Raw genomic sequence first — 230,686 nt, 5'->3', positions numbered from 1 at the left:
GAGCTGATATCGACGGTAAAGCCACCTTTGACCTTGCCGTTGATGATACCTTTGACTACTTCTTCCGCTTCGTAAGCTTTTTCCAGCTCAGACCAGGCTTCTGAACGCTTGGCTTTCTCACGCGACAGGCGCGTGTCACCAAAACCGTCTTCTACCGCTTCCAGGGCCACTTTAACTTCGTCGCCCACGGCCACTTCCAGTTCACCTTCTTCGCTCAGGAACTGAGAGCGAGGGATAACACCTTCAGATTTCAGGCCAGCATGTACAGTTACCCAGTCAGAGTCGATGGCGACAACGACACCGGTAACAATGGAGCCTGGCTCCATTTCAATGGTCTTTAAGCTTTCTTCAAAAAGTTCGGCGAAAGATTCAGTCATTCGATTAAATGTCCCAATGATTAACGGCCTGTGGTGTGAGGAGTGCGACTCTCTCGTAAATACAGACCTTTCCGCACGCCAGCCCGCACGGGTCAACCCAACATATCCTGGAGCCGCTTTGCTGGAACTGCGGTCTGCCAGGGTCTTTGCTACGTCCAAATCCGGTCCGAAAACCGAATCGAAAATAGCGGAAATCAGGAGCGCGTATTATACGGATTAAGCGCCCGGAACCAAGGGGTACAACCCTTTTTTTGGCCAGATCCGGGTTAAATCCGGCCTAATCCCTGTAAATTCTCGTTGATAAGCCGATTCAGCGGGCTCAACGACTCACCAGACCGCGGTCTGCTGCTTGCTGCAGAACGCGTTCGAGAACCGCCTCGATGCTCAGTTCTGTCGTGTCGATAACCAGCGCGCCTTCAGCTGGCTTCAGTGGGGCGACTGTGCGATTGCGATCGCGTTCGTCCCGCTCGTTAATGTCTTGCAGCACCTGATCGTACTCAACAACGTTTCCGCCCTGCTCCAATTGCAGCACCCGGCGACGGGCCCGTTCGTCGCTGGTGGCAGTGAGGAATATCTTGAGCGGTGCATCGGTAAAGACTACCGTGCCCATATCTCGACCATCGGCGATCAGCCCAGGTTCGATCCGAAAGGCGCGCTGGCGGCGCAGTAGCGCGTCTCTGACCCGGGAGAAGGCGGCCACACGTGAAGCGTTCGAGCCGACTTCTTCAGTCCGAATTTGCCGGGTAACATCGTCACCTTCCAATAAAATTGTGACGGCGGCACCGTCTTCCTGCTGAAAACGAATGTCCAGGTGTTCGGCAATCACGGCCAGGGCGGATTCATTATCAAAATCAACGCCATGATTCATTGCCGCCAGGGCGGCCAGACGATACAGGGCACCGGAGTCGAGGTAGTGCCAGCCGAGGTGTTTGGCCAGCAGACCGCTGACGGTGCCCTTTCCAACGCCACCAGGCCCATCCAGGGTGATAACGGGAGCTTTGGATAACATAATCAATCCTCTACGGTCACCGAATAGCCAAGTGCCAGTGCATGCTCGGCAAAATCCGGATAGGCGCCTAATACGCGCCCTGAATTTCGAATAATGACGGGTCGCAACGCCGTCTGCGCAGCGACCACGTAGGCAAGTGCCACTCTGTGGTCACCGCCGCAATCAACAATACCGCCGTCCAGAGGTCGATCGTTCCGACCCCGGATTATGACGGCATCTCCTTTCAATTCTATGTCGGCGCCCAGAGTGGTCAGTCCTTCCACCATGGTTTTCAGCCGGTCAGTCTCTTTGTATCGCAATTCACGAACGCCGCTGAACCGGGAGACCCCCTCTGCCTGAGTCGCCAGAACGAAGAGCAGCGGGTACTCATCGATCAATAGCCCGGAGACGTCTGCCGCCCCTTCAGTCGCGACGAGCGGCGCGTAGTTTACCTGAAGATCCGCCACAGGCTCACCCCCAAGGTCACGATTGTTGGTCAATTCAATGCGGGCGCCCATACGCCCCATCACGTTAAGCAGCCCGACACGACTCGGGTTGACACCAACCCCGGACAAGGTGACCTCGGAACCGGGAACCAGGCTGGCCGCCGCCAGATGCACGGCGGCAAGGGAAAAATCACCGGGTACGTCGCACTGGAAGCCAGCCCACTGGGGGGTAGATGCCAGTTCAATGACCCCCGCCTCAGCGTGAACCGGACACCCCAGTCGGGCCAATAACACTTCGGTATGGTTCCGGCTGGGGCCTGCTTCCTGTAAACGCATCGAAACACCGGAACACAGCCCGGCAAACAGCAACGCCGTTTTTACCTGAGCACTGGCCATCGGCAGTTTATAGTCGAGCGGTTTCAGGGCTTCGGCAGGATGAATAACGATGGGCGCTGTCTTTCGTGGCGACAGGTCGATGCGAGCGCCCATCGACTGCAAAGGCTGTTGAATTCGATCCATCGGCCGCTGGCTCAGCGAGGCGTCACCAATCAGCTCGCTGCTAAACGACTGGGCACTGAGCACACCCGCCATCAGTCGCATCGAGGTGGCAGAATTCCCCATATACAAAGGGCTGTCCGCTGCCTTTAGCCCCCGGCGACCCACACCGGTCACCTGCACACAACCGGCATCGTCTGCCTCGATGCAAACGCCCAGCTTACGCAGGGCTTCCAGCGTGGTGCGGTTATCGTGGCCGTTGCCAAAGCCCCGGAGCTCACTCTGGCCTTCAGCCAGGGCAGCCAGAATAACAGCACGATGGGAAATGGAGCGATCACCGGGCACGGCCACCGCTCCGGCCAGGCCCGCGCGAACCGGCGCCGCGATCAGATTCTTGCGAATGTCGTCGGTATGACGCTGACGGCTGCTGAGAATTTCAGTGAAATAGTCCCGGGCAGACTTGGCACGACCGAACACGGACTTGAGCGTTGCGCCCTCCCGGTGCTCGATGGCGTCAGCCAGGACGTTCAGATCGGATTGGAATCGACGCAGGATGTTGAGCGTCGCCTCGCGGTTTGACAGGAACACGTCGTGCCACATAGTGGGATCCGAAGCGGCAATGCGGGTGAAGTCCCTAAAGCCACCGGCGGCATACCGGAATATCTCCCGGTTTTCGGATTCCCGGGCCAGCGTATCGACCAGCGAAAAGGCGAGCAGATGCGGCAGGTGACTGGTAGCGGCCAGCACTTCATCGTGACGCGACACCGACATGGTCACCACATCCGCACCCACAGACTGCCAGAGACGGGTCAGTAACTGGACCGCCTCTGCGGACGAGGTTGGCAGGGGTGTCAGTATCAGCAGGTGATGGTCAAACAGATCGGATTTGGCAGCGGCCAGACCTGAACGTTCAGCCCCGGCAATGGGGTGGCCCGGCACGAAGCCTGCAGGCAGCACTCCCAGCGCGTCGCGGGCGGCATCTACCACAGCCCCCTTTACGCTACCCACATCAGAAATGACGGTATCGGCACTGAGCCAGGGTTTCAGTTGGGTCAGCACAGGCCCCATGGCCAGCACCGGCACGGCGAGAATCACGGCATCAAAGGTGGTATTCAAATCGGGAAAGGAGACGGCCTCATCCACAATGCCCATGGCCCTGGCTTTGTCGGCGACGCCCGGCTGGGCATCCAGCCCAATCACCGTCGCCGCTTGCGACAGACAGAGGGCTTTGGCAAAGGATGCGCCAATCATCCCCAGGCCAACAATCAGTACCCGGGGCTTCGCTGCAGGCGTCGTCATGGCGCCACCCTCAGCCACAGACCACCTGTACAGCTCATAGTGTCTCCTCTATTTCCCTGCAGAGCGACCAACACGCGAACCCCAGCCCGACGTTCAAACACTGCCAGTGAATTATAAAACCGCCTTGGGGTATGACCCGAGCACCTTGACTTCAACCGCCTTTTCACGAATCTCAGCCAGCGCCCGCTTAACGTTCTCGCTGCCAAGGTGGCCGGAAAAATCGATAAAGAACACGTAGGTCCAATTGCCCGAGGGCGATGGCCGGGTTTCCAGCCGGGTCATATCTACGTTGTGGTCATTGAAGGGCCGCAGCAAATGGTAGAGTGCACCCGGCTCATTACGCATCGAGACTACGATGGACGTTTTATCTTCACCGGAGGTGCCCACCTCTTCGGTGCCAATAATCAGGAACCGGGTCGAGTTGTCGGGCGAGTCTTCAATCTTTTGCTCAATGATGTCCAGGTCGTAAAGACTGGCCGCCATTTCACCGGCAATGGCCGCTGAGTTCCACTCGCCATGAACCCGACGCGCTGCCTCAGCATTGCTATTAACGGCGATGCGCTCGGCCATCGGCATGTGGGCATCGAGCCACTTGCGGCACTGCGCAAGTGATTGCTGATGGCTGTAAATGCGTGAAATTTTACCGCGCTGGGTATTGGGCCCAACCATCAGATGATGATGAATGCGCAGCTCGACTTCACCGCAGATTTTCAGATTTGAGTTGATGAACGTATCCAGGGTGTGGTTCACCACACCTTCCGTCGAGTTTTCGACCGGTACCACGCCATACTTGCAGGCGCCGGCTTCAACTTCACGGAAAACCTCATCGATGGCGGGCATGGGTTTGGATTGCACCCACTGGCCAAAGTGCTTCAGCGTTGCTTGCTGGGTGAAGGTGCCTTCCGGTCCGAGGTAGGCCACTTCAAGCGGCTTCTCAAGCGCCAGGCACGCCGACATAATTTCGCGAAACAAGCGCGCCATGTCTTCATTACCCAGCGGGCCCTGGTTGCGTTCCATCACCCGGGTCAGCACCTGGGCTTCACGCTCGGGGCGATAAAAAACGGCATTGTCCGGATCGGCCTTGAGTTTCACATCGGCAACTTTTAAAGCGCAATGCGCCCGGGCAGAAATCCGCTCCAGAATTTCCAGATCGAGACGGTCAATGACCTCGCGCAACTGCGCCAGATCGAGCGAATCGATTTCATCAGCTTTGGGGGGACGTTGCTCAGCCATGACGTTGCTCGAACTCCTTCATGTAAGAGACCAGCGCTTCAACGCCCGCCAGCGGCATAGCGTTGTAGATGCTGGCGCGCATGCCACCCACACTGCGGTGGCCTTGCAAATTGTAAAGCCCAGCTTCCTGAGCGCCAGCCAGGAAGGTATCGTTCAATCGCTCATCCGACAGTATAAAGGGCACATTCATGCGCGAACGGTGCGGGGTCGAAATCGGATTGGAATAGAAACCGCTGTCATCAATGACCCGATACAGCAAACCGGATTTTTCGGCATTCAATCGCTCAAATGCCTCGACTCCGCCCTGACTCTCGAGCCATTCGAACACCAGATTCGACAGATAGATGGCAAAGGTCGGCGGTGTATTAACCATCGACCCGTTCTCGGCCTGAGCCTGATAGTCGAGCAATGAGGGGGTACCCGGCAACGCCTTGCCCAATAGAGAACGGCGCACTATCACCAGTGTCAGACCGGCCGGGCCAATGTTCTTCTGGGCGCCAGCGTAAATCAGATCGAAGTCGTTAACATCGATGGTTTTCGACAAAATGCAGGACGACATGTCCGCGACCAGCGGCACAGAACCCGAGTCCGGAACGTAATCGAACTCGACACCGCCAATGGTCTCATTGGGGGTGTAATGCAAATAGGCAGCATCGCGGCTTGCAGTGAATTCATCGGCGCGCACGGCCCGAAGATAGTTTTCGGTTTTTGTCGATGCCAGCACCCGGGCGTCACCGTAACGGGCGGCTTCTTTGATGGCCTTGACCGACCAGGTCCCGGTATCAAGAAACTCGGCTGCGCCACCACGCCCCATCAGGTTCATGGGCACACAGGAAAATTGCAAGGTGGCACCGCCCTGCACAAAGAGCACGGCAAAGTCGTCGGAAACGCCCAGCAAGCGCCGCAACCGGGATTCAGCCGAAGTCAGTACACCGACAAACTCGTCAGACCGGTGCGACAACTCCATCACCGACATGCCGGTGCCCTGCCACTCCATCAATTCCTGTTGCGCCCGCTGCATCACGGCATCGGGCAACATCGCAGGCCCAGAACAAAAATTGTATCCCCGGGTCATCGCTCGCGTTCCTGGTCTGATTAATCATGCCGTCTAACCGACGGCGTTACTCACTATTATTGCGGATCTTCGGTATCCGTATCGTCCGCAACGTCACCTGCATCGTCCGGGTCATTGCCATCCGGCTCGCCCGGTGAGGCGGCAACGATCTCTGAATCCGGCGTCTCGGCGACGTCGAGAACCGACTCGTCTTCAGCAGGCTCTTCAATGCGTTCGATACTGACCAGGTGCTCGTCATCGGCCAGGCGAATCAGAGTAACACCCTGGGTGTTACGGCTGAGTACGGAAATGCCCTCAACTGAGGTGCGCACCAGCGTGCCCTGGTCGCTGATCAACATGACTTCATCGCCATCAAAGACCTGCTTAGCGCCCACCAGCGCCCCATTGCGCTCGCTGGTAACCATGGCTATCACACCCTGGGTACCGCGGCCCTTGGTCGGGAATTCGCTGATGTCTGTGCGCTTGCCATAACCACGCTCAGAAGCCGTGATGATGGTGCCACCTGCTTGTGGAATGATGAGTGAAATAACAGACTGGCCAGCACCCAAACGAATGCCGCGTACGCCGCGCGCGGTGCGGCCCATCGCACGAACATGATCTTCACTGAAACGGACCACCTTGCCCGCGTCGGACAACAGCATCACTTCTTTCTTGCCATCGGTCAGTGCGACTCCGACCAGGCGGTCACCCTCGTCCAGAGACAAAGCGATCAAACCGGCTGAGCGCGGCCGCGAGAACGCATCCAGTGTCGTCTTTTTAACGGTACCACTGGCAGTGGCCATAAAGATGAAGTGATCGGCATCGTAATTACGAATAGGCAGAATAGCCGTCACTCGCTCATCAGGCTCCAGCGGCAATAAATTCACCATCGGTCGACCGCGAGCGTTTCGACTGGCTTGCGGAATCTCAAAGACACGCAGCCAATACACCTTACCTCGGTTGCTGAAACACAACACGGTGTCGTGGGTGTTGGCGACCAGCAAGTGCTCAATAAAGTCGTCGTCTTTCAGGGCAGACGCCGAACGGCCCTTACCGCCACGACGCTGTGCTTCGTAGTCAGTCAACGGCTGCGTCTTGGCGTAACCGCCGTGGGAAATGGTAACCACCATGTCTTCTTCTGTGATCAGATCTTCCATCGACAGGTCGAGACGGCTGGCGATGATTTCGGATTTCCGCTCGTCACCGTACTGGGCTTTCACTTCCAGCAATTCTTCGTGTATGACTTCCATCAGGCGCTCATAGCTGTCGAGAATGCGCAGCAGTTCGCCAATGGTGTCGATAATCTGCTTGTACTCGCCAATCAGCTTCTCGTGTTCCAGACCGGTCAGCTTCTGCAGACGCATGTCGAGAATTTGCTGAGCCTGTTCGGGCGACAAATGGTAGCGGTTATCGTGCACACCGAATTGCTCGTCAAGGTCCTCAGGGCGGGAAATATCGGAGCCGGCACGCTCCAGCATGGCCGAAACTTCACCCAGCTCCCAGCTTTGCGAGAGCATCCGTTCTTTGGCTTCCGCACCGGTGGCAGAACCGCGAATCAACTCGATCATCCGGTCAATGTTGGCCAGCGCAATCGCCAGACCTTCCAGAATATGGCCGCGTTGCCGGGCTTTTCGCAGTTCGAAAATGGTCCGGCGCGTCACCACTTCACGGCGGTGACGGATAAAGGCTTCCAGCAGCTCTTTCAGGTTCAGAATGCGCGGCTGGCCATCGACCAGCGCCACGGTATTGATGCCGAATACGGTTTCCAGCTGGGTCTGGGCGTAAAGGTTGTTCAGAACCACATCGCCGGACTCGCCGCGCTTCAGATCGATGGCGATGCGCAAGCCGTCTTTATCGGACTCGTCACGCAGTTCAGAAATGCCTTCAATCTTCTTCTCTTTTACCAGGTCGGCAATCTTCTCGATCAGCCGGGCCTTGTTCACCTGATAGGGAATTTCATGAACGATGATGCTTTCGCGGCTGGTTTTCGGGTCAACAACGACTTCAGCGCGAGCCCGAATATAAATGCGCCCTCGACCGGTGCGGTAGGCTTCAACGATGCCCTTGCGACCGTTAATGATGGCGCCGGTCGGGAAATCTGGCCCGGTGATGTGCTCCATCAGGTCATCGACCGTCAGATCCGGGTTTTCCATCAGTGCCAGGCAACCAGCGATGACTTCACTGATGTTGTGGGGCGGGATGTTCGTCGCCATACCCACCGCAATGCCCGATGAGCCGTTGATCAGCAGGTTCGGCACGCGGGTCGGCAGGACTTCAGGGATCAGCTCGGTGCCGTCGTAGTTTTCGACGAAGTCGACGGTTTCTTTTTCCAGGTCGGCCAGCAAATCATGCGCCAGCCGCTCCATACGGATTTCTGTGTAACGCATGGCGGCGGCCGAGTCACCGTCGACCGAGCCAAAGTTACCCTGGCCATCGACCAGGGTATAGCGCATGGCAAAGTCCTGCGCCATCCGCACGATGGTGTCGTAGACAGCAGAGTCACCGTGGGGGTGATACTTACCAATAACGTCACCGACCACACGGGCGGATTTTTTGTAGGGTTTGTTCCAGTCATTACCCAACACGCTCATGGCAAAGAGCACGCGGCGGTGCACTGGTTTCAGGCCATCGCGTACATCGGGCAATGCCCGCCCGACAATCACGCTCATCGCGTAGTCGAGGTAAGACTGTTTCAGTTCCTCTTCGATATTAACGTTGAGGATTTCTTTGGCTAGCTCACCCATGCGGTACCGTATCCTTTATGTTCAGTCAGTCGCTCTGCTGCGGCCTGAAGCCGGTGCCTGAGCGGCGTAAAACAGGGCGAAATCATACCACAAATCAATGAGATAGATAGCCATCCGCCGGGCAGAGAGACTGGTTGCCAGCCGCTGTGCAGGCTCGAATTCTGACCACCTTCCAGCAGCCCACTGGTGATCGAACGCCCAAGCCACTAGAATGCCGCATTAATCTGACTCATCAGACAGGTCCCGGTCGGTACCAGTAGCTCGCAACGACACAGGCCACCGGATCACCCGAGTCGAAAACACATCGAACTTCGCTAAACAGGCAGACCTTCATGCAAACAGTCGACACTCTTATCCACGCCCGCTGGATCATTCCCGTCAACCCGGCCCGCGACGTTCTGGTCGATCACAGCCTGGCGGTCAAAGACGGCAAGATCGCTGCCATACTCCCCACTGCAGACGCCAACGCCCAATACCAGGCCGCCGACACGCTGGACCTGGGTGAACAGGCGCTGATACCCGGCTTTATCAATGCCCATGGCCACGCCGCTATGTCGCTGTTTCGCGGCCTGGGCGACGACCTGGAGCTGATGACCTGGCTCAACGATCACATCTGGCCAGCCGAAGGGGCCTGGGTGGGTGAAGATTTCGTGGGTGACGGCACCGAACTGGCCATCGCCGAGATGATTCGCTCCGGCACCACCACCTTTGCCGACAACTACTTCTTTCCGGATTCAGCCGCCCAGCGCGTCGAAAAGGCTGGCGTACGAGCCCAGTTCTCGTTTTCGGTCATCGACTTCCCGACCAACTGGGCCAAAACTCCCGATGAACACATTGATCTGGGCATGGAGCTGGTTGCCAAATACAAAGACAGCAAACTGGTCAAAATGATGTTCGGCCCGCATGCACCCTACACCTGCTCGGATGAACCTCTGACCCGCATTCGTGATCTGGCCAAAGAACACCAGCTGATGATCCAGATGCACGTGCACGAGACCCAGACCGAAGTCGACGGTGAAATCGAAAAACGCGGCAACCGCCCGGTACGTCGGCTGCGCGAGCTCGGCCTGCTGACCGACCAGTTCCAGGCCGTTCACATGACCGCCCTGAATGAAGACGACATTAACGACATCGCTGAGACCGGCGCGCACATCATTCACTGCCCCGAATCCAACCTGAAGCTCGCCAGCGGTTTCTGCCCGGTCGATGCGTTGCAGAAACGCGGCGTGAACGTAGCGCTGGGCACCGACGGCGCGGCCAGTAACAACGACCTCGACATGATGAGCGAAATGCGCACTGCCGCCATTCTGGCCAAGGCCGTCAGCCAGAGCGCCACCGCCCTGCCCGCCTATGAAGCGCTGGCCATGGCCACCCTGAACGGCGCCAAAGCCATGGGCTGGGATCAGGACATCGGCAGCCTGGAAGTTGGCAAAGAAGCTGACATCACTGCCATTCGTCTCGATGATCTGGAAAGCCAGCCCATTTACGACCCGGTGTCACACATTGTGTATGCCTCCAGTCGCGACCAGGTCACCAACGTATGGGTGAGTGGCAAGCGCCTGCTGAACGATCGTGAGCTGACGACGCTCGACAAGGACGCTATCATGGCCAACGCTCGTCAGTGGCGTGACCGCATCGCTGCCGGCAAATAAACTAGCCAGCGGCTTCGCCCCGTGCTGCACTCCTCCGGGTACAGCGGCACGGACGCGACACTCGTGATCATCCCGCCGGATGGCTCCAGAAACCTGATGCAGGAAACACCGTGACGCACAACGTTGACCCGTCTGAAATCGCCAAATTCGAAGCCCTGGCCAGTCGCTGGTGGGATCCGGACTCCGAATTCAAGCCACTGCACGCCATGAACCCGGTACGCGCCGGCTACATCGATGAACACCTGAACATCGCCGGCAAAAACGTACTCGACATCGGCTGCGGTGGTGGCATTTTGACTGAAGCGCTGGCTCACCGAGGCGCCCGGGTTACCGGCATCGACATGACCGATGCACCCTTAAAAGTCGCGCGCTTGCACGCACTCGACAGCGGACTCGAAGGCATAGACTACCGGCAAATGACCGCCGAAGCCCTGGCCGAGGAAGCTCCGGGTCAGTTCGACGCCATCACCTGCATGGAAATGCTGGAACACGTGCCCGACCCGACCTCGATCATGGCGGCCATTCAACGCCTACTCAAGCCGGGTGGTTATGCATTTTTCTCGACCATCAACCGCAACCCCAAAGCCTGGTTGATGGCGATAGTCGGTGCCGAATACGTGCTGCGGCTGCTGCCCAAGGGCACCCACGACTACAAGAAACTGATTCGCCCCTCGGAATTGAAGCGCTGGGCTGAACAGCACGAATTGAAGGCGCTCGATCTGCGCGGCATTCATTACAACCCGCTCAGCAACCGCTTCAGCCTGAACACCGATGTGTCCGTCAATTACCTGATGGCCTGCCGTAAAGCGGAAGCCTCATGACGGCACGCAAAGGCCTGCTGTTTGATCTCGACGGCACCCTGCTCGATTCCGCACCGGCCTTCATGGCCGCCATGGATGCCTATGCGGATCAGGTCGGGTTACCACGGCTGACCGAACACCGCGAGCACTTCGCTTCCGCCGGTGCCCGGGCCGCGATCCGTGAGATTCATCAGATGACCCCCGAGCACCCCCGGTTTCACCAGCGGCGGGCCGACTTCCTGGCCCTGTTTCTGGACACACCGGTTACCCTGAACAGCTGGTACCCGGGCATCCGCGACTGGCTGCTGGAGCTCAACCGCGACGGCATTCCCTGGGGCATCGTGACCAATAAACCGAGACCCCATACCGAGAAAGTGCTGACGGAGCTGCTCGAACTGGAACCACCGGCCCTGGTGTGCCAGGGCGACCTGCCCACCATCAAGCCCGACCCGGCCATGCTCTGGGCCGCTAGCGACCAGCTCGGACTGGCACCGGAGCACTGCCTTTACGCCGGTGATCACGAGCGCGATGTTCAGGCTGGTCAGGCGGCCCGAATGCACACCCTGGCCTGCACCTTTGGCTATCTGCATGAAGAAGATCAACCCGATCGCTGGGGTGCTCACGGTTTGGTACACACCCCGCTTGAACTGAAACACACAGCAACCCAATGGCTGACACAGACATGACACAACCGGAACCCGGCACACAGCTTTCCCGCACCGACCTCACTTTGGACCTCCTGCACCAGGCCCAAAACAGCGATGCCCTGGCCGGCCAGGTGATTGTTGTCACCGGGGCCGGTGACGGCATTGGCAAGGCCGCCGCCCTGGATTTTGCCAGCGCCGGTGCCCAGGTGGTGCTGATTGGCCGCACCCAGGAAAAACTCGAAGCGGTGTACGATCAGATTGAAGCCACGACCCAGACCGAACCGATCATCCTGCCGCTCGACCTGAATGAACTGACCACCGAGTCGGCTCAGGAACTGGCCCACGGCATCGAGCAAACCTACGGCCGGCTCGATGGCCTGGTACTCAACGCCTCGTTGCTCGGCGATAAAATGTCCATCGCTCAGTACCCGCCAAAGGTCTGGAGCTCGGTGATGAACGTTAATCTCAACAGTGCCTTCCATATGACGCAGGCACTGCTGCCACTGCTCGAAGCAGGCCCGAATGGCCGCATTATCTTCACCACCTCGAGTGTGGGTCGTGAAGGCCGGGCCTATTGGGGTGCCTACGCCGTCTCCAAATTTGCTACCGAAGGGCTGATGCAAACCCTGGCGGATGAACTGCAGAACACCTCCCGCGTTCGAGTGCACTGCATCAACCCCGGCGGTACTCGCACCGGCATGCGTGCCAAGGCTTACCCCGGCGAAGACCCCCAAACCGTGCCATCACCCGAGGTGCACATGCCGCTGTACCGCTACTTGCTCAGCCCGAACAGCCAACCCTTCAACGGAATATCATGGGACGCCAGGGATTTTCTGACCCAATAGCTAAGACTACGCGTCTGCCATGGCGGGGCATGACGGACGCGACAAAATCCCGCCACTGCCGCTAATCCAAATAGCGGCAACTCTTGTCCGATCCGCCAACGCACTGACGCCACTCGCCGCAAGCCCTTGTTTTATAATGACTTTTAAACTTGGCACACTAATCGCTTAGCAAGCGTTAACTCCTGTAATCGGCAACGACATCATGCCCAGCAGCTTCAGCCAAACGCCAACCTGGCAAGAACGCAAGACCGTGAAATCGACAAAAGCCGGTTTATCAGCGGTCGATACGCCAACCGCGGACCAACTCAAGGATTTCCGGCTGCATTTAATGATGCACCTGCAAACCTCACTGGATACCGAGCAGTTGCTGCGTACCTTCTTCACCGAAGTTCAGCACCTGATTCCGCTGACCGGTTGCGACTACCTCAATGGCGATGCCGGTCTGTCCCTGCATATGGGCACACCGGGTCGACACCGCTGCAACTATCAGCTCAGCCTGAATGACGAGCAGTATGGCGAGATAACCTTTACGCACCGGCTGCGCCTGGCCGAACAGGACCTGACCTTGCTTGAATCGATCATGGACACCCTGATCTACCCATTGCGCAACAGCCTCACGCACCGCAAGGCCATAGCCACCGCCATGATCGACCCGCTGACCGGGCTCAGCAATCGCGGCGCCATGGCCATCACCCTGAACCGGGAGATCGACCGCAGCCGCCGCCTGCAGCAAGACATGAGCGTGCTGATGATCGACATTGACCACTTCAAACAGCTGAACGACCGCTATGGTCACCTGGCCGGCGATGACGTGCTGCGCAACGTCGCCCGGGCACTGGAAGACTGCGTTCGCGCCTGCGATGCCTGTTTTCGGTTTGGGGGAGAAGAGTTTCTGGTGCTGCTGTCGAATTCCAACCTGCCGCTGGCACGTCAGGTCGCTGAACGCATCCGGCAAACGATTCAGACCGTGTGCCGCTCGCCAGATCCGAAAAAGCCCATCACGGTCAGTGTTGGCCTGGCCCATTATGAGAACGAGAACGACTGGCCCGAGCTGGTCACCCGGGCCGACAAGGCTCTGTATCAGGCCAAGGCTGCCGGCCGTAACCGGGTAGTCGCCAGCCACGTCCGTAACCATGAGGGAGAGTGGGTCTAAGCTGGCCTTTAAGCCGCTTTATTTACGGCGAATTGCCCCACTCTTGCGCCGCGGCGCAGTGACTGAACGGCGCGTCCGCTGATTGGCGACCTTGCGTCGATTAGGATCGTTCTTGCCCTGTACAATCGACTTCCAGGGGGCTGGCTCCAGCTCGACCAGCCTGGCCAACTTGTCGATCTCGCTTTTTGGCAACTCTTTCCAGGTACCGGCCCGTACGTCGGAATCCAGAAACACCGAGCCGTAACGAACTCGCTTCAAACGCGACACTTTCAAGTCCTGACTTTCCCAGAGCCGGCGTACTTCACGATTGCGGCCTTCCATGATCACCACATGAAACCAGGTGTTTGCGCCACTGCCCCCAAATTCCTGAATATCGGTAAAGCGCGCCGGGCCATCTTCCAGCTCAACGCCTTCGTGCATGCGCTGCACGTGCTCGGGTTTTACCTCACCCAGCACCCGCACCGCGTATTCACGGTCGATCTGGCTGGAGGGATGCATCAGGCGGTTAGCCAGTTCACCGTCGTTGGTGAACAGCAACAGGCCGGAGGTGTTCAAATCGAGACGTCCGACCACGATCCAGCGTTCACCGGGCAGCTCCGGCAGACGGTCGAACACCGTGGGGCGTCCGTCCGGGTCACGGCGGGTACAGACCTCGCCTTCGGGTTTGTTATAGACCAGTACTCGCCGGGCCCGCAGGTCTTCGACCTTAACCGGCCGACCGTCCAGTTCCAGGGTGTCGTTCAGCCCTACCCGGTCGCCCAGGGATACCGCTTCACCATTCACCTTCACCCGACCTTCTTCTATGGCTTTTTCCATATCGCGGCGAGATCCCTTGCCCGCCTTGGCCAGTACTTTCTGAATGCGTTCAGTGCTCATTATCATCGTCTCCGCCCGGCTGGTCGCCCTCACGACCGTCCAGCAAGGCTTGTTGTTGTGTCAGTTTTTCCTGAATGATGCGCCATTGCTCTGCTTCGCTCAGCGCCTCTTCTTCCTGTCGTGCCTGTTCCTGTGGTGCCTGCTCCTGTTCCGATTGACCGGAGCCTGGCTCATCGGACTCAGATCTGCCGCTTGCCTGATCGTCAGCTACGGCGTCACCGGCTGCCTCCGATTGACCCTCTGGCGACGCCTCGTCGGCATCGCTCAGATCCAGATCCGGGTGATCGTGCCCAGCCCGCTGGGCTTCAAACGCCTGCTCTATGGCATCGTTAACGGCATCCATTTCCGACAACTCATCGTCGAGCTGCTCGTCAATGAAGGTATTACCGGTCTTGCCGCTGCGCTCGCCTTCACGCAACTTGTCGACCATGGTACTGAAACTGATTTCTGCCTGGTCGTCCACGGCGCCAACCGAACGGTCGTCATCCCCTTCAAGACCCAGTTGCGGGTTGATATCATCGAGATCCCGAATCTCACCCAGGCTGGGCAGCTGATCCAGACTGGTCAGTCCGAAATGGTCAAGGAACTGACGGGTGGTGGCGTACATGGCAGGCCGTCCGGGCACGTCACGATGCCCGACCACGCGCACCCACTCACGCTCCAGCAGGGTCCGTACAATCTGAGTGCTGACCGACACGCCGCGCACGTCTTCGATCTCGCTGCGAGTAATCGGCTGGCGATAAGCGATCAGCGCAATCGTTTCCAGCAAAGCCCGAGAATACCGTTGCGGCCGTTCTTCCCACAAGCGGCTGACCCAGGCCCCGATCGAATGGCGCGTCTGAAACCGGTAGCCGCTGGCGACTTCTACCAGCTCAACACCACCGCCCTGATAATCTGCCATCAATTCCGCCATCAGGGCGCGCAGACTGCTGCGATGCGGCCGTTCATAGGGTTCGAACAGGGCGGCAATCTGCGCAATGGACAACGCCGTGCCAGCGGCAAACAAGGCCCCTTCGATGATCTGTTTGACTTCTTCGGGCGCATGACCGCCATAGGGGTCACCCGATTCCAGCTCCGGGTCGGTATCATCGTCTTCGTCGACGAGTTCCGCCTCGGGTGGCACCGGGTCGTCCAGTTGCTGGTCATCATGCGCCGCGGGGTCTGAATCCGGCTGACTGGTTGTTTCATCAGACGCCGCTGCGGGTTCTGCACCCTGTTCTTCCGACGCCGGCAGCGGGTTGGCAGAATCGTCGGCCCCATCGGAATGGGCCCCGGTGGGCACCTCGGGTCCGGTTTTTTCGTTATGTTCGTCCGTCATTCACTGCGAGCCTTGATGTGGATAGGCGCAAAGGCCTCGTTCTGAACCAGGTCGATCAGGGATTCCTTGGTCAGCTCCATAATCGCCAGAAACGTCACCACCACGCCCAAGCGCCCTTCGGCGGCGTCAAACAGGGTGATGAAAGGTACGAAGGCGGTGCCGTTCAGTTTTTCCAGCACATCCGCCATGCGTTGCCGGGTCGACAACGTTTCACGCTGAATCTCATGCTCCTCGAACATGTCAGCCCGCGCCAGTACGTCCTTAAGCGCCAGCAAAATCTCACGCATATCGACATCCGGATGAATACGCGGTCGCTGGTAATCGGGCTGGTGTTCGTCGGTCGTGTAAATATCGCGCCCGACCCGGGGCAGTTCGTCGAGGTTTTCCGCCGCTGTCTTGAACTGTTCGTATTCCTGCAAGCGGCGAATCAGCTCCGCCCGGGGGTCCTCTTCTTCCTCGTCTTCGGCATCGCTGGAGCGCGGCAGCAGCATGCGACTTTTGATTTCAGCCAGCATGGCAGCCATCACCAGGTACTCGGCGGCCAGTTCAAGCTGCATGCTGTGCATCAGCTCAACGTATTGCATGTACTGCTCGGTGATCTGGAAGACGTTGATGTTGAGGATATCGAGGTTTTGCTTTTTGATCAGGTACAGCAACAGATCCAGCGGGCCTTCGAAGGCATCCAGAAAGACCTCCAGCGCATCGGGCGGGATGTACAAATCCATGGGGATTTGCGTCATCGCCTCACCATCGATAATGGCAAACGGCATTTCCGACTGTTCTGACTGGGCGCGCTCGCGCAGGCGCTGCAATGCCCGTTCTTTGGGTGTTGCGCCAACCTCCACCACTGGGGCTTCCGACGGCGTAAACAGTGCGCCAGGCGCAATCGGCCCTGCTACGCCGCTGTCTTTCCCAGCGTTGTCCAGTTCAGAGTTGTCGTTCGGATCAGCCATTGCGCCTTGCCATCCTGAGTCGGAGGTTACCCGGTCTGGTCATGGTCAGACCCGGAAAGGTTCCACATCGCCCGCCCCTTCGCGCACGATGGTAATGGTATCTTCCAGAAAGCTGATGATGCTGGATTCCTCAAAACCGCAAAACCCGCCATCAATCACCAGCGCCAGCTCGTGCTGCAGAATATCGCGAATCTCATAAGGGTCGCTCTGGGGTTCATCTTCGCCGGGCAGAATCAGAGTCGTACTCATCATCGGCTCACCGAGCTCTTCCAGCAGCGCAGCAGCAATACGGTTTCCCAGCACCCGCAGGCCAATGGTACGACGCTTGGGGTGCATCATTCTGCGCGGAACTTCACGGGTCGCGTCGAGCAAGAAGGTGATCGGACCTGGTGTGTTGTTCTTGATCAGCCGAAAGGCGACGTTGTCGACCTTGGCAAAGGTGGAGAGTTCGGACAGATCGCGACACACCAGCGTCATGGGGTGAGAGTCATCAATACGGCGTATCCGGCGGATGGTATCCAGCGCCTTTTTATCTTCCATATGGCAGCCAAGTGCATAGGCACTGTCGGTCGGGTAGGCAATCACCCCGCCCTCACGAACAATGGCGGCCGCCTGTTTGATCAGCCGTGGCTGGGGGTTTTCCGGATGTATTGCAAAAAACTGGCTCATATTGGCTCCCGCCAAGAGGGATTGTCAGAAGTTCGTACAACACGCGCACTTTAGCACTAATGCAGGCCGATGCGGAACCGTTTGCATGGGCGCATGGAGGAACTCACCGTCATTTAGCTGTTTAATAAGCTATCTACCAATTTTGGCCCCAAAGAAGGCCATTGCGGGTAGAAACCCAGTCTTGCCCAGGGCACCTCGGGCTGATGAAAATCGCTGCCACCACCGATCAGGATATCGCGTTCACAGCAATGGTCGACCAGTCGTTGGCGCATCGCCGGTGGCATCGCCGGGCAGCTAACTTCCACAGCCTGGCCGCCGACGGCGGTAAAATCATCCAGCAGCTGCTCCAGCTTGCGCCAGGTCAGCTTGTACCGATGAGGGTGAGCCAGCACCGCCCAACCACCGTTAGCAACGATATCTGCCACGGCCTGCTCCAGCTCCGGCCAGGACTGTTTTACATCGCCCACTTTGCCATTCCCCAGCCAGCGTTTGAAGGCCTGAGCACTGTCTTTTGCCTGGCCGGTATCGACCAGGTAACGCGCTATGTGCGGACGGCCCAGTGTGGCGCCGTCGGCCTGGACGCGAATGGCAGATTCATCGAGCGTCAGTCCTTCACGCCGCAACACAAACAGCAGCCGCTCAAAGCGGGATTCGCGGGCCTGGTCATAGCGGGCCTCAACGGCTTGCCAGGCAGGGGACATTACATCCATACCAATGCCAACGATATGCACAGAACGCTTCATCCAGACGGTCGACAATTCAGCCCCGGGCCAGAGTCGTAGCGATTCAGACAAGGTACCGTGCTCGCGCAGCCAGCGGTAGCCTGCGGCTGTGTCGTGGTCGGTTAACACCAGGTGTTCCAGCTGACGCTCCAGCGCCAGGTCATAGACGCCCTGAGCCGACAGGGTTCCATCCGAAAAGGTGCTGTGGCAGTGCATTTCCCAGGTGTGGGCAATGTTGGTCATAGGATCCTTAATTGTCAGGATTCAAGCAGGTGCCGTATGATGCCTGATTTATGGACGTTTGTCGGCCATCCCACTGTCTGAGGAGAAAGAACCATGTGGTTTTCCATCGTCTGTGAAGACGTTCCCGATAGCCTGTCGCGCCGCCAGAGCGTGCGTGCTGACCACCTCAAGCGGCTCGAGACGCTGAAAGACGAGGGGCGGTTGCTGATTGCCGGCCCCAATCCTGCCGTTGAGGCGAACGATCCGGGTGAAGCTGGCTTCACAGGCTCGCTGATTATTGCCGAATTTGAGTCGCTGGCCGACGCCCGTGCCTGGGCCGAGGCCGACCCTTACATCGACGCCGGTGTTTATGCCGAAGTCAGCATCAAACCGTTTAAAAAAGTATTACCTTAACGCAACGTTAGGGGCCTGTTTTGTAACGGCCTACCGGGTGTAAACTGTTTCGACAGTATATGCATCTGTTAATAAACCATTTTTGTTAACCAACTTCGATATCATGGGAACTGAATTAATGACTGTGCTCTCCAAAACCCGCCTGATCCTCGGTCTGACTCTGGTGCTGATGTTCAGTGGTACGGCCAGCAGTGCCACCTTGTGGCTAATTGATGAGCTTTGGGTCAATGTTCGAACGGGAGCGGGTGATCAGTTCCGAATCTTGAAGACCATTCCATCGGGCACCCGCATGGAAACTCTTCAGGACGAGCCGGAAAATGGCTATTACAACGTTCGCACCGAAGAAGGCATTGAAGGCTGGATCCCTGAGCGTTTTGTACAGGAAGAGCCCACCGCTGAGCTTCAGCTGGAAGCCCTGGTGGCAGAGCGCGACCGTTTGCAGGAACAGGTCACCGAACTCGACGAGCGCTACACCAGTTTGCTGGCCGACCGGGGTGATGTCACCGGTGAGCTGGACACGCTGCGCTCGGAAAACCAGCGACTGACGACCGAACTGCGCGAGATTACCCAGATCAGCGAAGATGCCATCAACCTCGACCAGCGCAACCAGCAGCTTTCCGAAGAAAACGCCAGTCTGCGCAATGAGCTCGACGTTGCCCGGCAAAACCTCTCCAACACTCGGGAAACCCGCGAAAGCCGCATGTTAATCGCGGGGGGCAGTCTTATCGTGCTGGGCCTGATCATGGGCGTATTACTCCCCAAGGTTCGCAGCAAGCGCCGCGATAGCTGGGCGTAACCTTTCGAGTCCAGGGCCACATGAACTGTGTGTGCCCTGACGATGAAATGATACACTGCAACAAATTCGAATGAGTGGTCCCATGGCCTGGTCCAGCACGCCTATAACCAAACCCCATACCCTCTCCAACCTGGCCGATTTGCTCAGTCAGGGCTTGCTCGGGTCTATGTCCCGCTTCAGCCATTTCCAGATTGTTGAGTGGTGCGCGCGCTTTGGTGACGATTTCGATCAACAGCCTGATGATCAGATTCCAGCCAAACCAGAGCTTGCGCTGGATATCGCCGACGATGTTGTGGTTCAGTGGGAGCTGCATCTGGCCACCCAATACACCCTTGAAGACCTTCAGCGGTTCTCGATGGATGATGTAGTTTTGCCCAAGCAGCACTTTGAGCACTGGCTGAACCAACTGCTGGATTTGCCAGTGTCGCACTGACGCCAGGAACCATCGATATGACTAGCTTCAGCGCTGACCCGGACGCTGGATCAGACGACGCACAGCAGCCATCCATGGAGCGCCCCGACCTGGTGTTTACTGATGCCGGGTCACCACGCTCGGCTTCTTTCGACGACGTCTATTTCTCAACCGACAACGGTTACGCCGAGACTGACTACGTGTTTCTGCAAGGCAATGGGCTGGCCCAGCGGTTCGCCCAGATGGCAGACCACCGTCATTTTACCGTGGCTGAAACGGGCTTCGGCACCGGACTGAGCGCCCTGGCTACCTGGGACCTGTTTGAACAAACGGCGCCTGCCAGTGCCCGCTTGACCTTTATCAGCTCCGAACGTTACCCCTTGTCGAAACACCAGATTCAGCAGGCATTGCAGGCCTGGCCCACCTTGTCGGGTCGGGTTGAACGGCTGGTTGCAGAGTACCCGCCCCGCTTGCCGGGCTTTCATCTTGTAGAGTTGAGCGACCGGGTCGATTTGTTGCTGTTATTTGGCGACGTCCAGGACACCCTGAGCGATCTGAATGCCCGGGTAGACGCCTGGTTTCTCGATGGCTTCACACCCAGCCGCAACCCGGACATGTGGCAACCCCCCCTCTTTCAATCGATGGCCCGGTTAAGCCATGCAGACACAACCTTCGCGACCTTTACGTCGGCGAGCCCGGTTCGCGCTGGTCTGCAAGGCGCTGGTTTCACGGTTGCCCGGCGGCCCGGGTTTGGCAAGAAACGCGAAATGCTGCACGGGCACTTTGCCGGCATGGAAGGGCCGCCCCGGCCGGGCTTATGGCCGCAAAACGAATGGCACTGGCCCGCATCCAGGATAACCCCCAGTAACAGCACAGCCATCGTGGTTGGCGCCGGGCTGGCCGGTGCCCATACTGCCCGGGAACTGGCGAAGCGCGGCTTTCAGGTGACTGTACTGGAACAGGCGGATGAGGTGGCGGCAGGTGCCTCCGGCAACCTGCAGGGCGCCATTTATGCCCGGCTGTCTCACGATGACACGCCGGTGAACCGCTTTTACACGGAGGCTCTGCACCTGTCACAACGACGCCTGGCCTTCCTGCCTGAAAGCGTTCCGCACCAACAATGTGGCTTATTGCAATTGAACCAGGGCAACAAGGAAGCCCGGCGCTTCAATCACTTGCACCAGCGAAACCCCTTTGCCGGGGAGCTGGCTGACTGTATAAGCCCGTCGCTGGCCAGCGAGCAAGCGGGTGTGGTTTTACCCAGCGAGGCGCTGTTTTTTCCGGATGGAGGCTGGGTTCAGCCACCGGCGCTGGTGCAGCACCAGTTGTCTCACCCGCATATTCAGGTGCGCACCCAACACCGTGTTACCGCGTTATTCCAGCGTGATGACGGGCACTGGGAGGTAAGGTGCGACACCAAGGGTGGCCAGCAAACGCTGACGGCCTCACAGGTCATTTTGTGCAATGCCTGGAACGCCCATGTACTGGAACAGAGCCAGTATTTGCCGCTGAAACCCATCGGTGGCCAGGTCACTCGCATAGAATCGACTCCGGCCCTCTCTGACCTGAAAGCGGTGATCTGCTCAGACCGCTACCTGGTGCCAGCCTATGACGGAGCACTCAGTCTTGGTGCCAGCTTTCACGTTGGTCAAACCGAGCCTGCCCTGCATGAACAGGACGATATCGACAATCTGAACAACGCCCATCAGCGTTTGCCCGAGCTTATCAGCGGCGGCGAGTCAGTTCGCGATGCACGCGCAGGCCAGCGCTGTGCCTCACCCGATTATTTCCCGCAAGTGGGCCCGCTGGCCAATGCCGAAGGCTTTGCCAGTATCTATCAAACCGGCCTGACCAAACGGCTGACCCACCGTTTGCCAGAGCCGCCATACTACCAGGGCTTGTGGGCCAACCTGGCCCATGGCTCAAAAGGCCTTTGCTCGATACCGCTGGCGTCGCGCGCTCTGGCTGCCTGGATCAACGGCGAGCCACTGCCTGTCGCCCAGAGCGTGGCCAATCACCTAAACCCGAACCGCTTTATCATTCGCCAACTGATACGAGGACAACGATGAGCCGCTACCGACCGCCGCGTCCGCGCAGCAGCCCCTACATCACGCCGGAAGGCGAAGCCAGAATGCGCGCCGAGCTGCATGAACTGTGGCATGTGGAGCGCCCGCAGGTGACGCAGGAGGTGTCAGACGCGGCCAAACAAGGAGATCGATCTGAGAACGCCGAATACATTTACGGCAAAAAGCGATTGCGACAAATCGACAGCCGGGTGCGCTTTTTAACCAAACGGCTGGAATCGCTGCAGGTGGTGGCCACGCTGCCCGATGATCAGAGCCGCATCTTCTTCGGTGCCTGGGTACGAGTTGTCGATGAAGAAGAGACCCCCCGGGTAATGCGCCTGGTTGGCCCGGATGAGTTCGATCTGGACCCGCGCTACATCAGCATCGATTCACCGATGGCACGGGCTCTACTGAAAAAGACCATCGACGATGAAGTCCGGGTGCAAACGCCAGCCGGTGAGAACGAGTACTGGGTGACGCACGTCAGCTATCAGACTCCTCCTCAAGGGGAGGCTTAGGCAGTGCCTTGCTGCTGTCGGGCAGTGGCAGGGCTTCGCGCAAGGCGCGCATGCTGCGGATAATCTCATCGGCGGCCAGGTAGGAATAACCCAGGCTTTTGCGCATTTCCCGCGCTTTCAGCCCGGCTTCAAGCCAGGGGTCGACTTTTTTCACGGCAGGTATCCCGGAAGGTTTGCAGAAAGTTTAGCCAACAACAGTCACGGTTGCGAGATTTTACAGATACCGTCTTCCACCCCGGGGCGCTATAAATGCAGACCGCCCTCCCCTCAGGCCTGGCAAGCTGCTAAAATACGCGACCCTTTTCGCAACCGGATCCATAATGAGCCGCCTTTTCGTAGACAACCTGACCGTACTCGACTTCAGCTACTTTCACCCAACCCGGGGTGTGGTGGGCGAAAGCTGGATTGTTGACGTCGAGCTGGTGGGCGATCTCAACGATGAAGGCATGGTGTTCGATTTTGGCCACGTCAAAAAGCTGCTCAAAGCCGCGCTTGATTCAGGCATGGACCACACCCTGGTGCTGCCGGCAAAACTGCCCGGCTTGACGCTGCAGGAAACCGACAACGGCGAACGCATTCAAGCGGAATTCCGTAATTCCCGGGACGCATGCCGGTTTCACTATGAATCGCCGCGTGAAGCGGTTTATCTGGTGGAAACCGACGACATCAGCATCGACTCCGTGCGCCCAACACTGGAAGCGCACCTCAATACCCTGGTACCCGATAATGTCTCCCAAGTCGTGTTGCGCCTGCGCAGCGAAATGATCGACGGCCCCTTCTATCACTATTCGCACGGCCTGAAAAAACACCAGGGCGACTGTCAGCGCATCTGCCACGGGCACCGGTCGCGCATTGAAATATTCCGCAATGGCGAGCGTGATACTGAGGTCGAGCGAGACTGGGCAGAACGCTTTCAGGACATTTATCTGATCACCGAAGAGGATATAGTGCCCAACCAATCCGCTGAGTCAGACCTGGTCCATATCGGTTACGACGCCGAGCAGGGCCGGTTTGATGTCTGGTTACCTAAAGTGAGCACCGAAATCCTCAAAACCGACACCACCGTTGAGCTGATCGCCGCGCATCTGGCTAACAGCCTGGCGGAGGAATACCCGCGCGACCGGTGGCGTGTGCGCGCCTTTGAAGGCGTGATGAAGGGCGCCATCGCCGAATCCGGTTCATGACCCCATGACGCGGCGGTGTTACACTGACGCCACGGCTATCCATTCAATGATTCACTCAAGAGAGCTTCGGAACCGCAGATGACGCTGACTGTTTACAACACCCTGTCCGGCAAAAAAGAACCCTTTGTACCGCTCGACCCGAACAGAGTGACGTTTTACGCCTGCGGCCCTACCGTCTACAACTACATTCACGTCGGCAATGGCCGTTCGGCCGTGGTGTTCGACTTGCTGTACCGGGTGTTGAAAACCCAGTTTTCGAACGTCATTTTTGCCCGTAACCTGACGGACATTGACGACAAGATCAACGCCAGCGCCAAAGCCGAAGGCATCGATATAAAAGCCTTTGCCGACACTTACGCCACGGCCTATCAGGAAGACATGGCCGCCCTGGGCAATCTCGAACCCACGCTGCAACCCCGCGCGACTGAACACATCCCGCAGATCATCGACATTATTGAGCGGCTGATCGACCGCGGCCATGCCTACGCCGCTGAAGGCCATGTTCTGTTTGCCGTCGACTCAATGAAAGACTACGGCCAACTGTCGCGTCGCAACATTGACGATATGCTGGCAGGCGCCCGGGTCGACGTCGCCACTTACAAGCGCCACCCGATGGACTTCGTGCTGTGGAAGCCTTCCAGTGACGACCTGCCCGGCTGGAACAGCCCCTGGGGTCGTGGTCGACCTGGCTGGCATATTGAATGCACCGCCATGATCATGGCGCATCTCGGCGATACCATCGATATTCACGGTGGCGGCAGCGATCTGATTTTCCCGCACCACGAGAACGAAATGGCTCAGGGCCTGTGCTGTGTGCCGGACAGCCAGGGCTATGCCCGTTATTGGGTGCACAATGCGATGCTCGATGTCGAAGGCGAGAAAATGTCCAAGTCGCTGGGCAATTTCACGGTACTGCGGGACGTACTGAACGAGCATCCCGGTGAAGTGGTTCGGCTGACGCTGTTGTCGGCGCATTATCGTTCGAACCTGAACTGGTCGGAGCAATTGCTGAGCCAGAGCCGTCAGACACTGGACCGGCTCTATACGGTGTTGCGTGACAGTCAGGATATCGAAACTGTTGAGCCTGACGACCTGTCGTCACTGGAAGCGGTTCAGGCGCTGCTGGACGACCTGAACACGCCCAAGGCCATTGCCGCGCTTTATGAATTGACCGGTCAGTTCTTCAAGACGACGGATACCACCGAACGGGCCAGACTAAAAGGCGAGCTAATCGCCATTACCGGCATTCTGGGCATTGCCCAACAAGACCCCATGACCTGGTTTCATGGCGAGCAACTAGACGGCTTGCAACCCGAGGCCATTGAAGATCTGATTCAGCAACGGCAGGACGCCAAAAAAGCCAAAGACTTCGCCCGGGCCGATGCCATCAGAGATGAACTGAAGCAGGCGGGCATTCTCATTCAGGACACCCGCGAAGGCACACAATGGTCTCGCGAGGCCTGAACCCGGCGGGGTCTGCACGGTGCTGAAATGGCCGCTGATTGCCCTGGTGAAGTTCTACCGGCTGGCCATCAGCCCCCTGCTCGGGCCGCGTTGCCGATATTACCCGACCTGCTCCGAATATGCCCTGATCGCTTTGCAACACCATGGGGCGTTCGAAGGGAGTTGGCTGGCCATAAAACGCATTGCCCGTTGCCACCCGGGGTGCGAAGGCGGCATCGACCCGGTACCGGGCGTACCACTACCAGACTATGATGAGCCGCCAGCGGATGATACCCGTCCGCAAGACGCCAAACAGAAAACGGACTGCCGCCACGAGGGCCACCGCAATGATGATCGATAAACAAATGCTGAACATTCTGGTCTGCCCGGTCACCAAGGCGCCGCTGCAAATAGACCGGGAAAAGGAAGAACTGATTTCAACCGCCGCCAAACTTGCCTACCCCATTCGCGACGGCATTCCCGTCATGCTGGAAGACGAAGCCCGGGCGTTGAATCAGGAAGAATATGAACATTGGTTGTCAAAGAAAAGTTCTTTGGCCTGATAGATTCCAGTAACACAAGTTTCGGAGTTTGGTTCATTTCCCAGGCAATGGCTCGCACAGGATACCGGGTATGCCTCTGTGGGGTCGGCGTAGATCCGTCCATGGCGCCTAGGCCGCAGCATCCCTGCTGCGGACTTCCCCACATAGGCATACCCGGCACCCAGTGCTAATTGGTAGAGCAAACTCCGAATTTAAGTAATTAAACTATCGAATGCCGGCAATAGCCCCATCCACATCCATGCCAATCTCCCGCATTCTGGCCAGTTTGTATCGCAAGGTCCTGGCTGAAATACCCAACTTGTCCGCCGCCCGGTTTTTACGACCCTGAGTGACCCGCAACGCGTCCAGAATAATCTCGAACTCACGATGCTTCAGGTCAACCTGCATGGATTCATGCGCGGCCGCTTCCGGTTCATCAGACTCACTGGCGTGTTCGTCGATGCCATTCGACATTGTCTCTGACTGATGTGCCATGGCCTGCTGCCGGGCTGGTTCAAAATCGATCAGGTGCTCGCCTTCCAATCCGAGATCCTGAGCAGTCACCCATTGACCGGACTGTAAAATCAGCGCTCGCTGCAGGGCGTTGTCGAGCTCACGAATATTGCCGGGCCAGTCATAAGTCAGTATGCGAGCGCGAGCAGAATCGTCGAGCATGACTCGTGGTTTATGCATTTTCCTGGAATGCTTGGCGAGCAAGTGGTTGGCCAGCGGTATCAGGTCGCCCCGGCGGGCGCGCAATGGCTGCCATTGCAACGGGAAGACGTTTAACCGGTAGTAGAGATCTTCGCGGAATTGACCGGCCTGCACTTCGCGCATCAGATCGCGGTTGGTGGTCGCCAGTACACGAACATCGAGTTCAACCACTTTACGACCACCGATGCGCTCCACTTCGCGCTCCTGCAACACGCGCAACAGCTTCGCCTGCAAACCCATGTCCATTTCGGAAATTTCATCCAGCAACAGCGTGCCACCGTTAGCCTGCTCAAACTTTCCGGGCTGGCTGGCAATAGCACCAGTAAAGGCGCCTTTTTCATGACCAAACAGTGTCGCTTCCAGCATGTTTTCAGGTATGGCAGCACAGTTGATGGCAACAAAAGGTTGCTGCGCCCGGGGCGAATGCTGGTGAATGTACCTTGCCAGCACCTCCTTGCCCGTCCCGCTCTCACCGCTGATCAGGGTGGTGCTGTCCGTTACCGCCACTTTTCGGGCCAGCATCAACACCTGCTGGCTTGAGGTTTCATTGGCAATGGGCTCGTCTATGGCGGTATTGGGCTGGCTACCATGGCGCTCCAGCAGTTCGATCAGTTGCTCGGGCTGAAAAGGTTTGACCAGGTAATCAACAGCACCCGCATGCAAGGCAGACACCGCTTTTTCGACCGTGGCGTAGGCGGTCACCAGCAGAAACGGAATCTGGGGTTGATGTTGGCGTACGTAGGCCAGTAACTCATGACCATCCATGCCCGGCATGTTCACATCGCTCACGATGAAGTCGACCTGGTTTTCGTTCAGCCTTACGATGGCCGCTTCACCACAGTCGGCCTCAATGACCTCGTAGTCAGACAACTTCAGCGTATCGCTGACCGCCTCTCTCAGGCTGGCATCGTCTTCAACAATGAGTACTCGCATGCATTTCTCCTCATATCTGACGGCGATTTGCCGCTCGCCAGGTCACGCTGGCGATTAGCCTTTAACCGGAAAAGACAGGGCAACCTGAGTGCCCTCTCCCGGCCGACTGTTAATATGAAACTCACCCTGGTGTGCGCGGGTGACGGCCATGACCACCGGCAAACCCAGCCCAGTACCATGGCTTTTCGTCGTGAAAAACGGTTCGGTGACCTGATTAAGGGTCGCCTCGTCCATGCCCGGTCCGTTATCAGAAATGGTCAGCAACAGCCGGCCAGCTTCTTCGCGGGCAATGATGGAAATATTGGGGTTGGACCGTATCGCTTCGAATGCGTTGGTGACCAGGTTACTCAAAGCACTGACCAGCGCATCTTTCTGGCACTGCAGTTCGGCACCGTGGCTCAGGTCTCGCCACTCCAGAGCGTCCGGGTGCTGCTGAATCAGTACCGAAAGGTTGTCCTGCATGGCCGAATACAGGTCTGCCACGGTGACTTTGTGAATCAGTTTGCACTCACCCTTCACGAACACCAGCATGTCCTGCACCTGCTGTTCAAGATGGTGTAACCGCCCCAGCAATTTATCGACAAACTGCTCTCGTACCGGCTGACTGACCCGGGGGTTCTTCAGGTTGGAGGCATACAACATGGCGGCTGACAGCGGTGTGCGGATCTGATGCGCGAGCGAAGCGACCATGCGCCCCATGGCCGAGAGCCGTTCATGACGTGACAGCTGCGCCTGCAGCGCTCGGGTTTCAGTCTGGTCGGTGAGCAGTATCAGTTGACCCGCGTTATCGAGCGCGCAGGTTTCAATGCTGACCAAGCGGCCGTCGACCAGTGAAATCTCATGGCCATCGTCCTGGCGGGGTTTAAAGGCGTTACGGATGATGCGAACCCAGGGCTCGCCGATCAATCGGGGGTTGGCTTCGTTGCGCAACAACGCCTCGGCGGCCGGGTTAATCCGGCCAATGCGACCGGTATTGTCGATAACAATGACCCCGGCCGGCAGCAGGTTAAGCAAGCTTTCCAGCTGATCGGCCAAGCGTTCTTTTTCCGACAACTCCTGCATGCGTTGTTCACTGACGGTCGCCAGTTCACCACTGAGCTCGACAACACGGCTTTCCAGCATCTGGTAGCTTTCGGTCAGTTGCTCGGAAACCTGGTTGAAGGTCGCAAACGCCTGCTTCAGATCAGCAAGCGATTGCTCGGACATTTCGGCCGAGCCTTGCTGCTGATTCAGGTTGTCAAATTGTGGCACACCCATGCCGTCTCCCAGTGACCATTTATTGGCGCTTTACAAGAGTTTAGCAAAAGGGGTGCCAGGTTTTCTTTTGAGCTGTGAGCTGGTAGTTATGAGCTGCGAGCTTCGAGCCGCGAGTTATGAGCTCTAAACTCGCAGCTCGCAGCTCTAAACTGCTTCGCGCTTGTTGATTTTGTATTTGCGCATCTTTTCAACCAGTGTGGTACGGCGAATGTGGAGCTTTTCAGCCGCGCGCGCCACCACGCCCTGAGCATCGTCGAGCGCCTGCTGAATCAGGTTGCGCTCAAGCTCGGTCAGGTACTCCTTCAGATCCAGTCCATTTACCGGCAGTAACGCCGCCTGCTCTGAATGGGTCATGCTGAACGATTCAGACTCTGGTAAGGCAGGCAATGGCAGAACCGATTCATCATCATCGTCAACATGCCGATATTTCAGAGGGAGTTCCTGAACCCCCACCACACCGTAAGGATGCATAATCGCGAGCCGCTCAACCAGGTTCGCCATCTCCCGAACGTTACCAGGCCAGTCATGTCTTACCAGCGACATCACCGCTGCCGAGTTAAAGCGAATAGACCCTCGCTTCTCATTTTCCAGACGGGCGATCAGCTCGTTGAGCAATACAGGGACATCTTCGGAACGTTCGCGCAGAGGCGGCATTTCGATCGGGAAAACGTTCAGCCGGTAATAGAGATCTTCCCGGAAGGTGTTCTCCTCAATCATCTGCTCAAGGTTCCGGTGCGTCGCCGCAATAACCCGAATATCGCAGTTGAACGTCTTGTTGCCACCAACTCGTTCAAAGGTTCGCTCCTGCAACACTCGCAGCAGCTTCACTTGCATGTTCAGCGGCAAGTCCCCAATTTCATCGAGAAACAGGGTGCCGCCCTCGGCCATTTCAAAGCGGCCGGCCCGGGAGGTAATAGCCCCGGTAAAAGCGCCCTTTTCGTGGCCAAACAGTTCGCTTTCAATCAACTCGGCCGGAATGGCCCCGCAGTTGACCGGTACGAACGGCTTGTGACGACGGTGGGAGTTGTAATGCAGGTTACGCGCTACCACTTCTTTACCCGTGCCACTTTCGCCCTGAATCATGACAGTGACTTCTTTGTCAGCTACCTGAGTCATCATTTCACGAACCTGCTGCACGCCTCGGCTGGTGCCTACCAGCGAGCGGAACAAGTTCACTTCCCGACGCTGGCCACGACCACGCGTCAGATCAAACTGTTCGCGGTACATCTGGGCGCGGTGCAGGGTATCGAGCAATTTGTTGTAAGTCGGAGGCATCGACAGCCGGGCAATAACCCGGTGGCGCAGACTGTCGTCGAGCAATTCATACTCCGGATGTTCGGACATCAGAATGACGGGCAAGCCTTCATCCCAATCTGCAACGGCCTGAACCATACGAGCCAGCGACAGTTGGGTTGAACCCACCACTACAGCCACCAGCTCATCGGTTCCACCCAGTTCAGCGACAGCCTGCTCCTGCCAGTTGTCGCTACTCAGGGTAACGTTAACTTCACCCAAAAAATCCAGAATAACCTTAATGTCCCGACGACGTTGATCATCATCGTCTACTACCAGGAGCTTAATTTCACGCCACATTGGGAACATTTCCTCACATCAAAACAGCTGAGATGGCACCAAGCCCGACATTCCACGTCAGGAATTTGACTGTATCGAAACAGTAAAGACCGAGACTCGTGCCCTGTCAAACTCACGGCGGTTCCGGAGAAAACGCGCCAAAAACCCGATAATGCCTTTATTTTCAGTGGCTTACCATAGAAAAACGCTAAGTTCCATGCAGCAGAACACAGAATGTAACAGGGGATTAACGAATTCAGGATGGAAATCGACAGGAACACGCTTCTATAAGCGCTCAAGAGTGGCCAAAGTCCCGCTGCCGGGACTGATGACCCTTGGAATTTTCAGTATTGATCCGATCAAGCCATGGCAGCCCTAACCAGTAACAGGCCCGGAGATCACCCGGCGTTGTTGACGCAACTCTGTCGCCTGAACGGTACGGCTTTGCTGAAGCTCAGACAGGCTGGCCAGCACGGACACATAAAGTTCGAGCAGACATTCGATTCGCCGCTTCAGAGCAAGACTTGCCAGGCCAGAGTTCAGCACCTGATCATTAATGAGTTCCAGGATATCGTTGACGGCATCGTCCCAACGCTCCAGATCATCCAACGATCGCATGTCCTGCAGCTCAAAGCCCTGAACAATCAGATCGTTCGTCTGGGCCAGCAGTGTCTCTTCGGATACCCTGTAAGGGCCTTTGGCCGTGGTTTGCAACATCGCCATGTTATTCACCTGGCCGGTTCTGAGCCAGGGTTTCATCGCGTATGGCATCCCAAGACGATTTGATCTGCGACAGCAATCCGGCGACTTCGTCCAGAATCGCCTCATCATTGCGCGCATTGGCTTCAAACAGGCGACGCAGCATGTAGTCGTACAACCGCTCAAGGTTTAACGCCAACTCGCCGGTATCGGTGTTCAGGCTGTCCTGCAAACCACCGACAATGTCGATTGCCGAGTTGATCATTCTGGACTTCTTGTCGTATTCCTTGCGAGCCATATGCCCCTTGGCGGTGGATATCCGGGCAAGTGCACCTTCGAAAAGCAGTTGAATCAGCTTATGGGGGTCGGCGTCCATAATGGAGGTTTCAGTACTGACCGACTGGTACTGCTTAATCCCCTGTGCGTACATAGTGTTTCCTCTCAGACCACTGGATGTTTTTTTCACCACAGCCTCCCCGGTAAACATTGATCTGCCTTGCCCCGAGAGAGTATCTGGACATTCCCCTCGTGGCTCCGCGCGCATCACTGATCGCCGAACAAGCTTAATCCATGTAGCGGCACTGTGCTGGAATTGTTGAGTGTTTTTTTGAGATGCGACATCGGCTATCAAGCAACGCCGGTAACGACCGGTGCAAAACTGGCACATCCTTGGCAATACCTTCGTCAATGAACGAAAAAACGGCCAGTCTCGCGCCAAACCGGAGACTCATTGCCGCTTTTTCACGACCGGCGGCTACATTTTGACCGCCAGACACTGGCAGCGGCCTGGCCGCTCACCCATTAAAGGTGCGTTATGAGACACTCATCGCAGGCGCTGGCGACACCGGGGCAGACATCGGCTCTGTCGACGGCGACACCAACCGACACCCTGGCTGAACTGGATCAACAGGCGCGGCACTATTACGAACTGAGCCTGAGCGACCGGGTGAGCAATGAGCACACGGCCCAGTACCGGGGTCAGGCTCGGGCGATCGCCCAGCAATTGCTCAACCTTCAGCACAATTATTCGCCAGCGCTCAATCTACTGGGACGTATTGCCCTGGACGAGGGCTTTTACGAGCGGGCCGAGCACTACCTGCAATTTGCGTTGAACCAGACGCCGGACGATGCCGGTTGTTGGTATTCTCTGGGCCATGTAAAGCTGGCTACGGGGCACTACGACGACGCGCTCGCCCACTTCAGCCGCAGCCTGGAGCTGGCTCCCGAGGAAACCCGGGCCGCCACCTCTCTGGTATACACCTTTGCACGCCAGGGCAATGTGGTGCAGGCGTTCAACGGTTATCGCCAACTGTTTCAACTGCACCCCAACGACGCGCACATCCGCGCCAAGCTGTTCGAGGTGTCCCGTCATATTCAGGCCGACAGCTACCAGCCTGCCCTGGCAGAGGACGTCGTTCGCTGGCTGAAACTCGACAAAGTCGATCACGATGGCTTGGCACCGTTAACCGCCTCGCTGCTACGACACAAATATCAGCTCGACGACCCCAATGCCGTTGTGGACCTGCAGGATCTTGCCCGGGACGATATGCTTGGTCTCGCACTGAATACACTGTATTTCAGCCAGGCGGAGCTGGAGGACTTTCTGATTCAGGTGCGCAAGCAGGTATTGCTCAATTGCCTTGCCCAGCAGTTCTCCGACCCGGCGTTGTTGCGACTGGCAGCGGCGTTTGTGGTTCAGGGCATTCACAATGAGCACGTCTGGGCGCAGGATGACGAAGAGCAATCTCTGCTTAACGCCCTGGGGGAGTTGCTGGACACCGCCCTGTCTACCCCCGAGCCGCAACCAGCCGATCTGACCAGCGCATTACTGATGTATGGCATGTATGAACCACTGCACCAGCTAGCACACAGTGAGCAGCTCGCTCGCATTGCCTTGAACCGGTGGCCAAGCTATGTCCGGCCGATCATTCGTCGCTGCGTAATAGAACTGCAGGAAGAACTGACTCTGGCCATGGACATTGAACAGCTGACGCCGATCCGCGATGGCATTTCCCAGGAAGTGCGTCAGCAATATGAAGAAAACCCCTACCCGCGCTGGCTGCACTTGGGTTACAACACCCCAACCAACTACGGCCGGGCACTTGAAGCAGAACTGGAAGGCTTCAGAGCACCGCAGTTCTTCAATATGGGGACGATAAAGATTCTGGTGGCTGGGTCAGGCACGGGCCGGCACGCCCTGCATGTAGCCCGCTATTTCCGCAACGTTGAAGTGACCGCCGTTGACCTGAGTGCGCGCAGCCTGGCCTATTCAAAGCGCATGGCCGAACGCCATGGCATCCACAATGTTCGCTTTCTGCAAGCCGACATTCTTGAACTGGATCGGCTCGACGAACGTTTTCATGTGATTGAATGCTCAGGTGTACTGCATCACATGAGCGACCCGGAGCAAGGGCTAAAAGCGCTGCAACGCCGGCTGGAAGCCAATGGCCTGTTGAAGATCGGACTCTACAGTGAACGCGCCCGCAGAATCGTCAGCCAGGCTCAGGAGCAGATAGCGCGACTGGGCTATACCGCCCGTCAGGCAGACATCCGTCGCTTTCGCGAGCACCTGCTGCAAAAACGGCTGGAAGGAGACTACAGCGCCTTGCTAAAAAGCCGGGATTTTTACTCCACCAGCGGCTGCCGGGATCTGCTGTTTCACGTTCAAGAGCATTGCTACTCGCCCGCCAGCATCAAAACCCTGCTCGATCAGAATGCGCTCAAATTTTTGGGGTTTGTGCTCTCACCCGACGCCCGACGGATGTTTTTGGCCAGCGTGAACAACCAGCGCCCTGCCCTGACCAATCTGAACGACTGGGAGGCGTTTGAGAAAACCCATCCGGACACCTTCGCCGGTATGTTGCAATTTTACGTGCAGGCTCAGGACTGAATATCCGCAGCCCGCCCGGAAGCGGGCTAGAAGAACCTAGCATCAGTTACTTTGCTGAGGTTCCGGGCTGGCTTCAGACTCGGCTTCGGCCATATGAATGGTGTGTGTCGGGAAAGCAAACTCGGCCCCATGACCTTCAACGATATCGATGATTTTCAGCATTATGTCCTGCTTAATCTCATGAAATTCTTTCCACACCACCGTTTTGGTAAAGGTATAGATGAAGAACTCAATCGATGAAGCGGCAAACTTGTTCAGGTGCACCATAAGCAACTGGTCCTGATCAATCGCTTCGTGTTCTTTCAACATGGCTTCTACATCGGCAACAATAGCGGCCACTTTTCCGGCATCGCAATAACGTACCCCAATGTTCTCATTGATACGGCGGTTGAACATCCGCGAAGGGTTTTCAACCGTGATGTTGGCAAAGGTGGCATTGGGCACATAGATCGGACGCTTATCGAAGGTTCTGATGCGAGTCAGGCGCCAGCCGATGTTCTCGACGGTTCCCTCGATGTCCTGGTCTGGCGACCGGACCCAGTCCCCTACTCGAAAGGGCTGATCCAGATAAATCATCAGCCCGCCAAAGAAATTGGCCAGCAAATCCTTGGCGGCAAAACCCACGGCAATACCGCCAATACCACCAAACGCCAGCACACCGGATACACTGAACCCCAGGCTCTGCAAGACGACGAGTGCGGAGGTAATGAGCACGGAAAGCCGCATCAGCTTGCCAAGCGCGGAGGCCGTCGTGGCATCCATGGGCTTTGAAGCATGGTTCGGATCCTGAACCATTTCTTCGCCCTTGCGGATGAAACTGACCATAAACCAGGCAAACACCAGCACAAAGGTCACCGACCGCACCGGTTCGACAAAATCGAAAATGGGCTCGTTCGACACTCGACGAACCACATCCGTCGCCAGTAACAAGCCGTTCAACCAGATGAAAAGCCTGACCGGCTTGCGCGCCGCACCAATCAGCAGATCGTCCCAGAAGGTGTTCGTCCTCTTTGACGATTTTTCCAGCTTGTCGAACACCTTTTTGCTCGCATAACTGACCAGTGTGGTCAGCAACACAATCACAAACACCTGGATGATCCAGGTATGCTCCTTACCGATATTCAACGCGCTGGTCACCCAACTGACCAGAGTTTCCATGTCCATCTGACGTCAGACCTCTAAACCGAATATTGACTAAAACCGACCCGCCAAGGCGAGCCCGCCACAGGCATCGCAATGTACCGGGTAAACGAATAAATGTGTAGGTTGGAATTGAACAGGAAGTAATAGAAGTTCGACAGGCTCTTAGGCCGCGGCTTTGCGAACCGTTGGCAGCCAGCCTGTCATCAGCTTGATCCAGGCATAGGCTGAAATTGAGCCGAACAAAATGACAGTGGACATCTCGAAACCGGAATCAACCAGCAGAACAATCAGCCCCAACTGAACAGCGTACCCGCTGAGCAGTGCGCACCAGCGGCAAAATATGGAGGAACGCGACCATTCGTACCAGCAAACCAGAGGCACAAACAGAAAGGCGACGCCCCATTGGCAAGCCTGAAAGAAAGAGACTAGTGAGAAAGATTCAATCATGCAGATATTCTAACGCCTTTAGGCCCGCCATTACAGGCCCGCAGCCAATCTTTAACGTTAACTGACGCACAGTTCAGCCATTAACAGGCACTATTGACTCATTGGCATTTCCAAATTGTGACGGACATCACCGTTAGTACCCCTCTGCTCAGCAGTCGGATGGGCATCGATTAAAGACAGGGCATGTGCAGGCTCACCAGAAACGCCGGGGCATGATAATATTAATGGGGAAATACATGATCGCTGCAAAGCGGATTCAACCGGAAAACACGTGAACCTCTGATGAAATGGCATTTTGGACACAAGCTCGCCCTGATCATGACCATGCTGGTCTTGCTGGCTTCGTGCATTCTTGGCTATACACTGGTGTACCGGCAGTTTTCAATGATGCAGACACAGTTTGTAGACACCGGGAACAGCCTGTCATCACAGCTGGCCGCCGCCTCGGTTGAGCTTGTATTCACCGAAGACCAGCTCAGCCTCGCCAGCCTGGTATTTTCACTCAGCGACCAACCCTCTGTCGTCGCCGCTAGCGTGGTAAACCGGGATGGCGACGTGCTGGCAGAAGCAGGGTCTTCGCTGCCTGCCGTGAACGCAGACCAGGCTTACCGTAGCCAGGGCCAGGTAGAAACCAACGAAGAAACGGTGTGGTTCTATTCTCCTGTCGTGTTCCGGGGTGTCAGCGGTGGGGCCGCCTGGGTAGGTCTCGACCGGTCCGAAATGATTGCCGGTCAGCGTTCAATTATTCGCTCCGGCGTCGTCGTCGTCCTTCTTCTGGTGTTATCCATTACGCTTATGGCGATTCGACTGGGCCAATCGCTGGCCAAGCCGGTACGCGATCTGATTGAGGGTACCCGCGCTATCGAGTCTGGCCATTATGGCTTTCGAATACGTGGTCAGCACCAGGGTGAATTCAGCGACCTAACTCAGTCGTTTAACCACATGTCAGCCGAACTGGAACAAAAACAACGCGTTGAACAGCTGTTTTCCCGCTTTGTCAGCGATCCGGTCGCCGCCCGCTACATGGCTCAGGACAATGTTGAACTGGCCCGGGAAGGCAAGCGCGTCGACGCCAGCATTCTCTTTGTCGACCTGGTGGGATATACCGCGTTCAGCGAGGGGCGCCACCCGGAGGAAACCGCCGAGGTACTCAATCTCTACTTCACCGAGTTCGCCAACACCTGCCACGAATTCCATGGCAACGTCGATAAATACATCGGCGATTGCGCAATGCTCGTATTCGGCTGCCCGCAATCGGACCCCGAACATCGCTTCCACGCCATGGAGTGCGCCCTGCAAATACGCGATCGAATCACGGCCATGAACCGGGAGCGCGCCAGGGCCAATCAACCCTGCCTTACGATTCGCATCGGTGTGAGCGGCGGCACGGTACTGGCGGGTTTGCTCGGGTCTCATGAACGAATGCAATATACGGTCATTGGTGAGCCCGCGAACCTGGCCTCCCGCCTCTGCGACCTGGCAGACTCAGGCCAGGTGGTTACCGACGGAAATTTCTATTCAATGCTCAATCAGCGGCACCCCTTGCTCACCCATGCCAGTGAATCGCATCAGATCAAGGGCCTGCAAAGCAATGTGGACGTATTAACCGTCAATGCCTGGGCCGACGCGCCAGCCAAAGAGGCCCGCGATGAAGCCAGCGCGGATTCGATTCCCGAGCCCAGCGCCAGGGAGTCACAGTCATGATCCGCCTGTTTCTGATGTTGAGCCTCGCCCTTCTGCTGGCTGGCTGCGCCCAGTTTTACGCACAACAAAGCAATGTGAACGAACAAGTCGATACCTGGGTTGAAGACCACCAGTACGATAAAGCCCTGGCGACCATTAATGCCATGGACCCCGATCATGAGGCCTACCCGGAGCTACGTCAGCGTTCAAGCGTTATTGAACAAAGACGATCCGACTACATCGACGAACAGCTCGACAGAGCCAGCCGCCACGAAGCCAATAACGACTGGGCAGGCGCCATTTCAGTACTGGACGAGGCCCTGGCCAATCTGCCCGAAGCGCCGGAATTGCTGTCACAGCGCCGCGAATATGATCAACGCCGCCTGAATAGTATTAACCGTAGTGAAAATGCCATTCTGCTGGCTCGCGCCCGCTACTTGCTGGCCATTCGCAACAGTGAAGAGAACCTGCTGAAAGCAACGCCCAATAACTTTTTTACCCAGCAACGCTACCGAACCTTTCAACAAGAGCTGAAAACCATCTCACGGCGACTTTACGCCTCCGGCCGGCAAGCACTGTATGAAAACGACTCTTTCCGTGCTGTGCAGGCATTAACCCTGTCGAACCGGCTGTCACCCAACGAGTTGAGTCAGGAATTGCTGAATAGCATTCAGCAAGCCCAGCAAACGGAACGTCAGGAAGCCAGAACCCAGGAGGCTGCTGTCGCCGAACAACAGTGGCCGCAACTGGAAGAAGCCTTTGCATTGAGCATGTCCCTGAACGATCTGACGGGTGCAAAACGCCTGCTCGATGAAATGATGGAACTCGACCCCGAAAAAGCGGAGCCGATGCGTGAAGAGCTCGATATCCGCCTGGCCAGCGAATCCGCCCTACTCAAGGAACGGGGCGAATTACTCTACAGCCAGGGTTTTCTGGGCGAGGCGCTGGATGTGTGGGAAGAAGCCCTGACCCTGACGCCCAACGACACCGAGCTGCAAGCCAATGCCGAGCGGGCCAGAACCTTCCTGACGAATTTGGATCGCTGGTCGAACTAGTGGTCCATGCGGAAAACTCTGTCACTGCTCACTTTGCCAGCAAACACATAGCTTCGTTTTCAAACCTTGAAATAGCGGTGCTATTCCGGCGGCTTCCCGCCTTGCTCTGAACTTGCTGGCATCGTTCCTTAGTGACAGAACTTCACACATGGACCACTAGTGGCTCAACGGGCTTTAACCTGAACCTTCCCACAACGACTGCACCGATACCGGGTGACCAGTTTTCCAGCTTTCACATCGAACTGAGGCTGGTTATCGACCTCCCAGCGGTGATGGCCATGCTTGCACAGGGTAGTTGCTTTGGCTTTGTTCTTTCGCGCTTGCTTGCGAGCAGCGTCCAGCGAGCGAATATCGGCCATGACCGGCTCCTCGAATTTTACCGGCATAGCTTATCAAAAAGCTGGCTGTTTCCGGTATACTGCGCGCCCACAACGAAATGCGAACCCGATTCAGGTCCTCTATGCTCGATGCCAAAGCCCTCGCCCAGCTTCAATCTTTGAAAAGTGACATCAAGTCCACCACGCCCGAACCCCTGGTCATGCGCGGCACCATTAAGGGTACCGGTCGCAGTTTCGGCTTCGTGATCGCTGCCGACGCCACCGAGTATTTTCTGCCACCCGATGCCATGTCCAAAGTGTTCCCGGGCGATGAAGTCGAGTTCACTATTGAGGAAACTGCTGAAGGCAAGGTCAATGCCGATCTGGTCAACCTGGTGTCGTCGTCACTGACCGAGTTTATGGGCCGCTATGTCGTGCGCGGCAAAGCCCAGGGTGTTGAACCCGAAGTCATCGGGCATGCTAAATGGCTGTTCGTACCGCCTAAAAAGACCGCTGACGCCGCCAATGGCCAATGGGTTAAAGCCAAGGTAACCCGCCATCCGTGGGAAACTGGCAAAGCCCAGGCCGAAGTTGTCAATGTAATCGGCAGCGAAGAAGAGCCCGGCACCTGGCACGCCATTGCCATTGAAAAGCACCAGTTACACGGCGACTTCTCCGCCGAAGCCCTGGCTGCTGCAGACGCGCTCGATGAAAGCCTGATCGAAGCAGCCAGCGAAGGCCGAACCGACTTGCGCGACATTCCCTTTGTCACCATCGACAATGCCTCCACCAAAGACATGGACGATGCCCTCTATGCCGAGGAAACCGACGATGGCTGGCTATTGCGCGTCGCCATTGCCGATCCGGCAGCCTGGTTTACAACCGACTCACCGCTTGAATCCGAAGCCCGGCAACGCCTGACCACCACCTACCTGCCCGGCCGCCCGATCAGCATGCTGCCCGAACGCCTGGCCAACGAACTGTGTTCACTGACCCCCAATGCAGACCGTTTGGCACTGGTGTTTCACATCCACGTCGCCACTGACGGCAGCCTCAGCAAACTGGCCATCACCCCATCGGTGATACGCAGCAGTGCCAAGTTGAGCTATCAGGAAGTAAGCGAATGGCTCGATGGTGCTGCCCCAATACCAGCCGCCCACTGGCACCTGGAAACGCTCAGGCAATGCTGCACAGCCCTGTTTGACTGGCGCAAGAGCAACGCCCTGATCATGCAGGAACGACCCGACTACCGGGTGAAAGTCGATGAGCAATTGAATGTTACCGGCGTGGTGAAAGAAGAACGCAACACCGCTAACGGCCTCGTCGAAGAAAGCATGCTGGCGGTCAATCGCATTGCCGCAGCCTGGCTGGCCGAAGACAGCGCCCTGTTCATGACCCACGCCGGCTTTCGACCCGACCGCGAGGAAGAACTCAAGGGCTTGCTGCGCGAATTCGCCAAAGACGTCGCCGATACCGATGGCCATGACCCGGAAGGTTTCAAGTCTATTTTGCGCGCTGCACGCACGGTCGAAGACTTCCCATTGCTCAGCGTACTGCTAAAGCGGCTGGAGCGCGGAGCCTGGTCCAACACCACAGCGCCCCACTTTGGACTCGGTTTCGACCACTACACCACCGTGACCAGCCCGATCCGCAAATACACGGATCTCGCTCTGCACCGGCTGATCCACGCTAAACTGGCAGGCAAGCCTTTCGCTCTGCCCGCCGGGCTAACCGACGACCTCAACGAGCGTCTCGGCAACAGCCGCAAAGCCGCCAACGAAGTGGAAAACCGCCTGCGTCTGGACTGGCTGAGCCAGCAACCTGAACAGACCTGGCAGGCCACCGTTGTCCACATCAACTCGGGCGGCATCATCGCCCAACTTGACGACAACGGTGCTGCCGGCTTCATCGACCTGCGCGGCCAGAAGAAAAAACTGAGCTATGACCCGTTGCGCATGATGATGAAGGGTGAAAACAAGAGCTTTATGCTGAACCAGCCGCTGGCAGTGACCATCGCCAAAATAGAGGGTGATAAGCTGGAATTGAGTTTGGTGGAAGAAAGCCAGCTAGATCCAGGCCTCTCGAATTAACACCATTCGACCATTGCCGTCAGAAATTCATGGTTTTCGACCGCTGAGATATCCAAAGGAGTGCCAGGTGCGCCTGGCAACGGGGTAGTGACGACCACCGCGCCAGATTACACATTGGATTTCGGACTCAGACCAGCCACACTACTATTCACCTCATGAATACAGGGTATAAGGTACCATTACTTAACTTTTGCGGCGTTTTTCACTAAACTGCGCCTCGCTTATGCTCAGCCAGTCCCGGTTGCTGACGCGAGCGTCCGGTGTTTCAGGCAACCCGTTGCCCTGCCGGCTCAGCCGTGCCGCAACCCCTTCACTGTTGGAGAATTAACCGTGCTAGAAGCCTATCGTAAACATGTCGAAGAGCGCGCCGCTCTTGGCATTCCCGCCAAGCCGCTGACTGCCGACCAGGTAACCGCGCTGGTGGAGCTGCTGAAAAACCCGCCTGCAGGCGAAGAAGCCTTCATTAAAGATTTGATCGTCAACCGGGTACCGCCCGGCGTGGACGAAGCGGCCTATGTAAAAGCCGCCTTCCTGTCTGCTGTCGCCAAAGGCGAAGCCGAGTGCCCGCTGATTGACGCCGCAGAAGCCGTACAACTGCTCGGCACCATGCAGGGTGGCTACAACATCGAAACCCTGGTTGGCCTGCTGACCGACGACAAACTGGCTGAAGCCGCCGCCGAAGAGCTGAAACACACACTACTGGTGTTCGATGCCTTCCACGATGTCGACGAGCTGGCCAAAGCCGGTAACGCCGCTGCCAAGAGCGTCATGCAATCCTGGGCCGACGCCGAGTGGTTCCTGAATAAGCCCGACGTCCCTGAAAAACTGACCCTGACCGTGTTCAAAGTCACCGGTGAAACCAACACCGATGACCTGTCACCGGCCCAGGACGCCTGGTCGCGCCCGGATATCCCGCTGCACGCCCTGGCCATGTACAAAATGAGCCGCGATGGCCTGACACCCGACAAAGAAGGCGAGATTGGCCCAATTCAGCAAATTGAAAAGCTGAAAGAAAAAGGCCACTCCATTGCCCTGGTTGGCGATGTGGTAGGTACCGGCTCTTCACGTAAGTCGGCCACCAACTCCGTGCTGTGGCACACCGGTGAAGACATGCCGTTCGTGCCGAACAAGCGCACCGGTGGCTTCGTGCTCGGCAACAAGATCGCCCCCATCTTCTTCAACACCATGGAAGACTCCGGCGCTCTGCCAATTGAAGTTGACGTCAACGAACTGAACATGGGTGACGTTATCGACGTCTACCCTTTCGCTGGCAAAGTCGAGCGAGATGGCAACGTAATCGCCGAATTCGAACTGAACACCCAGGTGCTGCTCGATGAAGTACGCGCCGGTGGCCGTATTCCGTTGATCATCGGCCGTGGCCTGACCGACCGTGCCCGCGAAGCCCTGGGCCTGGAGCCCAGCACCGTCTTCCGTCGCCCTGGCGCCGTAGCCGACAGCAAAGCCGGTTACACCTTGGCCCAGAAGATGGTCGGCAAGGCCTGTGGTTTGGAAGGCGTTCGCCCGAACCAGTATTGCGAACCGAAAATGACCACCGTTGGCTCACAGGACACCACCGGTCCGATGACCCGTGACGAACTGAAAGACCTGGCTTGCCTGGGCTTTTCAACCGACCTGGTGATGCAATCTTTCTGCCACACTGCCGCTTACCCCAAGCCGGTAGACATCGAAACCCAACACAGCCTGCCCGACTTCATCAAGAACCGGGGCGGTGTGTCTCTGCGCCCGGGCGATGGCATCATCCACTCTTGGCTGAACCGCATGCTGCTGCCCGATACCGTGGGTACCGGTGGCGACTCCCACACCCGCTTCCCGATGGGCATCTCCTTCCCGGCCGGTTCCGGCCTGGTGGCCTTTGCCGCAGCCACTGGCGTTATGCCGCTGGACATGCCTGAATCGGTTCTGGTTCGCTTCAAAGGCAAGCGTCAGCCTGGCATCACCCTGCGTGACCTGGTTCATGCGATTCCTTACGCAGCCATCAAGGAAGGCCACCTGACCGTTGAGAAGAAAGGCAAGAAGAACGTCTTCTCCGGCCGGATTCTGGAAATTGAAGGCCTGGAAGAGCTGACCGTTGAGCAAGCATTTGAGCTTTCAGACGCCTCTGCAGAACGCTCTGCCGCCGGTTGCACCATTACTCTGGGTGAAGACTCGGTCGCCGAATACCTGCGCTCGAACGTCGTCATGCTACGCTGGATGATCTCCAACGGTTACGGCGATGCCCGTACCCTGGAGCGCCGCGCCAAGGCCATGGAAGAGTGGCTGGCCAGCCCGAACCTGATGCGTGCCGACAAAGATGCCGAGTACCACACCGTCATCGAAATCGACATGGATGAGATCAAAGAGCCGATCCTGTGTGCCCCGAACGATCCGGACGATGCTCGCACGCTGTCTGACGTGGCAGGCGAAAAGATCGACGAAGTGTTTATCGGTTCGTGCATGACCAACATTGGTCACTTCCGCGCCGCCGGCAAGCTGCTCGACGCCCATAACGCCCCGATTGCCACTCGTCTGTGGGTCTCCCCGCCGACGAAGATGGACCAGGCGCAGTTGATGGAAGAAGGCTACTACAACATCTTCGGCCGTGCCGGTGCCCGCACCGAAATGCCGGGTTGTTCACTGTGCATGGGTAACCAGGCACGGGTAGCGGCCAAGTCGACCGTAGTATCCACCTCAACGCGGAACTTCCCGAACCGCCTGGGCGACGGTGCCAATGTGTACCTGGCCTCTGCCGAACTGGCCGCCATTGCCGCCCTGAACGGCAAGCTGCCAACACCGGCCGAGTACCTGGAAATCGCCAACAAGATCGACAGCATGTCAGCGGATATCTACCGCTACCTGAACTTCGACAAGATGGAAGATTTCATCAAGGCTGCCGATTCGGTGATTGCTACTTCAGCGGCTTAATTGGCCGACTGAAACGAAAAAACCCGCCTAGGCGGGTTTTTTTATGGGTAAGACTCAGAGAGCTAATTCTGGCACTGGCCATACAGTCCTCTCACCCGCACCGGGGGAGAGAGCTAGAGAGAGGGGGGACGGCAAAGCCGTCTCATTACTGCTTACCAGTAATCCCCGCAGCCAAAATCTCAAACTGTTGACTCAAAAAATCCTCAGTCGTTTTTAACTGCGCCACGATCTGGTCATTAAACAAGAACTTCGCTTTCAGGCGTTGCTCCTGTGCTTCCAAACGGGCATCCAGCCGATCACGGTCTTCCTGAATTCCTTCCATATCCCGCTCCAGGGCTTTCTCGCGACCGGTAATCAAGCCACTGCTATCCAGGAAGCTTTTCATGGTTTTCTCTAACCGGGCAAAAATACCTTCGATCAGCGACACACTGCCACGTTCTCCGGTGCCAGAGCCTTCAACTCGCAGTACGAGGCCAGCGGCCGGGTCTTTGTTGCCCACAGCGTCTTTACCCTGAACAGCCTGAGTTGAAGTGGTAAACCCAAACACATCAATCGCACCCGCATCAATTTCAGACACACGAACAGTCGATTCAGCGCCCTTGCTGACTGAGAAAATACCAAAAGTAGCGGTATCCGGATCATACTGAACATCAACGGCTTTGTTGTTCCCGGCCAGAGTCGCATCCGCGTTGATGGCCCGCTTCAATTCCGCGGCCAGAGCATTACCGGTGGTATAAACACCGTTGTTTAAGGTAATCGCGCCCGATTCCCGACCATCGATAACCACCTTAAGTGAGTCATTGCTGCCATCGATAGTCACCGGGCTGGTGAAATCTGCACCGGTACCACCCAGCAGATAACCATTGGTAGCGCCTTCATTGCCTTCGCGGGCTGTCAGTAACTGGCCCCGCCCGGTTGCTTCAACGCCATTAATCGTACCTTTAACATCCTGACCCCGGGCTGGTTCTGACTCACTACCATCGTTCAATGAAAAGCCCAGTTGTGCCGCTGCAGTCAAATTCACAGCATCGAACTGGACCTGGGTATCATTGCCAAAGCTGACTACAAAACGACCATTACCGTCCTCGTTTTGTTCGTAGCTCACGGCCGCCTGGCTATCAAACCCCTGGTAATTACCCAGAGCCAAACCGAAGCTATCGGCGCCATTGATCAGCGGGCCCTGATCGGCCAGCCCCAGTGAGGTCGCGCCAGCCGTTTGAGAAAGCTCGACCATGGCACTGGCGCCATAGGTGGCCAGTGTCGGTTCACCATTTTTAGACAGGGTTTCAAAGTAAAGCTGGCCGCTGTCGTCAAGCCGGGCTTTAACATCGCCGGCCTGAAACTCACCGCCACCGCCTGCCTGCGATAAACCGGTATCAAGCGCCTGCTGAATCACGGCCAGGTTCGAGGCACCGTCGTTTGTGCCTGTGGTGCCATCACCATCGACAGTCACGTCGATATCGACGCCATCAACCGTGAGTCGGAAACTGGCCGGGGCAGCACTGAAGTCAACACCTGTCGACAGATCCACACTGCCTGCGGCCGTTGTCGCACCCATGCCGTCTTTGGTGATGGCCAGGTTTTGAGCCGAACCTGTCGCATTCGTGGTCAGCACCAGGCCATTGCTATCCAATGACGCCGTGATGACGCCCGCACCCAGGGTATCGTCAATGGCTTTCTGGATATTACCGAGCGTACTGCCTTCTGTTTCCGCATTCACGTCAACGGTATAGTCCGTACCATTCAGGTTGAACTGAAACTGCGAAGGGTCACTGGCAAAATCTACATTGGAACCGAGAACTCGGCTGCCCTTGGTCGTCTCGGCACCGGCAGCACCCGCCGACACATTGCCATCAGCATTTAATTGGTCCTGAATCGCTTGTGCCAGCGCTTCGCCCGTTTCATAAGTACCCGCCGGTACCGCGATTACCCCGCTAGTGACTGACGACTGCCGATTGCTGTAACTGATCGAAAACTCAGCGTCGCTCGCCAGGGTCATACCGCTGCTGCTCACCCCAGCCTGCAAGCCAAGCGGGTCGGTACCCGAGGCGGTAATGTTACTGACACCAATGGTCTGCGCGCCAGTATCCGGTTCGGTACGAAACACCAACCGGTCGGCACTGTTAAATTCGGCGCGCACATAGCCGGTGAAACCCGCGTTGTTCAGTTCAGACTGTACATAAGCCAGCACATCATCCCGGTCGCGTTCAGTCGTGACTTCACCACTGGTGTTAAGCACATCGCCCCAGTCTTCATCGAGCGTAATGGTGGCCGACGCGGGGCCGACCGTGCCGGTAACCGCAAGGTCAAAACTGACCGTGTTAGCACTGAAATCAATACCCTGGTCGGCCGATATGGCCTGGGTACCCGGTAATGTAGCCGCCGCGAAACTGGCGTCATTCAAACCACTGAAATTCTGACCGGCAACCTGGCCGGTACCTGCAGGTGCCAGGCCCAGGGTGCTCGCCAGCGTTGGGTCTACCGAAGAAATATTAACGGTTGAGGCCGATCCAAAGCGGGATGAGGTAATCGCCAGGCTTTGATTGGCGGCATCGAAATTGACGGTGGCCGACTGGCCCGAGTCAACAAAGGCGGTGTTGATCGCCGACTGCAACATCAGCGAGAGCTCGTCACCGTTGCTGTAACTGCCCTGCTCCAGTGTTACCGTACGCTGCGTACCGTTCAGCTGCAGGTTGAATTCGTCGTTACTGCCCCCGATGACCACATCGCTGCCAAAACCCAGCGCGTCAGAGCTGAGCCCTTGCCATTTGGCCTGAGTAGCGGCTTTTTCGATGAACACATCGTATTGCCCTGGCTTGGTATCACCGCTTTGAGTGACATACCGTATCTGGCTGTCAGAGACCTCTTGCTGACGGGCCAGCAGCCCCGCCATAGCATCGGCATTGGCATTTAGCGCGGTTTCAAACTTGCTACGGTTGAACTGGAACTGAAAGTTCTGTGTTTGGTCGGTTTCGAGCCCCACATCCGCCAGGCTGCGGAAATTGGCACCAGTCAGGTTTTCAACAATAGAGTTCAATCCGTTACGCAACTGGCTATAGGTACTGCGCAACGTGGAGTCACCCAGCAACAGCCCCCCCTGATTGGTATCGGGGTCGAATTTATTGACTTCATCGTAAACGAACTTGAATTCGTTAAAGGCCTCGACGAAGGCCTCCATCTTATCCGCCACCTCACCGGTGTTACGGTTTACGTTGAGGTTGATGCTGCCCGTGGTTTCCTGGTTCACATTAATCGTCACACCGCGAATCACTTCACTGACCTGATTGCTGGCTGAGGTGATTTCCAGGCCATTAACCCGCAACAACGCATCTTCACCGCGCTGGGTTTCTCGCAGATTGCTGTCGGGGTCGTTCTGGGCGGCATTGTAAGCCAGTGACTGAATACCCGCATCGCCCGTGGCGACAATCTCCATGCTCGATTTCTCGCCGGTTTTATCACTCGACATCAGCAAGCGGTAACCCGAACCATCAAACACCAGGCTCGCCGTCACACCTTCAACGTTCTTGTTGATGGTATCGCGCAAGCCAGAGAGGGTGTTGTTTTCAGAGGTAATATCGATGCTGAACGAGGCCAGATCGGCGTTTTTATCGAATCCGGCATAGTCACCGGTGACATCGTCGTATGAAGTAGTACCGAAATTGAACGTCAACGTGCCGGTACCAACCGTGTCACTCACAGAAGTGTAGGCTTTACTGGCCAAGGTATGGGCACTGGCGACCTGATCAACCGCTACGCGGTAGTTGCCAGGTTCAGCGGTAGAATTAGTGGTGGCGGTGAGGGCAGATTCATCACTGCTGGTAGCCGTGGTGCCCCGAATGAGGTTATTGCTGGCAAGTGAGGTAGCCGCACTCTGCACCTTATCGAGCGCACTGCGAACTTCGCCATAGGCGGTGATTTTGGCTTCGACTTCGGCTTCTTTGCGATCGAGACGCAGTTCAGTCGGTGCGCGTTCAGCCTCAATGATGCTCTCGACCAGCTCACTGGTCAGCAAGCCCGATCCGATACCAAGAGACTCAATACTCGCCATGATTCACCCACTCGTTCAAATGTTCAGAACCTGTAAACAGAAAAACAGGATACTCAAGGTATCGGCCAAAATCGCCAACCCTTGATACCCTGTTTGTAAATTACTGTTATTGACAGCCGTGAGTTAGGAGCGGCGAGCTGAGAGTTTGGAGCTATGAGTCAACGTTGTTAACTCAAAATTAATAGCTCGCAGCTAACCGCTTTCCCTTCAAACCTGCGCCGAAAACAACAATAACGGCTCTTCTTCATTCAATTTCTGGGCCAACGATACGGCTTCTTCATTGGGGATTTGCCGAATCAACTCATCAGTCTGCTTGTCGTACACCCGAATGATGGTTAACCCTGCGTCTTCGTCCAACTGGAAGTTCAGCTTTCGCTCCGTGTTTTGAACATAATCGTTCAGCGTTGCCACGGCCTGCTCTAACTCCTCAGCGCCTGAAGCTCTGGCCGGTCTTTGCCCTGCCATATCTTCCTGTGCTTTGGTGTAGAGGCCGACAGACGACAAAGCGTTATTGCCCCCTGCCTGTTTCACAACCTCTGCCGGTAACCTGTTGCCGCCTTCCTGCTGCGGCTTTGCCGTTACCGAACGGCTTTCAGGTGTGGAAGGCCGAGCATTCAGTGCCGCGTTATAGCCACTAAAATCACTCATCTTTAAACCTCCGGTCACACTCAGTTAATCAGAGTGGGCCGACTCCCTTCTGGTGCCTTACTCCGGTTAGGAGGGGAACCAGGGTCGGAAGCCGACCCGGCTACCGGATTAACCCAGCAGTGACAACACCTGCTGCGGCCGCTGGTTGGCCTGGGCCAGAATCGAAATACCAGCCTGCTGCAGTACCTGAGTCCGAGACAGTTCGGCAGTTTCTGCCGCGAAGTCTGCATCCCGGATCCGGGAGTTTGCTGCTGTCAGGTTTTCAGCCGTGATGGCCAAGTTGCTGACGGTTGACTCGAAGCGGTTCTGCAGGGCACCAAGCTCGGCACGCTGGCTAGCTACGGTTTCCAGCGCGTTGTCGATTGCGGTGATTGCAGCCTGGGCACCTTCGAAGGTCGAAATGTCGACATCTTTCAGGAACTGGCCGTCTTCACCTCCGCCGTATGAGCCGGTGCGGAAACCGAGCGCCTCAACTTCGTCAGAGCCTTTTGAACCGACACCGATATTTATTTCTGTAGCTGATTCCAGTTTAACTGTACCGTAAGTGGTTTCGTAGGTTTGCGCTTCAATACCTGATATATCCGCCAAGCCGGTCGCTACTGTACCACTAGCAGCCGCCAAACCAGTTCCAGCGGTCCCACCACCATCAATATCATCAGTAATAGCCGAAATCGTTAACTGACTACCCTCGGCTGTGGAGGTGCTAGTGATATCAATTGCATTTGTGTCTGCATTCCAAACAGCAGTAAACCCAACATTTGAAGAAGCACCTTGAATTGCTGCGGCTAAAGCATCAGCATCAGCATAGTTACCAGTCAATGCGATTACATCGTTAGCACCAGTATCATCAGTAATAGTCAGGCTGAACGTTTCCGTACCACCTCCACTATAGTCATAAGCTCCAGCGTTTACACCTGAGATAGAAACCACTGAACCAACTGGCCCCGCGCCCTGAGACGTAGCCACTTCACCAAACTTAGCTTCACCTATCCCATCAACAGATGCATCCAGACCAAACAAGGCACCTATACTACTACCGCCAGCACCAGTGTTTGTTTCAGAGTTATTGTTAATGGCAACCGACACGTTCCGACCATCTGCACCTGTCAGTGTGAGAGAAACACCATTGTCAACGGCAGTCACACCAGTCTGGTCTGCTTTTGCATTGATCAAACTTAGAGCGTCGGCTTTAGCTTTGTCGGTGTCTATTTCTCCACTACCATCATTCTGAAGCGTTACAGTGCCCAAATTAACACCGTTAATGAACAGATCGGCACTGTCACCGATTGCATACTGGCTAACGTCCAAATTAGAACCATCACCACCTACAACCTCAGTAGCGTTGATAGCCGCCGTCACCCCGGTTTCGTCTGAAACATCATTAATAGAAGCAGCGATTGCGATGGCTGATAGTTCCTTGGAAGAGGACAAAATAGTTGAACCATCAGAGGCCACTGTTGCAGAGGCTCTATCGGCTGTTGTTTGAGCCGCGCCTATTGTTACGCCGTTTAAAGTAACATCACCATCATCCAAACCGTTGACGCCACTATAATCTGCTGAGATCGCAGTATTACCAGTGGAAAGAACCTCTTGGGCTTCACCGGCAGTAGGAGCTGTTCCAGCACCATCGCCAATATTCGCTAGGGTAACAGCTAGGTCTTTTCCATCTAGCGTTCTAAACTCGACATCACCAGCTACAAATACACCGTCGGCGTCACTACCCACAACATCAACATCAGCGGAGTTGCCGTCAACATCGACTGAAAAAGTTGAAGCGGTACCACCAACGAAGGCTACTTGAGCACCAGAGTAGTTTTTCATCGACAAGTCGACTTCGCCATCCGCATTTAAGCTGGCGGAAACGCTTAACCCACCGGCAGAGAAGTCTGTCGAGTTAATATCGTCAACAAAACTTGCAGCAGTTGTGCCTGTCAAAACAACATCGACCCCACCTATGGACAACGCAGCTGCATCGGTGTCATCCAAGCTAAGGTTAGACAGGGTTGCGTCGATCTGCTCCCAGGCCTGAACATTTCCGGAGCCATCTATATCATTCAACCCCGCCGCCAGTTCGGCGACTGAACCTGTGCCACCGGAACCGGTTCCAGTAACGGTTGTAGAATACTGGTCAGTACCAATTGACGCCTGAATAGCCAGATTATTAGTGAATTGAATCGCAGTCCCATCAGTAGCGTCAACTGTTTGCGTAAACGTACCATCCAGTGCAAGCGACTGAGAGGGAGACACAAGAGACTGTGTTTCACCAACACTTGTCGCAACAGCTCGAGAGTAGTTACCTTTCACAAGGCCAGCGTTAGCAAGATCACCAATACCGGTACCATTACCACCAGAAATCTCTATTTCACGGGTGTCTCCTGTCGCTACGAGAGTGTAACCACCTTCATAGGTATCAGTTGCGGCAAGACCTGTCTGCGCGGAAGTCAAACTCCCCAAATCAATTTGTACGTTACGCCCGTCAGCAGCAACGAGTGTTACGCCTTCGGAATCTGAATCACCTGCAATGGCTGTCACACCTGTCTGTTCAGATACTGCGTTAATAGCTTGTGCGACACCCGCTCTAGTTTGAGCGGTGTCCGTCGAAACACTCAAATCGATAGCAACGCCATTAATGGTAATTTCACCGCTGGTGCTTGCAGCTGGAGCTGTCATTTCTGCGCCAGCAACTTCGTTCTCATTCACGAATGCCTTGACGCCAGTTTCTTCTGTGTAGCGATTGATCGTTTCTACTTTGGCAATTGCGGAGGCAGAAGCGTTTGAAGTTGAAGCCGTGTCATCACCTGCCTGCGAAGCACCGATGCTTACGCCATTGATGACCAAATCGCCATTACCAATAGCAGAGTCGGTACCGATAGCGCTCACACCTACTTGGTCTGAAGCACCGAGACGGCCAGCAGTCAGCTCACCAATCTGAACATCAACAGTCTGACCAGCATTAGCACCAATCTGGAAGGTACCGTTAAAGTTACCATCGAACAGGTTACGGCCGTTAAAGTTAGTCTCATCCGCTGTACGGGTAATCTCGGCAACCAGTGCACTGACTTCCTGCTGAAGGGCCACACGGTCTTCATCAGAGTTGGTGGCGTTAGCTGACTGAACCGCCAGTTCACGAACCCGCTGCAGGTTATCGGTCATTGAACCCAGAGCACCTTCTGCGGTTTGGGCCAGGGAGATACCGTCGCCTGCGTTCCGGATCGCCTGGTTCAGACCACGGGTCTGGGATTCGAATTTGGTGGAAATCGCGAGGCCGGCCGCATCGTCTTTGGCGCTGTTGATCCGCAGACCGGAAGACAAACGCTCAAGGGCGGTGCTGTTGGCACTCTGGGAGGTGTTCAAGTTGCGTTGGGCATTCAGCGACGCAATGTTGGTGTTAATAATCTGAGCCATGATCTCATCTCCTGCGTTGTTCCGGTCGCCGTATGGCGCAACCCGTCAACGATGTTCGTTGGTTTACAATGGAGTTAACGGCGGGAGAGGAGAAAGCTTTTATAGTATTTTGGAATAACAAGTACAGTTTTTAGTATTTAACCGCGAGCTGCGAGCGAAAGAAGATGATGCTGCGGCTATCCAGCAACGTTAGAGTTTTCCGACGTCTTTATATCGGCCTGCTTTGGCTCTGCTTCGGGCGGCATTGGGCTGTTGCACGAGGGTGTCGAGAATGGAGAGGCTTTCATTTTCGAACAGAGCACGATTTTCACGGATGACGGCTTGAACTTCGTTTAGCAGGGCTTCGGCGCGGGCTTTTGATAGGGTTTTCAGGGCTTCGACCAGCGCATCCTGCCAGGCCGGGAGTGTGACGGCTAGGCGGTCGGGCTGTTCAAGTATCGCCTGAAGCCGTGTCACCAGGATGTGTTGTGCCACCGATACCTCCGGGTTTTGAAGCCACAAGGGCCTGAGTTCGCCCCCGCATCAGAACTGAGCAAGGCTGGGAGTCACTGACAGAAGAGCATAACGGAACGACAAGACTCTATGCTAGCAGCTTGTGGATTTCGGCTTAGATAAAGTCGAACAGACTGAGCCGACTCGTCTGAGCAAAGCTCTGCTGCGCTGCCTGCAGAATGAAGCTCTCCATCTGTAACCGGCTGACAGCTTCGGCGAAGTCGAGATCTTCGATGCCGGATTTGATGTCTTTGGCCGCCAGTTTATTGTCGGCGTGCTGGTTCATCACGCTTTCGGAGGTGTTCATGCGGGCGCCGATTCGGGCACGCACCTGGGAGACGTTCTCGATGGTTTTGTCGAGGTTGTTCAGCGTTTGGCTGATGTTCTGGTCGTATACTTCGTCGAAACCGGTGCCCGGGGGGTAGTTCTCGAGCGTGAACAGGAACTTCTCAAACGTGGTAAGCACTCCCTGCTTGTTGCTGGATTCAATGATGAACTGATCGCCCGGGTTGGGGTTACCGGTGATGTTGACCGAGACGCCGCCCACCTGAATGGGCGAGCCAGGATTATAGGTCACGTTTTGCAACCCTTCGAGCACCCGGCCGTCGGATTTACGGCGTACCGTGAAGTTCTGCTCCGGTGGGTCAACGTCCAGGGGGTTTTCGAAGCTGATGACCGCATCTTCGGGGTAGAAGGCATCTAGCGCTTCCTGGTCAAGCGTTACACCCGCCGAGACAATACCGGGCGGGTTGCCGGTGTTTTGCGGGTTGGCGTAGCTGGTGAAACTGGTTTTGTCGGAAGGAATGTCCATAAAGACGTCTTTGCCCGAGTCACTGGAGGCCAGGGTAATGGTCTGGCTGACCTGAAGGAAGCGCACGCCTTCGTCGCCTTCGTATCCATAGCCGCCACCGGGGTTTTCAACAAAAGGCTGAGTGTTGCCTGAAAAGCCGGCGAACAGGTATTCGCCGCTGCCGTCCTTGCTGTTCATCAGGTCGTACATTTCCTCGACGCGCTCGCGGATCTCGGCGGCGATGGCTTGCCGGTCCGAACCGGTGAGTACGCCGGCGTTACCGGCTTTAACGGCCAGCTCGCGGATGCGGGCGACGCTGTCTTCCACAGCCCCCAAAACGCCCTCTTCCTGTTCAAGGCGGGCATCGAGTAGAGTGATGTTGCGCTCGTACTGGTCCATAAGCGCGATTTCCTGGTTCAGCTGCAATACGCGGGATGCGCCCACCGGGTCGTCGGCCGGGGTTAATATGCGTTTGCCGGTGCTGATCTGCTCCTGGGTTTTGTTCAGGTTCGACTGCAACTGCAACATGTCGTTGACCGGCCGCTGATATATCCAGTAAGTAGACAGTCGATCACTCATGATTCAAACCTCGTGTTCATCGGAAAGCCCCCAACAAGGCGTCAAAGGTTTCCTGGGCGATACTGATGACCCGGGCATTGGCGTTGTAGGCGAGCTGAAATTCGATCAGGCGGGCGGCTTCTTCATCGAGATTAACGCCTCGTACAGAGTTCAGCGCTTCTTCAGTGGACGCCAGTACGCCCTCAGCGGCGTCGGTTTGAATCTGAGCCTGGCGGGTTTTGGTACCCACCTGCTCCACCGCCTGGCTGTAGGCTTCGGTAAAGGTCATGCCACCATCGCGGTTGTTGACGGTGTCGGTGGTTTCCAAGCCGACAAGATCGAGTACATTGCGGTTATCGCTGACACCGCCTTCGTTCCAGCCGATGGTGAACTCGTCACCCGTTTCCGGCCGACCCCCAATCTCAAACTGAAAGCCCTGATACGTTGACTTGGCTTCCGGGGTGCCAGTAAAGATGGCGCCCGCTTCTGGACGGGTTTGCATTGAAATGCCGTCCGCCATGGTGACATCGACCTGGCCACCCACGTTAACGCCCACCGTATCGTCATTACCGGTGCCTTCCACCTTCATGAAGATTTGGTATTCGAGCTCACCCCTGGCTGTAATTCGAGCCTGAACCCGGCCCGGGCTGTCGAGCAGTGCTCCGATTTTGGCTTCTACCTCGGCTTTTACGTCTTCAGCGGTGGCGTGGTTGCCTTCCAGCGTGATGCGGCCGGTGCGGCCGTCTGGCAAATACATCTCATATGTATACGGGCCGCCTTCGCTGAAATCGAATCCGGTCAGGTTATTGAGTTGGCCGCGGGTGTTGCCGGCAACGGGCTCTATGGGCCAGCGTTCACCGGAACTGATTTCGAAGGTGTCGCCGGGATCGATGGCGCCGTTGGTTGGCCCCGGGCCAACCGGTGGCGTGCCGACGATCACATCCTGTGGTTTGTCGCCGCGCATTTCGATGAAAATGTCTTCGCCGTTCTCCTGGGTGATCGTCAGCGTCTCGCCATCGCTCTTGGCGCGAATGCCGGCTTGTTGCAGGTCGTAATGCGCATTGATGCGGTCGGCCAGGAAATTCGGATTCATTTCTTCCGGCAACTCTTCCGGGTACCCGTCCATATAGATGTTCTGGTTGGGCCCCAGGTCATTCTCGGTCAGATTGAACCCGTTTACCCAGACCTCAAATGGATTGTCAGGGTCATAGGGGGTCCCAGAGTTGGTAAAATTGGCTATTTGCACCTCGCTAAAAGCGCGCGCGGTGACGCCGTCGACCCGGTTCAGTTCATCGGCAATCTCGGCTGCGCTGGCGCCACGCGGGGTAATCAGCGTCTCGTCTTGCGTCACTTCACCAGTATTCGGGTCGGTTCTGGAGAACACAAAGCGTTCGGAATTGATGCCGTTGTAGGGCGCTACCGTTGCAGGGCCATCAAGCGCCAATGCCGGGTTTTCCGGCAAGCGCGGCCGCCAGCTACTGACGATGGTTTCACCCGGGTCATCCGTAAACAGCGTATTCGTAACGCCCGGTACGTATTCGATGTTTTCAAGCGGCGGGTCGAGCGAGACCGGATTACCGGGGTCACTGTTGTCGTACACGGAATATCGGGTCGGGCTTTCAAACACGATCACCAACGGCGGTGACAACTGCCCGTCTACCGAAAATATCTCGCTATCGCGACTGAGCATTGTGCCCTGGTTGATCTCACCGGTACCCTGATTGCCGACGCCGGTACCCGCTCGCATGGGGTAGGAGAAGGCCAGCTCGGCGGGTTCATCAATCAGCCAGTCGAGTTGGGCTGGCGCGCCGCGCAGCGGATTGATGGTGAACTCGTCCCCTTCTTTGAAATTACCGCCTTCCAGTTGAACGCGCAGGCCATCGAATTCAATCGAGTCCGGGAAGTCGCCGGTCAGAGAGCCACTGGCCACTTCAGCCCCATCGCTTTTACGAATGACTTCATAGCGCGAATTGCCGGGGCCGGTCAGGCTCAGTGTGTAATCACTGGTGGTCAGTTCCCGGGTGTCTTCAAAGAAAACGCTGAGCACCTGGTTGCGTGGCAGCGCGTTGTCGCTACTGCCCTGGGCCCGGCCGATGGAAGCCAGCTCCGGATCATTCATGTCCTGAAACGCGTTCTGACCAAAGTTGCCGTTCAGGTCGATGCCCAGCTTGTGCTGATTATTGAATTCCTGCGCGAAACCAACGGCAATGCGGCCCAAATTGTTAAGGGCAGGGTCGAGCGCGTCTGAGCGGAAGTTCAACAGGCCGGCAAGCTGGCCCCCGGAGATATCGGCGGTAATGTCATTACGCTCAATTGGGCTAACAAATCGAATGCCAAAACGCTGAGGGTCTTCGGTACCCGGTACGGCTTCAATTCGGTTGGCCTGGTTAGCCAGCACCAGTGCCTGACCACTGCCAATGGAAATATTGAACTGGTCGTTATCGACGGTCACGTCAATGTCCATATATTCAGACAACTGTCGAACCATTTCGTCTCGCTTGTCGATCAGATCGTTAGGCGGCTGGGCGCTGGCGCTGCCGCGTGCACTGACGATCTCGTTGTTCAACGTGGCAATGCCAGCCGCGAGCGAATTCACCTGCCCGGCCATGGCCTGCATCTGGCTGTTCAGGGTTTCGTTCTGGTCGGTCAGGTATTTGTGAATGGTCTGGAACCGGTCGACCAGCCCCTGGGATTCACCCAGAACCACATCCCGCGCCGGCACATAGGCTGGGTTATCCGCCCCGCCCTGCAAGCTGGCGAAAAAGCGGTCCAGTTGAGGCTGCAGGCCGGTGCGTTCATCGGCCAGAATGCGATCAACTTGCTCAATGTTGACCTTATAGGCGTTCAGCTGCTGAAATTCACTGGTGTCAGTGCGTTGCTGGGCAATCATGAACTGATCGGTAATTCGCCGTACCGACTGAATATCGACACCCTGACCAACAAAACCAAAACCTCGAAACAGGGGGTTGTTGGTATCGAGCACCACTTCCTGGCGCGAATAACCCGGCGTGCTGGCATTGGAAATGTTATGGCCGGTTACCCGCAGGGCTTCCTGTTGCGCTTTAAGACCGGTAATTGCCGTGTTGAGCAGACTCATTCTGTGGCCTCCGGCTTATGCCTGACCCAAGCTGAATTCAGCATCGGTAGTGGGCAGGCTGTTGGCGATGCGCAGGATTTTGTCGGCATAGTCCGGATCGGTGGCGTAGCCAGCAGACTGTAACGAGCGAACGAACTGTTCAGAATCAGATACCTGATCCAGTGCAGCCTGATAACGCGGGTTGCTGCTCAAAAAGTCGACGTAGTCGTTGAACGACTGGGCCGGGTCGTCATAGGCACGAAACGCATCGCGAATTGAAATCCGATTGCCTTCAACATATTCATGCGTCTGCGTATCGGCCACCGCACCTTGCCAGCGCTGATCGGCTTTAATGCCGAAGAAATTGAAGCTGTTAGCACCCTGGTCGTCCTTAATCATCGCCCTGCCCCAGCCTGTTTCCAGCGCTGCCTGGGCCACCAGTATGCGCGGCTCCACACCCAATCGCTGTGCGGCTTGCTCGGCATGGGGTAACAGGGACTCAATAAAAGCTTGTGGGGACTCAAATGCCGACAATTTATCCAGTTCAGGACTGGACAGATTGAAACTGGATGTCGGCTCTACTTCACCCATTCCCGCCGGGTCACGGAGTGCGGGTGCAACCGGCAACTCAGGACGTGTGCTGTCGTTCAATGATTTGACATCAATGTTATGAAAGTCAGCCGGACGTTGGGGCAAATTGGCCGACATCTGCTCAAACATCACTTCCGCCAGCCCATAGCCGCCAGTTTCTGCCAAGTGCAGACTGAGTTGCTGGTCGTGCATGTCGCGGTAGAATTTGGTTTCGTTACTGCTCAACAGGTCAGAGGCCATAACATCGGTGGCATCACGCATGCTTTTCAGCATCATGTTGATAAACATGGATTCAAATTGCTGGGCAACACCTTTCAGAGCGGCCGCATCGTCTTTACGGGCAAGCGATTTCAGACTGTTTAGGCCATTGAGATCGTTGTAGTTAAAGGCTGCGTCGATTTGTGAAGCCATGATTTGCCGCTCTATGGGTTAAACGTTGCCGGTTCACCGAGGCGAACCGTTACTCTCAGTTGTGCACTCAAGATATGTGCCAGAGTCAGATAACAATCAATTCAGCCTTCAAAGCCCCGGCCGATTTTAATGCCTCCAGAATCGCCATCAGATCACCTGGCGCAGCGCCTACCTGATTAACCGCATTCACAATGTCATTCAGGGTGACAGTACCGCCGAACAGGAACATCCGGTTATCACCTTCGTCGATATTGATATCGGTGTCGGGCACGACGACGGTTTCGCCATCGGTGAATCCTTCCGGCTGGCTGACTTGCAAGGCGTTGTCGATGGTAACGGTCAGGTTGCCATGGGTAATGGCAACCGGGTCAATACGGACATGCTGGCCCACAACGATAGTACCGGTGCGGCTGTTGATAATGACCTTGGCCGACTCTTCCCCGGGAGTGACCTCCAGGTTTTCCAATACACTGATGAAACTGACGCGTTGGTTGGGGTCACGCGGTGCGGTTACCCGAACTGAGGCGGCATCCACCGCAGACGCAGCACCCGGGCCGAGCAGGTCATTGATGGTTTCGGACATGCGGCGGGCCGTGGTGAAATCGGGCCGGTGCAGGTTGAACGTCAAATAATCGCCTTGCGAGAAGGTGCTGTTCACACCGCGTTCAACGATGGCGCCATTGGGGATGCGCCCGGCACTGGTAACGTTGACCTGAATGGAGGAGCCATCCAACCCTTCGGCGCCAAAACCGCTGACGACGAGGTTACCCTGAGCGACGGCGTAGGTCTGGCCGTCCGGACCGCGCAGCGGTGTCAGCAGCAGACTGCCGCCACGCAGGCTGTCGGCGTTGCCAATACTGGAGACGGTGATGTCAATTTCCTGACCGGGCTTGGAGAACGGCGGCAAGGTGGCATGCACACTGACGGCAGCGACGTTCCGCAGCCGCGGGTCTTCCCCTTCGGGTATGGTGATGCCGAACTGTTCCATCATGTTGCGGAAGGTCTGATTGGTGAAGGGGGCTCTGTCGCCCGTACCTCCCAGGCCAACGACTAGGCCGTAGCCCACCAGTTGGTTGTTACGCACACCCTGCACCCCAGCCAGATCTTTAATCCGGTCGGCATACGCCAGGCTGCCCAGCAGCAGTAGAACCAGTGTGATCGTGAAGCGTTTCATGGTGTCACCTTGTTGGCGGTTTGGGCATGCATTGAGGGATTAGCAAGTTGTGGGCCATTGCCCTCCCCCTCTCTCTAACTCTCTCCCCCAAGGGGGAGAGAGGACTTTGGAAACTCCCTCTCCCGCCTGCGGGAGAGGGCTGGGGAGAGGGTTCAACTCTGTTTTTTAAAACGGAAACAAGGGCGAGTTAAAGAACCGGGTTAGCCAACCAGGCTGACTCGCACTGGCCAGACCTCCGGCACCGCTGTATGAAATACGGGCATCGGCCAGCTTCTGGCTGGAGACGGTGTTGTCCAGGTTAATGTCCTCCGGGCGCAGCATGCCCTGAATGCGAATGAACTCAGCTCCGGTATTGAGGGTGATCCATTTCTCGCCGCGAACGCGCAGTACACCGTTTGGCAGTACTTCCGATACAGTCACCGAGATGTTGCCGCTCAGACTGTTGCTCTGGTCCGCATCGCCCCGGCCCGAGAAGTTGCGCTCTCCCTGGATGGTGGCGCTCAGCGCTTCAATCGGCGCTCCTCCGGCGATAACGGGTGCGTTCAGACCTGCTTCGCTGGATTTGGACGACGAGCTCTGGGAAGACTTGCTGCCCTGAGTTTCTTCATCCAATACAACGGTGATGATATCGCCTGTGCGCATGGCTTTCTTATCGCCATAGAGCGACATGCCATAAGCATCGTTGAACAGAGACCCATCGTTACTCGGCGGTGGCTCCAATGAATCTGATGGTACCGGCGCGAAATCCGGATCCCCTGGTTTGGGCGAGTCGCTGAGGGCAGTGACTTGCATACTGCCGCACCCCGTAAGCACGAGCGCGGCGAGTACGGTCAGAATTCCGGGTACGCTGTGAATTTTCATACTGTGCCCCTTACTGTTTACGAGCGATGTCACTTAAACCAATTAGAGATTCTGGTTAATGAAGCCCAGCATCTGATCGGCTGTGCTGACCACTTTGGAGTTCATTTCGTAGGCGCGCTGGGTTGAAATCATATCGACCATTTCTTCAACAATGGTGACGTTAGAAGTTTCCAGCGCCCCCTGAATGATGGCACCAAAGCCGTCCAGGCTGGGTACACCCACCTGTGGCTGACCACTGGCGGCCGTTTCCAGGTAAAGGTTGTTGCCGATGGCTTGCAAACCCGCCGGGTTAACAAAGTCGACCACGTCGATCTGACCGATCTCGAACGGAATGTTGTCATTCTCCGAAACGGCAGTAACGATGCCGTCGTTACCCACGGTGATGGTTTTAGTTTGCTCGGGCACCTGAATGTTGGGTTCCAGCAAGTAGCCGTTCGCCGTTACGATGTCGCCATCGGCATTCAGGTGGAAGGTGCCATCCCGGGTGTAAGAAATGTTGCCATCCGGCATCAGCACCTGGAAAAAGCCGCGACCGTTAATCGCCATATCCAGCGGTTGTTCGGTCATGTTCAGATCGCCCTGGGTAAACATCTTTTGCGTGCCAACGGTGCGCACACCGGTACCCAGCTGCAGCCCCGAGGGCAACTGTGTGTTTTGCGCACTCTGCCCGCCCGGCTGCCGCTGTACCTGATAGATCAGGTCTTCAAACACCGCCCGTTCCTTTTTGAACCCGGTGGTGCTGGCGTTGGCCATGTTGTTAGAGATGGTGGCCAGGGCGATGTCCTGTGCCTCCAGACCGGTTTTACCTACCCATAATGCCTTGTGCATGACTTACTCTCCTGCCGGGCCCGATCAGTTCAGGCGCAACAATTGTTCGGCGGCCTGGGACACATCGTCCGATGCCTTCATCATTTTGATCTGCATTTCATATTGGCGGTTAATGGCCAGTATGTTGGTCAGTTCAGCGACGGCGTTTACGTTGCTGCCTTCCACAAACCCGGAGACTATTCGTAACGCCGGGTCACCGGCCAATACCGCTTCACCCTCTCTAGGGCGAAACAGACCGTCTGTGCCTTTTTCAAAATTTTGCAGATCGGGATTGACCACTTTTAAAGCGTCAATCACCAGCATTTCGTTAGGGCCGCCACCCGCGGGGCGAATGGAGATTGTGCCGTCGCCGGCGATCTCCAGCTTTTCATAAGGCGGTAAAACAATTGGGCCACCGTTACCCAGTACCGGCTGACCCACACCGTTGATCAGCTCACCCAAGGGGGTAACTGCCAGGTCGCCGCGCCGCGTATAGGCCTCGTTGCCTTCGGCATCGAGCACGGATAAAAAACCATCACCGCCCACGGCAACATCAAGTTCGTTGCCGGTCTCAATCAGTGGACCGTCGTTGAAATCGGTTGCTGGTCGCTCGGTCATCGAATAGGCGCGAGTCGGGAAATGCTCACCGTAAACCGGCATTGCCCGGGCCTGCGCCCAGTCGGCCCGAAAGCCTGTGGTTGAGGCGTTGGCCAGGTTATTTGAGTGTGACGTTTGCGCCATCATATTGTTCTTGGCGCCGGTCATTGCAATGTAGAGGGCACGATCCATACCGGACTCCTGCTGCCGCTTTCTAAGACTGTACAGGTGGTATAGCGAAAGGTGTGCCAGGTTTGTTTATTGAGACGCAGGCCAGTAAAGACGCGGGACACGGCAGACGCAGAACGGGAAAGACGTGAAACAGGAAAGGACGGAATACAAGAAAGGAAGGCCAAACGGCAAGCTTTGGCCTGGATTGCCGGTCTGCGGAAGAGGCACTGAGCAATGCTCAGCGCTACTTCCGTTTAAAGCTACGACCCGTTTATCGTAGATTGATGATCGTCTGAGTCACGGCGTTGGCCGTCTCAATCGTCTTCGCACTGGCCTGATAATTCCGCTGCGCAATGATCAGATGCACCAGTTGCTCGGAAAGATCCACGGTTGAATCTTCCAGGGCCGCTGATTGCAAATTACCCAGCAAGCCGGTTCCCGGCTCACCAATGGTCGCATCACCGGAGGCGAAACTTTCTTTCCATTCGGTGTTGCCAACCGGGTCGAGCCCTTCATTGTTGGCAAAACTGGCCAATGCTACCTGCCCGAGCACCTGCGCTTCCCCATTGGTGTAGCGGGCGAAAATGATGCCATCGTCACCCACTTCAAGATCCTGCAAACGGCCACTGGCGTAGCCATCCTGCTGGAAATCATAGCGAGCAAACGGACCGCCGTACTGGGTCGTGCCATCGAACGAAATCGCGAAGTTCGAGTTGACGTTCGGGTCTGGGATCGGCAGGCGACCACCCTGTGCCTCAGGCAAGCCAACATAGGCACCGGTCGGTTCTCCGGTTTCCGGGTCGATCGGGCTCCAGTTGGAAATCAGAAACTCGCCGGTATTTTCTTCATCAATAGTGCCATCCGGATTAAAAAACAGTTGGAAAGACGCCATGCTCGGCTCGGTATTTTCCGGGAACGGCAGGCTGGTGTCCGGGTCGCCAATGTTTTCGCCATCAACCTGGGCATAAACTGTCCAGGAGTTCAGGGCATTGGGCCGGTTTTCATCGCCCGGGTTCTTGACGTAGAACAACTGAAGCTGGTGCTGATTGCCGATGGAATCGTAAATCGGCAGAGACGCTACTTCGTTGTAGGTTGAGGTATCATCCGGGTTGAAAGCGTTAATGGTGTAGTCTTCAAAGCTGCTGGCCGTCAAGCCGTTAAACAGACCCGTAACTCGTGGGTCTGGCTCGATCATGGTGTAGCCTTCGTTCAGAATGATGTCGACGAACCCACCAATCCTGGCATTTACCTCCGCGTCCGCCTGCCCACCAAGTACGACCGGCGCAGTCCCCTGAAAGCCCTGAACCGTCAACGTATCGTTATCATTGGGCGAATCGATGGATACCGATACATCAATACCGGTAGATGACGTAATAACAATGTCACCCGTATCGTCATCAAGCGCAGCGGTGATACTGTTCAGCGACGATTGCTGATACTGGTTTATCTCATCAACCATGTCCTGATAGGAGTTAGCAGTTATCCGCTGACCATTGATGATGATGTCCATGTCACCGGAATTGCCATAGTTTTCAGCCAGCAGGCGAACCTGGGTTTCAGCTTCTGCATCCACGCCAGCTTCTTCACTGAGTAAAGCGGCAATTTCAGCAGCCGTGGCCCCTTCCGGAATGGTAATGGGCGTCCGCTCATCGGCCTCTTCATTGAACAGAACCAGTGATTGTTCCGGGTAGCCATTGGTGATCGCGGCTTCACCCACTTCCAGGTAATTGGCATCGAAGGAATCAACCTGCAACAGGGCGTAGAGTTGCTCAACATCCAGATCATCGCCCGGTGCAAGGATGTTGGTGATTGAGACGATGGCCGCCTCACCTTCCTGGGTGGCTACAAATTGTAGCTTTTTATTATCGTTCTCATCGCGCACGACTTCAGCCTGAACGCCAATATAGTCTTCTTCAGGAACGGCGGCCAACTCACGATTAATGGCTGCCGCGAGTTGATCGACGGACAGAATGGTTTCATTCAGGCTTATCACGACGGAGCCGGACCGGTTTTCTTCATCCGGCGCCGGTACGGTCAGGTTTACCCGAAAGCTGTGGCTACGGTCTACCGGTTCAGTACCAACCGTTTTGGTACTGCTGGTCAGGCCAAGCGCATCAATCGATTCACCGGTCGCCGGGTCGGCGACATCAATGTCTATCGGAAATTCACCAATATCGGTGCGCTCAAGCACGAGGCGACCGTTCACATGGGAGGCACTCACTTCACCCGCCAGTCCCGGTGTGGTCTGAATCTGGGTGTTAATCTGATCAATCAGTTCGTTGTAGCTGGCATAGCTGCCCGGCGGAATGGTAATGGTCAGCGGAGCGCCACCATCCACAATAACATCGAGCTGGTTGTTGAAAGGTGTGTCCGGCTCACCCAGTACGCGGGTTGGCGCAGGCGAGGAAGACACCGCCATGCCCACAGTATTCATGTTGATGGACGAAGTTGTAGCACCCGCATTGTGAATAATGCTGATGTCTTCCGGCCCAATACCTACCGCCGTGTCTGTGCTTAATACCAGCCTGTTGGTAGCACCGTCCACGTTGGCATTGATGGTGTTGGCACCCAGAGCACCGTTAACTGCAGTTTCTATCGCAGTCGCAAAGGCTGCCTGGTTGGCATACCCACCAGCGGGAACCGTCATGGTAATGGCACTGCTCAGAGAGCCCACGTTAATATTAAAGACAATATCGTTACCCGCATCGGCGTTGGCAAACGGATCGGTATTGTCGAGCGTATTCAGGGTTGTACCACTGGTCAGGGTGGTATTTGTGCCAGGAATGAAGTTATTGTACTCAAGCTCCATCTGGTCATTGCCCTGAATATTGGCGGCCTGACCGGGGTCGGAGGTCAGGTCAATAAAGCCACCCGCGGTGAAGAGTTCGGTACCAGCGACCGGTGAAGTAACGGTCGGGGTCGCAAAGTTCATCCAGCCTGCGTCCAGCAAGGTGCCGGTTGAGTTAACCAGGCCAACAAAGGAGGTACCATCGGTCGCATAGGGTCCATTGGTTTCAAACGTAATGGTGCCCGCTGGGTTTTCGACCGCACGGATCTTGCCCGCCAGATCGGAATCCGATTGAATGCTGCCATTAATGGCCGACACCATATCGGCCACGCTGTTGTATGTGGCCGTGTCTCTGAACGGTTGCAGGTTCGCAGTAAGGGGAGCTGTGCCACCATTGATGTTGGGGCCCTGAATAGTGACGTCGAATGTCCAGGAGGCTTCAACGGCACTGGGCGTCCAGGGCAAACCCACGCCAACCGGATCACCCTGGTACGTGGCCGCGCTGCCTGCCGTCGTCGGAAAGCCAACGGTAGACAGGGTTGAATTGGTATCGACCAGTGAGCCCGTCTGCGCCGCGCCAATGGCCAGCCCGTTGGTACGGGTAATGGTCCCATCCTGTTGCAGTACCTGCGCACCGGCTGGCACGTTCACACGCGAATCCACATCGTGAGTGCCTCGCGGTGGCTGGTTACCGGTATCGACTTCAAGGTCGGTCAGTACCCCATTCACGATGCCGTTTTCATCAACACCAAACCCTTGCAACTTGGCACCGGTGTTACCAGTAATAAACCCTTGTTTGTCGACACCAAAAATACCGGAACGGGTATAGGTGACGGAGCCGTTCGGGTACTCCATCACGAAGAACCCGTTGCCATCCACGGCCAGATCCAGCGCCGAGTTGGTTTGACTGATATTGCCCTGGTCAAACTTCTGCCCGATGTTGCTGACGCGCACACCGGCACCGGCTTTATCCTGACCGTAGCCGAGAAAAGAGTTGGTGTAGGCATCACCAAATTCGGTACGACTGCTTTTGAAGCCCGTCGTACTGGCGTTGGCAATGTTGTTGCCAGTGACTTGAAGGTCTTTGTTTGCGGCGGCGATGCCGCTCAGGCCAGTACCAAAACTCATGGGTTGCTCCTCGCACTGCGCTGTTCAAATCCGGGATGATGCCATCACCGGTAACGGTTCCTGATGTCTTCCTCGGTCGCTCTGCTTACCAGCGCCGGTCAATACACCTGATTTATCTGTTTCACATCAGCCATGGTGATGTTGCCGCCACCGGCCAGGTTCAACTGCAGGTCACTGTCCTGCCCCAGGGTGACCGAGTCGACCCGAGCGCTGGTATGTGTACCCAGAGCCTGCTGTTCGCCGGCCACATTGCCGACCACACTGAACCGGTAAACACCGGCATCATGCGGAATGATGTTGCCGTCTTCATCGGTTGGGAATTTGTCGTAGTCAATATCGGCCATTTCACCGTTGACCTCGAGGTTGGCCCCATCCCATTTGAAACTCAGATCGCCCGCTGGCTGGTTACCCAGCGGAACCGACTCAATCATCTCGCCTTCACTGTTTGTGATTTGCAGCATCATTCCGCTGGCACCGGAAGGCACATCGGCCATGCCAAACACCAGTTCACCATGGCGCAACAAACTCTCCTGGTTGCCCTCAATGGTGACGGCACCACCGACCAGAGAACTGGCCTGCAACGCCTGAGAAGATTTGTAGGAGTTCGACAACGACTCGAACCCCTTGCTCATGTTCTGAATACCTTCGACCTGGGAGAACTGGGCCAACTGAGCCACAAACTCCGCATTGGCCTGAGGTTCAAGCGGGTTCTGGTTATTTAGCTGAGCAATCATCAGCTTCAGAAAATCATCTTTTCCCAGCTCGTTGGACGTATTTTCCTTGGGCTTTTTCTGAGCAATGTCGTATTGGCTCAGTGCCCCGGCACCGGTTACGTCGTTAATGTCAGCCATGATGATTCCTCTCGTGAGCGTTCTGGCCGCAGCTATGGTTTATCGGGTTCATGTTGCCTACTGCCCCATCGTCAGCGTTTTCTGCAGCATAGTTTTTGCCGTGTTGAACACTTCAACGTTGACGGTAAAGCTGCGTTGGGCGGAAATCATGTCGGCCATTTCCTCTACCACGTTGACGTTCGGGTAGTAGACATACCCCTGTTCATCAGCGAACGGATGGGTGGGGTCGTAACGGATGTCGAGCGGATCCTGTTTTTCGACAATGGCGCGAACGTTAACGCCCTGCCCCACATCGTGATCCAGGTCCACATTAGACCAGTCGCGGTCGATACCGGCCTGTTGCAGCACCTGAAAAATCGGTTTGCGCGCCCGGTAGGTGTCTTCCTCACTGGAACTGACACTCTGGGCGTTGGCCAGGTTACTGGCGGTGGTATTCAGCCGGATCGACTGGGCATTCATGCCGGTGCCGGCAATATTAATAATGTTCGACAGTGACATGGTTATTGCCCCTTGATCGCGTTGGTCAGGCCTTTGAATTTACGATTCAGAAAATCAAAACTGGCGTTGTACGACATGGCGTTCTTGGTGAACTCTGCGTTTTCAACGTTTGAATCCACAGTATTGCCGTCGATTGAGGGTTGATAAGGGTTGCGGTAGAACAACTCGGCATCACCACCCGACTTTCCGGGGATATGGTTTGCCTGGGTCCGGTTAACTTCAAGGTTTTGGGTGCGCTGAACTTCGCCGCTCAAGATGGCCTTGAAATCTACGTCACGAGCCTTGAATCCCGGGGTATCCGCATTGGCCAGGTTGTTGGCCAGCACTTCGGAACGCTGGGCACGCACCAGCAAGGCGTTGTCATGTATACCCAGTGAATTGTTAAAGCCCAGTGCCGCCATGATGGAACCTCATTGCCGTTTTTCTGAATTCACAGAAGGTATTGCAATGAGAGTGCCAAGTTATTTAAGCCTTAAAAATCAATAAGTTACTAGAAGAGAAAGGGGGTTCATCGGCAAAGCGGCAAGGCTTAACCGATGAGGAGGGCTTACCGCTTGCGATAAATGATGCCAGGGCGGCAATGAACCATCTCATAGAGATCGTTCAGGCCATTTACGGCCTCCGAGGCCCCGACCAGGAGATACCCGCCCGGGTTTAAGGTGGCGTGGATGCGGGTGAGAATGTCGCGTTTGAGGTCGGCGGTGAAGTAAATCAGCACATTTCGACAGAACACGATGTCAAATTTGCCGAGTAAGGCGTAGCTGTCCTGCAGGTTCAGGGAGCGGTATTCGACTCGCTGAGCAATGCCTGGCTTGACCTTCCAGCGCCCATTGGGAGCCTCGATAAAGTGTTTTTTCAGTCGTTCCGGATCAAGGCCACGGCCGATAGCCAGCATGGCGTATTCGGCCGACTTGGCGGCATCCAGCACCGAGGCGGAAATGTCGGTCGCGACGATTTTCTCGCCACCGCTGACCAGCCGGTTACGGGCCTTGTATTCTTCGATCATCATGGAGATTGAATAAGGTTCCTGCCCGGTTGAGCAAGCGGCCGACCAGATTCGCAACGGGCGGGCGCCGCGTTGCTGGTAGAACTCAGGCAACAGCTTTTCCTCCAGAATCCGGAACGGATGGATATCCCGAAACCAGAGGGTTTCGTTGGTGGTCATGGCGTCAATGACCTCAGCGCGCAACTTTTGGCCACCGGGTCGCTGAATCGCTGTCACCAGATCCTGTAGATTGGTGATGTCGGCTTGCTGCAGTATTTTCCGCAACCGGCTCGATACCAGATATTGCTTGCTGGCGCCCAGACATATCCCACTGTGTTTTTCCAGGTAGTCACAAAATGCCTGGTACCCTTTTTCAACGTCGACCATTAATCCCTGCACTCCTGGCCCTTGGGCACTGGGTTTGCTGACCTGTCAGCCTCATATTGTCCATACTCCTCCCTCGGGTCGGGAAGAACCTGCCTGCCGATCGTCTCATGCCTCTCCTTCGATCGCTGGCAAATTACCGCCCAGGTTGGTGATCCGCTCAATCACCAGTTGGGCCAGCATATCAGGCTGGAACTTGGCCAGAAAATCGTTGGCACCCACTTTTTGCACCATCGCCTTGTTAAAGACGCCACTCAACGAGGTGTGCAACACGATGTAAGCCTCTTTGAGCTGGGGGTGGTTACGGATTTCATGGGTTAGGGTATAGCCATCCATTTCCGGCATTTCAATATCAGAGATAATAATTGGGTAGCGCTCAGTCGGTTGCACGCCTTCGTCAATCAGAGCCAGTAAGTGGTTCAACGCTTCACGCCCGTCGTTGAGTGCAACGACCGTCAACCCGATTTTCTCCAGCGTGCGCTGAATCTGCTTGCGTGCAATCTTGGAGTCATCAACGATCAGCACTTGTCTCGACACCGCACTGGCGGCGACTTCGGGTGTCAGCAAGTCTTCGTTGAAGTCTTCCTGCATGGGCGTGACATCCGCCAGAATTTTCTCGACATCGATGATTTCAACCAGCTTGTTATCGTATTTGGTCACCGCAGTCAGAAAATGATCGTGGCCAGTGCCTTTGGGTGGTGGCTGCACATCTTCCCAGTTGATGTTGATGATGCGCTCCACCCCCTGAACCAGAAAGCCCTGACTCTTCATATTGTATTCAGTGATGATGGTGAACTTGTCTTCAATATGTTCTATCGGCGCATTACCCGTGGCCACGCTCAGGTCGAGAATGGGTATGGTGCCGCCGCGAATATGGGCAACGCCTTTCACAACCTTGCTGGAGTGCGGCATCTGAGTCAGCTTGGGGCACTGAAGCACTTCTTTAACCTTAAACACATTAATGCCGTAAATTTGATCGCCATTGAGGCGGAACAGCAGCAGTTCCAGGCGGTTTTGCCCGACCAACTGCGTACGCTGGTTCACACTGTCCAGAACACCGGCCATAGGATTCTCCACTGATAATACTGTTAACTGCCGGACACCGAATCCGACTCTCGCCGCGAATCCACGACAGTCGGTACAGCTTTTGTAGAAAGGTCGGCATAGCCCTTGCAAATGGACTGTAACACAGGCGCTGCCCGAACCGTTTCGTCAATTTACTGGCGAATGCACCAGCGGCATTTTCAGCCCACTGGCAACGAATTGCCAGAAAGCGCTCTTTTTACGGTGACTTTTCACCAAGCATAGTCGGCAATCGTCCAAGGACAACTGCATGATCAGACATTTGTACCTATCGGCGGATGTTTCAGAAGGTTTAACCCGGCGAGACCGGTCAGAGCCCGCAACGCGGACTTTAGGTAAACCGGGCATCACAATCGCCGGGGTGATCCTGACCATAGCCAGCCTGGCATTTACGGCCAGTGCGACTGAAACGGTCAGCCAAACAGCAGGCCAGCAAATTGCCCAGGCTGTGGAACAATCGCTCCTAAAGCGCGTCAGGGACGATCACCCGAACGTTCCTGATGGACAGGTATCCACCACCATTACCGTCAATGATGCCACGGCCAACCTGGCGCCCTGCCCGGCTCCTTTGCTGGTTGATTGGCGTGGCAATTCATTATCCAACCGGCTGACACCCCGGGTTGCCTGCGAGAATCTGGGCTGGCAGGTCTATATCCCGGTTGGGTTGACGGTGAATGTTCCCGTTGTCGTGACCGCACGCAGCCTGTCGCGCGGTCAGCGACTGTCGCCGGCTGATTTGAGCCTGGCGATGACAGATGTCTCCACACTCCGCCATGGTCACTATAGCGACACGGCCGAACTGAGCGGGTACGAAGTGGCCCGGAACCTGACGCAGGGCTCGGTGATCACGCCCTATGTGGCCAAACCGCCGGTGATGATCGAGCGGGGCGACCGCGTTATCATATTCGCTACCGGCGCCGGTCTGTCGGTACAGACGGAAGGTGAAGCACTTAGGGAGGGCTCCGAGGGGCAACAGATACCCGTCAGAAACCTGTCATCGCGGCAAACAATACACGCCTACGTAAAATCGAAAGGCGTGGTTGAGATCCATACACAGTGAGGATAAACCCACCCATCTGGCTGGTTTTTAAACAGTTTGATACGGTGATTGAAGAAAAAATCTGACTTTTTTCACAAAATTCGCTCAAGTTCCTGAAGCCAGGGCCGCTACCCCCTTCAGGAAAAACCAACTTCACATGAGGTGAACACAATGGCCATTAATCTGAACGGCCTGTCATCGGGACAACCAGGGTCTGCCAAGAGCCGCGAAAGCGACAATGCTGCGTCGACCAAAAAAGCTGGCACAGAAAGTGCTGGAGCTGTAAACAAGAGTGATAGCGGCAAGAACACAGACGATGTGGTCAAGCTGTCGGATCGTGCTGAAGTATTGCGTACCGTCAACAGTAAGGTGCAGCAATTGCCAGACATCGACCAGGAAAAGGTCGACCGTATTCGAACCGCCATTCAAAACGGCGATTACTCTATCGACTATAATAAGCTGGCGGCCGCCTTTCGACGCTTCGAGTCGGGCCTTTGATCGTTTAAGGGTTCAGGCAGTCGCCGGGTAAACCGCGGGGACAAGACCATGAATACCGAAACGCTCAATGCCCTGCAGGCGGCGCTCGCCAGGGCGCTCGATGCCAGCCATGCATTCGAACCACTGCTTGCCGATGAACACCGGGCTCTGAAAACCGGTGATCTGACGTTGCTGTCCGCTGTTCTCGATCGAAAATCCTCCCTGACTGAAACACTGCTCACCGCCTCGGAAGCCCTGCTCACCTGGTGTTCCGACCAGGGTATCGAGCCCGACTATCCGGCGTTTCGCGCCTGGTGCGAACAACAGCTGGACACAGCACAACAAGCCCCCCTGCTGACCCAATGGCAAAAACTGAAAGTGAGTCTGGACGAAAATAGCCGCTCTACCGCGGTGAACCGGCAAATGCTGTCCTCCCTGTCGGCGCGGAATCAGGCGCGCCTGACTCTATTGAAAAACCTGGTCGGTGCCACCGACACCTATTCCGCTTCCGGTACCCAATCGCTCAATGATGGCCAGCGTCGCTGGGTCGATCAGGTCTAGGGCAGCGCCGTCTATGTTTATTGATCAAATGACCCTGTTCATCGTCGCGGAAATTGCCGTGGTGTATGTGGTCATTACGATCTTCCTGTTCTACCGGCAACGGCTTTACCATGTGCTGGTCGCCATACTCAAAGAGATGCGTTGGGAGAAATTGCGCCGGCAGCAGGAGAAACAACAGGAAATCGCAGCCCTGCGGGCTCAGAACCGCAAACTAACGCAGGATTTCAAATCGGTGCAGGCGGCAGCCGACACGGCCGGTAAAACCATCCCGGAGCAACTCAAACACCACTTGAACGCCCTGGAAGCCGAACTGACGGAAGCCGGGAACGACCTGCATCGCACCCCCGAACCGGATGAACCGGCTCATATTCACTGGCTTCGCCGCCGTATTCTGGACCTTGAACAAAAGCTGCTGGCTGGCGAAATCGACGATGAGGAATGGGCTCACCAGGCGCACCAGGTATTGAAAGACAGCGGCCTTGAACCCGCACGCGAGGCACGTCAGGAAGGTGCCGATTCGGAACTGGGCAAAGACCAGCTTACCCGCGACCTGAAACAGTACGAAGCCCAGTATGCCGCCGCTCGCGACCGGATCCGGTTGCTCGAACAGGAAATGAACACCCTCAAATCCATCAACACAGCCAGCGCAAGTACACTTGAACGTCCGCAAAAAGGCACGTATGCCGATGAGATCTACAAGCTCAAGTGCGACAAGTACGACATGCAGGAGACGATTAACCAGCTGTCGCTGAAATTGCAGCAAATCGACCCGGATGGCGACGAGTACGCCAACCAGCAGGCTGAGTTGATTCAGGCGCTGAATCGCTACGTCAAAGAAGCCGATGTCAGCGTCAACCTGATGGAGAAAGAACTGGAAGCCGCCAACCACGAGAACGAGGAACTCGAAACCGAGGTTCATGGCCTTAAGAATCGCCTGAAAGACCTGCAAGTACGAGGCCCCACCGCCGTGAATCCAGACCATGTTAAGAAACTGACGTCCAACTCTTCCAGCCAGGCGGAGTCAGTCGCCAGCCTGCGCGATGCGCTGGAGCAACTGCGCTCAGGCAGCGATCCGGAGCGCGCCATGCAGGTTCAGGACGATGAGATCAGCCGGCTGGAGTTGCTGGTGCGGGATTCAGAATCGTGCGTCGCCATGCTAGAAATGGAGCTGCAGCAAGCCCAACAGGCGCTGGAAGAGCTCAATGCGCAGCCAGTCGATACCGGAGCACCCGAACCCGAGAATCCCCAGACCGCCACCTCAGAGGAATTCGAGACGCTCAGCGCCCAGATTCAACTCAGCCTGGATACCCTGCGCAACCTTGTCGACGACCTGCGTGAAGGGGCCGACACCAACGACGTACTGCCGGCTCAGGAAAAGGAAATCGATCAACTGCAAGCCCTGCTTCGCTCTACGGAGACTCTGGTTGCCGAGCTCAGCGCCCGCACCGAACAAATGAATGCCCAGGATACCCGGGCAGAAAGCAACGAAGACATTGAAGAAATGGAAACCCTGGTCAAACAGTTCATGTCAGACTCGCAAACCATGCTGCAACGCATCAAAGAACTGGAGCAAAACCAACGCGACGAAGACCCGGCTGCCATTAAGGCAAGTTAGATGCTTGCTGAAATACCACCCAGGGCTCTCCTCCTACCTTAGGAGGAGAGCCACCGCTCCAGCGCTAAACTCCCGTCTGAAAGTGTTACACTGCCGGTCAATAAAAACGACAACATCGACGCTGTGAATGCCATGACGGATACCCTTCAAGTCCTGATCGCCGACGACCATCCACTGTTCCGCAATGCGCTGTCTGAAGCCCTGTCGAACACCGGCACTCCGATCACGATTGAGCAGACCGACACCCTGGAATCGACACTGTTCCACCTCGAAAATAACGCCACCGACCTGTTGTTGCTCGACTTGAAAATGCCCGGTAGCGAAGGCTTGCTAGGCCTGATTCAGATACGAACCCGTTTTCCGGAAGTTGCCTTGGCGGTCATCACCGCCAATGAGGCCAGCAGAACCGTGGCCCACGTAAAAGCCGCCGGCGCTCTTGGGTATCTACCCAAATCGCTGTCTCTGGAACAACTGGTAGATGCATTGCGAGCGCTGATCAGCGGAAAGGGGTATTTCCCCGCCAACCACCAGGCCGACAGTCACAACATTGATGAAGACATTGACGCCATTACCAAACTCGCCAGCCTGACCCCCAAACAGCAACACGTGCTGGCGCTGATTGCCCGTGGATACCTGAACAAACAGATTGCCTACGAGCTGAGCGTCAAGGAAACCACGATCAAAACGCACGTTTCCGAAATATTCCGCAAGCTCAATCTGTATAACCGCACCCAGGCTGCCATGTATAACCAGTATTTGGAAGTGCCTGAGTAACACCCAACTGCCTCTGACTCCTTTCGCGGCGGCTAAGTGTCAGCCCAGATGCTGCTGCGAGTGCTCATAGAAGGCCGTTAGACCGCATGGACTAAAACGCCGGGAGCGTTTTAGCATGAGCGCAGCGAGCCCGAGGGGTGAATACCATGTATGGGATTCATATCCGGTCTCCGAGCCCCCAGGGAGGGCTTCACGGCGTGGTTTCTATGAGCACACCCGGTGGCATCTGACCAACTGGGTAGAATAGGCATCGGGCTTTGCTGTTGGAGGGATAACGTTTCCCGTGTTAGCGCAACAAAGACGCCAGCAAAGCCCGCAATTGCAGTGGCCGCACTGGTTTTTTCAGTAATCGATAGCCCCGCTTCTCGATCGCCTGGCGCACCTCTTCCGTGTAATCCGCGGTAATCATGATCACCGGCACGTCGGCCAGACCCTTATTGTGCCAGGCTTCCAGCACGCTTAACCCGGTTAGGGTCTGGTCCAGATGGTAATCCATCACGATCAGGTCCGGTTTCTGTTCGCGGGCCATGTCCCAGGCCTGTTCCGGCTGGCTGGCCACCGAAACACTGAACCCCCACTCGGCCAGCAGACTGTTCATGCCTTCTACAATCTGCACTTCATTATCGACACAGAGAATGTGATACCCCTGGTGGGAACCAGCCGCCGGCACCGCTAATTTACCCGTCGCTATGCCGGCAGAAGCCAGCGGCAATTCAATGCCGAACATACTGCCCCGCCCCAGCTTACTGCGCACCATGACCGGGTGTTCGAGTAGCACCGACAAACGCCGAACGATGGCCAGGCCCAACCCCAAACCGCGTTCTTCACTCTGTGTATCTGGCAGGCGATGAAACTCCTCGAACACCTCCGATTGTTGCTTCTTTGTCAGGCCCGGCCCGGTATCCCACACCTCAATGCGACACTGGACTCCGTACCGCCGAACTCCCAACGTTACGCGGCCACGCCGGCTATAGCGCAAGGCGTTGCTGAGCAGATTTTGCAGCATGCGCCGCAACAGCCGGGCGTCGCTGTGTACCCAAAGCGAGGTTCTGACAAAGGTCAGGTGAATGCCCCGGTCTCGCGCCAGCACGTCAAACTCCTCGTGAAGCGAGGCCAGCACGCTGGCCAGCGAAATGGTTTCCGGGTTCGGATGAATAATGTGCGAATCCAGCTTGGAAATTTCCAGCAATTCGCCCAGCAAGTTGTCGGCCGAGTGCAGGGAACGCTCAATCTGCTCGGCCAGGCCGAGCAGTTCCGGCGTCTGATCCAGACGTCGCAGCTTGGCTTGCAGGCTCGCAGCAAACAAGGCTGCTGAATTCAGCGGCTGTACCAAATCGTGCCCGGCGGCGGCCAGGAACCGGGTTTTATTGGTGTTGGCTTTTTCCAGTTCGGTGTTGGTCAGCTGCAGTGCCTCGGTACGTTCTGAGACCTTTTCTTCCAGCATATCGTTGCTGCGGCGCAGTTGATCTTCAATACGGCGGCGGTCGGTAATATCCGAATACACCGTGATGTAACCCCCGTCTGGCATCGGGTTTCCCTGAATTTCCAGGTAACTTCCATCTGGCCGCTTGCGCTCAATCCGATAGGACGATCCTGCCTTGAGGTGGCCCAGACGGCGCTCAACCAAACCACCAGGGTCCCCGTCGCCCAGTTCGCCTTTCATAGCGTTGTGCCGAAGCAGCGCCTCTACTGGTTGCCCTGCCTGCAGCATGCCCTCTGGGTAGCGAAACATACGCTGATACTCCTGATTCCAGGCAACGATGTTCAAATCACGATCGACAATGCTGATGCCCTGGCTGATCGACTGCAACGCCGAATTGAGCAAGTCACGGTTGAACTTAAGCACCTGGGAGGCTTCATCCACCATGGTCGACAAATGCCGCCACTGCCCTGTCATGGGTTGGTCGAAGCGTTCAAACAACAACCGGGTAGCGGGTGCACCCAATACCGATGACAGCGAACGCTCGGCCTGGTACAACAAATCGTCATCGGCGGTATGATCGGTCAGTAAACGGCCATTGAGCGGGTTGGTGTAGCGCGAGAACAACCGGTTCAGTTTATCGGCGCCAATAAAGCGCCCCAGCAACAGATGCAGATCACCAATCGACACTGTTCGACTGGCGTTTTGCAGCAAGCCCGAATCGGACCGGTTGGCGTGTACGAACAGCGAAGCCTGCATCCGGTCTTTCAGGGTTTCCCGGCCAAAGGCAGAGCCAAGCAGCAACCCAAGAACGTTCAACGCCAGGCTCCAGGCGGTGCCGTGCACGATGGGGTCGAGCCCCTCAACACCCATCAACGCCTGAGGCCGCAGAAAGCTCAGGCCAAAAAGGCCGTTCATCAGGGTATCGGGCATCAAACCAGCGCGAATCAGCAACGGAATCAGCAAGGTATAGAACCAAACCGCCGACCCAAGCCCCAGCCCCCAGAGCACGCCCTTTCGGTTCATCGCTGTCCAGTACAGGCCCAGAAATAGGGCCGGAGCAAACTGGGCCACCGCAACAAAGGAGACCAGACCAATCGCCACCAACCCTTCAAAGGCGACGATCAGCCGGTAATAGAAAAAGGCGGCCAGCACGATGAGCATGATGCCCAAACGACGCAACCAGACGACCCGGCGGCCAAGATTGGGCGCATCGGCAGACCACCAGCCAAGTCGAATCAACCCGGGCAGGAGAATTTCATTCGAGAGCATGGTACTGAGCGCAATGTTGGCCACAATCACCATCGACGTCGCTGCTGACAAACCGCCGATAAAGGCCAGCACCACCAGATCATCCCGCCCCATCATCATTGGCAGAATCAGCGTCATGTATTCCAGTTGCTCGGGGTTGGTCGAAAAGTACTCATACCCAACCAGCACCATGGGCAACACAAAAAGGTTAATCAGCACCAGGTAGAGCGGGAAAATCCAGCGCGCCATGCGCAGGTCGCGCTGATCGCGGTATTCCACAACCGCCACATGAAATTGCCGTGGCAGAGCAATGATGGCGACAACGCCCAGCATTACCTGGGTTGTGTAAATATAAGGACTGCTGAAATCGGTCATGATCGACCAGATCTCCGGTGTATTCACCGCCGTTTTAACCACCTCGGCAAAGCCACCACCAACGGCATAGACCGCCCAGTACCCCAGCACCAGAAAGGCAAAGAGTTTGACCACCGATTCAAACGCAATCGCCAGCATCATGCCGGGGTGGTGTTCAGAGGTATCCAGGTGACGGGTGCCGAACAGAAGCGTAAACAGACCAAGAATTAGCGAGACATAAAGTGCCGAGTCGTTGTACCAAAACTCGCCAGCCGTGATGGTCGGCGCGACCACATTGAAACTTACCGAAATGGCTTTCAACTGCAGCGCCACGTAGGGCACGATCCCGACCAGGGAGATCAACGCCACAAAGACCGCAACGGCTCTGCTATGCCCGAACCGACTGGCAATAAAGTCGGCAATGGTGGTCACATTCTCGCGCTTGGCGACCTGCACCACTTTTAGCAGGAAAGCATAACCCACCAGAAACAACAGAATGGCGCCGACATGCGACGGCGCAAAGGCCCAGCCATATTCAGCAAACTGACGTGTAGCCCCGTAGAACGTCCAACTGGTGCAGTAAACAGCCAGCGACAAGCTGTACACCCAGGGCTGCCAGCGACGGGCGACCGGATGCCGGTCACCATAGAGCGCGATGACGAACAACAGGATGACGTAGAGCAACGAAATGAGGATGAAAAACGTCGGTGACATCCGGGAGTGGGTCCTTTGTTCGGGAGTCAGACAGCGACTTCGTCACTGGTTACATTTGGATTACATTGCTCTTTGCATTCAGTGTCGAGCTACCGGGTAGGCCTGTCCGGGGCCGGGCGGGATGCCGCCCACTCAACCCATCCATGGGGCCTGGACCGCAGCATCCCTGCTGCGGACCTCCCCGGACAGGCCTACCCGGCAACTCGACACGGCCAAATATCCATCTGCGCTGTGAGCACGCCTTAATACTCAGGCTTTATATCGTTCCACCAGATAATCCCGGTAGTCGTCACGAATGTCCACCTTGCGCAGCTTTCCAGTGCCGGTATGCGGCAAGCTGTCGACCTGAATGATGGCATCTGGCAGCCACCACTTGGCGACGCGTTCTGCCAGTATCTTGCGCAAACGAGTCTCGTCGAGTGTTTTGCCGGCGCGTATGGTCACCAGCATTAGCGGTCGTTCATCCCATTTTGGGTGGGTGGCGCCAATCACGCAGGCTTCGTTGATAGCGTCGTCGTGCAGGGCAGCGTTTTCGAGTTCCACCGAGCTGATCCACTCGCCGCCGGATTTGATCACATCTTTACTGCGATCTACCACGCGCAGATACCCCTGAGGGTTAATAACGGCTACGTCACCGGTATCGAACCAGCCGTCAATAAACTTGTCTTTGCCTTCACCCTTGAAATACTGGGCCAGCACCCAGGGGCCGCGGCAGCGCAGATTGCCACGGGTGCGTCCGTCATGCGGCAACGGGCGGCCTGCTTCATCGAAGATATCAATTTCCACGCCCAGCATCGGGCGCCCGGCCGAGCTTTGCAGTTCGTAGCGCTGTTCATCGGGCAAGGCGTCCATCTGCGGAGTCCGGTTGGCGGCAGTGGCCAGCGGGCTGGTCTCGGTCATGCCCCAAATGCCCATCCAATAGACGTTGTAGAGCTTGTCGTAAATCTCAACCAGACTCAATGGCGAGGCCGCTCCGCCGACGCCGATCACCTTTAGTGGATCGATCGTCTTGCCGCTCTGTTGCAAATAATTATGCAGATTCAGCCAAACGGTCGGCACCGCAAAGGCCTGATTGACCGACTCCTCCTCAATCAGCGCCTGCAAACTCTCACCATCGAGGTTGCCGCCCGGCAACACCAGCTTGGCACCATAGAGTGGCGCTGAAAACGGCACGCCCCAGGCACAGACGTGGTACATGGGTACGACCGGCATAGCGACCGACCGCTCCGAGAAATCGAGATACTGGCTGGAGCCACTCATCATCGCATGCAAGACCGTTGAGCCCTGCTCGTACATCACCCCTTTGGGGTTGCCGGTCGTGCCGCTGGTGTAGCAGAGGCCACAGGGGGCATCGGACGGCAGACGGGGCCAGTGGAATTCCGTCGGCATCTGGGCCAGCAAGTGCTCATAATTATCAAGGGTCAGTATGCCGGATTCAGGCATTGTGTCTTCGTCACACAGCACAACAAACCGCTCAACGCCGCGAATCTGGTCGGCAACGTCTTCCAGCAGGGGCAGAAACTCCGGATCAAAAAAGACCCAGCGATCTTCGGCGTGATTGATGATGTACTGCAACTGCTCACTGAACAGCCGCGCATTGAGGGTGTGCACAACCGCCCCCATGCCGGAAATACCAAAATACAGCTCCAGGTGGCGATAGTGGTTAACTGCCAAAGTGGCTACCCGTTCACCACTTTGAATACCGGACCGCGCCAGCAGGTGGGCAACCTGGGCTGAACGTTTAAGCGCATCAAGGTACCGGTAACGGTGCCGGCTCCCGTCCGACATCGCTGACACAATGCTTTGCTCGGGGTAGCGTTGTGCTGCGTTGCGTAAAATATCGCTGGTGTTCAGCGGGTGAATCATCATGTTGCCAGCCATCCCAGGTCTCCTGTTGACAGCATTGTCCGGTGTCTGGCCCGCCCCAAAAAGAGCAGACCGTTAACGATTAGGGTAGATGCTGCCAGTGTAGAGACCGGGCCCGGTTAGACCCATCGGCGAATAGTAGGAGGCGCCCTCACCCAGGGTGAGGGCCTGCCTGGGAACAGTGGCGGAAGATGAGTTTCTCAGTGCCGCCCAGAGATTAACAAGGCGCCAGCAGACAGGCGTTCAGCGTCCGAGCGGTACGTCGATTTCATCCAGGGTGAGCTCGCGCACATGCTCTGGAATAGCCCATTCAACATCCTCATCAACACTGAGCCGGAAGTGATACATCGATTGCAAAGCCTGGTGATCTTCTGCACGAAACATCATTTCACCCTTGGGCGTATTGAAGTGCATGCCTTCCAGGGTGCTGATCAGTTCTTCAGTGTCAGTTGAGCCGGCACGGCGAATCGCTTCCACGGCGGCGATACCCGCTGCCATACCACCGGCGGCAAAAAAATCCGGTGGTGTGCCAAACCGCTCCAGGTGGTGCTCGACCAGCCATTGGTTGATGTCGTTGTCCGCGGTCTCGTAGTAGTAGTAGGTAGCCCCTTCCAGACCGACAAAAGGTTTGTAGCGAACCAGGCCCGACAAAGTAGTTCCACTGGCCGCAAACCGAATGTCGTGACGTCCCGGGTTCATCGCCTGTAATTCATTCATGGGATTGCCACCACCGGCCCAATAGAAAAACACAACCCGGTCGCCCTGCGCATCTTGCAGCTCGTCAAAAATGCGCTGACCCACTGCGGTGAAATCGGTGGTATCGGTCGGCACGTACTCTTCGTGCACTACTTCGGCACCGGTACCTGCCAGTGCATCGCGAAAGGCAGCGATGCCATCACGGCCATAGGGAACGTCTTGTGCCAGTGTCGCAATCTTCACACCCGGGCGGCCAATGGCGACCGCGTTGGCGACGGCATCCTGTATCGCATTACGACCCGTTCTGAAAACGTAGCGGTTGCCGTTTTCTCCGGTTACTGCGTCGGCCATGGCCGGCTCAACAATCAATATTTTCTCAAATGCTTCGGCCACCGGCAGCATGGCCAGTGCTACGCTGGAAGACATCGGCCCAATCGCCAGGTCTGCATCGTCGTCAGCGTAGGCTTCTTCGAGCAGGGTACGGCCTTTGGCAGGGTCCAGCCCGGTGTCTTTCTCGATGACCTCTATGGCTCGGCCATCGACTTCAAAGGTACCGTTTGTGGCGTATTCGAGCCCCAGCATGAGGCCATTGTGGCTCTGCCTGGCATAGGCTTCGAAGGCCCCGGATTTGGCGTAAACATGGGCAATTTTAATCGGTTCTGCCTGTACCGTAGCACTGAGCAACAGAGGTAAGGCGATCATAGCCCAGTGGGCTATGCGAAGGGGCTGCATGAATCTCTCCTGTTTCTTTGCTTCAAGAATCTACTAAACTGCCGATATAGACAGACGTCTGCAATGACTGAATAGCCGGTAGACCCGAACAACAACGACAATAGCTGGCTAACGGGATGCCGCAGTAAAGGTTAGGCGTTAACTTGCCAGGGGATCGTCTGCCATGAACACGCTGGTGGCAGCATCATTTACTGAATACCACTGGTGAGCCCTAATGGCCTGACCAGTGACTTCCCTGGTACCAGTTCAGCATCATTGTTTTGACCACAATACTATCTCGCCGGTGGAGCTTGATCTATGAAAATCACGGTTGTCATGAAAACAGCCCTGGGCTTTGGCCTGATGCTCTTGCTCATCATTGGCATATCCCTAACTGCACTGACCAACCAGGCGTCTATCGCCAGTCTTTTTCGCATCACTACCGATGAGGTGGTTCCTCAGGTTGAAAACGCCTTTGAGCTGGTCATTAGCATCCAGAATGCCAACAAGGCGGTTTCGCAGCATGCGGCGGTTGAATCAGAAGACGCTCTGGCGCGCTATGAAACAGATTTTGAAGCGGCACTGGTAGAAGTAGATCGACTGAATCAGCAACTGAGCAATCGGTTACGCAATACACCCGAGCTGCAGGAACAACTGTCAGCGGCCTACATCAATGTCGACGAAGCCATGACCCTGGCGGCAGAGCACCTGAGCACCCGGCGCACCGTTCTCGATAGCCGGGCTTCCTTTCTTTCGGAGTTTCAGACGCAAAATTCACGCTGGCTGACCTTCACCAATGATATGAAGATTGTTGACCGGGTGCTGGAAAACCTGGCCATGGAGACTGACTCGGTCTCACGCCAGGTTGGCGCCGATGCGACCTATGTTCTGGATAGAATTGCGCTTATCCGCTCGGGTGTCGGCGGTATTACCGGGCTTTCCAGCGCCGAGCAGGTCGATAATGTTCAAGCCAGTCTGCAACGCGAAATCGAACGCGCCGACACCCGCATGGAACGACTGGAAAGCAATAACGAGATTCTGTTTCGGTACCTGTCGACTTATATGGATCTGCTCAGAACCGCGGTAACCGGAGAAACCGGCACCCTGCCCCGGTATCGTGCCTCCCTGGCGGCCAGTGAACTCAGTACCATGCAATTGGGTCAACTGGCCGACAGCATCAACCGCAGTGTTGATGCATTAAGCGAGCTGTCGGTCGACTTGTCCAACCGGCGTGTGGCGCTGGCCAGTGAAGTAGCCTCTGCCAAACAGCAAGCGGCATTGACAGTATGGGGTGTACTGGCCGCTTCAATTCTGGTGGCCTTGCTGGTAATGGCGTCGCTGATTCGCAGTATTCGGACGCCGCTTAAGCGCATTACTGAAGCGCTGCACGCGGTCGCCACCGGTGATCTGACTCAGAAGCTGAAGATCACCTCTCAGGATGAATTCGGGCAAATTTCTGCTGGTATTAACGAGTTGGTAGAGCAAACACAGTCTGTTATTCGTGACATTACCAGGGCCTCTGGCGAGGTTGACTCTGTTACACAACAGGTGACGGAAACCACGCGCTCCAGCTCGACCAAGTTGCTGCGTCAGAAAGATCAGTCGGCTTCCATCGCTACCGCCGTTACGGAAATGACCGCAGCAGCCAGCCATATTTCCGACAATGCCAATGACACTCTGGTGCAAGTGGAGGCAGTGAATGAATCGGCATCGGAAGGTCAGACAAACATGACTGCCAGCCGCGAGGTGATCAGCAGTTTGCTGGAGGAAATACATTCAACCAGCGACGTTGTATCTGAACTGCAGCAGGAGTCGAGCAACATTGGCAAGATTCTGGAGGTCATTCAGAACATTGCAGAGCAAACCAATCTGCTGGCGTTGAACGCAGCGATCGAGGCGGCCCGGGCAGGTGAACAAGGTCGGGGTTTTGCCGTTGTGGCCGATGAAGTGCGCAGCCTGGCCAGCAAGACCCAGCAGTCTACGGAAGAAATCTATCAGATGATCGACCGGCTACAACAACGCGCCAATCAGGCGGTAGACCGCATGGGCACCAATCGCGACAAGGCAGAATCGCTGGTTACCCAGGCCGACAACACCGACAAGTCCATTCAAACTATTTTGGACAGTTTGGGCAGCATCACCAACATGAGCCGGATGATCGCGGAAGGCACATCCGAGCAACAAAAGGCGGCAGAGTCCGTTTCGGAAACCATTCAGGAAATTGCGGAATTATCCGACGCGATCTATTCCAACGCACGCCGCAATGTATCCAACTTCGAGCAACTGAACACGTTAGTCCAGCAACAGAAAACATCAGTAAGCCGCTTCAAATACGACTGAGGTGAGGTACAGGCCAGTGGCGTGTATCCATGTCGACTACCGGGTATTCCCGGCAGCCAACACTCGCTATGGAGTCAATCTTTTTGATCCATTTCAAAAGCTAATTGAATACTACTTCTCTACAAAAGCCCGCTCAATAACATACTCGCCAATGTGTCCGGCACGGGTCTCACAGAAGCCCATCTCGTCCAGAATGGCGGTGGTGTCTTTCAGCATGGCCGGGCTGCCGCAGAGCATGAAGCGATCGTCTTCCTTGTTCGGCGCTGGCAGGCCCAGGTCTGAAAACAACTTGCCGCTTTTCATCAGGTCGGTAAGACGACCCTGGTTGCGGAAGGGTTCGCGGGTGACCGTTGGGTAATAGAGCAGCTTTTCCTGAATGACTTCACCGAAGTATTCGTGCTCGTGCAGCTCCTGCTCGATCATGTCGCGATAGGCCAGCTCTGACACGTGGCGCACACCATGGGTCAGAATGACCCGGTCGAACTGCTCATAGATTTCCGGGTCTTTGATGATGCTTAAGAACGGCGCCAGGCCGGTCCCGGTCGACAGCAACCAGAGGTTTTTCCCGGGCAGCAGGTGATCGGTTACCAGGGTACCGGTCGGTTTGCGGCCTACGTAGATCTGGTCGCCGGGTTTAATGTTTTGCAACTGTGAAGTCAGCGGGCCGTCGGGTACCTTGATGCTGAAAAACTCGAGTTCTTCTTCATAGTTGGCGCTGGCAATGGAATAGGCACGCAGCAGCGGACGGCCGGTGTCCTGTTCCAGGCCGATCATGGTGAAGTAACCGTTCTTGAAGCGAAAACCCGGATCACGGCTGGTCTTGAAGCTGAACAAGGTGTCGTTCCAGTGCTGAACGCTGGTGACCGTCTCTATATTCAAATTAGACATATAAACCTCTAAGAAAAGAATAATAAGTTATATAACACTACTATACCGAGACCAGGCTTATCGGCAAAATGCCTATTACCAATAAGCGTTATCGGTTTTTTCACTATGAAATTTACGTTGCGTCAATTACAGGTCTTTCTGGCTACGGCCCATTACGAAAATATCAGCCGCGCGGCCACCAGTTTGAACATGTCACAATCGGCGGCCTCGGGTTCTCTCAAAGAACTGGAGTCACTGTACTCAGTCCGGCTGTTTGAACGTGCGGGTAAACGCCTGAAGCTGAATGAGCTCGGCAGACAGCTCTGGCCAAGAGCGGAAGCCTTGCTTGCCCAGGCGCTGGAGATGGACCAGGCGCTGGCCCATCATCAGGATCTGGGCTTGCTCAAAGTCGGGGCGACGCTGACCATCGGCAACTACCTCGCCGTTGGGTTGATGGCTCAGTTCAAGGCTCGCCAGTCCTCGGCGCGGGTGCAGCTCAAGGTTGCCAATACCCAGACCATTGTCGACCAGGTGCTTAACTTTGAACTTGATCTGGGCATGATCGAGGGCGAAATCAACCACCCCGATCTGGATATCCAGCGCTGGCGCAGCGATACATTGATCGCGTTTTGCGCGCCGGGTCATCCTCTCGCCAGCGTTCAGACCCTGAACGACCAGCACCTGCTGGAGGCAAACTGGATTGTTCGCGAATCCGGTTCAGGTACCCGACAAACGTTTGAGCGTGGCATGCACGGCATTTGGTCTGATCTGACCATAGAGCTGGAGCTGGAACACACTGAGGCGATAAAACGCGCTGTTGAAGCCAGGCTGGGTATAAGTTGCCTGTCACACGTCTCGCTAAAAGAGGCGTTCAGGCGCGGCACCCTTGTACCGCTCGGGATTCCACACCGGGATTTCAGCCGGGACTTTTATCTGGTGCTGCATCGCCAGAAATACCGCAGCCCCGGTATTCAGGCCTGGCTTGAGTTGTGCCAGGCCGGTATTGACCAGATTTAACGTTTACTCAATCTGGAATACGGGGTCATAAACGTTCCAGACACATGGCTGTGCCTTCACCACCACCAATGCACAAAGCAGCCATGCCCTTCTTCCGATCCAGCCGGATCATGTTGTGCAGTAAGGTCACCAGTATGCGAGCGCCAGAGCAACCCAGTGGATGACCCAGCGCACAGGCACCACCGGTGACGTTGGTGATCTCAGGGCTTAAACCGACTTCCTGCATGCCCAGCATGGTAACCATGGCGAAGGCTTCGTTGATTTCGGCCACTTCGATGTCTTCTGCTTTCCAGCCAGCCTGTTCCAATGCCTTGTTCATTGCACCGATGGGCGCGCAGGTAAAGGTGCTGGGCGCCTGGGCATGGCTGGCGTAGCTGCGAATGACAGCCAGTGGCTTAAGGCCCAGTTCTTCGGCCTTGTTGCGGCTCATCAGTGTCAGCGCCGCGGCGCCATCGCTGATCGAGCTTGAGTTGGCCGCGGTTATGGTGCCATCTTTGGCAAAGGCAGGGCGCAGCTGCGGGATTTTATCGGGGCGGGCCTGGCCGGGTTGTTCATCATGTTCTACCAGGGTGTCGCCCTTACGCGAGCTGACCGTTACCGGAACGATTTCGGCGGTAAAGTAGCCCTGTTCAATCGCGGTCTGGGCGCGGCTTAAGCTGCGCAGCGCAAACTCATCCATGGCTTCACGGCTGATCTTGAATTCGTTGGCCGTTGTCTGGGCGTGCACGCCCATGGCGCTGCCGTCGTAGGCGTCTTCCAGGCCATCGAGAAACATATGGTCATAGACCTTCTGGTGGCCCATGCGGTAGCCGGAGCGTGCCTTGTCCATTAAATAGGGCGCATTGGTCATTGATTCCATGCCGCCGGCAATGGCGATGTCGATCTGGCCGGTGCGAATCTGGTCGGCGACCAACATCACGGTTTTCATACCGGAGCCACAGACCTTGTTGACCGTGGTTGCCGGTACTGATTCCGGCAAACCGCCGCCAAGTGCGGCCTGGCGCGCTGGTGCCTGGCCGAGGCCAGCGGGCAGCACGCAGCCCATAAGCAATTCCTGCACCTGATCCGGCGTTACACCGCTGTCGCTCAGGTTGGCTGCAATCACGGCTGCGCCTAACTCGGTGGCCGAGAGGCCACTCAGTGCGCCCTGGAAGCCGCCCATAGGGGTGCGTTTGGCAGCGACAATTACGATCTCTGTGGTCATTACTGGAATCCTCTTGTGACGCACTATTCATTACTGGGCAAAGACAGTGGATGCGTTAAATGCGCAACCCGCCGTCCACTTCCAGAATTCGTCCCGAATAGTAATCGTTCGTCAGAATAAATGTGACTGCCCGGGCGATATTGTCCGGCTGCCCTACCCGGTTCAGGGGTACAGACTGCTTGACACGCTCCAGGGCCTCCGGCTTCATGCTGCCGGTCATTTCGGTTTCAATAAAGCCTGGGGCGATGCCAGCCACGCGAATGCCATAACGGGCCAATTCTTGCGCCCAGGTGACGGTCATAGCGGACACGCCCGCCTTGGCCGCACTGTAATTGGTTTGCCCTCTATTCCCAGCCTGTGAAATAGAACTGATATTGATAATAACCCCCGGCGTCTCGTCTGCCACCATCCAGGCGGCGGCCTCGCGTCCACACAAAAAGACACCGGTCAGGTTAACGTCGATCACCGCCTGCCACTGAGCCAGGGTCATGGTCTGCACTTCACCGTCTTTCACCTTAACCAGCAAGCCATCGCGCAGGATACCGGCGTTGTTGACCAGCCCGTCAAGCTCGGGCTCGTCTTGTTTGAGTTGCGCAAACAGCGCCTGCACCGAGGCTTCATCGGCGACATTACAGGTATAGCCCCGGGCGGCATGACCCTGGTCCCTCAACTGCGCCGCAGCCTGCTCAACCAGTGCCGGGTCGATGTCGATCAGTGCCACCCGGGCACCCTCCTCAACCAGTGATTTAGCCATTTGCAATCCAAGGCCGCGCCCGCCGCCCGTTATGGCAATGTGTTTACCGGCCAGAGTTTGAGGTGTCGTCATCGTTTGGTCCTGTGCTTGGTTACTGGAAAAGGGTTATTGTTTTCTATCCGTTGTCCGGATCGGATCGGCTGAAATCACCGGCGCACCTGAAATTGGCCGGTAAAACCGGTCGATCAGGTTGATGGGCACAGAAATCACACTGGGGTATAGCCAGGCCGGTGATTTGTCTTTGTCGACTAACAAGGCGCGCACCCCTTCAAGAAATTCTCGCTCTGCCACTGCATGGGCACCCACCATCAAATCCTGATTCAGCACCTCAACCCGGCTGGCACCCCGTAAACGCCGAAAATGATGCCAGGTCAGTGCCACACTCAGCGCCGAGCCGCTCTGCCATTGTCGTGCAGCCTGCTTAAAGGGTTCAAACTCTGAGCGTGATACCTGCGCCATCCAGTCACTGAGGCTGGGCTCGGGCAAGGTATCCAGCGCGGCCTGCCAGTCCTCCCGGCTTTGGCGAACTGTTTCGTCTTCTGCGTCATCGGTTGGCAGGTCGGCTAGCGTGCTGCCGCTGGCCAGCTGGTGCTTCAGGTCCGCTGCCGCCGACTCATCGACACAGCGGTCGGCATAACCGAGCGCAACCACGTCGATCGCCGCCAGGTGAATTCCCGAGCAGCCAATCAGCGTACCCACACGCCAGTCGGGCTTTTGCAGAAAGTGAGCCGCACCAACATCGGGAAACAGGCCAATTTGCAATTCCGGCATGGCAAAGCGAGCTTCGGCATCCACCAGTTTCAAATCGCCTCCGGCAAACAGGCCCCAGCCACCGCCCATCACCAGGCCGCGCCCCCAGATCACTATGGGTTTGGGGCTGTGTTCAATTTTCGCGTCCAGGTGATACTCCGCCGCAAAATAGCGGAGGGCTTCAGCCCGCTGAACGTCGGCGGGTTGATTGACTGACGCCTGATACAGGGCTTTCACATCGCCGCCGGCACAAAATGCCCGGGCCTGAGAGCTCTGCAACCAAATACTGTTGACGGTTTCGTCGGCAAAGGCATCGGTCAGAGCTGCATCCAGTGCCTCAATCAAGCTCAGATCCAGGGCATTCAGGGCTTGGGGACGGTGCAGGCTGATCACTCGCAATGCACCTGTCTGTTCGGTCTGCAACGGTGAAACGGGGGTATCAGTCATGGGGCTACCTTAGCAATGCGGGCACTGGAGGTGCCATCCTGCATTGGTACGACGCGCTTCTCAAGCATCAAACCGGACTCTGCAATTCAAGGGCGTCCAAACCCCGCGATTGCGCGTAATTTATTATCAGCGGTCACTGATCGCCGTCCTCCGGGTTGGAAAAACAGATTTGACTGGTCAATACTGTGTGCAGATTACGTCACTGTGGCCTGCCTACTGGCAACACAGCGTTCACCCAATAACACTGAAAAAGGAATCACCCATGAAATACCTCACCTGGTTGGGGCTTGCGATCGTAAGCCTGATTGGAACGGCTCAGGCCTGTGAACTGGACCGGAATGTGCGTCTGGCGGGCATGAGCTGGATGTCGAACCTGATGATGGTCGAAATCGAAAAAGCCATACTTGAAGACGGTTACGGGTGCGACGTTGTAGTTGAATCCGGCGACACAGTGCCGATGATCGCCGCTGTTGTGCGTGGCGATGTCGATCTGTACAACGAATTATGGATCGATTCCGCGCCTGAAAACTGGGTCAGCGCCAACGAAGCTGGCGATGTCATCTCTCTGGGTGATGTGTATTCTGGCGGCGTCGAAAGCTGGTGGATTCCCCGTTATGTCGCTGACCAAAACCCGGGCCTCACATCGGTTTATGATCTGCCTGACTACAAAGAACTGTTCGAAGACCGCGAAGAACCGGGCATGGGCCGAATCTACAACTGCCCAGAAGGCTGGGTCTGCGGTGCCATCAATAATAACCTGCTGCAAGCCTTTGGCCTTGAAGACGACTACATCATGTTTTCGCCGGGCAGTGGCGCTGCGCTGGACGCTGCCATCGCCTCGTCCTACGCTCGCCAGCGGCCGTTTGTCACCTACTACTGGTCACCAACGGCAGTGCTGGGCAAGTACGACATGGTCGAACTCGAGATGCCCGCCTACGATCCTGAAGGTCACCGTTGCAACATGGACCCTGAATGCCTGTCACCGGTAGCGAGTGCGTTTCCAAAGGCCAGCATTCAGAAAACCATTCCAACCGCCCTGCAGGAAGACGCCCCTGAAATAGCCGCCTTTTTTGCTGAAATCAACATCCCGACCAATGAGGTGAACAGCCTGCTAGCCTGGGCCGATGAACAGGGTGCCGAGCCCGACCAGGTTGCCGAGCACTTCCTGGCCAACTACGAATCACTCTGGACACAATGGGTACCGGCCGACGTGGCTGAAAAAGTAAAAGCGGCCCGCTAATCGCCTACCACCGGGCGGCTGTGTACAACAGCCGCTCACTTCCCTGCCCGCCGTAACCAAAGGACGCATGAGTGGCCTTCCCCGAGATTCTTGATGCACGTTCCCTGCGCCAGGGTATCGATGGTTTTGTTAATCAGTTGGTGATTGACTATGCCGATTCACTGGAACGACTGAGTCAGCCGTTGCTGACGTTTCTGGTATCTGTCGAACAACTGTTGCGCAATTCACCCTGGTATCTGGTCATTGCCGTCCTGGCGGTCATCGCCTGGTTTGGCAGTCGTCGCTGGACTCTGGTGGTCGGCGTGACACTGCTGATGCTGTTTATTGGCGTCATCGGGCAATGGGACCGAGGCATGCAAACGCTGGCGCTGATGATCGTTGCCCTAATTATGTGTCTGATTGTCGGCATACCGGTCGGTGTGCTGATGTCGTTGTCGGAACGGTTTCGCAAAGTAGCGCTGCCCATTCTCGATGTCATGCAGACCATGCCCAGTTTTGTCTACCTGATTCCGGTGGTCATGCTGTTTGGCCTGGGCAAGGTACCCGCTCTGATCGCCACCATTGTCTACGCCGTTCCACCGCTGATTCGCCTCACCGATCTTGGCATTCGCCTGGTGGATCATTCGGTCATGGAAGCGGCAACGGCGTTTGGTGCAACCCGGCGCCAGAAGCTGCTCGGCGTACAATTGCCGCTGGCCTTGCCCAACATCATGGCGGGTATTAACCAGACGACGATGATGGCTTTGTCGATGGTGGTCGTTGCCTCAATGATCGGTGCACGCGGACTCGGGCAGGAAGTGCTGGCCGGCATAAACCGGCTTGAGGTCGGTCGTGGCTTACTGGCGGGGCTGGCCATTGTAGCACTGGCCATTCTGTTCGACCGGGTCACCCAGGCTTATGGCAAACGCTTGCAATACCCGAAGCAGGGAGACAAATAATGGCCAAGATCGACATATCGGGGATCTACAAAATATTCGGCCCGAACCCAAAACGTCATCTTCAGGCGGTGAAAAAAGGGCTGTCGAAAGACGATCTGTTGGCCGACTCCGGTCACACCCTGGGCTTGCAGGATGTCAATCTGTCTATCGAAGAAGGTGAACTCTTTGTCATCATGGGCTTGTCCGGTTCCGGCAAGTCGACTCTGATCCGCCACATCAACCGGTTGATAGACCCAACCTCAGGCAGCATTCGCATCGACGGTGAGAACGTGCTGAATCTGCGCCAGGATGAACTCATTCAACTGCGCCGGCACAAGATGTCGATGGTGTTTCAGCGCTTTGCCCTCTTCCCACACAAAACGGTGCTCGACAACGTTGCCTATGGCTTGACGGTACAGGGCATCGATAAAAAAAATGCACGCGTCATCGCGACAGACTGGCTCGAGCAAGTGGGTTTACAGGGCTTTGGTGATCAGCACCCTCATGAGCTGTCGGGCGGCATGCAACAACGTGTCGGCCTGGCCCGGGCATTGGCCACCAACCCGGATATACTGCTGATGGACGAAGCTTTTTCAGCCCTCGACCCGCTGATCCGAAAAGAAATGCAGGACCTGCTGATGAAACTTCAGCAACAGCTGCATAAAACCATCGTCTTTATCACTCACGATCTCGACGAAGCCCTGCGTCTGGGCAACCGAATTGCCATCCTCAAGGACGGCGCCCTGGTACAACAAGGTGACCCTCAGGACATTCTGCTGTCTCCGCAAACTGACTATGTCGCCGACTTTGTCAAAGACGTGAATCGGGGCAAGGTACTGAAAGCGCATCACGTACTGGCCAAACCGGTGTCTACGCTGAGCACCAGTACAACCGTCGCCAAAGCCAGAGACTGGATGATGCGCCACGGATTCGACTACGCCACCGTATTGGAGGGCAACTACCTGAAAGGCATCGTCACGCTGAGCAATTTGCAAGCGGCAACGCAGGAAACCCTGAGGGAAAGCGTGTCACCGGTATCCAGCGTTCTCGAATCGGCCGATCTTGAAAGTTTGATGCCCCGGATGATTCGCGACACCGCGCCCATTGCAGTGACCACAGACACCGGCGAGTTCGTTGGCTGGGTGTCTCGCAGCAAGGTGATCCGACTGATTAGCCCGGCGCAAGCGGTCGACCGTGAAGCATCGCTGACTGAACCGGTTGAGTAAGCTGAATCACTCTTCCAGCCATTTGTACATGACGAACGAATCGATGTAGCCATGCTCCGGGTGCTTGAAGGCCCGGGGCAGAATACCCACTTTGCGAAAACCCAGTTTTTCCCAAAGGGTGACCGCCACCCGGTTTGTGGACACCACTGAATTGAATTGCATCGCCTTGTACCCAAGCTCACGCGCCCGTTGCTGCGAATGCTCGCACATCATTCGGGCCAGGCCCTGGCCGCGCGCCGTCAGACTGACCATATAGCCACAGTTGCAGACATGAGCACCTGGCCCGGTGGCGTTGGCTTTCAGGTAGTAAATCGCCTTGATCTTGCCTTCCTGTTCAACCACCCAGGATTCATCGGGATACTCGAGCCAGTCACGCAGGCCTTGCTCCAGCGGCAGACCAGGGTCCAGTGAATAGGTTTCACGGCGTTGCAGTATCTTGGTAAACACTGGCCAGAACGCTTTGAAATCCGCTTCCTGCATGGGTCTGATTACACTCACGGCCAGGCCTCCAAGTTAACTGCTTTGTGAATCGAGCTGGGTGCGCCATAGGCTCGCATAAACGCCGTCGGCCGCCAAGAGTTTCGCATGGGTACCGCTTTCAACCACCTGGCCACCCTGCATCACCACGATGACATCGGCGTCGATGACCGTCGACAGACGGTGTGCAATAACGATGCTGGTGCGATTGCGGGATACCTCATTCATGGCCGTCAGAATCGCCTGTTCGGCGTGTGAATCAAGCGCTGACGTGGCTTCATCGAACACCAGAATGGGCGGGTCTTTCAGCAGCACCCGGGCAATGGCAATTCGCTGCTTCTCGCCGCCGGATACTTTCAGCCCACGCTCACCGACCTGTGTATGCTCCCGCTCTGGCAGACTGCTGATGAAATTTTCCAGGTGCGCCATGCGAATGGCTCGCCAAACGGCGTCGTCCGGCGCATCGGGGTTGCCATAGCGTACGTTGTTAAACAGGGAGTCGTTGAACAGCACCGTATCTTGTGGAACCACGCCTATGGCCTGGCGCAAACTGAGTTGCGTGACCGAGCGAATCGACTGACCATCGATGCGGATATCACCGGCCAGCGGATCGTAGAAACGAAACAGCAGTCGACCGACGGTGGATTTACCGGCGCCGCTATTGCCCACCAGGGCTACTTTCTGTCCGGCTTCAATGGTCAGACTGAAGTGATGCAAAATAGTGCGATCGGTATGGTAGCCGAAGTCGACCCGGTCAAACTCAATACGGCCTTCGGGCACGGCAAGTTCGGCAGCACCTTCGGGGTCGGTAATGGCCGCCGGTCGTCTGAGCAAACCAAAGAGCTTTTCAATATCGGTCAGAGCCCGTCGAATTTCCCGGTATACGAAGCCCAGAAAGTTCAGGGGGATAAACAGCTGAATCACATAGGCGTTCACCATCACCAGGTCGCCGAGGGTGATCGCACCGCTGACGACATCCCGGGCGGCCAGCCACATCATCAGCGTTAATGAGGCCGAAACGATCAGTGCCTGGCCAGTGTTGAGCATCAGCAGGGACATCCGGTTTTTCAGCCGGGCGCCTTCCCATTGCTCGAGGTTTCGGTCGTAGTGTTTTGCTTCCCAGGCTTCATTGCCAAAGTATTTAACCGTTTCGTAGTTCAACAACGAATCGATGGCGCGGGTGTTGGTCTGGCTGTCGAGCGTATTTGCCTCGCGCACGAAGCGGTTGCGCCACTCGGTTATAACCACGGTGAACAGCACAAAAACCACCACGGCAAACAGCGTAATCAGCGCAAACCAGACATTGAAGTTGATGATCAGAATGGCCGCGACCATCGACAGTTCCAGAACCGTCGGCACAATATTGAATACCAGAAACCGCAACAAAAAATGAATACTGCTGGTACCGCGTTCAATGTCGCGACTCAGCCCGCCGGTCTGGCGGCTCAGATGGTAATCGAGTTCCAGTTGATGCAAATGTTCAAACACTTCCAGCGATGCCAGCCGCATGGCGCGCTCGGTCACGCGCGAAAAAATAGCATCGCGCAGCTCGCCAAACGCCACCGAAGTGAAGCGGAAAAAACCATAGGCGAACAAAAACGCCAGCGGCACGGCAACCACCTGGGCTTGTTGCGAATCGAGCCCGTCAACGATGTGCTTCAGTGCCCAGGGCATGGCGACTGCCACCCCTTTGGCGGCTACCAGAAACAGCAGAGCGATGGCAACACGCCCGCGGTAGGCCCATAAATAAGGCCATAGTGATCGGGAGATGAACCCGAGATCGAGATCGGAAACCGTCTTGGCCGCTGATTCCGACGATCGATTTTGTGCGTTACCGGGCCCCATTTAATCGGTTTCCTGTCCTGTCGATACGTTGGATTGCAGGCTATACCAGCCAAGCTGGCGAAGCAGATCAGTCCAATCGCTATTCAGTCCGGCCCGAAGGCACAGGCGCTCGCCCGTTTCCGGGTGCGACAGACTCAATTCCATGGCACGCAGAGCCAGTGTACTGAACACCAGATGCTGCGCCGCCCAGTGATTGTGATGCCGGTCGCCATAGCGTGTATCGCCCAGAATCGGGTGGCGCAACGTTTTGAGATGCCGGCGTATCTGGTGCTTGCGCCCGGTTTGCGGGCGACACTCGAGCAGGCTGAGCCGAGCCTTGGGGTAACGGCTGACGGCCAGGCCGACTTCGGCAATGGCCAGGCGGCGAAATCGCGTCTCTGCTGGCTGAGCGGCCTTGTTTTGCTGTGCTTTGCGGTCCGAAACGGCATCGGGTTCTTCCACCAACGCCCGGTCACACCCAAAGGCTTCGGCGGTGAAACCACGGGCCAGTGCCCAGTAGGTTTTGGTAACCGTGCGGCTGGCAAATTGGTCCGCCAGGTGGCGCGCCACGCCAGCGGTTTTGCCTACCAGTACGATGCCAGAGGTGGGCCGGTCGAGCCGGTGCACGGTATGAACCGGCGCCCCTTGCAGGTAGTGTTTTACCCGGCCTGCCAGCGTGTCGGTGGCGGAACGGTCAATCCAGCTGGGGTGCATCAGCAAGCCCGCGGGTTTGTCGACGGCCAGCAACCAGTTATCTTCATAGAGAATACGCAGTGGCTCAGCCATCTACGTCATCGTCGTCTTCAACCAGTTCGGTGGTAACCGTCTCGCCACACACCCGGCACTGCCCCTCAATGAACAACCGCCCTTTCAGCGTATATTCAACCGGATCCGACATGCCCAAATCCACTTGCTGGCAGTGGTTACACCAGGTGTTTTCCAGAAAAGCACTTTGTTCTTCAGCATCCCGTTCGTAAAAATCGCGGAGCTGGCGTTCATCACTCATCGATCCGACACCCTTTGTTCAGTACAAAGCCGCCAGTATAGGGGATGCCTTGTCCGGTGTCCTGTGCCTCGGGCCTTGTGACCGTTATACTGCGCGCCTTTACTGATGACGGAAACGAACCCGATGCAAATACCGGTTTTTATCGCCTTTGAAGTGACGGATGAAGATCAGGGGTACCCCTATTCGGTTGCCTGGAGCCTGAAAAACGGCCAGTACAAAAGTGTTCTGCTCAAGCCGGAAGACGCCTGGCTCATCGACTGGGACAGCGGGCAGAATGCCGCTGGCGCCCCGCCCCTGCAAGACTTGCTGGATCGCGGCGAAACCGTGCTGGATGTGCTGAAGGAATGGGCGGAAGACCTGAATGACGGCGAGGTCTACTGCGAAGACCCGGCCCTGGTGGAATACTGTCTCGACATGATGTACGACGCCTACGACAAAGAGGTCGCCGCTGAGGTAGTCCCGGTTAGCGAGCTGTTTACCGACATCGACCCTCTGGATCTGGATGATCAGCGCCGCTGGATCATGGATACCGAAGGCCTAATGGCGGTTCAGGCGGAAGACTCGGTACGCACATTCATCCACCTCTATGCACAGGTACATGGCCTCGAACCTGAACCGGCAGACGACGAGTCAGACCATGAAGACGAAGCCCCGCGGGATTCGGAAGAGGACGACGTGCTCTAGGGGGCATCTGAACACCGCCCCGGATTCAGAGCCCGAGCTCGGACTTCACGAAGGGAATGGTTAGCCGGCGCTGCTGGGCCAGCGAACCATGATCCAGCCGTTCGAAGGCATCCACCAGTGCTGTCATCGAGCGCGCCGCACGGTTAATCAGAAAGGCCGCCACATCCGGCTCCATGGTGAGCCCCCGACGCCGCGCCTTCCAGATCAGCCAGTCGGTTTTCTGTTCATCGGTCAGCGGCTGAATGTGAAAGGTTAAACCCCAACTCAGACGCGAGGCCAGATCGGGCAAGGCGACGGTGGGGTTTAGCGGGCTGGTGTGGCTGGTGACCAGCAGTACGCGGCCACTGTCTCGCATCCGGTTGAACAAATGAAACAGCGCCTCTTCCCAGTCGGGCAGACCCGCAATGCTGTCGATGTCATCGAGTGCCAGCACCGCCATTTCATCCAGCCCTTCCAGGGCGTCCGGGCCGTATTGCACACAATCGGCCAACGGCAGATAAAGACTCTCCAACCCCTGCGATTGCAGGTCGTGAACACAGGCCTGCAGCAGGTGGGTGAGGCCGGAGCCGCTCGCACCCCAGAGATAGATCAGGGTTTCATCCAGACGCGCAAGAGCGTGGCGCAAAGCGCCCAGCGTTTGGGCGTTGTCACCGGGCAGATAGTCCTCAAAAACGGCATCTTCCCGAAAGGTGACGCCAAGCGGGAGTTGTTGAATCGCCACTCAGAATCTCCTGGCGGCCGGCAGATTGTTTAGCCCTGCCGGGTCGTTGAAATCAGTCAGCATCACCCCGGGGAAAAGACAAGTCCCGGGAAAAAGACGGGTAATCATTGCCAGCGATACACCAGTTCGCTATCGAGCTGGGCTTCCAGGGTGAGCTCCTCCACCGGCAGAATCCGGCGGTCCAGCGCCAACACGTCGCGTAGCTGGTTGCGGTCACCACTGATCTCAAGATCAAATTGCACCGAGTCAGCCTCAACCTGGCGCAAGGTGATCTGGGAGACCACATTCAAGGATTCGAGATAGCGTTCCACGGCGGCCAGTGTCGACAGTTCACTGACGTTATTCACCCGCAAGGCCAACTGCCCGGCCATTGCCGGATCCCGTAATACAGCGTATTGATCGGCAATTCGGTTCGACAGTTCATCGGCCAGTGTTTGCATCAGTTCCGCTTCAGACTCTCCGGTGACTTGCAAGCGCTCACGGTTGTCGCGCACCAGAAACACCAGGTCGGCCTGAAAGCCGCCACTTTGTCGCGCCACCCGGCCAACCGCAATGGCATCGCTCGGGTATCGCTCCGATGCAGCTTCAATATCGCCCGTAAACAGACCATAGATGTCGGTAAAAGAGACATTAAGGGTATCGGTCAGATCCATGATCGGCAGCAAGACCGGCAGGCCGCGCTCATCGAGCCGGTTGCCCAGCGCCACCGCTAGATCATGGTTGTCACCATCGGTCAAAATACGGTCTCGCCCTTGCAGCCGGTCGCCCAGCCACAATAGCACTTCCGGGCGGCGCGTTCCCCAGACCGGTAACCGCTGGTTCACCAGCCATTGTTCAATGGCCTGCTGGTCAAACTGCATGACCATGCGCTTGGTCGCTACGGATTCACCGAGCACATTAGTCAGCAGGGTATCGCTTGCCTGAAAGCGGAAGGTCGACAGGTAATCGGTTGCGTTGCGCAGCAAAGGCTCTGTACGCCCCTGGCTGGCAATTTCGGCATCACCGGTCGCCCGAATCAATACCCTGCCCAGTGCTTCCCGTACTGCCTGATTCTGATCCCGGTCGGAGGCATTCTGAGCAAGAATGGCTGAATCGGAATAGACATCCACCGTCCGGGCCGCCCAGACAGGCAGTGCCAGCAACAGCAAACAGGCAAGGGAGACAGTTCGAAAAAGCATAAGTCCGGCTTCTATTAGGTGATGATCGACTATTGTGACAGAGCGCGCTGTGAAAATCAGGTCGTGTCGTCGATATTATTGTGCAAAGCGATCGTTATTTCCTGACCGAACAGACAAGCTGATTCCAGGCACAGGGCCTGCTACAATCCGCGCGCCCAAGAGGGCTGTGGCCAGGATCGTCACCCGCTGACGCAACGGTACTGACCAGACCCTTCTTTTATCCGAATTGCCGCAATGGAGCCAGTGATGTCAGACGCGCCCAAACCCCTGAGTTACAAAGACGCCGGTGTTGATATCAACGCTGGCAATGAATTGGTGGAACGCATCAAAGACACCGTTAAACGTACCCGACGCCCCGAAGTCATGGGTGGCCTGGGTGGTTTTGGCGCGCTCTGTCGTATTCCCAGCCACTACAAGAAGCCGGTGCTTGTCTCTGGTACTGACGGGGTTGGCACCAAATTGAAACTGGCCATGGAACTGGGACGTCACGACACCATTGGCATCGATCTGGTCGCCATGTGCGTGAACGACCTGATCGTCTGCGGCGCCGAGCCACTGTTCTTTCTCGATTACTACGCCACCGGCAAACTGTCGGTCGATATCGCCTCTCGGGTGGTGCAAGGCATTGGTGAAGGCTGCCAGCAGGCGAACTGCTCGCTGGTCGGCGGCGAGACCGCAGAAATGCCCGGCATGTACCAGGGTGATGACTATGACCTGGCCGGTTTTTGCACCGGCGTGGTCGAAGAAGACAACATTATTGACGGCACCCGGGTGCGCGTTGGCGACAGCGTGATCGGCCTGCCATCCTCTGGCCCCCATTCCAATGGCTATTCACTGATTCGCAAGGTCATCGAGGTCTCCGGCGCTGACCTGCAACAGCCTATGGGCGAGACCACCCTGGCTGATGCGCTGATGGCCCCCACTCGCATTTACGTAAAATCGGTGTTGCGTCTGCTGGCCAACCAGTCCGTTCATGCTATCTCCCACATCACCGGCGGCGGTTTCTATGAAAACTTGCCTAGAGTGGTTCCCGAGTCACTGGCGATCCGCCTGAATGCCCACAGCTGGACTCAGCCACCGGTTTTCGACTGGCTGAAGCATGCAGGCAATATTGATGCCCACGAAATGTACCGCACCTTCAACTGCGGCATTGGCCTGGTGCTGGTTGTGCCCGCCAGTGAACAGGAAGACATTCTCAGCCAGCTCAAAGCCAGTGGCGAAAGCCCGGTGGTGATGGGTCAGGTTGAGCAACGCACGGGCGACGCTGTCATCATCGACGGGGTTTAACCGTGACTCGCATCGTTGTGCTGATCAGTGGCGGGGGCTCCAATCTGCAATCACTGCTCGATCAGTGCCAGACTGATTCATTGGATGCCGACATCGTCGCGGTGATTTCAAATCGTCCTGACGCCTTTGGTCTGTCAAGGGCACGTCAGGCGGGCGTAAAGGCACTCACGCTCGACCACACCGGCTATGCCGACCGGGCAGCCTTTGACGCTGCCCTGGCTGAGCTGATCGAAGCCCAGCAACCCGACCTGATTGTTCTGGCGGGTTTTATGCGCATACTCACCGACGATTTCGTCAGACGATTTCCAGGGAAGATGATCAACATCCACCCTTCCCTGCTGCCCCGGTACCCTGGCCTGAATACCCACCAGCGTGCGCTCGACGCCGGCGATTCGAAAGCTGGCGCTACCGTGCATTTTGTAACCGCCGAACTCGATGGAGGCCCGCCGATAGCCCAGATTGAAGTGCCTATATCGGACCAGGACGATGCCGACTCGCTGGCCCGAAAAGTACTGGTGCAGGAACACAGACTCTACCCGACGGTCGTTGACTGGTTTGTAAAGGGGCGGCTGCGTCTCGACGCAAACCAGGTGCTACTGGACGACCAACCCCTTTCCAAAAGCGGGCGTCTGCTGGATACTGCGTCGCTATGAAACGATTGCTCATTAGCTCACTCATCTATGCTCTGTCCCTGACGGCCCTGGCCGAGGGTATGCAACCGTTCACGGCCGAAATGGAAGCCATACGGCATGGCGCCATCGACATTAAAGCCCGCGGCACTCTGCAATTGCGAGAAACCGCACCCGATGAATGGCACTACCGCCTGAGTACCGATGGCCGCACCCTGTCACTTCGCGAAGAGAGCTGGCTGACGGTTGTAGACGACCAAATTCGGCCGACGCGCTATGAATTCGAAAGCAAGGTGTTCTGGGTCAAAACCACAAAGTCATTGCGTTTTGATCATGAACGTCAGCGCGTCACCGGCCGTGTGGAAAAGGACCGTATCGACGAACGTTTCGCAGCCCCGATTTATGATGCCATCGGCTACCAGCTGGCGTTGCAACAGGCACTGGCACGCGGTGAAGAATCCATCACGCTGAATGTGCTTCGCCATAAACGACCTGACGACATGTCGTTTCGGGTTATCGGTGAAGAGATGCTGCAACTGCCACAAGGCGAAATTTACACCTGGATCGTTGAACAGACCGAGCCGGTCAGCCGCGATGAACGCAAGCTGATCTGGATCGCGCCTGGGCTGGGCTATACCCCAATGCGCTTTGGGCGCTATGAGGATGGTGACTTGAAAGAGGAAATTCGCGTTCTGTCACTGCAGCTCGATGGCCAGCGGGTTGATTTCAGCCAGCAATAAGGCAATGCTGGCAGCAGACGGTCCAATCGCCCTAAACAGACCGGCACTAACACACCCATAGAACGGCACAGGGAGCTCGCTAACCATGAAAGTCGCCGTATTTAGCAGTAAACCTTACGACATTCGATTCTTCACCCAGGCCACGCAGTCACAGCACCAGTTCACCTTTCTCGAACCCCACCTGAATGCCCAGACGGCAGCGCTCAGCCAGGGGCACGATGCGGTCTGCTGTTTCGTCAACGACAGTGTCGACCGACCAACGCTGGAACACCTGCACAAGCAGGGCATTTCACTGGTGGCGCTGCGATGCGCGGGGTTCAACAATGTGGATTTGCCAGCCGCCGTTGAGCTGGGCATTACCGTTGCCCGGGTGCCCGAATACTCGCCCTTTGCTGTGGCCGAACATGCCGTCGCGCTGATTCTGGGGCTCAACCGGAACTCGCACCGCGCCTACAACCGGGTTCGCGAGAACGACTACAGCCTCCACGGCCTGCTTGGTTTTGATGTGCATGGAAAAACCGTCGGTGTGATCGGTACCGGTAAAATCGGCCAGGCATTTATTCGCATCATGCATGGCTTCGGGTGCCGGGTAATCTGCTACGACCCCTACCCCAGTGAAGCGGCTGTTACCGCCGGTGCCGAATACGTTGAACTGGATGAGCTGTGGGCCCACAGCGACATTATTTCCCTGCACTGTCCGCTGGTTGCCTCCACCCGGCACATCATCAACAAAGACACCCTGGCAAAAATGAAGCATGGCGTCATGGTGATCAACACCAGCCGCGGTGCGCTGATCAACACCAGCGATGTCATCACCTCACTGAAAACCGGTGCTGTAGGTTATCTGGGGCTCGATGTCTACGAAGAAGAAGCAGACCTGTTCTTTGAAGACAATTCAGACGACATTTTGCGGGACGATGTGTTTGCCCGCCTGCTGACCTTTCGCAATGTGCTGATTACCGGCCACCAGGCGTTCTTTACCAAAGAGGCGCTGCAAGCCATCACCGCAGTCACGTTGGCCAACCTGGATGCCTTTGAGCGTTCTGACCTGACCGCACTTCACCAGGTATTGCCGCCAGCCTGAACCCCGGCAAACCTTGAACGGTTATAGAATTCAGAGCCATAAAAAAACCCGCCAATCGGCGGGTTTCTTTTCTAACCAGTCAGTCTCAAGCCAGTTTGGCTTTTGCCTGCTCGGTCAGTGCAGCAAAGGCAACCTTGTCGTGCACCGCCAGATCCGCCAGGATCTTACGGTCGATTTCGATCGCTGCTTTCTTCAAGCCATTGATGAACTTGCTGTAAGACAGACCATTCACCCGGGCTTCGGCATTGATACGGGCAATCCACAGGGCGCGGAACTGACGCTTACGCTGACGACGGTCGCGATACGCATACTGTCCTGCCTTGATGACCGCTTGCTTGGCCACACGGAATACTCGTGAACGAGCACCGTAATAGCCTTTAGCCTGGTCCAGTACCTTCTTGTGGCGACGACGAGCCACTACACCACGTTTTACACGTGCCATATTTCTTTCCTCCTAATCCTGTTTTTCAGCCTGCTGCTTTTCAACAGCAAGGCCAGACCTTAAACGTAGGGCAGCATGCGCTTGATCAGCGCTACATCGGACTCAGCAATAAGCTGGGTACCGCGCAGATGACGCTTACGCTTGGTGCTCTTCTTGGTCAGGATGTGGCTGCGGAAAGACTGCTTGTGCTTAAAGCCGTTGGCCGTCTTCTTAAAGCGCTTTGCAGCGCCAGAGTTGCTCTTGATCTTAGGCATTTTCAATCTCCCGATCTACTTCCAATAACCGTGTCGCATCCCCGGTGATGTCTGGTAAACCCGACATCGGGAGCTAACGGTTGCCATGTCGTTCAGTGATACCGAGGCATCCTGAACCCCTTTAACAATGCTCTAACCAGCTAAAAGCCAGGTAGACCACCATAAAAAACGACGGCTCTAAGCCGTCGCCGCGCGCAGGATACCAGACCCTGCTGGAATAACCAGTCATGCAACCGATTATTCCTGTAAACGCCTTATTTCTTCTTGATCGGCGCCATCACCATGGTCAGCTGACGGCCTTCCATCTTGGGTCGCTGCTCAACCGTCGCCAGATGCTCAAGATCTGTCGCAACGCGAGCCAGCAATTCCATACCCAGTTCCTGGTGAGCCATTTCCCGGCCCCGGAACCGCAGGGTTACCTTGGTTTTGTCGCCATGCTCAAGAAAACGAGTCAGATTACGCAGCTTGACGTTGTAGTCACCAATATCGGTGTTCGGCCGGAATTTGACTTCCTTGACTTGCACCTGAACCTGGTTTTTCTTGGCCACTGCCTTGGCTTTCTTCTCTTCGTAGAGTTTTTTGCCGAGGTCCATGATCTTACAGACCACTGGATCGCCGTTCGAAATTTGCACCAGTTCCAGACCTTCCTGCTCAGCTTTCTGCAGGGCCTCTTGCAAGGGAACCACTCCGATTTGCTCACCGCCGGAACCGATCAGACGAACTTCGTCCGCCTTGATCTGATCATTTACGACATGACGGTTAGCCGCCGCTTTTGCACCTTTCGCGTTGCGTTTTATAACTCACTCTCCATTTCTACCAGACGGCCTTTTCGGGCGTTATCCGCGCTGAGTATCTCGATGAACGCGTCAATGGACATGACACCAAGATCTTTGCCCTCTCGGGTGCGGACCGCTACGGCCTCGTTTTCGACTTCCTTATCACCAATAACCAGTAAATAAGGAACTCGCTGAATTGTATGCTCGCGGATTTTAAAGCCGATCTTCTCATTTCTCAAGTCGGCTTTGGCCCTAAACCCTTCAGAAATCAAGCGATTTTGCACTTTTTGTACGAAATCGGCCTGCGCATCGGTGATGTTGCACACCATGGCCTGAACCGGTGCCAGCCAGGGTGGCATCGCCCCGGCGTGCTGCTCGATCAGGATGCCAATGAAGCGCTCAAAGCTACCCAGTGTCGCCCGGTGCAGCATAACCGGTGTCTGCCGGTCGCCATGTTCATCCACATATTGGGCGTCCAGACGACCCGGCATCGAGAAGTCGACCTGAATGGTACCACACTGCCACATCCGACCGAGACTGTCTTTCAGGGTGAACTCGACTTTCGGGCCATAAAAAGCCCCTTCGCCCGGCAACAGCGACCAGGGTTTGCCATAAGCATCCAGCGCCGAGGCCAGTGCCTGCTCGGCACGATCCCAGTCTTCATCGTTACCAACGCGTTTTTCAGGGCGAGTCGACAGCTTCAGAATGACTTCATCGAACCCGAAGTCGTAATAGACCTCGTTCAGCATCTCGATGAACTGAGCCACCTCTGACTGAATCTGGGATTCTGCGCAAAAAATGTGGCCATCGTCCTGGGTAAAGCCGCGCACCCGCATAATGCCATGCAAGGCACCGGAGGCTTCGTTACGGTGGCAGCTGCCGAACTCAGCCAGTCGCAACGGCAGGTCGCGGTAGCTTTTCAGGCCCTGATTGAACACCTGAATGTGGCAGGGGCAGTTCATCGGCTTGACGGCGTTATCCCGGGATTCACTGTGGGTGGTGAACATGTCGTCACCGAATTTGTCCCAGTGGCCCGACTTCTCCCACAACGACCGGTCAACGATCTGTGGCGTGCGAATTTCCTGGTAGCCATGCTCGCGCTGTTTCTGGCGCATGTACTGCTCGATCACCTGATACAGGGTCCAGCCGTTGGCGTGCCAGAACACCATGCCTGGCGCTTCTTCCTGCAAGTGAAACAGGTCGAGCTTTTTGCCGATCTTGCGATGGTCGCGTTTGGCTGCCTCTTCCAGAAAATGCAGATGCGCTTTCAGTTGCTTCTTGTCGGCCCAGGCCGTGCCGTAGATCCGCTGCAACTGGGCATTGTTGCTGTCGCCGCGCCAGTAGGCACCGGATACCCGCATCAGTTTGAAATGGTGACAGAACTTCATGTTCGGCACGTGCGGACCGCGGCACATGTCGACGTATTCTTCGTGGTGGTACAAGCCTGGCCGGTCATCCCGGGCGACGTTTTGCTCCAGAATCTCCAGCTTGTAGGGCTCATTGCGTGCCTTGAAAGCGTCTACCGCTTCCTGCCAGCTGACCTTGTGACGCACCACAGGGTAATTGGTCTTGGCCAATTCCAGCATGCGTTTTTCCAGCGCGACCAGATCGTCTTCGGTCAGCCGGTGCTCCATATCGATGTCGTAATAGAAGCCGTTTTCAATGGTCGGGCCGATCGCCATGCGCGCATCCGGCCACAGCTGCTTGACGGCATGGCCAAGCAAGTGAGCACAGGAGTGCCGGATAATTTCCAGACCGTCGTCGTCTTTTGGCGTAATAATCTCTACCGCAGCGTCGTTACTGACCACATCGACCAGATCAACACGGGCGCCATCAATACGGCCGGCTACGGCGTTTTTGGCAAGGCCAGGGCCGATGTCTTCGGCAATTTGCAGGATGCTGACGGGTTGTTCGAACGAGCGCTGGGAACCGTCTGGAAGGGTAATTACAGGCATTGTGGTGCTCCTTCAGTGGTGACCCCTACCATGGGCCACGTGTTGGATGTCAAAATCACCGATGGGTGAACAGGACACATACATTGAGTCAGACTGCTTGCCAGCATCACACCCGAACCTACCCCTACCAAGGGACCGTATTCGAGCGGGCGGCACGCGCCGCCAGCCAACCAACAGAGCATCGCAGTCTACCGGAAAGCGAACGCCGGTCATACCACTGACCCAACTGAAAATAAGGGGTTTGAGTAACATTCACCGGGTGCTTTTACCGAACATTGACCGGCCAGTGCACATTTACTTCACGATTGATGCGTAAAATCCGAGTCAATTACACAGCAGGAACTGTCAGAATGTGGAAGAAAGGCGTGGTCGTTGTGGCCCTGTTAGCGATTGGTTTTGCCGGCTATCGCTGGATGAATGCACCGGAAGAATCAACGGCCAGCGAGCAACGCCGGGGCAATGCTGCCATGTCAATGCGTGCTGGCATTACCGGGTCGCGCTGGGGACGCGACGGCGTGGACAGCTCGGCCATTCAGGTGGAAGCTCTGGCAGTATCCAGATCCACCCATGCGCCACAGATCCCCTTGCTGGGAACCGTTCAGGCAAAACGCCAGGAAACCATCACCGCCTCCCAGGAGGGCCGGGTCACTGACATTCTGGTCCGGTCCGGTGAGTCGGTCGCCGCCGGCCAGCCCCTGGTGCGGATGGAAGCCCGGGCCTTGGACTGGGCGCTGCGCCAGCAACAAGCCAACATCGACCAGCAACAAGCGGGCATTCGCATCGCCGAGCGTCAACATGAACGCAACCTCGAAGCACTGGCCATCGCCGAACGGGACCTTGCGCGCGAGCAAAACCTGCTGGAACAGGGTTTCTCCAACGAAACCAATGTCGCCGCTGCCCGGCAAACCTGGCGCAGCGCTGAACTGACCGTGGCCAACTACGACGATGAAGCCGCCCAGCGTCAATCGCAACTGGAACAGGCGCTGATAGCACTTGAACAGGTGCAAGACCAGCAGCAAGACCTTACCCCCACAGCGCCGTTCAGCGCCGATGTAGTGTCCATCGATACTGCGGTTCAGGTTCAGGTCGATGCCGGAGAAACCCTGCTCAGCCTGGTCGACCGGTCTTCGCTGTTTGTGCGCACCCAGGTCCCACTGCGGATTTATAGAAGCATCACCGGGACCGACATCGAGGCAACAGCCTGGTTGAACAATTCGCCCTACCCACTGACCCTCGATAACCTGGCCGCGACGTCCAACACCGGATCGGTGGACCTGACTCTGAACCTGCCAGAAAACATACCGGTGCTGATCAACGAAACACTGGAAATCAGTCTGACGTTGCCCGCTGTAGAGAGTTTTGCCATTCCTCAGGATGCCGTTTACTACGGCGACCAGATTTACCAGATTATCGATGGCGTGTTGCACGCCCTGCCCATCCGCATACTTGGTTACCAGCAACGCGATGGCGAGCAATGGGCTCTGATTGACAGTGAAACGCTGGATACCGAAGCCGCCATTCTGACTACCCGGCTGTCACAGCCGACCAACGGCACTCCGGTAACCGTTATCGAACCAGGCAACACAGCCGCCATCAGCAGCGGAGATAGCAACTGATGAACGGTTTCTACGCCAAACTGCTCGATCATCGCCTTGCAGCCAACCTGTTAATGATGGTCGTGATCGGTGCCGGTATCTGGGGGTTACAACAGGTCCGTTCGCAGCTGTTTCCCGATACCGAACTGCCCATCGTACGCGCCAGTATCGACTGGCCGAACGCCGACGCCGAGGCGGTACGCACCGGCATCGCCGAACCGCTGGATCGCGCCATACAGGATTCCCAACGGTTCGATTTTGTGCGCTCAACGGCGCGCGAGGGTGGCGTCAGCCTGTTCGCCCGAGTATCCGACAACTACACCGCCGCTGAAGGCCTGACCGCCCTGGAAGAAGCCATCGATGGGCTGAATTTGCCCGACGGGGCCGAGGTAGATGACGTTGAAGCCATCGAGATTACCGAACCCGTCGCCAGTGTACTGATTTACGGCGACGTGCAGCGCAGTGAGCTCACGGCACTCGGCTATGAAGCCCGGCAATCGTTACTGAACCGGGGCATGGCGACGGTTGAACTGGATGGTGTGCCCGGCCGTGAACGGCTGATCACCATTGACCTTGCCGCCCTGAACTCGCTCGGCATAACACTGGACACCCTGGCCAGCCGCCTAAGCACCCAATTTGCTGTCTCCACCGCTGGCTCAGTCACGGTCGGCCAAAACACCACAGCGCTGGTCACCGACGCCCACGACTGGACCGTCTCTGATTTGCAAGATGCCATTGTTTCCCGGAATGCGGACGGTGGTGTGGTGCGTCTATCACAAGTGGCCAGCGTGGAAGAGCGGTTCGACACCGCCGACATTCTACGTTACCAGGGCATGCCTGCGATTAAGCTCGAGATCGAACGCGTCGCCGGCGAAGATACCCTGGAAAACGCGGAGCTGCTTGAGCAGTGGATGGACGACTTCGCACTGGAGCTGCCCTATGGCGTTGGTTTTCACGCCTACAACGAGGTCTGGCGCGTAGTGGAAGCTCAGTTGAACCTGGTGCTGACCAACGGCATCGGCGGCATGATTCTGGTCATACTGGTGTTGTTTGTTTTCCTGCGCACCCGCCTGGCCGTCTGGGTCGCGGCGGGTATTCCCATTTCGTTCATGGGTACTCTGGCGTTTATGGGGTATACCGACACCACCATTAACACCATCAGCCTGTTCGGGTTCATCATCGCCATTGGCATTATCGTCGACGATGCCATTGTGGTGGCCGAAGACACGGCAGCACTCGAATCCGAAGGGCTGGCCCCCAGGGAAGCCGCCAAAACTGCAGCCCTGCGTATGATGCCCGCCGTGGTGGCGTCGAGCCTGACGACCATTGCCGCTTTTTTACCGCTGATGCTGATCGGCGGCAGCTTTGGCAACTTTCTGATCGACATTCCCATCGTCGTCACCGCCGCCATTGTCGCCTCGCTGATCGAGTGTTTCATCATTTTGCCCGGCCACCTGGGCCACCACAAACGCATGCGTGAACCCAGTGCCTGGCGGGCGGGGTTTGACACAGCCTTCGGAAAATTCCGCGACGGCCCCTTTCGCACCCTGGTAGCCTTGTCGATCCGCAATGGCGCCGTCTTTATCGCGGCGCTGGCAATGATCAGCCTGATCGCACTGGGGGCAGTCACCAGCGGCAAAATTGCGTTCGAGGCATCGCCGTCCCTGGACCAACCGACCATGAGCATCTCGCTCGACCTGCTCGATGGCACCAGCCTCGCAGAGGCAGAACAGGCACTGGATGAACTTGAAGCCGTGGTTCAGTCCATCAACTCAGACGTCGGTGGCGGCCTGATCGATACCCTGGTGCATGAATACAACCAGCTCGATGAACCCAGTCGCGCCGAATTGAACATTTCGCTGACCAGTGACACCGACCGGCCACTAACCAACGCTCAGATCCTGCAACGTGTTCAGCAGAACTATGAACTGCCCGCCGTAGTACGCAGCTTTTCCACAGGTAGGTCGTTTCGGGGCCCGGGCGGTGGCGGTGACCTGTCGATTCGGCTGGAAGGCAACGACATAGACGAGTTAAAAGAAGCGTCCCTGTTGCTGCAGGCACAACTGCAAACGCTGTCGGATCTCAGCGACGTAACCGATGACCTGCCCTTCGACGCCCAGCAATACCAGCTGACGCGAACCCGCGCCGCCGAAGCCGCGGCCATTGAAATCAGCGATGTGGCGCGCCAGGTCTCGTCACAACTGTCCGGCCTCAACCTGTACACAGTAGAAACCGGTTTCGAACAAATTCCAGTTCGGCTGCAACTGGAAGACCGGCAACGCGAAAGCGAAAGCTGGTTGCAATCGTTGCCGATTCAGGTGAGCGACGGCAGTACTCTGCCACTGGGCAGCCTGGTTGATTTTTCCTATCAAAAGGGGCTCGACCGCATCAGTGCCCGCAACGGTGTCCTGTCGGTTACTGTCTCCGGCAGTTATAGCGGCGATCAGTTATCGGATCTGTATGGCGTGCTGGAGGCTGACATCATGCCGATGGTCACTTCGCAGTTCCCGGTTGATTACGCCATCGAAGGCCAGGCAGAAGAACTGGATGCGTTTTTTAGCGACACTCTGATCTCTGTGTTGATATCCATCATTCTCATCTACTTTATTCTGGCCTGGGTGTTCGAATCCTGGCTCTGGCCTTTTGCGGTGCTGATCACTGTGCCCTTCGGGTTGATTGGTGCGGTTGCCGGCCACTGGATCATGGACATGCCGCTGTCGACCATTTCCATATTCGGACTGATCGGCCTCTCCGGCATTGTCATTAACGATTCGATTATTCTGGTGGCCGTATTCCGGCGACTGCACGCCCAGGGGCAGTCGTTATATGAGGCCACCGTGGCCGCGGCAACATCGCGCCTGCGTCCGGTGATCCTAACGTCCATCACCACCATGGCTGGCCTGTCACCGCTGCTGTTTGAAACCAGCATCGATGCCGCATTGCTCAAACCCATCGCTGTCGGTCTGGTGTTTGGTCTGGGCTTTGGCACCCTGCTGATATTGCTGATGGTGCCGGTACTGCTTTACAAGATCGGGCAGCTCACCGACTGGGCCGGCCGCCGCAACGACGATCCGCCCTCAACCCGGGCAGTCAATGTCTGACACGGTGCTTACCGATCCAGCTCCGCCTGAGCCAACTGCCCGGTTTGCACTTGCCACTGGGACCAGTAAGCGCCCTCGCCCGTCAGCAAACTGGCGTGGGTGCCCTGCTCCACAATGCGGCCGTGTTCGAGCACCACGATCTGGTCGGCATGCACAATGGTCGACAGGCGGTGCGCGATCATAATAACGGTACGGTCTTCCGCGATGTGGGCGAGTGACCGTTGTATCGCGGCTTCGGTTTCATTGTCGACCGCGCTGGTCGCTTCATCCAGCACCAGCACCGCCGGGTCTTTTAACAGAGCCCGCGCCAGCGATAAACGCTGACGCTGACCGCCCGAGAGTTTGACGCCCCGTTCACCCACCTGGGTATTGAACCGGTCGGGCAGTCGCTCAATGAATTCCAGCGCTTCCGCTGTTTTGGCAGCGGCCTGAATGTCTTCGAGGCTGGCATCGGGGCGGCCATAGGCAATGTTGTCGGCGATTGTGCCATCGAACAGGAACACATCCTGACTGACCAGGCCAATGTGGGTGCGCAGGTCGCGCAGTGACAGTTGTTGAATGGGAATGCCGTCGAGTTCGATCTGCCCTTCGCGCGGTTCGTAAAAGCGCAGCAGCAATTTCATCAGCGTCGATTTACCCGACCCGGTTGCCCCAACCAGCGCCAGGGTTTTACCCGCTGGCACCTCAATGCTGACGTCATGTACGCCGGCGCCACTCTGACCGTACTCGAAGGACACCTGCTTGAACTGAACCCGGCCCACCACCGGGCTTTTAAACACCTGATCGCCATCATCCGGCACCGTTACTTCGGTGTGAATCAGCACCAGAATACGCCGGGTGCTGGCCATGGCGCGCTCGAACAAATCAATGGTTTGGGCCAGTTCAGTCAGGGGCCACAACAGACGCTGGGTCAGAAACACCAGTACGCCGTAGGCACCCACACCGAGCACACCGTTCAACACCTGAAAGCCACCGACGACAAAGGTAAACAGAAACCCGGTTAAAATGGCCATGCGGATAATTGGAATAAACGCTGAACTGATGGCAATGGCACGACGGTTTGCTTCGGCATAGGCATCGCTGTCGGCACGAATCTGCTTGGCTTCCCGCTCTTCGGCAGTAAAGGATTTGATGGTCGCCATGCCGCCAATATTGTTGCTCAGGCGGGTCGCCAGCACACCGACCCGTTCACGCACATCCGCATACAGGGGCATGGCCCTTTTCTGGAAGTAGAACGCCCCCCAGATGATCAGTGGAATCGGTGTGAACGCCAGAAACGCAATGAGCGGCGACAGCACGAAAAAAACCGCACCGACAGCGACAACGGTTACCAACACCTGAATAATATCGTTAGCGCCGCCGTCGAGAAACCGTTCCAGCTGGTTGACGTCGTCGTTCAAAACCGAAATCAATTGCCCACTGCTGCGCGATTCAAAGAAACTCATGTCCTGTCTTTGAATGTGTTCATAGGCATCCTGGCGAATGTCAGCTTGAAGGTGCTGCGCGAGATTGCGCCACAGAATCATGTACAGATACTCGAACAGGGATTCCCCGGCCCAGATCACGAACGTCAGCACCGCCAGCGCAATAATCTGCGACTGGGGTGTGACCAGGCCAAGCTGGGCGACAAAACTGGCTTCCTGATTCACCACCACATCAATGGCGATACCGATCAGAATTTCCGGTGCAATATCAAACAGTTTGTTCAGCGCTGAACATACCGTAGCGGCAATGATGCGACGCCGGTAACCGCGCGCGTATTTCAACAGCCGTATCAGAGATTGAAAACTGGTTGCCGGTGCAGTAAACGTCATGTGCTTCCTTAACAATTAAGTCGATGCCTGCTGAATGCGAGCGATGGAATCTTTCTCTTCAATCGGCCAGTGTAACCAGGCGGCTATAAGACCGAGTACGATACCGGCAATCCAGATGCCGTCGTAACTCTGATAATTTTTATACAGCCAACCGCCCAACCAAACACCGCTGAAACTACCAACCTGATGGCTGAAAAACACGACACCGTACAAAAAGGTCATGTAGCGCGTACCGAACAGGACAGCGACCAGGCCCGACGTCGGCGGTACCGTCGCCAACCACAGGAAGCCCATGGTGGCACTGAACACCAGTATGGTCACCAGCGACACCGGAATCAGCAGAAAAGCGGTAATGGCCACTACACGCCCCAGATAAATAAACGCCAGAATGGTTCGTTTGGGGCGCAGGCTGCTTTGTACACCAGCGACGTAGGCACCCACCACATTGCACAGTCCAATCAGACTGATACTCCAGGCGCCGACCTTGGCATCAAAGCCAAGGTCAACCACATAGCCCGGCATGTGTACGGTAATAAAGGCAACGTGAAAACCACAAACGAAAAAGCCCAGCACCAGCAAGGTATAGGAACGCACCTTCAAAGCCCGCTTGAGAATGGTCCAGAGCGAGGCGTCGATCTTGGGGCTAGAGTTGTCGTTGGCACCCCCGTAGGGAGCCAGCGGCAACGCCAGTACAGCCATGATGAACGCAGAGGCGCTCAGCCATTGCAAGGCACGGAACCAGCCAGCCAGATCAACCAGTTCCTGCATCAGCGGCACCACCAGAAACTGACCAAAACTGCCGGCTGCGGTACCAACCCCCAGCGCCCAGCCCCGACGGTCTTCCGGAACGGCGCGCGCCAGCGCTGGCAGCACAATGCCAAAGGCTGTACCCGCCACACCGGCCCCCACCAATAGCCCGGCGGTGGAGATCATGGCCAGTTCAGTGGTCGAGTACGACATGCCCCACATGCCCGCGGCGTAACACACTACGCCGGCCAGCAGCACCTTAAGATTGCCAAACCGGTCGGCCAGGCCGCCGGCAAAAATGGCTATCACACCCCAGGCGAGATTCTGCACCGCCAGCGCCAGTGACAACACATCACGGCCCCAGCCCCGTGCCTCCGAAATGGGCTGCATAAAGAGCCCAAACCCGGCCCGATACCCGAACGACAACATCAACAGCAAACACGCACTGATCAGTACCGGCAACACCGGCATCAAACGACCTTTCATGACACGTCTCCGACAGGCACCAGACTGGCAGATGGAAAGAAAACAGGCCCGGAACAATACTCCGACCCGGGAAGGAGAACAACGTTCAGAACGCTTCATCCCAGTGCGAATAGCGTCGTGAAAAAGCCGCCTCAGGCCTTCAAGCCCCGATGATGGCAAGAAGAAAGACCGCGCTCCAGTGGATTGCTGGAGCGCTACTTAATCGATATAGTCACCTGCCCGTCAGCGTATTTCCGGAGTAAACGACCTGACCCGGTGTCTCCCCTGTTATTGGAGTGAAGCATGACCGACCGCCGCCGCTTGATTCTTATCTGTCTGTGCTTCATTGCCTTCATTTCACTGGGCTTGCCCGATGGCTTGCTGGGCGTTGCCTGGCCCGGTATCCGGGCTGATTTCGAGCAGCCTCTGGATGCCCTGGGCTGGCTACTGGTGGCGACCACCGCCGGCTATATGATCAGCAGCTTTTTCAGTGGAGCGGTCAGTCGCTTTTTCGGCATTGGTCGACTGCTGGCCATCAGTTGCACCCTCACAGGCGCTGCCTTGCTGGCGTTTACGCTGGTTCCATTCTGGGCCGCTTTCGTGATTCTAGGCACTTTGGTAGGCGTGGGCGCCGGGGCTATCGATGCCGGCCTGAATACCTACGTTGCCGAGCATTACAGCGAGCGGCTGATGCAGTGGTTGCACGCCAGTTTTGGGGTCGGCATCACGCTGGGTCCGCTGATCATGACCGTCATGCTGAACCTCACCGGGCAGTGGTCGCCCGGCTATTGGCTGGTCGGCAGTGCCCAGATATTTCTGGGAATCTGTTTCTTCGTCTCTGCCAGGCTGTGGGAAACACCAGCACCTATCAAAGCTGAGCCCAGCCTGACCGAAGATGCCGGTAAAGTCGCCCTGACACACCCGGCAACAGACGCTGAACCTGCTCCGATGAAAGCGCCCGCCAGTTTTGCCTCCTCACTGGCAACACCAGCGGTCTGGCTGAGCATGGGGCTGTTTTTCGCCTATACCGGGCTGGAGCTGACGCTGGGGCTGTGGGGGTATTCACTGTTGACCGAATCACGCGGGGTAGAAGCCGCCGCCGCAGGTCTGTGGATCGCCATTTACTGGGGTATGTTTACGCTCGGTCGTATGGTCGCCGGTGTGTTTGCCAATCGCCTGGGCAACCACCGACTGGTCACGTACAGCCTGATACTGGCGCTGGCCGGTGCGGTTCTGCTCGCCTGGAACCCGGTGGCCTGGGTGGGTTTAATGGCCATAGGTGTGGTCGGCTTTGCCTTCGCCCCGGTGTTTCCCGGCCTGGTGTCCGGCACGCGTTTGCGGGTTGGCGAGACCCATCTGGCGAACACCATGGGCATGCAGATCGCGGCAGCAGGCATTGGCGCTGCCTGCCTACCTGCCCTGGCGGGCGTAATGGCCGACCGCCTATCGCTGGAAGTTGTGCCGGCCTTTCTGATGGTCTTTATCGTCGTGCTGAGTCTGTTATACGGCGCCTCCCGGCGTCTCGGGCGGCACCAGATCGGCATCGACCCGATTGATCACTGACGTTTTACTGCCCGAGAGCTTGATGACCGGCGTCTGCAGCATCAATGAATTCGGAAAAGTCATTAAATCGCCTTTATCATGGCGGATCATGACATGAAAGGAAGAGATCTCCTCAATTTCACCGGTTAGATCAAAATCGGCATTGAGAATCCGTACCCGGTCGCCAATCCGATAAGGAAACTGGAAAAAGATGATCATGCTGGCAGTCAGATTGCTCAGAATGGACCATTGCGCAAACATGGCAATGCCGATGACCGCAAACAGCGACGACAGGAATACAGTAAGCTCGCCGTATTCAATGCCAAACGTCAGCCCCACGGCAATCAGGTAACTGACGGCATGTACCGTACGCAGCAGCTTGCGCACCAGCGCTTTGCGCTGTACCGGTACATCCTTGGTTTCGACCCAGCGCCGAATGAAGTAATTGAGGAACTTGTGAGTGACGAAAAAACCGATTAACAAAGCCAGAAAAACCGCGTATTGCCAGGACACTCGCGAAGACTCCTTGACCGAAAGATAAGAGTTTACGACCTTCAGACCCGATATCGGGTGCCTCAGGCCCGTGAATTGCTTACACTTTACCGCAAATCATCAGTACGTCGAGAGATAGGCTTTGACTCAGCAACCACAGCGCGGCGGATTTTTCAGCAATCTGCTGTTCAACATTATTATCCCCGTCGTGATACTCAGCAAATTCAGCGGGCCAGAGCGGCTCGGCCCGGCCTGGAGCATCGTTGTCGCCCTGGCCTTCCCTATCGGCTATGGCCTCTGGGAAATGCGCCAGACCGGTAAACTGAACGCCATGTCGGTCATTGGCGTGATCAGTGTGTTTCTGACTGGCGGTATCAGCCTGCTGCAACTGGACCCGAAGTACATTGCCATCAAGGAAGCCGCCATTCCCGGCTTGCTTGGCCTGGCCGTGCTGATCAGCCAGAAAACTCGCTGGCCACTGGTGCGCACGCTTATTTTCAACGCTCAGCTGATTGCCATAGATCGCGTCAATCAGGCGCTCGACCAGCGCGGCACCCAACAGCAACTTGAACAAAGCCTGTCGCTGGTTTCTTACATTGTGGCCGCCTCCTTCTTTTTGTCATCCGTACTGAATTATGTGCTGGCCAGAATAATCCTGGTCAGCCCGCCGGGAACCACGGCATTCAGCGAAGAGTTGGGGAAAATGACCGCCCTGAGTTATCCGGTCATCGCGCTGCCCAGCACCGTTGTGCTCATGGCTGCTATCTTTTTTCTGCTCTACCGGCTCAAGAAACTGACCGGACTGGATCTCGAGTCTTTGCTGGTTGAACAAAACTCAGCCAAAGACAACGACAAAGAAGCGACAGAGACCAAATAATCGCGGTAACAGGCATAAAAAAGGCGGGGAATCCCCGCCTTGAGCGTATCGATTGTATGAGCGGCACTTACGGGTCAGCCATCTACCGGTAACAGCACCTCCTGGCTCACTATCCCCTGACTCACTATACGTCGGTGGATAAACCCCCCGATACGGATCTATCAGTGCAAGGTCGCACTGCCGACAACGCCGGCGCGACCGTACTCCTGTGTTGCTTCCTGGACAGCGCGGAATCGCTCGATTTCGAGGTCCGCCGGGCCACCATTCTGCAAATGAAAATCGTACAGAGTGCTGATCAACGTTGATAACACGTCGTTGTTGTTCAACAACCCTTCTTCAATGCCCGAGGCCGACAGGATATCGGCAATAGGCTCCAGGTTAGCTTGCAATTCGCCCTCTTCATCACGACTTATTTCCAGGGCGCCGAAATCAAACGATTCAGAAACGATCAGCTCGAACTGTCTTACATCATTCATAGCCTTACCTCGCTCTTAAGAGCCTCGATCGGAAGCAGCGTGCAGAACCACCCGAGGCTCTCAGGGTGGCTGCGTGGATAGACCGATTGCGAACGCAATCAACTACACCATACTAGAAAGCGGCGCATCCTCCAAATAACGGGGCCTGGAGCCCTATAACCCCAGCTCTCTGCACCCTTCACAACCCAGCGGATCATGGTTCACCCGCCGTTCAGCCAGTGGGGTCTAGACTGAACCCAACTGTCTGCCTATGGAGTTGCTTCATGATACTAACCCGCTTGCCAAACGCCTGGCGCCTGGCTGCTTGCCTGCTACTGGTGGCTAGCGTCAACGCCGGCGACACCGGCATCACCACGACACCGGCCGAATCGACGATCGACACCCGGCGGGCAGAAACGCAATCGACACACCGGCTTATCGGCCGGGTCTTTCAGTGGCAATACAGCCTTGACGAGAACGGTACACGGGTGCAGCCGGACACCCCGGGCCGGTATTTGCTCCGTTTCAACAGCGAGGGGCGAATCAGCCTGAAAGCTGACTGCAATAACTATGCGGCTTCCGTTCGGTTAACCGACACTGTTTTTTCGACCGGACCCATGATCGGCACACGTGCCCTGTGCCCAAAAGGCAGCCTGGAGAGACCCTACGTTAACGCCATTGAATCGGCCGCACAGTGGTCGTTCGACGGTGAACAGCTGATGCTCAGACAACCGCATGACGGTGGTGTAAGTGTTTTTATCGCTGTATCCGAGGATGAAAGCGAGGGAAATTAGGCCCTTACGGCCAATGCAATAATAAAAAAGGGCCCGTGCAGGGCCCTTGAAACAGCGGTTGATCCAGTCTCTACTGGCGAACCAGATCCACCAGCACCGTCCCCAGATTTCCAGGGTTCGAGCCGTCGGTTCCAAGACTGAAAGAGCCGTAATAGCGCTCGCCAGCAACCGAGTCTGGCAGGTTGAAGCCCAGGTCCACGCTGAAGGTTTCACCCGCCGGTACAGTGACTGGCACATCCACAGTGAGGTTACCCTCATCGCCAGTCACAGCGGCGGTGTGAATCGTCAGTGCCTGGGGCTCGGTATGCCCCGCTTCCCAGTTCTGCACGACCACCCACAGAGTGCCCGCTGGCGGGTTCTCAATATTGATGTACTCAAGCGCTGACCCGGTGGCAGCATAGTCGATCAGGCTTCCAAAGCCTGGGGTATCGCCAGAGCCAACAAAGACATCCAGATCACCGGACTCCGAAGCAGACACCTCTGCCACAAAACGCGTGGCGTTTTCGGGTACCTCAAGGGTGAAGAAGAAGGTGCCATCAACCGCAGGATCAAACCCGTCGAAGGGGTTGTCGTTGGTTGGATCTGACACCAGAGCGGCCTCCGTGGCGGTCGATTGGGCCAGACCGGTCATGCTGACCTCGGCCGAGCTGATTTCCACCGCTTTCAACCCATCGAGGCTGACGACATCACTGGCCAGCGGCGCGGTGATGGTAATGGCACCGGGCAAATTACTAAGCGCGGGTTGAATCGCAACCGGGAAATGGACATCGGGCACATGACGGGTCAGCGACTGAAGCCCCAGTTGGGCAAATTGCCACTCACCGACCGGAGCGTCCGATGCATCCGCTTCAATGGTCAATACCTGACTTTCGCCCGGAGCCAGTCGGAACCGTTCCGGCGAAACGGTAAGTCCAGGCTGTCGCTGGGTTCGCCAGTGTGTGCTCTGGTTCGATACGTTGGTTACCGTGCGAGTCCACTGGCAGTTCACCACACACCGAGCCTGCCCGAGTCCGGTCAGGTTCAGCACCGACGGCTCGCCTCCAACAAACGGATCGGCGGCCAGAAAGGCATCGAGTTGCTCATCGAGAACCAGGGCCGCCTGAGCGGCTCGGGGCAAATCGATGCGGCCGCCACCCATGTCAAACGGGTCGGCCTGGCGAGTTCCATCCTCTTTGAGATGCTCTTTAACGGCGGTTGTCATCATTGCAGACTGAATCTGCATCGGTGACCAGTCCGGGTGCAAGGCGGTCAGCAAAGCACCCGCGCCGGCTATGTGCGGGCTCGACATCGAGGTACCCTGAATGACATTGTAATCCTGCTCCGCATCGCTGTAGCCTTCGTGAAAGGCCGCAAAAATGGCTCTGCCCGGTGCGGTGATGTTGGGCTTAACCACACTGGGCACTGAAGGGTTTGCCCCTCGCGAACTGAAATAGGCCAGTACATCGGCCGTTTCCGGTTCATACACCATCTCGGTGCCGGTCAGTCGGCCCTGGTGTCCATTCCCCGAGGCCAGCCACTCCCGCAACTGGGTTGCATCGGTGAAGGTGATGTGGGTCGCGGGCAAGGCATGTGAATCGGTCTCCAGATAGCCCGACCCATCGGGAGTGGTGGGTTCCCTCGTGAGAATCATGGCACCGCCACCATTGGCAGCAACATGCTCGCCCTTGGCCACCCGGCCGATTTCACCCGCCTCGCACAGAACGATCTCTCCATCGAACCGGCCGCTGAACTCATCGGCCAGACACAGGGGGTTGCCGTAGTCGGCCGCGTCGATGATGGGTGCCGGGCCGTACCCCGGTGAAATACCCTGCCCCACAACCTCTACCGGCGGCGGCTCCAGCCCACCGCTCAGATCCACCAGGGTGTTTTTGTAGAATAAGGGGTGTGCGCTGGCTGCAACCGAGGTGACCCAGGGTGCATCGGCCGGGTTACCCAGGGTCGCGAAATCCGGCCCGGAATTACCCGCTGAGGTGGCCACAAATATACCGGCGTCCATCGCGGCCAGAAAAGCCAGGGAATCCGGATCGCCCCAGGGGTCGGAAGCCCCGCCGCCAATGGAGTAGTTGATCACATCGACACCGTCGGCGATGGCCTGGTTGATTGCGAACAGAATGGCACTCAGGTAACACCCGGCCTCTGCGCACACGCTATAGGCAACCACATTGGCGCGCGGCGCCACCCCGGCAATATGCTTGGTCAGAGTTAAACCGGTGGGGGCCGTAACCCTTGCGTTGTACACCAGGTTCCCGGCTGCGGTTCCGGCTGTATGAGAACCGTGACCGTCGGTATCGCGCGGGCTGCCTTCGTTGATCAGCTCATATCCCCAGGCGCCGATCAACTTGTCGTTACAGGGAAAGTCGGGATCGAACACTCCGGAATCCGGATCACAGACACCCAGATACCCGCTTTTCGGGTTGCGGTGCCGGTAGCCGTCGCCATCGACCTCGGAGAAAGAATCACTGACCGGATTGATGCCGGTATCAATAATACCGACCACCACGCCTTCGCCGCGGGTACCGGCCTGGCCTGCCACACCGCGCCAGACTTCAGGGGCACCAATCCAGGCAAACCCGCCTTCCCAGAGACACCCGGCCAGGCCCAGAGTGGCCAGCAAGGAGGCGGTCAGTCCATGCCGGCGATTCAGTCGCCCGGTTGCCAGCGCCCAGACCAGCGTTGCCAGCACCAGACTCAGTGCGACCACCACAGACCACCACAGCCAGGCTGTAGAACCGGCGTCACCTGCATTGGGCAAGGCATAACCGGAGGCATCGCTGGGTGTTCGTGTCAGTTGTCGCAGTTCATCTTTGTGAATGCTGCGAATGCCCGGCACGCTTGCCAGTTGGCTGGCTTCAGTTTCGGTTAATTCCACCACCACCGCGTTGACGGCCAGGTGAAACTGGTCAATGACCTCAACCGAACGACCCAGGCGCAGGGAGATTTGCTGCAGCAACTTGGCCTGCTGAGACTCCAGGTACTGCCCGTAGGCCCTCACTTCGGGAGTATGCACATCCAGCGAAGCTCGGCCTTCCGGGCTGGTCGCCTGGTAGCCTGATACTTCACCGCGATACCGCGCCACGGCAGCGGCATCCCCGGTGATGATGTATCGGTTCATGGGTGCGGCAAAGCGGCTGAATGGCTGAATGCCTGCTGCATTGTCCGATGCTGACGGGGGTGTTTTTTCCAGCACATTTCGCTGGCCTGAGAGGTTGCGTTCGGAAATTTCAGATTCGGCCAGGGCAGTTGCCGCGACCAGTGACAGGCAGAGCCCCGCTATCACTGCATACAGCGAGGCCCCAGACCATCTGCGACTGTGCCGCAGGGTAAATTGAGACAGGGTCATGTCAGTTCCTTGTTTGTCGAAGTTGAGAAACACGGAGCCCTTCCAGGTACACCGCATTCACAGGCCTGGAGACAACATGACCCAGCCATGCGCTGCCCTGGCTCCCTTTCGGGAACCAGATCAGTCGCGCGCTGAAGCGCCACCTTCCGACAAAACGCCTGCATCCTTGCCCGATTTACGCAACAATCCGTCAATGAATTGAAGACAGGCCGTAAAACGGATGCTTCAGGCACGCTAGCAGCTCGCGGGGTGTTGCGGAAACCTTAGTGGTGAAACTGAGACCGAATTAGCACAATCATTCGTCGGGTAATTTGTAAAGAGGTGCTTACAGAGAGGATTGATGACGCCTGTTAAAAAGCGGCGCCACCAGCAAACGGTCAAAATTGGCAGGACGTTCGCATCGGCTCAATGACCTCGGTAAAACCGGTCATATCAAACACCGCCGTGATGGCACTGTAGTTATAGGGTGTGGTTCGAAACACCAGAGTGGCATTACCCGCCTCGGTTTCAGCCTCAAGTTGGTTGACCAGCTCGATCTTGGAAAACCCCGATGCGGCGCCGGGGAAAATAGTGCGCTCACGGAAACGATCGGTTTGCCAGGTTCCGGTGACCGATTCGCCCTGGCCAATACGGGTAGTCACCTCAGGCTCAGTGCTGGGCAGGAACTCCCCCCAATTGAGGACGAGCTGGAAATCGCCGGGCTGGGTTGAATCGCAGGTAAGCTCCAGTTCGATCGGGTTGCGCCGACGGTTCAGACCACGATCCGACCGCAGGAACACCGAATGCTCGGTTTGCCCGGTGATGGGATCAGAGTTTGATTCATAATCGAACTTGCCAATGTCACGCGTTACATTCTGCGCCTCGGCCTGCACCTGCTCAGCGTCATCGTAACACTGGTAGCGTTGCTGCTGGTCCGTCAATGAACGGCATTCCTGAATGGATTCGGCAAAGGTTTCAGCCTGGCTAACGGTTGCGATTGTCAGGCCGCCGGTAGCCAGACCCAGAATGAGGGCGGTCTTGTACGAATACGATACACCAACGGTCATGTGTGCGTGAAACTCCTGTTCTTTGGCATTGTACGACTGATATTACAACCTGAGGTGGGCTGCCCTGACGCTTAGTGCATAAAACGGCGTCTGTGGCACACTGACTGGCCAGCAGCCAGAGGCCCATCATGCCCGAGGGCCACTAAAAGCGAAACCGCCGTTTAGCCAGGCATCACTTTAAAGGCCTGTAACCCACGCTGGCGCTGGCGACCCTGGCGGTGCGATTCATTCAAACAGGATTCTACGAACCCCAGATGCGTTTGCGAAGCCTGCTGCGCTGCCACAGCGTCACCACTCATAATAGCCTCAAGTAACCGCTGGTGCTGCTCCAGCAAACGATCGGCGGTATCCCCCTTCCCGGCAATCTGAAAAACACTCTCGGCAATGGACGATGCCAGCACTTTGAACAACGCCTTCATGTTGTGCAACAAGACCGCATTGTGACTTGCCTCGGCGATCGCCAGGTGAAATTCAGCATCGGCTCTTGCCTGCTCTGCTGCGTTGCCTGCCTGATGGCTCCGCTCCAGTTCGGCCACACAGGCCCGAAGCCGGTGACGGTCTGCATCTGTCGCCCGCAAGGCAGCGTACCAGGCAGCCATGCCTTCCAGAGCGTTCCGATATTCCAGAATATCGTACTGGTAGTCTTTATCGGTACTGAGCAAGGCCAGTAACGGATCACTGAAACCATCGCCTAAGTGCTGGCACACGCGGTGTCCACCGCCCTGTCGACTCTCCAGCCAGCCCCGAGCGGCCAGGGTACCCAGCGCCTGTCGCAGCGTCGGGCGAGATACACCCAGCTTAACGGCCAGTTCGCGCTCGGGTGGTAACTGACTTCCCACCGGGTATTGCCCTTCGGTGATGGCTTTTTCCACCACACGGGCAACCTGGTCTGACATTCGCTCTGCTTTCATGACACCCCGCTCACTTGACTGGCCCTCGCATGGCGGATTGACAGCCCTGTGAAGTCAGCCTATTCTCACTGGAAACACTTGGTAAATTGGTATTACCAATTAATAGAGCATCGTACCCCAGGCAAGGCAAGCGATGCAACCGTGCACCCCTTTTTAACGCCGAGGTTTCGATGTCACAGCCCGTTCTGCTCTACCCGAGCAAACCCGAGAAGGTCTATTTGTTTGGCACTTGCCTGGTCGACCTGTTTTATCCGGAAGCCGGTCTTGCCGGGGTCGACCTGCTGGAGCGGGAAGGCATTGAGGTGATCTACCCCCAGGATCAAACCTGTTGCGGTCAGCCGGCCTATACCTCGGGTCGCAGCGACGAAGCCCGGGCAGTGGCCCAAGCCCAGCTGGATTTGTTTCCCGGAGACTGGCCGGTCGTCGTTCCCTCTGGCTCCTGCGCCGGCATGATGCGACATCAGTACCCTAAGCTGTTCGAGGGGACGGACGATGCCGACAAAGCCCGCAAGCTGGCAGCCCGAGTCTGGGATCTGGCCGATTTTCTGGTGAATGTCTGTCAGATCAAACTGACCGATACCGGTGAGCCCGTCACCATCGCCCTGCATACTTCCTGCTCATCGCGGCGGGAAATGGGCGTTGCCGACAGCGGCCCGGCCCTCCTGCAGCAATTGAACAATGTCACCCTGGTCGAGCCGGCCAAGGTGACCGAATGTTGCGGATTCGGCGGCTCCTTTGCAGTGCGCCACGCCGATATTTCCGGTGCCATGGCTAACGATAAGGTAGCGGCTTTGTCGCAGACCGGTTGCGACCGCTTTCTAAGCACCGATTGCGGATGTTTAATGAACCTTACCGGCGTCGCCGAAAAACAAAAGACGGGGCTGGCCGGTGAACATTTGCTGAGCTTTCTGTGGCACCGCACTCAATCAAACCGGGAGGCGTAACCGATGACTGAAACCCGGCACGACATCGCGCATCAGGGTCACAACAGCGCCATCAATTTTCAGCCTCAGGTTAAATCTGCACTGGCCAACCGCCAGTTGCGTGGCAACTTTGATAAAGCCATGACCGGCCTGATGCACAAGCGCAGCAGCGCCTTTGCCGACTGGGATCTGGACGCACTGCGGGATCTGGGCCAAGCCATTCGGCAGCGGGCACTGCGGCAGTTGCCCGACTTGCTGGAACAACTGGAGCGCCAGTGCCAGGCCAACGGCATTCAGGTGCACTGGGCCCGCGATGGCGACGAAGCCTGCCGGGTTATCACCGAGATTTGCCAGCAACGCCAGGCGAAAACGGTGATCAAGGGCAAGTCGATGGTGACCGAAGAGATGGAACTGAACGCCCATCTGGAGCAACGCGGTTACAGCGTGCTCGAATCGGACCTTGGCGAATACATTGTGCAAATGGCCCGCGAGATGCCGTCGCACATCATCATGCCGGCGATTCACAAGAACACCGCTGAAATTGCCGAACTGATGCACACCATGACCGGTGTCGAGCGGCGCGAAGATGCCCATTACCTGACCGACCAGGCCCGACAGCAATTGCGTGAGAAGTTCATGCAGGCTGACGTAGGCATCTCCGGTGTCAATTTCGCCGTTGCCGACAGCGGCACACTCTGTCTGGTCGAGAACGAAGGCAACGGTCGCCTGACCACCACCACACCGCCCTGTCACATCGCCGTAACCGGCATCGAAAAAGTGGTTCCCAGCCTGACCGATGTCGCGCCTTTGCTGAGCTTGCTGACCCGCTCTGCCACCGGCCAGTCCATCACCACCTACGTCAACATGATCAGCCGGCCGCGTCAGCCGGATGAAAAAGACGGTCCGGAAGCCGTGCATCTGGTGCTGGTCGATAACGGCCGCTCCGATATTTACCAGGACGACGAACTGGCCCAGACCCTACAGTGTATTCGCTGCGGCGCCTGCATGAACCATTGCCCGGTCTATACGCGCATAGGTGGCCATGCCTACGGCACCACCTACCCGGGGCCCATTGGTCAGGTACTGATGCCGCAATTACTGGGGCTGGAGCAAACGCCGGACTTTGCCAGCGCCTCATCACTGTGCGGTTCCTGCGGAGAAGTGTGTCCGGTGCGTATTCCGCTGCCCAGTCTGCTGTTGCGGCTGCGTCGCGAAGCCGTCGACGGCGACAAGACGCGCCACTCAACTGTACCCGGCCACGGCAGCAAACGATCTGGACTGGAGTCACTGATCTGGACTTTCTGGCGCATCGTGCACCGTCACCCGTTGCTCTATCGTCAGTCAACGCGCCTGGCCAGTCAGCTCAGGGCACTGAGCCCGAAACGACTGGGCGGCTGGACCCGCTACCGCAGTGCGCCAAAACTGGCCAAAACCACCCTGCACAGCGCCATGAACGCCCGCTCCGGGAGGCAAAAACCATGACCCCCTCTGCCCGCCAAACCATTTTGAGCCGACTGCGTGAGCGCAAACCGCTTCCTGCAGCGAGCCAGCCAGATTTTACCGTTATGGAACAACGTCGCTGGTCGCTGGAAGACGGCATCGAACGATTCATAGCCCAGCAAGCGGCAGTGCATGGCGAGGTTCACAGGGTGAACCGGGCCGAACTGAGCCACGCTGTATTGGCACGACTGACGCAGGCAAGCGCTCAACGGGTATTGATCGCACCCGGAAAGCCCTTGCATCACGAATTGACCAGCAACGCGCCCGACCTTCAATTCCACGGGTACGATCAGCCCGTTGAAGCCTGGCAAAGCGAGCTGTTTCACCAGACCGATGCCGCCATCACGGGCTGCTATGCGGGCCTGGCCGATACCGGCTCACTGGTCGTCATTCCCAGCCCCACCGAACCCAGGCTGATGACTCTGGCACCGCCCCTGCATATTGCCATCCTGCCGGTCAGCCGACTGTTCAGCAGCTGGTACCAACTGATCACGGAGGAAGACTGGACAGGCCCGATGCCGACCAATACTCTGCTGATTTCCGGGCCCTCCAAGACAGCGGACATCGAGCAAACGCTCGTCTACGGTGCCCACGGCCCCAAGGCGTTAACGGTTTTTCTGGTCGATGGTTGATGACAAACGGCTAATCTTGAAGGAACGCTGGCCGATAACGCTCCTATACTGCTTTTGGCCAGCTAATTCAGGAATCCGACTTTTATGCGCAACAATCAACCCGTCACTGATCGCGAATATGTCCTGGCGGACGACCAACAACTGATTTCCTCGACTGACCGGAAAGGCCGTATTCAACATTGCAATCAGGCGTTTGTTGATGCCAGCGGTTTTTCCCGTGACGAATTGATTGGGCAGCCGCACAACCTGATCCGCCACCCCGATATGCCACCGGCCGCCTTTGAGAACATGTGGACCTACCTCAAGGCCGGCAGCCCCTGGATGGGCCTGGTGAAGAACCGGCGTAAAGACGGCGGGTATTACTGGGTCAACGCCTATGTGACGCCCATCACCAAAGGTGGCGAGGTGGTCGGTTATGAGTCAGTCCGGGTAAAACCCCAGCGCGAAGACATCGACCGGGCGTTTCGCATATATCAGCGCATCAACGCTGGCAAATCAGGCATCGCCCCGCTTCGCCGATTCCGGGATGCGGCTGTTGCTCTGGGCCCTGCCGCAATATTAATTGCTGCGATGATTGCTCTGGGAGCCTACAGCGGGCAATGGCTGGCGGCACTGTCCGGTGCCGTCGCCGTCGGCGCCGCGTCGCTCTATGGCCGCCAGGTCCAGAAGCAATCACTGGCAACCGTTGCCGGTAAACTGGAAGGCCGCTTCAACGATGCGCTGATCGCCAGCACCTATTCCGATACATCGCTGTCGCTGGCCCAGGTGGAACTTGCCGCCAGTGTCACCAGTGCGCATCTCAACACCGTCCTGACCCGCATTGACGACGCCGCGCGTCAGGTCTTTCAGCAATCGCAAAAGGCGCACGAACTGGCGGGCCAGTCCGAACATGCCATCGACGAACTGCAAAGCGAAACCACCCAGATTGCGGCAGCCATCAATGAGATGACAGCAACCATTCATGAAGTGTCGGGTAATGTGCAGGTTACCGCCAACGAAGCCGATACCGCTCATGACCTGGCCGAAAAAGGCACCCGCACTGTTCAGCAGACGCGCGACGAAATACAACAGCTGGCGCAAGCCGTGCAGTCGATCGGCGCCACGGTCAGCGAAGTGGTCGCCCAGACCGATTCAATCTCCAAGGCGGCCGAGCTAATTCAGAGTGTGACCGACCAGACCAATCTTCTGGCACTGAACGCGGCGATTGAAGCTGCACGCGCCGGCGAACACGGCCGGGGATTTGCCGTCGTAGCCGATGAAGTACGCTCACTGGCCGTTCGTACCACCGAAACCACTCAACAGATCCAGAACATCATCGACAACCTGAAATCAAAAACCGGCGAAGCTGAATCGGCTGCAGACGCTGGCCGGCATATTGCCGAGCAGGGTGTGGCGCGAGTGGAAGAAGCCGACCAGGCGCTGCATGAGATTGCCAGCGCGGTCAGCCGCATTACCGAAATGACGCACCAGATGGCCACCTCCATCGAGGAACAGAGCCAGGTGTCTGAAGAGATCAACCAGCAACTGACCCGCATCAGCGGCCTGGCCGATCACAGCCTCGATCAGGCCCACAGCTCGGTCAGCGGTGCCCAGGCAATGAACGATCTGTCGACCGAGTTGCATGAACTGGTGGAATTGTTCAGACAGTAGCCCTTAAAACAAGCCGTTGTAACTGACGCCCCAGACCAGAAACACCCGGTTCAACGCGCCGGTATCCCGCACCAGCGGGCTATCGGCAGCGTCGCCCTGGTATTGGTTAACCGACGTCAGCCAAATCGTCGACCAGCGTTCCGTATGCTGATAGGAGGCGATCAGGCTGAGACTCAGATTCTTTAAACCCGCTCCGGGCTGGTACGCTCCAACACCGGTATCGGGCGTTGCCTCCACACCGAAAAACGTCTCCATATGAGCTTCGGTTCCCCACTGACTGCCGAGTGAGCCGATCAGTGTCAATTGTTCCGTCACCGGGCTTACCCAGCCTACTGAGGGTGCAACAATGGCCGTCTCATGGCCGCCCGGCAAGGTCGTCACCAGATCCGCCGAAGCCGTCAGCACACCGGGCAAAGGCACGCCAATCACCCGCCAGGGAATGCCTGAGCCAATAGTGACGCCGATCTCTGCAGAGGCGGGAATGTCGGACTGCTGCTGATATTTCGCCGGCAGTTCATCGCTCTCCCGCCCCCCGGAATATCGCACCAGCGGCCCGAGGCTCAGCGCCCGGGAAGGCACCAGGTCAGCCGCAAGACCCGGGCCCCGGGTAGCCAGCCGGTAACCTTCGTACTCGACCGAAAAACTCGGCGCCGGCAGCGCTCGCCAGCCTTGCCCATAGGGTTGTTCACTGGCCGCCACCCCAAGCCCCAGGCTAAAGGCGTTATCCGCCAGGCTCAGGCCAGAGACCCCGAAACACCCCAAAACAACCAACACCTTTGCGGCCATGCGCATCGTTCACGGTTTCCTTATTCGATTGTCGACTGAATCCGGACGGCAATCACCAGGCGGGGACGCTGCGTCCAGATTGCCTGAAGTCCGGGCATTAATCCCACACTCAATTCACCGTCTAGCCCGGATTAGCATACCATTACGCAGTCGCCTTCATTTTGTACCATACCCGATTTCTAACCAGACTGATCAGTGGTCAAATCCACCCTTGGGTTTCGTAGCGACTGGCCGATAACGTATCATGCTAAGCGCGCCCGAAGTGTCGGGCGCCAGGACAGGTTCGCGAGGTTGTTATGAGCAGTAAGGCAAAGCATGCCCAAAAGTTACTCCTGTTTACGCTGACGGGACGCCAAACCTTTGCCATCGGCACTCTAAAAGTACGGGAAATCATCCCAACCGCCAAGCTCACCAAAATGCCTCAGGACCACCCTTCTGTGCTGGGTGTGACGACCATTCGGGGTAAGACCATTCCGGTGATCGATATGGCCTATGCAGTCGGCTACCAGCCATTGTCGCCAGACGAAATCGCCTCCGCATCCATCATCATTACCGATTGCCAGCGCCGTGAAGTCGGCTTTCTGGTTCGAAAAATTGAACGCATTGTCGACACCAATTGGCGCGACATTAAAACGCCGCCCTCGATGCTGGGGCGCAACGCCTTCCTGACCGGCTTGCTGATCGATGAAAAACAGACCATTCAGTTGCTGGATGTCGAACTGTTGCTGTCGATCGTCTACCCGGCACCCGCTGACAAGAAGTTCACGGTACTGACCGACGTTCAGCGCGAGAAACTCAAACCACTGAACATTCTGCTGGTAGACGACTCCCACGTCGCCCGTCGGCAATTGTCTGATGCCCTCGATAACCTGAACATTACCTATCAGGTAACCAACAACGGTATGGAAGCGCTGGAGATTCTCAAAGCCGAAGCCAGCAAGGGCCACCCCATCGACCTGCTGGTCAGTGACATCGAGATGCCCGGCCTCGACGGCTACGAGCTTGCCTTCAATATTCGCGACAATGCCGACCTGGCGGGTGCTTACATTATTCTGCACACCTCCCTGAACAGCGAAATGAGCGTCAGCTACGCCAATCAGGTGGGTGCCAATGAAGCCCTGACCAAATTTGACGCAGAAGAGTTGGTTATGGCCATGCTCCGCGGCGCAGAGTCGGTTCAACCTTCATAAACCTCACTCCGGCAGTTGGCAAACCCGCAGGCATCCACCATACTGTATGCATAAACAGTATTTGGAGGAATCGCTATGTCGATACAACTGCTCGGTCGCTGCGAAACAGGCCCGCAACTGAATCTGCCGCTTTTTGTCGAAGGCCAGTCAGTCGATGATGATGAAGGGCTCGATCACGATATTCCGGGTATTGACCTGGCCAGCCTGTGCATCCGCAATCCGGAATCCAGCATCCTGGTCTCGGTACACAGCATGGCTATGGCCGAGGCTGGCATCATCGCGGGCGACACCCTAATCGTTGACCGCAGTGCCAGAGCCAGCCAGGGCGACATCATACTGGCCGGCTACAATGGCGAGCTGATGGTGCGGGAATTGCAACTGACTCCGAGCCCAAGGTTACTGCCAAGACACCCGGATTTTGACATTCTGGTGGTGCCGGAACATGAAACCCTTAGCCTGATTGGCAAAGTAAGCCACATTATTCGGTCACTGTAAGCCTATTGTGGCAATTGAAAGCAAATGCGATATCGACTAATATTCCAGCGGCGTCCAATACTGACTTTTCGCCCGACAGCCTTCTTATTTGTACTATATTATTTCGCGGCGAAATGAATTTGGTTTAACCGCTAATCCCAATGCGGATACACCAGGGTTATTTGTGAACGTCTTTAAAAGAGTCGCTTTACCGGGTTACTGCTCCCGCTTTAAAACCCTTGCTGATTCAATGGCCTGTCATAAAAGCCATAACGCACCTTTGATCCAGTCTGGCAAAGGCAACGGATATAGTCTGTTATTTCTGTTTTTTGCGTTAACCATTGCACTAAAAACCAGGGTGAACGACAGGCCCATTACCCGACCCTGGCAGTTACTGATAGCGCCACCACCCCAGTTTGAGCCTGTTTAGGCGATATGGGGTGTCACAACCATAAAGACTCAACGGGTTTGCCTGCAGATGGTCCGGCACTCCTATAACACTGTCACTATTGATATTAACCGTGAACACTGGAAGCCTATGACACAAACACACTCTGCTGTTCGCATCGACGCGCTAAACATTGATGCTGAAATTCAGAAATACGAATCTGAGCTTGAAAACCTGATTCGCCTAAAAGAAACCGCGATGAAAAAAGAAGCCGGTTTTAACGCCTACATGGAATATCTGGCTACGCTGGAGCGCGAATACGGCATTACTGAAGAAGATTTATTCTCCCGGCGCAGTGTGAAAATTGGTGACTGGATTACCAAAACCCTGGTTCGCCAAAAACAATCGGCTTTGTTAAAGCGACTGGCCAGTTTTTTTGAAGAATACGCCAAAAAGCAGCCGAAAAAGGTAATTGGCAAAGGCCGTCCGCAGCCAGCAAAAGCGCTGGAGCCCGGTGTTTATCGTCACCCGATGAGCCTGGAAACAGTAGAAAAGAAAACCCGTGCGCCCAAATTGCTAAATACCTGGATACTCGAAAATGGGTTGGAAAAGGTACAAAGCTGGCGCGTCAGCGAATAACCAATCCTGCTGCACTCCTACTAATCCGGATCACCCGATGCACGGTGTGATCCCGGGTTTGTTGCCCCCCTTCATAGCCAACCTCTTGATTTCGATCAGTAAACTTCTAGTCTTCTGCTGATAGCCTACCCGTTCGGCCCGCTGCAAGGACTGCAAAACGCGAAGGCCACCCACATTGCAGTTTCAAGAGGCACCACAATGACGTCGAAAGACAGCGACAATGTATTCCAAAGCTATGGACGCGTTTGCAACAAAGACCGTTTTTTCGTCGATTTCTACGACCATTTCATGAGCAGCTCAGATGCCATTCGTGCGCAGTTTGTCGACACTGACATGAAACAACAGCGCCACCTGCTACGAAACGGCATCATGCAACTGGTATTGCATGCCCGTGGCATGCCAGACACCAAGCTCAGAGCCCTCGGCAAAAGTCATGACCGTACCGGCTATAACATCAAACCGGAATGGTATGGCCTCTGGCTCGATGCCCTGATGCGCACCTTAAGAAAACACGATCCGGAATTTTCGGATGACCTTGAAACCAGCTGGCGCCGGGCCATAGAACCTGGTGTCCGTCTGATCAAAGAGGCCTACTAACCAGCCAGCCTAAGCCCCACCAAATCCGGTAACTGGTTGAATCCGTTATCTTTTTGCCAAAAAAGGCTTGCACTGGATCTCGGTACAGGTATCATACGCCTCGTTCTTCAGGACTATAGCTCAGTTGGTTAGAGCGCTACCTTGACATGGTAGAGGTCTCCAGTTCGAATCTGGATAGTCCTACCAGATTACATAACGAAAGAAGCCGCCCTCGGGTGGCTTTTTTTGTTATGTCAGCCGGGAAACCGGCTGCGAACTGGCCGTTCGACTCGAAAGGTCTAGTCTCCACGCTTTCGCCGAACCGCGACGGACTCGCCGCCAATGCCCCAATTGTCTGTCTCAACCTCATCAATAACGACCACGGTGGTCGCCGGATTCTTGCCCAACACATCCCGAAGCAGTTCAGTAGCCCCCTGAATCAGTTGCTCCTTCTGCTCAGCTGTAGCGCCTTCACGGGTAATTTTGATGTTTACATAGGGCATGGGATTTCCTCGGTTAGTCGTTCAGATGCAACCACTGCTCGATTTGCGTATTCACAGCCGCTTCATGAGTCAGCGGCGCCATATGACCGCCTGGTGTGTTTACCACCCTGGCCCCTGGCAACCAGTATTTGAGTTGCTCTATCAGGGAGCGAGCGCTGGGCCGGGTTTGCTCACCGTGCAGCAGCGTCAGCCGATCAGCGAGCGGTGCCAGGGCATCTGCGGTGAAGGTTGGGTGCATCAGCGCCTGAAAGTCGAGATCGACTTTCTTAACCTGGTGTGTAAACAGCTGTTGCAGCCGTTCGGGCATCGCATCAAAGGCCCCCGGGCCATTCCAGTACTCAATAAATCGCCGGGCCTGCGCCGTTGGGTCTGATGCGGTCGATGCATCGTCAAACACGTGCAACACCGATTCCAGGTCCTTCAAGCCTGCATGACCCCTTTCCAGAATGGAAAAACACACCGGTTCAAACAGCACCAGACGCTCTACCCGCTCCGGATGCTTTTGCGCAAAAGCCAGCGCGGCGGCGGCGCCATAGGAATGACCGACTAGCCTCAACGCTCCCTTAATCTGCTCCTGTTCCAGCATTGTTTCCAGCAACGCCACTTCATGCCACAGTGTGAATGACTGCATTTGTTCAAGCGCAGGCATCGGCGTCTCGCCGTAACCGTATAAATCCATCGCCAGGCACTGAGCCCTGCCCTGTAGTCGGCGAATAAGATCACGCCACTGGCCCGATGAACTCAGCGAACTGTGAAGTATCACCACTGTGGGGCCCTGCCCCACGTTTAAATAACCAGGCACCATAGAAATCCTTGAGAAAAAAATTTGGAGTCGGCGCATAACGAGCGGCGGATGCCGGTTATGCCTCTGCGGGGGAGTCCGCAGCAGGGACTAAAACGCCAGGAGCGTTTTAGCACGAGCGCAGCGAGCCCGCAGGGTGAATCCCATGGAAGGGATTCATATCATGCGCCCTAGGCTCCAAGGACGGATTTACGCCGCCCCCGCTGAGGCATAACCGGTAACCGACGCGTACCATAACCACCAATCGAAGTTTGACTCTTCAGACTGATTTTAAATGTTCTTTGGCTTCCATCATCTCGTCGCGCAAGGCGGCCGCTTTTTCAAAGGCCATGTCTTTGGCCGCCCTGTGCATGTCGTCTTCCAGCCGGACGATCACTTTCGACAATTCTGCCGCCGTCATGGTTGCGTAATCTCGTGCTTCAGCATCAATTCGCTCAACCTTCTTGCGGTTGCGGGCAATCTTGCCTTTGCGGCCCGGGGCCACAGCCCCCTCGAGAATGTCCTGCACGTCTTTGACCAGCGCCTGAGGCGTAATACCTTCAGCCAGGTTGTGTGCAATCTGTTTCTCACGGCGCCGGTCGGTTTCGCCAATGGCGCGTTCCATTGAACCGGTCATTCTGTCGGCGTACAAAATCGCTTTGCCGTTCAGGTTACGGGCCGCCCGGCCAATGGTTTGAATCAGCGACCGCTCGCTGCGCAGGAAGCCTTCCTTGTCAGCATCCAGAATGGCGACCAGCGACACTTCGGGCATATCGAGACCCTCGCGCAGCAGGTTAATGCCAACCAGCACATCAAATTCGCCCAGCCGCAAATCACGAATGATCTCCACTCTTTCAACGGTGTCGATGTCCGAGTGCAGGTAACGCACCTTGACGCCGTTTTCATTCAGGTAATCGGTTAAATCTTCCGCCATGCGCTTGGTCAGAGTGGTTACCAGAACGCGCTCGCCCACCGCTACACGCAGATTGATTTCGTGCAACAGATCATCCACCTGGGTGGTTGCCGGGCGGATCTCAATAATCGGGTCAACCAGGCCCGTTGGTCGAACCAGTTGCTCAACAACCTGTTGGGTATGTTCTTCCTCGTATTTACCCGGTGTGGCCGACACATATATTCCCTGAGGTGCCAGTCGCTCCCATTCCTCAAACCGCATTGGCCGGTTATCGAGTGCCGAAGGCAAACGAAACCCGTACTCAACCAGCGTCTCTTTGCGTGAGCGATCCCCTTTATACATGGCACCCAATTGCGGCAAGGTCGCGTGGGATTCATCGATAAACATCAGCGCGTCTTTGGGCAGGTATTCGTACAAAGTCGGTGGCGGATCACCCGGGTTGCGGCCAGAGAGATAACGCGAGTAGTTTTCAATGCCGTTGCAGTAACCCAGCTCGCGCATCATTTCCAGATCATACTTGGTGCGCTGCTCAAGCCGCTGGGCTTCGACCAGGCGGCGGTTATCCTCCAGTACCGTCAGTCGTTCCTTGAGTTCAACGTCAATTTTATCGACGGCCGCCAGTATGGTTTCGCGAGGCGTTACATAGTGGGTTTTCGGATACACCGTATAGCGGGTGAGCTTTTGCAATACTTCACCGGTGAGCGGATCAAACAGGCTGAGGTTTTCCACCTCGTCATCGAACAGTTCGATGCGCAATGCTTCCAGTTCCGATTCGGCCGGAAACACATCAATAATATCGCCCCGTACTCTGTAGGTACCCCGTCCAAACTCGATGTCATTTCGGCTATATTGCAACTCCGCCAGACGGCGCAGCACCTGTCGCTGATCAACCGCATCGCCACGCTTCAGATGCAAAATCATTTTCAGGTAGGATTCGGGCGACCCCAGACCATAAATGGCCGATACCGTCGCAACGATCAGAACATCACGGCGCTCGAGCAAAGCTTTGGTGGCTGACAGCCGCATTTGCTCAATGTGTTCGTTTACCGACGCGTCTTTGTCAATAAAGGTATCGGAAGATGGCACATAGGCTTCGGGCTGATAGTAATCGTAATAGGAGACGAAATACTCGACGGCATTTTCCGGGAAAAACTCCCGAAACTCGGAATATAACTGGGCTGCCAGCGTTTTATTGTGTGCCAGTACAATGGTCGGCCGTTGCACCGATTCAATGACCTTGGCCATGGTGTACGTCTTGCCGGAACCAGTCACCCCGAGCAGCGTCTGAGCGGTCAGGCCGGCGTTCAAGCCGGTTACCAATTGGTCGATCGCCTTGGGCTGATCTCCCGCTGGCTGGTACCTGGAATGAACTTTAAAGGGTTTCATGGGCATCACTGGGCTGGGAGCTTGGTTTACCGGGCGGGGAGCAGGGTCGGTTTACCGATCTGCGCCCCGCCTGGCCTGATTACAGTACGTCGACGATGGCGTCACAGACGGCATTGATATTGGCTTTCGACATGCCCGCGACATTTATACGACCACTGCCGACCATATAAATGCCGTAGTCTTCACGCAATCGATTGACCTGATCGCCGGTCAGGCCGGAAAACGAAAACATGCCGTTCTGGCGCTGAATAAAGCTAAAATCGCGCTTCGCGCCCTTGGCTTTCAAGGTTGCAACAAGGGCATCACGCAGTTCATGAATGTGATCGCGCATGTCGGCCACTTCCTGAATCCACTCAGCACGCAAGGTATCATCCTTCAGAATGGCAGCAACCACCTTGGCACCATGCGCTGGCGGGTTGGAATAATTCCCCCGAATAATGGATTTCACCTGGCTGAAGGCGCTGTCAGCGGTTTCTGCCGAGCTAGCCACCAATGTCATGGCACCAACGCGTTCGTTGTACAGGCCGAAATTTTTGGAAAACGAATTGGCGACAATCAATTCCGGTATGCGATCGACAAAGGCGCGCAAACCGGCAGCGTCTTCGTCCATGCCCTTGCCGAAGCCCTGGTAGGCAAAGTCGAACAGAACGACAAAGCCCTTGCGCTTGGCCTGCTCGGCCAATTGTTGCCATTGTTCACTCGTCGGGTCGATGCCTGTCGGGTTGTGGCAGCAGCCGTGGTACAGCACGGCGTCACCGGCATCAACCTGTTCCAGGTCGGCCAGCATGCCATCAAAATCGAGCCCTTGCTGTTCGGCATCGTAATACCGGTACTGGCTGATAGCGAGGCCAGCGCTTTCGAAAATATTGCCGTGGTTGGCCCAGGTTGGGTTGGACACGTGAATGCGGTTCACGCCCAACTGACGTTTCATGAATTCGGCCGCCGTGCGCAAGGCACCAGTACCACCGGGCGACTGTGCGGTGCGGGCTCGCTTTTCCACAATCACCGGACTGTCAGCCCCGAACAACAGAGCCTGAACCTGGCGGCCGTACTCAACGTCGCCCGATATGGCCAGGTAGCTCTTGGTGGTTTCAGAGTTCACCAGCTCGGCTTCGGCCTTTTTAACCGTGTTCAGAATCGGGGTCTGCCCTGCATCGTTCATGAACACCCCGACGCCCAAGTTAACCTTGTGCGGGCGCTTGTCGGCGGCAAAGGCGTCGTTTAATCCGAGTATGGGGTCTGCCGGGGCTGCTTGAACTCGTTCGAACATGACAGTCAGGATCCTTTTGTTTTGTGGTTGTGAGGGTTGGGCTCTGTCACCACCGGTGACAGCCGATTATAACGCGGTGCCACAACCCCAGCCACGAAAAAGCCGGGGCGCTGCATCAATCATTACAACAACGAAAACACTTGCGTCTCTTTAGTAATTGGGCAGTCGAAGCGCATTTCAACCGCTTTCAATTTCAGGTTCTCGTGACTCTCGTTGTTTTTGCCATACCGTGGATCGCCCATCACCGGGTGGCCAATGCTGTCGAGGTGCCGGCGAATCTGGTGTTTGTTCCGGGTTTTCGGCCAGACATCCAGCACCGACCGGTTCGGATGCGCTTCATAACGCTGTTTGCTGAACAAGGTCTGGGCTGGCTTGCCGTCCAGCGGGGTATCGATATCCCCGTCTTCGGGCGCGTCACCCGCTACTTCGACGCGAAATTGCTGGCTCACCGCATTGGGGGTATCAAACAGCTCGGTTAGCAGTGCCGCGGCCTTGCGGCTATGAGCGACAATCACCAGACCTGAGGCCGCGCTATCAAGGCGCTGCACAACAAACACTTCCCGGCGCGGTTTGAAATAAAGCTCAACCAGCCGGATCAGCGATGCATGGTCGCCCCAGTCGGTTCCTTCAATCAGCAATCCTGGCCCTTTATCCCAAACGCTGTAGTGCGTCAGGTCCTGAACCAGGCGGGGCAATGGCGGTCGCAACGACAGCAGATCTTCATCATAAAAGACCTCCAGCCGATCGCCGATTTTGAGGTCGGTCATCGCCCGGCGCAGCCGCTGCCGGTTTTCTTTGGCATCAACGTGCCAGACCGCCCCCTTGTTCATCATGTCTTTCAGACGGGACTTCGACAACTCAATGTTATCGACCAGAAAATCGATGGCGATCAGCGAGTCGGTTGCCTCCACCTCGAGTACTACATCTATGCGCATAACCGGTTTCCGTTGTCAGGTCGAACCAGCAGAAAACCGGACCGACCTCTGTAATTAAAAGCTGGGTAGCTTAAGGTCTTCCAGCGCGTCTTCGGCGCGCCGGCGGGCTTCATCTTCGGCACGGCGGCGCTCGGCGTCGGCCGCATTGCTCAGGCGGTCGCGCTCATCCAGCAGTTCCTGTTCCAGTGCTTCCAACCGGTCTATAACCTGCTGCTGGAACTCATCTGCCTGATCCCGGACGGCATCGCCCTGAGCTTCAATTTCATCAAACCGCGCCCGCAAGGGCGCTGTCAAGGTTTCCACTTCGGCATCCAGTCGCGCTCTTGTGGCCTCCAGCCAGCGGTTGTATTCCGCCTGCAAGGCGGCCGACAGTGCCGACCGGATCTGATTGTCCAGATCGGACGTCAGTTGCAGTTCAGGCGCATCAATGTCGCCGGTTACCCGAATGCCGATGTCGAACGCGGCTATGCTTTCAAGCGCATCGCCGAGCGTTGTTGCGATCCGGCCTTCACCGCGGGCTTCAAATTCTGAGCCGCTGAAGCTCAGCTCGATCAGGCCATCGACCTGATCACCGGTTACGGTGACTTCACCACCCAAATCAACCGTGCCTGGTGCCCAGTCGACATCGACACCTCCCAGGTCCAACGACCGTGGCGAGAACGCCAGGTCACGGCCAATCAACTCAAAGCGATCGACCGTGGTCGCTTGCCGGCGATCCAGCACCGCATCAATGCGCATGGCCTCATCACCGGCTTCGCCCCGCATTAACTGCAGTCGAACCGGCTCTCCGGTCAGGCGTTGCTGACCGGTTACCTGACTCATGGTCAGTGACCAGGGCCAGTTATCCGCCTCGAAGCTGATCAGCCCCTGGCGCAACAGAAAGTTGGGCGTTGGGTTGGGCGTGTCGAACCGAACAAAACGGCCATCCAGCCGGGCTGGCGCAGCTTCCTCTTGCTCGCCACCCGAAGGCGCCAGCCGGCGCAGCCAGGGAGCAGCCTGGGTGTAGTACTTACGGGCCTGATCGTATCGGTCGAAAATGGCGTCACCAAGCAGCAACCGACCAGCCCGAACCGCCGAGGCCTGGTTCAGCGGGTAAGCTTCTCGCAACGCAGCCCAATCTGCAGCTGGTGCCGCCAACACGTCTTCAAGCGCTTCCTGGCTGTTACTAACGGCCGCATTCGCCGCCTGGCGCGCCGCGGCTACTGACAGTTGATCCTCCAGGGCCTGACGCTGCAATTCTTCCAGATCTGACCGGGCCGAACGAATCGCATCCAGTGTGTTCAGTGAACGACCGCGCAGGGCTTCAATGCGTTCATCGTATTGCTCAATGGAGTCATCGTCCGGAAGGTTAGTCAGGGCGCTGCCAACCTCAGAACGGGAACGTTCAAAGGTGGTGCTGGCCTGGTCTGTGGCTGACCGGGTTTGCGTCAGTGCCTGCTCGACCGCGTCAGCCGGTTCCGGTAATTCCGCGCGAACCGATTCAGCTCTGCTGGCGGCCGCATCCCGGGCTCCTTGCGCCACACCGGGCCCGGAATCGCTGGTGTCGACCGGGACGATGCGCCCGGGTTCATCACGCTCGGTACCGCTGCTCATGCCTGAGACAGTGAGATCATCGATGCTGATTTTTCCAAGAAACAACTTGGGCAGGTCCATCGCCAGCCGGGCAGTATCCAATTCAAACAGGTTACGTTCGGGGTTTTCCTTGTCGGTTACCTGAACGCCGCGAATATCAAAGCCAAGCGGGCTGAGCGACAAATCCACCGAGGCGACGTTGACTTCCGCGCCGTGAACCCGGGTACCACCGGCCTCCAGGCCCGATTTAACCCAGTTGTCCAGAAACAGGACGCCGATCACAATGATCAGTGACAGCACAACCACGAAAGCGATCAGGCCGCTCCATCGAAAAAGCTTCATCTGTGGCGCTCCTTAGCTCACTCGTTCGTACAGGGAATAGACTTTGCTGGCCTTAACAATTTGCACCAGTTTCAGACGGTTCGCCCACGGCATCAGCCGGGCACGGTACTGCACCACCCCGTAACGCATGATCAGCACTACAGGCATAAACAGGAGCACCGAAACCACGACGCTTGCGAGTGTAATGGTGTGATTGAACTTGATGATCTGCCAGACATCACTCTGGTAAAGGCTCGTCCAGGTGGCAGTCAGGCCGGGGTGCGTCAGCCAGGCGTAACCCCAGGCGTCAAAGGCCGGGTCCAGCAAGTAGGCAAACCCTGTGAACACCACCCAGAACACCAGGAAGGTGCCAAAATGCACCCGCAGAATGCAGGCCAGTAGAATGATCACCAGGTTGTGCACCGACCACAGCGGCGTAAGCCCGATAATGAGCGCCAGCCCTACGGCAAAGGATAGTTGCCAGGGGCCGGCGTCTGAATTCAACGCTTTAAAAAATTTCAGAAACTGAGTCAGCATGGTGTCCCTCACGCATGGTTGTCTGGTAGCCAGTGTATCGCCCGGACGATGTTAACAACAGCCGTCACAGGCTTTGGAATCACCCGGCCTGATTGGTCGGGTTATCCTGGCGATCTTTTACCTTCAGCAACTTGTCGACAAGCCGGCTTGCGGCCACCAGGCCGAAGCTGGCCGTCACCATTACGGAGGCACCGAAGCCAGTGGCACAATCAAGACGCCGGCTGCCATCATCGCCAGGCTTGGTGGCACAGACCTCACCGTTGGCCTGGGGGTACAGCAGCTGCTGGGTCGAATAAACACAGTCTACGCCAAATTTTCGTTTCGGATTGCGACTGAATCCATATTCCCGGCGCAACAACTGCCGGGTACGGGCGGCCAGCGGATCCTGCTCGGTGCGCGACAAGTCGGTCACCTGAATCTGCAGCGGGTCCGTCTGGCCACCCGCACCGCCGGTGGTAACCAACGGAATTTTCTGCCGCTGGCAATGGTTGATCAGCGCCGCCTTGACGCGCACACTGTCGATCGCGTCGAGCACTGCTGAAGGTCGGGGTGTTAGGTGCGAAATCAAATTGTCCGGCGTCAGAAAATCATGCCGGGTCTCGACCTCACAGTCCGGGTTAATATCGCGCAAGCGCTGGGCCAGCACATCGACCTTCATTTGGCCAACCGTGCTGCTCATGGCGTGGGACTGACGATTAGTATTGGACACACAGACGTCGTCGAGATCAATCAGCGTAATGCGGCCGATGGCAGTGCGCACCAATGCCTCGGCAGCCCAGCTTCCAACACCACCCACACCCACAACAACCACGTGCTGCTCACCGAGCCACCGGGTCTGGTCGATGCCATAAAGCCGCTCAGTACCCCCAAATCGTTCCGACGCCATTACTGGAATAACCCTCTTGATTGCTAAAAGTACATATTGTGCCCTGCTTCCGCCCCAACTATGGGGCTGGCGGCGGAGTATAACAACTCAAGGTTCGGAGTTCGCCAGCAAAGGGCCAGCCGGTGCTTGCCACACGCCGGTACATCGGGCAGCATTTATTAACACACTGTGCACTTATCAGCCCTCAGGATCCCCTCCCCGCCATGCCGTTTACTTTCGACACCATCGACCGCAGCGATACCCATGCCATCAAACACGAGCTGTACCGCAGCCAACCGGTACTGCCAATGTGGGTTGCCGATATGGATCTGGCCTCTCCACCCTGTGTAACAGAAGCACTTCAGTCCAGAGCCGCCCATCCGGTGTATGGCTACAGCCACCCCTGGTCGGGGCTGAACGAGGCTGTGGTTAACTGGTGCCAGCGCCAGTATCAATGGGCCATTGACCCGAGCTGGATCGTTTGGCTACCTGGCGTGGTACCGAGCTTTAATCTGGTGATAGACGCCTTTGCCCGGGGGGGCCGCGTGCTGGTGCAGGAACCCAATTATCCACCACTGCGCAAAGCCGCCGAATTGCGGGGAGCCACCGCCGTTAAATTGCCAGTGTCTGCCAGGTCGCCTGCCGGATGGGACTGGGCCGCGCTGGAACAGGCTCTGGCAGACCCGGACTGCCATTTGATGATTCTGTGTAACCCGATGAACCCCCAGGGTCTGGTGCTCGGCCACCGCGAGTTGCAGCACCTGGCTGAGCTGTGCCGCGAGCACAAGGTCATGTTGTGTTCAGATGAGATTCATTGCGACCTGATTCTGGAACCGGGGGCACGCCATTATCCGGCGGGTTCCCTGCCCGATATCGCCGACCAGAGCATTACGCTAATGGCGGCCAGTAAAACCTTTAATGTGGCGGGGCTGGGCTGTTCATTCGCCATTATTCCCAATGGCGACCTGCGCCGGAAATTGCAGAACGAAGGTCAGGATGTCATGCCCCACCCCAATTTTATGGGGCTGCTAGCAACCGAAGCGGCTTTCAGTCACGGGCACGACTGGCTAATGGCGTTGCAAGCGCACTTAAAGGTGAACCGGGACAGAGTGGCGTCTGTCATTGGCGAGCTGGACGGGCTGAACTACGAACCGGCGCCCGCTACCTTTCTGGCCTGGATTGAAAGCGACCTGGCGCCTGGCGAGGCCATGACCCGCTTTAACGAAGCCGGTATCATGCCAAGCGATGGCAAAGATTTCGGCGACCCGCGCAGCGTCAGGCTGAACTTTGGTACCGGTCGCGACACGCTCGACCTTGCGCTGGACCGCCTACACACTTACTGGCGCCAGAACAGGCACAGTTCGTCCCGGTAAATCTGGTTCAACAGCGGGGTGGGACTGACGCTCGGTTCTGCGTCGGGGTAGCGCTGCCACCGGCCCCGGCTGCCACGAAAATACAAGCGCCAGGTTGCATCGCGCCAGTGCAATAACGCCATGGGCAGTAACACGGTATCACCGGTTAGCGGGTGGGGTTGCTGCTCCTGAATCAACAAGGCGGTTTTCTGGAATCGCCCGCGGAATGTCCCGGCAGACGACGATTCCTGCAGAAAGCGCCCAAGCGCGACCTGTGCCTGGCGATGCACGAATTCAGGGAGTCCGTCACTGACGACTAACGAGGTTTCCACAGAATGTCCTTTCAACACGACGATTTGCTGGCACTGGCACGCACGGAAATGCCCTTCGGTAAATATAGCGGAAAACCGCTGATCCGGTTGCCCGAAGAATATCTGCTCTGGTTTCAGAACAAGGGGTTCCCTCCCGGCAAGCTGGGCGAACTGATGGCCCTGGCACTGCTGATCAGATCCGAGGGGCTCGAATCCCTGATCGAACCGCTGATGCCCGGCAACCGTCGATGACCGAAACACTGAGCTGGTCGGGCGGTACCATTCCGGTAAGGCGCTCGAAACGCAAGACCGTGGCGTTGCATGTGCGGGACGGTGCGCCCGAACTGCGCGCGCCATGGCACCTGTCCGATACCGACCTGAAACGCTTTTTGATCGACCGCGAAGACTGGCTGAACAAGGCCTTGCACAGTCAGGCCGAGAAGCAATTACAAAAACCCGACTTTAGCCAACAAGTCCACTGCCCGCTGATGGATGAGCAGTTAACGCTGAGGCTCCAAGGTGGCGCACGGTCGCAGTGGCGCCGTGAGCAAGACCGGCTGACGCTGGTCGCACCGGTGCTGGACAAACCCCACGTCCACCACGTACTGGCCGACTTTTATAAAACCCAGGCCAAGTATTATTTGTTTAAAAAAACCCGGCAACTGGTGATGGCTGAAGGCTGGGAAAATCGCCTAACCGATGTCTGCTTGCGCCGTACCAAAACCAAATGGGGGCACTGCACCGCTACCGGTCGCATACAGTACAACTGGCTGATCATGCTGGCACCGGAGCGTATTGTCGATTACCTGGTCGCCCACGAGACAGCGCACTTGCTGCACCCACACCACGGGGCAACATTCTGGGCCGAAGTGGGCAGACTGCACCCCGGCTGGCAGACTGATCGACGCTGGCTGCACGACCATGGCCATCGCCTCTGGTTATAACGCAAAACCAGCGACTGGTTACAACCGATAACGCCGAATCAGCTCGCTCAACTGCTGCGCCATTTCATCAATGCGTTGTATGCCGGCGACCAGGTGTTGAGTCTCGGACGCATTCGCTTCCGAAAGATCGCTGATGCGTACCACGTTGGTGTTCATGTCTTCTGCCACCTTGCTTTGCTCTTCAGAGGTGGTGGCAATCAGTTCGTTCATGGACGATATCGCCGACACGGAATCCAGAATGTGCTGCAGCCCTTCGCCAATGGCGACAATGGTTTCGCCATTACTGCGCACCACCTCAACACTGTCGCGTGCGGAACTGGCCGCAGCCTCACTGCGCGTTTGCAGCGAGCGGATAACGCCCTCGATTTCCTGAGTGGACTGGGACGTTTTTACCGACAGGTTGCGGACTTCATCCGCTACGACCGCAAACCCTCGCCCCTGATCCCCCGCGCGCGCCGCTTCAATGGCCGCGTTCAATGCCAGCAAATTTGTCTGCTCGGCGATGTCGTTGATCGTCTTGACCACGGTACTGATGGCGTCGGACTGATCCTTCAATTCCAGAATATTGTCCGACAGGGTGCTCATCTGCCCCTGCATGGCCCGGGCAGAGCCAATAGCCTGCTCAATATCCTTGCGCGAATGACCGGCATGCTGGTTGGCATCCTGGGCGCGGTGCGAGGTTTCTTCGGCGTTCTGTGCCACTTCGCGAATGGTCGCTGACATTTCCGTCATCGCCGTGGCAACCTGCTGTGTCTCTTCCGACTGCGCCTGGGAGCGCTCTGCGTAATTGCGACTGGCCGCGTTGAATTCACCGGACATGTTGTGTAACTCGGTCACGAGCTGCGAGACCTGCCCCAGCGTATCGGTCAGGCTCTGGGCCAAATGATTGAAATGCCGGGCCAGTTCACCAAATTCGTCCTTGGCATCTGCCTGAGCCCGAACACTGAGGTCGCCGTTTGCAACCGCGGCAAACGAACTGAGCAGATTACTCATGCCTCGGCGCAATACCCCGCCCAGTGACCAGGCCACCCCCAGGAACACAATCAGGGATACCGCTGCGATGGCTGCAATAACATTGAGCACAGTGGCCTGTACCGACTGAATCTGACCGTCGACGGTGGTAATGATGTGTTCAATCACCGCATCGGCATTGGGCTTGAAGGCGTCCCAGGCGTCTATGGCCTGTTCCAGTTCCGGTGTAACCTCGTCACCGGCCGGGTGGGCGACGACCAGCGTCCGTAATCGTTCGAGCCGGCTGACGATTTCATTGATTGGGCCGACCACCTGCTGATCTTCCTTGAAGGGTCCCTGAGTTGTGGCAGCCGCCAGGCGCTGGGCTGTGTCGCGTGCCTGCGCCTCGTAGCGGCCTACCGACGCCTGATCGCCACTGTAAACCGCAACCTGCAGCTCCTTGGCTGCTACCCGCATGTCGTTGTACACCTGAATGGCGGGAATCAGGCTGCCGGAGTAGTAGTTGGCAAGACTGGCGACAACCCGGGAACCAATAAACCCCGCCAATGCCACAACGCACAACAGAATGAACAGACCAGAGAGGGATAACCGGATACGGGATTGAATCGTCATGGGCGACTTCCTTTAATCATTGTTGCGACCATTAATAACCTGCGTACCAACGGCCATCTACCAAAGCTCATCGGCGGATAATCGGGAGACTTTAATCAGGGTAGTTGCTTGATGCGAAGGTGTCAGGGCGCCGCCGGCAAGACCAGTCGAAAGCGTGCGCCGCCAAGCGGGCTGTCGTCGATGCGCAGAGAAACCCCGTAACTGCCCAGAATATCGGTCACCATACTCAGGCCAATGCCCTGCCCCGGCTGCAAGGTATCGAGCCGCTGACCCCGGTTAAGCACGGCATGGCGCCGTTCAAGGTCGATACCCGGGCCATCGTCATCTATGTCGACCACCCAGCAGTCGGGGAAATCAGGTTGGCGTGTCACCGAAACGGTGATGACCGAGCGGGCGTATTTGAAGCCGTTTTCCAGCAGGTTGCCGAAGACTTCCAGCACATCGTTGACGTCCATAGCCAGTGTCCATTCCTGGTCCGGCTCGGGCAAATCCAGCACTTTGTCCTCGTGATGAAAAGCCTTGCCCAGCGCACGACCAAGACGGTCGAGGCTCTGGTTCAGGGAACTTCTCTGGCCCAGCACCGGGCCTTGCCGGGTTTCCGTAACAGCCCGCTGCAGCTGGTAGCGCACGATCTGATCCATACGATGCACCTGTTCGTGCAGCTCCCGGCTATCGGCCGGCTCCAGCGTTCGAATGACCGCCAGCGGCGTTTTCAGACTGTGCGCCAGATCAGCCATGGCTGTTCGGTAGCGTTCGCGCTGGCTTTGCTCGGCATCGAGCAGACGGTTGAGGTTATCCGTCAGCGGCTGCAGTTCGCTCGGGTAGCGCCCCTGCAAACGCCCCTGTTCGCCGGTGCGGATTTTCTGAAGGTTCTGCGCTAACTGATGCAAGGGCCTCAGCCCCCAACGGGCGACCAGCCAGAGCGCAATCAGCAAGGCCAGGGTGACCGCAGCCAGTCCACCCCATAATTGCTGCCGAAAGGTTTGAATAATCTGATTCAGGGGCGCAGCGGTCTCCAGCACCCAGAATTCATAGCGCTGTTCGCGCCCGTCTGCCGCTTCCCAAAGAACCGCGTAGCGTTCAAAGATATAGTCGCCCCGAAATCCGAAGTCTTCCTGCCCGATGTTGATGTTGGACTGGGCAACGACCCAGTCGATCTGATCAAACCACTGGCTCGACAGGCTCTGCCAGACCACCTGGCGCTGTTCATCCAGCACCAGGGCTACCAGCCCCGACTCGGGAGAGTTATACCGTTCTTCAGCGAGGTAGGCAGGGAGCCAGAGGCCATCGGCTTGATATTCAGATTCGGCCAGTAACGTCAGAATGCGCAAAAACAGGCGTTCTGACTGGCCCGACATCTGGCTGCGTTCAAACGCCCGGTCCAGGGCAACACCGGTCACGCCCAGAAACACCAGAAGCACCAGGCTCGCCGAAACCAGCAAACGGCGACGCAGTGAAAACGTTGCTCCGGGTCTGGTGCTGCGTAGTGGGAACACAGACATCAGCCGGTCATTCAGCCACGGCGTCCGAGTTGAATCGATACCCCATACCCCGCTGGGTCGTTATGGGGTTGCGCTCGTTATCGGGATCCAGCTTCTTGCGCAGGCGGCGAATAAACACCTCAATGACGTTGCTGTCCCGATCAAAATCCTGCTCGTACAGATGATTGGTCAGCTCCGTTTTGGAGACAACTTTTTGCCGGTGCATCATCAGGTATTCCAGGGTGTTGTACTCGTAGCTGGTCAACTCGACATCCCGGCCATCAACTCGCACCCGGCGCGAAGCGGTGTCCAGTTCGTAGGGGCCGACCGTCAATGTCGCAGTCGCCATGCCCACGCTGCGGCGCAGCAGTGCCTTAACCCGCGCCAACAACTCGGCGAATACAAACGGCTTGGCCAGGTAATCATCGGCACCGGCTTCCAGGCCGGCGACTTTGTCCTGCCAGTGGCCCCGCGCCGTTAATATCAGTACCGGGTACTGTTTGTCGGCGGCCCTCAACTGGCGGATCAGTTCGATGCCGTCCAGCCCGGGCAAACCGAGGTCGATGATGGCGACGTCGTAGTCGTTCTCAGTCGCCTGAAACAAGCCGTCGTTGCCATCGGCCGAGGTGTCGATCGCAAAGCCTTCTTTTTTGAATCCGCCGTGCAGGTGTTCGCGTAACCCGGCTTCATCTTCAACGATCAAGAGTCTCATTCACTTCCTCCAGCACCGCCGGATTGGTCGGCATGCCCGATGTTCGATTCAAATCCACGGTTCGGACCCGGCCACCATCGAGCAACAAGCGCAGTCGATAAGCCCAGTCGTTCCCGGCACTGACTCTGTCTACCTTGACCACCCGGCCGTCAAACAGACATTCAGCGGCTTGCACTACCTGACGCTCTGTCGACAGAGGCAGGCGTTCGCCGGTACAGGGGTGAGCGCCACTCTCAGCCCGGGCAGCACCTGTGGTCATCAGCATCAACAGAATTCCGGCGCTGATTCCCAGGCGCCTGAGGCGCACCGCAGCATTGCTTGACATGAACGTGCCTCTTTAATTAACGGGGCGTCACCTCCACAGCAAGCTCGACGTAGCGTCCGGGGTGACGGTCCATAAAGGTCATGAATTCGCGACCATTGTACCGGTAGCGCACTTCATAGCCTACCAGATCACTTCGCCGGTGACGGTATTCCACTTCGCACTCGCGCTCGGTCCGGTAACGAACCGTGGTTTCACCGCGACCGCCCAGTTCGTGCCCAATCGCACCGCCGATGATACCACCGGCGATAGCCCCGAATACCTGGGATTCCGGAGAGTTGCCGCTGTGCGAACCGACCGTGGCACCTACGGCACCGCCAATGAGGGTTGCGGCCGGGTTACCACTGCGATGACTGCGGCTGACTTCCACATCGCGCGTACGGCAAATTTCATAGCGGTGATCGCTGTTGCCCCGGCTCTGCTCGCGGTAGTAGTAGGTTTCATAGACAGGTTCTACCTGCACTACCCGGCCTTCAGCAAAAAACTGCTGACGATCACCGCGGTAGCGGTGGTCATCGTGATCGGCCACAGCCAGACCGGAAGTCGCCATGCCAATGACCAGTGCCAGACCCCTTACTTTGTTCATACTGTGGCTCCTTTATGCGTTGCCATCGTTATTGCCATGGACCCACCTTACCGGCTCTGGCTGAACCATGCCTGAACCCCCTGATCCTGTTTCCCGATCAAAGTATTTCATGCCCGCTAAAAAGCGCCACCATATTGACTGTAAGGCTCGCATACACTCACGCCAGACGCAGCAAGGGCTGGCGCTGAGTGTCCACAAAAACTGTGGATATCTTTGTGAACAACCCCAATTGAACTGCCCCTAGCTACCATTACTCAGGGACTTCAACAAATTGATCATTTTTTAATCAATTAAATAAAATCTTTATTTTTCAATATGTTACAGAGCTTTATTAACGAGTTTCACACTATTTTTTGGTCGCGTTCGAGAAATGGGGGGCTGCTAGAGTTGGTTTTCACGATTGGGGATATATCGCCTAAACCCTTTTTTAAAAGTCATCAAGATGCGCCGACTTCTTATGTTGTATCTTTTTGTAAATTGTCACTCAAATGTCGTTTAAGTGTGTGCTACCGGCGTCTATTGCCAGCTGTTTAGGGGCTAATCGACGGGCCAAAAAAAGCCGACCTTAGGTCGGCTGGTTCAATCATTAAATCTTATTCGCTGGCTTCACGCCACTGAGCGACTTCTTCAATGCCAAATGCTTCGATCCACTCATCCAGTGTTTTGGGGTTACGGCGCTTCTTCTCGATGCGCTCGCCCGTATTCGGATGCACATAAATACCGATCTCCAGCTTCGGACCGGTCGCTTTGGCGGATTTGGCGGCCTTGCGTGAGCCCTTGCTGCCTCCCTGGCGTGCAAAGTAGCTTTGCAGCTCCTCAAAGAAAGCAGGCTTGTCGGCTTTCTTACCATGGGCTTTCAACCAGTCGACGATGGCCTTGGCACGAACATCAAAAATATCGTACTCGGAAATGCCGTACTCATCGAAGAGGTTACGCACTTGCTCATGGTAGAGGTCATACCCTTCCTGGCGCTTGGACTGCGCTTCCTTTAACTGACGCAGTTCTTCGATTTTCTCTTCGTGTTCTTTGATCTTCAGATCCAGATCCTGGTCAAACATGCTGAGCTCCTGTTCACTCGCCCGACTGGCGAGGTTTCATATGGGGGAAGAGAATAACGTCCTTGATCGACGGAGAATCGGTGAAGTACATCACCAACCGGTCAATGCCGATGCCCTCGCCGGCCGTAGGCGGCAGGCCGTACTCAAGGGCATTGATGTAGTCTTCATCGTAAAACATGGCTTCATCGTCACCAGCGTCTTTCTCGGCGACCTGAGCTTTAAAGCGCTCGGCCTGGTCGATCGGGTCGTTCAGCTCCGAGAAGCCATTGGCGATTTCGCGGCCACCGATGAAGAATTCAAAACGGTCGGTCACCTCAGGGTTGTCGTCGTTACGACGTGCAAGGGGTGATATTTCTGCCGGGTAGGCGGTAATGAAGACCGGGTTGCGCAGCTTTTCCTCGACCGTTTCTTCAAAAATCTCGGTCTGAATGCGGCCCAGGCCCCAGTTGTCTTTTACCTGAATGCCCAACCCAGTGGCCACCGCAGTTGCGGCCTCGCGGGTATCAATATCGGCCGCGGACAGGGTTGGGTTGTACTTGAGGATGGCATCGAACATGGTCACCCGCTCAAACGGCTGGCCCAGATCGAACGTTTCGCCCTGATACACCAGTTCGGTGGTCCCCAGTACATCACGCGCCAGGGTACGCAACATATCTTCAGTCAGGTCCATCAGCTGATGGTAGTCGGCGTAGGCCTGGTACCATTCCAGCATGGTAAATTCAGGATTGTGCCGGGTAGAGACGCCCTCGTTCCGGAAGTTCCGGTTAATTTCGAAGACTTTTTCGAAGCCACCAACCACCAGCCGCTTCAGGTAAAGCTCCGGCGCCACGCGCAGATACATGTCAATGTCCATGGCGTTGTGGTGAGTGGTGAACGGCCTTGCCGTGGCACCACCGGGAATCACCTGCAGCATGGGTGTTTCCACTTCCATAAAGTCACGATCAGACAGATAGCGGCGAATACCATTGATGATGCCGGCGCGAATCTGGAAGGTCCGGCGCGTTTCATCGCTGGTGATCAGGTCCACATAACGTTGGCGATACTTCATTTCCTGATCGGACAGGCCATGGAATTTATCGGGCAGCGGGCGCAATGATTTGGTCAGCAGCACCATGTCGTCAATACTGGTTACTTCGACGTAAAGCTCACCCTTGCCCGATTTGGACAGGGTGCCACGCACACCGACGATGTCGCCGATATCCAGCAATTGCCAGTCTGTGCTTTCCTTTTGTAAGGCTTTGCCCAGGTAAAATTGAATGCGACCACTGACATCACGCAAGCCGACAAAGGGACCACCCCGGCGCATCACACGGCCAGCAACGCTGACTTCCACCTTCAGATCGACAATGGCTTCTTTCTCAAGCTCGCCGTACTGAGCCTGGAGCTCACCGGCCATCTGGCTGCGTTTGAAGTCATTCGGAAATGCCTGTGGCCGGCTTTCAGCCAGGCTTGCAAGCTTTTGCTTGCGCTCGGTGATGATGTGGTTTTCATCGTGCTCGATATGCTTGTCAGTCATATGCAGTCTGTCCAGAGTTGCTCAGCCGCCCTTGGCGGCTGCAAATTAGTCGGTGCCCGGCCCTTCGTTGCCGGAGTGGCCTGGCTTAAAGGCCTTTCTTCAGCGAGGCTTCGATGAAGGGGTCTAGCGCTCCATCGAGCACGGCCTGAGTGTTGTGCGTTTCGACCCCGGTACGCAGATCTTTGATGCGGGAATCGTCCAGTACGTAGGAGCGAATCTGGCTACCCCAACCGATGTCAGATTTCGAATCTTCGACCGCTTGCGCCGCTTCGTTCCGTTTCTTCATCTCGAACTCGTACAGCTTGGCCTTCAACATTTTCATGGCCTGATCTTTGTTCTTGTGCTGGGAACGATCATTCTGGCACTGAGTGACAATGCCGGTCGGGTTATGGGTGATCCGCACCGCAGACTCGGTCCGGTTCACGTGCTGACCACCGGCGCCTGAGGCGCGGTAAACGTCGATTCGCAAATCCGCCGGATTAATATCAATCTCGATATCATCGTCCACTTCGGGAGACACGAACACCGATGTAAAGGAGGTGTGACGCCGGTTCCCGGAGTCAAAAGGCGATTTGCGAACCAGCCGATGCACACCCGTTTCAGTGCGCAGCCAGCCAAAGGCGTATTCGCCTTCAAATCTAACAGTGGCTGATTTGATGCCAGCGACTTCTCCGGCGGAGGCTTCCATCAATTCAGTTTTAAAGCCTTTTTCCTCACCCCAGCGCAAATACATTCGGAGCAGCATTTCAGCCCAGTCCTGAGCTTCGGTGCCACCGGAACCTGCCTGTATATCGACATAGGCGTTGGCTGGGTCCATTTCGCCACTGAACATTCGGCGAAACTCGAGTTTGACCAGTTGTGCATCCAGAGCATCGAGGTCGGAGATCACATCGTTGACGGTGTCTTCATCGTTTTCGGCGACGGCCATCTCAAGCAGGTCGCTGGCGTCACGCACGCCGTCGAACAGGTTGGTCAGCGTTTTGACGACATTTTCCAGCGAGCTGCGTTCCTGGCCCAGTGCCTGGGCTCGCGCCGGGTCGTTCCAGACATTTGGCTCGGCCAGTTCCCGTTCAACTTCGGCCAGTTGTTCTACCTTCTGATCGAAGTCAAAGATACCCCCTAAGCACGTCGGTGCGCGCTTTGAGGTCTTTTATCTGTTCTTTAATCGGATTAATTTCCACGTACCGCTCCTGTTCGTGTCTTGCCTGTTCGTGTCTTGATAATACAAACCCATGAAATTTAGCGGGGCGCGCATTTTAACGAAATTGATATGCCGGGGGTAGTGATATCCCAATAACCTTTTAAAAAACAATGCTTAAGTGGCTTTGGCCGATTTTGTGGCGCGGCTTTGGAGGCTGGGTTTGCTGTACTGCCTAGGGTTCGTGCTGGCCGCCGGGTAGGCTTGTGCGGGGTCGGCGTTAACCCGTCTATGGGGCCTAGACCGCAGCCGAGGCGTCGGACCGATCCATACTGCGGACTCCCCCGCACAAGCCTACCCGTCAACCACCACTCGCTAAGGTGGTAACGCCTGTCTCAGTGAATTCAATGTTGGAATACTGTCAGGTTTTAATAGCTGTTTATAACAGCCTATATCGTCTCAAGAGGTTTTATTGCATCAAATATTAGCTGCACGGTTTCCCGGCCCCTGAATCGATTACAGGATAATTGATAAATACCGGATAAAGCCCTGGCTTGCGTTGGCCAGATATCAGTATCGATATTAAAGGCAATGGCCTCGATGCTTTGGCCTTCTTTATCGGACAAACTCAGTTTTAAATGCCGCTCGCCCACGATTTTTTGCTGCTCTATCCAGAATTCACCCTGAAAAACCGGTGCCGGAAAGCCCTGTCCGAACGGACCGGCCTGCTCCAGAGCCAGGGCCGTACCCAGATCGCGTTCCTTGGCGCTGAGCTCGCCATCCGTCATCACCATTGGCTGCAGGGCTTCGGGCTCACACAGTCTCTGAACCGCCTGTTCGAACCAGTGTTGCAATCGTCCCTCATTGCCCTCGGAAAGCGTCAGGCCAGCTGCCATGGCGTGGCCGCCGAAGGTGATCAGCAGTTCAGGGTCTTGCTTGGCGATCCAGTCGAGGGCGTCGCGCAGGTGAAAGCCGGGAATGGAGCGCGCCGAGCCTTTCAGGCGCCCGTTATCCGAGCCAGCCAGTGCGATGACGGGTCGGTGGGTTTGTTCTTTGATGCGGGAAGCCAGAATACCGATCACCCCTTCATGCCAGTCGGCCTGGTATAAAACATGGCCGTTACGGGGCGGTAAATCGCTGATCTGTTCCAGTGTTCGCTGAGCCTCGACCACCATAGAGCGCTCTATGGCCCGACGCTCCCGGTTCAGATCTTCCAGTTGTACCGCCAGCTGGCGTGCTTCTCCCGGGTTATCGGTCAGCAGGCAGCGGACGCCAATGGCCATATCATCGAGGCGACCCGCTGCGTTGAGGCGCGGCCCGACTACAAAGCCAAAGTCGGACGCCTGAGCTCTTTGCCATTCTCGCCCGGCGACTTCGAACAAGGCCTGAATGCCAGGCCGGGATTGTCCGGCGCGGATTCGACCCAGGCCCTGGTTGACCAGTCGACGGTTGTTGGCATCCAGTGGTACGACATCGGCGACCGTTGCCAGAGCAACCAGATCCAGCCAATGGGCCAGGTTGGGTGGCTGTACAGACTGTTGCTCGAACCAGTCGCGATCACGCAGTTCAGCTCGCAACGCAATCATCAGATAAAATGCCACGGTACAGCCGCAGGCGGCTTTACTGGCAAATTCGCAGCCTGGCTGGTTGGGGTTAACAATGGCTTCGGCGGGTGGCAGGTCGGTGCCTGGTAAGTGGTGGTCCGTAATGAGGACGGCAACGCCAGCAGCCTGCGCTGCTGCGACACCATCCAGGCTGGCGATGCCGTTGTCGACGGTGATGATCAGGTCCGGAGAGCGTATCAGCGCCTGCTCCACGATGGCAGCCGAAAGGCCGTAACCGTATTCGAAACGATTGGGCAGCAGGTAATCCACCTGGGCGCCCAGGGCTCGCAGTATCTGAACCACCAGGGCGGTGCTGGTAGCGCCGTCGACGTCGTAATCGCCGATAACCAGAATGCGCTGATGGTGATCCAGCGCTTTGATTAACAGCTCAACCGCCGACTCAATGCCTTTCATCGTCTGCCACGGCAACAAATGTTGCAGGGACGTATCCAGTTCTAATGATGATCGCACACCGCGAGACCGGTAGATCCGGTCCAGCAGCGGTTGCTCAGTGACGGCGGCTCCGTCAGGAACGGGTCGGGTCTGGAGGTTGGGAAACGGAGCGGCCACGCCGCTCAGCTACCCTCGCCGAAGACGGCGTCGGCGACATAGGCCTGAACCCGGCCGAGCTCGTTGGGCAGTACGTCATAACGCTCCGGCCGGTCGAACAAGTCAGTCAGGTGGTGCGGTAATTCCGGAGATTGCAAACCAGCCTGTTTGACCGCATCGGCAAATTTCACCGGATGGGCGGTGCCCAGGGTGATCATCGGGTCGATGGCACTGCGCCGGGTTTCCCGGGCGGCTTTTACGCCGATGGCGGTGTGCGGATCAAGCAGATAGCCGGTTTCTGCGAAGACCTGTTTGATGGTGCTCACGGTGACGGCATCGTCGACGCCGTAACTGTCGAAGACTTCCCGGGCCTTGGCCAGACGGGCTTCGTCCAGGGTGACCGTCTCGGTATTCATCCTGTTCATCAGGTCGGCCAACACAGCGCCATCCCGATCATAGAGGTCAAACAACAGGCGCTCGAAGTTGCTCGATACCACAATATCCATCGACGGCGACAGAGTGTGAGCCAGTGGGTGCTTCTCGTAAACGTTATTGCTCATCACCCGGTGCAGGATGTCATTCTGGTTGGTGGCGACGATCAACTGGCTGATCGGCAGGCCCATTTTGCGCGCCAGGTACCCGGCGAAGATGTCGCCAAAATTGCCAGTCGGCACCGAAAACGCCATGGCGCGGTCCGGCCCCCCCAGGTTCAATGAGGCGTAAAAATAGTAAACGATCTGGGCCATAATGCGTGCCCAGTTGATCGAATTGACTGCCACCAGGCGGCGCTCGCCGCGCAGGAAGGATTGATCGCCAAAGCTGGCCTTCACCATGCTCTGACAGTCGTCGAAATTACCTTCAACGGCCAGGTTGTAGATGTTGTCGCCGGTGATGGTGGTCATCTGGCGGCGCTGCACATCGGAGACGCGGTTGTGGGGGTGCAGGATGAAAATATCGATATTGCTGCAGCGCTTGCAGCCCTCAATGGCTGCCGAGCCGGTATCACCTGAGGTCGCCCCCATGATGACGACTTTCTCGCCACGCTTTTCGAGCACATGGTCAAGCATGCGCCCGAGCAGCTGCAAAGCAAAGTCCTTGAACGCCAGGGTCGGCCCCTGAAACAGCTCCAGCACGTACTCGTTGTGGTCCAGCTGAGTCAGCGGTGCGATGGCCTTGTGGCCAAAGACGCTGTAGGTGTCTTTTAGCATGGCCGCCAGTTCATCGTCAGCGATGGCGCCATCAACAAAGGGCTTGATGATGTGGAAGGCCAGTTCGTGATACGGCAGGCCGCGCCACTGGCGAATCTGATCCAGCGAATACTCGGGCAGGGTTTCCGGCACATACAGCCCACCGTCTGAAGCCAGGCCGGTTAACAGAACATCTTCAAAACCCAAGGTTGGGGCTTTGCCCCGCGTGCTGATGTATTTCACGAATCAAGTCTCATTAGAATGGGTTCGGCCGAGCAACAGCCCGGCGGGTATTACGCTAGTTCAAGTTTCGGAATTCGCCCACGGAATACTAGCAGCGGGTGACGGGAGTACCCCTGCGGGGTAGTCCGCAGCAGGGACTAAAATGCCAGGAGCATTTTAGCACGAGCGCAGCGAGCCCGATGGGTGAATCCCACGGATGGAATTCATATCCTGCGGTCTAGGCTCCATGGAAGGATTTACGCCGACCCCGCAGAGGTACACCCGTTGCCCGGTGCGGTCCAATGCCTCTCAGGCAACCCGAACTCCGAAACTTGGGCAATTACACCAATCTAGCCATCCAGCTGTTCAACACGAATGCGAACGATCGGCTTGGTGACCGACTCCAGCGCCTGCATGGCACTGATGGCATCGTCCATCCGGTGTTCGCGCACCGGGTGTGTCAGCAGAATAAGTGGCACGACATCCGACTCATCCTCCGGCTCTTTCTGGATGATAGCTTCGATGTTGATGCCCTTCTCGCTCATAATACGCGCGATATTGGCCATTTGGCCGATCTCATCCTTCACGGAAATACGCAGGTAATAAGCAGTGACAATCTCACTGACCGGCAATACCGGCATGTTCTCGGTTTCCGAACTGTAACCGAGGTGCGGAACATTACCGGCATTGTCGATTTCACGGGCGATGTCGACGATATCGGCAATCACAGACGAGGCAGTCGCTTCTGAACCAGCGCCGGGACCGTAATACATGGTTGGTCCAACCGCATCGCCCTCCACCAGCACAGCATTTAATACGCCATTAACATTGGCCAGCAGACGCTTGGAGGGTACCAGGGTTGGGTGCACCCGCAATTCGACACCTTCATTGGTTTTGCGGGTAAAGCCCAAATGCTTGATGCGGTACCCCAACTCTTCTGCGTATTGAACGTCTTCCCGGGTAATTTTGGTAATACCCTCGGTATAGACCTTATCGAACTGCAGCGGAATGCCGAAGGCAATGGACGCGAGAATGGTCAGTTTGTGAGCCGCATCGATGCCTTCTACATCAAAGGTCGGGTCGGCCTCGGCATAGCCCAGCGCCTGCGCTTCTTTCAGGACGTCATCAAAGGCACGGCCCTTTTCCTGCATTTCGGTCAGGATGAAGTTACCAGTGCCGTTGATGATACCGGCCAACCATTTGATGTCGTTGGCGACCAGACCTTCGCGGATGCCCTTGATGATCGGGATACCGCCGGCGACGGCCGCTTCATAAGTTACCACCACGCCCTGGGCTTCGGCGGCCTTGAAAATCTCGTTGCCGTGGATCGCAATCATCGATTTGTTGGCGGTCACCACATGCTTGCCATGTTTGATGGCTTCGAGCACCAATTCTTTGGCGACGTCATTGCCGCCGATCAGTTCCACCAGGATATGAATATCCGGGTCCCGTGCAACATCGAAGATATCGCGCGATACCTTGACGCTGCCCAGGTGGCAAGCCGGGTTGTCCCGACGGGCACCAACGTGGGTAATTCGCACAGGCTTTCCGGCACGGCGCGCAATGTCTTCCAGGTTGCGCTGCATGACGTTGAAAGTACCACTGCCTACGGTGCCGAGACCGCATAATCCCACATTGACTGATTTCAAAACTGACCTCATTTACTGACTGGAATCCAACATCGGCCGGGCATACGCCGACCGAACGGTAGGGAGTTCAAAACATACTGAGCGCGCCGCTGGGTGTCAACGCGAAACCCGCGCCAAAAGCGGACTTTGGCCCCTGCGACCGTGATATTTTCGCAACAGGCTGTTTCACCCACCCAGACGCCTCTGGAACGCCAATAAAAAAAGGCAGCCGAGGCTGCCTTTTCAAAACCGTCACAGAGCGATAATCGCTCAGCGAATTAACGCTTGTGATCGATTTTTTCTTTGATGCGTGCAGACTTACCTGAACGCTCACGCAAGTAGTACAGCTTGGCCTGACGCACGTCACCACGACGCTTGACTTCCACACTGTCTACAACCGGTGAGAAGGACTGGAAGGTCCGCTCAACACCAACGCCGCTGGAGATTTTACGAACCGTGAAAGCCGAGTTCAGGCCGCGGTTACGCTTGCCAATCACTACGCCTTCAAAGGCCTGCAAACGCTCACGCTCGCCTTCTTTAACTTTAACCTGAACAACCACGGTATCACCCGGGCCGAAAGCAGGGATTTCTTTGTTCATCTGTTCAGCTTCAAGTTGCTGAATAATCAAATTGCTATTGCTCATCAAATCGCTCCTGATCCATTGCGCGAGTTCTGCTCATTGAGATACTCGTCCAAAAGCGCCTGCTGTTCTGCGGTCATTTCCCGGTCAGCCAACAGGTCTGATCTACGTTGCCAAGTGCGCCCCAGTGCCTGCTTGAGCCGCCACCGACGAATGTTATCGTGGTGACCACTGAGCAGTACCTCCGGCACACTCATTCCATCCAGTACTTCAGGTCGTGTGTAATGTGGACAGTCCAGCAATCCATCGGTGAATGAATCTTCAACCGCTGATGCCTCATGCCCCAGTACGCCGGGGATCTGACGACCTATGGCATCGATAAACGCCATGGCGGCCAATTCACCACCGCTGAGCACAAAGTCACCCAACGACCATTCTTCATCCACTTCGGTCTCGATCACACGTTCGTCGATGCCTTCATAACGGCCGCAAACGAAAATCATGTGTCGATACCGCGCCAAGCTATGTACGCCAGCCTGATCCAGTCGTCTGCCCTGAGGCGACAAATAGATCACCCTGGCCTGGTTGCCGCTGGCGGCTTTCGCTGCCTGAATCGCATCCCGCAGGGGTTGCACCTTCATCAGCATGCCAGGCCCGCCCCCGAAGGGTCGGTCGTCCACGGTACGGTGCTTGTCGTGGGTGTAATCGCGCGGGTTCCAGAACCCGACGTCAATCAACCCCTGCTTGGCCGCCCGGCCGATCACGCCCTGATCCAAAAAGGATTCGAACATGTCCGGAAACAGACTCACCACACCGAACCATTGCTTGTGCTCAGGCTGAACAGCCATATCGGCCCGCTCATCCTCTGACGGTATTGTCAAAACTCCGGATCCCAATCAACTCGAATCTGACCCGCTTCAAGGTCAACGTCTTTGATATAGATATCCGGTACGTACGGAATCAGGCGTTGCTGACGGTCGATACTGTCGGCACTGCCACTGACCACCAACACATCGTTGCTGGCCCCCGCACTCATCATATGATCCACCTTACCCAGTACGACACCCTGCTCATTCACAACGCGCAAGCCTTCCAGTTGATACCAGTAGAACTCGTCGTCAGGTAGCGTCGGCAGTTGATCACTTGTCACCCCAATATCGGCACCGCAGTACTGCTTGGCCTGGTCACGGTCATCACACCCTTCAAAGTGTGCCACCATGCCCTTGCCGTGACTGCGCCCCTTATCAACGGTAATCGGTGTCCAGCGGCCGTTCATATTGAGCAACCAGTGACCGTAATCCAGAATCCGGTCCATCGGTTCGGTATAGGAGTAGATTTTCACCCAGCCCTGAATACCGTATACCGAGGAAACCCGGCCCAGCACGATCATTTCTTCCGGTTTTTCCGGCGTCATACATCAACCCTTGACTGGACGGATCAGCCTTGGGCTTTCCGGTACTCTTTAAGCAGCTGGGCGACACGGTCAGAAGTCTGCGCACCCTTGCTGGCCCAGTATTCGACGCGATCCAGAGAAACGCGCAAGCGCTCTTCCTGACCACGGGCGACCGGGTTAAAGAAACCAACACGCTCGATAAAACGCCCGTCACGGGCATTACGGCTGTCGGCTACGGAAATATGATAAAACGGGCGCTTCTTAGAACCGCCACGTGAGAGTCTAATGACTACCATCGCGTCCTCCTGTCTGGGCAAGCTTTGAAATCACCTGCCGTTTTGGATCTTCAGAGGGGTTACCCCTGATCATGAACCGGCTTCAGCACGCTGAAACACGGGTTCACTAACCCAAAGTTATACCGAAAACCGGGCCCACCCCGGTTTTCAAGGCCGCGAAAGTATACGTATTAGGGGCTGTAAATCAAGTCGCAAGGGCTATGTCGGGCACGGATGCCCAAGTTTCGAAGTTCGGGTTGGCTGGGTGGCTTGAGCCCGCACCGGGTGCCGGGGTAGCCCTTGTGGGGTCGGCGTGAACCCGTCCGTGGGGCCTAGACCGCAACATCCATGTTGCGGACTTCCCCACAAGGGCTACCCCGGTACCCGCTGCTCGGTTCTCCGGCGAACTCCGAAACTTAAGTTAGTTGGACTCCCCTATCAGCCGAAGGGGCCGCGTCCACCGCCTCCCGGGAAGCCGCCTGGTGGCAGACCACCGCCGCCGCCCATCATGCCGCCCATGCCACGCATCATTTTAGCCATGCCGCCTTTCTTACCGACCTTCTTCATCATTTTCGACATCTGCTTGTGCTGTTTCAGCAAGCGATTGATGTCCTGAATCTGGGTGCCGGAACCCATGGCAATGCGGCGCTTGCGTGAGCCGTTGATCTTGTCGGGGAAGTGGCGCTCGGCCGGTGTCATCGAATCAATGATGGCGCCCATCTGTCTGAAATTCTTTTCCGCCCCCTGCATCTGACTGGCCGCCTGGCCCATCTGTCCCATGCCCGGCAGTTTGTCGACCATGCCCATCAGGCCGCCCATGCTGTCCATCTGGCGCAGCTGGTCGCGAAAATCGGCCAAATCGAAGCCTTTGCCTTTTTTCAGCTTGGCTGCCAGTTGTTCGGCCTTGCCTTTATCGACCTTACGCTCGACTTCTTCGATCAGCGACAGCACATCGCCCATGTCGAGAATGCGCGAAGCAACCCGATCGGGGTGAAAGGCTTCCAGGGCATCGGTCTTTTCGCCCATGCCCATGAATTTGATCGGTTTGCCGGTAATGTGCCGCACAGACAGCGCCGCACCACCCCGGGCATCACCGTCTGCTTTGGACAGTACTACCCCGGTCAGCGGCAAGGCCTCATTGAAGGCCTTGGCGGTATTGGCCGCATCCTGACCGGTCATGGCGTCGACCACGAACAGGGTTTCAATCGGGTTGATGGCCTTATGCAGCGCCTGAATCTCGGCCATCATGGCTTCGTCGATCGCCAATCGACCTGCGGTATCCACAAGAACGACATCTATATACTGTTTACGCGCCGCTGCGATGGCTGCCTCAGCGATGGCCACCGGTTTCTGGGATGCATCACTCGGGAAAAACACGGCGCCGACTTCACCGGCCAGAGTTTCTAACTGTTTAATAGCGGCGGGACGGTAGACGTCGGCCGAAACCACCATGACCTTTTTCTTGTCGCGCTCGATCAGGTAACGCGCCAGCTTGGCGACGGTGGTGGTTTTACCCGCCCCCTGCAGACCGGCCATTAGAATCACCGCCGGCGGCTGGGTGCTTAAATCCAGCGGTTCACCCTGGGCGCCCATCACCTCGACCAGTTCAGACTGGACGACTTTCAGGAACTGCTGCCCCGGGTTCAGAGCGTTGCTGACTTCCTGACCGACGGCGCGATCACGCACCCGGTCAATGAAAGCTTTGACGACTGGCAAGGCGACATCGGCTTCCAGCAAGGCCATGCGCACTTCGCGCAACGTGGCCTTGATGTTGTCTTCCGTCAGTTTGGACTGACCGGAGATCTGTTTCAGCGTCTGGGACAGACGTTCGGACAGGCTTTTAAACATCATGACTTCCGTGCAAGTGAGAATGGGGGCAGTATAACAGTGCGACGCGCTGGTCTCTATGATGGCTTTTCGACCACCCCGAGCGTGCAGTCCGGTTGGGAATCGCTATCATTTATGCGACACTCATGCACCCGACCCCGGTCGAACACCAAACTACCCGATTCAAGGAACCTGAATGCTGATCTGGCTTGCCGTCTTGGGATACATCTTCAGTGGCGCCATCGCCCTGCGTGGCCTTTACCGGGTGGAGCTGCCGCCCCGGGCTTGGGTATTCTGGCCCGCCGCTGTGGCGGTTCTTGCTCATCTGTCGATTCTGGCGTCCGAAGTCATTGTGCTCGGTGCACTGCAAATCAGCCTGACCAACGCGGCCTCGGTTATTACGTTTTTCATTGTGACGGTTCTACTGATCAGCGGCTGGTCTAAACCGTTGCACAGCTTCTTTGCCTTTGTGCTACCGGCCGCTGCCCTGATCATGATCGTTGTTGCGGTAACGCCGCAGGAGTTTGCGCCCAGGCTTTATCAACCGGGCGTGGTGTTGCATGTCTTTCTGTCCATGCTGGCTTACAGCGTCATCACCATTGCCACCCTGATCGCCCTCTTGCTGGGCATTCAAAACCGTCAGTTACACGAGCACCACCTGAGTGGCCGGCTGAACCGGTTTCTACCGCCCCTGCAGACCATGGAACGCCTGCTATTTGAATGGCTGATGATCGGCTTTATTCTGCTAACCGCAGCGATGATCTCGGGCGGGCTCTTTGTTGATAATCTGCTGACCCAGGATCTGGTGCATAAAACCGTGCTCACCTTTGTGGCCTGGCTGTTTTTTGCCGTGCTGCTGTTTGGTCATTTTTACCTCGGCTGGCGCGGTGCGCTGGCCAGCCGGCTGACGGTGTTTGGTTTCATCTTTCTGATGCTGGCCTTTTTCGGCTCCAAATTCGTGCTGGAATACCTGCTGCACCGCTATGGGTAGGCTTAAAATGTGCGCCAATTCCGGTTATTCCTTGACACTGAACCCCTCACACCGCTAAAAAGCACACTTATTCGGTAATTTAGGTTCCCCACCTTGAACGATCTACCCATAGGCCTGCTGTTTCTTATGCTGGGCCTGCTGCTGCTATTCTCTGCTTTTTTTTCCAGTTCAGAGACCAGCATGCTGTCTCTGAACCGTTATCGCCTCAAACACCTTGCCAATGAAGGCCATCGCGGCGCCACCCAGGCCCGTCGACTTCTCGATACGCCCGACCGGCTTATCAGTGCCATACTGATTGGCAATAATCTGGTCAATATCGCGGCAGCCTCGCTGGCGACCCTCATTGCGATCCGACTGATGCCCGAACACCCGGACCTGGCTTTGGGCGTATCCACGGTCACGCTAACCCTTGTTGTACTGATCTTTTCTGAAGTCACTCCGAAAACCCTGGCCCAGCGCTACCCTGAAAAAATAGCCTTTCCAGCTTCCTATGTCTTGCGTCCGCTTCTTGTCTTTCTGAAGCCCGCCATTTGGCTGGTCAACCTGATTGTGAAGGCCATTTTCTGGCTGATGCGCGTTGGTCACTCGCATGCAGGCCAGGAAGCTTTGTCGGCAGAAGAACTAAAGACCATAGTGAACGAGTCTGGCGATAGCCTGCCGGCGCAGCGCCAGAACATGCTGCTGGGCATTCTGGAGCTCGAAAACGTCAGCGTGAACGACATCATGGTGCCCCGTAACGAGGTGTCGGGCATTGATATGGAAAACGACATCGACACCATTGCCGATCAGATCCGTCGTACCGAATACACCCGCTTCCCGCTCTACAAGGGCGATCTGGATAAAGTCATCGGCATTATGCACATTCGCGATGCTGCTGAATTCCTCTATGCCGATGAGCCGAGTAAGGTCATGCTGACCAAGGCGGCGAAAGACCCCTATTTCGTACCGGAAAACACCCCACTACACACCCAGCTACTGAATTTCCAGGCGCAACAGTTGCGCATGGGCCTGGTCGTCGATGAATACGGCGATATTCAGGGCCTGGTAACGCTGGAAGACTTGCTCGAAGAGATTGTCGGTGAATTCACCACAGATTTTGCCAACAGCAGCAAGGAGATACACCCTCAGCGGGATGGCTCCTACGTGATTGACGGCACCGCCAACATCCGGGAAATCAACCGTGCTCTGGGCTGGGAGCTGCCCATCGATGGCCCCAAAACCCTGAATGGCCTGATTCTCGAGCACATTGAAGACATCCCCGATGCCAACCTGAGCATCAAGATCGACCGTTACCTGATCGAAATCCTCCAGATCCGGGACAACGCGGTCATCGCCGCCAGAACCCGCGAGTTGCCTGCCAAGCGCAAGTAAATCTTTATTCGGTGGCTGGATGCCGTGTCGGCTACCGGGTGTGCCTATCCGGGGCCGGGCGGAATGCCGCCCACTCAACCCATCCATGGGGCCTAGACTTCGGGATATGAATCCCCTCCCTGGGATTCACCCTTTGGGTTCGCTGCGCTCATGCTAAAACGCTCCTGGCGTTTTAGTCCATGCCTCAGACTTCCCCAGATAGGCACACCCGGCAGCCAACACTCACAAGGTGGTTGCATTCAAACTATTTAAAATAAAGCTCTTCGTTTAAAACCAGCTATCCTTTCCCTGCGTATCCAGTTGTACAAATACTGATCAGAGGGGAAGTGTGTCATGAAACGCTGGCTTGGAATCGCAATGATGGGCCTGGGTCTGGCCACCGCCGCCCTGGCCGAAAACACGACCCCACCCGAAGAATTTCAACCACTGATCACCCAGCAACTGGGCGCGTTGCAAAATGGTGACGCTGATACGGCCTATGGCTTCGCTGATGCGGGCATCAAACGCCAGTTTGGTTCGCCCGATCGCTTCTACCGTATGGTCCAACAAGGCTATCGCCCACTGATCGACTTCACTGTCATGCGCTTTGAAGAAGCGCGGGATGGGGGCGACGCCTGGATACAGCCGATCTGGCTCCGCGACCGAGAAGGCGACGAATACATGGCCTACTATGCCATGCGCTTGAACAGTGAAGACCAGTGGCGCATTGCGGGAGTGCAGCTTACGCCTTATCAGTCCCAGGCATTTTAGGCGTTGAGAGCCTGACCCTCGCCACCCTTTTCAGGTAAACTGCGCCTCTTTTATTTCCAGGGGGCGCTTTCCCGTCATGGCCTTAAACATTCGCATTATCCTGATCCAGACTTGGCATCCCGGAAACATTGGCGCGGTCGCGCGGGCCATGAAAAACATGGGCTTGTCCGATCTGGTGCTGGTGAATCCGGTCGATTTTCCGAGTGATGAAGCCTACAGTCGCGCAGGCCAGGCAACGGATGTTCTGGACAGTGCTCGCATCGTTCCCTCTTTGGCCGAGGCCATCCACGACTGCGTGCTGGTGGTAGGTACCAGCGCCCGTGATCGCAGCATACGACTGCCCGCCTATACAGCTGAGCAATGCGCCGAAGAAGCCGTTTCGTTACAGCAACAGGCGCCAGTGGCCATTGTGTTTGGTCGTGAGCGCATGGGTCTGCATAACGATGATATTCAGCAATGCCACGCCCAGTTGAACATTGATGCTAACCCCGACTACCCGGTGCTCAATCTCAGCCAGGCGGTACAATTGGTGTGTTACGAGGTATTCAAAGCAAGTCAGCGGCAAAACCAGTTACAGCAAGTCGAAGAAGACTATCCGTTAAACGAGGATCTGAACCGGTTTTACAATCACCTGGCTCAAACGCTGGATGAGATTGGCTTTACCAACACCAAAGCGCCCGGTCAGGCATTAGACCACCTCAAGGCTCTGTATCGTCGGGCGCGCCCTACGGCGAAAGAGTTGCGATTATTGCGCGGGGTGCTGAGTAAAGCTCAGGAAGCAGCGGACAAACGCTGAACACCTCAATCAATCAGAGTGTTCAGCGTTTGTTTGATAGAGTAAATACAGGGCCTAAAGGCCTGGCCCATTTTATTTTAATCAGTCGCCCTTGATCACACCACGGCGAATCTGATCTTCCTCGATTGATTCAAACAAGGCTTTGAAATTACCTTCGCCGAAGCCTTCATTGCCTTTGCGCTGAATGATTTCAAAAAATACCGGGCCGATAACGGTGTTGGTAAAAATCTGCAATAAAATACCGGAATCTTCCGGTGCGCCATCGATGAGGATGCGCAGGTCACGCAATGTGTCGACCGGTTCCTGATGGCCCTTTACGCGCTCATCAATTTTGTCGTAATAAGTATCCGGCGTTGACATGAATTTCATGCCACGCTCGCGCATGGTGCGCACAGTCTCATAGATATCTGACGTTGCCAGTGCAATGTGCTGGATGCCTTCACCTTTGTATTCACGCAGGTATTCTTCGATCTGGGATTTATCGTCGCTCGACTCGTTGATTGGGATGCGAATCTTGCCGCAGGGGGAGGTCATGGCTTTTGATACCAGCCCCGTCAATTTGCCTTCGATATCGAAATACCGAATCTCACGGAAGTTACCGATACGCTCGTAGAAGCTGGCCCAGACGCCCATATTGCCGCGCTGAACGTTGTGCGTCAGATGATCGACATACTCCAGACCAACACTGTTTTCAGCGACTTGCGCTTCCCAGCCCGGATAAAACTCAAAATCGATGTCATAAATCGACGAGCCGTCATACCGGTCGACAAAATAAAGCGTGCTTTCGCCAATACCAAATACACCCGGAATGTTCAGTTCCATCGGGCCAATCTTCCCAGTAAAGGGTTTGGCACCGGCCGCAACGGCCTGGTCCATCGCCTTGGCAGCATTTTTAACCCGCCAGGCCATGCCATTCACGCTGGCGCCGTGCTGATGTGCAAAGTTTTCGGCGTGCGAATTGGGTTCTGCATTCACAACAAAATTAATATCGCCCTGACGATAAAGCCAGACGTTCTTGTTCTTGTGTTTGGCCACTTCGGCAAAACCGAGGCCAAGAAACAGGTCTTTCAGATTCTGAATGCCCTGGGCATCTGGCGCGGTGTACTCAACAAATTCGAAACCGTCGGTGGCCAGCGGGTTGGCGGTGCCTTGTACCTGCATATCGGTCATGGTGCGTATCTCCAGTTAAGACAAAATCTGTTTTTATTATCAGCACTGCTCCCCGTCGGCGACGAGAAAGGAAAGCGCTGTTTTAGTCTGGAGAAACTGTGAACCGACCCGGAGCAGAACGCCAGTGTGTGCCACCAGGTTGGTTGGAGTGCGGTGTCAGCCAAATCCGTAAAGCCTGGCGGACATTGTTTACAGAAGCCAATAAGTCTATTTATATCAATAGGTTACTGGGCCATCTCATCTGTAAAACCCGACCTAAACGGACGGTTTCTGATACAGAGTGATAACCAGCAGGCCACCTGTAGTATTAAACTTAAGTTTCGGAGTTCGCCGAGGAGACAAGCAGCGGATGCCGGGGGTGTCCCTTTGGGGTAGTCCGCAGCAGGGACTAAAACGCCGGGAGCGTTTTAGCACGAGCGCAGCGAACCCGAAGGGTGAATCCCATGGATGGGATTCATATCCTGCGGTCTAGGCCCGAGACGTCGGACCGCAATGGATGGATTGAGTGGGCGGCATCCCGCCCGACCCCACAGGGGCACCCCCGGTATCCGGTGCGAACCAATGCCACCCAGCCGACTCAAACTCCAGGATTTAAGCTTCAATAAAGCGCCTAACGCTTGGCGTGTTTGCCGATGCCGTATTCGCGCAGCTTGTTGGCAATTGCTGTGTGCGATACGCCGAGTTTCTTGCCCAGTTGCCGACTGCTTGGGTAGGCCGGATAGAGCCGCCGCAACAGGTCGGATTCGAAGCGTTTCATGGCTTCGTCGAGGGAGCCGTCAAAATTCTCTTCGGCATAGCCCCAGCCGCTGGTAAAACTCGGCAATTGCAAATGCTCCGGCTCGAGTATGTCGCCTTCGGCCAGGGAAACCGCTCGCAACAGGGCGTTCTCCATCTGGCGGACATTACCGGGCCAGGGGTATTGTTGCAGCGCGTTCTGGCAGGCTCTCGATAACTTGATGCGTCGTCGCTGGGGTTCGGCAAACCGGGCAATAAAACGCTCAGCCATCGGCAGCACGTCTGACTTGCGATCCCTCAGCGGCGGAATGTGCAACGTCAGTACATTCAGTCGATAGTAGAGGTCTTCGCGGAACTCACCTTTATGTCCCATGTTCAACAGGTCTTTCTGGGTTGAACAGATGATGCGCACGTCGGCCCGGTACTCTTTCTCGTCGCCCACCCGCCGGTAGGTGCCATCCTGCAACAGGCGCAGAAACTTGCTTTGCAGCACCTTCGACATATCGCCGATTTCATCCAGGAACACGGTACCGCCTTCCGACAGCTCCAGAATCCCTTTTTTGGCCTGGGTAGCGCCTTCAAAAGCGCCAGCCGCATAGCCAAACAACTCGCTTTCCGCGACGTTATCCGGCAAGGCCGCGCAGTTGAGCACCAGGAAGGGTTTGTCTTTACGCAGACTGTGCTGATGACAGGATTTGGCCAGTAATTCCTTACCCGTGCCTGTCTCGCCAGTGATCAGCAAAGGCGCATCGAGCCCTGACATCCGTTTGGCCTGGCGGATCACGCGCTTCATCGACTGGCTTTCAGCGATCAGCATTTCGAACTCACCGGTTTGCTGGTGATAGGCGGTCATCTGCCGACCCAGACGCTCTGGGGATTTGAAGGTAATCACACCGCCCGCAAACAGAGTTTCTCCACTTTCGGGGCCTTCGCCCGGCAACCAGATCGGGTAAATATCGGCCAGAAACGTTCGGCCTTTTAACTGCATGTGGGTCGATTCAGTTGCGGGTTTTTTGCCGCCCAGCCATTTAGTGAAATTAAAGCCTTTTACCCAGTTTTTGAGCAGTTTGTTAACCACATCAGCATCGGGCAGTTGCAGGATATCCAGCGCTGCCTCGTTGGCGATCACCACATAACCCTTGCTGTCGATTGAAATCACCGGCTCTGGAAGGGTTTTCAACAGGGTTCGCAGTTCCTGCTGCTCCCGCTCGGTAGGCATATAGGGGATCATCGAGACGTCATGAATGCCGGGAATCAGTCGAATCTCAGGCATCAGGTGCTGAAACTCGTCAAACTCAACGGTGGGGAAATTCAGGTAGATCTCACCAGTGGGGTCAATCTCGATACCGCGCAAATCGATCTGGTGATTCACCAGAATATCCAGCACCTCGGCACAGATACCAAGACGTTCTTCGCATTCAATTTTCAGCCGCATGCTGCTCTCCGTTATCTACCGTCTGTACGGTGATCTTGCCGGAGGCCTAAGCTGCCGCAGAAGCGACCTATTGTCAACTGTTCTTTACAGGCTTGTTAACTCACGAGCCGGGGCGCTGACAGCACCCCGCCCCGTGGCTTTCACTGCCCTGTTAACAGAGCATCGGTTTTGGCCGAACAGATAAAATCATTGCGATGCAGACCTTTGATTTTATGAGTCCACCAGGTCACCGTGGTTTTACCCCATTCGGTAACAATTTCCGGGTGATGCCCTTCAGACTCGGCCAACTCACCAACCTGATTAGTAAAATCCAGAGCGGCGCGGAACGTTTTAAACTTGAAACTGCGTTGCAACTGCAACATGCCATCACGGGTGATCGGCTGCCAGTCCGGAATGTCTTTAATCAATTCCGCCAATTCTTCATCTGAAACCTGGGGCGCTCCGGCCCGGCAGGCCTCACAGTGTTCTGCTGCAAGAGTCATGCTGTCTCCTTAGTTAACTCACGTTTCGGAGTTTGGGTCACCTGAGAGGCCTTGGCCCGCAGCGGATGCCGGGTAGGCCCCTGTGGGTTCGGGCGGGATGCCGCCCACTCAATCCTTCCATGGCGGTCCGACGTCTCGGGCCAAGGCCGCAGGCGAGGCGTCAGACCGATCCATACTGCGGACTACCCCACAGGAGCCCACCCGGCACCCACTGCCAGTCTCCTGGGCGAACCTCGAAACTTGAATTTGTTAATTCATTTAGGTCATAGACCGATACCGGTTCACACCGCCTGCTTTTGCTCAAACCGCGGGGCAAACAAGCCCAACCGCTTGGCCTCCTGAACAGCCCCCATAATATCCACGCGGGCGATATCATAGAGCTGATCTACCGACTCCAGACAGTAGTAAACCGGCTGCATGATGTCGATGCGATAAGGCGTACGCAGCACCGAGACCAGGTCAAACGGCAACCGCTCGGGCACCTCGCTGTTAAAGGCATAATCGGTTTCACCAGGGGATGACAGGATGCCACCACCATAAATGGCCCGGTTATCACCCGATTGCAGCAACCCGAACTCGACGGTGAACCAGTACATTCTGGCCAGGAAAACGCGGTCTTCTTTCGAGGCGTTCAGGCCCAGTTCGCCGTACAGCTGGGTAAAGTCAGCAAAGGCCTGATGTGTCAGCATGGGGCAGTGGCCGAATATCTCGTGAAAGATGTCCGGTTCCTGCAGGTAATCGAGTTCACGCTCCGAGCGAATAAAAGTCGCCACCGGGAACTGGCGGCTGGCCAGTAACCGGAAAAACTCAGAGAAATCGATTAGAGCCGGTACCGGGGCTGTCTTCCAGCCGGTGGCTTTGGTCAGCACTGCATCAATTTCGGCCAGTTGCGGTATCCGGTCTTCGGGCAGGTTCAGGTGCTCCAGGCCGTCCAGATACTCCTGGCAGGCCTTGCCGGGAATGGCCTTGTTCTGACGACGGACCAGCCGTTGCCATATATCGTGCTCAGCTGCTTGCCAGGCCACATGCCCCTGAGCATCGGGCTCATGCGCCACATAGCGGCTTGCCTTTGCCATTGTATTCACCCTTGTCTTTTTTGTGTTCGGGATCGGAAACCATGCTGGCTGAATGGACCAGTCATCATTTCAACGACAATGATTGAGGCCTCTGTTGTACCTCTGAACCCGTCGGGGCAACAATGGGAACGTTGCTGGTCGTAGCCTGGAATTTTGTCAACACTGGTGGACGAACAGCCCGCAGAGCCAGCAATGGCAAGGGGCTGTCAGGAGAGGGTGGCGATGGCCCTGGCGGTGGTCAGGCCGCCTGAATCGACTGAGGTGCGCTGAATTGGACATCCTGCCAAAGCTCGGAAACCAGGTCGGCCACCGACCGCGTTGGATACTGCTGCAACCAGTCAACAATGGCCTCGGCCACGTTCGGGTAATTCACCAGTTGCCGCTCTCCGGTTGCCAGAAAATAGGCAATAGCCTCGGCGCTCAATTCCGGCATCACCTGTCCGAGACCCAGTTGCTCGAGTGCCGCAGCGTTAGACGATTGCTCCATTTGGCCGTGAAGGGGTTTAACCAGAATCCGTTTACCCAGGGCAAGCGCCTCGCTGGTCAACTCAAAACCCGCGTTGCATACCACCGAGCCACACTGGTGCAAAGACACCTTGAATCCGTCGCGGCTGAACCCCCTAACCGTTACATTGCCGTATTGCCCGGGCGTGAGATCACCACAGTGCATAACAAAACGGGTCCGCTTCAATGGCGCCAGCAAGTTGATGATGCTGCGGCTGTTTTCAAACGGCAGATAGATCAGCACAGAATCGAGATCACCGGGCTCAGGCTGTTTTACCGGTTCGATGATGGGCGGCAGTATCTCATTGTCAAAATGATGCCAGTGTACGCCCAGCCCCAGCGTAACCGGCGCAAACCAGCGCATGATCGCCTCAGACACCACAGAGTGCCCGGCCTTGGGAATATCATGTGCAAAGGCATACTGATGCCCAATGCCAATACATGGCACGCCTCGACGACGCGCCGCCCAGGCGACCACCGGTTCAAAATCGGTCAGCACCAGATCGTACTGCTCGGGAGACAGGGTTCGAATATCGCGCCACAAGTCGCTCATGGAGGCGTCGTTCATGGTGCGACGCATGTCAATTTTACCGTTGTGAACCTGGAAGGTCAGACCACGAAAACAATGAAAGTTGCCAAAGCCTTCCATATCAAACAGCTTTTCGCGCTCCCGGCCGGAAAAAACCCAATCGACCTCAATACCGCGAGACGCCATTGCCTCGGCCATGACCCGTGCACGGGTAATGTGCCCATTACCGGTTCCCTGAACACCGTATAAAACCTTCATCACAGCCACCCCTGCGTTGCGAACCAACCAAGCATGCCATAACCGACCAGACTGCCCAGGCAAGCGCCGACCAGGGTATCTGTTGGGAAATGCACGCCTAGAAAAATACGAGAACCGGCGACGCCTGCAGACCAAAGCAGCAGAAAGGGCAGTAAGGCCGGTAGCTGACTGGCCACAAGAAACGTAAACAGGAAAGCGCCGGAAGTATGGCCGGATGGAAAACTGAACTTGTCGGAAGGAATGATAAAACTGGTGAATTCGTCCAGCGCCTGTTGCGGACGATTGCGCCGGCAGGTGTTCTTCAGCACCCAGTAGATGCTGCGCTCTACACCGTAGGCGCAGAACGCCAGCGTCGCCAGGGCAAGGCCTGAATCGCGTTGCACCAGGGCGTAGAAAGCAAAGAACAACAGGTACATCCAGCCATCGGCCGTTCTGGACACCGCCCGGCTAAGTGCCGTCAATTGCTCGCGTCGACGCCTTGCCATGCACCAGTTAAACGTCTGGATGTCGAGATGCTGAATCGTCTGCAACCATTTCATAATAAACCTCCATCGTTCAGAGCCTTATTATTCAGTTTCAGATGTCAGCTATCTGACAATTGCGTGAACCTTCAATGACACCGGGCAGTATCAGGCCGGCGGCAACTCGGCAGGCTTGAACGTGGAGGTTTCAAATGCGGCTTGCAATTGCTCTACCCGGTGACGCAATGCATGCCGGCTGTAGGCTTTGGGCGGCACAGCGCCCCAAACGGGATTCGGCCAGGCGGCGTCGTCCTGCTTGCGCATCACATGGTGAATGTGCAATTGCGGAACGACATTCCCCAGCGCTGCGATGTTCATTTTATCGCCGTTGTAGGTAGCCATCAGGCGCTCGGCCACAAACGAGCTTTCCCAGATCAACTGTTCCTGATCGTCGACATCCAACTGGTAGATCTCGCTGATGCCCTCACGCTGAGGCACCAGTATCAGCCAGGGGTAATTGGCATCTTTCATCAGCAGAATGCGGCTGACCATCAGCGAGCCTACTTCCACACAATCATTTTGCAGTCGATAATCCAGTTCAAACATGATGTCCTCCTTCGACCGGTCATTCTACCTTAAGCGGCCCGGGCATTGCGATGTCGGCTTGGAACCAGCTTGCCGGTCCCTATAATAGCCGGACGTTTTATGGAAACTGATTATGCCAACCGTTACCTGGCACACCCACTGGGCCGCAGCAAGCGGCGCTCAGCACAACCCGTTCCTGAAGTCTTCGTTTCTGTCGACACTTGAGCAAACCGGCGTTTGCAGTGAAAACTCGGGTTGGCAGCCGGAACATCTGAGCCTCAATGAGGGCGACCAGACCCTTTGGATGCCGATGTACGCTAAAACGCACTCCTGGGGCGAGTACGTTTTTGACTGGTCCTGGGCGCATGCCTATGAGCAGCACGGCCTGCCCTACTACCCAAAGCTGGTGGCGGCCATTCCCTACACACCCTCCCAGGGACCGCGCGCTACCCAACCATTGACTGCAAGCCAGGTGACTACGCTGGCTGGCGCGATTGAAGACAGGGTTCGGGACCAGGCTTACAGCGGTGCCCATCTGCTGTTCCCGGATACTGAAACGGCCCGGCTCTGGCGTCAAACCGGCTGGGCAGAACGCTGTGATGTCCAGTTTCACTGGAAAAACCGGAATTACCGGGATTTCGACGATTTTCTCGACCGGTTCAGCTCGCGTAAACGCAAGAATACCCGCAAGGAACGTCGCTCCATTGCCGACCAGGGCCTCAGTTTGCGTTGCTTTGAAGGCACCGACATCAGCCTGGACACACTGCATCGCTTTTATGTGTTTTACCACGCCACTTATCTGAAACGGGGCCGTCAGGGCTACCTGAATCGGGCGTTTTTTGAGCAATTGCTGGCCCGCCAACCTGAAACCCTGGTGCTTTTCATGGCCTACGAGGGTGAAGAAGCCGTGGCCGGTGCCCTCTGCTTTCGCGACGATACATCGCTTTATGGTCGTTACTGGGGGTGCTTGGCCGAATACAACAACCTGCACTTTGAAACTTGCTACTACCAGGGCATCGACTACTGCATCCGCAACGGCCTGCAGCGTTTCGACCCGGGCACCCAGGGCGAGCACAAGGTTGCGCGAGGCTTCGAGCCGACGCTGACCCACTCTTTCCACTGGTTGGCACATCCGGAATTCAGAGACGCAGTGCAACGCTTTTGTGACGAAGAAGCAGAGATGGTGGCACACTACCGCCAGCAAATGATCGAAGCCCTGCCCTTTAAAGCCACCGCGGATGGAGAATCACCATGAAGTATCTGCACACCATGATTCGCGTCACCGACCTCGACGCCTCACTGCATTTCTACTGTGACCTGCTCGGTCTGCAGGAAATTCGCCGCAAAGACGTACCCGCCGGCAAATTCACCCTGGTGTTTCTGGCCACCGAACCCGGCGAACCGGAAGTCGAACTGACCTACAACTGGGAGTCGGATGAAGTGCTCGGTGGCGGCCGGAACTTTGGCCACCTGGCCTACCGCGTCGACGACATCTACGCCCTGTGCCAGCACCTGCAGGACAACGGCGTCGCCATTCTGCGACCACCCCGCGACGGCCACATGGCCTTCGTACGCAGCCCGGACAACATCTCGATAGAGCTGCTGCAAAAAGGCGACGCCCTGCCCAGCCAGGAACCCTGGGCCTCAATGCCCAACCAGGGCGAGTGGTAGCCTAACGGCTTGGTGCCAGGAATCCGTGTCAGGCACCGGGTGTACCTATCCGGGGCCGGCGTGAACCCGTCCATGGGGCCTAGACTTCGGCATCCATGCCTCAGACTTCCCCGGATAGGCACACCCGGCACCTGACACTCAGTTGGTTGCTAACTCCGAAACTAGGGCTTGTACTTATAACTCAAGTTTTGGAGTTCGCTAGCAAAGAATTAGCACCGGATGCCAGGTAGGGCTATCGAGGGTGGTCCGCAGCAAGGATGCTGCGGTCCAGGCCCCATGGATGGGTTGAGTGGGCGGCATCCCGCCCGACCCTCGATAGCCCTACCTGGTGGCCGGTGCGGACGACTGGCAACATAGCCAACCGCGAACTCCAAAACTTGAGTTATAAGGGCACCACTACACCTTCAGGCGTATTGTCCCTACAATACGCGGCCAACACTCATTGCAACCCAGAGATCTCCAATGCGCGCAAGCAAGTACCTGATCGCCACCGTCAAGGAAACCCCGGCCGATGCCGTTGTTGTCAGCCACAAATTAATGCTGCGGGCCGGCATGATCCGCAAGCTGGCCTCGGGCCTGTACACCTGGCTGCCGACGGGCTTGCGGGTTTTGCGCAAAGTCGAACGAATCGTGCGCGAGGAAATGGACCGATCCGGGGCTCAGGAATTGCTGATGCCTTCCATCCAGCCGGCTGAACTGTGGCAGGAAAGTGGTCGTTTCGACGCTATGGACGGACTGATGCTGCGCATGAAAGATCGCCATGAGCGGGACTTTGTATTCGGCCCGACCCATGAAGAAGTCATCACCGACATCGCACGAAATGAACTGACCAGCTACAAGCAATTGCCGGTCAATTTCTATCAGATTCAGACCAAGTTCCGTGATGAATTCCGGCCCCGCTTTGGCGTGATGCGCGCTCGCGAGTTCATCATGAAGGACGCCTACTCCTTTCACATCGAGCCGGAGTCACTGCAGGCCGAATACGACAATATGTACGCCACCTACTGCCGGGTGTTTGACCGCCTGGGCCTCGACTACCGCCCGGTATTGGCCGACTCTGGCGCCATGGGCGGCGCGGCCTCGCACGAGTTTCAGGTACTGGCCGACTCCGGTGAAGACTACATCGCCTTTTCCGACAGCAGCGACTTTGCCGCCAACATCGAAATGGCCGAAGCGCTGATGCCGTCGGAACCGAGAGGCGAAGCAACAGAAGCATTACGCAAGGTTGATACACCGGATACCAAGACCATTGAACACCTGGTCACACGCTTCAACCTGCCCATCGAGAAGACCATCAAAACACTGATCGTCGAAGCGGAAGAGGACATTGAGGGTGGCCTGATCGCGTTGATCGTCCGCGGTGACCATGAATTGAACGAGATCAAGGCCGAGAAACAGCCCGGTGTTAAAGCGCCGCTGACCATGGCCAGTGAAGAAGCCATTCGCGCGGCCGTAGGCGCTGGCCCGGGGTCACTGGGCCCGGTTGGCTTGCCGATTCCGTTGATCATCGACCGGTCCGTCAGCGTCATGTCTGATTTTGGTGCCGGTGCGAATGAAGACGACAAGCACTGGTTTGGCGTCAACTGGGAGCGCGACGTCGCTCTGCCAACCGTTGCCGACTTGCGCAGCGTGGTCGAAGGCGATCCGAGCCCGGACGGCAAAGGCACCCTGCTGATCAAAAAGGGCATCGAAGTTGGCCACATTTTTCAGCTTGGCAACAAATACGCCAAGGCATTGAACGCGACCGTGCTCGACCAGAACGGCAAGAGCCAGATCATGAACATGGGCTGTTATGGCATTGGCGTCAGTCGCATCGTCGCTGCTGCCATCGAGCAAAACCACGATGAAAACGGCATCATCTGGCCCAATGCACTGGCGCCATTCCAGGTCGGTATCGTACCGCTCAATGCGCACAAAACACCTGAGGTGATGGAAGTCGCCGAGCAACTCTACGCCGACCTGCAAGCAGCCGGCATCGAGGTATTGCTGGATGATCGTGACAAGAAAACCAGCCCGGGCGTCAAGTTCGCCGATATGGAGCTGATGGGCATTCCACACCGCCTCGTTGTCAGCGACCGCGGTCTGGCCGATGGTGAGCTGGAATACAAGGCACGCGGCGCCGACGACAAAGTGGTGTTGAAGAAAGAAGACGCCATCGCACACATCCTGACCAGCCTGGGCCGCTGAATTTTACAGACGCTCGGCCGCCTACTAAGCTAATAATGGGTGTCTCTGACCTGGGCACCCAATCTGCGAAGCGCACCGGTATCGGCCGTTGCGCTTCCCGTTAGCCTGGAAGGAGAAGTCCAACATGAAGCAGGAGTCCCTCACCGTTGCTGACTGCATGACCCCGGCCCGGGTCACCATTCCAGCAACAGCGACCGTTACCGAAGCCGTTCAGAAACTGTTGAAAAACAAGATGCTCGGCGGTGCGGTGGTTGACGATCAGCACCATCTGGTTGGCTACATTTCAGAACAAGATTGCCTGAAGCACCTGATCACCGACAGCTACTACCGGGAAAACACGACCCTCGTCTCAGATATCATGCGCCAAGATGTGCTCACCATGTCGGGCGAGATGAGCATCATCGATCTTGCCCAGATCATGACCCAGGACAAACCCAAAAAATACCCGGTCACCGATCACCGCAAACTCATCGGTGAAATCACCCGTACTGATGTGCTCGCCGCCCTGCTGCGGCTTCGGGCCTGGCACAAAGAAACGGCCTAGTGGGAGCCTCTGGCTCAGAGACTCAACAATCAGAGTTCGGCTTGCCTTTGAGGCATTGGCCCGCGACGGATACCGTCGCTGGTCATTGCAGCAAACTCCGACTCTTGAGTTTCTGACCCGTGTTCCCCTAGCAACGTTAACCACCCTCAATTTACACCCTGGCGTCAACGGACCTCGAATTTAGCGGGTATTTCGTTAGAATACCCTCCGTCGTTGTCGCCAAGTGTCCCAGTTCATGATTCCACGCCTGAAAGATGTATCACCGGTCCAGAGCCATTATCTTGCTTTTATCGATGCCCTGCGCAAAACCGGGTTTGAGGGTGAACTGAATCCGGATTACGCCAACCGCACCGTTCTGGCGACAGATAACTCCATTTATCAGGTGTTGCCTCAGGCCGTGATCTACCCGCGCCATCGCGAAGATTTACAGCGGCTGACCCGACTGATCAGCCAGCCCGACTGGCACAGCATTGTCATCAGCCCACGCGGCGGCGGTACCGGCACCAATGGCCAATCTCTGACCGACGGCATTGTGGTCGACCTCTCCCGGCACATGAACCGGATTCTGGAAATCAACGCTGAAGAAGGCTGGGTGCGGGTTGAGGGTGGCGCGGTTAAAGACCAGTTGAATGCCGCGCTGAAGCCCCACGGCCTGTTTTTCGCACCGGAGCTGTCAACCAGTAACCGGGCCACCATTGGCGGCATGATCAATACCGATGCCAGTGGCCAGGGCTCGGTCATGTATGGCAAAACCCGGGATCACGTGCTGAATCTGAGCACTGTATTACTGGATGGCACTCTACTGGAAACCGGGGTCCTGGACGAAACCCGTCTCGCTGAAGCCAAGGCACAGCCTGGCCTGACCGGACGAGTCCACCAGACGGTCGACGATATCCACCAGCGTCGCCAGCAGGACATCGAAGCTCGTTTTCCAAAACTGAACCGGTGTTTGACCGGCTACGACCTGGCCCATATTCGTGATGATCAGGGCCAATTCAACCTGAACAACATTCTGTGCGGTTCGGAAGGTACTCTCGGCTTTATTGTCGAGGCGCGGCTGAATGTACTCAGCATTCCCAAAGTGTCTGCACTGGTTAACGTGCGATATGACAGCTTTGAAACCTCCCTGCGCGATGCACAGACACTGATGCAGGCTCGGCCGACCTCGATCGAGACGGTCGACAGCCGAGTGCTGGAACTGGCCAAGGGCGATATCGTCTGGAACACCGTGGCCGAGTACTTCCCATCCGCTGAGGGCGAGATCGTCAATGGCATCAACCTGGTCGAGTTTACGGCCGACGACGATGCCACCCTGGAGGCCGGCGTAAAACGCCTGACTGACTCCCTCGATGCGTTGCAGGGGCAACCCGGCAAGTGCAATGGCTACTCGGTGGCCTGGGGTAACAAGGCGGTCAATCAAATCTGGGGTATGCGCAAGAAATCGGTTGGGTTGCTGGGCAATGCCCAGGGCGAGGCGCGGCCCGTACCTTTTGTGGAAGATACCGCAGTACCTCCCGAAAACCTGGCCGACTTCATCATGGCGTTCCGTAAAGTCCTGGACGACGAAGGTCTGACTTACGGCATGTTTGGCCATGTAGACGCCGGTGTGTTGCACGTACGGCCAGCGCTGGACATGAAAGACCCGGAGCAAGTCAAAACGGTGCGCCGGGTGACGGATGCTGTCGTTGAGCTGGTTCAACAATACGGCGGCCTGCTCTGGGGTGAGCATGGCAAGGGCGTCCGTTCCGAGTTTGCACCGGCCTTCTTTGGCGATCTGTACCCGGAATTGCAGGCGATCAAACGCGCCTTCGACCCGCACAACCAGCTCAACCCTGGCAAAATTGCCACGACAGCACCTGAACTCAAGTTACTGGCGATCGATGCGGTGACACTGCGCGGCGACTACGACCGCACCATCCCGGTGGAAAGCTGGTCTTATCAATCCGAAGCCATGTACTGCAACGGTAACGGTGCCTGCTACAACTACGACCCGAACGACGCCATGTGCCCCTCCTGGAAAGGCACCCGCGAGCGCAAGCATTCGCCCAAGGGGCGCGCCTCACTGGTTCGCGAGTGGACCCGGCTGCTCGGCGAGCAAGGTCAAAATACCCAAAGCCTGGCTGCGGCCGAAGCGCGCCGCGTACCACTGCTGCACTGGATTCCGCGCGCCTGGAACACCTGGCGCCGGGAGCGTGGCGATTATGACTTCAGTAACGAAGTCTACGAGTCAATGTCGGGCTGTCTGGCCTGTAAATCCTGCACCGGCCAGTGCCCGATCAAAGTCGATGTGCCGGAGTTCCGCGCCAAGTTTTTACATCTGTATTACGGGCGTTATCTGCGCCCGCTCAAGGATTACTTTATTGGCACCCTGGAATTTGTCATTCCCTGGCTGGCAAAGCGCCCCTTCAAATGGGTCTACAATGGCCTAATGGCGGCAAAACCGGTGCAATGGTTTCTGGAGCATGTCGCCGGCATGGTCGACAGCCCGCGCATACACCGCCATCAACTGGGCAGCCTGATGCACAAGCTGGGCATTGACTGGGCCGAGGCAGACATTCTTCAGGGCTTGCCGGCGGCTGAACGCGAGCGGTCTGTGGTCATTGTACAAGATGCCTTCTCCAGCTTTTTCGACACCGATACCGTGGCCGATATTCTGCGCTGCCTGCAGCAACTGGGTTTCAGAGTCTGGGTTTTGCCCTACAGAGCCAACGGCAAACCCCTGCACGTTCATGGCTTCCTGAAAACCTTCACCTGGGTTGCCAAACGGCGCCAGAGAGATTTTGCAGAGCTGGAAAAAAGCGGTATTCCACTGGTCGGTATCGACCCGTCAATGACCCTCGCTTACCGGTCGGAATACAAAAAGTACCTGGAAGGTGACGTAACGCCCGTGCTGTTGTTGCAGGAATTTTTGGGTCAACGGCTGGCACAGTTGGAATCACTACAAAGCAGGTTTAAGCCGGGAACGGTCAAATTACTTGGCCACTGCACCGAAAAAACCAATGCTGCGGCCAGTATGAAAGACTGGCAGTCGGTTTTTTCTGCCTTGGGGCTAACGCTCGAACATGAAGCGGTGGGTTGCTGTGGCATGGCCGGTACCTATGGCCACGAAACCCGCAACAAAGGCACGTCAGCCACCATTTATGATCTTTCCTGGCGCCCCTTGCTGGAAAATCAGCCAGCCGAGCAGTGGGTCGCTACCGGTTATTCATGTAGAAGCCAGGCGCAACGTCAGCAGGGGGTTACGCTGAAACACCCGCTGCAGTATCTGGCCGATCGATTTACCGGCTAACGGTCCCCCCCGAACGGGGTGACCGTTTCCTGAATCACCTGCGCGCAAACCAGCATTGCCGAATCATCAATAGCAATCGTGAATCGATCGCATAGAATGCAATGATGTGAAATCTGCAACCGTCAGGTTACGCTGAAACACCACCCGCGAATACAACCCGGAACTGAATCAAAGGACACCTCATGACATCCTGGAGCCCTGAATCCTGGCGCCAAAAATCCATTCGCCAACTCCCCACCTACCCGGACCAGGAGGCGCTGAACGCCGTTGAATCCGAACTCGCCCACCAGCCCCCACTGGTGTTTGCCGGCGAGGCCCGTGCGCTTAAAAAGCAACTGGCGCGCGTTGCCAATGGTGATGCCTTTTTATTGCAAGGCGGTGATTGCGCGGAAAGCTTTAAGGAATTCAATTCCAACCAGATTCGCGACACCTTCAAAGTGCTGCTGCAGATGGCGGTTGTGCTGACCTTTGGCGGACAAAGCCCGGTGGTCAAAATCGGCCGCATGGCCGGCCAGTTTGCCAAACCACGCTCGGCCGACGATGAAACCATCGGTGGTGTCACCCTGCCCTCCTACCGCGGCGACATCATCAACGGCATCGATTTCGACGAAGCCAGCCGCGTGCCCGACCCGGCGAGAATGCTGAAGGCCTACCACCAGTCTTCCTCAACCCTGAACCTGCTGCGCGCCTTCGCTCAGGGTGGGCTGGCCGACCTGCATCAGGTACACCAGTGGAACCTGAGTTTCGTCGACAAAAGCCCCCAGGGCGAACGCTACCAGCATCTGGCCGACATGATCGACGACACCCTGGCGTTCATGAGCGCCTGTGGGATCTCTCCGGACAACACGCCGCAGATCCGCGAGACCCAGTTTTTCACGTCTCACGAAGCGCTGCTGCTGCCCTACGAGCAGGCCCTGACCCGTCAGGACAGCCTGACCGGCGACTGGTACGATTGCTCAGCGCACATGCTCTGGATCGGCGACCGCACCCGCCAACTCGACAGTGCCCATGTCGAGTTCTGCCGTGGCATTCACAACCCGCTCGGCCTGAAAGCTGGCCCCAGTACCGACCCGGAAGATCTGATCCGCCTGATCGATATCCTGAACCCGAATAACGAACCCGGTCGCCTGAACCTGATCGTGCGCATGGGCGCCGACAAAATCGCCGACCATTTCCCGGCCCTGTTGCAGCGTGTGAAAGCGGAAGGACGCAACGTGGTCTGGAGCAGCGACCCAATGCACGGCAACACCATAAAGACCGGCAACGGTTACAAAACGCGCGCCGTTGATTCGATTCTGTCGGAGGTAAAAGACTTCTTCCAGATTCACCGGGCTGAAGGCACACACGCCGGTGGGGTTCACTTTGAAATGACCGGCCGCAACGTAACCGAATGCATCGGCGGCGCCTTCGAGATCACCGAACACGACCTGGCAGAACGTTACCACAGCCACTGCGACCCAAGACTGAATGCCGACCAGGCACTGGAACTGTCGTTTCTGATTGCTGATGCAGTGAAGCAGGCGAGAAAGGGATAAAACCTGTAGTTTCGGGTTTAAGCGGAAGAAGTTGCAACCCAAAACTGAGTGTCATCTGCCGGGTAGGTCTATCCGGGGTAGTCTGAGGCATGGATGCCGAAGCCTAGGCCCGAGACGTCGGACCGCCATGGATAGGTTTACGCCGAGCGATATGTCGCACCACCCGGATAGACCTACCCGGTGGCTGACGCGGGCTCGCGACTCAAGATTGTCCGTGCCTGAAGTATAAAAAAAGCGGGCTTAGCCCGCTTTTTTTATGTCTTGTGTCTCAAACAACCCGAATATGCCACGGCTCGTAACGTACGCCGTATTCATTGTCGGTGGTGTAGCGGATCTTGACGAATCCCAGATCCTGGAGTCTTTTGAACTCATCCGTCTGGGCGAAATCGGCGGTGAAATTACTGAGCCCACCGTTGACCCGGCCTACGTCAAAGTCACCAATGGCATGGTAGGAATGGCCCGGGGGTGCCAGAGAGCGAGAGGCACGCGACAAATTCCCCTCCGCCTGTACCGCTTTGGCCATAAACAGGTGGTATTGCTTGACCACACCGCGCACGCCGCTGGTCAACAACAGCGTATCCCCTACTTTCTCACGAACTTTATCGTAGAAGGCTTCCGAGTCGCCGCGCAGCAAATAGTGCCCGCTGCCGGGAATCTTGGAAATGTCATTTTCTGCGTAACTGTGTGTCAGGTCAGAGATCACCCGCTCGCCAAAAAAGCCCAGGCGTGAGACGTCGTCGTAGAAAAGTTTTTCCAGGTAATCGAGTTCTGCCGTCGGAAAGTCGCCGATGCGTGGCTGATAACGGGCATAACGCAACATGTCATCGAATGACAACACGTTGAAATGGCCATGACCGACATAGGACTGAACCCGGTTTAAACGCTCCAGAGCCGATACCAGAGTCGTATACTCAGTGTCTGTCATCAACACGTCATCGGAAAAGTCGTATTCGAAATGCTCGACTTTCTGGCGCACCCGTTCTGCTTCGTCTTCCACTTCAGCAACGTATACCGGGGCTTCAACCGCTGCAGCGGTTTCATCCAACACCGGGCCTTCTGGCTGCGCGGGTGTCATGGTGGCGAAGTCGGGTGCCAGGGTATTTGAAATGGCCGGTTGTGGTGACACATCCGCTACTGCCTCGGACGAGGCAGGCACTGTCAGGCCAGTAGCCTCATTGGGTGTCTCATAGCGTGGACCCATCGATTGCATGGCCCTGGCCGGCTGAGCATAGCTGAGCCCTTCACGATCAGGCGCCGCCGCAAAGGGCGTCGCACTGTGCGACACCGCTTCATCAACCAGGGGAGCCCCTTTCAAGGCTTGTTCTACCGCAGCTTTTGCCTGCTCGGCCTCGGTCGGACCCCAAACCTTGGACGAACGCCGTATCATGTCAACGGAGGCATAGCCTGTTCCAACTAACACTGCCGATGCGGACAGCGTCTGGTACAGGAATTGTCTTCGATTCACGCATGTACTCCAGAAAATGATGTATCAGGCACATTAACCATGCTTGATGGCGGCCGGAGCGCTCTAATCTTTAGTATGAGACACCGGTCACAGCGCAGTATCGGCTGCCTTTACGCTATTTGCAACGCACCGCTACCTATTGAAGTAATAAATTAAATACTTGATTCGAAACAGGGGCCAAGGTGTCAATAATTTGTCTGATGTGGGGTCAATCTACCTCCATCGCCAGGTGCTTTGCCCTGATAAAGTGGCTGTGGTGCAAATACAGAAGGTCAGACAGACGCCGGATCATGTGATCTTCATGCTTGTCAATCACTCCATCGGCCAGGGCCGTGCGCCATAGATCGACCATCAGATCCATTTTTTCATCGACGCTCAGCTGCTCATTCAGTAACTTGGTAAACTGATACAGATCATGACTGTCTGCGTGGGTTTGCCGGGCGCGGGTAACCAGAGCCTGAATGTCCTCGCGCGGTTCTCCGGTGCGATCCATCAACCGTTCAATAATGGCCGCCTGTTCACGGGTGTCCGGGTCGTGGTCGGACATCATGATCTCGACCATAAGCACGGTAATGGCTTCTTCCACGGTCAATTCGGGAATAGGCTCTTCGGGAGTATCAAACCAGGCCATGATTTTGGATAACATAGCGACCTCTTCGTCTTTATTCACGTTTCTGACCGGTGGCCTCCGGGCATCGCATTGGAAATGCTAACACTGGAGTCTAGCAAGCAGATGAATCTGACCACACCGGCTTTACTGTTTCCGGCCATTTCCCTGTTGTTACTGGCTTACACTAATCGTTTTCTGGTCATTGCCCAGCTTATTCGATCCCTCTACAAGCAAAATGCGGAACACCCGGACCGGGATTTGCGCGAACAAATCCTGCATCTGAAAGTCCGGATCATCGCCATTCGGCGCATGCAGGTACTGGGCATCATTGCGTTCATCTTTTGTGTACTGTCGATGCTGCTGCTGTTTTTGCAGCTACCTGGCCCCGGCACCGTGCTGTTTGCGGCCTCACTGGTATTACTGGTGGCTTCATTGGGCTTCAGCCTGTACGAGGTACAGATCAGTGGCCAGGCACTGCAACTGCAGCTTAAAGGTCTGCAGGACCCTGCTGCTACGACGCAGCCGGGTCCGTCAGCAAATTCTCCATAATCGCCAGATACAAGTCGGTCAGGGTATCCAGATCGGCAATGGATACGCACTCGTTCACCTTATGGATGGTCGCGTTGACCGGGCCAAGCTCCACAACCTGGGCGCCGGTCGGGGCAATAAAGCGCCCGTCGGACGTGCCACCGGCAGTCGATAACTCGGTGGCAAACCCCTGCACCTGTTCAACGGCAGCGGTTGCGGCTTGAACCAAAGCACCGCGGTCGGTGAGAAACGGATGCCCTTTTACTTCAAACCGCAAATCATAGTCGAACCCCTGCTGATCGAGCAGTGCCCGGGTACGTTGCTGCAATTGCTCGACCGTGACTTCAGTACTGAACCGGAAACTGAACATGATCTCGGCATCACCCGGAATAACGTTGGTGGCACCGGTGCCGGATTTGATGTTGGAAATCTGAAAGCTGGTCGCCGGGAAATAGTCATTGCCCTGGTCCCAAACTTCGGTGCTCAGCGCGGCAATCGCTGGTGCCACCAAATGCACCGGGTTCTTGGCCAGGTGCGGGTAAGCCACATGCCCCTGAACACCCTTTACCGTCAAATACCCGAGCATGGAGCCACGCCGGCCGTTTTTGATGGTATCGCCCACTACAGCCGTACTGGATGGCTCACCAACCACCGCCCAGTCAATCTGCTCTCCCCGTTCAGTCAGGGTTTCAACAACCCGGACGGTGCCGTTATAGGCATCGCCCTCTTCATCCGAGGTGATCAGAAACGCCAGCCGCCCCTGATGCGCCGGGTGACGTACCGCAAACCGCTCGGCGGCAACGACCATAGCAGCCAGACTGCCTTTCATGTCGGCTGCACCACGACCGTACAGCATGCCCTCATGTTCCGTCGGTTCAAACGGCGGAAATGTCCATTTAGAGGCCTCGCCGGTCGGTACAACATCGGTGTGGCCTGCAAACACCAGCAACGGCTGGCCATCACCATGAACCGACCACAGGTTATCGACGTCTTCGAACCGCATTGACTCGTTCGTGAACCCAACGGCCGCCAGTCGCTCGGCCATTAAAGTCTGACACCCCTTGTCGTCGGGGGTTACCGAGGCACTTGAAATCAGTTCTTTTGCCAGAGTCAGCGTTGCAGAGGACATAGACGACCTTTTTACGAATAGAATGATGGCGCGTATGATACGGGTAAATGACCCGGGCGTTAACCGGCCCGTTCAACCCTGGAGTACCGCACTCAGCAATGACAGCTCCACCTTCCCGGCGAACCCGATGGTATCATTGGCTGAAAGCCCGAACGCCCGAGCCTGAGGTCGCGTTGAAACGCTTTACCACGGGTGGCTTTGTGTTTTGTGCTGGCCTTATGGTGATATTGCTGGCGGACGCCATGCTCACGCCCACTCTGCAGCAGGAACTGACAACGTTGCTGGGCCTGTTGCTAATGGGGCTGGGTTCCTTTTTCGCGCTGATGGGGTATCTGGCCATCAGCCTGTTGCCCATACTGCTGTTCTTACTGGAGCCTTCGCATGACCGAAGCGACCGACATTGAAATATACATTGCCAGCACTTCCACCGACGCTCTGAAAAGCTGGCTTGCAGAACAACTGGACGAGGTGGAACCTGCCAAACGCCAGCCGGGAATGCCCAAAAATGCCGTAGCGATGACGGGCTACTGGCACGGCCAGTCATTTTCTATTCTGGTGCTCGAACGGGTGGTTGGTCGGTTCACCAGCCTGTGGTTGAACAGCAGTGACCTTCCCTGGTCTGACGACGCGGCCTGTGCCCGCGCCGCCAGTGAACAGTTCAATCAGGAAACCCGCATTGCCGCCGGCGGCTGGACTGAATCTGACGATCCCGATGCCTGGGTGCAAATCATGCCGGATGGCACAGAAACCGCCATCAACTGGAAAACCGGCCAGGTATAAAACAGGCACAAAAAAGGCGGGTTAAACCCGCCTTTTTTGTGCCTGAATGCCGCGATTTATCGTTGCCGAACCACAGTGACATCTTCAGCCTGCAAACCTTTTGTACTCTCGACCACGCCAAATTTCACGCGCTGGCCTTCTTGCAGTGAACGGTGGCCGCGTCCGCGAATGGACCTGAAATGCACAAAGACATCTTCCTGGTTATCCCGGGTAATAAACCCAAACCCCTTGCTGACATTAAACCACTTGACGATGCCTTCTTCGCGATCATCTTTTTCGGCTTGTCCCAACAGCGGCTGAGCCATATATTGCGCCAGAACGGCCAGCACACACACCACAATCAACACCGCTGCAAACGCCGACCATTCTGCCCCACTGACCTGGCTGTTGGTCAGTTCGGCCAGAGTCATTTCGCCACCGACACCAGACAGAACCAGGGCGGCGGCCAGAATCACCGGTGCCGGAAGGGCTACCAGCAGCGCCACGCCGGCACGAATCAAAAATATTCTTGCGTTCATAATTACCACTCAACTGTTCGAATTGTTGTCATTTTTACGCTCAATCCCTGGATACGCTGTTATTATAAGTAGACTGTTGCTGTAAGTAGATTACTTCTATCAACACCTGGCACCAAACGGATGGCAATGGCTACCCAGGCAGATTCCACTGCAAAACCACCGTGACTGAGCTTCCTGCTCGATACCCCGGGGACAAAAATGCCCGTGATCTGTCACCGCAAAGCCCGTCATAATGCCAAAAATCACGCCAAAAACCAGCCCCGGACCACGATTATGAACCAGCAAGACCGCCTGACAGACCTGGAAATACGTTTAACTCACCAGGACGACACTATCGACCAGTTGAACCAGGTCATCGCCGATCAGCAACAACGACTGTCCCGCCTCGAGCTCGCCCTGCAACGCCTGGCAGCGGAACATCACGATCTCAAAGACGGCCTGTCACCCGGTATTGTCGACCAGCCACCACCACATTACTGAGTGCCGGTTAACCGGGCGGTTCTGCGTTTTTGCCTGGGTTGAGGTAAACTAGCGCCACTACATTCTGGCAGGCAGGTGCCCCTCTATGCGTTCGTTGCTCGATATGATCAGTCGCTGTGTTCAAAGCGTCTTGTTTTTATGGGTCAGAACCGACAACAAACCCGCCAGGGTGGACTTGAATGCCCTCACCCAGGCCACGCCGGTGGTTTATGTGCTGGAACAACAGTCCACTGCCGATGCCATGGTGCTTGACCATCAGTGCCGCAAGCTGGGGTTACCCGATCTGTCGCGACGCCTAAAACTACCGGGCCTTGAAGGCAGCCGACCATTAATCAGCATTCATGCGCGGCGCTCTGTACTGAGGCGTCATCGCAGCGGTGTCGCACCGCTCATTCAGCCCATGCTGAATTACCTGACTGAAAACCCCGACGAAGATATTCTGCTGGTGCCGGTTGCCCTGTTCTGGGGCCGCGGCGCACGCAAAAGCAATAACTTGCTCAAGGTGCTGTTTAGCTCGAACTGGAATCTGGCCGGCCGCCTTAAAAAGTTGTTTACGGTGCTGATTAATGGCCGCAACACCTATTTTGAAATTAATGAACCGGTGTCATTAAGACAACTGGTTAACGACGAACCGGATACCGATATTGCCAGCCGCAAGGTCGCCAGGGTGTTACGCGTGCATTTTCGCCGCGTCCGCACTGCGGTCATCGGGCCAGACCTGTCTCACAAGCGCGTACTGGTTAGCCATCTGCTGCATACAGCGCCGGTTCGCAAAGCGATTGAAAACCATGCTGCAGCCAAGGGCATCAGCCGTGAAAAAGCCGAACGTCTGGCTCAGAAGCACGCCAATACCATCGCGGCTGATGTCTCCTACAACGTTATCCGTTTTCTCGATGTCATTCTCACCTGGCTGTGGAATAAAATTTTCAACGGCGTACAGGTCAATGGCCTTGAACCGGTAAAGAAACTGGCTGAAGACCATGAGATTGTTTACGTGCCCTGCCACCGAAGCCATCTCGACTATCTGTTGTTGAGTTATACCCTCTATTATCAGGGCTTGAACGTGCCTCACATCGCGGCCGGCGAAAACCTGAACATGCCGGTTGTTGGCGCTTTGCTGCGTCGTGGCGGGGCCTTCTTTATTCGTCGTAAATTCGGAGGTGACAAGCTCTATACGGCCGTTTTCAACGAATACATGCACTCGGTGTTCTCCCGGGGCTATCCAGTAGAGTATTTTGTGGAAGGTGGCCGTTCACGCACCGGCCGGATGCGTACTCCGGCGACGGGAACTCTGGCAATGACAGTACGCAGCCATCTGCGGGATCACAACAGACCCATCGTTTTTATTCCGATATACATTGGCTACGAAAAAGTGTTTGAATCGCGCTCCTATCTCGGCGAATTGCAGGGTCAGGAAAAGAAAAAAGAGAACCTGTTCGATCTGGTCAAATCAGTGCGTCGTCTGAAAAATTACGGACAGGTTTTCCTGAACATCGGTGAACCACTGCACTTAAACACCCTGCTGTCTACGCTTCAGCCCGGCTGGGATCAACACAGCTATGGACCAGACGACCGACCCAGCTGGATGGTACCTTTTGTCGACGAACTGTCACGCACCGTGGTCACCCGCATCAATTCAGCCGCCGCACTGAACCCGATCAACCTGGTTGCCCTGACACTGCTGGCCACACCCCGACAAGCCATGGATGGAGAATTGTTACAGCAACAATTAACGTTGTTAACGGAACTGCAACAACACCTGCCTTACGATACCCACATCACCTTGCCGGAAGGCGATGCCAAACAGTGGGTCGACTATACCGAGCAAATGGGCATGTTGCGGCGTATCCCCCAGAAGCTGGGAGACCTTTTTGGCCTGGACAGTCAGAACGCGGTACTGATGTCCTATTATCGCAACAACGTCCAGCACCTCTACGCCATTCCGGCACTGGTCGCTGCGTTGCTCGGGCAGGGCCAGGGCATCAGCCTCGACAAGCTCAGAGAGCGAGTCGGCCTGATTTACCCCTATTTGCAAAGCGAACTCTTTCTCGCTCCCAGCGCCGAGGAAGCCCAGCATCAGGTGCCAGTCTGGATCGACTTCTTTCACCAGGCCGGCCTGATACATTGCCAGGAAGATCGCTGGTTTGCCTCTCTGATGGGCACCGCCAGCCGGCTGAAACTCGAACTGCTGGCAGCCATTATGGTGCCGACACTGGAACGTTACCTGCTGACGTTGGCCGTACTGATTCGCGCCGGTTCGGGCGAGGCAACCAGCACCGAAGTGGAAAATCAATCGCAACAGATGGCACAGCGTCTGTCAGTGCTCAATGGCTTGAATGCCCCTGAGTTTTTTGACAAGGCCCTGTTCAAGAATTTCCTGCAGACCCTGAAAGCCCGCCAGGCAATCACGGTCAATGATCAGCATTGTCTGGAATTCGATGACCGCATCCTGAACATTGTACTGGCCTCTGACAGCGTGGTGCCTGCTCAGGTGTTGTACTCAATCATGCAGGTCACCGGGCTGCGCGAAGGCGACGAGGAACGCAGCAATTAAGTCGCCGGGTCGTGGCCTTGCGTAATGGACTTGAGCGGATAGATATCGAAGCGGCTGCTTTTACCGGCGAGCACCATTCCGGGCGCATTTCCGGCCAGGGGAGGCGCAATCCGCGGGCGTTTTACCACCACCCGACGCTGTGCACAGGCCAAAGCGGGTGCCAGCAAGGCATCCGCATCTTCATCGGCACCCACCAGTGAATGAAACAGCGCCATGTCTTTTTTTACCGCCGCTTTGCTGCGGCGCTCGGGAAACATAGGGTCCAGATACACGACATCGGGGGATACTCTGCTCGTATGGCCATCCAGCGTGCCTGAGAGCAGGCTCATTCGTTCAAACACGGGGTCACCGCTACTGCGAGCCCGTTCCAGACCGTCACTCAATAACAACCGTACGACGGGGTGTCGCTCCAGCATAATAACGGTCGCGCCCAGGCTGGCGAGAACAAAGGCATCCCGACCAAGGCCCGCCGTGGCATCCAGAACCAACAGGTCTTTGCGCTGATGCAACCCGACAGCCCGGGCGATGGCCTGAGACCGCCCCCCTCCGTACTGTTGTCGATGACGCGCTGCGCCGCTGACAAAATCGACACTGACAGGATGCTGCTTTGGTGCTTCACCGCTGGCCAGGCCCAGTGCACCCTCAACAACGGTCAAATAAAGTCCGGTTGGCCGCGTCATCACCTTTCGGCACAGGACGGCAAGCTGGGGTTCCGTCTGCGGGACCGCCAGCTTACCGGACTCACCCGCTTCGATGTATAGGTCTATCCTGTGCGTGGGTTCGGTCATAGGTTATTGGCTGTACCGCTGCAGGTGTCGAATCACAGTGAAAAATAGATAAAAAACAATACGCCGCCCAGCACAAATCGATATAGCACAAACGGAAAAAAGCCGATTCGCTCAATCCACTTCAGAAATAGTGCAATGCAGGCATAGGCACTGACAAAGGAGAGCACTGTTCCAATGAACAGCTGGTTCCAGTACACCAGATCCGGTTGCTGAATCAGACTGATCGTTTTCAACACGCCGGCCGCAAAGATCAACGGTATGGACAACAAAAAGCTGAACCGGGCCGCGTCTTTCTTGCCATAACCGAGCGCCATAGCGGCGGTCATGGTAATGCCGCTGCGCGAGGTTCCCGGAATCAGTGCGATGGCCTGCGCCAAACCAATCAACACCGTATGTTTCCAGTTTAACTGGCCGAGGGTTCGCGTTTCTGCCACGCCAACATCCGACCACCACAAGGCTGCACCGAACAGACTGGTGGTAACGGCGATCACCAGAATGCTGCGCAAGTGAGTCTCGATTTGATCCTGAAACAGATAGCCAAATATCACCGCAGGAATGGTTGCCAGAATAATCCACCAGGCCAGCGTCCGTTCGCTGGCATCGTGTGGACGGCGCGCCAGATGCAAGCCCCAGTGCAACAGCATGCGGCCTACATCGGCACGAAAATACCAAAGCACCGCCAGCAGGGAACCGACATGTACAGCAACATCGAAAGCCAATCCCTGATCGGGCCAGCCCAGTAACTGAGACGGCAATATCAGGTGAGCTGAGCTGGAAATGGGTAGAAATTCGGTGATTCCCTGAATCAGAGCCAGAACAATGATTTGCAGCTCAGACAGCATGTACGCATCCCTAATATGTTAAAGACCGCCTCGAGCACCGAAGACGGTCAGATAGTGAATAAAACCGGTTACTCACCGACTTTGGGTTTGTTATCCCAGGTTACCTTGTCACGCAAATACACCGGCAGAGCATGCTCGGGGGCAACACTCACAGTGGGGTCACGTTGCAGCAACGCCAAGGCCAGTTCAGCGCCCCAGATCGCTCTGGGTAACATCAGGCCGGGCGCTTGTTGCGCCAGGCAAGCTACCCAGGCATCGCTGAACCCATAATCTGTTTGCCAGCCATTACCCGCCAAACGAATAGCAGACCGGTTTTCCATGGCTGGTGGCTCGGGCAATTGGTCGGGCGACTGCAGTGATTCTTCGCCCTGCAGCACGGGCAAGCCTTGCTCTACCTGATAGCGGGCAACATAGAGCTCGCGCATACGCGCATCGAGCGCAACCCAGAGCTGACGGGCATCGGGATCGGCAGCGCAGGCTTCCATGGCCAGAGTCTGCAGCGTACTGACCGGAATAACGCCGCAATCGGCGCCCAACGCGATGCCCTGAGCAATACCGGCTGCAATACGAATGCCGGTAAAAGAGCCCGGGCCACGCCCGTATACGACGGCATCCAGGCTGGTTTTCGCCCAACCGGACTCTGCAAACAATTGGTCGAGTAACGGCAGTACTTGACGTGCATGCTGTCTTGGCAGGTTCTGGTGACACTGTAAAACACAGTCATCGTCTTTCAACGCCAGTGAACAGTAATCACCCGTAGTATCGATGGCCAGTAATCGTGTCATAGGATCGACCCCTGAAAAGCCGGGAGTTTAGCACAGTGAATAGCATCGTCAGAATACAAAAAAGCCACCTTACGGTGGCTTTTCAGGTCTTTCTTCAAGTCAGAAAGGCAGCGCTAATCAGCTTGCTGCTGCGGCGGCTTTCGCTTTTGGCGGACGACCAGGACCTGGCCGACGACCGCGCTTTTTAGGGCCTGGCTTTTGCTTGGCCGCTTCTTTCTTGGCAAGTGACTTGACCTTTGCCTTGATTTTGCGTGCCGCTGCCTTGCTCTTGGCTTCTTCTTTGGCGCGGAAAGCCTTCAATTTCTTGGCATCCTTACGGACCCGTGCCTGACGCCACTTGGATTCGAATTTGGCGATTTCTTTCGCCAGATCTTCTTCCTGCTTGGCAGCCAGACTCATTTCGAATTCAGCCGCTTTCAGTTCAACCTTGGCTTTCAGCTCTTCAGCCTGGGCCTCAATTTCAGCAACTTTATGATCGAATTTGGCCGATTTTACGGTCTGCTTCAGTTTGGCAACGGCTTCTTTGGCTGCCTTCTCCTGGGCTGTGGCTGTATCCAGCGCACGCTTTGACGCAGCAGACTTAACGGTTGCAACCTTGGTTTTGGCCGTGGCCTTTTTGGCTACAGCTGCATCCAGTTTAGCTTGCGCTTTCACCAGATCAGCTTCGGCTTTATCGAGTTTCTTGGCGGCTGACACAACGGCCGTATTTACTGCAGAGGCCGTCACTTTTGCTGCGGCACGAGGACGACCCGGCGCCTTTTTGGCCGCTGCTTTCTTGGCAGGTGCTTTTTTAGCCGTGGTTTTCTTGGCAGGTGTCTTACGCGCTACTGATTTTTTAGCAGTGCGTTTTGCACCGGGCTTCGGGCCGCGCTTGGCGGCAGTTTTCTTTTTGGCAACAGCCATGGGTATCTCCTTCTCATTTATTACTTTGGCATCTGGAATGAAAACTCATTCCAAAAGAGCAATTCAATAACGCTAATTTAGTCAGATGCCCTTAAAGATGCAAACTATAATTTAACAAAAAGTGATATTAAGAACATTTTTTGCCACATAATTTTCGTAAAATTGAGAAAAACCATTTTAATCAGTCTTAATTTCATCGCCTGCAAATTCGATAGCCGGTCCAATTACACCTTTATGGATTGTCAGACTGAAGTACAAATTGAATAACTGACCGCATTATCCGAAAAACGCGCGGGTGTTATTCACGGATAGAAATTTAATCGACACGCCGAAATCTATCGCATTGTCTTACTTATAATTTGATTTACGCCAACGCCCGGCTTCCCGAGACCCATCTATTTTTAGCTGATCGCAAACCGCCCTGCGAAAAAATGCCCGGGAGGCCATTCGAAGCTCAAGCCAAGCAGAAAAACTAACCAGGCCATCGCCTTTGACATTGCTTACTCCCGGTAACGGCTCCATAACCCCGCCACAGACTCTAATATTTCATCAATCCCGGTTAGTTACAAAGATACACAAAGAGTCTGATCAGAACGATCAAGGCCTGCCCTGTGAGCATTCACTCACCCTGAGTTATCGACATCTTGTACACACCCTCTCCCCAGGGTTATGCATTGCCCGATGGTCAGTACCGGCGTAGCTTGACGGACCGTTGAGTCGAAACAGGAGGCTGTCAATGACTGGTTACCATGCCGCGACAGAAGCGCCGGCGCCATCCCTCGTTTTCCTGCGCAGGCATCAGGTCGCCGATTTGATCGTCAGCCTGGCTTTTAACGAGTGCGCGCAACGCCGCATGCCGGAAATGAAAGGCCTGTTGATGGATGCACTGCATGAGTTGCCACCGGATTGCTTTATCGCAGATGACTGGTCAGACATTCTGGTTCAGGTCATCCAGGCCTTGCTGGCAGAAGAACCTACACTGAATGCGCTATTGATGCCGACGGCACTAAAGGCGGCAATATCTCAGTTGAATCAGCGACTGTGTAAGGCCCACCCGGGTTACTGAACCGGAAATGCGTCCAGTTCATTCAATGTCCAGCCCTGCTCCACCGGATCCCATACCAGTTCAGCTGACCCCGGTATGGGCGTTTCTGTACTCGCTTTTATACGGTTAAGGCGTGCGTCGTTATCAAATACCGGAGCCCATACCCACTCGGCGAGGTTATCCACTTGCCAGGTAAAACTGATCCGCGCCTCAGTATCGCCACCAGGTTGCGGGTCGAGCGTTATCTCCCCCAGGCGAAGTAGCTCGGACTCGCCATATCGAATAGTCGGCTGCAACACCCCGGCTACGGGTAAATATTGCACGCCTGCCGTATTGCGCGTTACCCACCCCTGAGAGGTTAATTCACGTTGTTCAGCGACAACGGCTTCACGCTGCAACAAGCCCTCGGCAACCAGAACATCCAGCTGCTGTCGCAACGCTTGTGGGTCGGTATCGAGAATCACATACGGCAAATCGGGCAAACTGACGGTCAGTGCCTGCCGGTTCAGAACGGGCTGAATCAATTCGGATGCGAGCAGTCGCAATTGTTGACTGGCGTGGCCGACGGTACCGTAGCCGTGGCCAATAACGGGCATCACACCCAGTGCCAGCAAAAAGGCAATGCCCGCTAATTTGCTCAGTTTGACCATGTATCCACCCTGTTATGACACAACCGGCAATGGTGCGCCCCGGGAAATATGTCGGTTGGTAGTTAAAAAGCTTAAGTTTAGAACGCATTATTTCTATATAAAGCCAGCGAAACCTGATGCAGTCACTATACTTCTAATAATGTTGGTAGCAGCAGTATGGTGACTACTCCTATGTGGGCCCAGCCCCATGTTTATACGGACATCTTCCCCGGTGTCCGTTTTTTTACGTCTACCTTCTGCGACCAACCTAGTCATCTCCGCGCCCTTTGCCAATCAAACCGACCGTCAATGAGCCTGTCCCTGGCTATCACTAGTTTGCTAAACTCTGCGTTTTTAAGGACCGATCACTTATGCACCCAAGCTGGCAACTGCTTGAACGTCACCAGACTCACTTCTCAGCGCTCAACATTCTCTGGCTGGATGCGCCTGAGGGCAACGGACTGATCAAAACGACCGATCAGGCTGTTTGTCTGGACCGCAGTGTGTTCAACACACCCGGGCTGAATGCCTTGGCGGCCGACGATGACTGGCCGGCACAAACAAATGGCATTGTTCTGTTCTATCCCAAAGCCAAAGAACGCCTGGCCTGGTGGCTGCACCGGATCGTCAGTTTCGTGCAGCAGCATCCTCATTGTCAGGTCTGGGTGGTCGGTGAGAACAAGGGTGGCATAAAAAGCCTACCCAAGCGCGTACTCGACTGGGCGGAAACCGAAAAATGGGACAGCGCCCGGCATTGCGTGCTGCACCAATTGCACATCGCACCCGAGGCCACCTTGCCAGAAGCGCCTAACTGGACTGAATTTGACTATCAGGGCCAGCTGTTGCAAGCCGCTCCCGGGGTATTCAGCCAAAACCGCCTCGACAAAGGCACCGACTTATTGCTGAGTGTTCTGCCCGTCATGAAGGGCCATTGCCTGGATTTTGGCTGTGGCAGCGGTGTCATTGCCCAGGCATTGCTGGGACGCTCTGAGCATGTCACCGTCACAGCCCTGGATATCGACTGGCTGGCGGTTCGTTCCACCGAGCAAAATCTGGCCAGGGTGGCGGCCGACGATCGCTACCGGGTGGTTTGGTCGGATGGGCTGGCACAACTGGATCGCACCCGTTTCAACGCCATCATCACCAACCCACCCTTCCATACCGGCATTCGCACGCACTACGAAGCCAGTGAAGCGTTATTCAGGGCCAGTGCAGACTGGCTGGTATCCGGTGGTACCCTCTGGTGGGTTGCCAACGAGTTTCTGGATTACCAGTCATGCCTGCCAGCGACGGTTGGAATGGTTGAAGAGATGGCCCACGGGCGCGGGTTCAAGGTGTACCGGGCGAAACGCAAGTAGCCTGGCGCCGGGGTCAGTGCTTGAACACCTCCCCCACAAACAAATAGCCTTTGCTACGCACTGTTTTGATGCGACGGGGGTGTTCCGGATCATCCCCGACTTTTGGGCGAATGCGCGATACGCGTACGTCTACCGATCGATCCTGCCCGTCGTATTCAATGCCACGCAAGCGGTTGAATATTTCTTCACGCGTTAGAATCTGCCCCGCGTGGCTGGAAAGCAGCCACAGCAAGTCGAACTCGGCACTGGTCAGGTCGATGGTGGAGCTACCCAGCCAGGCTTCACGCATGGTGTTGTCGATGATCAGGTCGCCGAACTGAAGTCGCTCGGTCTTGGCGGGTATCTCGGTTGCACGGGCACGATCCGAGCGCCGCATCAGGGCCTGGCAACGCGCCAGAATAAGCCGATGTGAGGCCGACTTTAACAGATAATCATCGGCACCCAGGTCAAGCCCCAGTACCTGATCGAGTTCATCCGCCGTGTCGTTTAACAGGATAATGCCGCCTTTGAACTCCTTTCGGCTCAGCTTGCACACAGTGAGGCCGCTATCCCCATGCAAATCGACTTCGATCAGCACCACACTGGGCTGCTCGTCCCGTATACGGCGCAAGGCGACGGATGAATCGGATTCCACATCAACATCGTATTCATTGCTCGCAAGGTAATCCCTCAGCTTGCGCGCATAGTCGAGATTGTCGTCAACAATTAACAAACGCTGTTTTTGCATGATTTTAGCCCGGTATCCCACAGCACTGACTCCGTCAGGCTGATATTAGGTGCCAGCCTCGTCCGGTGCCATCAACTGCCTCCGGCGAGGACTCGGCCTGTCACACCCCCTACTTTAGACTCTATTTCCAGTTTTGCAGCAAATAAAATGGTCATCACTGGTTTGGCAAGCCGTTCTCAGCGCGTCCCGAATATCTTGTCACCCGCGTCGCCCAAGCCAGGAATAATATAGCCCTGATCGTTCAGGCGGTCATCTACCGAGGCCACATAGAGATCGATATCCGGATGAACCTTCAACACGGCCTCGATGCCTTCCGGGGCGGCGACCAGGAACAGGCCCATAATCCGCTTGCACCCTTTGGCTTTCAACAATTCAATCGTGGCAATCAGAGTGCCCCCGGTTGCCAGCATGGGGTCAACAATCAATGCGGTCCGGTCTTCGACATCTTCGATGACCTTATCGAAATACGGCACCGGTTCCAGCGTTTCTTCATCCCGGTACAGCCCGACAACACTGACTTTGGCATTGGGAATTAGCTGCATTACGCCATCGAGCATGCCAAGCCCGGCCCGCAAAATGGGCACCACGGTAATCTTCTTGCCCTTAATCCGCTGCACCTTCAAGGGCGCCCCGGTCCAGCTTTCGATTTCGACGGTTTCGGTTTCAAGCTCCCGCCCCGCTTCATAGGTCAGCAAATTGCCAACCTCACCGGCCAGCTCCCGAAAATGCTTGGTACTGATGCCCGCTTCGCGCATCAAACCCAGCTTATGCTGGATCAGTGGGTGTGTAATCTCATGTATTGCCATTACTATTTCCTTAGCCGCCTATTGCCGCAACCCGTTAAATCGCTGAACTGTATAGTAGTCAAACTTCGGAGTTCGCGGTTGGCAATGTTGCCAGTCGCCCGCACCGGCTACCAGGTAGGTATACCCGGTGCCTGACACGGACTCCTGGCACCGAAGAACAGTTGACCTCCGAAAATTGCCTTGTTTATTCGATGTCTGCCATAAAATCCAGTTCGGCCTGTTGCCGGATCACCTTGCGGTGGTTGGCCCAGAGTGTCCGGATTTTATCCTGATTGCATTTTTGCCGGTCAACCAGCACCCGGGTGTTCAATTGCCCTACCCGGTTGCCCTGGGCCAGCGGCACCTTGGAGAATACAAACTGATTGGAAATCATGTCCATAAAGGGGCCCGATTTACTGGTCGGCATGATGAACAATAATTGCAATCCGAGTGACTCTGTCAGGTAGCGGATGACCTCTTTGGAGCGGGTTTCATCCATTTTGGAGAAGGCTTCATCCACCAGTACCATGCGCAGGTGCGAATCACCTTCGTTAAAGCGGAAGGCCGAGGTTATGGCGGCCGAACGTATAATATAGGCCGGGGTTTCCAGCTGACCGCCCGAGCCGGTGCCATACTGGCTCAGTGCGATCGGTTGTTTGCCTTCTGGCTGCTTGTATATTTCGTAATTGCGGTAATTGCGGTAATCGGATATCCGCTCCAGCTCGCGCAGGGCCCGTTGCTCATCGTCATCGAGCAACATCTCCATCAACTGGTCGCGGACCTGGGCTGAACGAGTGCTCAATTCGGTATCGAACAGGGTTTGTCCTTCACCCAGCGACGGGCTTTTGATTACTTCGTCGAAAAAGTGCCAGTACTCCCGGTACTCCGGCACCCAGTCCCAATCGAACCAGTAACGTTCGCGGTCGGCGCCAAACCGGTGGTGTTCAAGCTCGGCGTTCAGATCTTCAAGTACCCGCTTACCATCATTGATCGATTGATAAATGGCGTGGCACAAGTTGGTGACAAAGGCATTGTTGAAGCTGTCTTTGAGCGCACCCAGGTTGTCGACTTTTTCGACCAGAATGTTGTTCTTCAGGCGGTTGTGTACCTGATCGACCTGACGGCGCAGCGACACGATTCCCTTGAAGAATTCGGCGCTGTGCAGTTCGCTGTAGTTCAAGTCCAGTGCGATGGCATCCTGTGGCTGACAATCCTGGTTGTGATCCTTAAGCAACTGTTCCAATTCGTGTGCGCGGGCATTGAGCTCACTTTCCAGCGATTTGCGCAGGTTTTCCTGGGTATCGGCATCGGCAGTCTCGGCCGCTGCATCGGCTTCTTCGAGCCGTGCTTCGACATCGAATTCAGGCCACACGCTGACCAGATCGCGCAGATAATTTTCCTTGCGCTCGCTGTGCAATTCCGTGGTTTCCTGCTGATCACTGAGGGCCTTGCACTGGCGCGACAGGGTCTCGATGCGCTCGCCCAAACTGCCCTTGCGTTCGATCAATTCGCGAATGCGCGCATCCAGTGCTTTCAGCTGTTCACTGACTTCCCGGTATTCGTCTTCCAGACCCTGGGCGTCGCTCAGATCCAGTGAGGCCAGCGCCTGCTCGGCCATGCGCAAGGCGCGCTGGGCTTCGAGCATGTCACGCATTAAATCGGCATGGTTCAGATGCGCCAGTTGGTTCACCGCCTGGTAGAGCGCGCTGACTTCCTGCACCTGGGTTTGCCAGTCGTTGGCCTGCTGAGCCAGGGTCATCAGTTCGTCTTTCTTGGCGGCCATGGCGCGCTGGCGCGCACCCTGCCCGAACACCAGGTCCGAGACCGGCATATCACAGCGGTACATCGCGTAGGCGCCGCTGCCGAGGCCCTGATGAGTCACCCCGCGACGGGTCTTTTTCAACGCCTCGGCGTCTTCGCATTGCTCAACCAGGCCATAGCTTGCGGTTAAGTAGGCGCGCGCTACGGAATGATCGAATTCCATCAGGTGCACCACCGAATTGGCGGGCAAGGTGACCCGTTCGGCATCCTGACGGGCCTTGCTGCCCTGAATGACCCGGGCGCGGTTGTCTTTGGGCAGGTTGCGCACAATTCGAATGGCGTCCGCCTCGTATTTGGCTTCAACCAGAATCGCGAAGCGGGCACCGCCAATATAACCTTCCAGTGCCGACTGCCATTTCGGGTCGCGAATCTCTACGTGGTCGCACAGCACTCGCGGGTCGGCCTGGGGCAGTTCCCGGCGAATCGCTTCCAGCGCGGTGCGCACGTGGTAGGGGTAGTTCAGTTGCTGGCCTTCGAGACTGTCGATGTCCTGCTGTTTGCGGCTGATCGACTGGCGGATCTGGGCGAGCTTCTGTTCCCGCCGGTCCTGCACACGTTGCAGTTGATCCCGCAGGCTGACACCCGTACTCGACCAGCCATCGCTGAACCAGGCTTCACGCCACTGGTTCATCAGGCTTTGCTGGGCAATGACATCGTCCAGATGCTGCTCCAGCGGCGACAAGTCAATCCAGTCGCGGTTCATCAGACTGCGAAAGTCGACGGGGCTGTCCGACTGTTGCATCACCGACTTGCTCAGTTGCCCGAGTTGTTTGCCAGCCAGCTCTGGAAGCTCGGTCGCCAGGCTGGTTTTCAACAGGCTTTGCTGTATCTGGGCGCTGGCTTTCAGGCTCCGTTGCAGAGCGTCGTCTTGCTTCAACAAGGGGGTTGCCAGTTGCGTCAGGGTTTTCTTGCACTGCTCGGCCTGGGTTTCAAACTTGTCTTTGTCCTGCAGCGCGCCCACGCCCCGACGCTGCGCTTCGAGCGACACCAGCTGCTCGTGTGACTGGTCCCGGCGCTGCTCGGCGACATCCAGATCAGACTGCACGGTATCGCGTTGCTGCAACAGGTTTTGTTGCTCCTGCTTGGCGGTCAGGTAACGTTTCTGGTCGTTCACAAAGCGGGATTTAGCGGCGATGTAATCGGCCAGGTTGTAGTCGAGCCACTGGTCGATGTAGCGGTCACTGTGGGCCCGCGACGTAGTCAGCCGATCGATGGTATTTTTCAGTCGGTTGGCTTCGGCTTCCATGCCGCTGATGGTTTTCATCAGGTCGGACACAGTGCGAATGGCTTCACCCAGATCCTTTTGCTCAAGAATTTCCTGGGCTACAAAGGCGTTGATGCCTTTCACAGGTTTGTAGGCCATAAACCGGGAGAAAGCGCGTGCGGCGTTCATCGCTTCGCGTTCACTGACGGCATCGTTACGGCCGCGAATGGCGGCGTAAAAACGGCGCAGATATTGTTTTTTGGTGTCGTACTTTTCTATCGATACGGTCTGGGCTTTTAAGCGACCAACCAGGGCATCCAGCTTTACCACGCTGCGGCCCGTATCGCCTTCGATCACGAAATCTGACTGGCTCAGTTGCTCGCCCGGAGCAATCATATAGCTGATGTCGCCCAGCCGGGCGATCGGCTGACTGCCGGCTTTGTCGAGAAAGGCACTGGCACCAATGATGGCGGTAAAAGGCTCGGCCGGCTCACCCTCTGTGGGGTGAAACACGGCGGCCAGGTAGCCGACGGCACCATCCGGACGCGCGTAGGAGCCGTCATCACAACCCAGCACATAAGAGGCCAGTGTGCGTACCTGTTTGCCGCGGCCGCGTTGCGTCGCCTCGTCTTGCCCCGGGTTAAAATGAAACAGTGTATCGTGCGCGGCGGTCATGATGGTTTGCAACGCATCGGCGGCGGTGGTTTTGCCGGAACCGTTACCTCCGCTGAGCAGGTTGATTGGCCCGAAATCGAATTCCAGCAGCGGAATATTGCCCCAGTTTACGTAGATGAATTTTTTTAAAAACATGGTCAGTCCTGTGCAAAAACAGAGGCAGTGGGGTCAGTCACGGTAATGCGATCCGGATGTTGATCGTTTTCATCTCCGTCGCTTTTTTCCGGGTTATTGTCGGCCGCCGCCGATGGTTCGGCTGTGTCGGGCAATTCGGTTCCTTCGAGCAAAGCGCCGAGCACGTCATCGGAGACGTAGCTCATGATCATGGGGCGAATGCGCACCCAGAAATCGCCGCTGTCTAAGGCGTCGTCCTGGCTCAGTTGAATCAATCGTAACTGGCGCAGACGCTTGAACAGGTGTTTGCGCTCGGTGACGTTGTCGGGCAGTGAACGCTTCAGCAGATTGCGCAAGGAGATGGTGATGTTTTCCAGCGAGGCCAACACGCAGCCATTGTCGTCGACCTGGCCTTCACGCAGGGCCCTGTCGTAGAGGCTGCGCAATACCAGCACCAGCGCCACTTCCTGTTGATTGAGGCGCACCCGAAACCCCTGGTTAAAGGGCCCTTCGCCGCTGTCGTCCAATCCAGGCACTTCGGCGCCGGGTGGGAACAGACGCACGAAGTTGAAGCGGCGATCGTGCTGAATTTGGATCCCGATCAGTTCCAGATAATCCTGCACCTGCCCTTCCAGACGCAAATAGCGATCGTACAGCTGCTGTTCAATCTGGCTTTCATCCCGGCAAATCACCCCATAATCGAGCAACCGAATCAGCAGCTCGCTGTATTCCTGACGACTGAAACCAGCGGTTTCGAGCCGGTGATCGAGATCATCAAACATGGTCTGACTCCTGTTCGGGAACATCGCTCGCGCGCTGGGATTCGAGCCGGATGCTGAAGTTATCCTGGGATTCAAAGTATTCCGAGGCGACCGAATCACCGGTCCACTCGACGATAAAGCGATAATCGGACGCCAGTGAGCTCGCCGCGCCAACTTCAATGGCGTGCGCCAGGGCCAGCAAGTCGTCGGCGGTCTCGACCGGCAGATCGGCGGTGGAGACGGTTTCGCCCCGGCTGAGTTGGTTGATCAGATAGTTACGAACCCGGTTGTCGTTGATCAGGAAGGCCTGGTCCAGCACCTGCTGCACGTAGAGCTCCTTGCGCGCTTCTGTGTCGAAGTCGTCCTGGTTGTCTTCGGTCACGTCCATGGCGAAGTGACGACGGGTTCGGGCAGCGTGCATGCGCACACTCACCGGATCAATAAAGCCAACCCGGGTGACCGACATAGCGGCACCTGCGCGAGCCAGGCCGGCATCCCGGTCGGCGGCATCCAGCTGGCTCAGGCGCTGGCATACCTTGACCACATCGTTATGTTGCTGGCTGGCCAGGTAGCTGATCTGGCGAATGATGATGTCGGCCCGTTTGGTGAACCCCTGCAGAGCGCGGCGCAGGGCCGGCACCATGATGTCGCTGGCGGCTTTGAGCCGGCTTTCGATGTTGTCGAGTACAGACCAGAGCAGGCTCTGCCCTTCCTGAATCTGGTCAGGTAGCAATTCGCGCAAACGGCGCTCGGCCCGGGCCTTGAAGCTGCGGTCCTGGGCACGGATCTGGCGAATGCAGGTGGCGATATCGTCGCGGTATTTTTCGACGTTATCGGCGCTCAGCCGTATCGACAGGTCCGGCTGAAAGCGCTTTTCCATGAAGTCGAAGAAGTCCTGACTGACACGCTGAATCATGACCTGGCTTTCCATTTCCCGCACCAGAGCGCGCTTTCGCTCGTCAAGTTCGGCAATAATATCGGTAAAATCGCTGATAATCCGTTCTGAGTACTCCCAGGCGTCGAGCACGTCATACACTTCACCGCGCTCCAGAAACGCCTGCAAGGCGTTGCGGACGTTACGAGTATTGCGGTGACGGGTGCGAATCTGGTCCAGATCCCCGGCGACAAACGGTTCGGTAAACTGGCGACCGCGCCGGCTGAAGTTGAAGGTGCTTTGCAGGGTGGCTTCATCGACTTGTTTTTCCAGCCAGCCATGCTCGACCAGGGTGTTCAGCGACCAGACGGCCTGATCCCGACTGGTGCGAAACCGCCCTTCCCGGTCACCATCGTCGGTGGCCATCTCCGGCGCCCGCACCAGTGCTCCCTGAAAGGTGTCGACCACATCATCCCGCGACAGGGCATGGCCATAGTCGGCACTGGAGCTGCTGTAGAGTCGCCGGTACAGCTCGGTCAGACATTCAACCAGCTGAGCCCGGTATTTACCGGTCATCGGTCGGAAAAACTGATTGCGTTCATTCTCGAAAAACATAAGAAAATCAATGCGTTGAAGGTGGCCTCACCGGGGCAGTGAGGATACCTTAAATCGGGCGGTTTCGACAGTCACAAACAGGCTCTCGCAACAGTTGGATCGGCCACTGGTTGAAGCCGCTTTTTCTGACACTATTATCACCCGACTGGTTAAGTTTACTCAGAGCCCGTGGTCCGTCCCAGCCACCGGGTATGTCTGTCCGGGGTCGGCGTAAATCCATCAATGGCGGTCCGACGTCTCGGGCCTAGACCGCAACATCCATGTTGCGGACTACCCCGGACAAACATACCCGGCAGCCGGTACTCGCTACGCAGCTCACTTTAAGTTCGGAATATAAAGTCCATACAACCTGAAAGTTGCGTATTGTTTGCTAACTTTCACGCTAATACCCGCTAATCAACTAAAGGACTCCCAACCATGAGCACCCTAAACCTCCCTAAAACCGGCGCCCCCGCCCCGGAATTCACGACCGTTAACCAGAACGAAGAAACGGTGTCACTCAAAGATTTTCGCGGCAAGAAGGTGATTCTGTATTTTTACCCCAAAGCGATGACTCCCGGCTGCACCACCCAGGCATGCGGCCTGCGCGACAGCAAGGCGGAGCTGGAAAAGCACAATGCCGTCGCTCTTGGCATCAGCCCGGATGCGCCCAAGCGACTGGTCAAATTCATCGAAAAGGAATCCCTGAATTTCGATCTGCTCAGCGATGAAGACCACAGCATTGCCGACAAATTCGGTGTCTGGGGTCTGAAAAAGTTCATGGGCCGGGAGTTCGATGGCATACACCGCATCACCTTTATCATTGATGAAGAGGGCAAACTGGCCCACGTGATGGAGAAGGTTAAGACCAAGAGCCATCACGATGATGTACTGGCTGTTCTCGACAGCCTTTGAATCTGACACATCGATAGCGCACTTCAATCATCCAAGGCCAGCAGACTGTCGTATACTGGCAGTCTGTATTTACTAGAGCGGTTACATGACTGACACCCTGCCCAAGCTATACCAAACCCTGATCAACGATCTCGGGGAAGACCCGTCCCGCGATGGCCTGCTCGACACGCCAGAACGGGCGGCAAAAGCCATTCGTTTTCTGACGGCGGGTTACTCTCTGGATCTCGACACTGTTACCAATGGCGCGGTTTTCACCGCGGATACCGATGAAATGGTCCTGGTGCAGGATATCGAGTTCTATTCGCTGTGCGAGCACCATATGCTACCTTTTTTTGGCAAGGCGCACATTGCCTACATTCCGCAGGGCAAGGTGCTGGGATTAAGCAAGTTTGCGCGCATTACCGACATGTTTGCGCGCCGATTGCAGATTCAGGAGCAACTGACCAAGCAGATCGCCAATGCCGTGCTGGACGTAACCGGCGCGGCCGGTGTGGGTGTGGTTCTGGAGGCGCAGCATCTGTGCATGATGATGCGCGGCGTCGAGAAACAGCAGTCGAAAACCACCACGTCGGTGATGCTGGGCAGCTTTCGCAACTCGCAAAACACACGCAATGAATTCCTTACCTTGCTGGGACGTCGATAATGATTCACGAAAACACCGAAGCCTGTATCCGCATCAAGGATCTGCGCCTGCGCACTTATGTGGGCATTAAAGAAGAAGAAATCAAAAACAAACAGGACATCCTGCTCAACATCACCATTCGCTTCGACGCCAGCGATGCCATTCATTCCACCGAGATTGAAGACACGCTCAACTACCGCGTGATTACCAAGCAAATCATTGCCTTTGTTGAAGACAACCAATTCCTGTTGCTCGAACGCATGACTCACGAAGTCCTGGCACTGATCATGGAGCACAAGGAAGTCCACTTCGCTGAGGTGGAGATCGACAAGCCTCACGCCTTGCGGTTTGCCGAGTCGGTTTCAATCTCACTTTCCGCCACCCGCCAGGCACAGTAGCCGCCAGGGGGCTGCACTGCATTTGCAAGCCTCTCTGATCAATGGTTTGATAGCGCGTTTTTTTGAGGCAGCACCCCTCACTATCCACTGATCAGAGGCTTGGCAAGCATGGCGCATTACCTAATCATCAATACCGGTGGCACCATCGGCATGGCAGAGACTCCCTCAGGCCTGGCGCCTCAGGCGGGGTTATTGAAATCCACACTGCTCAGTGATGATCGTCTGGCTGCCTGGCAAGAGCACAGTCTGAGCTGGCAGGAATGGCAACCGCTGATCGACTCATCGGACATCCGTCCAGGCCACTGGTATGAGCTGCGCGATCAGATCATCAGTGCAGACTGTGACGGCGTGCTGATTATTCACGGTACCGATACCCTGGCCTACAGTGCCGCCGCGCTGAGTTTTCTGCTGGCCGGATCGGGTAAAACGGTGGTCATCACCGGTGCCATGCGCCCCCTGATACAAGCAAACAGCGATGGTTTTGACAACCTGACCCTGGCGCTCGATGTTCTGACCCGGCAACAGCCCGAAGTCTTTGTCGCATTCAACGGCCGCTGCCTGCCCGCCAGCCGGGTGAGCAAAGTTGATACCGCCGCAGACAGCGCCTTTATGACGCCCAACTGGTCCGACAGTCTCTGGTCTCAACCACCCGGCACCAACAGTTTGGATCTTAACCGGCCCTGGCGTCCCTCGGCGCTGGGCGTTCAAACCCTATTTCCGGGTATGCCGATGGATGGCCTGATGAGCATGGTCGACCGGAACTACCGCGCCCTGGTGCTGAATACTTACGGCAGCGGCAATGTGATGACCGATTCGGCGCTTGAGCGCATTCTGGAAAAAGCCAGCGATCAGTCCATACCCGTGTTCGTGCGCAGCCAGTGTCTGTTCGGAGAGGTGCACCTGGGCCAGTATGCTGCCAGCAGCCTGCTCAGCAAGGTGGGGGCGGTCGCCTGCGGCAGCATGCCGCTGGAAGCGGTACTGGCCAAGTTGCAGATTCTCTGCTCCCAGTACAACAGCGCCAGCGACGTGGTCGAAGGATTTACTCAGCCCTGGGCGCGAGAGTGGCAGTCTCTGTAAGGTGATCCAAGGCCAGGGGGTGACCGCCCTCGGCAGCCAGTCGCAAGTAATGCTCTGCCCGGCTGGCGTCGGCGGCGAAGCCAGGCACATTGCCATCGCGATAACACTGGTGCATTTGCCAGGCGGCTTTGGGCCGGTCAACACTGGCAACGCGGCTTAAATACCGTGCCCCGCTAGCCCTGTGGCCAATATCCGACCCCCGGTGCAGCAGCAGAAAGCCATAAAGCTCCTGGGCGTCGGCCAGGTCCCGGTCGGCGTAATGGCGGAAACCGCGCATCAGCCGGTCGTGAACCCAGCGGTATCGGGTTAACCAGCTCTGATGAAAAACCTGTTTCAAGCACCAGAAACCCAGCTGATCACGTCGTATGTTCATTGTTTTCCCTCTTGAATCTACCCAATTAGATGGGGTCGCGCGCGGCGGGTTCAATTGGCCGGCTGCTGCGATATACTGCCCACCCTCACCTTTTCTACGGAGCCTCTATGTCTCTTGGCACCTGGACACCCGATAATACCGCACCCCAACCCCCGGCCCGCGACACACTGATTCAGGCTGCAACGCTTGGGCAGGCTGACGCCGAATTTTTTCCGGCGCAAACCCCCGATGCCCTGAGCGAGTTGCAAGGGTGGATGAAACAACCCCAGTCGCAGTGGCAGCCGGAGCTGGAGCCGTTGGAAACCGAAACCCTGATTGCACTGGTCCGGTTTTTTACACTGGCCGAGCAGCACTGGGCTGGCTGGGAGGCGGGTGACAAAAACCCGGCTATCTGGATCTGCAAAACACTGAAACCCCGGGGGGCCTTCCCCGACGTCGAGCTGACTCGCTGGGTCAAGGCTCACACCGATAACCGTTTTCTGCCCTATGGTAACCCGCTGGCATGAAGCCGGCTCTGCCTGTTGATGCCATTCGCGAAGACGTTGTGTCGAGCTGGCAAACAGGCGGCTGTCTGGTGCAGTCGCCCCCGGGCTCGGGCAAAACGACCCGCTTGCCATTGTGGCTGCTGGAGGAGACCGGCCAGGAAATCCTGTTACTGCTGCCCCGTCGACTGCCAGTCAAACTGGCCGCGTATCAATTGGCTCGCCAACTGGATGAACCGATTGGCCAGACGGTAGGGATCAGCCTGCGCGATGAGACCCGGCGCGGCGCCTCTACCCGCCTGACGGTCACCACCTATGGCGCCTTCCTGCGCCGCCTCACCCGGGACCCTGAACTGACCGGCGTCAGCACGGTCATTCTGGATGAATTCCATGAACGGCAGCTCGATCAGGATACCTGCCTGACCCTGCTGCACAGCTGCAGAGCGTTGTTCCGGCCCGACCTGAAACTGCTGGTCATGTCGGCTACGCTGGCCATGGATACCCTGCACCAGCGGCTCGCCCTGCCGAAAGTTGAATCGGACGGGCAATTGCACCCGCTGACCTTGCATTACCGGCCCGTTCGGACGAAAGACTGGCTGGGTGAGTTGCTGGGGGTCATCAATGAAGCTCGCCGCCAGTGTAACGACCACATTCTGGTGTTCCTGCCCGGGTTGCGCGACATTGAAAGCGTCAAACAGCGATTGCCGACCGATTGTCTCAGCTGCATTGTCCACAGCCAGGTGAACAACGACGATCTGATCGATCAGCTTCGTTCCAGTAACGCCGCCGTGATTCTCAGCACCAACCTGGCTGAAAGCAGCGTGACCCTGCCCGGTGTGCGCTGCGTAATCGACCTGGGTCGAGAACGCTATGCCCGGGTCGACCCGCACACCGACCTGACGGAGCTGGTCACCCGACGCATCAGTAAATCCAGTGCAGATCAGCGTGCCGGACGCGCGGCCCGCGAGGGGCCCGGCCTGTGTTTCCGACTCTGGTCAGAGACCGAACACAATGCCCTGGCGCCCGATCAGCCCGCCGAAATTACCCAGGCCGACCTTAAACCGCTGGTGTTGAATCTTGCTGACTGGGGCCTGCATCGCGAGGATGCCTTTTGGCTAACACCCCCCAACCCGGGCCGCTGGCAAGTCGCGCTGAGTCAACTTCACGCCTGGCAGGCCATCGACAGCGCTGGCGCGCAATTGACCGATCATGGCCGCACGCTGATCCGTGTCGGGCTTTCCCCGGCGCTGGCACACCTGGTCAGCCTGGCCACCGAAGCTGGACTGGTCAGCAACGCCCTTTGGTTTGCCGCCCTGCTAAGCCTGGAACAGCCTCTGCCTGAGCCGGTGCGAGATGCTTTTTCCAGCTTGGTGGCACAGGGCGATGCGCGACTGAAACAGGAAACCCGGCGACTGGCCCGCTCACTGGGTGTAACGCTCAACAATCAGGCCGGCACCCTACCCGATGCCTTGCTGATCAGGGCATTTCCGCAACGCCTGGTCCGGGTAGATTCAGATGGCAACGCCCGTCTGGCAGCCGGCCGACAAGTCCGGAGCCGGGAACAGACACCCAAACCCGGCTGGTATCTGCTGTTACACGGCCAAGACCAGGGCGGCAGCATTCTTGCCAATACTTTATGGCCGCTTGATGAAGCAGCCATCATAGCCGCATTGCCTGAGACGGAAACCGTTCGTTACCGGCCCGAACAAGACCGGTTTGAAGCCGAGCAACGTCGCGGTGCCTTTGTGATGTCTACCCGGCCCACCCGACCAGACGCCCGCCAAAAAGTAGAAGCCTGGCGTCAGTGTCTGATTCAGACACCTGTCAGGCAGTGGCCTGACGCCGAATCTCTCGGTTTCTGGATCGATCGCTATCAATTGGTACGCCATCACCTGCCGGATGACTGGCCCGATCTGCCAACTCCGGATGTTCTGGTGCGCTGGGCTGAGCCTTATTTGAGCGCTCTGACACGTTTGTCGGGGCTCAACACTCCCGAGGTACTCAACGCCTGGCTCGGCTATGACAAGGTGAAGCAATTGCATCGACTGTGCCCGTCACGCTGGACAGCACCCTCCGGCCGGTCGGTTCCGCTGGTCTACGATGCGGATGCCAACCGTGTGTCTGCTGATCTGAAGTTGCAGGAAGCCTTTGGTTTATCGGAGTCACCCCGATTGGTGGGCGGCCATTTGACGCTGACACTCAACCTGCAAGCGCCCAACGGCCGAACCCTCGCCAGTGTCATCGATTTGCCACATTTCTGGGCTAGCGTTTACCCTGAGATCCGCAAGGAAATGCGCGGCCGCTATAACAAACACCCCTGGCCAACCGAGCCGATGGAGGCGCCGGCAACACAGGCCACCAACCGCCAACTGGCCAGACAACGCACATCATAACGAGGCTACTTCCACTTTATGGACTCCTATTCGCGCATCAGGGAGCTTCGCAACCTGCCCGCCAAAGGCTTGCAACGCTGGGTCAATGCCACCCGATACAGCTGGCAGGGATTGCGCAGCGCGGTCAAGCACGAGGAGGCTTTCCGCCAGGAAACCATCGCTTTGTTCATCGGCCTGCCCGCCGCTCTGTGGATAGCATCCACCTTGTGGCAAGCGGCCATTCTAATCGCGTCTCTTTTGCTGATTATGGTGGTAGAGATGATCAACAGTGCGCTCGAAGCCCTGGTTGACCGGGTCAGTACAGAATTTCACGAATTGTCGGGACGCACCAAGGACATGGGCTCCGCTGCGGTCTTGCTGACGATCTTTATAGCCATGCTTGTCTGGGTAGCCGCCATCTGGCAAAAATGGCTGGCGGGGTGATGCTGATTATTTCCTAATACTCTACGGGTGAAGCCGGTCACGGCGCCTGTCAGAAGTCACTGAACGCCTGATAGGGCCAAACCTGCGCCGGGCGATCTTCCACCCGCTCAATCAGCCCGTATTCGGCTTCCAGGCGCGCCATGATGGTCATGGCCAGTTCAAATTCCGCCTGCTCGCCTATGTCTTCGCCGGTAATGGCAAAGCACAGCTTCCGGTTGGACCGCATAAAGCCGCGTGTTGTTATTGCTTCCGTATTGAAGCGCTGAATAAAGCTCTTGATGGGTTCGCTTTGGGTATCAGGCGCCTGACTGAGTGTCAGGTTCCAGACACGCTCCCAACAACGGGCAGCGAGTCGGATTCGGGGTGGCAATGGCGGCAGCTCACTTGAGCTGTACCGGGGTGCGTGCAGCCTGCTGACATTGGCATCGAGTCTGGGTTTTGCTTCGGTCATGTTCGCCCTGTCTGGTCAGTCGAATGGTACTGTAAAGCGACTGCATACCCTCCTGGGGTAGCCAGCCTGCCTGGTACACCTCGTCTTTCCGTGACTTGCAACGCTGTATAGTGTGATCTTACCGGTCATCTTCTCCCTGACTAAAAAGTAACCTATACACTTTCACAGCAAAGTCAATTCCCCTGCCCCCAAACTGTGCATCACAACGCAGTTAAAACGCAGGTTCCGGCGATGCTCGTCAAAATAACGTCGGCTTTCAACCCCGCAGGTTATTCGCAATAGAGCTTGTGCATCAGCCCAATGACCTGCTCTGCCTCGTCGCTGGCGATGCGGTAATAGACCGTTTGTGCCTGTTTGCGCACTTTCACCAGGTTATCGCGGCGCAATCGCGCAAGGTGCTGCGACAACGCCGACTGACTCAGGTCGATGCGCAGATTCAGCTCGGAAACGGATTTTTCACCGTCGAGCAGGTTGCACAGAATCAGCAACCGGCATTCATTGCTTAATGCTTTCAGCAGCAGAGAGGCATCGTGTACGTTCTGCTCCATGTCATCAACGACCCGTTGCTTCCCGGTGGCCATTGCATCGCGCTCCTTGGTTAGGTGAACGCAAATGATAAACGACTACCCGCTACTTTCTCTACCGATAACTGTTCTTTTTTGCCCATCGACAACGCCCGGGCCGCCGGTTGAATCTTGGCAATCCACACGCATTGCATTACCCTGCCGACCATTCCGATTGACAGGTACCCCCATGACCGACGCTCTACCCCTCCGGCCCGCAGGACTGATCCGCCTGATTGGCAGCCTGATTTACGACTGGCTGGTGCTATTGGGTGTGCTGATGTTGCTCGGCTTTGTGGCTGTCGCGTTCAATAAATTCCTCACCGGCGCCGATGCCATTGCCCCCGGCAACCCCCTATTCATCCTCTGGAACCTGTTGATCATCTATTTCTATTTTGCCGGGTTCTGGGTCACCAAAACCCAGACGGTCGGCATGCGCGCCTGGCGCATTCACCTGGCCTCGACCAATAACAGGCCGCTGGGCTGGATGCACGCGACCTTGCGGCTACTGGCTGCGATTCCCGCCTGGGGACTGGCCGGCATGGGCATATTCTGGCGCTACACCAACCAGGACCGAATCGGCTGGCAAGATCAGGCAAGCTGGACTCAGGTCTACTATCGGCCCAAACGCTGACCGATCAGCGTTCGCCGCTGCTGACACCCCGACAACAAAGAATTTTGCCCGTGCACCGCACCAGCGCTGCCAACTGGTGGCTCCATTGGCTATCATGGTGCTACGAACCGGGCTGCTACCCGGTCAATTCCAAATGTTCACCGCTCATTAGGTTGGAGACATCATGCAATTTACCGTTTCATCCGCCGCACTCGGCGCTACCAGCACAGACGCCCTGGTTATTTTCCATTTTGAAGACACGGACAGCGCAGCCCTGGCCGGGCTGACCGAAACACACCCCAAACTGATTCAGTCGCTTCGCGACGCCAAACTGCTGTCTGCCAAAACCGGACAGGTCACACCGCTGCTCGGTCATACCGACCTGCCGGCTGGTCAAGTCTTCGTTATCGGCGCTGGCAAACAGGCCGACTTCCGCGAAAACCAGTTCATTAAAGTCATTAAAGCGGCCATCAGCACACTGAAAGGCACCCAGGCAAAAACCGCCAGCATCGCCCTCGACGACATACAGGTCGCCGGCCGCACCCTGCCCTGGACGGCCCAGAAAGCAACCGAGGTCATTCTGACCGGTTTGTACCAGTACGACACCACCAAGTCCAAAAAAGCCGATGCCAGCACCCTGACAGCACTGACGTTCCTAAGTGCGGACGACACCCTGGAAGCACCGGTTCGCACCGGCAAGGCCCTGGCTCATGGTGTCAACGTTGCCCGCGAACTGGGCAATCTGCCCGCCAACATCTGTAACCCCCAATACCTGGCAGAGCAGGCCCAGAACCTGGCTGACGCCTACGATGAAATCAGCGTTGAGATTCTCAGTCAGAAAGAAATGGAAGCACTCGGCATGGGCTCGTTCCTGGCTGTGACCCAGGGCAGTGCCAACCCGCCCTACGTATTGGTGATGAAATACCAGGGCGCTGCTGCCAGTGAGAAGCCCCACGTTCTGGTCGGCAAAGGCCTGACCTTCGACACCGGCGGCATCTCGATCAAGCCTGCCCAGGGCATGGAAGACATGAAGTTCGATATGCTGGGCGCCGCCTCAGTGTTCGGCACCCTGAACACCATTGCCGAACTGAAACCGGCACTCAATGTCATTGGCGTTGTGGCTGCTGCGGAGAACATGTGTTCAGGCACGGCCACCCGCCCGGGCGACGTGGTCAGCAGCATGTCTGGCAAGACCATCGAGATCATTAACACCGACGCCGAAGGCCGTCTGGTACTCTGCGATGCCCTGACTTACGTTGAGCGTTTCGACCCGGCCAGCGTCGTCGACATCGCCACCCTGACCGGCGCCATTGTCATTGGTCTGGGCCACCATCCGCTGGCGGTCTACGCCAACGACGACAGCCTGCAACAGGAACTGGTCAGCGCCGGCACCACTGCCTGGGACCGCGGCTGGCCAATGCCACTGTGGGACGACTACCGCGACGAACTCGACAGCCCCTACGCCGACCTGCGCAACATCGGCCAGGGTCGCGCCGGCGGCTCCATCACCGCTGCGGTCTTCCTCTCCCAGTTCACCGAAAAATACAAGTGGGCTCACCTGGACATCGCCGGCGCCGGCTGGACCTCCGCCAAAGAAGGTGCAACCGGCCGCCCGGTAGGCCTGCTAACCCACTATTTGCTCAGCCAGCTGAGCTAACCCAAGCCCGGAACTCGAGCCACCTGAGCGATGGTGGCCCGCAGCGGGAGCCGGGTATGCCCCTGTGGGGTCGGCGTAGATCCATCCATGGAGCCTAGGCCGCAGCATCCCTGCTGCGGACTACCCCACAGGGGCACACCCGGCACCCACTGCTCACATTGTGTGGACCGCGCCCCATAAGTCATTAAGTCTAGTTTTAAATTGCACGAGATAGACAGCGCCTGGTGGCAGAGATGTTCCTGCGGGGATATCTGAGGCATGGATGCCGAAGTTAAGCCAACATGGATGTTTTCACGGCGCCCCCGCAGGAGCATCTCTGCCACCAGGCGCGGACTCAGGGCGATTGAGTCAATCCAAACTCCGAACTTGCATTAGAGAGAGGCAGGCCAATGTTGCCAATGCCAGCGTCTCCCTTCCTGCTGCCAGCCGCTTTAGGTACCATGGCGTTTTCGCGCTGATGAACCCGACTCATGACCCAGGTAGATTTCCACATTGTTCCGGTGCTGCAAGCCGCCGACCGCTATGCCTATGCCGCGCGTCTGGTCAATAAAGCGCGCAGTCACCGGCACCGTGTACTGCTGGCTGTGGATGATGAAGCAATGGCCCGGTCCGTCAGCGAAGTACTCTGGTCAACGCCGGTTGAAAGTTTTCTGGCGCACAGTTTGCTCGTGGGCAGCGACGATGATGTGCAGATTGGCTGGCACGCAGAGCCGGGCCAGCATCATGATGTTCTGATCAATCTGGCCGCTGAGATTCCGGAGTACTTTTCCCGGTTCGAGCGCGTCTTTGAAATTGTCAGCCAGGACCCTGCGGTCCTGAACGCTACCCGGGCGCACTACAAGTTCTATCAGGACCGGGGCTATCCGCTGAAACGGCATGACCTGCGAGACCGGGTATAAATGGATCAGAAGGATTCCAAGCAAAGCCTGCTGCAGGATCTGGAGGACATTCGCCAGAGCCTCGACCGGGTTGCCCGGTCGGAATCGCAGATTCCGTTGCTCGACGAAATCGTCGACAAACGCAGCCCCACGCATGTCAACCCGGACAACCCTTTTCTGTCGAGTCAGTCGCTGTCCGAGCTGATTCGTATCCGCAATGAAGCCGAAGCCCGGGCGGCCGAAGAGCTGGCGTCACTGGCGCCGCTGCGACCGATCACCGAGATCGTTCGCAAAGAGCATGAACAGCCTGCCGAGCCGGAACCTCCCAAGCCACCCCAGGGACCCGATCCGGAACAGGTTCTGGCGCAGCTGGAAACGGTCTTTGATCACTGGATCGAGGATACCGTCGCCGACTATCTGAAGCTGTTTGAACGAGATCTGAGAAACCGTCTGCAGCAGGACTTTCGGTCACTGGTCAGTCAGTGGTACGAAGAACACGATCTGCCCCTGCCCGAGACATTCAAACGTTCCGAACCGGACCCGCCAATAGAGCCCGGCAATTAGTTTCAACCTCCTGACCATGTATAATGGCAGCCATCAGACTTCGGGGCTGGAACCACCATGGTTCGTCCCTTCATTTTCACCGTCAGCCAAGCGAGTTAAGAGCCCTCATGGAGAAGACGTACCAGCCGCAAGCGATTGAAGGCAAGCACTACCAGCGTTGGGAAAGCAACGAATGGTTCAAACCCTCGGGTCAGGGCGACGCCTATTGCATCATGATTCCGCCGCCCAACGTCACCGGGTCGCTGCACATGGGTCACGCCTTCCAGCAAACCATTATGGATGCGCTCACCCGCTACCATCGCATGAAAGGCTGCAACACGCTCTGGCAAACCGGCAGTGACCATGCAGGCATCGCCACCCAGATGGTGGTGGAGCGTGAATTGGCACGCGAAGGTAAGACACGCCACGATCTGGGCCGTGAGACCTTCATCGACCGTGTCTGGCAATGGAAGGAGCAGTCGGGTGGTACTATCAGTTCACAGATGCGCCGGCTGGGTGATTCAGTCGACTGGACACGCGAACGCTTCACCATGGATGAAGGCCTGTCCAACGCCGTGCGCGAAGTGTTCGTGCGCCTGTACGAAGACAACCTGATTTACCGTGGTAAACGCCTGGTTAACTGGGACCCGGTTTTTCACACGGCAATTTCCGATCTGGAAGTGGAAAACAAGGAAGAACAGGGCTCGCTCTGGCACTTCCGCTATCCGCTGGCCGATGGCGCTACTACTGCCGAAGGCAAAGCCTACATTGTCGTGGCCACGACACGCCCGGAAACCATTCTGGGCGATACCGCTGTGGCGGTTAACCCCGACGACGAGCGATATCAGTCCCTGGTCGGAAAATTCGTTGATTTGCCATTGCTTGGCCGTCGCATTCCCATCGTTGCCGACGATTATGTCGATTCGGAATTCGGCAGCGGCTGCGTAAAAATCACACCGGCCCACGATTTTAACGACTACGAAGTCGGCAAACGACACGGTGCGACGCTGGTCAATGTACTCGACCAGGACGCCAAGATACTGCACGCCGCCGAAGCCTATACCTACGATGGCAAACCGATCGACGATTTCGATGGCGCCCTGCCTCAGGGGTATGGCGGACTCGACCGGTTCGATGCCCGCAAGAAAATCATTGCCGATTTCGAAGCGCTGGGCCTGCTCGACTCGATTAAAGACCACAGTCTGATGGTGCCCCGTGGCGACCGTTCCGATGCGGTGATCGAGCCCTGGCTCACCGATCAGTGGTACGTCAGTGCCAAACCCCTGGCTGAACCGGCCATCAAAGCCGTGGAAAATGGCGATATCCAGTTCGTACCCAAGCAATGGGAAAACACCTACTTCTCCTGGATGCGCGACATCCAGGACTGGTGCATTTCGCGCCAGCTGTGGTGGGGCCACCAAATTCCCGCCTGGTACGACGCGGACGGCAACGTCTACGTTGGTCGCAGCGAAGCCGAGGTGCGTAACAAGTACAACCTCGACGCCGGTCTCACACTGACGCAGGACGAAGACGTACTGGATACCTGGTTCAGCTCTGCCCTCTGGACGTTTTCCACACTGGGCTGGCCGGAACGCGAGGATCTGGTGAAAACCTTTCACCCGACCGATGTGCTGGTGACCGGTTTCGACATCATCTTTTTCTGGGTAGCCAGAATGATGATGATGACTCTGCACTTCATCAAGAATGACGACGGCACCCCCCAGGTTCCGTTCAAGAGGGTCTACGTTACTGGACTGATTCGCGACGAAAACGGCCAGAAAATGTCGAAATCGAAAGGCAACGTGATTGACCCGATCGACCTGATCGATGGCATTGACGTTGACGATCTGGTGGCCAAACGCACCAGCGGTTTAATGCAGCCGAAACTGGCGGCAAAAATTGAAAAAATGACGCGCAAGAGCTTCCCGGAGGGCATGACTTCATCCGGTACCGACGCCTTGCGTTTCACTCTGGCGTCACTGGCCAGCCAGGGGCGTGACATCAATTTCGACGTCAAACGCCTCGAAGGGTATCGCAACTTCTGCAACAAAATCTGGAACGCGGCGCGCTACGTGCTGATGAACACCGAAGGCCAGGATTGCGGCCAGAACGGCGGCGAGGTTGAGCTGAGCCTGGCGGACCGCTGGATCAGTTCACGCCTGCAGGGGCTGGAGCAGGATGTCGAGCGTCACTACACGAACTACCGCTTCGACCTAATGAGCCAGGCCTTGTATGAGTTTATCTGGAACGAATACTGCGACTGGTACCTGGAGCTGTCCAAGCCCGTGCTGTGGGATGAAAACGCCTCAGCCGAGGTTCAGCGCGGCACCCGGCGCACTCTGGTCCGCGTTCTGGAAGCCTTGCTGCGTCTGGCTCACCCGATCATGCCGTTCATTACTGAAGAGATCTGGCTGTCGATCCGGGATCTGGCGGCACGTGAAGGCGACACGCTAATGTTGCAACCCTTTCCCAAGGCCGACCCGGACAAAATAGACGCTGCTGCCGAGGCCGATATTGAATGGGTAAAAGGCGTTATTGTTGGCGTGCGTAATATTCGTGGCGAGATGAACATTGCCCCGGGCAAACCTTTGCCTGTGTTGTTCCAGAATGGCAGCGATGAAGACAAGCGCCGACTCAGCGAAAACGAGAACTTCCTCAAAACGCTGGCCAAGCTTGAAAGCGTGACCTGGCTGGAAGACGGTGATGAAGCGCCAGTGTCAGCGACTCAGTTGGTGGGGCAACTCAAAGTGCTGGTACCCATGGCGGGGCTGATTGATGTCGCGGCCGAGCAGACACGCCTGACCAAGGCGCTGGAGAAAACCCGAAAGGAACTGGCCAAGGTTGAAGGCAAACTGAACAACGAGAATTTTGTCTCCAAAGCCCCGGATGACGTCATCGCCAAAGAACGGGAGAAAGCCGATGGCTATGCTCACAGCGTGCGTGAGCTGGAGAACCAGCTGGAGCAACTGGCGGCGTTGAAATAACGCCCCTATCCGATTCAGTAACGCCGCTTGCGATTATCCGGTTGCTTGGGGCGTTGCGGAACCGGCTTGGCGGGCTTGGTCAGAACCGCTTTCTTCTTGCCGGAAGGATCAGTCGCATGATCTTTGTTGACCGGTATTTTCTTCTTGGGTTTGTGACGTTTGATCATAGCGTAATGAATCCAACGCACGAACAGTAGAAATACCAGGGCGCCTATCGCGATGCCCCCCAGCCAGAGCCACTGAATATTTTCAGCCGATTCATTCATAAACAGGGCCATGCCCTGAACCCGGTCACTCTGGTTTACACCACCTGACCAGGCCGGCAAAGCAGCGGGCAGTGCCAACGCGACGGCAATGGTCTTATGTAGTGGTTTTACCTGATTCATTATTTTGCCTGTTTCAACAGGGTTTTTATCCGGTTGTGCATGGTTTCACGCAAATCGGCATCTTTCGAGTGAGTGACATCCAGGTCCTTTAGAATGCCGTTATCCAGACCGTAAATCCAGCCATGTAATGACACAGCCTGGCCACGCTCCCAGGCGTTCTGAACAATGGTGGTTTCGGCCAGGTTCAGCACCTGCGCCATCACATTCACTTCACAGAGTCTGTTCAGTTTAGTCATTTCATCGGGCAATGCATCAAAATAGCGGCGGTAGATCTTAAGCACATCCTGAATATGGCGCAGCCAGTTATCGATCAGCCCCAGCCGCTGATTGCTCAGGGCGGCCGCCACCCCGCCACACCCGTAATGCCCGGTGACGATGATGTGTTTGACTTTCAATACATCCACGGCGAACTGAATAACCGAGAGACAATTCAAATCGGTATGTACCACCAGGTTGGCCACATTGCGGTGTACAAAAACCTCACCCGGCATCAACCCCATAATTTCATTGGCGGGCACCCGGCTGTCGGCACAGCCGATCCACAACAGTTCGGGCTTTTGCTGACGCGCCAGTTGCTTGAAAAAATCTGGTTGTTCAGCGGTAATCTGGTCTGCCCATTGTCGATTGCTTTCCAGCAAATGATCCAAGTTCAAACGGTTTCTCCCAGGGTCAAGTCGTTATGCGTCTTCATCCTTGAGAACACGGTCTATAAAATTCGATCGCGTATAAGCCAGAACAACAGAGTAGTCGCTTATTTCCAGGACTGCCGTCTGCTACCAGCAGCCTTATGCCAGCCAGAAACCAAGCAGGAAAAAACGCGCCCCTTTACCCAGCGCCAGCCAGAACGCAGACGCAGCCAGTGGCATCCTTAGCCATCCAGCCGCTACCGGCAACAAATCTCCCACAACCGGCAGCCAGGCCATGGCCAGCAAGGGTGTCCCCCAGCGTTGCAGGTGTCGCTCGGTCGTCTGCGCCGGTTGCCAGCGTGAGGACACGACACCCGCCTGGCGCGCCCAGCGGGCCAACATCAGCATCAGCCAGGCACCCAGTACGTTACCGGCCGTTGCCACGAACCAGTAAGCAATAAACAGGTGGCCCGATTCCCGCACCAGGCCAATAAAGAGCAACTCTGTTCCCAATGGCCACAGCGTGGCAGCCACAAAGGCAACGGCGAACAGCAACAGAAAAGACACCCTTCTCAGCCAGGCCGTTCAATGTCGAAGGTATCGCGTGTGGTGCTGTAGGTGTTGCCCGCCATACGGCCGACGGCATCCAGTTTGTCGGCCAGAATGCGCCCCTCGTCGTAGAGCGGGTCGGCAACCTGTACATGCACAATGTCACCAAGCACCAGACGACCGGCCATGGGTTCATCACCAAAGCGCTGAATTTCACGCAACCGGCATTCAAAATGGATCAGCGCTTCGGCAATGCGCGGTGGTTGAACGGTCAAAGCCGGGGTGGTCGACAACCCAGCGTAACCGATTTCGCTTTCGCCCCTGGCCAGAGGTGCCGAGGTTTGGTTCATCTTTTCAACTACGGCATGGCTGACAATGTTGAGGGTGAACTCCGGGCAGGTTTCCAGGTTAAGCACCGTGTCTTTTTCACTGCCATCGGGTTTGCGCAAGGGGGCAAAAGCGACAATCGGCGGATTAACGCTGACCAGGGTAAAAAATGAAAACGGTGCCAGGTTCAACACCCCCTGCTCGTTGCGGGTGCACACCCAGGCGATTGGGCGCGGTTGAATCGAGCCTACCATTAACTTGTAGATGGCGGTGGCATCCAGGTCGGCAATGGCCAGTTCCATGGGGATATCCTGTAACGAAAAAGGTGTCGGCCCGGTTCATCACACGGGCATCGGAAAGCCGGCCAGTTTCAGGTCAGCCGGGTAGATTGCTCGAGCAGATGGCAAGATAGTCTTCAATAACCGCAGCCATGCCACGCTCGATGCACTCAACGGTCAGTACATGGCCAATCGATACCTCCAGAATACCCGGAATCGTCAGAAACGTCGGCAGGTTGCTCAGGTCGAGATCGTGACCGGCATTAACACCCAGCCCAAGGCGCCGGGCCAGTTCGGCTGCTTCCCGGTACTGCGCCAGCACGCTGGCGGACGATTCAGTGCCCTGAGCGCTGGCAAAGCCTTCCGTATAGAGTTCAATGCGCTGAGCACTGGACTTGGCCGCGCGTTGCACCTGGTCGGTGTCGGGGTCAAGAAATACCGAGCTGCGCACGCCAGCGGCCTGTATGCGGGTTAGTACCGTTTCAAGAAACTCAGCGTGCTGGCTGAAATCCCAGCCATGGTCGGATGTCAGCTGGTTCGGTTCATCGGGCACCAGGGTGCACTGATGCGGTTTTACCGTTTCAATCAATGCCAGAAAATCTTCGGTCGGATACCCTTCAATATTCAGTTCCACATCCGGGTAGGCGGCCAGCATTGCTTTCAAATCATGTGCATCCTGCGCCGTTGCATGGCGGGCATCCGGCCGCGGGTGGATGGTAATACCGTGCACGCCGAGCGCAATAAACTTTTCGGCAAATGCCACCACATTCGGGAAATCACGTCCACGGGAATTCCGCAGCAAGGCGATTTTGTTTAGGTTAACACTCAGTTGCGTCATTCAGTTTCCTGCAGGCTCTTTCGACCGTTTGTCCTAGTGTATCAAAGTTTCCCGGCTTCAAACCGCTTCAGCATCAAACTGCCAGTAAAGCCCGTCTGCCCTGGCCCTACTGTTAAAACCAGGCAAGGTTCTATCGAGATAGACGGCGCTGGCGAACAGGGCAAAGAGTGCGTCGTTTTCAACCAGGTCTTCGTCGGTCAGAAAAGCGGTCGGAGCTGGTTTCAAGGCATCGCAATACCGTTGCCAGAGCGTATCGAATTGTTCACTGACCTGGGCTGGAAGGTCAAACCACAGCGACCCATGCTTGAGCATCCACACCCGGTGTACCCGGGGCTGCAAAAACAGCTGGGTCAGGCCTACCTGTCTTGGCTTCATGCGTCAGCGGGTAGCAGCACCCGGTAATCGCCAGTCAGCACAGCAACCACGTCGCCTTCGGCATCACGGGCCGTCACTTCAACCAGAGCACGCCAGTGCCCGCTCGGCCTTACATCTGGCGAGGCAGTAAAGTGAGCCTGAACGTCCAGATCGGAGCGAGCCGCCTTCGGGTAGCGTACCTGGCTGTCTTTGATGGCAACCTGTTCAGGCAAGCCGTTCAGGCCCGCCCACCGGGCGGTGTGGTACCAGCCTGCTATCACCAAAGCTGCGTACTGGCTGCCGGCAAACACCGTTCCCTTGTCGTTCCGATTGCCGTGCAAGGGAATCCGGAAACGAGTACCGTTGTCGTCACTGCCAACCCAGTCAATACCCAGCTTGGCCAGCGGCTCAATAAGGTCCAGTTGTATCATCGGGCGACCTCCGCGCCTGCACCATCAAGCCAGCCGGGGAATGCCTCCAGCGAGGTCAGCGTCGCGGCCAGCTGCCCCGCCCACTCAGGGTCAGTCGGCACCAGGTCCGGCACATGCAGTACATTGCAACCGGCGGCCAGACCCGCCAGCACGCCATTTGGACTGTCTTCAATCACCAGGGCGCTGGCCGGGGTTACTGCCAATCGGGTACAACCGGCGAGATAGGGTTCGGGGTGCGGTTTGCCCCGGCTCACCTGGTCGCCGCCAAGCAACGATTCGAAATACCCGAGTAGGCCGACGCGCTCCAGTTTGGCCTCGGCCAGTTCGGTTCGTGTGCTGGTCACCACCATCTGGCGTCGGCCGCTTCGGGCTACGTGCTCAAGTGACTCGATCACCCCGGGTTTTAACACCAGGTCGGTCTTTGCTCTTTCGGTATAACGGTCGCCGGTCTGATTGATCCAGTAGACGGCGCTGTCAACGGAATCAACGTAGTTCAGAAACCACTCGATCAGACCGGCTTTGTTCAGGCCAATGGTTTCGAGATAGCGGTGCTCGGCGTCCGGAACCGGCCCGCCATTGGCCATGACTTCAGTAAACACCGACCGTACCAGCCGTTCTGAATCCAATAGCACTCCGTCCATATCCCAGAGGACGGCCTCGTAATCAGATACTGCCATCAGGCATCTCCCAGGCAAGCGGCCAAATCGCTGGCCAGTCGCAGCATCATATCAGCATAGAGTCCGGTACCGGGTTCGGATAATTGGCCCAAAGGGTCAATGGTACCCAGTGTTGCCTTGTCGAGATTATCCACCAGCGGCATCAGCCAGCGCTCGCTGTACTGGGGTTCACGAAACAGACAGACGCGCTCAAGCGGTTCCGCCAAATCACGCAGCCGGGCAATGGTTCTCGGCCCGGGCGGTATGTCCGGGTTCAGCACCAGGGCACCCAGCCCGTTCAGATTCTGGTCGTGCTCGAAATATTGAAAACCATCGTGAAACAGGATGTAGGGTGTGTCGCGGCTTGTGCTCAAGCGGTCATTCAGTTGCTCGCCCAGTGTGTCCAGACTGATTCGGGCCTGCTCGGCATTGCCCTGATAGCGATCACGATTGTCCGGATCCTGTTCAATCAGCCGGGCTTCCACGAAATCGACAAATCGCTGCGCATTGTCGAGTGACAGCCAGAAGTGCGGGTCGATGTCTCCGTGGTCGTGGCCATGGTCATCACCGGTACCCGGCACTGAAAACAGCGTTTCGCGCATCGGCAGCAGCGTCATACCGGCGTCGAAGTCATGCAGTTCAAAGGCCTGAGCATTTTCTGAAAGCCGCGGTAGTAACCGGGCCAGGGCTGTTTCAAGCTCCGGGCCGATCCAAAACAGCAAATCGGCCTCGACCACTGCCTTTAACTGACGCGGCGTCATGGCACTGGAATGGGGTGACTGACTGGCCTCGTACACCAGCTCCGGCTCGGCCACGCCCTCCATCACCTGAGCCACCAGGCTGTGCAGCGGTGCAATCGACACCAGCACCCGGGGCGGTTCAGCCAAGGCCCTGGCCGGGCTTACCATTGACACCAGCACCGCCAGTGGCCAGGCCCGGCGGGCCAGGAATTTCAACAACGACATAGTCAACTCTTGCAATTGGGTTCTGGGAGAATCATCAATAGTTGGTATGATACACTGTAACTTCAAGCCTGTGTTGGCTCAGGCGGTATCGCCAGCCAATCCATCATCGCCCGACGGTCAGGAGACATAGCACCCGTGCCACGCACACAACCTCTCATTGAAGCCCGACAGCTGGGCGTTCGTCTCGGTGGTGAAACCATTATCCGCAACGTCAATCTCAGCGTTTTCGACGGCCAGATCGTAACGTTGATCGGCCCTAACGGCGCGGGAAAATCAACACTGATCAAAACATTGCTGGGGGTGCACCGGGTCAGTGAAGGCCAGTTGACTCTGGCACCATCACTGACCATCGGGTATATGCCGCAACGCATCAGCATCGACGATTCACTGCCCTTATCGGTTTTCCGGCTGATGACACTGACCCATCGTGCTGCACGAACAGCGGTGATTGATGCGCTGCGCCTGACCGATGTCCCGCACCTGATCGACCGGCCTGTCCAGCAACTGAGCGGCGGGGAATTTCAACGGGTCATGCTGGCGCGTGCACTATTAAAACAACCCGATGTACTGGTGCTCGACGAGCCGGTGCAGGGAGTCGACTTCAACGGGGAGGTGGAGCTGTACCGGCTGATTCAGCGCATACGCGACGAGCGTGGCTGCGCCATTCTAATGGTCTCCCACGATCTGCACCTGGTCATGGCCGCTACCGACGAGGTTGTCTGCCTGAACGGTCATGTGTGCTGCACCGGCGCGCCGGAAACCATCACCCGCCAACCGGAATTTACCCAGTTGTTCGGGCACAAACATGCCGATGCCCTGGCCTTTTACAGCCACCACCACGACCACAACCACAGCCTGGCTGAACAGGGAGGCCACGTTCATGATTGAGATGCTCTGGCCCGCCCTGCTCGCCGGTACCGGCATCGCTCTACTTGCAGGCCCGCTGGGCAGTTTCATGGTGTGGCGCCGCATGGCCTACTTTGGCGATACCATGGCGCATTCCGGCTTGCTGGGAGTAACCCTGGCCGTGGTACTGAACCTCAATTTGACGGTCGGTATCGCTCTGGTCACCACCGCCCTGGCATTACTGCTGTTTGGTCTGCAACGGCAACGGCGTCTGCCGTCCGATACCCTTTTGGGCATCCTGTCACACGGTTCACTGGCGATTGGCATGCTGGTCCTGGCGTTTTCCGAATCGGTACGCATCGACCTGAGTGGCTTGCTGTTCGGGGATTTGCTGGCGGTTAACCAGGGTGATGTGCTCTGGGTTGCGGCTATTTTGGTCGTGGCGATACCCGTCATGGCGTTGATCTGGCGCCCCCTGTTAGCCATCACCGTGCACGAAGATCTGGCCCGGGCCGAAGGGATTGCTACCGAGCGCATTCGTATTGTCTATCTGATTCTGATTGCACTGGTTATCGCCGTGGCGATGAAGATTGTCGGCATCCTGCTGATCACCGCCCTGATGATTATTCCGGCCGCCGCCGCTCGCTGGCTGTCCAAAACGCCCGAGCAGATGGCATTCGGCGCCTCTGTGCTGGGTGTCGTCTGTGTCTGGGCCGGACTGGGCGGCTCATGGCTAACCAATGCCCCCAGTGGCCCGGCGATTGTGGTGACGGCGGTGATTGCCTTCGCCGTCTTGCTAGTCGTCAGTCAGGTCAGGCAGCGACTGGCCCACTGATGAGCCAATTCCTGCGTCGGCCATCAGATGCCCATACTGGCCAGTGACTCCAGAATGTTTCTGGCCACAGCCGCACTACGCGGGTGATCGACGCTCAGGTCCTCGATCAGCATCTCCATCGATTCCCGCAGAGTGGGCTCTTCAGGGTCTGGTTCATCCGAGTTGTGGATGTGGTACTCAACCTTGGCCAGCAATTCCTGCTGCTGCGGGCTGATTTCGCCTTCATCCATTGTCGCTCGTAACCGCTCAAGTAAGGCTCGCAAATGGTCTTTTGGCATGGTGGGGCCCTTGTAGTGATGTAACACATGAATATCCTGGGACCGGCTATTCTGGTCGATACAACCCAGCAACAACCGGATACCCTAACTATAGCAGAGCCAGACCACCCCCGAAGCTAAAAGCCATCCCGCTTCAGGCTTGACATTCCCGGAGCTGGAAGGTCAAAACTGTCTGATGATCCGCGACCAACAAGAGGGCAGCATCATGTTGATTAAAGACGCAGCGCTAGCGTCCGGCTTACCGGCAAAAACGATTCGTTACTACGAGAGCCTGGGTCTGATCGAATCCCGCCGGGCCGGTAATGGGTACCGCCAATACGGCCACCGGGACATCGAACGGATGCAGTTTCTCGCGCGGTCAAGAACGCTGGGGTTCTCGCTGGAAGAATGCCGCTCCCTGCTCGATCTTTACGATGATCCGACTCGCGCCAGTGCCTCGGTCAATGCGCTGGCCAGGCAACATTTGGATGAGCTGGATGATAAAATTCGTGAACTGAGCGCGATGAAACAAACGCTGATTGATCTGGTTTCACAGTGCCCGGGGGATCAGTCATCCGACTGCGCCATACTGGAGTCCCTGGCGCATGGGCAGAACGACGAATAATCTGAAATCCAAGGCTTTGCTTTATTTAGCGTTAGCGATAGGCTAGATGATATCCAAACCCTGAAGGAAGCCTGCATATGATCGACTGGATCGTCAATTTCTGGGTCGAAAACTCGCCCTTTATACTCAGCGTCGGCTATAACCTGCTACTGGTCATAGCGGTGTTCATTGTTGCCAGCATCGTCTCCAATGCCGTTAAGAAGTCGATCCGCAACAGCGGCAAACGCATCAAACGGATGGACCCGACTCTGATCCCCCTGTTCGCCGGCATCGCCGGTTATGCGGTCTACATCGTCGCCGTGGTTATTGTGCTGGATATCTTCGGCGTCAATACCAATTCCATCGTCGCCTTGCTGGGTGCTGCCGGCCTGGCCATTGGTCTGGCGTTGAAAGACACCCTGAGCAACATAGCGTCCGGCATCATGATGCTGATTCTGCGGCCCTTCCGGGTTGGAGACTACATCACCTTTAACGGCACCGGCGGTACGGTGGAAGAGATCAGCCTGTTTACCACCATTCTGAAGACGCCGGATGGCCAGTACATCTCAGCCCCCAACTCCAATGTCTGGAGCGCCACCATCCAGAATTCCACCCGCAACGGTACCCGCCGGATGGATGTGGTTGTGGGCGTTGCCTACGACGATGATCTCGATGCCGGTTTCCGGGCATTACAGCAACTGGTGGATGAAGAATCCCGTTTTCTCAAAGACCCGGCCCCTCAGGTTATGGTGCAGTCTCTGGGCGACAGCTCGGTGAACCTGCAAATTCGCGCCTGGGCGACGGTGGATGATTACTGGACAATCTGGTGGGAAATGCAGAAAAAAGTGAAGATCGCCGTCGAAGCAGCCGGCCTCAGCATTCCGTTTCCGCAGCGGGATGTTCACCACTACAATGTGGAGAACCTGCCAGCACAATCCGACAACGCCCCCAAGTCGTAAGGCAAGCCGGGCACAAAAAAACCGGGTCCAGCCCGGTTTTTTATTACCAGAATCGTAACCGCCGCAGTATCAGAAACTCGATTACAGCAACCACGCCCAGCCCGATGCAGGTATACCAGAACGCCATGCCATCATCGACGCCAGGCATACCCCCGACGTTAATACCAAACAAACCGGTCAGAAACCCCAGCGGCAGGAAGATACCGGCAATTACTGACAGCCAGTAAGTGTTGCGGTTCATTCGTTCAGCCAGTACTTGCTGCTGTTCATCTCTGACCAATTGAATCTGTTGCAGCAACATTTCAATGGTTTCCAGCATGCGCAGCGTCACATCACGCTGGTTGGCCAGCAACATCAGATCCCGATCCGACAACCATTCACCGGCCTCACCCGCCAACCGGTCGAGTGCGCCCATCTGTGGTCTGATAAACCGGTTCAGACGCAACAGTCGCTTGTGAAAATGCGTCAGGTCCGACAAATACTGCTGAGGATTCACACTGCTGTCGCGGCTCTCGAGACCTTCCAGCTCGCGCTCCGAGGCCTCCAGCAATTCACCAATGCGATCATTCAGAGCTTCAATAATCGTCACCAGCAAGGCACTGACTGATACCGGTCCCTGGCGTTGCTCGAGCCGTTCACGCACACTGGCAATAGCCTTGAACGGCCGCTTGCGCAGTGTGATCAACCCATCCTTGTACCAAAGCATGCGCAGGCTCAGCATGTCGTCAGGTGCAGCACCCGGCGTCAGGTTTACGCCTCGCAAAATAAGCAGAAAGCCGTCCCCCACGGGTTCAAACCGGGGCCGGGTATCTTCGGCCAACAAGGCCTGGCGCAACCCACGGCTAATATCCAGATGCGAAAGCCAGCCCGGCAATCCGGCATCGTCCCGCTGACAATGTACCCAGCGCCGACTCACGTCATCGGGCGCGCCCGACTGGGACTCAGGTGGCTGTACATCAAAGCGCCAATGGTCAATTACGAAAGAATGATTGGATTGGGTGTCATTCGTCATATTGGAAGCCTGGTGGCCCTCAGAGAATACTCAAGTAATAGTCGGGTTAACCACACCAACACGCGCAGATTGCCTGGCAACAGAGAACACGCAGACGTCTCACTCAAAGGAGTAGACCGTCTCGTTAATGCAAAGCATCGCCCTTGGCATCCAGATCCAGCTCGGGCTCATCAAGAAACAGTACGTCCAGTGCCGTTGCGTGTTCAAGCACATTGAGGGTACTGCCGGTCACTGCGCTGAGAAAGGCGTTGAAATAGTTCGGCGACAGCTCGGCGGCGATCAGGATTCCGCTGATGACGAGGCGGGGAATTTCGTCATCATGAAGGTTCAGCGTCACCTTCACCAGCGGATGTTCGAAATTCACCAGGTTCAGGCTGCCGTGCAAGGGCAAGACGGCTGACGGGCGTATGGGCAGCTCGGTGGAGATGATGATCATACCCTCGTCCAGAAAGACCCGGCTTTCCAGAACGCCCAGCTGCTCTTCCAAGTCCGTCAGATGAATGCCTTCGCAATTCGGGCACAGATAATGCCGGACCGACAGGTCCTTTAACCAGTTTTCCAGATGATCTCGTGTGAAATCGGACATGCAATGGTCGCCTATCGGGGTCATTCAAAAACGGACGGGCATTGTACGGTCATTTTGTTCCGGTCTCCACCGGGTTCACAGCAACGGCAAGGGCCCCTGTTGCTTCACGGCCCGTATCGCAAAGCTGCTGTCGATGGTATTAACCGCAGAAACTTTCTGCAGTCGCCGCACCCATTGCTCGTAGCCCGGCAAATCGGCCGTAACGACCTGCAACAGGTAATCAAATGCTCCGGACACCGTGTGGCAATCGATCACTTCGGGCATGTCCCGCAGAGTGTCCTCGAAGGCTTCGACCAGGCTGTCCTGATGTTGATTGAGCCGTACGTGAACGAAGATGGTAATGCCCAAATTGAGGCGCTGCCGGTCGAGATGGGCGCGATAACCGCTGATGTAGCCTTCGTCTTCCAGCCGGCGCAGCCGCCGGGCACAAGGAGATGCCGATAATCCTACCCGCTCCGCCAGTTCGGCCGTGGTCAGACGGGCATTGCGTTGCACCGCATCCAGTAGCCGCCGATCGATTCGATCAAGCATCCTCGCCCTCCTTTAGCACTAATTGTCAATAATAAAAGAAACCATAGCACAGCCAGCTAATTTCAGTGAAACAGTTGCTAATATTCACTCAAAACCACCAGAGTACTTACGTCACACTAGGCGCCACTATTCGAATGCAAAACCTGCGGAGAGACGCGCATGACACACCAGCTTCAAGGCACAGCCACGGCCACCCTGCCACGTCGGAGCCTGACGGATGTGCTGCCACAACTGTCCACCCCTGGCGTGCGCCTGGCCGGTTATGCGGCAGCGCTGGCGACCGTGTTGATCTGGTCCTGCTATTTTCTGTCGCTTCGCTATGGTGCCCTGTCTGCGCTAGGCACTTTCGAACTGACGCTGTTTCGCTTCGCTGTGCCGGGGCTGATTTTGCTGCCCTGGTTCATCCGCCGGCGCCACTCTATTCTGGCCGTACACCCGGTGTGGCTGGCTGGCATTCTGGTTGGTGCCGGGTTGCCGTTCTTTCTGCTCAGTGCCCACGCCATGGGGCTGGCACCGGTGGTTCAGGGCAGTACGCTGATTCCCGGCACGGCGCCTCTGTTTGTGACCGCACTCGCGGTGGTTATTTTCCGGCAGCCGTTAACCCTGGCACGCTTTGCTGGTCTGGGCAGTGTTGTTATGGGCATTCTGCTTATGCTGGCAGCAACAGGTCTGGATATGAGTGGCGCCGTATTTCAGGGGCAAATGATGTTTCTGGTGTGCAGTCTGTGTTGGGCGCTGTTTACACTCAGTGTCCGTCAGAGCGGACTGGCCCCGCTGGAAACCGCCGCGGTGTTAACCGTACCCAGTGGCGCCTTGCTGTTACTCTGGGGGCTCGTCAGCGGAACCGGCATAGACCTCGGCACCGTACCGGCCAGTGAGTGGCTGCTGCAATTGGCCGTTCAGGGGCTTGCCGTGGGCTTGGGGGCGGGCTTTCTATATGGCTACGCGATTCGCGCCCTCGGGGCTGAAATCACCTCAGCCATCGGCTCTCTGACCCCGGTTTGCGCGACAGTACTGGCGGCGGTCTTTTTGCACGAAAGCGTCGAACTGATCACGCTGTTGGGGTTATCCTTGGTGACCCTGGGCGTAATCGCTGCGAGCGGGCTGATCCGGTCACGCTAGCAGCCCGGCCCGAACCTGCCACCTTGTCTTATTTATGCGGAGTGATCGAATGTTTGAACGTCTCAATGCCCCGAAACAAGATCCGATTCTGGGGTTAACCCTCGCCATTATGGCCGATCAGCGCAGCGACAAGATGGACCTGGGCATTGGGGTCTATCGCAACGCCGAGGGTGCCACCCCAATCATGGCCGCGGTTCGACAAGCTCAACGTGAACAGGCCGAAAACCAGACTACCAAGAGCTACATTGGCCTCGCAGGCAATGAAACGTTCAATTCCGCGCTAATAGACTTGTTGTTAGCTGGCACGGCCGCCCAAAGCCGGGCCGCCGGCATTCAGACACCGGGTGCCAGTGGCGCGCTGCGCATGCTGGCGGAACTGATCAAAAGCGCCCGGCCCGACGCCACCGTCTGGATCAGCAACCCCAGCTACGTGAACCATCGCCCGGTCATGGAAGCCGCGGGCCTGAAAGTCGCCGACTATACCTACTTCGACGTTGCCACCAAGCAAGTCGACGAAGCCGCCATGCTTGAACAGATCGCAACCCTGGGGGAACAGGATGTTCTTCTGCTACACGGTTGCTGCCATAACCCGACCGGGGCTGATATTTCCCTGCAGGCCTGGCAGCGCATCGCCGAGCTTGCCGAACAGCAAGGCTTTCTACCCTTTGTCGACATCGCCTATCAGGGCTTTGGCGATGGGTTGATGAAGGATGCCGCCGGCTTGCGACTGCTGGCCGACCGGCTACCCGAACTGATCATCGCCACCTCGTGTTCCAAGAATTTTGGCCTCTATCGCGAACGCACCGGTGCGGCCATTGTAGTGGGTCATACCCTCGAAGAGAGCCTGAAGGCCAAGGGTCGCATTCTGGAAGTGGCCCGGGGCAGCTACACCATGCCACCCGATCACGGTGCGGCACTGGTCGCTGCCATTCTGGGGCGGGATGATCTTAAAACACTGTGGATGAATGAGCTGACGGAGATGAACCAGCGCATCAATCATCTTCGTGCCGAACTGGTTCACCAGTTCCGTGACAGAAGCAACAGCGATCGCTTCGATTATTTTGGCCAGCACCGGGGCATGTTTTCGGTGACCGGGCTTACCAGCGAACAGATCGATGCCCTGCGTGTTGAGCATGGGATTTACATGGTCGGTGGCGGCCGGATGAACGTCGCCGGTCTTGCTGAACGTGATATTCCCCGCCTGGTCGACTGCTTTCTGGCCGTCGGCGCCTGAGGTAAACCCCGTGTGCGGTGTACATCAACGCCGCACACGGGCATAGTCTGCACTAGGGAGCCTCTGAACAACTCCCCCAGGGCTCTGCGCGAGCTAAAACGTTCTGCCACAAGGCGCACTTCGCAGCGCAATGGCCGTAGCCCTTGTCAAGAAGTGCAACGCCGGGGCAGGACGTTTTAGCCGCGCCCTCCGGGGCTTTCCGAGGAACGCTGCCACCGCGTTGGACTCATTTGAAAGGTCCAGACATTCCTGCATGAGTCCGCCTTGTGGCAACGTCCCTCGGATAAGCCAGAGCCCTGGGGGAGTTATCCAGAGGCTCCCTAGGTTCCCTTCTGCCGATGGCATTGCTCAGCCACAGGACAAGGACACTCCCAATACGCAGCATCAACACTTGGCAACTATGACCCCTACTCCGCTTTTGACACTCCTGAAACGCTGGTTCCTACCTGCCATATTAGTGGCCTGCATTCCCTTTTTCTTCTATAGCGCTGGCCTTGGGCTGGACTCGGAACTTGAACGTAGCCTGCTCAATTTCGGGCATATTGTGTTTTTCGCCCTGGCCATTTTTGCATTGCGCAATAATCTCGACATGCGCACCTGGCCGCACTGGCTGGCGATCAGCATTGCTGTGTTTCTGGTCAGCATTATCGTCGAGTACATTCAACACAATACCGGTCGCACTCGTAGCTGGGAGGATGTTGAGCGCAATCTTATCGGTGCCTGGCTGGCCATGTTCTGGCTAAACCCACCCAGCGCTCAGGTCTGGACTGGCCGGCTGATTGCCACCGGCTTGTTCGTCAGCCAACTGGTTATGGTCAGTCAGGCCAGCATGACCGAGTACCGGCTGCACAATACGCTTCCGGTCTTGTCCGATTTCGAGAACGACTATGAAATTGACTGGTGGCAAGGCGATGTTACCCGTACAGATACACGTGCCTGGCATGGACACCAAAGCATGGCGATCCGCCTGACCACCCAAACCTATTCAGGCGCCCGGATGACACGCATACCCAATGACTGGAGCGGCTACAGCAGCCTTAATTTTGCCGTCTACAAC

The 230,686-nt window shown here is 56.5% G+C and carries 211 protein-coding genes and 1 tRNA gene (2 of these 212 cut by a window edge); 88 read left to right on the top strand and 124 right to left on the bottom strand.

Annotated elements, in window-relative coordinates; all coding sequences use genetic code 11:
- The 6 genes from rpsA to gyrA all read right to left on the bottom strand — a co-directional run.
- A protein-coding gene (gene rpsA / locus ABJT94_RS10095; protein ID WP_127555207.1) for a 30S ribosomal protein S1 crosses the window boundary here: on the bottom strand, window positions 1-377 show its 5' portion. Its footprint begins 1,303 nt before the window's first position; 377 of the gene's 1,680 nt are visible here — the first part of the coding sequence; its start codon is at window positions 375-377; its stop codon lies beyond the left edge, outside the window.
- 319 nt (window positions 378-696) lie between these two features.
- On the bottom strand, window positions 697-1,386 hold the full coding sequence (cmk, locus tag ABJT94_RS10090; RefSeq protein ID WP_348475461.1) for a (d)CMP kinase: 690 nt from the start codon (window positions 1,384-1,386) through the stop codon (window positions 697-699).
- Window positions 1,387-1,388: 2 nt separating this feature from the next.
- A complete protein-coding gene (gene aroA / locus ABJT94_RS10085; RefSeq protein ID WP_348475462.1) occupies window positions 1,389-3,605 on the bottom strand; it encodes a 3-phosphoshikimate 1-carboxyvinyltransferase in 2,217 nt (738 codons plus the stop codon).
- Between the two features lie 111 nt (window positions 3,606-3,716).
- Window positions 3,717-4,838: a prephenate dehydratase gene (gene pheA, locus ABJT94_RS10080; RefSeq protein WP_348475463.1), complete on the bottom strand. Its 1,122-nt coding sequence runs from the start codon at window positions 4,836-4,838 to the stop codon at window positions 3,717-3,719.
- Window positions 4,831-5,913, bottom strand: a complete 1,083-nt coding sequence (serC, locus tag ABJT94_RS10075; RefSeq protein ID WP_348475464.1) for a 3-phosphoserine/phosphohydroxythreonine transaminase — start codon at window positions 5,911-5,913, stop codon at window positions 4,831-4,833. Before serC ends, pheA begins: the two co-directional genes overlap by 8 nt.
- Before the next feature lie 56 nt (window positions 5,914-5,969).
- Window positions 5,970-8,636 carry a DNA gyrase subunit A gene (gyrA, locus tag ABJT94_RS10070; protein ID WP_348475465.1) on the bottom strand — a complete coding sequence of 889 codons (2,667 nt, stop codon included), beginning with the start codon at window positions 8,634-8,636 and terminating at the stop codon, window positions 5,970-5,972.
- A 332-nt stretch (window positions 8,637-8,968) separates the two neighbouring features.
- On the opposite strand from gyrA, the gene ABJT94_RS10065 reads away from it, so the two are divergent.
- The 5 genes from ABJT94_RS10065 to ABJT94_RS10045 all read left to right on the top strand — a co-directional run bounded on the left by ABJT94_RS10065 (window position 8,969) and on the right by ABJT94_RS10045 (window position 13,733).
- Window positions 8,969-10,288 carry a TRZ/ATZ family hydrolase gene (locus ABJT94_RS10065; RefSeq protein WP_348475466.1) on the top strand — a complete coding sequence of 440 codons (1,320 nt, stop codon included), beginning with the start codon at window positions 8,969-8,971 and terminating at the stop codon, window positions 10,286-10,288.
- A 110-nt stretch (window positions 10,289-10,398) separates the two neighbouring features.
- Window positions 10,399-11,109, top strand: a complete 711-nt coding sequence (gene ubiG, locus ABJT94_RS10060) for a bifunctional 2-polyprenyl-6-hydroxyphenol methylase/3-demethylubiquinol 3-O-methyltransferase UbiG (RefSeq protein WP_348475467.1) — start codon at window positions 10,399-10,401, stop codon at window positions 11,107-11,109.
- Window positions 11,106-11,774 (top strand): HAD-IA family hydrolase, encoded by a 669-nt coding sequence (locus tag ABJT94_RS10055; RefSeq protein WP_348475468.1) that lies wholly within the window; start codon window positions 11,106-11,108, stop codon window positions 11,772-11,774. The genes ubiG and ABJT94_RS10055 overlap by 4 nt, the downstream gene beginning before the upstream one ends.
- Window positions 11,771-12,580 carry a YciK family oxidoreductase gene (locus ABJT94_RS10050; protein ID WP_348475469.1) on the top strand — a complete coding sequence of 270 codons (810 nt, stop codon included), beginning with the start codon at window positions 11,771-11,773 and terminating at the stop codon, window positions 12,578-12,580. Before ABJT94_RS10055 ends, ABJT94_RS10050 begins: the two co-directional genes overlap by 4 nt.
- Before the next feature lie 202 nt (window positions 12,581-12,782).
- Window positions 12,783-13,733 (top strand): GGDEF domain-containing protein, encoded by a 951-nt coding sequence (locus ABJT94_RS10045; RefSeq protein WP_348475470.1) that lies wholly within the window; start codon window positions 12,783-12,785, stop codon window positions 13,731-13,733.
- A gap of 18 nt (window positions 13,734-13,751) precedes the next feature.
- On the opposite strand, the gene rluB is transcribed toward ABJT94_RS10045, so the two are convergent.
- From rluB to ABJT94_RS10020, 5 genes are all read right to left on the bottom strand, one after another.
- Window positions 13,752-14,615, bottom strand: a complete 864-nt coding sequence (rluB, locus tag ABJT94_RS10040; protein ID WP_127555196.1) for a 23S rRNA pseudouridine(2605) synthase RluB — start codon at window positions 14,613-14,615, stop codon at window positions 13,752-13,754.
- Complete coding sequence (scpB, locus tag ABJT94_RS10035) at window positions 14,599-15,927, bottom strand: SMC-Scp complex subunit ScpB (RefSeq protein WP_348475471.1); 1,329 nt, start codon at window positions 15,925-15,927, stop codon at window positions 14,599-14,601. The genes rluB and scpB overlap by 17 nt, the downstream gene beginning before the upstream one ends.
- Window positions 15,924-16,880: a ScpA family protein gene (locus tag ABJT94_RS10030; RefSeq protein WP_348475472.1), complete on the bottom strand. Its 957-nt coding sequence runs from the start codon at window positions 16,878-16,880 to the stop codon at window positions 15,924-15,926. The genes scpB and ABJT94_RS10030 overlap by 4 nt, the downstream gene beginning before the upstream one ends.
- A 45-nt stretch (window positions 16,881-16,925) precedes the next feature.
- Entirely contained in the window at window positions 16,926-17,549 is a 624-nt protein-coding gene (locus tag ABJT94_RS10025; RefSeq protein WP_348475473.1) for an L-threonylcarbamoyladenylate synthase, read from the bottom strand.
- A gap of 113 nt (window positions 17,550-17,662) precedes the next feature.
- Window positions 17,663-18,514 carry a PHP domain-containing protein gene (locus ABJT94_RS10020; protein ID WP_348475474.1) on the bottom strand — a complete coding sequence of 284 codons (852 nt, stop codon included), beginning with the start codon at window positions 18,512-18,514 and terminating at the stop codon, window positions 17,663-17,665.
- A gap of 93 nt (window positions 18,515-18,607) precedes the next feature.
- Between ABJT94_RS10020 and ABJT94_RS10015 the strand changes: the two genes are divergently transcribed.
- The 5 genes from ABJT94_RS10015 to greB all read left to right on the top strand — a co-directional run bounded on the left by ABJT94_RS10015 (window position 18,608) and on the right by greB (window position 22,699).
- The gene (locus tag ABJT94_RS10015; protein WP_348475475.1) at window positions 18,608-18,907 is read left to right on the top strand and encodes a YciI family protein; all 300 of its coding nucleotides are present in this window, start codon (window positions 18,608-18,610) and stop codon (window positions 18,905-18,907) included.
- Window positions 18,908-19,025: 118 nt separating this feature from the next.
- Window positions 19,026-19,703, top strand: coding sequence for a TIGR04211 family SH3 domain-containing protein (locus ABJT94_RS10010; RefSeq protein WP_348475476.1), 678 nt, complete (start codon window positions 19,026-19,028; stop codon window positions 19,701-19,703).
- An 82-nt stretch (window positions 19,704-19,785) separates the two neighbouring features.
- Window positions 19,786-20,136 (top strand): hypothetical protein, encoded by a 351-nt coding sequence (locus tag ABJT94_RS10005; protein ID WP_348475477.1) that lies wholly within the window; start codon window positions 19,786-19,788, stop codon window positions 20,134-20,136.
- A gap of 17 nt (window positions 20,137-20,153) precedes the next feature.
- The gene (mnmC, locus tag ABJT94_RS10000) at window positions 20,154-22,184 is read left to right on the top strand and encodes a bifunctional tRNA (5-methylaminomethyl-2-thiouridine)(34)-methyltransferase MnmD/FAD-dependent 5-carboxymethylaminomethyl-2-thiouridine(34) oxidoreductase MnmC (RefSeq protein ID WP_348475478.1); all 2,031 of its coding nucleotides are present in this window, start codon (window positions 20,154-20,156) and stop codon (window positions 22,182-22,184) included.
- Window positions 22,181-22,699 (top strand): transcription elongation factor GreB, encoded by a 519-nt coding sequence (gene greB / locus ABJT94_RS09995; protein ID WP_348475479.1) that lies wholly within the window; start codon window positions 22,181-22,183, stop codon window positions 22,697-22,699. The genes mnmC and greB overlap by 4 nt, the downstream gene beginning before the upstream one ends.
- On the opposite strand, the gene ABJT94_RS09990 is transcribed toward greB, so the two are convergent.
- Window positions 22,665-22,853 carry a hypothetical protein gene (locus ABJT94_RS09990; RefSeq protein WP_348475480.1) on the bottom strand — a complete coding sequence of 63 codons (189 nt, stop codon included), beginning with the start codon at window positions 22,851-22,853 and terminating at the stop codon, window positions 22,665-22,667. The two genes, greB and ABJT94_RS09990, sit on opposite strands and share 35 nt — an antisense overlap.
- A 166-nt stretch (window positions 22,854-23,019) precedes the next feature.
- Here ABJT94_RS09990 and ABJT94_RS09985 point away from each other — a divergent pair, with 166 nt between their 5' ends.
- The 4 genes from ABJT94_RS09985 to ABJT94_RS09970 all read left to right on the top strand — a co-directional run bounded on the left by ABJT94_RS09985 (window position 23,020) and on the right by ABJT94_RS09970 (window position 25,889).
- Window positions 23,020-23,883 carry a 6-carboxytetrahydropterin synthase gene (locus ABJT94_RS09985; protein ID WP_348475481.1) on the top strand — a complete coding sequence of 288 codons (864 nt, stop codon included), beginning with the start codon at window positions 23,020-23,022 and terminating at the stop codon, window positions 23,881-23,883.
- Between the two features lie 78 nt (window positions 23,884-23,961).
- Window positions 23,962-25,347 carry a cysteine--tRNA ligase gene (gene cysS / locus ABJT94_RS09980; protein WP_348475482.1) on the top strand — a complete coding sequence of 462 codons (1,386 nt, stop codon included), beginning with the start codon at window positions 23,962-23,964 and terminating at the stop codon, window positions 25,345-25,347.
- 22 nt (window positions 25,348-25,369) lie between these two features.
- On the top strand, window positions 25,370-25,687 hold the full coding sequence (yidD, locus tag ABJT94_RS09975) for a membrane protein insertion efficiency factor YidD (protein ID WP_348475794.1): 318 nt from the start codon (window positions 25,370-25,372) through the stop codon (window positions 25,685-25,687).
- Window positions 25,680-25,889, top strand: coding sequence for a Trm112 family protein (locus ABJT94_RS09970; protein ID WP_127556219.1), 210 nt, complete (start codon window positions 25,680-25,682; stop codon window positions 25,887-25,889). Before yidD ends, ABJT94_RS09970 begins: the two co-directional genes overlap by 8 nt.
- 204 nt (window positions 25,890-26,093) lie before the next feature.
- Here the strand turns inward: ABJT94_RS09970 and ABJT94_RS09965 are convergent, their stop codons facing one another.
- From ABJT94_RS09965 to fliS, 5 genes are all read right to left on the bottom strand, one after another.
- Window positions 26,094-27,515: a sigma-54 dependent transcriptional regulator gene (locus ABJT94_RS09965; protein ID WP_348475483.1), complete on the bottom strand. Its 1,422-nt coding sequence runs from the start codon at window positions 27,513-27,515 to the stop codon at window positions 26,094-26,096.
- Between the two features lie 54 nt (window positions 27,516-27,569).
- Complete coding sequence (locus ABJT94_RS09960) at window positions 27,570-28,772, bottom strand: ATP-binding protein (RefSeq protein WP_348475484.1); 1,203 nt, start codon at window positions 28,770-28,772, stop codon at window positions 27,570-27,572.
- 144 nt (window positions 28,773-28,916) lie between these two features.
- Complete coding sequence (locus ABJT94_RS09955) at window positions 28,917-30,365, bottom strand: sigma-54-dependent Fis family transcriptional regulator (RefSeq protein WP_348475485.1); 1,449 nt, start codon at window positions 30,363-30,365, stop codon at window positions 28,917-28,919.
- Between the two features lie 354 nt (window positions 30,366-30,719).
- A complete protein-coding gene (locus ABJT94_RS09950) occupies window positions 30,720-31,067 on the bottom strand; it encodes a hypothetical protein (RefSeq protein WP_348475486.1) in 348 nt (115 codons plus the stop codon).
- 1 nt (window position 31,068) lies between these two features.
- The gene (fliS, locus tag ABJT94_RS09945; RefSeq protein WP_127555179.1) at window positions 31,069-31,473 is read right to left on the bottom strand and encodes a flagellar export chaperone FliS; all 405 of its coding nucleotides are present in this window, start codon (window positions 31,471-31,473) and stop codon (window positions 31,069-31,071) included.
- Between the two features lie 384 nt (window positions 31,474-31,857).
- Here fliS and ABJT94_RS09940 point away from each other — a divergent pair, with 384 nt between their 5' ends.
- Window positions 31,858-33,933 carry a methyltransferase domain-containing protein gene (locus ABJT94_RS09940; RefSeq protein ID WP_348475487.1) on the top strand — a complete coding sequence of 692 codons (2,076 nt, stop codon included), beginning with the start codon at window positions 31,858-31,860 and terminating at the stop codon, window positions 33,931-33,933.
- A 42-nt stretch (window positions 33,934-33,975) separates the two neighbouring features.
- Here the strand turns inward: ABJT94_RS09940 and ABJT94_RS09935 are convergent, their stop codons facing one another.
- Both ABJT94_RS09935 and ABJT94_RS09930 read right to left on the bottom strand, forming a co-directional pair.
- A complete protein-coding gene (locus tag ABJT94_RS09935; protein ID WP_348475488.1) occupies window positions 33,976-35,097 on the bottom strand; it encodes a mechanosensitive ion channel family protein in 1,122 nt (373 codons plus the stop codon).
- 141 nt (window positions 35,098-35,238) lie between these two features.
- On the bottom strand, window positions 35,239-35,523 hold the full coding sequence (locus ABJT94_RS09930; protein WP_348475489.1) for a hypothetical protein: 285 nt from the start codon (window positions 35,521-35,523) through the stop codon (window positions 35,239-35,241).
- 282 nt (window positions 35,524-35,805) lie between these two features.
- On the opposite strand from ABJT94_RS09930, the gene ABJT94_RS09925 reads away from it, so the two are divergent.
- Window positions 35,806-37,227, top strand: a complete 1,422-nt coding sequence (locus tag ABJT94_RS09925) for an adenylate/guanylate cyclase domain-containing protein (RefSeq protein ID WP_348475490.1) — start codon at window positions 35,806-35,808, stop codon at window positions 37,225-37,227.
- Window positions 37,224-38,261, top strand: coding sequence for a hypothetical protein (locus tag ABJT94_RS09920; protein ID WP_348475491.1), 1,038 nt, complete (start codon window positions 37,224-37,226; stop codon window positions 38,259-38,261). Before ABJT94_RS09925 ends, ABJT94_RS09920 begins: the two co-directional genes overlap by 4 nt.
- A gap of 164 nt (window positions 38,262-38,425) precedes the next feature.
- Here ABJT94_RS09920 and ABJT94_RS09915 read toward each other — a convergent pair whose 3' ends face one another.
- Window positions 38,426-38,620, bottom strand: coding sequence for a hypothetical protein (locus tag ABJT94_RS09915; RefSeq protein ID WP_348475492.1), 195 nt, complete (start codon window positions 38,618-38,620; stop codon window positions 38,426-38,428).
- A 101-nt stretch (window positions 38,621-38,721) separates the two neighbouring features.
- On the opposite strand from ABJT94_RS09915, the gene ABJT94_RS09910 reads away from it, so the two are divergent.
- Both ABJT94_RS09910 and acnB read left to right on the top strand, forming a co-directional pair.
- Window positions 38,722-40,668, top strand: coding sequence for a VacB/RNase II family 3'-5' exoribonuclease (locus tag ABJT94_RS09910; RefSeq protein ID WP_348475493.1), 1,947 nt, complete (start codon window positions 38,722-38,724; stop codon window positions 40,666-40,668).
- A gap of 330 nt (window positions 40,669-40,998) precedes the next feature.
- Entirely contained in the window at window positions 40,999-43,590 is a 2,592-nt protein-coding gene (gene acnB / locus ABJT94_RS09905; protein ID WP_348475494.1) for a bifunctional aconitate hydratase 2/2-methylisocitrate dehydratase, read from the top strand.
- Window positions 43,591-43,735: 145 nt separating this feature from the next.
- Here the strand turns inward: acnB and fliD are convergent, their stop codons facing one another.
- From fliD to ABJT94_RS09820, 17 genes are all read right to left on the bottom strand, one after another.
- Window positions 43,736-47,638, bottom strand: coding sequence for a flagellar filament capping protein FliD (gene fliD, locus ABJT94_RS09900; RefSeq protein WP_348475495.1), 3,903 nt, complete (start codon window positions 47,636-47,638; stop codon window positions 43,736-43,738).
- A 207-nt stretch (window positions 47,639-47,845) separates the two neighbouring features.
- Entirely contained in the window at window positions 47,846-48,286 is a 441-nt protein-coding gene (locus ABJT94_RS09895) for a flagellar protein FlaG (RefSeq protein WP_348475496.1), read from the bottom strand.
- A gap of 108 nt (window positions 48,287-48,394) precedes the next feature.
- Complete coding sequence (locus ABJT94_RS09890; RefSeq protein WP_348475497.1) at window positions 48,395-51,691, bottom strand: flagellin; 3,297 nt, start codon at window positions 51,689-51,691, stop codon at window positions 48,395-48,397.
- Between the two features lie 189 nt (window positions 51,692-51,880).
- Window positions 51,881-52,165, bottom strand: coding sequence for a hypothetical protein (locus ABJT94_RS09885; RefSeq protein ID WP_348475498.1), 285 nt, complete (start codon window positions 52,163-52,165; stop codon window positions 51,881-51,883).
- A gap of 133 nt (window positions 52,166-52,298) precedes the next feature.
- The gene (gene flgL / locus ABJT94_RS09880) at window positions 52,299-53,552 is read right to left on the bottom strand and encodes a flagellar hook-associated protein FlgL (protein ID WP_348475499.1); all 1,254 of its coding nucleotides are present in this window, start codon (window positions 53,550-53,552) and stop codon (window positions 52,299-52,301) included.
- A gap of 16 nt (window positions 53,553-53,568) precedes the next feature.
- A complete protein-coding gene (gene flgK, locus ABJT94_RS09875; protein WP_348475500.1) occupies window positions 53,569-56,628 on the bottom strand; it encodes a flagellar hook-associated protein FlgK in 3,060 nt (1,019 codons plus the stop codon).
- A 15-nt stretch (window positions 56,629-56,643) separates the two neighbouring features.
- Window positions 56,644-57,609, bottom strand: coding sequence for a flagellar assembly peptidoglycan hydrolase FlgJ (gene flgJ, locus ABJT94_RS09870; protein ID WP_348475501.1), 966 nt, complete (start codon window positions 57,607-57,609; stop codon window positions 56,644-56,646).
- Window positions 57,610-57,694: 85 nt separating this feature from the next.
- Entirely contained in the window at window positions 57,695-58,783 is a 1,089-nt protein-coding gene (locus tag ABJT94_RS09865; protein ID WP_348475502.1) for a flagellar basal body P-ring protein FlgI, read from the bottom strand.
- Between the two features lie 165 nt (window positions 58,784-58,948).
- Window positions 58,949-59,644 (bottom strand): flagellar basal body L-ring protein FlgH, encoded by a 696-nt coding sequence (gene flgH / locus ABJT94_RS09860; RefSeq protein WP_348475503.1) that lies wholly within the window; start codon window positions 59,642-59,644, stop codon window positions 58,949-58,951.
- A gap of 42 nt (window positions 59,645-59,686) precedes the next feature.
- Window positions 59,687-60,472, bottom strand: coding sequence for a flagellar basal-body rod protein FlgG (gene flgG, locus ABJT94_RS09855; protein WP_127555162.1), 786 nt, complete (start codon window positions 60,470-60,472; stop codon window positions 59,687-59,689).
- Between the two features lie 24 nt (window positions 60,473-60,496).
- On the bottom strand, window positions 60,497-61,240 hold the full coding sequence (locus tag ABJT94_RS09850) for a flagellar basal body rod protein FlgF (RefSeq protein WP_348475504.1): 744 nt from the start codon (window positions 61,238-61,240) through the stop codon (window positions 60,497-60,499).
- Between the two features lie 250 nt (window positions 61,241-61,490).
- The gene (locus tag ABJT94_RS09845; RefSeq protein ID WP_348475505.1) at window positions 61,491-65,135 is read right to left on the bottom strand and encodes a flagellar hook-basal body complex protein; all 3,645 of its coding nucleotides are present in this window, start codon (window positions 65,133-65,135) and stop codon (window positions 61,491-61,493) included.
- Window positions 65,136-65,233: 98 nt separating this feature from the next.
- The gene (locus ABJT94_RS09840) at window positions 65,234-65,986 is read right to left on the bottom strand and encodes a flagellar hook assembly protein FlgD (protein ID WP_348475506.1); all 753 of its coding nucleotides are present in this window, start codon (window positions 65,984-65,986) and stop codon (window positions 65,234-65,236) included.
- A 57-nt stretch (window positions 65,987-66,043) separates the two neighbouring features.
- The gene (gene flgC, locus ABJT94_RS09835) at window positions 66,044-66,484 is read right to left on the bottom strand and encodes a flagellar basal body rod protein FlgC (protein WP_348475507.1); all 441 of its coding nucleotides are present in this window, start codon (window positions 66,482-66,484) and stop codon (window positions 66,044-66,046) included.
- Between the two features lie 2 nt (window positions 66,485-66,486).
- The gene (gene flgB / locus ABJT94_RS09830) at window positions 66,487-66,885 is read right to left on the bottom strand and encodes a flagellar basal body rod protein FlgB (protein WP_348475508.1); all 399 of its coding nucleotides are present in this window, start codon (window positions 66,883-66,885) and stop codon (window positions 66,487-66,489) included.
- Between the two features lie 146 nt (window positions 66,886-67,031).
- On the bottom strand, window positions 67,032-67,856 hold the full coding sequence (locus ABJT94_RS09825) for a protein-glutamate O-methyltransferase CheR (RefSeq protein ID WP_348475509.1): 825 nt from the start codon (window positions 67,854-67,856) through the stop codon (window positions 67,032-67,034).
- 105 nt (window positions 67,857-67,961) lie between these two features.
- On the bottom strand, window positions 67,962-68,918 hold the full coding sequence (locus ABJT94_RS09820; protein ID WP_348475510.1) for a chemotaxis protein CheV: 957 nt from the start codon (window positions 68,916-68,918) through the stop codon (window positions 67,962-67,964).
- A gap of 268 nt (window positions 68,919-69,186) precedes the next feature.
- Here ABJT94_RS09820 and flgA point away from each other — a divergent pair, with 268 nt between their 5' ends.
- The 5 genes from flgA (at window position 69,187) to ABJT94_RS09795 (ending at window position 73,402) form a co-directional block, all read left to right on the top strand.
- Window positions 69,187-69,996 (top strand): flagellar basal body P-ring formation chaperone FlgA, encoded by an 810-nt coding sequence (gene flgA / locus ABJT94_RS09815; RefSeq protein WP_348475511.1) that lies wholly within the window; start codon window positions 69,187-69,189, stop codon window positions 69,994-69,996.
- A gap of 150 nt (window positions 69,997-70,146) precedes the next feature.
- Window positions 70,147-70,473, top strand: a complete 327-nt coding sequence (flgM, locus tag ABJT94_RS09810) for a flagellar biosynthesis anti-sigma factor FlgM (RefSeq protein ID WP_348475512.1) — start codon at window positions 70,147-70,149, stop codon at window positions 70,471-70,473.
- A gap of 48 nt (window positions 70,474-70,521) precedes the next feature.
- Entirely contained in the window at window positions 70,522-71,013 is a 492-nt protein-coding gene (gene flgN / locus ABJT94_RS09805) for a flagellar export chaperone FlgN (RefSeq protein ID WP_348475513.1), read from the top strand.
- A 13-nt stretch (window positions 71,014-71,026) separates the two neighbouring features.
- A complete protein-coding gene (locus tag ABJT94_RS09800) occupies window positions 71,027-72,628 on the top strand; it encodes a hypothetical protein (RefSeq protein WP_348475514.1) in 1,602 nt (533 codons plus the stop codon).
- A 132-nt stretch (window positions 72,629-72,760) separates the two neighbouring features.
- Window positions 72,761-73,402, top strand: coding sequence for a response regulator transcription factor (locus ABJT94_RS09795; RefSeq protein ID WP_348475515.1), 642 nt, complete (start codon window positions 72,761-72,763; stop codon window positions 73,400-73,402).
- Between the two features lie 286 nt (window positions 73,403-73,688).
- Here the strand turns inward: ABJT94_RS09795 and ABJT94_RS09790 are convergent, their stop codons facing one another.
- The 3 genes from ABJT94_RS09790 to ABJT94_RS09780 form a co-directional block, all read right to left on the bottom strand.
- A complete protein-coding gene (locus ABJT94_RS09790; protein ID WP_348475516.1) occupies window positions 73,689-77,141 on the bottom strand; it encodes a PAS domain-containing hybrid sensor histidine kinase/response regulator in 3,453 nt (1,150 codons plus the stop codon).
- Between the two features lie 249 nt (window positions 77,142-77,390).
- Window positions 77,391-79,022, bottom strand: coding sequence for a long-chain fatty acid--CoA ligase (locus ABJT94_RS09785; protein WP_348475517.1), 1,632 nt, complete (start codon window positions 79,020-79,022; stop codon window positions 77,391-77,393).
- 228 nt (window positions 79,023-79,250) lie between these two features.
- Complete coding sequence (locus tag ABJT94_RS09780; protein WP_348475518.1) at window positions 79,251-80,435, bottom strand: substrate-binding domain-containing protein; 1,185 nt, start codon at window positions 80,433-80,435, stop codon at window positions 79,251-79,253.
- Window positions 80,436-80,732: 297 nt separating this feature from the next.
- Here ABJT94_RS09780 and ABJT94_RS09775 point away from each other — a divergent pair, with 297 nt between their 5' ends.
- Window positions 80,733-82,754, top strand: coding sequence for a methyl-accepting chemotaxis protein (locus ABJT94_RS09775; protein WP_348475519.1), 2,022 nt, complete (start codon window positions 80,733-80,735; stop codon window positions 82,752-82,754).
- A 111-nt stretch (window positions 82,755-82,865) separates the two neighbouring features.
- Here the strand turns inward: ABJT94_RS09775 and ABJT94_RS09770 are convergent, their stop codons facing one another.
- The gene (locus tag ABJT94_RS09770; RefSeq protein ID WP_348475520.1) at window positions 82,866-83,642 is read right to left on the bottom strand and encodes a ferredoxin--NADP reductase; all 777 of its coding nucleotides are present in this window, start codon (window positions 83,640-83,642) and stop codon (window positions 82,866-82,868) included.
- Window positions 83,643-83,747: 105 nt separating this feature from the next.
- Here ABJT94_RS09770 and ABJT94_RS09765 point away from each other — a divergent pair, with 105 nt between their 5' ends.
- Window positions 83,748-84,638: a LysR substrate-binding domain-containing protein gene (locus ABJT94_RS09765; protein WP_348475521.1), complete on the top strand. Its 891-nt coding sequence runs from the start codon at window positions 83,748-83,750 to the stop codon at window positions 84,636-84,638.
- 25 nt (window positions 84,639-84,663) lie between these two features.
- Here the strand turns inward: ABJT94_RS09765 and ABJT94_RS09760 are convergent, their stop codons facing one another.
- Genes ABJT94_RS09760 through ABJT94_RS09750 form a run of 3 tightly spaced genes read right to left on the bottom strand, consistent with a single transcriptional unit; the run spans window position 84,664 to window position 87,793 of the window.
- A complete protein-coding gene (locus ABJT94_RS09760; protein ID WP_348475522.1) occupies window positions 84,664-85,842 on the bottom strand; it encodes an acetyl-CoA C-acetyltransferase in 1,179 nt (392 codons plus the stop codon).
- Window positions 85,843-85,897: 55 nt separating this feature from the next.
- A complete protein-coding gene (locus ABJT94_RS09755) occupies window positions 85,898-86,668 on the bottom strand; it encodes an SDR family oxidoreductase (protein WP_348475523.1) in 771 nt (256 codons plus the stop codon).
- A 33-nt stretch (window positions 86,669-86,701) separates the two neighbouring features.
- Window positions 86,702-87,793 (bottom strand): enoyl-CoA hydratase/isomerase family protein, encoded by a 1,092-nt coding sequence (locus ABJT94_RS09750; protein ID WP_348475524.1) that lies wholly within the window; start codon window positions 87,791-87,793, stop codon window positions 86,702-86,704.
- A gap of 262 nt (window positions 87,794-88,055) precedes the next feature.
- Between ABJT94_RS09750 and ABJT94_RS09745 the strand changes: the two genes are divergently transcribed.
- From ABJT94_RS09745 to ABJT94_RS09735, 3 genes are all read left to right on the top strand, one after another.
- Window positions 88,056-89,033, top strand: a complete 978-nt coding sequence (locus ABJT94_RS09745; protein WP_348475525.1) for an ABC transporter substrate-binding protein — start codon at window positions 88,056-88,058, stop codon at window positions 89,031-89,033.
- Between the two features lie 71 nt (window positions 89,034-89,104).
- Complete coding sequence (locus ABJT94_RS09740; RefSeq protein ID WP_348475526.1) at window positions 89,105-89,971, top strand: proline/glycine betaine ABC transporter permease; 867 nt, start codon at window positions 89,105-89,107, stop codon at window positions 89,969-89,971.
- The gene (locus ABJT94_RS09735) at window positions 89,971-91,176 is read left to right on the top strand and encodes a glycine betaine/L-proline ABC transporter ATP-binding protein (protein ID WP_348475527.1); all 1,206 of its coding nucleotides are present in this window, start codon (window positions 89,971-89,973) and stop codon (window positions 91,174-91,176) included. Before ABJT94_RS09740 ends, ABJT94_RS09735 begins: the two co-directional genes overlap by 1 nt.
- Before the next feature lie 6 nt (window positions 91,177-91,182).
- On the opposite strand, the gene ABJT94_RS09730 is transcribed toward ABJT94_RS09735, so the two are convergent.
- Genes ABJT94_RS09730 through ABJT94_RS09715 form a run of 4 tightly spaced genes read right to left on the bottom strand, consistent with a single transcriptional unit; the run spans window position 91,183 to window position 94,483 of the window.
- Entirely contained in the window at window positions 91,183-91,674 is a 492-nt protein-coding gene (locus tag ABJT94_RS09730) for an N-acetyltransferase (RefSeq protein WP_348475528.1), read from the bottom strand.
- A gap of 15 nt (window positions 91,675-91,689) precedes the next feature.
- Complete coding sequence (locus ABJT94_RS09725) at window positions 91,690-93,498, bottom strand: ABC transporter ATP-binding protein/permease (protein WP_348475529.1); 1,809 nt, start codon at window positions 93,496-93,498, stop codon at window positions 91,690-91,692.
- On the bottom strand, window positions 93,499-94,263 hold the full coding sequence (locus ABJT94_RS09720) for a pseudouridine synthase (protein WP_348475530.1): 765 nt from the start codon (window positions 94,261-94,263) through the stop codon (window positions 93,499-93,501). It lies immediately after the preceding gene.
- Window positions 94,256-94,483, bottom strand: coding sequence for a hypothetical protein (locus ABJT94_RS09715; protein WP_348475531.1), 228 nt, complete (start codon window positions 94,481-94,483; stop codon window positions 94,256-94,258). Before ABJT94_RS09715 ends, ABJT94_RS09720 begins: the two co-directional genes overlap by 8 nt.
- A gap of 123 nt (window positions 94,484-94,606) precedes the next feature.
- Here ABJT94_RS09715 and ABJT94_RS09710 point away from each other — a divergent pair, with 123 nt between their 5' ends.
- A complete protein-coding gene (locus ABJT94_RS09710) occupies window positions 94,607-95,167 on the top strand; it encodes a hypothetical protein (protein ID WP_348475532.1) in 561 nt (186 codons plus the stop codon).
- 25 nt (window positions 95,168-95,192) lie between these two features.
- On the opposite strand, the gene hda is transcribed toward ABJT94_RS09710, so the two are convergent.
- Together hda and ABJT94_RS09700 are read right to left on the bottom strand one after the other, a co-directional pair.
- A complete protein-coding gene (gene hda, locus ABJT94_RS09705) occupies window positions 95,193-95,888 on the bottom strand; it encodes a DnaA regulatory inactivator Hda (RefSeq protein ID WP_127555133.1) in 696 nt (231 codons plus the stop codon).
- A gap of 104 nt (window positions 95,889-95,992) precedes the next feature.
- Complete coding sequence (locus tag ABJT94_RS09700) at window positions 95,993-97,066, bottom strand: DUF2066 domain-containing protein (RefSeq protein ID WP_348475533.1); 1,074 nt, start codon at window positions 97,064-97,066, stop codon at window positions 95,993-95,995.
- Window positions 97,067-97,312: 246 nt separating this feature from the next.
- Between ABJT94_RS09700 and purM the strand changes: the two genes are divergently transcribed.
- From purM to ABJT94_RS09680, 4 genes are all read left to right on the top strand, one after another.
- The gene (purM, locus tag ABJT94_RS09695; protein WP_348475534.1) at window positions 97,313-98,353 is read left to right on the top strand and encodes a phosphoribosylformylglycinamidine cyclo-ligase; all 1,041 of its coding nucleotides are present in this window, start codon (window positions 97,313-97,315) and stop codon (window positions 98,351-98,353) included.
- A 2-nt stretch (window positions 98,354-98,355) separates the two neighbouring features.
- Window positions 98,356-99,006 (top strand): phosphoribosylglycinamide formyltransferase, encoded by a 651-nt coding sequence (gene purN, locus ABJT94_RS09690; RefSeq protein WP_348475535.1) that lies wholly within the window; start codon window positions 98,356-98,358, stop codon window positions 99,004-99,006.
- Window positions 99,003-99,722, top strand: a complete 720-nt coding sequence (locus ABJT94_RS09685; protein ID WP_348475536.1) for a DUF3108 domain-containing protein — start codon at window positions 99,003-99,005, stop codon at window positions 99,720-99,722. Before purN ends, ABJT94_RS09685 begins: the two co-directional genes overlap by 4 nt.
- An 85-nt stretch (window positions 99,723-99,807) precedes the next feature.
- Complete coding sequence (locus tag ABJT94_RS09680; RefSeq protein WP_348475537.1) at window positions 99,808-100,806, top strand: 2-hydroxyacid dehydrogenase; 999 nt, start codon at window positions 99,808-99,810, stop codon at window positions 100,804-100,806.
- 85 nt (window positions 100,807-100,891) lie between these two features.
- Here ABJT94_RS09680 and rplT read toward each other — a convergent pair whose 3' ends face one another.
- The 4 genes from rplT to thrS all read right to left on the bottom strand — a co-directional run bounded on the left by rplT (window position 100,892) and on the right by thrS (window position 104,233).
- On the bottom strand, window positions 100,892-101,248 hold the full coding sequence (gene rplT / locus ABJT94_RS09675; RefSeq protein WP_127555127.1) for a 50S ribosomal protein L20: 357 nt from the start codon (window positions 101,246-101,248) through the stop codon (window positions 100,892-100,894).
- A 59-nt stretch (window positions 101,249-101,307) separates the two neighbouring features.
- Window positions 101,308-101,502: a 50S ribosomal protein L35 gene (gene rpmI / locus ABJT94_RS09670; protein WP_028669579.1), complete on the bottom strand. Its 195-nt coding sequence runs from the start codon at window positions 101,500-101,502 to the stop codon at window positions 101,308-101,310.
- Window positions 101,503-101,756: 254 nt separating this feature from the next.
- Complete coding sequence (gene infC, locus ABJT94_RS09665; RefSeq protein WP_127555125.1) at window positions 101,757-102,299, bottom strand: translation initiation factor IF-3; 543 nt, start codon at window positions 102,297-102,299, stop codon at window positions 101,757-101,759.
- Window positions 102,296-104,233, bottom strand: coding sequence for a threonine--tRNA ligase (gene thrS, locus ABJT94_RS09660; RefSeq protein ID WP_348475538.1), 1,938 nt, complete (start codon window positions 104,231-104,233; stop codon window positions 102,296-102,298). The genes infC and thrS overlap by 4 nt, the downstream gene beginning before the upstream one ends.
- Before the next feature lie 350 nt (window positions 104,234-104,583).
- On the opposite strand from thrS, the gene ABJT94_RS09655 reads away from it, so the two are divergent.
- Both ABJT94_RS09655 and ABJT94_RS09650 read left to right on the top strand, forming a co-directional pair.
- Window positions 104,584-105,849 carry an HlyD family efflux transporter periplasmic adaptor subunit gene (locus ABJT94_RS09655; RefSeq protein WP_348475539.1) on the top strand — a complete coding sequence of 422 codons (1,266 nt, stop codon included), beginning with the start codon at window positions 104,584-104,586 and terminating at the stop codon, window positions 105,847-105,849.
- Window positions 105,849-108,929, top strand: coding sequence for an efflux RND transporter permease subunit (locus ABJT94_RS09650; protein ID WP_348475540.1), 3,081 nt, complete (start codon window positions 105,849-105,851; stop codon window positions 108,927-108,929). The genes ABJT94_RS09655 and ABJT94_RS09650 overlap by 1 nt, the downstream gene beginning before the upstream one ends.
- Before the next feature lie 8 nt (window positions 108,930-108,937).
- Here ABJT94_RS09650 and ABJT94_RS09645 read toward each other — a convergent pair whose 3' ends face one another.
- Complete coding sequence (locus tag ABJT94_RS09645) at window positions 108,938-110,743, bottom strand: ABC transporter ATP-binding protein (RefSeq protein WP_348475541.1); 1,806 nt, start codon at window positions 110,741-110,743, stop codon at window positions 108,938-108,940.
- Window positions 110,744-110,758: 15 nt separating this feature from the next.
- The gene (locus tag ABJT94_RS09640) at window positions 110,759-111,976 is read right to left on the bottom strand and encodes an MFS transporter (RefSeq protein WP_348475542.1); all 1,218 of its coding nucleotides are present in this window, start codon (window positions 111,974-111,976) and stop codon (window positions 110,759-110,761) included.
- A gap of 282 nt (window positions 111,977-112,258) precedes the next feature.
- On the opposite strand from ABJT94_RS09640, the gene ABJT94_RS09635 reads away from it, so the two are divergent.
- Complete coding sequence (locus tag ABJT94_RS09635; RefSeq protein WP_348475543.1) at window positions 112,259-113,518, top strand: MFS transporter; 1,260 nt, start codon at window positions 112,259-112,261, stop codon at window positions 113,516-113,518.
- Here the strand turns inward: ABJT94_RS09635 and ABJT94_RS09630 are convergent.
- Window positions 113,456-114,010, bottom strand: coding sequence for a mechanosensitive ion channel family protein (locus ABJT94_RS09630; RefSeq protein WP_348475544.1), 555 nt, complete (start codon window positions 114,008-114,010; stop codon window positions 113,456-113,458). The two genes, ABJT94_RS09635 and ABJT94_RS09630, sit on opposite strands and share 63 nt — an antisense overlap.
- A gap of 121 nt (window positions 114,011-114,131) precedes the next feature.
- Here ABJT94_RS09630 and ABJT94_RS09625 point away from each other — a divergent pair, with 121 nt between their 5' ends.
- On the top strand, window positions 114,132-114,866 hold the full coding sequence (locus tag ABJT94_RS09625; protein ID WP_348475545.1) for a VC0807 family protein: 735 nt from the start codon (window positions 114,132-114,134) through the stop codon (window positions 114,864-114,866).
- 161 nt (window positions 114,867-115,027) lie between these two features.
- Here the strand turns inward: ABJT94_RS09625 and ABJT94_RS09620 are convergent, their stop codons facing one another.
- Complete coding sequence (locus ABJT94_RS09620) at window positions 115,028-115,342, bottom strand: hypothetical protein (RefSeq protein WP_028669587.1); 315 nt, start codon at window positions 115,340-115,342, stop codon at window positions 115,028-115,030.
- Between the two features lie 263 nt (window positions 115,343-115,605).
- On the opposite strand from ABJT94_RS09620, the gene ABJT94_RS09615 reads away from it, so the two are divergent.
- Entirely contained in the window at window positions 115,606-116,115 is a 510-nt protein-coding gene (locus ABJT94_RS09615; protein ID WP_348475546.1) for an META domain-containing protein, read from the top strand.
- Between the two features lie 70 nt (window positions 116,116-116,185).
- Here the strand turns inward: ABJT94_RS09615 and ABJT94_RS09610 are convergent, their stop codons facing one another.
- Window positions 116,186-119,455, bottom strand: a complete 3,270-nt coding sequence (locus ABJT94_RS09610; RefSeq protein WP_348475547.1) for a S8 family serine peptidase — start codon at window positions 119,453-119,455, stop codon at window positions 116,186-116,188.
- A gap of 76 nt (window positions 119,456-119,531) precedes the next feature.
- Here ABJT94_RS09610 and ABJT94_RS09605 point away from each other — a divergent pair, with 76 nt between their 5' ends.
- On the top strand, window positions 119,532-119,657 hold the full coding sequence (locus ABJT94_RS09605) for a hypothetical protein (RefSeq protein WP_348475548.1): 126 nt from the start codon (window positions 119,532-119,534) through the stop codon (window positions 119,655-119,657).
- A gap of 175 nt (window positions 119,658-119,832) precedes the next feature.
- Here ABJT94_RS09605 and ABJT94_RS09600 read toward each other — a convergent pair whose 3' ends face one another.
- Together ABJT94_RS09600 and ABJT94_RS09595 are read right to left on the bottom strand one after the other, a co-directional pair.
- On the bottom strand, window positions 119,833-120,501 hold the full coding sequence (locus ABJT94_RS09600; RefSeq protein WP_348475549.1) for a hypothetical protein: 669 nt from the start codon (window positions 120,499-120,501) through the stop codon (window positions 119,833-119,835).
- A gap of 161 nt (window positions 120,502-120,662) precedes the next feature.
- On the bottom strand, window positions 120,663-121,412 hold the full coding sequence (locus ABJT94_RS09595; RefSeq protein ID WP_348475550.1) for an FCD domain-containing protein: 750 nt from the start codon (window positions 121,410-121,412) through the stop codon (window positions 120,663-120,665).
- A 170-nt stretch (window positions 121,413-121,582) separates the two neighbouring features.
- Between ABJT94_RS09595 and ABJT94_RS09590 the strand changes: the two genes are divergently transcribed.
- From ABJT94_RS09590 to ABJT94_RS09575, 4 genes are all read left to right on the top strand, one after another.
- Window positions 121,583-122,356 (top strand): (Fe-S)-binding protein, encoded by a 774-nt coding sequence (locus tag ABJT94_RS09590; RefSeq protein WP_348475551.1) that lies wholly within the window; start codon window positions 121,583-121,585, stop codon window positions 122,354-122,356.
- A gap of 3 nt (window positions 122,357-122,359) precedes the next feature.
- Window positions 122,360-123,817, top strand: coding sequence for a LutB/LldF family L-lactate oxidation iron-sulfur protein (locus ABJT94_RS09585; RefSeq protein ID WP_348475552.1), 1,458 nt, complete (start codon window positions 122,360-122,362; stop codon window positions 123,815-123,817).
- Complete coding sequence (locus tag ABJT94_RS09580; protein ID WP_348475553.1) at window positions 123,814-124,467, top strand: lactate utilization protein C; 654 nt, start codon at window positions 123,814-123,816, stop codon at window positions 124,465-124,467. Before ABJT94_RS09585 ends, ABJT94_RS09580 begins: the two co-directional genes overlap by 4 nt.
- Window positions 124,468-124,551: 84 nt before the next feature.
- Complete coding sequence (locus ABJT94_RS09575; protein WP_348475554.1) at window positions 124,552-126,117, top strand: PAS domain-containing methyl-accepting chemotaxis protein; 1,566 nt, start codon at window positions 124,552-124,554, stop codon at window positions 126,115-126,117.
- Between the two features lie 3 nt (window positions 126,118-126,120).
- On the opposite strand, the gene ABJT94_RS09570 is transcribed toward ABJT94_RS09575, so the two are convergent.
- A complete protein-coding gene (locus ABJT94_RS09570) occupies window positions 126,121-126,909 on the bottom strand; it encodes a MipA/OmpV family protein (protein WP_348475555.1) in 789 nt (262 codons plus the stop codon).
- 290 nt (window positions 126,910-127,199) lie between these two features.
- On the opposite strand from ABJT94_RS09570, the gene ABJT94_RS09565 reads away from it, so the two are divergent.
- The 5 genes from ABJT94_RS09565 (at window position 127,200) to ABJT94_RS09545 (ending at window position 130,377) form a co-directional block, all read left to right on the top strand.
- On the top strand, window positions 127,200-128,093 hold the full coding sequence (locus ABJT94_RS09565; RefSeq protein ID WP_348475556.1) for a chemotaxis protein: 894 nt from the start codon (window positions 127,200-127,202) through the stop codon (window positions 128,091-128,093).
- A gap of 75 nt (window positions 128,094-128,168) precedes the next feature.
- Window positions 128,169-128,588 (top strand): S24 family peptidase, encoded by a 420-nt coding sequence (locus tag ABJT94_RS09560; protein WP_348475557.1) that lies wholly within the window; start codon window positions 128,169-128,171, stop codon window positions 128,586-128,588.
- A gap of 517 nt (window positions 128,589-129,105) precedes the next feature.
- The gene (locus tag ABJT94_RS09555) at window positions 129,106-129,594 is read left to right on the top strand and encodes a hypothetical protein (RefSeq protein ID WP_348475558.1); all 489 of its coding nucleotides are present in this window, start codon (window positions 129,106-129,108) and stop codon (window positions 129,592-129,594) included.
- A gap of 198 nt (window positions 129,595-129,792) precedes the next feature.
- On the top strand, window positions 129,793-130,191 hold the full coding sequence (locus tag ABJT94_RS09550) for a globin (protein WP_348475559.1): 399 nt from the start codon (window positions 129,793-129,795) through the stop codon (window positions 130,189-130,191).
- 109 nt (window positions 130,192-130,300) lie between these two features.
- A tRNA-Val gene (locus tag ABJT94_RS09545) sits at window positions 130,301-130,377 on the top strand.
- Window positions 130,378-130,469: 92 nt separating this feature from the next.
- Here the strand turns inward: ABJT94_RS09545 and ABJT94_RS09540 are convergent.
- From ABJT94_RS09540 to tcdA, 8 genes are all read right to left on the bottom strand, one after another.
- On the bottom strand, window positions 130,470-130,673 hold the full coding sequence (locus tag ABJT94_RS09540) for a 4-oxalocrotonate tautomerase family protein (protein ID WP_348475560.1): 204 nt from the start codon (window positions 130,671-130,673) through the stop codon (window positions 130,470-130,472).
- Between the two features lie 13 nt (window positions 130,674-130,686).
- Complete coding sequence (locus tag ABJT94_RS09535; protein ID WP_348493913.1) at window positions 130,687-131,478, bottom strand: alpha/beta fold hydrolase; 792 nt, start codon at window positions 131,476-131,478, stop codon at window positions 130,687-130,689.
- Window positions 131,479-131,734: 256 nt separating this feature from the next.
- Window positions 131,735-133,753, bottom strand: a complete 2,019-nt coding sequence (gene uvrB / locus ABJT94_RS09530; RefSeq protein WP_348475562.1) for an excinuclease ABC subunit UvrB — start codon at window positions 133,751-133,753, stop codon at window positions 131,735-131,737.
- A 79-nt stretch (window positions 133,754-133,832) separates the two neighbouring features.
- On the bottom strand, window positions 133,833-135,023 hold the full coding sequence (locus tag ABJT94_RS09525) for an amino acid aminotransferase (protein WP_348475563.1): 1,191 nt from the start codon (window positions 135,021-135,023) through the stop codon (window positions 133,833-133,835).
- A 122-nt stretch (window positions 135,024-135,145) separates the two neighbouring features.
- Window positions 135,146-135,958 carry an RNA pseudouridine synthase gene (locus tag ABJT94_RS09520; RefSeq protein WP_348475564.1) on the bottom strand — a complete coding sequence of 271 codons (813 nt, stop codon included), beginning with the start codon at window positions 135,956-135,958 and terminating at the stop codon, window positions 135,146-135,148.
- A 54-nt stretch (window positions 135,959-136,012) separates the two neighbouring features.
- The gene (locus tag ABJT94_RS09515; RefSeq protein ID WP_348475565.1) at window positions 136,013-137,872 is read right to left on the bottom strand and encodes a TIGR03545 family protein; all 1,860 of its coding nucleotides are present in this window, start codon (window positions 137,870-137,872) and stop codon (window positions 136,013-136,015) included.
- A gap of 12 nt (window positions 137,873-137,884) precedes the next feature.
- The gene (locus tag ABJT94_RS09510) at window positions 137,885-138,388 is read right to left on the bottom strand and encodes a TIGR03546 family protein (protein ID WP_348475566.1); all 504 of its coding nucleotides are present in this window, start codon (window positions 138,386-138,388) and stop codon (window positions 137,885-137,887) included.
- A 79-nt stretch (window positions 138,389-138,467) separates the two neighbouring features.
- Window positions 138,468-139,274, bottom strand: a complete 807-nt coding sequence (gene tcdA, locus ABJT94_RS09505) for a tRNA cyclic N6-threonylcarbamoyladenosine(37) synthase TcdA (RefSeq protein WP_348475567.1) — start codon at window positions 139,272-139,274, stop codon at window positions 138,468-138,470.
- Between the two features lie 203 nt (window positions 139,275-139,477).
- Here tcdA and ABJT94_RS09500 point away from each other — a divergent pair, with 203 nt between their 5' ends.
- Window positions 139,478-140,626 (top strand): PatB family C-S lyase, encoded by a 1,149-nt coding sequence (locus ABJT94_RS09500; RefSeq protein ID WP_348475568.1) that lies wholly within the window; start codon window positions 139,478-139,480, stop codon window positions 140,624-140,626.
- Here the strand turns inward: ABJT94_RS09500 and ABJT94_RS09495 are convergent.
- Window positions 140,590-140,937, bottom strand: coding sequence for a DUF3024 domain-containing protein (locus ABJT94_RS09495; RefSeq protein ID WP_348475569.1), 348 nt, complete (start codon window positions 140,935-140,937; stop codon window positions 140,590-140,592). The two genes, ABJT94_RS09500 and ABJT94_RS09495, sit on opposite strands and share 37 nt — an antisense overlap.
- Before the next feature lie 3 nt (window positions 140,938-140,940).
- Between ABJT94_RS09495 and ABJT94_RS09490 the strand changes: the two genes are divergently transcribed.
- Both ABJT94_RS09490 and ABJT94_RS09485 read left to right on the top strand, forming a co-directional pair.
- Entirely contained in the window at window positions 140,941-141,168 is a 228-nt protein-coding gene (locus ABJT94_RS09490) for a DUF3820 family protein (protein ID WP_127555093.1), read from the top strand.
- On the top strand, window positions 141,165-141,860 hold the full coding sequence (locus tag ABJT94_RS09485) for a SprT family zinc-dependent metalloprotease (protein WP_348475570.1): 696 nt from the start codon (window positions 141,165-141,167) through the stop codon (window positions 141,858-141,860). Before ABJT94_RS09490 ends, ABJT94_RS09485 begins: the two co-directional genes overlap by 4 nt.
- Before the next feature lie 18 nt (window positions 141,861-141,878).
- On the opposite strand, the gene ABJT94_RS09480 is transcribed toward ABJT94_RS09485, so the two are convergent.
- The 16 genes from ABJT94_RS09480 to ffh form a co-directional block, all read right to left on the bottom strand.
- A complete protein-coding gene (locus ABJT94_RS09480) occupies window positions 141,879-143,444 on the bottom strand; it encodes a methyl-accepting chemotaxis protein (protein ID WP_348475571.1) in 1,566 nt (521 codons plus the stop codon).
- A 122-nt stretch (window positions 143,445-143,566) separates the two neighbouring features.
- The gene (locus ABJT94_RS09475) at window positions 143,567-144,946 is read right to left on the bottom strand and encodes an ATP-binding protein (protein WP_348475572.1); all 1,380 of its coding nucleotides are present in this window, start codon (window positions 144,944-144,946) and stop codon (window positions 143,567-143,569) included.
- A gap of 7 nt (window positions 144,947-144,953) precedes the next feature.
- Window positions 144,954-145,637 (bottom strand): response regulator transcription factor, encoded by a 684-nt coding sequence (locus tag ABJT94_RS09470; RefSeq protein WP_348475573.1) that lies wholly within the window; start codon window positions 145,635-145,637, stop codon window positions 144,954-144,956.
- On the bottom strand, window positions 145,618-145,962 hold the full coding sequence (locus tag ABJT94_RS09465; protein WP_348475574.1) for a hypothetical protein: 345 nt from the start codon (window positions 145,960-145,962) through the stop codon (window positions 145,618-145,620). Before ABJT94_RS09465 ends, ABJT94_RS09470 begins: the two co-directional genes overlap by 20 nt.
- A gap of 16 nt (window positions 145,963-145,978) precedes the next feature.
- A complete protein-coding gene (locus tag ABJT94_RS09460) occupies window positions 145,979-146,545 on the bottom strand; it encodes a glycine zipper 2TM domain-containing protein (RefSeq protein WP_348475575.1) in 567 nt (188 codons plus the stop codon).
- 593 nt (window positions 146,546-147,138) lie between these two features.
- Entirely contained in the window at window positions 147,139-147,603 is a 465-nt protein-coding gene (locus ABJT94_RS09455) for a DNA binding protein (RefSeq protein WP_348475576.1), read from the bottom strand.
- Between the two features lie 13 nt (window positions 147,604-147,616).
- A complete protein-coding gene (lysS, locus tag ABJT94_RS09450; RefSeq protein ID WP_348475577.1) occupies window positions 147,617-149,119 on the bottom strand; it encodes a lysine--tRNA ligase in 1,503 nt (500 codons plus the stop codon).
- 85 nt (window positions 149,120-149,204) lie between these two features.
- Window positions 149,205-150,300, bottom strand: a protein-coding gene (gene prfB, locus ABJT94_RS09445) for a peptide chain release factor 2 (protein ID WP_348475578.1) whose coding sequence is annotated in 2 segments (ribosomal slippage) — window positions 149,205-150,227 and window positions 150,229-150,300 — 1,095 coding nt in all. Because the reading frame shifts where the segments join, the coding sequence is not laid out codon by codon here.
- Between the two features lie 406 nt (window positions 150,301-150,706).
- Window positions 150,707-152,359, bottom strand: coding sequence for a single-stranded-DNA-specific exonuclease RecJ (recJ, locus tag ABJT94_RS09440; RefSeq protein ID WP_348485162.1), 1,653 nt, complete (start codon window positions 152,357-152,359; stop codon window positions 150,707-150,709).
- 77 nt (window positions 152,360-152,436) lie between these two features.
- The gene (gene thrC / locus ABJT94_RS09435) at window positions 152,437-153,840 is read right to left on the bottom strand and encodes a threonine synthase (protein WP_348475579.1); all 1,404 of its coding nucleotides are present in this window, start codon (window positions 153,838-153,840) and stop codon (window positions 152,437-152,439) included.
- Window positions 153,841-154,169: 329 nt separating this feature from the next.
- Complete coding sequence (locus ABJT94_RS09430; RefSeq protein ID WP_127555081.1) at window positions 154,170-155,468, bottom strand: homoserine dehydrogenase; 1,299 nt, start codon at window positions 155,466-155,468, stop codon at window positions 154,170-154,172.
- A 257-nt stretch (window positions 155,469-155,725) separates the two neighbouring features.
- Window positions 155,726-156,091, bottom strand: a complete 366-nt coding sequence (rplS, locus tag ABJT94_RS09425) for a 50S ribosomal protein L19 (RefSeq protein WP_348475580.1) — start codon at window positions 156,089-156,091, stop codon at window positions 155,726-155,728.
- Window positions 156,091-156,876: a tRNA (guanosine(37)-N1)-methyltransferase TrmD gene (trmD, locus tag ABJT94_RS09420; RefSeq protein WP_348475796.1), complete on the bottom strand. Its 786-nt coding sequence runs from the start codon at window positions 156,874-156,876 to the stop codon at window positions 156,091-156,093. Before trmD ends, rplS begins: the two co-directional genes overlap by 1 nt.
- Before the next feature lie 29 nt (window positions 156,877-156,905).
- Window positions 156,906-157,442: a ribosome maturation factor RimM gene (gene rimM, locus ABJT94_RS09415; RefSeq protein WP_127555078.1), complete on the bottom strand. Its 537-nt coding sequence runs from the start codon at window positions 157,440-157,442 to the stop codon at window positions 156,906-156,908.
- 23 nt (window positions 157,443-157,465) lie between these two features.
- Window positions 157,466-157,717: a 30S ribosomal protein S16 gene (gene rpsP / locus ABJT94_RS09410; protein WP_028669622.1), complete on the bottom strand. Its 252-nt coding sequence runs from the start codon at window positions 157,715-157,717 to the stop codon at window positions 157,466-157,468.
- Between the two features lie 417 nt (window positions 157,718-158,134).
- On the bottom strand, window positions 158,135-159,544 hold the full coding sequence (ffh, locus tag ABJT94_RS09405) for a signal recognition particle protein (RefSeq protein WP_348475797.1): 1,410 nt from the start codon (window positions 159,542-159,544) through the stop codon (window positions 158,135-158,137).
- A 175-nt stretch (window positions 159,545-159,719) separates the two neighbouring features.
- Between ffh and ccsA the strand changes: the two genes are divergently transcribed.
- From ccsA to ABJT94_RS09385, 4 genes are all read left to right on the top strand, one after another.
- Window positions 159,720-160,514 (top strand): cytochrome c biogenesis protein CcsA, encoded by a 795-nt coding sequence (gene ccsA / locus ABJT94_RS09400; RefSeq protein WP_348475581.1) that lies wholly within the window; start codon window positions 159,720-159,722, stop codon window positions 160,512-160,514.
- A 93-nt stretch (window positions 160,515-160,607) separates the two neighbouring features.
- The gene (locus ABJT94_RS09395) at window positions 160,608-161,885 is read left to right on the top strand and encodes an HlyC/CorC family transporter (RefSeq protein WP_127555076.1); all 1,278 of its coding nucleotides are present in this window, start codon (window positions 160,608-160,610) and stop codon (window positions 161,883-161,885) included.
- Window positions 161,886-162,218: 333 nt separating this feature from the next.
- Window positions 162,219-162,635 carry a DUF4864 domain-containing protein gene (locus ABJT94_RS09390; protein ID WP_348475582.1) on the top strand — a complete coding sequence of 139 codons (417 nt, stop codon included), beginning with the start codon at window positions 162,219-162,221 and terminating at the stop codon, window positions 162,633-162,635.
- Between the two features lie 76 nt (window positions 162,636-162,711).
- Entirely contained in the window at window positions 162,712-163,431 is a 720-nt protein-coding gene (locus ABJT94_RS09385) for an RNA methyltransferase (protein ID WP_348475583.1), read from the top strand.
- An 81-nt stretch (window positions 163,432-163,512) separates the two neighbouring features.
- Here the strand turns inward: ABJT94_RS09385 and hppD are convergent, their stop codons facing one another.
- The 7 genes from hppD to ABJT94_RS09350 form a co-directional block, all read right to left on the bottom strand.
- Window positions 163,513-164,601, bottom strand: coding sequence for a 4-hydroxyphenylpyruvate dioxygenase (hppD, locus tag ABJT94_RS09380; RefSeq protein ID WP_348475584.1), 1,089 nt, complete (start codon window positions 164,599-164,601; stop codon window positions 163,513-163,515).
- 610 nt (window positions 164,602-165,211) lie between these two features.
- Window positions 165,212-166,771 carry a transcriptional regulator TyrR gene (gene tyrR, locus ABJT94_RS09375; protein WP_127555072.1) on the bottom strand — a complete coding sequence of 520 codons (1,560 nt, stop codon included), beginning with the start codon at window positions 166,769-166,771 and terminating at the stop codon, window positions 165,212-165,214.
- A 140-nt stretch (window positions 166,772-166,911) separates the two neighbouring features.
- Window positions 166,912-167,253, bottom strand: a complete 342-nt coding sequence (locus ABJT94_RS09370) for a 4a-hydroxytetrahydrobiopterin dehydratase (RefSeq protein ID WP_348475585.1) — start codon at window positions 167,251-167,253, stop codon at window positions 166,912-166,914.
- A gap of 281 nt (window positions 167,254-167,534) precedes the next feature.
- Window positions 167,535-168,329, bottom strand: a complete 795-nt coding sequence (gene phhA, locus ABJT94_RS09365) for a phenylalanine 4-monooxygenase (RefSeq protein ID WP_348475586.1) — start codon at window positions 168,327-168,329, stop codon at window positions 167,535-167,537.
- Between the two features lie 238 nt (window positions 168,330-168,567).
- Window positions 168,568-169,620 carry an MJ1255/VC2487 family glycosyltransferase gene (locus ABJT94_RS09360; protein WP_348475587.1) on the bottom strand — a complete coding sequence of 351 codons (1,053 nt, stop codon included), beginning with the start codon at window positions 169,618-169,620 and terminating at the stop codon, window positions 168,568-168,570.
- A complete protein-coding gene (locus tag ABJT94_RS09355; protein ID WP_348475588.1) occupies window positions 169,620-170,159 on the bottom strand; it encodes a phosphatase PAP2 family protein in 540 nt (179 codons plus the stop codon). Before ABJT94_RS09355 ends, ABJT94_RS09360 begins: the two co-directional genes overlap by 1 nt.
- A gap of 90 nt (window positions 170,160-170,249) precedes the next feature.
- A complete protein-coding gene (locus ABJT94_RS09350) occupies window positions 170,250-170,687 on the bottom strand; it encodes an HIT family protein (protein WP_348475589.1) in 438 nt (145 codons plus the stop codon).
- A 112-nt stretch (window positions 170,688-170,799) separates the two neighbouring features.
- Between ABJT94_RS09350 and ABJT94_RS09345 the strand changes: the two genes are divergently transcribed.
- The 6 genes from ABJT94_RS09345 (at window position 170,800) to ABJT94_RS09320 (ending at window position 179,892) form a co-directional block, all read left to right on the top strand.
- Entirely contained in the window at window positions 170,800-171,921 is a 1,122-nt protein-coding gene (locus tag ABJT94_RS09345) for a GNAT family N-acetyltransferase (protein WP_348475590.1), read from the top strand.
- Window positions 171,918-172,337 carry a VOC family protein gene (locus ABJT94_RS09340; protein WP_127555065.1) on the top strand — a complete coding sequence of 140 codons (420 nt, stop codon included), beginning with the start codon at window positions 171,918-171,920 and terminating at the stop codon, window positions 172,335-172,337. The genes ABJT94_RS09345 and ABJT94_RS09340 overlap by 4 nt, the downstream gene beginning before the upstream one ends.
- 462 nt (window positions 172,338-172,799) lie before the next feature.
- Window positions 172,800-174,524: a proline--tRNA ligase gene (locus tag ABJT94_RS09335; protein WP_348475591.1), complete on the top strand. Its 1,725-nt coding sequence runs from the start codon at window positions 172,800-172,802 to the stop codon at window positions 174,522-174,524.
- A 124-nt stretch (window positions 174,525-174,648) separates the two neighbouring features.
- Window positions 174,649-175,068: a CBS domain-containing protein gene (locus ABJT94_RS09330; RefSeq protein ID WP_348475592.1), complete on the top strand. Its 420-nt coding sequence runs from the start codon at window positions 174,649-174,651 to the stop codon at window positions 175,066-175,068.
- A gap of 235 nt (window positions 175,069-175,303) precedes the next feature.
- A complete protein-coding gene (locus ABJT94_RS09325; protein WP_348475593.1) occupies window positions 175,304-178,357 on the top strand; it encodes an FAD-binding and (Fe-S)-binding domain-containing protein in 3,054 nt (1,017 codons plus the stop codon).
- A gap of 182 nt (window positions 178,358-178,539) precedes the next feature.
- Window positions 178,540-179,892, top strand: coding sequence for a 3-deoxy-7-phosphoheptulonate synthase class II (locus tag ABJT94_RS09320; protein ID WP_348475594.1), 1,353 nt, complete (start codon window positions 178,540-178,542; stop codon window positions 179,890-179,892).
- Between the two features lie 268 nt (window positions 179,893-180,160).
- On the opposite strand, the gene ABJT94_RS09315 is transcribed toward ABJT94_RS09320, so the two are convergent.
- Together ABJT94_RS09315 and ABJT94_RS09310 are read right to left on the bottom strand one after the other, a co-directional pair.
- Window positions 180,161-181,357, bottom strand: coding sequence for a D-alanyl-D-alanine carboxypeptidase family protein (locus tag ABJT94_RS09315; protein ID WP_348475595.1), 1,197 nt, complete (start codon window positions 181,355-181,357; stop codon window positions 180,161-180,163).
- A gap of 208 nt (window positions 181,358-181,565) precedes the next feature.
- Window positions 181,566-182,003 carry a TerB family tellurite resistance protein gene (locus ABJT94_RS09310; RefSeq protein ID WP_348475596.1) on the bottom strand — a complete coding sequence of 146 codons (438 nt, stop codon included), beginning with the start codon at window positions 182,001-182,003 and terminating at the stop codon, window positions 181,566-181,568.
- 87 nt (window positions 182,004-182,090) lie between these two features.
- Between ABJT94_RS09310 and ABJT94_RS09305 the strand changes: the two genes are divergently transcribed.
- The gene (locus tag ABJT94_RS09305) at window positions 182,091-182,516 is read left to right on the top strand and encodes a DUF2721 domain-containing protein (RefSeq protein ID WP_127555058.1); all 426 of its coding nucleotides are present in this window, start codon (window positions 182,091-182,093) and stop codon (window positions 182,514-182,516) included.
- Here the strand turns inward: ABJT94_RS09305 and dapE are convergent.
- Window positions 182,479-183,624 carry a succinyl-diaminopimelate desuccinylase gene (gene dapE, locus ABJT94_RS09300; RefSeq protein ID WP_348475597.1) on the bottom strand — a complete coding sequence of 382 codons (1,146 nt, stop codon included), beginning with the start codon at window positions 183,622-183,624 and terminating at the stop codon, window positions 182,479-182,481. The genes ABJT94_RS09305 and dapE overlap by 38 nt on opposite strands.
- 98 nt (window positions 183,625-183,722) lie before the next feature.
- Between dapE and ABJT94_RS09295 the strand changes: the two genes are divergently transcribed.
- A complete protein-coding gene (locus ABJT94_RS09295; protein ID WP_348475598.1) occupies window positions 183,723-184,028 on the top strand; it encodes a hypothetical protein in 306 nt (101 codons plus the stop codon).
- Entirely contained in the window at window positions 184,006-184,404 is a 399-nt protein-coding gene (locus ABJT94_RS09290; protein WP_348475599.1) for a hypothetical protein, read from the top strand. Before ABJT94_RS09295 ends, ABJT94_RS09290 begins: the two co-directional genes overlap by 23 nt.
- A gap of 56 nt (window positions 184,405-184,460) precedes the next feature.
- Here the strand turns inward: ABJT94_RS09290 and ABJT94_RS09285 are convergent, their stop codons facing one another.
- Window positions 184,461-184,922 (bottom strand): cold shock domain-containing protein, encoded by a 462-nt coding sequence (locus ABJT94_RS09285; RefSeq protein ID WP_348475600.1) that lies wholly within the window; start codon window positions 184,920-184,922, stop codon window positions 184,461-184,463.
- Window positions 184,923-185,195: 273 nt separating this feature from the next.
- On the opposite strand from ABJT94_RS09285, the gene ABJT94_RS09280 reads away from it, so the two are divergent.
- On the top strand, window positions 185,196-185,402 hold the full coding sequence (locus ABJT94_RS09280) for a SlyX family protein (protein WP_348475601.1): 207 nt from the start codon (window positions 185,196-185,198) through the stop codon (window positions 185,400-185,402).
- A gap of 85 nt (window positions 185,403-185,487) precedes the next feature.
- A complete protein-coding gene (plsB, locus tag ABJT94_RS09275; protein WP_348475602.1) occupies window positions 185,488-187,956 on the top strand; it encodes a glycerol-3-phosphate 1-O-acyltransferase PlsB in 2,469 nt (822 codons plus the stop codon).
- On the opposite strand, the gene ABJT94_RS09270 is transcribed toward plsB, so the two are convergent.
- From ABJT94_RS09270 to ABJT94_RS09255, 4 genes are all read right to left on the bottom strand, one after another.
- Entirely contained in the window at window positions 187,953-188,744 is a 792-nt protein-coding gene (locus ABJT94_RS09270; RefSeq protein ID WP_348475603.1) for a class I SAM-dependent methyltransferase, read from the bottom strand. The two genes, plsB and ABJT94_RS09270, sit on opposite strands and share 4 nt — an antisense overlap.
- 32 nt (window positions 188,745-188,776) lie before the next feature.
- Window positions 188,777-189,586 (bottom strand): undecaprenyl-diphosphate phosphatase, encoded by an 810-nt coding sequence (locus ABJT94_RS09265; RefSeq protein WP_348475604.1) that lies wholly within the window; start codon window positions 189,584-189,586, stop codon window positions 188,777-188,779.
- A 68-nt stretch (window positions 189,587-189,654) separates the two neighbouring features.
- The gene (tsaB, locus tag ABJT94_RS09260; RefSeq protein WP_348475605.1) at window positions 189,655-190,371 is read right to left on the bottom strand and encodes a tRNA (adenosine(37)-N6)-threonylcarbamoyltransferase complex dimerization subunit type 1 TsaB; all 717 of its coding nucleotides are present in this window, start codon (window positions 190,369-190,371) and stop codon (window positions 189,655-189,657) included.
- A gap of 117 nt (window positions 190,372-190,488) precedes the next feature.
- Window positions 190,489-191,274, bottom strand: a complete 786-nt coding sequence (locus tag ABJT94_RS09255) for a hypothetical protein (RefSeq protein WP_348475606.1) — start codon at window positions 191,272-191,274, stop codon at window positions 190,489-190,491.
- A 736-nt stretch (window positions 191,275-192,010) separates the two neighbouring features.
- On the opposite strand from ABJT94_RS09255, the gene ABJT94_RS09250 reads away from it, so the two are divergent.
- Window positions 192,011-192,340: a hypothetical protein gene (locus ABJT94_RS09250; protein WP_348475607.1), complete on the top strand. Its 330-nt coding sequence runs from the start codon at window positions 192,011-192,013 to the stop codon at window positions 192,338-192,340.
- Here the strand turns inward: ABJT94_RS09250 and ABJT94_RS09245 are convergent.
- Complete coding sequence (locus ABJT94_RS09245) at window positions 192,334-192,969, bottom strand: hypothetical protein (RefSeq protein ID WP_348475608.1); 636 nt, start codon at window positions 192,967-192,969, stop codon at window positions 192,334-192,336. The genes ABJT94_RS09250 and ABJT94_RS09245 overlap by 7 nt on opposite strands.
- Window positions 192,970-193,319: 350 nt before the next feature.
- On the opposite strand from ABJT94_RS09245, the gene ABJT94_RS09240 reads away from it, so the two are divergent.
- Entirely contained in the window at window positions 193,320-194,306 is a 987-nt protein-coding gene (locus tag ABJT94_RS09240) for a class I SAM-dependent methyltransferase (RefSeq protein ID WP_348475609.1), read from the top strand.
- Window positions 194,307-194,319: 13 nt separating this feature from the next.
- Here ABJT94_RS09240 and ABJT94_RS09235 read toward each other — a convergent pair whose 3' ends face one another.
- From ABJT94_RS09235 to ABJT94_RS09215, 5 genes are all read right to left on the bottom strand, one after another.
- Complete coding sequence (locus ABJT94_RS09235; protein WP_348475610.1) at window positions 194,320-195,033, bottom strand: winged helix-turn-helix domain-containing protein; 714 nt, start codon at window positions 195,031-195,033, stop codon at window positions 194,320-194,322.
- A 176-nt stretch (window positions 195,034-195,209) separates the two neighbouring features.
- A complete protein-coding gene (upp, locus tag ABJT94_RS09230; RefSeq protein ID WP_348475611.1) occupies window positions 195,210-195,839 on the bottom strand; it encodes a uracil phosphoribosyltransferase in 630 nt (209 codons plus the stop codon).
- Between the two features lie 184 nt (window positions 195,840-196,023).
- Complete coding sequence (locus ABJT94_RS09225; protein ID WP_348475612.1) at window positions 196,024-199,653, bottom strand: SbcC/MukB-like Walker B domain-containing protein; 3,630 nt, start codon at window positions 199,651-199,653, stop codon at window positions 196,024-196,026.
- 2 nt (window positions 199,654-199,655) lie between these two features.
- Window positions 199,656-200,414: a DUF4194 domain-containing protein gene (locus ABJT94_RS09220; protein WP_348475613.1), complete on the bottom strand. Its 759-nt coding sequence runs from the start codon at window positions 200,412-200,414 to the stop codon at window positions 199,656-199,658.
- Window positions 200,407-201,882, bottom strand: coding sequence for a Wadjet anti-phage system protein JetA family protein (locus ABJT94_RS09215; protein ID WP_348475614.1), 1,476 nt, complete (start codon window positions 201,880-201,882; stop codon window positions 200,407-200,409). The genes ABJT94_RS09220 and ABJT94_RS09215 overlap by 8 nt, the downstream gene beginning before the upstream one ends.
- Window positions 201,883-202,299: 417 nt before the next feature.
- Here ABJT94_RS09215 and bcp point away from each other — a divergent pair, with 417 nt between their 5' ends.
- The 4 genes from bcp to ABJT94_RS09195 all read left to right on the top strand — a co-directional run bounded on the left by bcp (window position 202,300) and on the right by ABJT94_RS09195 (window position 204,873).
- The gene (bcp, locus tag ABJT94_RS09210) at window positions 202,300-202,776 is read left to right on the top strand and encodes a thioredoxin-dependent thiol peroxidase (protein WP_348475615.1); all 477 of its coding nucleotides are present in this window, start codon (window positions 202,300-202,302) and stop codon (window positions 202,774-202,776) included.
- A gap of 85 nt (window positions 202,777-202,861) precedes the next feature.
- Window positions 202,862-203,419: a GTP cyclohydrolase I FolE gene (gene folE, locus ABJT94_RS09205; RefSeq protein WP_348475616.1), complete on the top strand. Its 558-nt coding sequence runs from the start codon at window positions 202,862-202,864 to the stop codon at window positions 203,417-203,419.
- Complete coding sequence (folX, locus tag ABJT94_RS09200) at window positions 203,419-203,796, top strand: dihydroneopterin triphosphate 2'-epimerase (RefSeq protein ID WP_348475617.1); 378 nt, start codon at window positions 203,419-203,421, stop codon at window positions 203,794-203,796. Before folE ends, folX begins: the two co-directional genes overlap by 1 nt.
- A gap of 108 nt (window positions 203,797-203,904) precedes the next feature.
- Complete coding sequence (locus tag ABJT94_RS09195; protein ID WP_348475618.1) at window positions 203,905-204,873, top strand: asparaginase; 969 nt, start codon at window positions 203,905-203,907, stop codon at window positions 204,871-204,873.
- Here ABJT94_RS09195 and ABJT94_RS09190 read toward each other — a convergent pair.
- Window positions 204,836-205,246: a hypothetical protein gene (locus ABJT94_RS09190; protein WP_348475619.1), complete on the bottom strand. Its 411-nt coding sequence runs from the start codon at window positions 205,244-205,246 to the stop codon at window positions 204,836-204,838. The two genes, ABJT94_RS09195 and ABJT94_RS09190, sit on opposite strands and share 38 nt — an antisense overlap.
- Window positions 205,247-205,353: 107 nt before the next feature.
- On the opposite strand from ABJT94_RS09190, the gene ABJT94_RS09185 reads away from it, so the two are divergent.
- The 3 genes from ABJT94_RS09185 to ABJT94_RS09175 are packed head-to-tail and all read left to right on the top strand — an operon-like array spanning window position 205,354 to window position 208,544.
- Entirely contained in the window at window positions 205,354-205,752 is a 399-nt protein-coding gene (locus ABJT94_RS09185) for a hypothetical protein (RefSeq protein ID WP_127555035.1), read from the top strand.
- Window positions 205,749-208,121 (top strand): ATP-dependent helicase C-terminal domain-containing protein, encoded by a 2,373-nt coding sequence (locus tag ABJT94_RS09180; RefSeq protein ID WP_348475620.1) that lies wholly within the window; start codon window positions 205,749-205,751, stop codon window positions 208,119-208,121. Before ABJT94_RS09185 ends, ABJT94_RS09180 begins: the two co-directional genes overlap by 4 nt.
- A gap of 18 nt (window positions 208,122-208,139) precedes the next feature.
- Complete coding sequence (locus ABJT94_RS09175) at window positions 208,140-208,544, top strand: diacylglycerol kinase (RefSeq protein WP_348475621.1); 405 nt, start codon at window positions 208,140-208,142, stop codon at window positions 208,542-208,544.
- A 49-nt stretch (window positions 208,545-208,593) separates the two neighbouring features.
- Here ABJT94_RS09175 and ABJT94_RS09170 read toward each other — a convergent pair whose 3' ends face one another.
- Both ABJT94_RS09170 and ABJT94_RS09165 read right to left on the bottom strand, forming a co-directional pair.
- Window positions 208,594-208,995: a hypothetical protein gene (locus tag ABJT94_RS09170; protein WP_127555032.1), complete on the bottom strand. Its 402-nt coding sequence runs from the start codon at window positions 208,993-208,995 to the stop codon at window positions 208,594-208,596.
- A 269-nt stretch (window positions 208,996-209,264) separates the two neighbouring features.
- Window positions 209,265-209,576 carry a metalloregulator ArsR/SmtB family transcription factor gene (locus tag ABJT94_RS09165; RefSeq protein ID WP_127555031.1) on the bottom strand — a complete coding sequence of 104 codons (312 nt, stop codon included), beginning with the start codon at window positions 209,574-209,576 and terminating at the stop codon, window positions 209,265-209,267.
- A gap of 172 nt (window positions 209,577-209,748) precedes the next feature.
- Here ABJT94_RS09165 and ABJT94_RS09160 point away from each other — a divergent pair, with 172 nt between their 5' ends.
- The 5 genes from ABJT94_RS09160 to ABJT94_RS09140 all read left to right on the top strand — a co-directional run bounded on the left by ABJT94_RS09160 (window position 209,749) and on the right by ABJT94_RS09140 (window position 216,233).
- Complete coding sequence (locus ABJT94_RS09160) at window positions 209,749-210,192, top strand: RDD family protein (RefSeq protein WP_348475622.1); 444 nt, start codon at window positions 209,749-209,751, stop codon at window positions 210,190-210,192.
- Window positions 210,193-210,355: 163 nt separating this feature from the next.
- Window positions 210,356-211,828, top strand: a complete 1,473-nt coding sequence (locus tag ABJT94_RS09155) for a leucyl aminopeptidase (RefSeq protein WP_348475623.1) — start codon at window positions 210,356-210,358, stop codon at window positions 211,826-211,828.
- A gap of 470 nt (window positions 211,829-212,298) precedes the next feature.
- Window positions 212,299-212,727: a DNA polymerase III subunit chi gene (locus ABJT94_RS09150; protein ID WP_348475624.1), complete on the top strand. Its 429-nt coding sequence runs from the start codon at window positions 212,299-212,301 to the stop codon at window positions 212,725-212,727.
- On the top strand, window positions 212,728-213,270 hold the full coding sequence (locus ABJT94_RS09145) for a hypothetical protein (protein ID WP_348475625.1): 543 nt from the start codon (window positions 212,728-212,730) through the stop codon (window positions 213,268-213,270).
- Between the two features lie 107 nt (window positions 213,271-213,377).
- The gene (locus ABJT94_RS09140) at window positions 213,378-216,233 is read left to right on the top strand and encodes a valine--tRNA ligase (RefSeq protein ID WP_348475626.1); all 2,856 of its coding nucleotides are present in this window, start codon (window positions 213,378-213,380) and stop codon (window positions 216,231-216,233) included.
- 14 nt (window positions 216,234-216,247) lie between these two features.
- On the opposite strand, the gene ABJT94_RS09135 is transcribed toward ABJT94_RS09140, so the two are convergent.
- The 9 genes from ABJT94_RS09135 to ABJT94_RS09095 form a co-directional block, all read right to left on the bottom strand.
- The gene (locus ABJT94_RS09135) at window positions 216,248-216,619 is read right to left on the bottom strand and encodes a hypothetical protein (protein WP_348475627.1); all 372 of its coding nucleotides are present in this window, start codon (window positions 216,617-216,619) and stop codon (window positions 216,248-216,250) included.
- The gene (gene can, locus ABJT94_RS09130) at window positions 216,619-217,272 is read right to left on the bottom strand and encodes a carbonate dehydratase (RefSeq protein ID WP_348475628.1); all 654 of its coding nucleotides are present in this window, start codon (window positions 217,270-217,272) and stop codon (window positions 216,619-216,621) included. Before can ends, ABJT94_RS09135 begins: the two co-directional genes overlap by 1 nt.
- Before the next feature lie 132 nt (window positions 217,273-217,404).
- Window positions 217,405-217,812 carry a VTT domain-containing protein gene (locus ABJT94_RS09125; protein WP_348475629.1) on the bottom strand — a complete coding sequence of 136 codons (408 nt, stop codon included), beginning with the start codon at window positions 217,810-217,812 and terminating at the stop codon, window positions 217,405-217,407.
- Between the two features lie 5 nt (window positions 217,813-217,817).
- Entirely contained in the window at window positions 217,818-218,423 is a 606-nt protein-coding gene (locus tag ABJT94_RS09120; RefSeq protein WP_348475630.1) for a flavin reductase family protein, read from the bottom strand.
- Between the two features lie 73 nt (window positions 218,424-218,496).
- Window positions 218,497-219,237: a pyridoxine 5'-phosphate synthase gene (locus ABJT94_RS09115; protein ID WP_348475631.1), complete on the bottom strand. Its 741-nt coding sequence runs from the start codon at window positions 219,235-219,237 to the stop codon at window positions 218,497-218,499.
- A 57-nt stretch (window positions 219,238-219,294) separates the two neighbouring features.
- The gene (locus tag ABJT94_RS09110) at window positions 219,295-219,612 is read right to left on the bottom strand and encodes a hypothetical protein (RefSeq protein ID WP_348475632.1); all 318 of its coding nucleotides are present in this window, start codon (window positions 219,610-219,612) and stop codon (window positions 219,295-219,297) included.
- Complete coding sequence (locus tag ABJT94_RS09105; RefSeq protein WP_348475633.1) at window positions 219,609-220,022, bottom strand: YiiD C-terminal domain-containing protein; 414 nt, start codon at window positions 220,020-220,022, stop codon at window positions 219,609-219,611. The genes ABJT94_RS09110 and ABJT94_RS09105 overlap by 4 nt, the downstream gene beginning before the upstream one ends.
- Window positions 220,019-220,699 (bottom strand): HAD family phosphatase, encoded by a 681-nt coding sequence (locus ABJT94_RS09100; protein ID WP_348475634.1) that lies wholly within the window; start codon window positions 220,697-220,699, stop codon window positions 220,019-220,021. The genes ABJT94_RS09105 and ABJT94_RS09100 overlap by 4 nt, the downstream gene beginning before the upstream one ends.
- On the bottom strand, window positions 220,699-221,643 hold the full coding sequence (locus ABJT94_RS09095; protein WP_348475635.1) for a zinc ABC transporter substrate-binding protein: 945 nt from the start codon (window positions 221,641-221,643) through the stop codon (window positions 220,699-220,701). The genes ABJT94_RS09100 and ABJT94_RS09095 overlap by 1 nt, the downstream gene beginning before the upstream one ends.
- A gap of 135 nt (window positions 221,644-221,778) precedes the next feature.
- On the opposite strand from ABJT94_RS09095, the gene ABJT94_RS09090 reads away from it, so the two are divergent.
- Complete coding sequence (locus ABJT94_RS09090) at window positions 221,779-222,531, top strand: metal ABC transporter ATP-binding protein (protein WP_348475636.1); 753 nt, start codon at window positions 221,779-221,781, stop codon at window positions 222,529-222,531.
- Window positions 222,524-223,324, top strand: a complete 801-nt coding sequence (locus ABJT94_RS09085) for an iron chelate uptake ABC transporter family permease subunit (protein WP_348475637.1) — start codon at window positions 222,524-222,526, stop codon at window positions 223,322-223,324. Before ABJT94_RS09090 ends, ABJT94_RS09085 begins: the two co-directional genes overlap by 8 nt.
- Before the next feature lie 23 nt (window positions 223,325-223,347).
- On the opposite strand, the gene ABJT94_RS09080 is transcribed toward ABJT94_RS09085, so the two are convergent.
- Window positions 223,348-223,602, bottom strand: coding sequence for a DUF4404 family protein (locus ABJT94_RS09080; RefSeq protein WP_348475638.1), 255 nt, complete (start codon window positions 223,600-223,602; stop codon window positions 223,348-223,350).
- A 205-nt stretch (window positions 223,603-223,807) separates the two neighbouring features.
- On the opposite strand from ABJT94_RS09080, the gene ABJT94_RS09075 reads away from it, so the two are divergent.
- Entirely contained in the window at window positions 223,808-224,206 is a 399-nt protein-coding gene (locus ABJT94_RS09075; protein WP_348475639.1) for a MerR family DNA-binding protein, read from the top strand.
- A gap of 77 nt (window positions 224,207-224,283) precedes the next feature.
- A complete protein-coding gene (locus ABJT94_RS09070) occupies window positions 224,284-225,144 on the top strand; it encodes a mechanosensitive ion channel domain-containing protein (RefSeq protein ID WP_348475640.1) in 861 nt (286 codons plus the stop codon).
- A 43-nt stretch (window positions 225,145-225,187) separates the two neighbouring features.
- Here ABJT94_RS09070 and ABJT94_RS09065 read toward each other — a convergent pair whose 3' ends face one another.
- The 3 genes from ABJT94_RS09065 to ABJT94_RS09055 all read right to left on the bottom strand — a co-directional run bounded on the left by ABJT94_RS09065 (window position 225,188) and on the right by ABJT94_RS09055 (window position 227,273).
- Window positions 225,188-226,156 carry a zinc transporter ZntB gene (locus ABJT94_RS09065; protein WP_348475641.1) on the bottom strand — a complete coding sequence of 323 codons (969 nt, stop codon included), beginning with the start codon at window positions 226,154-226,156 and terminating at the stop codon, window positions 225,188-225,190.
- Window positions 226,157-226,280: 124 nt separating this feature from the next.
- Complete coding sequence (locus ABJT94_RS09060) at window positions 226,281-226,742, bottom strand: YbjN domain-containing protein (protein WP_348475642.1); 462 nt, start codon at window positions 226,740-226,742, stop codon at window positions 226,281-226,283.
- Window positions 226,743-226,817: 75 nt separating this feature from the next.
- Window positions 226,818-227,273, bottom strand: coding sequence for an Lrp/AsnC family transcriptional regulator (locus ABJT94_RS09055; protein ID WP_348475643.1), 456 nt, complete (start codon window positions 227,271-227,273; stop codon window positions 226,818-226,820).
- Between the two features lie 159 nt (window positions 227,274-227,432).
- Between ABJT94_RS09055 and ABJT94_RS09050 the strand changes: the two genes are divergently transcribed.
- The 3 genes from ABJT94_RS09050 to ABJT94_RS09040 all read left to right on the top strand — a co-directional run.
- Window positions 227,433-228,395, top strand: coding sequence for a DMT family transporter (locus ABJT94_RS09050; protein WP_348475644.1), 963 nt, complete (start codon window positions 227,433-227,435; stop codon window positions 228,393-228,395).
- A gap of 49 nt (window positions 228,396-228,444) precedes the next feature.
- Entirely contained in the window at window positions 228,445-229,629 is a 1,185-nt protein-coding gene (locus ABJT94_RS09045) for an amino acid aminotransferase (protein ID WP_348475645.1), read from the top strand.
- A 391-nt stretch (window positions 229,630-230,020) separates the two neighbouring features.
- Window positions 230,021-230,686, top strand: the 5' portion of a protein-coding gene (locus tag ABJT94_RS09040; RefSeq protein WP_348493911.1) for a hypothetical protein. It continues 258 nt past the right edge of the window; the window shows 666 of its 924 coding nt (coding positions 1-666); its start codon is at window positions 230,021-230,023; its stop codon lies beyond the right edge, outside the window.

Origin of the sequence: Saccharospirillum sp. (genome assembly GCF_039982735.1) — a bacterium.
Taxonomy (GTDB): Bacteria; Pseudomonadota; Gammaproteobacteria; order Pseudomonadales; family Natronospirillaceae; genus Saccharospirillum.
This window is presented reverse-complemented; position numbering and strand designations above follow the sequence as displayed.

What these genes read in the sequence shown, in the direction of transcription:
- ABJT94_RS09720 (WP_348475530.1), bottom strand. Translation starts at nt 94,263, where the DNA reads ATGGCTGAGCCACTGCGTATTCTCTATGAAGATAACTGGTTGCTGGCC.
- ABJT94_RS09190 (WP_348475619.1), bottom strand. Translation starts at nt 205,246, where the DNA reads ATGAACATACGACGTGATCAGCTGGGTTTCTGGTGCTTGAAACAGGTT.
- ABJT94_RS09460 (WP_348475575.1), bottom strand. Translation starts at nt 146,545, where the DNA reads ATGAACAAAGTAAGGGGTCTGGCACTGGTCATTGGCATGGCGACTTCC.
- ABJT94_RS09370 (WP_348475585.1), bottom strand. Translation starts at nt 167,253, where the DNA reads ATGACTCTTGCAGCAGAACACTGTGAGGCCTGCCGGGCCGGAGCGCCC.
- ABJT94_RS09940 (WP_348475487.1), top strand. Translation starts at nt 31,858, where the DNA reads ATGAGACACTCATCGCAGGCGCTGGCGACACCGGGGCAGACATCGGCT.
- ABJT94_RS09915 (WP_348475492.1), bottom strand. Translation starts at nt 38,620, where the DNA reads ATGGCCGATATTCGCTCGCTGGACGCTGCTCGCAAGCAAGCGCGAAAG.
- ABJT94_RS09170 (WP_127555032.1), bottom strand. Translation starts at nt 208,995, where the DNA reads ATGACCGAAGCAAAACCCAGACTCGATGCCAATGTCAGCAGGCTGCAC.
- flgA (WP_348475511.1), top strand. Translation starts at nt 69,187, where the DNA reads ATGATCAGACATTTGTACCTATCGGCGGATGTTTCAGAAGGTTTAACC.
- ABJT94_RS09110 (WP_348475632.1), bottom strand. Translation starts at nt 219,612, where the DNA reads ATGAAGCCAAGACAGGTAGGCCTGACCCAGCTGTTTTTGCAGCCCCGG.
- ABJT94_RS09345 (WP_348475590.1), top strand. Translation starts at nt 170,800, where the DNA reads ATGCCAACCGTTACCTGGCACACCCACTGGGCCGCAGCAAGCGGCGCT.
- ABJT94_RS09470 (WP_348475573.1), bottom strand. Translation starts at nt 145,637, where the DNA reads ATGAGACTCTTGATCGTTGAAGATGAAGCCGGGTTACGCGAACACCTG.
- ABJT94_RS09775 (WP_348475519.1), top strand. Translation starts at nt 80,733, where the DNA reads ATGAAAATCACGGTTGTCATGAAAACAGCCCTGGGCTTTGGCCTGATG.
- ABJT94_RS09180 (WP_348475620.1), top strand. Translation starts at nt 205,749, where the DNA reads ATGAAGCCGGCTCTGCCTGTTGATGCCATTCGCGAAGACGTTGTGTCG.
- ABJT94_RS09360 (WP_348475587.1), bottom strand. Translation starts at nt 169,620, where the DNA reads ATGAAGGTTTTATACGGTGTTCAGGGAACCGGTAATGGGCACATTACC.
- ABJT94_RS09355 (WP_348475588.1), bottom strand. Translation starts at nt 170,159, where the DNA reads ATGAAATGGTTGCAGACGATTCAGCATCTCGACATCCAGACGTTTAAC.
- ABJT94_RS09325 (WP_348475593.1), top strand. Translation starts at nt 175,304, where the DNA reads ATGATTCCACGCCTGAAAGATGTATCACCGGTCCAGAGCCATTATCTT.
- ABJT94_RS09795 (WP_348475515.1), top strand. Translation starts at nt 72,761, where the DNA reads ATGACGGATACCCTTCAAGTCCTGATCGCCGACGACCATCCACTGTTC.
- ABJT94_RS09250 (WP_348475607.1), top strand. Translation starts at nt 192,011, where the DNA reads ATGACTGGTTACCATGCCGCGACAGAAGCGCCGGCGCCATCCCTCGTT.
- ABJT94_RS09685 (WP_348475536.1), top strand. Translation starts at nt 99,003, where the DNA reads ATGAAACGATTGCTCATTAGCTCACTCATCTATGCTCTGTCCCTGACG.
- tcdA (WP_348475567.1), bottom strand. Translation starts at nt 139,274, where the DNA reads ATGGCGTCGGAACGATTTGGGGGTACTGAGCGGCTTTATGGCATCGAC.
- uvrB (WP_348475562.1), bottom strand. Translation starts at nt 133,753, where the DNA reads ATGAAACCCTTTAAAGTTCATTCCAGGTACCAGCCAGCGGGAGATCAG.
- ABJT94_RS10020 (WP_348475474.1), bottom strand. Translation starts at nt 18,514, where the DNA reads ATGACCAACATTGCCCACACCTGGGAAATGCACTGCCACAGCACCTTT.
- ABJT94_RS09115 (WP_348475631.1), bottom strand. Translation starts at nt 219,237, where the DNA reads ATGACGCAACTGAGTGTTAACCTAAACAAAATCGCCTTGCTGCGGAAT.
- ABJT94_RS09290 (WP_348475599.1), top strand. Translation starts at nt 184,006, where the DNA reads ATGACCGAAGCGACCGACATTGAAATATACATTGCCAGCACTTCCACC.
- ABJT94_RS09080 (WP_348475638.1), bottom strand. Translation starts at nt 223,602, where the DNA reads ATGCCAAAAGACCATTTGCGAGCCTTACTTGAGCGGTTACGAGCGACA.
- ABJT94_RS09490 (WP_127555093.1), top strand. Translation starts at nt 140,941, where the DNA reads ATGTCCTTTCAACACGACGATTTGCTGGCACTGGCACGCACGGAAATG.
- ABJT94_RS09535 (WP_348493913.1), bottom strand. Translation starts at nt 131,478, where the DNA reads ATGGTGCCTGGTTATTTAAACGTGGGGCAGGGCCCCACAGTGGTGATA.
- ABJT94_RS09520 (WP_348475564.1), bottom strand. Translation starts at nt 135,958, where the DNA reads ATGCGCATAGATGTAGTACTCGAGGTGGAGGCAACCGACTCGCTGATC.
- ABJT94_RS09620 (WP_028669587.1), bottom strand. Translation starts at nt 115,342, where the DNA reads ATGAATGATGTAAGACAGTTCGAGCTGATCGTTTCTGAATCGTTTGAT.
- ABJT94_RS09480 (WP_348475571.1), bottom strand. Translation starts at nt 143,444, where the DNA reads ATGACGATTCAATCCCGTATCCGGTTATCCCTCTCTGGTCTGTTCATT.
- ABJT94_RS09195 (WP_348475618.1), top strand. Translation starts at nt 203,905, where the DNA reads ATGGCGCATTACCTAATCATCAATACCGGTGGCACCATCGGCATGGCA.
- mnmC (WP_348475478.1), top strand. Translation starts at nt 20,154, where the DNA reads ATGACTAGCTTCAGCGCTGACCCGGACGCTGGATCAGACGACGCACAG.
- ABJT94_RS09285 (WP_348475600.1), bottom strand. Translation starts at nt 184,922, where the DNA reads ATGAACGCAAGAATATTTTTGATTCGTGCCGGCGTGGCGCTGCTGGTA.
- ABJT94_RS09615 (WP_348475546.1), top strand. Translation starts at nt 115,606, where the DNA reads ATGATACTAACCCGCTTGCCAAACGCCTGGCGCCTGGCTGCTTGCCTG.
- flgL (WP_348475499.1), bottom strand. Translation starts at nt 53,552, where the DNA reads ATGAGTGATCGACTGTCTACTTACTGGATATATCAGCGGCCGGTCAAC.
- ABJT94_RS09820 (WP_348475510.1), bottom strand. Translation starts at nt 68,918, where the DNA reads ATGGCCGGTGTTCTGGACAGTGTGAACCAGCGTACGCAGTTGGTCGGG.
- flgB (WP_348475508.1), bottom strand. Translation starts at nt 66,885, where the DNA reads ATGGCGGCACTGGGCTTTAACAATTCACTGGGTATACATGACAACGCC.
- ABJT94_RS09390 (WP_348475582.1), top strand. Translation starts at nt 162,219, where the DNA reads ATGAAACGCTGGCTTGGAATCGCAATGATGGGCCTGGGTCTGGCCACC.
- ABJT94_RS09755 (WP_348475523.1), bottom strand. Translation starts at nt 86,668, where the DNA reads ATGACGACACCTCAAACTCTGGCCGGTAAACACATTGCCATAACGGGC.
- ABJT94_RS09075 (WP_348475639.1), top strand. Translation starts at nt 223,808, where the DNA reads ATGTTGATTAAAGACGCAGCGCTAGCGTCCGGCTTACCGGCAAAAACG.
- ABJT94_RS09850 (WP_348475504.1), bottom strand. Translation starts at nt 61,240, where the DNA reads ATGGATCGTGCCCTCTACATTGCAATGACCGGCGCCAAGAACAATATG.
- fliD (WP_348475495.1), bottom strand. Translation starts at nt 47,638, where the DNA reads ATGGCGAGTATTGAGTCTCTTGGTATCGGATCGGGCTTGCTGACCAGT.
- ABJT94_RS09555 (WP_348475558.1), top strand. Translation starts at nt 129,106, where the DNA reads ATGACACAAACACACTCTGCTGTTCGCATCGACGCGCTAAACATTGAT.
- ABJT94_RS09060 (WP_348475642.1), bottom strand. Translation starts at nt 226,742, where the DNA reads ATGTCCGATTTCACACGAGATCATCTGGAAAACTGGTTAAAGGACCTG.
- ABJT94_RS09155 (WP_348475623.1), top strand. Translation starts at nt 210,356, where the DNA reads ATGCAATTTACCGTTTCATCCGCCGCACTCGGCGCTACCAGCACAGAC.
- ABJT94_RS10025 (WP_348475473.1), bottom strand. Translation starts at nt 17,549, where the DNA reads ATGAGCCAGTTTTTTGCAATACATCCGGAAAACCCCCAGCCACGGCTG.
- ABJT94_RS09785 (WP_348475517.1), bottom strand. Translation starts at nt 79,022, where the DNA reads ATGGCTGGCAACATGATGATTCACCCGCTGAACACCAGCGATATTTTA.
- hppD (WP_348475584.1), bottom strand. Translation starts at nt 164,601, where the DNA reads ATGACCGATATGCAGGTACAAGGCACCGCCAACCCGCTGGCCACCGAC.
- ABJT94_RS09100 (WP_348475634.1), bottom strand. Translation starts at nt 220,699, where the DNA reads ATGGCAGTATCTGATTACGAGGCCGTCCTCTGGGATATGGACGGAGTG.
- ABJT94_RS09595 (WP_348475550.1), bottom strand. Translation starts at nt 121,412, where the DNA reads ATGAAAGCAGAGCGAATGTCAGACCAGGTTGCCCGTGTGGTGGAAAAA.
- dapE (WP_348475597.1), bottom strand. Translation starts at nt 183,624, where the DNA reads ATGTCCTCTGCAACGCTGACTCTGGCAAAAGAACTGATTTCAAGTGCC.
- ABJT94_RS09635 (WP_348475543.1), top strand. Translation starts at nt 112,259, where the DNA reads ATGACCGACCGCCGCCGCTTGATTCTTATCTGTCTGTGCTTCATTGCC.
- ABJT94_RS09350 (WP_348475589.1), bottom strand. Translation starts at nt 170,687, where the DNA reads ATGTTTGAACTGGATTATCGACTGCAAAATGATTGTGTGGAAGTAGGC.
- ABJT94_RS09590 (WP_348475551.1), top strand. Translation starts at nt 121,583, where the DNA reads ATGTCACAGCCCGTTCTGCTCTACCCGAGCAAACCCGAGAAGGTCTAT.
- thrS (WP_348475538.1), bottom strand. Translation starts at nt 104,233, where the DNA reads ATGCCTGTAATTACCCTTCCAGACGGTTCCCAGCGCTCGTTCGAACAA.
- ABJT94_RS09510 (WP_348475566.1), bottom strand. Translation starts at nt 138,388, where the DNA reads ATGCTGACTCAGTTTCTGAAATTTTTTAAAGCGTTGAATTCAGACGCC.
- ffh (WP_348475797.1), bottom strand. Translation starts at nt 159,544, where the DNA reads ATGTTTAAAAGCCTGTCCGAACGTCTGTCCCAGACGCTGAAACAGATC.
- rpmI (WP_028669579.1), bottom strand. Translation starts at nt 101,502, where the DNA reads ATGCCTAAGATCAAGAGCAACTCTGGCGCTGCAAAGCGCTTTAAGAAG.
- ABJT94_RS09585 (WP_348475552.1), top strand. Translation starts at nt 122,360, where the DNA reads ATGACTGAAACCCGGCACGACATCGCGCATCAGGGTCACAACAGCGCC.
- ABJT94_RS09320 (WP_348475594.1), top strand. Translation starts at nt 178,540, where the DNA reads ATGACATCCTGGAGCCCTGAATCCTGGCGCCAAAAATCCATTCGCCAA.
- ABJT94_RS09095 (WP_348475635.1), bottom strand. Translation starts at nt 221,643, where the DNA reads ATGTCGTTGTTGAAATTCCTGGCCCGCCGGGCCTGGCCACTGGCGGTG.
- flgN (WP_348475513.1), top strand. Translation starts at nt 70,522, where the DNA reads ATGAATACCGAAACGCTCAATGCCCTGCAGGCGGCGCTCGCCAGGGCG.
- ABJT94_RS09735 (WP_348475527.1), top strand. Translation starts at nt 89,971, where the DNA reads ATGGCCAAGATCGACATATCGGGGATCTACAAAATATTCGGCCCGAAC.
- trmD (WP_348475796.1), bottom strand. Translation starts at nt 156,876, where the DNA reads ATGGCTGTTCAGCCTGAGCACAAGCAATGGTTCGGTGTGGTGAGTCTG.
- ABJT94_RS09150 (WP_348475624.1), top strand. Translation starts at nt 212,299, where the DNA reads ATGACCCAGGTAGATTTCCACATTGTTCCGGTGCTGCAAGCCGCCGAC.
- ABJT94_RS09045 (WP_348475645.1), top strand. Translation starts at nt 228,445, where the DNA reads ATGTTTGAACGTCTCAATGCCCCGAAACAAGATCCGATTCTGGGGTTA.
- ABJT94_RS09910 (WP_348475493.1), top strand. Translation starts at nt 38,722, where the DNA reads ATGCTCGATGCCAAAGCCCTCGCCCAGCTTCAATCTTTGAAAAGTGAC.
- ABJT94_RS09965 (WP_348475483.1), bottom strand. Translation starts at nt 27,515, where the DNA reads ATGCGAGTACTCATTGTTGAAGACGATGCCAGCCTGAGAGAGGCGGTC.
- ABJT94_RS09245 (WP_348475608.1), bottom strand. Translation starts at nt 192,969, where the DNA reads ATGGTCAAACTGAGCAAATTAGCGGGCATTGCCTTTTTGCTGGCACTG.
- ABJT94_RS09895 (WP_348475496.1), bottom strand. Translation starts at nt 48,286, where the DNA reads ATGAGTGATTTTAGTGGCTATAACGCGGCACTGAATGCTCGGCCTTCC.
- ABJT94_RS09750 (WP_348475524.1), bottom strand. Translation starts at nt 87,793, where the DNA reads ATGACTGATACCCCCGTTTCACCGTTGCAGACCGAACAGACAGGTGCA.
- ABJT94_RS09960 (WP_348475484.1), bottom strand. Translation starts at nt 28,772, where the DNA reads ATGGGTGTGCCACAATTTGACAACCTGAATCAGCAGCAAGGCTCGGCC.
- ABJT94_RS09610 (WP_348475547.1), bottom strand. Translation starts at nt 119,455, where the DNA reads ATGACCCTGTCTCAATTTACCCTGCGGCACAGTCGCAGATGGTCTGGG.
- ABJT94_RS09800 (WP_348475514.1), top strand. Translation starts at nt 71,027, where the DNA reads ATGTTTATTGATCAAATGACCCTGTTCATCGTCGCGGAAATTGCCGTG.
- ABJT94_RS09310 (WP_348475596.1), bottom strand. Translation starts at nt 182,003, where the DNA reads ATGTTATCCAAAATCATGGCCTGGTTTGATACTCCCGAAGAGCCTATT.
- ABJT94_RS09165 (WP_127555031.1), bottom strand. Translation starts at nt 209,576, where the DNA reads ATGGCCACCGGGAAGCAACGGGTCGTTGATGACATGGAGCAGAACGTA.
- ABJT94_RS09270 (WP_348475603.1), bottom strand. Translation starts at nt 188,744, where the DNA reads ATGACCGAACCCACGCACAGGATAGACCTATACATCGAAGCGGGTGAG.
- ABJT94_RS09105 (WP_348475633.1), bottom strand. Translation starts at nt 220,022, where the DNA reads ATGATACAACTGGACCTTATTGAGCCGCTGGCCAAGCTGGGTATTGAC.
- ABJT94_RS09680 (WP_348475537.1), top strand. Translation starts at nt 99,808, where the DNA reads ATGAAAGTCGCCGTATTTAGCAGTAAACCTTACGACATTCGATTCTTC.
- aroA (WP_348475462.1), bottom strand. Translation starts at nt 3,605, where the DNA reads ATGACGACGCCTGCAGCGAAGCCCCGGGTACTGATTGTTGGCCTGGGG.
- ABJT94_RS09465 (WP_348475574.1), bottom strand. Translation starts at nt 145,962, where the DNA reads ATGTCAAGCAATGCTGCGGTGCGCCTCAGGCGCCTGGGAATCAGCGCC.
- ABJT94_RS10010 (WP_348475476.1), top strand. Translation starts at nt 19,026, where the DNA reads ATGACTGTGCTCTCCAAAACCCGCCTGATCCTCGGTCTGACTCTGGTG.
- ABJT94_RS09280 (WP_348475601.1), top strand. Translation starts at nt 185,196, where the DNA reads ATGAACCAGCAAGACCGCCTGACAGACCTGGAAATACGTTTAACTCAC.
- rimM (WP_127555078.1), bottom strand. Translation starts at nt 157,442, where the DNA reads ATGACGCCGGAAAAACCGGAAGAAATGATCGTGCTGGGCCGGGTTTCC.
- ABJT94_RS09985 (WP_348475481.1), top strand. Translation starts at nt 23,020, where the DNA reads ATGAGCCGCCTTTTCGTAGACAACCTGACCGTACTCGACTTCAGCTAC.
- ABJT94_RS09120 (WP_348475630.1), bottom strand. Translation starts at nt 218,423, where the DNA reads ATGGAACTGGCCATTGCCGACCTGGATGCCACCGCCATCTACAAGTTA.
- ABJT94_RS10015 (WP_348475475.1), top strand. Translation starts at nt 18,608, where the DNA reads ATGTGGTTTTCCATCGTCTGTGAAGACGTTCCCGATAGCCTGTCGCGC.
- ABJT94_RS09540 (WP_348475560.1), bottom strand. Translation starts at nt 130,673, where the DNA reads ATGCCCTATGTAAACATCAAAATTACCCGTGAAGGCGCTACAGCTGAG.
- upp (WP_348475611.1), bottom strand. Translation starts at nt 195,839, where the DNA reads ATGGCAATACATGAGATTACACACCCACTGATCCAGCATAAGCTGGGT.
- rplS (WP_348475580.1), bottom strand. Translation starts at nt 156,091, where the DNA reads ATGAGCAATAGCAATTTGATTATTCAGCAACTTGAAGCTGAACAGATG.
- ABJT94_RS09065 (WP_348475641.1), bottom strand. Translation starts at nt 226,156, where the DNA reads ATGACGAATGACACCCAATCCAATCATTCTTTCGTAATTGACCATTGG.
- ABJT94_RS09765 (WP_348475521.1), top strand. Translation starts at nt 83,748, where the DNA reads ATGAAATTTACGTTGCGTCAATTACAGGTCTTTCTGGCTACGGCCCAT.
- plsB (WP_348475602.1), top strand. Translation starts at nt 185,488, where the DNA reads ATGCGTTCGTTGCTCGATATGATCAGTCGCTGTGTTCAAAGCGTCTTG.
- ABJT94_RS09650 (WP_348475540.1), top strand. Translation starts at nt 105,849, where the DNA reads ATGAACGGTTTCTACGCCAAACTGCTCGATCATCGCCTTGCAGCCAAC.
- ABJT94_RS10030 (WP_348475472.1), bottom strand. Translation starts at nt 16,880, where the DNA reads ATGGCTGATCCGAACGACAACTCTGAACTGGACAACGCTGGGAAAGAC.
- flgM (WP_348475512.1), top strand. Translation starts at nt 70,147, where the DNA reads ATGGCCATTAATCTGAACGGCCTGTCATCGGGACAACCAGGGTCTGCC.
- ABJT94_RS09085 (WP_348475637.1), top strand. Translation starts at nt 222,524, where the DNA reads ATGATTGAGATGCTCTGGCCCGCCCTGCTCGCCGGTACCGGCATCGCT.
- ABJT94_RS09950 (WP_348475486.1), bottom strand. Translation starts at nt 31,067, where the DNA reads ATGGCGATGTTGCAAACCACGGCCAAAGGCCCTTACAGGGTATCCGAA.
- ABJT94_RS09070 (WP_348475640.1), top strand. Translation starts at nt 224,284, where the DNA reads ATGATCGACTGGATCGTCAATTTCTGGGTCGAAAACTCGCCCTTTATA.
- ABJT94_RS09930 (WP_348475489.1), bottom strand. Translation starts at nt 35,523, where the DNA reads ATGATTGAATCTTTCTCACTAGTCTCTTTCTTTCAGGCTTGCCAATGG.
- ABJT94_RS09475 (WP_348475572.1), bottom strand. Translation starts at nt 144,946, where the DNA reads ATGTCTGTGTTCCCACTACGCAGCACCAGACCCGGAGCAACGTTTTCA.
- ABJT94_RS10045 (WP_348475470.1), top strand. Translation starts at nt 12,783, where the DNA reads ATGCCCAGCAGCTTCAGCCAAACGCCAACCTGGCAAGAACGCAAGACC.
- ABJT94_RS09575 (WP_348475554.1), top strand. Translation starts at nt 124,552, where the DNA reads ATGCGCAACAATCAACCCGTCACTGATCGCGAATATGTCCTGGCGGAC.
- ABJT94_RS09920 (WP_348475491.1), top strand. Translation starts at nt 37,224, where the DNA reads ATGATCCGCCTGTTTCTGATGTTGAGCCTCGCCCTTCTGCTGGCTGGC.
- ABJT94_RS09240 (WP_348475609.1), top strand. Translation starts at nt 193,320, where the DNA reads ATGCACCCAAGCTGGCAACTGCTTGAACGTCACCAGACTCACTTCTCA.
- ABJT94_RS09145 (WP_348475625.1), top strand. Translation starts at nt 212,728, where the DNA reads ATGGATCAGAAGGATTCCAAGCAAAGCCTGCTGCAGGATCTGGAGGAC.
- ABJT94_RS09565 (WP_348475556.1), top strand. Translation starts at nt 127,200, where the DNA reads ATGAGCAGTAAGGCAAAGCATGCCCAAAAGTTACTCCTGTTTACGCTG.
- ABJT94_RS09935 (WP_348475488.1), bottom strand. Translation starts at nt 35,097, where the DNA reads ATGGACATGGAAACTCTGGTCAGTTGGGTGACCAGCGCGTTGAATATC.
- folX (WP_348475617.1), top strand. Translation starts at nt 203,419, where the DNA reads ATGATTCACGAAAACACCGAAGCCTGTATCCGCATCAAGGATCTGCGC.
- ABJT94_RS09645 (WP_348475541.1), bottom strand. Translation starts at nt 110,743, where the DNA reads ATGACGTTTACTGCACCGGCAACCAGTTTTCAATCTCTGATACGGCTG.
- ABJT94_RS09050 (WP_348475644.1), top strand. Translation starts at nt 227,433, where the DNA reads ATGACACACCAGCTTCAAGGCACAGCCACGGCCACCCTGCCACGTCGG.
- ABJT94_RS10050 (WP_348475469.1), top strand. Translation starts at nt 11,771, where the DNA reads ATGACACAACCGGAACCCGGCACACAGCTTTCCCGCACCGACCTCACT.
- ABJT94_RS09760 (WP_348475522.1), bottom strand. Translation starts at nt 85,842, where the DNA reads ATGACCACAGAGATCGTAATTGTCGCTGCCAAACGCACCCCTATGGGC.
- ABJT94_RS09135 (WP_348475627.1), bottom strand. Translation starts at nt 216,619, where the DNA reads ATGAATCAGGTAAAACCACTACATAAGACCATTGCCGTCGCGTTGGCA.
- ccsA (WP_348475581.1), top strand. Translation starts at nt 159,720, where the DNA reads ATGCTGATCTGGCTTGCCGTCTTGGGATACATCTTCAGTGGCGCCATC.
- ABJT94_RS09265 (WP_348475604.1), bottom strand. Translation starts at nt 189,586, where the DNA reads ATGCTGTCTGAGCTGCAAATCATTGTTCTGGCTCTGATTCAGGGAATC.
- ABJT94_RS09235 (WP_348475610.1), bottom strand. Translation starts at nt 195,033, where the DNA reads ATGCAAAAACAGCGTTTGTTAATTGTTGACGACAATCTCGACTATGCG.
- ABJT94_RS09715 (WP_348475531.1), bottom strand. Translation starts at nt 94,483, where the DNA reads ATGAGTGATGAACGCCAGCTCCGCGATTTTTACGAACGGGATGCTGAA.
- ABJT94_RS09865 (WP_348475502.1), bottom strand. Translation starts at nt 58,783, where the DNA reads ATGAAACGCTTCACGATCACACTGGTTCTACTGCTGCTGGGCAGCCTG.
- ABJT94_RS09570 (WP_348475555.1), bottom strand. Translation starts at nt 126,909, where the DNA reads ATGCGCATGGCCGCAAAGGTGTTGGTTGTTTTGGGGTGTTTCGGGGTC.
- serC (WP_348475464.1), bottom strand. Translation starts at nt 5,913, where the DNA reads ATGACCCGGGGATACAATTTTTGTTCTGGGCCTGCGATGTTGCCCGAT.
- flgH (WP_348475503.1), bottom strand. Translation starts at nt 59,644, where the DNA reads ATGAAAATTCACAGCGTACCCGGAATTCTGACCGTACTCGCCGCGCTC.
- ABJT94_RS10005 (WP_348475477.1), top strand. Translation starts at nt 19,786, where the DNA reads ATGGCCTGGTCCAGCACGCCTATAACCAAACCCCATACCCTCTCCAAC.
- ABJT94_RS09305 (WP_127555058.1), top strand. Translation starts at nt 182,091, where the DNA reads ATGAATCTGACCACACCGGCTTTACTGTTTCCGGCCATTTCCCTGTTG.
- pheA (WP_348475463.1), bottom strand. Translation starts at nt 4,838, where the DNA reads ATGGCTGAGCAACGTCCCCCCAAAGCTGATGAAATCGATTCGCTCGAT.
- ABJT94_RS09500 (WP_348475568.1), top strand. Translation starts at nt 139,478, where the DNA reads ATGCCGTTTACTTTCGACACCATCGACCGCAGCGATACCCATGCCATC.
- rplT (WP_127555127.1), bottom strand. Translation starts at nt 101,248, where the DNA reads ATGGCACGTGTAAAACGTGGTGTAGTGGCTCGTCGTCGCCACAAGAAG.
- ABJT94_RS09845 (WP_348475505.1), bottom strand. Translation starts at nt 65,135, where the DNA reads ATGAGTTTTGGTACTGGCCTGAGCGGCATCGCCGCCGCAAACAAAGAC.
- ABJT94_RS09175 (WP_348475621.1), top strand. Translation starts at nt 208,140, where the DNA reads ATGGACTCCTATTCGCGCATCAGGGAGCTTCGCAACCTGCCCGCCAAA.
- ABJT94_RS10055 (WP_348475468.1), top strand. Translation starts at nt 11,106, where the DNA reads ATGACGGCACGCAAAGGCCTGCTGTTTGATCTCGACGGCACCCTGCTC.
- cmk (WP_348475461.1), bottom strand. Translation starts at nt 1,386, where the DNA reads ATGTTATCCAAAGCTCCCGTTATCACCCTGGATGGGCCTGGTGGCGTT.
- phhA (WP_348475586.1), bottom strand. Translation starts at nt 168,329, where the DNA reads ATGGCAAAGGCAAGCCGCTATGTGGCGCATGAGCCCGATGCTCAGGGG.
- ABJT94_RS09525 (WP_348475563.1), bottom strand. Translation starts at nt 135,023, where the DNA reads ATGTTCGAACGAGTTCAAGCAGCCCCGGCAGACCCCATACTCGGATTA.
- rluB (WP_127555196.1), bottom strand. Translation starts at nt 14,615, where the DNA reads ATGATAATGAGCACTGAACGCATTCAGAAAGTACTGGCCAAGGCGGGC.
- folE (WP_348475616.1), top strand. Translation starts at nt 202,862, where the DNA reads ATGACTGACACCCTGCCCAAGCTATACCAAACCCTGATCAACGATCTC.
- ABJT94_RS09600 (WP_348475549.1), bottom strand. Translation starts at nt 120,501, where the DNA reads ATGACCGTTGGTGTATCGTATTCGTACAAGACCGCCCTCATTCTGGGT.
- tyrR (WP_127555072.1), bottom strand. Translation starts at nt 166,771, where the DNA reads ATGCGGCTGAAAATTGAATGCGAAGAACGTCTTGGTATCTGTGCCGAG.
- ABJT94_RS09255 (WP_348475606.1), bottom strand. Translation starts at nt 191,274, where the DNA reads ATGGCTGTTGCCAAAAAGAAAACTGCCGCCAAGCGCGGCCCGAAGCCC.
- ABJT94_RS09185 (WP_127555035.1), top strand. Translation starts at nt 205,354, where the DNA reads ATGTCTCTTGGCACCTGGACACCCGATAATACCGCACCCCAACCCCCG.
- ABJT94_RS09485 (WP_348475570.1), top strand. Translation starts at nt 141,165, where the DNA reads ATGACCGAAACACTGAGCTGGTCGGGCGGTACCATTCCGGTAAGGCGC.
- tsaB (WP_348475605.1), bottom strand. Translation starts at nt 190,371, where the DNA reads ATGACACGATTACTGGCCATCGATACTACGGGTGATTACTGTTCACTG.
- ABJT94_RS09790 (WP_348475516.1), bottom strand. Translation starts at nt 77,141, where the DNA reads ATGTCACCGACGTTTTTCATCCTCATTTCGTTGCTCTACGTCATCCTG.
- ABJT94_RS09655 (WP_348475539.1), top strand. Translation starts at nt 104,584, where the DNA reads ATGTGGAAGAAAGGCGTGGTCGTTGTGGCCCTGTTAGCGATTGGTTTT.
- gyrA (WP_348475465.1), bottom strand. Translation starts at nt 8,636, where the DNA reads ATGGGTGAGCTAGCCAAAGAAATCCTCAACGTTAATATCGAAGAGGAA.
- ABJT94_RS09780 (WP_348475518.1), bottom strand. Translation starts at nt 80,435, where the DNA reads ATGCAGCCCCTTCGCATAGCCCACTGGGCTATGATCGCCTTACCTCTG.
- lysS (WP_348475577.1), bottom strand. Translation starts at nt 149,119, where the DNA reads ATGACTGACAAGCATATCGAGCACGATGAAAACCACATCATCACCGAG.
- cysS (WP_348475482.1), top strand. Translation starts at nt 23,962, where the DNA reads ATGACGCTGACTGTTTACAACACCCTGTCCGGCAAAAAAGAACCCTTT.
- ABJT94_RS09825 (WP_348475509.1), bottom strand. Translation starts at nt 67,856, where the DNA reads ATGGTCGACGTTGAAAAAGGGTACCAGGCATTTTGTGACTACCTGGAA.
- ABJT94_RS09515 (WP_348475565.1), bottom strand. Translation starts at nt 137,872, where the DNA reads ATGAAGCTTTTTCGATGGAGCGGCCTGATCGCTTTCGTGGTTGTGCTG.
- ABJT94_RS09725 (WP_348475529.1), bottom strand. Translation starts at nt 93,498, where the DNA reads ATGGGGCCCGGTAACGCACAAAATCGATCGTCGGAATCAGCGGCCAAG.
- rpsP (WP_028669622.1), bottom strand. Translation starts at nt 157,717, where the DNA reads ATGGTAGTCATTAGACTCTCACGTGGCGGTTCTAAGAAGCGCCCGTTT.
- ABJT94_RS09215 (WP_348475614.1), bottom strand. Translation starts at nt 201,882, where the DNA reads ATGTTTTTCGAGAATGAACGCAATCAGTTTTTCCGACCGATGACCGGT.
- ABJT94_RS09955 (WP_348475485.1), bottom strand. Translation starts at nt 30,365, where the DNA reads ATGTGGCGTGAAATTAAGCTCCTGGTAGTAGACGATGATGATCAACGT.
- purM (WP_348475534.1), top strand. Translation starts at nt 97,313, where the DNA reads ATGTCAGACGCGCCCAAACCCCTGAGTTACAAAGACGCCGGTGTTGAT.
- ABJT94_RS09840 (WP_348475506.1), bottom strand. Translation starts at nt 65,986, where the DNA reads ATGGCTGACATTAACGACGTAACCGGTGCCGGGGCACTGAGCCAATAC.
- ABJT94_RS09140 (WP_348475626.1), top strand. Translation starts at nt 213,378, where the DNA reads ATGGAGAAGACGTACCAGCCGCAAGCGATTGAAGGCAAGCACTACCAG.
- ABJT94_RS09640 (WP_348475542.1), bottom strand. Translation starts at nt 111,976, where the DNA reads ATGAAAGGTCGTTTGATGCCGGTGTTGCCGGTACTGATCAGTGCGTGT.
- ABJT94_RS09890 (WP_348475497.1), bottom strand. Translation starts at nt 51,691, where the DNA reads ATGGCTCAGATTATTAACACCAACATTGCGTCGCTGAATGCCCAACGC.
- flgG (WP_127555162.1), bottom strand. Translation starts at nt 60,472, where the DNA reads ATGCACAAGGCATTATGGGTAGGTAAAACCGGTCTGGAGGCACAGGAC.
- flgC (WP_348475507.1), bottom strand. Translation starts at nt 66,484, where the DNA reads ATGTCACTGTCGAACATTATTAATATTGCCGGCACCGGCATGAATGCC.
- bcp (WP_348475615.1), top strand. Translation starts at nt 202,300, where the DNA reads ATGAGCACCCTAAACCTCCCTAAAACCGGCGCCCCCGCCCCGGAATTC.
- ABJT94_RS09295 (WP_348475598.1), top strand. Translation starts at nt 183,723, where the DNA reads ATGACAGCTCCACCTTCCCGGCGAACCCGATGGTATCATTGGCTGAAA.
- ABJT94_RS09605 (WP_348475548.1), top strand. Translation starts at nt 119,532, where the DNA reads ATGACCCAGCCATGCGCTGCCCTGGCTCCCTTTCGGGAACCAGATCAG.
- ABJT94_RS09700 (WP_348475533.1), bottom strand. Translation starts at nt 97,066, where the DNA reads ATGCTTTTTCGAACTGTCTCCCTTGCCTGTTTGCTGTTGCTGGCACTG.
- ABJT94_RS09340 (WP_127555065.1), top strand. Translation starts at nt 171,918, where the DNA reads ATGAAGTATCTGCACACCATGATTCGCGTCACCGACCTCGACGCCTCA.
- ABJT94_RS09560 (WP_348475557.1), top strand. Translation starts at nt 128,169, where the DNA reads ATGTCGATACAACTGCTCGGTCGCTGCGAAACAGGCCCGCAACTGAAT.
- scpB (WP_348475471.1), bottom strand. Translation starts at nt 15,927, where the DNA reads ATGACGGACGAACATAACGAAAAAACCGGACCCGAGGTGCCCACCGGG.
- ABJT94_RS09225 (WP_348475612.1), bottom strand. Translation starts at nt 199,653, where the DNA reads ATGTTTTTAAAAAAATTCATCTACGTAAACTGGGGCAATATTCCGCTG.
- flgJ (WP_348475501.1), bottom strand. Translation starts at nt 57,609, where the DNA reads ATGGCTTCACAAATCGACGCAGCCTTTAACTACAACGATCTCAATGGC.
- ABJT94_RS09160 (WP_348475622.1), top strand. Translation starts at nt 209,749, where the DNA reads ATGACCGACGCTCTACCCCTCCGGCCCGCAGGACTGATCCGCCTGATT.
- ABJT94_RS10065 (WP_348475466.1), top strand. Translation starts at nt 8,969, where the DNA reads ATGCAAACAGTCGACACTCTTATCCACGCCCGCTGGATCATTCCCGTC.
- ABJT94_RS09925 (WP_348475490.1), top strand. Translation starts at nt 35,806, where the DNA reads ATGAAATGGCATTTTGGACACAAGCTCGCCCTGATCATGACCATGCTG.
- ABJT94_RS09550 (WP_348475559.1), top strand. Translation starts at nt 129,793, where the DNA reads ATGACGTCGAAAGACAGCGACAATGTATTCCAAAGCTATGGACGCGTT.
- greB (WP_348475479.1), top strand. Translation starts at nt 22,181, where the DNA reads ATGAGCCGCTACCGACCGCCGCGTCCGCGCAGCAGCCCCTACATCACG.
- ABJT94_RS09385 (WP_348475583.1), top strand. Translation starts at nt 162,712, where the DNA reads ATGGCCTTAAACATTCGCATTATCCTGATCCAGACTTGGCATCCCGGA.
- ABJT94_RS09335 (WP_348475591.1), top strand. Translation starts at nt 172,800, where the DNA reads ATGCGCGCAAGCAAGTACCTGATCGCCACCGTCAAGGAAACCCCGGCC.
- fliS (WP_127555179.1), bottom strand. Translation starts at nt 31,473, where the DNA reads ATGTACGCACAGGGGATTAAGCAGTACCAGTCGGTCAGTACTGAAACC.
- ABJT94_RS09770 (WP_348475520.1), bottom strand. Translation starts at nt 83,642, where the DNA reads ATGTCTAATTTGAATATAGAGACGGTCACCAGCGTTCAGCACTGGAAC.
- ABJT94_RS09455 (WP_348475576.1), bottom strand. Translation starts at nt 147,603, where the DNA reads ATGTTTGACCAGGATCTGGATCTGAAGATCAAAGAACACGAAGAGAAA.
- ABJT94_RS09580 (WP_348475553.1), top strand. Translation starts at nt 123,814, where the DNA reads ATGACCCCCTCTGCCCGCCAAACCATTTTGAGCCGACTGCGTGAGCGC.
- ABJT94_RS09220 (WP_348475613.1), bottom strand. Translation starts at nt 200,414, where the DNA reads ATGTTTGATGATCTCGATCACCGGCTCGAAACCGCTGGTTTCAGTCGT.
- ABJT94_RS09055 (WP_348475643.1), bottom strand. Translation starts at nt 227,273, where the DNA reads ATGCTTGATCGAATCGATCGGCGGCTACTGGATGCGGTGCAACGCAAT.
- flgK (WP_348475500.1), bottom strand. Translation starts at nt 56,628, where the DNA reads ATGAGTCTGCTCAACACGGCAATTACCGGTCTTAAAGCGCAACAGGAA.
- ABJT94_RS09745 (WP_348475525.1), top strand. Translation starts at nt 88,056, where the DNA reads ATGAAATACCTCACCTGGTTGGGGCTTGCGATCGTAAGCCTGATTGGA.
- ABJT94_RS09710 (WP_348475532.1), top strand. Translation starts at nt 94,607, where the DNA reads ATGCAAATACCGGTTTTTATCGCCTTTGAAGTGACGGATGAAGATCAG.
- ABJT94_RS09330 (WP_348475592.1), top strand. Translation starts at nt 174,649, where the DNA reads ATGAAGCAGGAGTCCCTCACCGTTGCTGACTGCATGACCCCGGCCCGG.